Raw genomic sequence first — 181,396 nt, forward strand, 5'->3', positions numbered from 1 at the left:
CGCCTTGTACGACGGGATCAGCTCCACCCGCCAGTGCGGCCGCCAGTCCGCGTCCATGCAGGCCACGAGGTCGTCCGGATGATGGTCCTGGACGAGCCTGGTGATGAATTCGAGCAGCCCGCGCACCGCGTTGACCGGGGTGCCGTCGGGTGCGCGCACGGAGTCCGGGACCCCGAAATAGGCGCGGAAGTACAGGGAGGCGGTGTCGAGGAGCATCAGGCGTCGCGTCACAGTCCGAATGATGCCGCACCCCACCGACAACAGCCCGGCTCACGGCGACCCCGCCCGTCGCATGGCCATCAGGTGTCACCCGCGTGAACTGGATCACTCTTGCGTTTGGCCTCTGCGGCCCCGGGCAGGCGCGACGCCGGAGCGGACCCCTTTGTGCCTTCAACCGGTACAAACCCCGGGGAAGCGGGCCGAACCCGCCCGCTCCACGGCCCGCCGGCGGGGGATGCGGGCCGTTTTTCGGTTCAACGCGTGAGGTGTATGTGTCCAGGCTGCAAGCCGAGCACCTGTACAAGGTTTTCGGTAGACGACCCGATGAGGCGGTAGGCAAGCTCGAAAGCGGCGCCGGCCGCGACGAGCTCCGCGCCGACGGAACGACAGCAGCGGTGATCGACGCATCGTTCACCGTCGAGCCCGGTCAGATCTTCGTCGTCATGGGTCTCTCCGGATCCGGCAAGTCCACGTTGCTGCGCATGCTCAACGGACTGCTGGAGCCGACCGCCGGCCGCGTCCTCTTCGACGGCCAGGACCTGACCGCCCTCAGCGCGCGCGACCTCCGCACCGTGCGCGCCCGCAAGATCAGCATGGTCTTCCAGCACTTCGCTCTGTTCCCGCACCGCAGCGTGCTGGAGAACGCCGGCTACGGCCTGGAGGTCCAGGGCGTCCCGCGCGCCGAGCGCGAGCGGCGTGCCGCGGAGGCACTGGAGCTGGTCGGGCTCGGCGGCTGGGAGAAGTCCTGGCCCGACGAGCTCTCCGGCGGAATGCAGCAGCGCGTCGGCCTCGCCCGCGCGCTCGCCACCGACGCCGACCTGCTGCTGATGGACGAGTCGTTCAGCGCGCTCGACCCACTGATCCGCCGTGACATGCAGGATCAGCTGCTCGAACTGCAGAAGCGGCTCAAGAAGACCGTCGTCTTCATCACCCACGACCTCAACGAGGCCATGCGCCTCGGCGACCGGATCGCGGTGATGCGGGACGGCAGGATCGTGCAGCTCGGCTCCGCCGAGGACATCCTGATCCGCCCCGCCAACGACTACGTGGCCTCGTTCATCCAGGACGTGGACCGCTCGCGCGTTCTGACGGCGGCGGCCGTGATGACCGCTGTCGAGGGGCCGCAGCGCTCCGACGCGGACGACTGCGACTGCGAGACCGTCACTCCCGACACCCTCGTCGCGGATCTGTGCGCCGTCAGCGCGCGCGTCCCGCACCCGGTGGCCGTCAAGGACGCCACGGGCAAGGTCGTCGGCGTCGTACCGCAGTCCCGGCTGATCGGTTTCGTCGGCGACGAGCCGGGTGAGCCCGTGCCGTGCGTCCCCGGCCCCCGCAAGGAGCCGAAGGCGGTGGCCGCCCATGCCTAGGCTTCACCTCGGCGACTGGGTCGACAGCGGTGTCGACTGGCTCCAGTCCCATCTCTCCTGGCTGTTCGACGCCATCAGCTCGCTCGTGACCGGGATGTACGACGGCATCGACGCGGTCCTCTCCGCGCCCGAGCCGCTGCTCTTCGCCGGCATCCTCGCCGTCGTCGCCTGGTGGCTGCGCGGTCTGCTCGCGGGCGGACTGGCCTTCGCCGGATTCGCCCTGATCGACTCCATCGAGCTGTGGGACGACGCCATGTCGACCCTCTCCCTGGTGCTCGTCGCCACGATCGTCACGCTGGTGATCGCGGTCCCGCTCGGCATCTGGGCGTCGCGGTCCAAGGCCGTCAGCGCCGTGACCCGGCCGGTCCTGGACTTCATGCAGACGATGCCGGCCATGGTCTATCTGATCCCCGGCATCATCTTCTTCGGCGTCGGTGTGGTCCCCGGCATCATCGCCACCATCGTCTTCGCGCTGCCTCCCGGCGTACGGATGACCGAGCTCGGCATCCGCCAGGTCGACAAGGAGCTGGTGGAGGCGGCCGAGGCCTTCGGTACGACCCCGCGCAACACGCTGATCCGCGTGCAGCTGCCGCTCGCCCTGCCCACGATCATGGCCGGAATCAACCAGGTCATCATGCTCGGTCTGTCCATGGTGGTCATCGCCGGCATGGTCGGCGGCGGCGGCCTCGGCGGTGCCGTCTACCGCGCCATCGGCAATGTCGACATCGGCCTCGGCTTCGAGGCCGGTATCTCCATCGTCATCCTGGCCATGTACCTGGACCGGATGACCGGTGCGCTGGGCCGTCAGGTCTCGCCGCTGGGCCGCCGTGCGGTGGCCAGGGCGAAGGCCGCCACCGGCGGACTGAAGATCTGGAACCACCGCCCCCAGCCCGTCGTCGCCGTCGTGGGCGTCGTGATCCTCGCGCTCGTCGCGGGCGGCATGGGTGTGTTCGGCGGCGCCACGTCCGCCGACGCCTCCGACGCCACGAACGTCGGCCGCGGCAAGAAGATCTCCCTGGGCTACATCCCCTGGGACGAGGGCATCGCCTCCACCTTCCTCTGGAAGGAACTGCTGGAGCAGCGCGGCTTCGAGGTCGACGCCAAGCAGCTGGAGGCCGGCTCGCTCTACACCGGTCTCGCCGGCGGTCAGATCGACTTCCAGACCGACTCCTGGCTGCCCGTCACCCACGCCCAGTACTGGTCGAAGTACCAGGACAGGCTGGAGGACCTGGGCACCTGGTACGACCGGACGTCCCTGGAGCTGTCCGTGCCCTCGTACGTGCAGGGCATCGACTCCCTGGAGGACCTGAAGGGCAAGTCGGGCCAGTTCAAGGGCCGCATCATCGGCATCGAGCCGAGCGCCGGAATGATGGGCATCCTCAAGGACAAGGTCCTCAAGGAGTACGGCCTGGAGGGCGAGTACCAGGTCGTCGACGGCTCCACGCCCGGCATGCTCGCCGAGCTGAAGCGCGCGTACGACAAGAAGGAGCCCATCGTCACCACCCTGTGGTCGCCGCACTGGGCCTACAGCACGTACGACCTGAAGAAGCTCAAGGACCCGAACGGCATCTGGGGCAAGGGTGACGGCGTGCACACCCTGGCCCGCAAGGGGTTCTCCCAGGAGAACCCGCAGGCGGGCGAATGGCTCAAGAACTTCAGGATGACCGAGCAGCAGCTCACGGGCCTTGAGGCGAAGATCCAGGAGACCGGCAAGGGCAAGGAGCAGGACGCCGTGCGCGCCTGGCTCGAGGAGAACCCCGGCCTCGCAGCCAAGTGGACCCCGGTCGCCGGGGCAGGCAAGTCCGCGACCTCCCGGAGCGAGCCGGCACCGCAGTAGACCATCCGAATCCCCCCACCGGTGAGGACCCCGTCACACTCTGTGGCGGGGTCCTCGCCGATGGGGGTCACAGGCGAGGCTCCGGGGGAGGCAGTGACAACAGTGGGTTGTCGTGCCCGGAAGGTGCGTAAGGTACAGACAGGAGGGAGGGACCTCAGTCATGGGTGACAAGGAAACGCTCCGAGTCGGCTCCGCCGTCCGCCGACGGCGCAGGGCCCTGGATCTCACGCTCGCCGCCGTTGCCGAGCGCAGCGGCCTGTCCGTGCCCTTCCTCAGTCAGATCGAGAACGAGCGGGCACGCCCCAGCATGCGCTCCCTCCAGCGCGTCGCAGAAGCCCTGGAGACCTCCGGCGCCGAGCTGCTCGCCGCCGCGGACTCCGCGCGCGTCGTCGACGTCGTCCGCGCGGACGACGACACCCTCTCCCCGGGCGCGGGCGTGCGCCCGCTCGTACACGGCCATCACCAGCTCCACGCCGTCGAGTTCACCGGCGAGCCGGACGCGGCAGGCGAGTACCAGCACCGCAACGACGAGCTGATGTACGTCGCCGACGGCGCCGCCGAGGTCGAGGCCGAAGGCCGCGCGTACCGCCTGGAGAAGGGCGACAGCCTCTACATGACCGGGGGAGTGCGGCACCGCTGGCGCGCCACCCGGCCCGGCACCCGCCTCGTCGTCGTCGCCGTCGCCGACCACATCGAGGCAACCGGACTGTGAAACGGGTCGTGTCGCTCGTGCCCTCGCTCACCGAGGCCGTCGCCGTCAGCGCCCCCGGGCTGCTGGCCGGTGTCACCGACTGGTGCACGCACCCCGCGGATCTCGACGCCGTCCGTGTCGGAGGCACCAAGAACCCCGACATCGAGGCGGTCGTCGCGCTGCGGCCCGATCTCGTCGTCGCCAACGAGGAGGAGAACCGGGCCCCCGACCTCGCCGCACTCCGTGCCGCGGGACTCGACGTCCTCGTCACGGAAGTGCGCACCCTGCCGCAGGCCTTCACCGAACTGGAGCGCGTCCTGCGCGCCTGCGGCGTGCCCCGCCCCGGCTGGCTCGACGACGCGGAAGAGGCCTGGGCAGCGGTCGAAGCCGGCGAGCCGCGGCGCGCGGTGGTGCCCGTCTGGCGGCGGCCCTGGATGGTCCTCGGCCGTGACACCTTCGCCGGCGACCTCCTCGCCCGCCTCGGCATCGACAACGTCTACGCCATGCACCCGGAGCGCTATCCGCGCATCCCGCCGGCCGAGCTGAACACCGCGGGCGCCGACCTCGTCGTGCTGCCCGACGAGCCCTACCGCTTCACCCGTGACGACGGCCCCGAAGCGTTCCCCGGGCTGCCCGCCGCCCTCGTCGACGGCCGCATGCTCACCTGGTACGGGCCGTCGCTGGCAGCGGCGCCCGCGGCGCTCGGAGCAGCTCTCCGCTGAGCAGCCCGCGCAGCGTACGGGCACCGGCCACCGCCCAGGCCACCAGCAGGAACACGTACAGCGCAACGGCCAGCCACTCCAGGGCGGCCACGCCGGTGTGCCGGGCCAGGCCCGCGGCGCCCGTGACACAGGTGCCGAGAGGGAAGGTGAACGCCCACCACGTCAGCGCGAACGGCATTCCCCGACGGGCGGCGCGCACCACCATGACCCCGGCCAGCGCCAGCCACAGCAGCGCGAAACCCGTCACCGGAACGCCGTAGACGACCGCGAAGACCCCGAGCCCGCCCGCGTACGGGCTCCCGATCGCGGCCGGCGCCACATCCGCCAGCTTGTTCACCGCGGTGGTGGACTGGCCCAGCGGGCCGAGGACCAGGAACAGCGCCGGCGTCAGGGCGAGCGGCAGCGGGCCGTGGTGGACCAGCCGAGCGAACACCAGCGGCAGCATCAGCAGCACCGCCAGCAGACTCAGCCCGAACATCGCGTAGCAGCCCAGCAGCGTCGTCTCCCGCCACTGACCGGCCGGCAGATGCGGCACCAGCAGCGCACCCTGCGTCGCCGCCACCATGGGGGCCACCACCGGGAGCAGCCACACGGGGGAGGCCGTGCCGGGGGCCACCTTCTGGTGCGTGATCATCAGATACGGGATCGCCACCGCCGCCGCGAGACCGGTGAACGTGCCCACGCCGAACAGCGCCGCGCCCGTCACCACGGCCTCCCGCTCCCCGATGACACCGCCGCCGACCGAGAGAGTGCCGATTCCGACCGCGAGCATCGCCATCGACAGACAGCCGTAGAAAGGTGCCACCGCCGGGTCGAGGAGGTGGGCGCGGGCCTGGTCCCGGTGGTGGAGCCAGTGCCCGGCGCGCGCCGCCAGCAGCGCCACCAGCATGAGTGCCGACAACGCCCACACGGCCGTGCACGCGGCCCGCAGACCCGGCATCGCCACCGGCAGGGCCGCACCCGCGTTCGCGACGATCGCCGTGCCCATGACCGTGGCGTACCAGTTCGGTCCGAGATGGCGGAGCGAACCGGTGCGCAGGACCGGGGCGAACGGGGTGCGGGGATGGGCGACGGTGACCATGTCCTCACTCTCCGGCCCCGCCGAGGCTCCCACCAGGGACCTCTCCCCTATGGCCCCATAAGCTGGATTTATGAGCGAAGAGGAACGAGGGCCGATCGCCCACCGGGTGCCCGACCTGGCCGCCCTGGAGCTGCTGCTCGCCGTCGCCCGGCACGGCAGCCTGGGGCGTGCGGCTCGCGAGCTGGGCATCACCCAGCCCGCCGCGAGCAGCCGTATCCGGTCCATGGAACGGCAGCTCGGCGTCGCCCTCGTGGACCGCTCTCCGCGCGGTTCCCGGCTCACCGAGGCGGGCGCCCTCGTCACCGACTGGGCACGGCGGATCGTGGAGGCGGCCGAGGCGTTCGACGTGGGCGCGCAGGCGCTGCGCGACCGGCGCGACTCCCGGCTGCGGGTGGCCGCGAGCATGACCATCGCCGAATACCTGCTCCCCGGCTGGCTCATCGCCCTGCGCCTGGAGCGCCCCGGCACTGCCGTCTCCCTGCTCGCCGGCAACTCGGCGGCGGTCGCCGAACGACTTCTGCGGGACGAGGCCGACCTCGGCTTCGTCGAGGGCCTCGCGGTGCCGGAGGGACTCGACGGCGCGGTCATCGGCCACGACCGGCTGATCGTGGTGGCCGCCGCCCGCCACCCCTGGGCGCGCCGCCGCGCCCCGTTGCCGCCCGAGGAGCTGGCCGCGACCTCCCTCGTGCTGCGTGAACGCGGCTCGGGCACCCGCCAGGTCCTCGACTCGGCCCTCGCCGACTACGGCGGCCTCGCCGAGCCACTGCTCGAACTCGCCTCCACCACCGCCGTGAAGGCGGCGGCGGTCAGCGGCGCCGGGCCCGCGGTCCTCAGCGAACTCGCCGTCACCGAGGAGCTGGCCTCCCGCCGGCTGGTCCGCATCCCGCTCGAAACCGTCCAGCTGCACCGTGATCTGCGCGCGGTCTGGCCCCACGGCCACCGGCCCACGGGCCCGGCACGCGATCTGCTCTCGCTCACACGCCGGACGGGCCCGGGGTAGACGGCGGCCGCTCGCTCGGGGCCTGACCGGTGGGCGGGGCCCAGGCACAGGCCAGTGAGCCGCCGACGAGCCCGAGGAGCAGACCGAGGAAGAGGCCCCCGAAATTCGCGACGGGGAAGGAGACGAGAGTCAGCAGCAGGGTCGTGATCCCGGCGAACGCGCGCCCCTGCTGCTGGAACCAGAGGGCGAAGCCCAGGACGACGAGCAGGACCCCGATGACCAGTGACCCTGCGCCTGCCGTCGTCGACAGCGCGAGGGGGATGCCGCTGAGGCTCAGACGCACATAGGGGAAATAGACGATGGGCAGGCTTGCGGCGAGCGTGAACAGGCCCGCCCAGAACGGCCGTTCACGACGCCAGGCCCGGAATCTCGCTCGGGTGCCGACGAGCACGGCGCGTACGTCCGGGCGTCTGCCGAGGATGCCGAAAGGATGACGGATCACGTGCCGCTCCATGGGCCGGGGGTCAGGGGCACTCGCGGTTGCCCTGCAGGACGCGGATCCTGAGGTCGGGGATGTTGAACGTGGCGGCTGAGAGCGCGACCGCGGTCACCCGCAGGTCGGTCAGGGAGACCGACTCCGCCTGCTGGGCAACGCCGTTGGGGTCGAAGAACCGCGAGTCCCGGTCCTCGGGGTTGATCGGGCCCTTGGTGACCGCGCCGATCGCCACACCGACGTCGAGCTCGTCGAGGTCCGCCTGACCGACCGACACGGACGTCGCGTCGATGAAGAGGTTCTTCGCCACGGCCCGGCGGCGGTCGTCGCCGCCGGTGAGCCTCAGCGTGTAGGGGCCCAGGACCGGGATCGGGACCACCACGGACTGGCACAGGCCGCTGATCTTGGCATGGCGGAAGCCGTTGACCACGACGGGTACGAGGGTGCCCTTCTTGGCGACGTCCACCATGCCGTAGATGCTGAGCCCACGAGCGTCCAGGGAGTCCGCCGTGACCTGGAACTTACGGCCGGAGATGAAGAAGGACGCGGCGAGCGCCCCCTGGGCCATGCCGATACCGAGAGCCGCGGCGGCCGTGCTGCTCAGGACCAGGACGGCGGCGAAGCGCTTCCAGCGGGTCCTGCCGAAGCCGCGCGACATAGCGTCTCCTCCGGTCGAGTGAGGTCGGTCTGCCGGTACCGGGCGGGCGAAGGAAGGCGACGCCCATCGGTGGATGACTGAGCCCCAGGCTCGCGGTCGGCCGTTCCGTCCGCACGTCAGGCCGTGCAGGCGGGTGATCGGCCCCCTGCCGGTACACGCGTTCGGAGGAAACGCGGTGTCGGCCGCGGCGGTCGTCCGCCGCGGCCGACACCGGGCCGACCGCCCCCGGGACGCGGCCCGCAGACCCCTCTCAGGAAGCCGCCCGCACCAGCCCCCGCATGACACGCGTGTCCTCGCCCATCTCCGGGTGCCACTGGACGCCCAGGACCCAGGCGGGGTCCGGGAGCTCGACCGCCTCCACCGTCCCGTCCGCCGCGTGGGCCGAGACGACGAGCCCCTCACCGAGGCGGTCCACCGACTGGTGGTGGTACGTCGGCACCGAGGACTCCTCCGGTACGAGGGCGGCGTACCGCGTCCCCGCCACCGGGGTCACCGGGTGGTGTCCGAAGACCCCGGTCTCCTTCACATGCCCTTCGAGGTGCTGGACGAGCGTGCCGCCCAGGGCCACGTTCAGCAGCTGCATGCCCCGGCAGATCCCGAGCAGCGGCGTCCCGGACGCGAGCGCCGCCTCGATCAGGGCGAGCTCCCACGCGTCCCGCTCCCGCGCCGGCGGGCCGGTGCGCGGGTCGGTCTCGGCCCCGTACCGTACGGGCTCCACATCCGGGCCGCCGGCGACGACGAGCCCGTCCAGCCGGGCGACCGCGGACGCGGCGCGCCCGGGGTCGTCGGGCGGAAGCATCGCGGCGATACCGCCCGCCGACTGGACGAGGCGCGGATAGCCCTCGGGCAGCAGTGCGGCGGGCAGCTGCCACACGCCCCACGAGGCCTTGTCCAGGTAGGTGCTGACGCCGATGAGCGGCAGGGTCACGGTGGGGTTCCTCCGGTTCGGCCGTGGACGGGGGGAGTCAGTCGCGTTCGAGCTCGGCCTCGGCGGCGGCGAGCGCCGCGAACTCCTCTTCCGGCGCACGGGCCACCAGGTGGTGCCGACTGTAGAAGGCGAAGTACGCGAGGGCGACGCCGTACACCACCAGGGCGATGACGGCCGCGTCCTTGTCCACCAGGAAGGTCGCCACCAGCGCGGACAGCGCGAGGACGAAGGCGACGGACGAGGTCACCACGCCGCCCGGGGTGCGGTACGGCCGCGGCAGCTCCGGCTCCCGGCGCCGCAGCACGATGTGGGACAGCGCCATCAGCGCGTACGAGATGGTCGCGCCGAACACGGCGATGTTCAGCATCCGCGCCCCGTCCCCGGTGCCGGCCGCGAGCGCGAAGCCGATCGCGCCGGGGATCAGCAGCCCCAGGTAGGGGGACTTGCGGCGACTGGTCAGGGAGAGGAAACGGGGCAGGTAGCCGGCCCTGGACAGGGCGAACAGCTGTCGCGACCCGGCGTAGATCAGCGAGAAGAACGACGCCACGAGGCCCGCGAGGCCCGCGTAGTTGACGAAGCGGCTCAGCGCGGTCGGGTCGCCGTCGCCCTGCAAAGCCACGACCAGCGGGTTGCCGGCTTCCTGGATGGCGGCCGAGCCACGCGCCCCGGTGGACGCGAAGAACGTGAGAACGGCGAGCAGGACGAGGATGCCCATCGAGACGGCGAGCGCCCTCGGCATGGAGCGGACCGGGTCCTTGGCCTCCTCGGCGGCGAGCGGTACACCCTCGACGCCGAGGAAGAACCACATGCCGAACGGGAACGCCGCCCAGATGCCCAGCAGGCCGAACGGCAGCCACGAGTTGGCGCCGAAGGCCTGCTTGTCGACCGGGATGTCGTCGAGGCCGCCGACCTGGAAGTCGGTGAGCGCGCCGAGCGCGAAGATCAGCAGCGCGGCCACCGCGATGGCGGTGACGACGAGGCTGAAGCGCAGTGCCTCGCCCACGCCCCACAGGTGGATGCCTATGAACACCGCGAAGCAGGCGAGATAGACGGGCCAGCCCGACTCCAGACCGAACAGCCCGAGCGATTCGACGTAGTCGCCGATGAAGATGGAGATGGCGGCGGGCGCGAGGATGTACTCGATGAGGATCGCCGTACCGGTGAGGAAGCCGCCCCAGGTACCGAGCGCACGGCGCGCGAAGCCGTAGCCGCCGCCCGCCGTCGGCAGGATGGCGGAGAGTTCGGCGAGCGCGAAGACGAGGCAGGCGTACATCAGCCCCATGAGCACGGTCGCCGCGGCGAGACCGCCGAAGCCGCCCTTGGACAGGCCGATGTTCCAGCCCGAGAAGTCGCCGGAGACGACGTAGGCGACACCGAGCCCGGTGAGCAGCAGCCAGCCTGCGCTGCCGCGCCGCAGAGTGCGGCGCTCGAGATAGTCGTCCGGCGGTGGTGTGTTGCTCCCGGTGGTGTCTTCCAGCGTCATGGCAGAGCTCCCGCGTCGGGCCCAATGGAATGGAGCCATACCTTTGCGGTGTGCGCGGGGGAAATGCAAGACCCGTGCGTTACTTTCGGGTTACGCCGGTGCGGCGCGCCGCGGCTGCGGGCAGCAGGATCACGTGAGGAAGCCGCGCAGCAGCGCCGCCGTGCCCGAGCAGTGCTCACGCATCACCTCGCGCGCCGCGTCGGCGTCCCCGTCGAGCACCGCCTCCACCAGAGCGACATGCTGCTGCTGGGAGTGCTCAAGATTGCGTACGAGCAGCGGAATGCAGTCCAGAAGATCGTTCACGGTTGCCCGGACGGCCGCGTACTGCTTGGTCAGGGTGGGTGAACCGGAGAGCTCCGCGAGGGTGAGATGCAGCAGCGTGTCGCACCGCCGGTAGTCGTCGAGCGGCGCGTCGTGCGTCGCCGCCAGGGCCGTACGCAGCCGGTCGGCGCCGTCGTCGGTGAGGCCGTGCGCCGCGCACAGCCCGGCGGCGCCCACCTCGAGCACCTCGCGGAAGCGGAGCGTGTCCTCGACATCGACCGCCGCGATACGGCGGCGCAGCTCGTCCTCGCCGGCGGTACGCGGCCGGTGCAGGACGAACGTGCCGCCGTAGCGGCCGCGCCGGCTCTCCACCAGACCCTCTTCCTGGAGCACCTTGAGCACCTCGCGGAGCGTGACGCGGCTGATTCCCATCCGGTCGGCCAGCTCGCGCTCGGCGGGCAGCCGCTCCCCACCGGGCACCAGTCCGAGCCGTACCACCTGGAGGATCTGCTCCAGTGCCTCCTCGAAGCCGTTGCCTGCTCGTACCGGCCGCAGCACGGACGTCAGCCGGTCCTCCGGCTCGCTGTTCCTCACTGGGATCCACCTCGCGATCGCATTCCGTCCAGCCCTGCTGACGTGCTTCTCGGCCGGGGGTCCGGGGGTTGCGCCCCGGGAAGACACAGCGCCACGTTGCGGTTTCCCCTTCCCAAGCAATGGTCTTCGGCAATACCTTATGGCTCCCGGCTGACCTTAGGAGGCAGATCCCGTGGCAGACCGCACACCCCCGCTGAGCGTCGAGGAACTGAGAGCCCTCGTCGCGAGCGGTGAGATCGACACGGTAGTCCTGGCCTTCCCCGACATGCAGGGGAGGCTCCAGGGCAAGCGGTTCGCCGCGCCGTTCTTCCTCGACGAGGTCCTTGAGCACGGCACCGAGGGCTGCAACTACCTCCTCGCCGTCGACACCGAGATGAACACGGTGGACGGCTACGAGATGTCCTCCTGGGACCGCGGCTACGGCGACTTCGCCATGCACCCCGACCTCGCCACCCTGCGGCGCGTCCCCTGGAACGAGGGAACGGCGATGCTGATCGCCGACCTCGCCTGGAACGACGGCGCGCCCGTCGTGGCCGCCCCCCGGCAGATCCTCCGCCGCCAGCTGGAGCGTCTCGCCGAGCACGGCTACACCGCCCAGGTCGGCACCGAACTCGAGTTCATCGTCTTCAGGGACACGTACGAGCAGGCCTGGGACCGCGACTACCGCGGCCTCACCCCGGCCAACCAGTACAACATCGACTACTCGGTGCTCGGCACCGGCCGCATCGAGCCGCTGCTGCGCCGGATCCGCAACGACATGGCCGCGGCCGGACTGACCGTCGAGTCCGCCAAGGGCGAGTGCAACCCCGGCCAGCACGAGATCGCCTTCAAGTACGACGAGGCCCTCGTCACCTGCGACCAGCACGCCATCTACAAGACCGGTGCCAAGGAGATCGCCGCCCAGGAAGGCGTCTCCCTCACCTTCATGGCCAAGTACAACGAGCGCGAGGGCAACTCCTGCCACATCCACCTCTCGCTCGCCGACGCGGACGGCCGTAACGCCATGGCCGGCGACGGGAACGGCCAAGAGCATGGAATGTCACAGGTCATGCGGCACTTCCTCGCCGGCCAGCTCGCAGCGCTGCGCGACTTCTCCCTGCTCTACGCGCCGAACATCAACTCGTACAAGCGCTTCCAGCCCGGCTCCTTCGCCCCCACCGCCGTCGCCTGGGGCTACGACAACCGCACCTGCGCGCTGCGCGTCGTCGGCCACGGCCGCTCGATGCGCTTCGAGAACCGGCTCCCCGGCGGTGACGTCAACCCGCACCTCGCCGTCGCCGGACTGGTCGCGGCCGGGCTGTACGGCATCGAGCAGCAGCTGGAACTCCCCGAGGTCTGCGCGGGCAACGCCTACACCGCCGACTACGCACACGTCCCGACCACCCTCCGCGAGGCCGCCGAGCTGTGGGAGAACAGCCCCATCGCCAAGGCCGCGTTCGGCGACGAGGTCGTCGCCCACTACCGCAACATGGCGCGGGTCGAACTCGAAGCCTTCGACGCCGCGGTGACCGACTGGGAGCTCCGCCGCTCCTTCGAACGCATGTGAGGCACCACTTGTCGCAACCGTACGAACTCGATGTGCTGAACCCGGCCACCGAGGAAGTCATCGCCACCGTCCCCGGAGCCGGGCGACAGGACGTCGACGCCGCCGTCGAACGGGCGGCACGCGCCCAGCGCGGCTGGGCGGCCGCGGCCCCCGCCGACCGCGCCCGGCTGCTGCGGCGCTTCGCCGCCGTCGTCGACGACCACATCGAGGAACTGGCGGGGCTGGAGGTCCGCGAGGCCGGCCACACCATCGGCAACGCCCGCTGGGAAGCCGGCAACGTCCGTGACCTGCTCGACTACGCCGCCGGGGGGGTGGAACGGCTCACCGGCCGCCAGATCCCCGTACCCGGCGGTCTCGACCTCACGATCCTCGAACCGCTCGGCGTCATCGGCGTCATCGCGCCGTGGAACTTCCCCATGCCGATCGCCGCCTGGGGCACGGCCCCGGCGCTCGCCGCCGGCAACGCGGTCATCCTCAAGCCCGCCGAGACGACGCCGCTGACAGCCCTGCGGCTCGCCGGACTCGCCCTGGAAGCGGGCCTCCCGGAGGGGCTGTTCCAGGTGCTGCCCGGACGCGGCGACATCGCGGGCGACGCGCTCGTACGCCACCCGGATGTCGCCAAGATCGTGTTCACCGGCTCCACCCGGATCGGCAAGCAGATCATGTCGCTCTGCGCGGAGCGTGTGAAGCGCGTGACCCTCGAACTCGGCGGCAAGAGCCCCAACATCGTCTTCGCCGACGCCGACATCGAAGCCGCGGCCGCCGCCGCCCCCATGTCGTTCCTCGACAACAGCGGCCAGGACTGCTGCGCCCGCACCCGCATCCTCGTCCAGCGCTCCGTGTACGACGACTTCCTGGACCGGCTCGCCCCGGCCCTGAAATCGGTCGTGGTGGGCGACCCGGCGGACGAGAGCACACAGATGGGGCCACTCATCTCGCGGACGCAACTGGACCGCGTACGGTCATATGTCACCGATGACCTTGCCGTGGTCCGCGGCAGCGCCCCCGAGGGACCGGGCTTCTGGTTCCCGCCGACCCTCGTCACGGGCGCAGCACCCGACGCCCCCATCGCCACCGAAGAGGTCTTCGGCCCCGTCGCCGTCGTTCTCCCCTTCGACGACGAGGACGACGCCGTACGCCTGGCCAACGCCACCGAGTACGGACTCTCGGGCTCCATCTGGACCCGGGACGTCGGTCGCGCCCTGCGCGTCTCCGGCGCGGTCGCCGCGGGCAACCTGTCCGTCAACTCCCACTCCAGCGTCCGCTACTGGACCCCGTTCGGCGGCTACAAGCAGTCCGGCCTCGGCCGCGAACTCGGCCCCGACGCCCTCACCGCTTTCACCGAGACCAAGAACGTCTTCATCAGCACGGAGGCCTGAACCACATGACCGACACCACAGCTGTCTGCCGCCGCCTCGTGGGCCGCACCGCCGTCATCACCGGCGCCGGCAGCGGCATCGGCCTGGCAACCGCGCGCCGCCTCGCCTCCGAGGGAGCGAACGTCGTCTGCGGGGACATCGACGAAGCCGCGGGCAAGGCGGCGGCCGACGAGGTCGGCGGGACCTTCGTGAAGGTCGACGTCACCGACGCCGAGCAGGTCGAGGCGCTGTTCAGGACCGCCTTCGACACCTACGGCAGCGTCGACATCGCCTTCAACAACGCGGGTATCTCGCCCCCCGACGACGACTCGATCCTGGAGACGGGCCTGGATGCCTGGAAGCGGGTCCAGGAAGTCAACCTCACCTCCGTGTACCTGTGCTGCAAGGCGGCCATCCCCTACATGCAGCGGCAGGGCAAGGGCTCCATCATCAACACCGCGTCGTTCGTGGCGCGGATGGGCGCGGCGACCTCTCAGATCTCGTACACGGCGTCCAAGGGCGGTGTGCTGGCCATGTCCCGTGAACTGGGTGTGCAGTTCGCCCGCGAGGGCATCCGGGTCAACGCGCTCTGCCCGGGGCCGGTCAACACCCCGCTGCTCCAGGAGCTGTTCGCCAAGGACCCGGAGCGGGCGGCGCGGCGGCTCGTGCACATCCCCGTGGGCCGCTTCGCCGACGCCGAGGAGATCGCGGCAGCCGTGGCGTTCCTCGCCAGCGACGACTCGTCGTTCGTCAACGCGACGGACTTTCTGGTCGACGGGGGTATTTCGGGTGCGTACGTCACCCCTCTGTAGCCCGTCCGCCGGCCGCCCCTAAGGTTGCCGGATGAGCATGACGACCCCGCCGGGCTGGTACCCGGATCCAGGTACCCCGACCATCGAACGCTGGTGGGACGGCACTGCCTGGACCGGGCACACCCGGGCCCCCGGCACCGTGTCCATGGCCCCCGCACCTGGCCACGGCCACGGAACCGGCAACGGAACCGGCGGCAACGGAACCGGTGGCGACGGAACCGGCGGCGACGGCATCGGCAAGGGCGGGCTCGTCGCGCTCATCACCGCAGGCGCGGTCCTCGTGGGTGCGATCGTCACCGGAGTCGTCGTACTCGGCAAGGACGACGAGGAGACCACCCGGCCGCAGTCCTCGGAGAGCATCGCCGCGCCGCTGCCCTCGGCCACCGGGAACAGCCCGAAGCCCGCCCCGACGGCGCCCTCGGACCCGACCGTTCTCGTCGACCAGCTCAACGGGATCACCCTGCCCCTCCTGGCCGGCTGGGAGAAGTCCGACTCCCACGTCGACACGGCACCGGCCATGGTGACCGCCGAGTCCTACACATGCCCCGGCGACTCCGCCCAGTTCTGCCACCACGGCACGGTCTCCTCCCGTACGGCGACGATCACCAACGTGAAGTCGCCCGAGAAGCTCGCCACCCAGGACGTGGGCATCGCCGCCGACTGGGCGTACGACAACGACCGCGTCGGCAACCGCATCCACGGCGGTATCAAGAGCCATGAGACCGTCGCGTCGAAGTCCGTGGTCGTCGCCGGGCGCACGGGGCATTTCGTGCGCTGGCGGGTGAGGACCGGCGCGGGCCCCGGCGGTTACGTCCAGTCCCTGGTCTTTCCCTCGGCCGTCGGCTCCGAGTCGCTGATCATCGTCCGGTTCGCCTTCGACGCGGGCCCGGACGCCCCGCCGCTCAGTGACATGGACAAGATCATCAAGGGCATTCGCCCGCTCGGTGACGTCTCCGGGGGAGTCGGCTCCACGGTCAGACCGTAGCCGTAGCCGTAGCCGTAGCCGTAGCCGTAGCCGTAGCCGTAGTTGTGGCCGTCGCCGCGCCCTTCAGAGGCCAGAGGCCAGAGCCAGAGATCAGAGGAACGTGCGGCCCTCGCCCCGGTACGTCGCTACGGTCTCCGTCACCCGCTCCCCGTCGATCAGATGCAGCGAGTCGAACCGCTCGCACAGCTCCCCGGCCTTCGCGTGCCGGAACCACACCTTGTCCCCGATGAGCAGGTCGTCCGCCGGGGAGCCCAGCAGCGGGGTCTGCACCTCGCCCGGCCCCTCCTGCGGGTCGTACCGCAGCCCGTGCGGCAGATACGGCACCGGCAGCCGGTCCGGGCCCGCGGCGCCGGACGCCGGGTAGCCGCCGCCGAGCACGGTCACCACACCGACGCCCGGGCGGCGCACCACCGGCTGGGCGAACAGAGCGGCGGGCCGCCCGCTGAACGACGTGTAGTTGTCGAACAGCCTCGGTAGGTAGAGGCCCGATCCGGCCGCGATCTCCGTGACCGCGTCCTCGGCCGCCGTGTGCTGCACGCTGCCCGTGCCACCGCCGTTGACGAACTCCAGGTCCGGCGCCACGGCCCGCACCGCGCGCACCGCGGCCGCGCGGCGCTCCGCCAGTTCCCGGCGGGCCGCGGACTGCATCAGCCGGATCGCCCGCGAGCGCAGAGGGCTCCCCGCCACGGCGTCCCCGACACCCGCCACATGACCCTCGTAGGCCATCAGCCCCACCAGCCGGAAGCCGGGGCGGCGCACGATCGCACGAGCCAGCTCGGCCAGCTGCGCGGGCTCCCGGAGCGGCGAGCGCCGCGCCCCGATCCGGAACCGTCCACCCAGCAGGTGCAGCGCGGTGTCCAGCTCCAGACAGACCCGGATCTCCTCCGTGCCGCCGTCGCGTGCCCGGTCGATCAGCTCCAGCTGCGCGGGGTCGTCGACCATCACCGTCACGGCCCCGGCGAGCTTGGCGTCCCCGGCCAGTTCCGCGAAGCCTGCGCGGTCGGCCGACGGATAGGCGAGGAGTACGTCCTCGAAGCCTGCCCGGGCCAGCCAGATCGACTCGTCCAGCGTGAACGACATGATGCCCTCGAACCCGTCCCTGGCCAGGACCCGCTCCAGCAGCGCACGACAGCGCACGGACTTGCTCGCCACCCGGATCGGCTTGCCACAGGCCCGCCGGACCAGGTCGTCCGCGTTGGCGTCGAACGCCGTGAGATCCACGATGGCGAGTGGTGCGTCGAGATGCGCGGTGGCCCGGTCGTACCGGGTTCGGTCAGCGGCACGGGGAGTCATGGCCCGAGCTTGCCAGAGTGGTCTACCGGAGGGTAGGGGGACGTTCTGCGACAGATCCCCCGGGGCCTGCGGTCCCGTTCCCGTTCGGCGTCCTCAAACCCTTAGAGTGACGCAGACACGGTGACGAACGGGCCTGCCCCGAAAGGCGATCCGGCGGCGATACCAGACCGAGGAAACGGGGGGCGGATGAGCACCGAAGCGCAGCGCCCGCCAGTGCCGCCGCGCCCGCCCCGGATCACGGAAATCCTGCTCCCGCCGGACGGTCCGGTGCCGCCGCCGCCCACGCCCGCCGAGACGACGGCCCGGCTGCGCCCGATCACGGACACCACACCGGCACCGCAGGCCGCGCCCACTGAGCCCGGCTCGCACCCGGCGGACCCGGGCGCATCGCGGCCCGGGGCCGCGGACGCCGCGTCGGACACGGGGGCCGTGCCGGGCCGGTGGGCGTCCGGGAGTGTTCCCGCATCCCGTGGAGCCCAGGTACCGCAAGCGCCCCGAACCCCCCGGATACCGCAAGCACCGCAGCGCGCAGATTCCGCGCCGGACGACATGCCGGGCGACGCACTGGCCGCCATGCCGGACGGCGTGCCGGGCGACGCAGCGGTCCGTCGCCCGGACGGTCCGGCGACCCGGGCCGTGCCTCCGCGCCCGGCCGGCCCGCCACCCACGTCCGCGCCCCCCGCGTCCGCGCCCCCCGCGTCCGCGCCCCCCGCGTCCGCGCCCCCCACGTCCGCGGCGGCCGCGTCCGGTACGGGCGCCGGGCCCCTGCCGCCGGAGGACCCGCCGCGCGCGGCGCAGGGAGTGCCCGGGCAGCGCCCGCACACCCCGGCATCCGGGCGCCTCGCACCGCCGCCGGTGCCCGAGGGCGGCTCGGCGGGACCGGCGCCCCGGGCCGCGGCAGCCATACCTCCGCGCCCGTCGGGTCCGCCGCGCGTCGGGCCGTCGTCCTCGCACCCGGACTCCGCCGCGGAGCCCGCAGCTCCCCTCCCGCCGGAGCGGAGGCCCGGTGCCGGGACAGCAGGCTCCGCCCGGGCCTGGACGCCCCCCGGCGCACAGCCGCCGGGGTTCCCCCGCACGCCGTACCCCGGCGTGCCGCCCCGGCCGTACGTGAACGCCTTCCCCGAGACGCCCACGGAGATCACCACACGCCTGCGGCCGATCCGTACCCGTCACCCCGCGCGTACCGCCGCGGCCGTGGCCTGCGTCGTCCTCGGGCTCGGGCTGATCGGCGGCGCGGTCACCGGGAGTTGGCTCACCGGCGACTCGTCCGCCTCACCGGCGGCCCGTACGGGCTACGCCGACACCCGCACCCTCTGGCACAGCGCCCCTGTCGACAGTCTGTTCCCGCGCACCCTCAAGGGCGAGGGCGCGGGGCCCGGCGGCGCGGACCGGGTCTGGACCCGGACAGCGGTCGCCCCCGACGGCCCGTGCGCGGGCACGCTCGACCCGCTGCTGAGCAAGACGCTTCAGCCGGTGGGCTGCCTGCGCGTGCTCCGGGCGACGTACACCGACGCCACGGCCTCCGCGGTCACCACGGTCGGCATGGTGTTCACGGAGGCGGACCGCTCCTCGATGGCCGCCCTGCGCACCCGGTTCGCCGACGAGGGCCTGGACGAGCGGACCGATCTCATGCCCCGGACCTACGCCGTCCCCGGCACCGTCGCCGCGGGCTTCGGCGACCGGCAGCGGGCCAGCTGGACGGTCAGCGTCCTCACGGACGCACCGGTCGTCGTGTACGCCGTCTCCGGCTTCGCCGACGGGCGTGCGGTCACCGACCCGCAGCCCGCCGCGGAGGCGATGGCCTCCGGCGCTGTCTCCGCCCCTGCCCAGGCGGGCCTCGGCCACGAGGCCAAGGGCATCGCCGACCGCATCGAACGTGCGCTGCGCAAGACAGCCACTCCGGCCCCGGAGCGTCCCGAATGACCGCGCAGCCTTCGCGCGTCCGCCGCACGACGCCCCGGCGGCTGGCCGGTGCCGTCGCCGCGGCCGTCGCGCTCTCGCTCGTCTCGTCCGCGCCCGCGCAGGCCGACGGGATCCGGGCCCGTCAGTGGGCGCTCGACGCCATGCACACCGACGAGGCGTGGCAGACCACCAAGGGCAAGGGCATCACCGTCGCGGTGCTCGACACGGGCGTCGACAGCAGCCACCCCGACCTGACGGGCAGCGTGCTTCCGACCAAGGACCTCATCGGGTTCGGGGCGAAGCGCGGCGACCGGGCCTGGGCCCGGCACGGCACGGCGATGGCCGGGATCATCGCGGGGCACGGGCACGGCCCGGGGCGGGAGGACGGGGTCCTCGGGATCGCGCCGGAGGCGAAGATCCTGCCCATCCGGGTGATCCTCGAAGGCACCGATCCCGCCCGCGCCAAGGCCCGCAGCTCCCGCGGCACCGCCCTCGCCCAGGGCATCCGCTGGGCCGCCGACCACGGTGCCGACGTCATCAACCTCTCCCTCGGCGACGACAGCGAGTCCGCGCACCCCGACGCGAGCGAGGACGCCGCGGTCCAGTACGCCCTCGCCAAGGGCGCCGTCGTGGTCGCGTCGGCAGGCAACGGTGGCGAGAAGGGCGACCACATCTCGTACCCGGCGGCCTACCCCGGCGTCATCGCGGTCGCCGCTGTCGACCGCTTCGGCACCCACGCGTCCTTCTCCACCCGCCGCTGGTACGCCACGGTCAGCGCTCCCGGCGTCGATGTCGTCATCGCCGACCCGGACCGGCGCTACTACGAGGGCTGGGGTACGAGTGCGGCATCGGCGTTCGTCTCCGGCGCCGTCGCGCTCGTACGCGCCGCGCACCCCGCCCTCACCCCCGACCGGATCAAGCGGCTTCTCGCGGACACCGCGCGCGGCGGCCCGAAGAGCGGACGCGACGACGCCAAGGGGTACGGCATCGTCGACCCGGCCGCTGCGATCGAAGAGGGCGGCGAGCCGGTCCCGGCGGACGCGAAGGCCGCGTCGGCCCCCGGCTATCGCGCGCGGTACTTCGGCAGCGGCCCGGCCGCCACGGACACCGGCGACGGCCCGGGCGGCTGGCTCGCCCCCGTCACCGGCGGCCTAGGCGCCCTCCTGCTGGCCGCGGCGGTCGTCCTCTGGCGCGGCGACCGCCGCCGGACCTGACGGCGCGGGCGGCTCACAGCCTCCCCGCCGCCGCGCGTGCCTCCGCCCCCACGCGCGCGATCCCGGCGGCCAGTGTCGGGTGCCCGTCGGAGAGCACCGCGAGGAGCAGTCCTCCGGCCCTCCCCACCGAGTGGACCGCCCACAGCCCGGTGTCCCGCTCCGGCAGCCGGCCGTTCTTCAGTGCCAGGTTCCCGCCAGTGCCCCGGCACGACCCGGCCCATCAGCCGCTCGATGTACGGGCAGGCGCCGCCGAACACCGCGCGCAGCTCCGACCGGTCTGCGGATCGCGCACGGCGACCGTGACACAGGCACTCGTACCGGGGAGGTTAGGCTCGTCGCGTGGCGCTCAAGAACATTCCCGACTCCGGTTTCTCCGACGACGACGGCACCGCCGACCCGGCCCTGGAAGCGGCCCTCGCCGCCTGGGCCGAGGACAGGACCGCCGAGCAGCCGGTGCTCGAAGCGCTCAGGAGCGCCCGGCTTCTCGTTCCCGTCGTCGCCGTGCTCGGTGAGGTCGAGGAGGACGATGAGAGGGGCCGCGCAGCGTCGGACAAGGGCGGTGGTGGGAGACGGGTGCGCGGGCTCAGGCGCGAGAAGACGAGCGACATGGCCGTGCCCACGCTGACCGCCGGGGACCGGCGGGCTCTCCCGGCCTTCACGTCGATCGCGGCGCTGGCCCTGTGGGACCCACAGGCCCGGCCCGTCGCCGTACCGCTGCACCAGGCGCTCCAAGCCGCCGCCCATGAGAAGGCGGACACCCTGGTCCTGGATGTGGCGGGCCCGGTGCCGTACCAGCTGACCGGCCGGGCGCTGCTCGCGCTCGCCGAGGGCAGGACGAACACCGACCCGCTGGCCGACCCGGCCGTCACGGACGCGGTACGGGCCGTGCTCGCCGCCGAGCCCGCGGTGCTCCGCGCCCACCTCGGCCGCGGCACCGCCGACGGCACCCTCGCCCTGGTCCTCGCCGCGGACGCGGTGCCCGGCGAGGCGGCCCAGCGCGTCGCCCGCGCGCTCGCGGCGGACGAGACGCTGAGGGCGCGCCTGGTGAGGGGACTCGACCTGGCGCTGCTGCCGACCGGGGCCATGCCTCCCGGTGAGCCCCTGTACGTACGGCCGTAGGGGCCACCGCATATCGTGTGCTCCATGAGTGACGCGACCCCCACCCCTGCCACCCCCGGCGATGTGTCTCCCGACTTCGACGCCATGACCCGCGACATCGCGGAGGTCCCCGCCGTCGAGGTGATCGTCACGGTCGCGGTGAACCTGATGAGCGCCGCCGCGGTGAAGCTCGGTCTCACCGAGGACGGCGAGAAGCACAAGGACCTGGACGAGGCCCGCAAGCTGGTGCACGCGCTGGCCGGGCTGCTCGACGCCGGCGCCACGGAGATCAGCTCCTTCCACGCGGCGCCGTTGCGCGACGGGCTGAAGTCGCTGCAGCTGGCGTTCCGCGAGGCGTCGATCGTGCCCGACGAGCCGGGCCAGGGTCCGGGCGAGAAGTACACGGGCCCGGTCTTCGGCTGAGCCCGGGCGGGCCGCGGCCCGCGGCCCGAGCGCGGTGGGCCGCAGCGCGGCGGACCGTGAGGCCCACGCGCCCGCGAGGCCCACGCCACCGGTACCGCCTCGGTTCGCCCCTTCCGCCCGGAGCTGCTAACCTTGTGTAACGACCGGTCGGACACGCATGTGCCCGACCCACAAGTGGAGGCTCCGATCTCCCACCTGGCCGCTCTCACGGGCGGCGGGTCACCGGTCAGGCGGCGCCCATCGTTCCGTACGGACGATGGAGCCGTCCGAACAGCGCCCCGCGGTTGACCGCGGCGGTGTTCCGGTATTCCGCGGAGCCCCGCCTGTGTCCCGTCCGGGGCATTTTTCATGTACCGGCGCGGTTGGTCCAAGGAAACAGACGTTGCGTGGCTGTCCGCCAGACGGCCGCGTGGTGCTACCGAGGAGGATCCATCAGCACCGAGCCCCGCATCAACGACCGGATTCGCGTTCCCGAGGTGCGACTTGTCGGTCCCAGCGGCGAGCAGGTCGGGATTGTTCCGCTTGCCAAGGCCCTGGAACTCGCGCAGGAGTACGACCTGGACTTGGTCGAGGTCGCGGCTTCGGCCCGGCCGCCGGTCTGCAAGCTCATGGACTACGGCAAGTTCAAGTACGAGTCGGCCATGAAGGCCCGTGAGGCGCGCAAGAACCAGGCGCACACGGTCATCAAGGAAATGAAGCTCCGGCCGAAGATCGACCCGCACGACTATGACACCAAGAAGGGTCACGTCGTCCGGTTCCTCAAGCAGGGCGACAAGGTCAAGATCACGATCATGTTCCGTGGTCGCGAGCAGTCCCGGCCGGAGCTCGGCTACCGGCTGCTGCAGCGGCTCGCGGAGGACGTCCAGGACCTCGGTTTCGTCGAGTCGAACCCGAAGCAGGACGGCCGCAACATGATCATGGTTCTCGGTCCGCACAAGAAGAAGACCGAGGCGATGGCCGAGGCCCGCGAGGCGCAGGCCGCCCGCAAGGCGGAGCGCCAGGGCCAGTCCGCCCAGGCGGCGGACTCCGCCGAGGAGCCCGCCGAGGCCGAGGCCTGATTTCCAGGACAACCGTCCCGGACATCAACCCATACATCTGACGCTTTCGCCTGCCGGTTTACGGACCGGCGACGGAAGCGCCACTGACGAGGAGAGAACGGCGCGATGCCGAAGAACAAGACGCACAGCGGTGCCAAGAAGCGCTTCAAGATCACCGGCTCCGGCAAGGTGCTCCGTGAGCGCGCCGGCAAGCGCCACCTGCTCGAGCGCAAGTCGTCCAAGCTGACGCGTCGCCTCACCGGCAACGCCGAGATGGCCCCGGGTGACTCCGCCAAGATCAAGAAGATGCTGGGCATCTGATTGATTTCGTGCCCCCGGGAGACGGGGGCGCCCGGGCAAGACCGGGACCAATTCGTTTCCGGGCCGTGTGAGGACAACCACGGCCCCGCTACAAGGAGTTAACAAGTGGCACGCGTCAAGCGGGCAGTCAACGCCCACAAGAAGCGCCGGGCGATCCTCGAGCAGGCCAGCGGTTACCGCGGTCAGCGTTCGCGCCTGTACCGCAAGGCCAAGGAGCAGGTCACCCACTCCCTGGTCTACAACTACAACGACCGCAAGAAGCGCAAGGGCGACTTCCGTCAGCTGTGGATCCAGCGCATCAACGCCGCTGCCCGCGCCAACGGCATCACCTACAACCGCTTCATCCAGGGTCTGAAGGCCGCCAACGTCGAGGTGGACCGCAAGATCCTCGCCGAGCTCGCGGTGAACGACGCGGGCGCCTTCGCCGCCCTCGTCGAGGTCGCCCAGAAGGCGCTCCCGAGCGACGTGAACGCCCCGAAGGCCGCGGCCTGACGGTCGCGTCCAGCCGGACAGCCCCGGACCCGCAGGCCCCTGGCCTGCGGGTCCGCGTGCGTCCTGCCCAGGTACCGCCCGCCTTCGGAGCCCGACCCGAAGGGCGAGCCGAGTCGACACCGTGCGCCTCGCGCGCAGCAAGAGAAGTGAGTGCACCTCATGCGCACCCCCGAGCTGATCTCCCCGCGGTCTCCGCGTGTCGTCGCCGCGCGGCGGCTCGCCAAGCGGAACTTCCGCTCCAAGGACCGGCGGTTCATCGCCGAGGGGCCGCAGGCCGTGCGGGAGGCCGTGGAGCACCGGGGCGACGACGGCGAGCCCACGCTGCTCGAACTCTTCACCACCGTCGAGGCCGCCGAGCGGTACGCGGACATCGTGGAGGCCGCCCGTGCCACGGGAGCCCGGATCCACTACGCCCCCGACGCCGTGCTGGCCGAGGTCTCCCAGACCGTGACGCCGCAGGGGCTCGTCGGGGTCTGCCGGTTCCTCGACTCGCCGTTCGAGGACATCCTCGCCGCCCGGCCCAGGCTCGTGGCCGTCCTCGCGCACGTACGCGACCCCGGGAACGCGGGCACGGTGCTGCGCTGTGCCGACGCCGCGGGCGCCGACGCCGTCGTGCTCACCGACGCCTCCGTGGACCTCTACAACCCGAAGTCGGTCCGGGCGTCGGTCGGTTCGCTGTTCCATCTCCCCGTCGCCGTCGGCGTACCCGTCGAGCAGGCCGTCAGCGGGCTGAAGGGCGCCGGGGTACGGATCCTCGCCGCGGACGGGGCCGGTGAGGACGACCTGGACGCCGAGCTCGACGCGGGCACCATGGGCGGACCGACGGCGTGGATCTTCGGCAACGAGGCCTGGGGGCTGCCCGAGGAGACCCGCGCGCTCGCGGACGCGGTCGTGCGGGTGCCCATCCACGGCAAGGCCGAGAGCCTCAATCTGGCGACGGCCGCGGCCGTGTGCCTCTACGCCTCCGCGCGCGCCCAGCGCACCCCTGGCGGCTGCCGAGCGGTGTGACCCCCGGCCCGCGCAGGGTGTCGCTGTGTGACCGACGACTAGTAGGGTGACCAATTCGGGGACCCACTGCACTGGTTCGAGAGGTGGGGTACGGGGATGGCTGTCGGCACAAGTAGACCGTCGGAGGCGCACATCGCCTTCGCGGGTCCCTCCATGGACGTCGCAGGCCTGGGCATCGACCCCGACGACCTTCCCGACGGTCTCGTCGTCGCCGACGAGACCGGCCGGGTGATCTGCTTCAACGCCGCGGCCGAGCGCATCACCGCGACCCCCGTCGCCGACGCCCTCGGCCGGCCGCTGGAGCACGCGCTGCCCCTGGAGGACCTCAAGGGCCGCCGCTGGTGGACCCTGACCGACCCGTACGGCGGCCTCGCCACGCGCATCGGCCAGCCGGAGCGGAATCTGCTGCTCCCCGGCGGCCGCGAGGTCCTCGTCTCCGTCCGCTACGTACGCGAAGCGTCCACGGGCCCCGTCCGCCGCGTCGTGGTCAGCCTGCGCGGCACCGAGGCGAGGCGCCGCACCGAGCGCAGCCACGCCGAGCTGATCGCCACCGTCGCCCATGAGCTGCGCTCACCACTGACCTCCGTCAAGGGCTTCACGGCCACCCTCCTCGCCAAATGGGAGCGATTCACCGACGACCAGAAGCGGCTCATGCTGGAGACCGTCGACGCCGACGCCAACCGTGTCACGCGGCTCATCGCCGAGCTCCTCGACATCTCCCGTATCGACTCCGGCCGTCTCGAGGTGCGCCGCCAGCCCGTCGACATCGCGGCCGCCGTCGGCCGGCACATCCAGGCGCACACCGCCCGGGGCCAGTCCCCGGACCGCTTCTTCGTCCGTATCCACCGCCGGCTCCCCGATCTGTGGGCCGACCCCGACAAGATCGACCAGGTCCTCGGCAACCTGCTCGAAAATGCGGTGCGCCACGGCGAGGGAACGGTCACCATCGAGGTGTCACCAGCGCCCGGCAAGAACGACGAGAAGGGAACGGCCGTCACCGTGAGCGACGAAGGCCCCGGCATCCCCGAGGAGTCGATGGGCCGTGTCTTCACCCGCTTCTGGCGGGGAAGCAAGCGCGGAGGCACCGGTCTCGGCCTGTACATCGTCAAAGGCATCGTCGAGGCGCACGGTGGGACGATCACCGTCGGCCGCGGCCCCGGCGGCGGCGCGGAATTCCGATTTACGTTGCCCGTGGCCGCTCCCGCCTATCTCAGCTGATAGGCACCCCGGCAGCCCACGGGCTCATTCGCGTACCTTCACCCCGCTAGACTCGACCTTTGGCACCTTTGCGTCCTCGGTCGTCGAGCGGGGGCTCCAGCCACCCCATCGGAAGCACGGGAAGAGATGTCGGCACCCAATAAGTCGTACGACCCTGTCGAGGTCGAGGCACTGAAACCGGAAGAGATCGAGCGCATGCGGGACGAGGCGCTCGCCGCCTTCGCCGCCGCCGGCGACCTCGAAGCGCTCCACGAGGCGAAGATCGCGCAGACCGGCCCCACCTCGCCGCTCGCGCTCGCCAACCGGGAGATCGGCGCCCTGCCGCCGCACGCCAAGGCCGACGCCGGCAAGCGTGTGGGCCAGGCCCGCGGTGCCGTCAACAAGGCCCTGGCCACCCGCCAGGCCGAGCTGGAGGCGGAGCGTGACGCCCGGGTGCTGGTCGAGGAGGCCGTGGATGTCACGCTGCCCCACGACCGCGTACCGGCCGGCGCCCGCCACCCCCTGACCACGCTCTCGGAGCGCATCGAGGACATCTTCGTGGCCATGGGCTACGAGGTGGCCGAAGGCCCCGAGGTCGAGACCGAATGGCTGAACTTCGACGCGCTGAACATCGCGGCGGACCACCCCGCCCGCGGCGAGCACGACACGTTCTTCGTGCGGGGCGCGGACGGGAACGGCAATTCGGGCGTCGTCATGCGCACCCACACCTCGCCGGTGCAGGTCCGCTCGATGCTGGACCGCGAGCCGCCGCTGTACGTGATCTGCCCCGGCCGCGTGTACCGCACGGACGATCTGGACGCCACGCACACCCCGGTCTTCCACCAGGTCGAGTTGCTCGCCGTCGACGAGGGCCTCACCATGGCCGACCTCAAGGGCACCCTGGACCACATGGTCCGGGCGCTCTTCGGCGGCGAGGGCATGAAGACCCGGCTCCGGCCGAACTTCTTCCCGTTCACCGAGCCGTCCGCCGAGATGGACATGGTCTGTTACGTGTGCCGCGGCGAGTCGGTCGGCAACCCGGACCGGCCGTGCCGCACCTGCTCCAGCGAGGGCTGGATCGAGCTCGGCGGCTGCGGGATGGTCAACCCGAAGGTGCTCGTCGCCTGCGGTGTCGACCCGGAGAAGTACAGCGGATTCGCCTTCGGGTTCGGCATCGAGCGGATGCTGATGTTCCGCCACAACGTCGAAGACATGCGAGACATGGTCGAGGGTGACATCCGGTTCACCCGGCCGTTCGGGATGGAGATCTGATGCGGATCCCGCTTTCTTGGCTGCGGGAGTACGTCGACCTGCCGGTGACGGAGACCGGCCGTGACGTACAGACCAAGCTCATCGCGGCCGGCCTCGAGGTCGAGACCGTCGAGCAGCTCGGCGCCGGGCTCAAGGGCCCCCTCGTCGTTGGCCAGGTGCTCACCATCGAGGAGCTGACCGAGTTCAAGAAGCCCATCCGCTTCTGCACCGTCGACGTCGGCCAGGCCAACGGGACGGGCGAGCCGCAGGAGATCATCTGCGGCGCCCGGAACTTCGCGGTCGGCGACAAGGTCGTCGTCGCGCTGCCCGGCGCGGTCCTGCCCGGCGACTTCCAGATCGCCGAGCGCAAGACGTACGGCCGGGTGTCCCGCGGCATGATCTGCTCCGGCGACGAGCTGGGTATGGGCGATGACGGCTCGCACGGCATCATCGTGCTGCCGCCGCAGCACGAGGTCGGCATCGACGCCACCGAGCTGCTGGAGCTGTTCGACGAGGTCCTCGACATCGCCGTCACGCCCGACCGCGGCTACTGCCTGTCGCTGCGCGGCGTCGCCCGTGAGGCCGCCATCGCGTACGGTCTGCCGCTGCGCGACCCGGCGCTGCTCGACGTCCCCGCACCGAACTCGTTCGGCTACGAAGTGCAGATCGCGGACCCGATCGGCTGCGACCGCTTCACCGCGCGCACCGTCGTCGGCCTCGACCCGGAGGCCCGCTCCCCGATCTGGCTGCAGCGCCGCCTCCAGAAGGCCGGCATGCGCCCGATCTCGCTCGCCGTCGACATCACCAACTACGTGATGCTGGAGCTCGGCCAGCCGCTGCACGCGTACGACCGCACCCGCCTCGACGGGCCGATCGGTGTGCGCCGCGCTGAGCAGGGCGAGAAGCTGATCACCCTCGACGGCACCAAGCGCGTCCTGGACGCCGAGGACCTGGTCATCACCGACAACCGCGGGCCGATCGGCCTCGCGGGTGTCATGGGCGGAGCCAACACGGAGATCGCCGACTCCGAGACCGACCCGGAGACCGGCGAAGTCCGCGGCACCACCGAAGTCGTCATCGAGGCCGCGCACTTCGACACCGTCTCCATCGCCCGCACCGCGCGCCGCCACAAGCTGTCCTCCGAGGCGTCCAAGCGCTTCGAGCGGGGCGTCGACCCGCAGGCCGCCGCCGCTGCCGCGCAGCGCACGGTCGACCTGCTGGTGCTGCTCGCGGGCGGCACCGCCGAGGCCGGCGTCACCGAGATCATCGCGCCGTCCGCGCCGCGTACGGTCACGATGCGGGCCGACCACCCCGACCGTGTCGCCGGTGTCGGCTACGGCCGCGAGACCGTCGTCCGCCGCCTCCAGGAGGTCGGCTGCGACGTCTACGGCCAGGACGAGCTCGTCGTCACCGTCCCGTCGTGGCGCCCCGACCTGCACGCGCCGAACGACCTCGCGGAAGAGGTCATCCGGCTGGAGGGCTACGAGAACCTGCCCTCCACGCTGCCGACCCCGCCGTCCGGCCGCGGGCTCACCGCCCGCCAGCGGCTGCACCGGCGCACCGGCCGTGCGCTGGCCGGAGCCGGCTTCGTCGAGGCGCTGAACTACCCGTTCATCGGCGAGGGCGTCCTCGACCAGCTCGGCCTGGAGGCCGACGACCCGCGGCGCGCCGTCGTCACGCTGGTCAACCCGATCTCCGACGAGGAGCCGGCGCTGCGCACCACGCTGCTGCCCGGTCTGCTCGCCGCGCTGCGGCGCAACGTGGGCCGCGGCTCTGGCGACCTGGCCCTCTTCGAGACGGGTCTGGTCTTCCGGCCGACCGGTGAGGAGACGGTCCCGGGCGTGCTGCCCGTCGACCGCCGTCCCACCGACGAGGAGATCGCCGCGCTGAACGCGGCGCTGCCGCGTCAGCCGCGCCGCGCGGCCACCGTTCTGGCGGGCGCCCGCGAGCAGGCCGGCTGGTGGGGCGCCGGACGCCCGGCCGACTGGGCCGACGCCGTCGAGTCCGCCCGTACGGTCGCCCGCGAGGCGGGCGTCGAACTCACCCTCCGCTCCGACCAGCACGCGCCGTGGCACCCGGGCCGCTGCGCCGCGCTGTACGCCACCGTGAACGGTGAGGAGACCCTCGTCGGCCACGCGGGCGAGCTGCACCCGCGCGTCATCAAGGCGCTCGGACTGCCGGAGCGCACCTGCGCGATGGAGGTCGAGCTGGACCTGCTGGAGCAGGCCGGCGCGGGTGCCCTCCAGGCGCCGCGGATCTCCACGTTCCCGGTGGCCACGCAGGACGTCGCGCTGGTCGTCTCCTCCGACGTTCCCGCCGCGGACGTCGAGAAGGTGCTGCGCGAGGGGGCCGGTGAACTGCTGGAGTCCATCCGGCTGTTCGACGTCTTCACCGGCGAGCAGATCGGCGCGGGCAAGAAGTCGCTCGCGTACGCGCTGCGGTTCCGCGCCGCGGACCGCACGCTGACCGTCGAGGAGGCCTCGGCCGCCCGCGACGCCGCGATCGCGCTTGCCGCCGAGCGCACGGGAGCGGTGCTGCGCGGGGCGTGAGCCTGCGGCCCCGGCGAGATCGAGGCAAGGGGGCGTACCCGGAACTGTTCCGTGTTCCGGGTACGCCCCCTTCGCCATATCGGCGCGGGTTCCGCTCCTTCACCCCCGTCTCACTCATTCGAGTGAGAAGTACGGATGACCTTCCCTGACATGCCCGGACGATCGAAAGAATCGTCCCGGCCGTAGGGGTCGGCCTGCGCGCCGGACGTGCCTAGGCCCTGTCCGGGCGATCTTGTCGGGCCCGCGACGCCGGGTACGGCGCCTCGCTGCGTTGTCGGAGTTGCCCAAGTACGCCCAGTACGAGGGCGCTCTCCCCCAGCTACCGCTGGGAGGTGCCCCCACCGCCTTGCGATGGACCGCATCTGACGCCGCGGTCTGTTCCTCGAAGATCGCCCGGACAGGACCTGAGAGGGGGCCAGCGGCATGACGCGAGACAGGCCACGAGTGCACATCTCCACGCGGCTGCACCGGCAGGTTGCCGCGGCGCGAGCCGTCTGGAGGCGTCGGATGCCGCGGGCGCCCGCGCGGGCGCGGCGCGTGATGCCGTTCGTGCTGCCGGGTGCGTGGGGCGCCGCAGCCACCGTGTGGCGCCTGGCGTGCCCGATCTCGCAGCAGGACGGGATGGGGGCGCGCATCGCCACCAGCGCCGTGTTCCTCGCCGTCGGCGGCGGGCTGTTGTACGGGGTGTGGCGCGGCCCCGCCCGGGAGCTGAAGCGGGTGCGCAAGATCGCCCGCGCCGCCCAGGAGGTGCTGCTCCGTCCGCTTCCGGCGCGGCTCGACGGGCTCGCCGTCGCCGCCGGACAGCTGTCCGCCTACCGCGGCGCGGCGGTCGGCGGCGATCTGTACGAGGCGGTGGCCACCCCGTACGGAGTCCGGGTCGTCATCGGTGACGTACGCGGTCATGGCCTCGCCGCCGTCGGGGCGGCCGCCGCGGTGCTCGGCAGTTTCCGGGAGGCCGCGCACGACGAACCACGGCTCTGCGGCGTACTGGGCCGGCTGGACCGGGCCCTGCAGCGGCATCTGCGGGAGCGGGCACGGGACGAGCACCCCGCGGCAGGCGGGCCGGAGCCCGACTCCCCGTCGGCCGAGGAGTTCGTGACCGTACTGCTGCTGGAGATCCGGCCCGACGGCGCGATGCTCGCCGTCAACTGCGGCCATCCGTGGCCGTACCGGCTCCGGCGCGGGGCCAGCCGCCAACTGGCCCCCGGGCCGCCGCTGCCGCCACTGGGGCTCTTTCCGCTGCCGGAGGGCATCCCCGTCCACCGCTGTGCGCCCCTGCTGCCGGGGGAGGCGCTGTTCCTGCACACGGACGGGGCCGAGGACGCGCGCGATGCCGACGGGAGGTTCTTCGGGCTGGAGGAGGTGCTCGCGGAGACCGCCCTCGGCCCGCCCGCCCCGCCCGCCGCGCTGATCCACCGGGTGCACACGGCGCTGCTGCGCCACACGCGCGGCCGGCTCACCGACGATGTGGCGCTGATGGTGCTCCGTAACGACGGGCTGCGGGTCCCGGCGCAGTCCGCAGAACCAGGGCTGCGCCGTTCCCGCCCGGAACCCTCCAATCGATAGAGAGGTGAGGGCCTTTCGCGGCCGGTGCCGCCCGCCCTGCCGCGGAGTGTCGGGCAGATCAGCAGGACGGACGGCGGGGGGTGCGGGCCGCCGTACTGTACGAGGGGGAGCCCGGCGGCCCGGCCGCCTCTGTGAGAGGCATTTCAGTCAACCGGGGCACAGGGCACGGCGGCAGAGCGTGTGAGGCACGGATACGGGCACTTGGTTCACACCCCGTGCGAATCGGGCTCCACTAGTCTGGGCCCACCGAGCCAACGGAGGGGCACATGCAGCCCAATACTCTGCTCGACGCCCTGCTCGACGAGGCGGGCATCTCCCACGCGGGCCTCGCCGCCCACGTCAACCAGGCGGGCCGGATGAGAGGCCTGGCACTCCGGTACGAACACACGGCCGTGGCACGCTGGTTGAAGGGCCAGCGACCGCGAGGACAGGTGCCCGACCTGATCTGCGAGGTGCTCGCGGTCCGGCTGCACCGCGCGATCACCCTCGACGACATCGGTCTGGGACTGCCGGGGGAGACCGCCGTTCCGCATGGCTCGCCGCTCTCCGGCTTCGTGGAGCGTGCCACTGCGCTGTGGCGCTCCGACGAGCAGCAACGCCCGCACATCATCGGCGCACCGGCGGTCACGGGCACGCCCGCGGTGATGCCCGTGTGGGAGTGGGAGAACCCGCCGGAGGACACGGACGTCTCGCGCAGTGGCCAGACCCGGGTCAGCATGGCCGACATCAAGATGCTGCGGGCGGCCCGCGCACACTACGAGCTGATGTACCGGAAGGCCGGCGGTATCGCCACCCGCTCCCGGATCGTCGGCTTCCTCAACACCGAGACGGCTCCGCTGCTGCGGGGCGCCTACAGCGACGCCCTCGGCCGCCAGCTGCACCGTGCGACGGGCGGACTGGTGGCCGTCGCGGGCATCTGTGCGTACGACTCCGACGCGCACGGACTGGCCCAGCGCTACTTCCATCAGGCGCTGCGGCTGGCGAAGGCGAGCGGGGACCGGGGCCTTGGCGCGTACGTCATCGCGCTGCTGGTCAACCAGTCGCTGTTCATGGGGGAGTACCGGCAGGCCGTGGCGTTCGCGGAGGCGGCGCTGCGGGCCGCCGGGCGGCAGATCACCCCGGCGCTGGCCGCCGATCTGTACGCGATGCAGGCGAAGGCGTACGCCCAGCTCGGCGACGGCAGCAGCGCGCTCGGCTGCATCCGGCGTGCCGAGGCCGAGGCGGAGCGGATCCGCCCCGGACACGAGCCGGACGAGACGGGCTACGTACAGCCGGGGCTGGTGAACGTCCAGGTCGCGGAGGCACTGCTCAGCCTGGGAGATCTGACGGCGGCCCGCGCGCACGCCGCGGCGGCCGCGGCGACCCCGGCGCACGACCGGGGCCGGGTCCACCGGCTGGCCATGCTCAGCCAGATCGAGCTCCGTCAGGGCGAGGCCGACCGGGCCGCGCGGACGGCGACGGAGATGGCCGAGCGCGCCAGGGGGATGGAGTCCCAGCGCCTCAGAGACCGGCTGCGGTCGGTGCGTGAGCATCTGGTGACGAGCGGATGCACGCATGCGGAGGAGGCGGCCGAACTCATCGACGGGGACCTGCGCGTTCCCCTGTGACCGTTCTCCTGTGAGCCCCCGTGCGGGCGTTCCCCTCTGAGCGCGCTCCTGCTGCGATATTGCCATCTACTTGTCGGAAGGTGGCAGAACTGTGCAGTGGACGAAATTAAGCGAGCAAACTGTCTATGAAAACCCCTGGTTCAGGGTCAATCTCGCCGACGTGGAGCTGCCGGACGGCCGGCACCTCGACCACTTCCTGATACGGCTCCGCCCGGTCGCCGTCGCGACCGCCGTCAACCAGGCCAACGAGGTGCTGATGCTGTGGCGGCACCGCTTCATCACCGACAGCTGGGGCTGGGAGCTCGCCGCGGGAGTCGTCGAGGACGGCGAGGACGTCGCGTCCGCCGCGGCCCGTGAGATGGAGGAGGAGACCGGCTGGCGGCCGGGCCCCCTCCAGCACCTGCTGACGGTCGAGCCGTCCAACGGGCTCACCGACTCCCGGCACCATCTCTACTGGTCGGAGGAGGCCACGTACACCGGGCCCCCCGAGGACGACTTCGAGTCCTCGCGCCGCGAGTGGATTCCGCTCAAGCTGGTCCCGGACATGATCGCCCGCGGCGAGGTCCCGGCCGCCAACATGGCGGCCGGGCTGCTGATGCTGCACCATCTGCGGCTGGGCTGAGCCGGCCGGCCCGGTCCACAGGCCCCCTCAGCGGCCGACTGCCTGCCAGACCGCCACTGCGAGTGCGCCCAGCGCGGTGAGCGCGGCGACCGCCGGCAGGGGCCATTTGGTGTGCTCGAGCACCACGACGCGCGCGGCGAGATCGGTCAGATCCCGGTCGATCCGGTCATGGCGCTGGGCGAGCAGGGCGAGATGCCCGTCGATACGGGCGAGGCCGACGTCGAGAGAGCGGCGCAGCTCGGCGAACTCCTCGACGGCGGCTAAGTGATCGGGGTCGGTGGTCACGGATCGCTCCTCTTCGGAAAGTTGTCTGTGGTCCCTCGGTCGAGCGGTCCCGAGTCAACTCTCCCTGGTCGGAGCGAGGGAGCGTGTGCGCACGGCATATGCGGACACGCTCCTCACACCCCGTGTGAAGCACCCGTGCCAAACGCCTGTGTGATTCAGGAGTACGAGTAGAAGCCGGATCCGGTCTTCCGGCCCAGCCGGCCCGCGTCCACCATCCGCTGCAGCAGCGGAGGAGCGGCGTACAGGGGCTCCTTGAACTCGGCGTACATCGAGTCGGCGACCGAGGCGACCGTGTCCAGACCGATCAGGTCCGACAGCTTCAGCGGACCCATCGGGTGGGCACAGCCCAGCTCCATGCCGTTGTCGATGTCCTCGCGGCTCGCGATGCCCGACTCGAACATCCGGATCGCCGAGAGCAGGTACGGGATGAGCAGCGCGTTCACCACGAAGCCCGAGCGGTCCTGGGCGCGGATGGCGTGCTTGCCCAGAGCCTGCTCGACCACGGCCTCGGAGCGCTTGATGGTCTCCTCGGACGTGGTCAGCGCCGGGATCAGCTCGACGAGCTTCTGCACGGGCGCCGGGTTGAAGAAGTGGATGCCGATGACCTGGTCGGGACGGGAGGTCGCGACGGCCAGTTTCACCAGCGGGATGGAGGAGGTGTTGGAGGCGAGGATGGCGTCCGGCCGGGTCACGACCTGGTCGAGGACCTGGAAGATCTCGGTCTTGACCTGCTCGTTCTCGACGACCGCCTCGATGACGAGATCGCGGTCGGCGAACTCCCCGAGGTCGGTGGTGAAGCTGAGCCGGGCCAGCGCCGCGTCGCGCTCCTTCTCGGTGATCTTGCCGCGCTCGGCCGCCTTGGAGAGGGAGTTGTGCAGACGCGTACGGCCGATCTCCAGGGCCTCGCCGGTGGTCTCGGCGACCTTGACCTCGAGTCCGCTGCGGGCGCAGACCTCCGCGATACCGGCGCCCATCTGGCCACAGCCCACTACTCCGACGCGGGATACGTCGGCCACAGTGTCGGTCACATCGTGCCTTTCGCTGATCTTCAGTGCGGCAGGTCCCCCGTATGGTTCCGGCGCCCGCCTCGACCCCACGACGTTACTCCGCCGGTGCGTGTGGACGGGGGGCCGGGGCGGGCATGCTGTGCGGGGACAACGAGAAGGACGCGGCGTACTGCGGTGCGAAGGGGTCGGCAGATGACTCGGCGTATGAGGCAGATCACCAGAAGAGGACTCGTCACGGCCGCCGGCGCACTCGCCGCGCTGACCGTGACCGGGCGGGCGGAGGCGGCGCCGGCACGCGGCCGCCGCAGCTGCGCACAGGAGTTCCGCGGGATGTGGCTGGCCACGGTCGCCAACCGCGACTGGCCCTCCCGGCCCGGCCTGAGCGCGAGCCGGCAGCGCGCGGAGCTGCTGGCCTACCTCGACAAGGCGGTGGCCTGCCGGCTGAATACCGTGGTGTTCCAGGTGCGGCCGACCGCGGATGCCCTGTGGCCCTCGCCGTACGAGCCGTGGTCGCAGTACCTGACCGGCGTCCAGGGGCGGGATCCCGGGTGGGACCCGCTCGGCACCGCCGTCGCGGAGGCCCATGAGCGAGGCCTGGAGCTGCACGCGTGGTTCAACCCGTACCGGGTCGCCAACCATGCGGATCCGACGCGCCTCGCCAAGAACCACCCTGCGCGCCGCAACCCCGAATGGGTGCTTCCGTACGGTGGAAAGCTCTACTACAACCCGGGGCTCCCGGAGGTCAGGTCCTTCGTGCAGGACGCCATGCTCGACGCGGTCGAGAAGTACGAGATCGACGCCGTGCACTGGGACGACTACTTCTACCCGTACCCGGTGGCCGGGCAGGTCTTCGACGACGACGAGGCGTACGAGGAGTACGGCGGGGACTTCCCCGACAGGGCCTCGTGGCGACGCAACAACATCGACCTGCTGGTGACCGAGACCGCCGACCGGATCAAGGAGATCAACGACCGGGTCCGCTTCGGCATCAGCCCGTTCGGGGTCTGGCGCAACGCGGCCACCGACCCGCTCGGCTCCAACACGAGGGCGGGTGTCCAGACGTACGACGATCTGTACGCCGACACCCGGAAGTGGGTCCGCAAGGGGTGGATCGACTACGTCCTGCCACAGCTGTACTGGAACATCGGCTTCGCCGTGGCCGACTACGCCAAACTCGTGCCCTGGTGGGACAAGGTCGCGCGGGGCACCGGCGTCGACCTGTACATCGGCGAGGCGCTGTACAAGGCGGGCGATCCGGCGCAGCCCGCGGCCTGGCAGGACCCGGCCGAGCTGTCACGCCACCTCACACTCGCCTGCGACTACGCCCGGGTGCGCGGCCACTGCTTCTTCTCGGCGAAGGAGGTCGTCACGGACCGGATCGGGGCAATGGCCAGGGTCGTGGCCGATCACTATCCGACCCGGGTCCGGGCACGGCGCTGAGCTGCTGGTCAGTTGTGGTCGCGGTGGCGTACGACGGTGTCGGGACCCGGTGACATCAGGCACTCGTGACCGTCGTCCTCGAAGCGGACGCGGTAGGGCGGAGTGCCCTTGTCGCCCAGAACCTCAACGACTTCGGCGAGCCGGTCGTGCTGGCCGACGACCCGGCCGTGCACGAGCAGCTTGTCTCCCACACTCGCTTCCATCGGGCGTGACCTCCTTGAGGGGGGTGGTCGGTATTCCTGAGTCTACGTCCCGGGGTGTGACCCGTGTCACCCTCAGGCGTTCGCGCGCTGGGTGACGGCGATGCACACGAGCACGGCGACGGCGGCGAGCGGGGCGGCGGGGGAGAGCTGCTCGGAGAGCAGCAGCACCGACCAGACGAGGGTGAGCAGGGGCTGGGCGAGCTGGAGCTGGCTGGCCTTGGCGATGCCGATCGAGGCCATGCCCCGGTACCAGACGTAGAGCCCGAAGAAGGTCGATCCCACAGCCACCCAGAGCAGGCCGATGACGCCGTGCGGGGTCAGCCGGACCGGTTCGGCCATCAGAGCGACGGCCGCGCCCGCCAGGGCGAGCGGCAGGCACAGGATCAGGGCCCAGCCGATCACCTGCCAGCCCGGCATCACCCGGGCCAGCCGGCCGCCCTCGGTGTAGCCCGCGGCGCAGACCAGCAGCGCGCCGAAGAGATAGAGATCTCCGGTCGACAGTGCGCCGCCGCTCTCCCGCAGCGTGAACGCGATCACGACCGCCGCACCGGTGAGCGCGGCGGCCCAGAACGTCCGGGAGGGCCGCCGGCCCGTCCGTACGGCCGCGAAGGCGGCGGTCGTCAGCGGCAGCAGCCCGACCACCACCGCGGCGTGCGACGTGGTCGAGGTCTGCAACGCGAGAGTCGTCAGCAGCGGGAACCCCACGACGACGCCGCACGCGACGACCGCGAGCGAGCCCCAGTGGCGCCGCTCGGGGACCGGGACGCGCAGGGCCAGGAGGAACACTCCGGCGACGACCGCCGCGAGGACGCTGCGCACCGCCACGAGTGACCACGGCCCGAAGGACTCCAGGCCCCAGACGGTGGACGGGAAGGTGAGGGAGAAGGAGACGACTCCGAGCGACGCGAGCAGCGTGCCGCCGCGGAGTGCCGCCCGGCCGCTCGCCCCGGCAACGGCCCGGCCGCCGACGGCATCCGGGCCGTCCGCCCTGCTCCGGCCGTCACCTGCTGCCGGGCCGACGGCGAGGGCCGGATCGGCGACGAGGGCCGGATCGGCGGCCGCCGGCGCGCCGGGCTGGGCCGGATCGCTGACCGCTATCGTCCGGGTGGTAGTAGCGCTATCCTGTGCTCTCATGCAAGAGCGTAGCAGTGTGGGCGAGCTGGCGAAATCGCTCAAACAAGAACTGAACCGCTACTCGGTCGGCGAGAAGCTGCCGTCGAGCCGGGCCATCGTCGAGCGCTATCGCGTCTCCCCGGTCACCGTCTCCCGCGCCCTCGCGCAGCTCGCCGCCGAGGGTCTGGTCGTGACCCGTCCGGGTGCCGGCGCCTTCCGTGCGCAGCCGCGTACGGACACCGCGGTGCCCGGCGACACCTCCTGGCAGGAGGTCGCGCTCAGCGCGGACACCGCCACCGAGCTGGTGCCGCGCGCCGTCGACGCGTCCGGGGTACTGGTGACGCTCGCCGCCCCGCGGTCGGGCGTCATCGAGTTCAACGGCGGCTATCTGCACCCCGCCCTCCAGCCCGAGCAGGCGATGGCCGCCGCGCTCGCGCGGGCCGGCCGCAGGCCCGGGGCCTGGGGCCGGCCACCGGCCGACGGGCTGCCCGAGCTGCGCGAATGGTTCGCACGCGGCATCGGCCCCGGTGTCACTGCCGCCGAGGTGCTGGTGACCGCGGGCGGCCAGCCCGCCCTCGCCACCGCACTGCGCGCCCTCGCCCCGCCCGGCGTCCCCGTGCTCGTCGAATCGCCCACCTACCCGGGCATGCTGGCCATCGCCCGCGCCGCAGGACTGCGGCCCGTGCCCGTGCCGGTCGACCCACAGGGCGTGCGCCCCGAGCTCCTCGACGCCGCTTTCCGGGCCACCGGTGCCCGGGTCTTCGTCTCCCAGCCGCTCTTCCAGAACCCGACCGGCGCCGTACTCGCCCCCGGACGCCGCACCGAGGTGCTGCGGATCGCCCGCGCCGCCGGTGCGTTCGTCATCGAGGACGACTTCGCCCGCCGCCTCGTCCACGACGACGCGGGCGCCCTCCCCTCCCCGCTCGCCGCCGACGACCCCGACGGTGTCGTCGTCCACGTCTGCTCGCTCACGAAGGCCACCTCGCCGAGCCTGCGCGTCGGCGCCCTCATCGCCCGCGGCCCCGTCCTCGAACGCCTCCGTGCCATCCACGTCGTGGACAACTTCTTCGTCCCCCGCCCCCTCCAGGAAGCGGCTCTCGAACTCGTCGGCTCCCCTGCCTGGAGCCGCCATCTCCGTGCCGTCGCCCCCGAGTTGAAGTCCCGACGCGACACCATGACCGCCGGGCTGCGCCTGCACCTCCCCGAACTCGTCCTCCCGCACATCCCCTCCGGCGGCTATCACCTGTGGCTCCGACTCCCCGACGGCACCGACGAATCCGCCCTCGTCTCCGCCGCCCTCCGCGCGGGCGTCGCCGTGGCCCCCGGCCGCCCGTACTTCAGCGCCGAACCCCCGGCGGGACACATCCGGATGAGCTTTGCGGGCGTCGCGGGCGCGGCGGAGATCGCGGAGGGGGTGCGGAGGCTGCGTACCGCCTGCGACGAGGTCCTGGGGTGATGCCGAGGGCCTGTCCGGCGGAACATGCCGCGCTCGCCCTGGGGTGATGCCAGGGCCTGTCCGGCGGATCGTGCCGGGCTCGTCAGCGGCCGGGCAGCGGGACGCTTCCACAGCGGAACTCCGCCGCGTCGAGCAGCTCCGGGGTGATCCGGACCCCGGTCAGCCGCTCGGCGAAGGCGAACGTGGCCGCGGTCGTCAACTCGAGGTCGTCGGCGCCGATTTCCTTCGGGTCCCGCAGATCGAGGCCGGCCTCGCGCATGTCCTCGACCGAACCGTCGGGGTCCGCGCCGTACCGTGCGTACGCGAACAGGGGCTCGAAGTGGAGCCGCAGCTCGCCGTCCACGAACCAGTTCACGTAGTCGGCCGCGTTGACATTGGTGAAGTGCGACACCAGCTCCGTCCCCTGCGACAGCGGGCTCAGGACTTCCTCCAGCGTGCCGACGTAGCCGTTCGGCTCCACCATCAGCACCCAGCCGCCCGCCTCGACGACTCCCACGAACTGGCTGTCGCCGTCGTCCCAGGCGTCGTACGCCGCCGCGACCAGGCTGCTCGTCCCCGTTGTCCGCACACCCCGGTCGGTGGCGCCCAGCCGCGTCAGCAGGGCTTCGGGCGTCAGCCCGCGCACCAGCGTGAGGCAGTACGCCTCCATGAGCTCAGGACAGTGCTCGTCGAGCCAGCCGTAATCGGCAGCGGTCGCGTTCATAGGAAGATCGTGGCAGCCGCCACTGACAATCGGTCGGGGCGCTGCGAAGGTACGGAGATGAGCGACACGGACATCACCTTCGGCGCGTACGAAATCTCCTCCGACCCCGCCCGCCTCGACCCGGCCCGCGTCCACCACTGGCTCTCCACCGACGCCTACTGGGCCCAGGGCCGTACCCGGGAGCAGCAGGACCGGGCGATCGCCGGGTCGCTCAACTTCGGGGCGTACGACAGCGCTTCGGGCGAACTCGTCGGCTACGCGCGTGTCGTCACCGACCACACCACCTTCGCCTGGCTCTGCGACGTCTACATCGACAGGTCCGTGCGCGGCAAGGGGCTCGGCACCACACTCGTCGAGGCCGTCAGGGACCACCTCGCCCCGCTCGGGCTGCGGCGGATCCTGCTGGCCACCGCCGACGCCCACGGGGTTTACGAGAAGGCCGGATTCGCACCGCTCAGCGACCCGGGGAAGTGGATGGCCCTCGGCCTTCAGTGAACGTCATTAACGGTCAGTAACCACTCTTGACCTGGGGCGCGTCCGGCATCACGATCCCGCCATGAGTGTTCGGGTCACCCTGGTCGCCGCCGCGCGCTGCTCCTCCCGGCTGGCCGAGCGCTTCGACGACGACCGGCCGCTGGACCTGGCCGGCTGGCATGACGTGCAGCTCGCCGCGCACGCGCTCGTACCTCTGGGCGCGGCCGAGCTGCGCTACTGCTCGCCGACCGCCCGCAGCCGCGCCACCGCCGACGCGCTCGGCTACGCCCCGATGGCGCAGCCCGCGCTGAGCGACTGCGACATGGGCCGGTGGCGTGGCTTCACGCTCGCCGAGGTGGCGGCGAGAGAGCCGGCCGCGGTCGACGCCTGGCTCGCCGACCCCCGCTCCGCGCCGCACGGTGGTGAGCCGCTGCTGGGGTTCATCACCCGGATAGGGGGCTGGCTGGACACCCGTCCCGTCGATGACGGGAGTTCCGTCCTCGCCGTCGCCGAACCCGCGGTCGTACGGGCCGCACTCGTGTACGCGCTGAAGGCGCCGCCCGCCACGTACTGGAACGTGGACGTCAGGCCGCTGTCCACCGTCGTGCTGACCGGCAGGGCGGGCCGCTGGAACCTGCGCCTGGAGACCGGGGCCTGAGCGTGCTCGCGCGGCCCGTCCACGCCGCACCGAGGAGCCGCAGGACGCCGCGAGCCCGGCAAGATCCGGCCCGGCAAGGTCCGGCCCGGCAAGGTCCGGCCCGGCAAGTCCCAGCCAAGCAAGATCGAGCCCGGCAGGATCCACCGGGCAGGCCCTACGCCGGCTCGGGCAGAGCCTCGCCCGTCTCCAGCAGTGTCTTGAGGCTGGACAGGATCGCGGGCCAGCCGCCGCTGACGGCCTCCAGCAGCGTGCTCCCGGGCTCGAAGCCGTCGTGCAGGACCGTCAGCTTGACCATCTCCCCGACCAGTTCGATCTCGAACGTCACCTTCGACCGGGGCTCCTCGGTCACCTTGGCCATGACCTCGTCGCTCAGGCCACAGGACCTGGCGAACTCCGGGGTGAAGGTGTGCCAGGTGTAGGACAGGCGCCGGAAGGGCTCGGATTCGAGCACGACCTGCTCGGGATCGGCCATCGTCGCGCCGAACTGCTCCCAGGTCATCCGCGAACCCGCCTTCCAGCCGGATGTGAAGGTCACCCCCCAGTAGCGGCGGGTGAAGGCCGGGTCGGTCAGCGCCTGCCAGAGCCGCTCGGGCGTGGTCCTGATGTATGTGGTGTAGACGAATGCGGGGTTGTCGCTCATGGGTTCTCGCTCCAATGCGGCCTTCAGGTCGGCGAGGGCGTGCACGCGCTCGCGGTCGTACTGGCTCATCCAGCGCTCGGCGATGGCGTTGATCGGCACGGCGTTGAGGTAGTGCAGCTTTTCCCGGCCACTGCGCACCGTCGTCACCAGATTCGCCGCCTCCAGCACCGCCAGGTGCTTGCTCACGGACTGCCGGGCCATGTCCAGTCCGGCGCACAGCTCCCGCAGGCTCTGCCCGTTCCGGGCGTTCAGGCTGTCGAGCAGCCGGCGCCGACTCGCGTCGGCCAGGGCCTTGAACACGTTGTCCATCTCGTGCCATCCCCCGAAATATGCAGCTAATCGGCTGCATGAAATATAGGCAGCCGTCTGGCTGCATGTCAATGCGCGGTCAACGCGCGACCAGCGCGGGGCGGGTTCACGGTGATCCGGGCGGCCGATCTCGACGCCGCGCTCGAATGGGGCCGCAGGTACGCCCGCGTCCTCGGTTGTCCATCGGCTGGTCCGTGAGCGGCCGGTGGGGGCGAGTCGCGGGTGGCGAGCCGTTGCAGTGGGCTGCGGGCCACAGGCGCCCGAATTGGAAACGAGTGTGCGATTGCCGGTCGCGCGTGATAGTCACTACCTCCACGAGGGAGGTGATCATTGACTTCCCCGTTCGGACACATCAAGGGGTGGGGACATGGCGGGACTCCGTGAATGGGGGCTCACGCTGGGGAGATGGACAGGACGGCCCATTGCGCAGGTGCAGAAGGATTCCGGCGATCCCGACGTGAAGCGCGTGCGGGAAGCCGCCGCTGCGGCGGACTGGGCAACGGTTCGGGAGGTGCTTGGAGCACGTCCCGAGAGCGAGGACCGGACGGAGCTGCTGTGGGCCGTCGGCGACACCGCGGGGGTGGAGCGGTGGATCGCCGGGGTTCTCGAAGCGGAACCCGAAGCGACGCTGCCTCGGCTCGTGGCGGGCATCCGCCACATCAGCTGGGGGTGGGAGGCCCGGACCGGAGCCCGGGCGAAGGACGTCTCACGCGAGCAGTTCGAGGTGTTCCACGCGCGCTTGCGCACGGCCGAGCAATGGCTGTACGAGGTTGCGGAGCGCGAGCCGGAATGGACCTCGCCCTGGTACGGCCTCCAGACCACCGGCCGTGGCCTCCAGGTCGGCCAGACAGTCGCGCGACGCCGGTTCGAGGCGACGGTGCGACGCGACCCGCACCACCTGGGTGCGCACCAGCAGCAGTTGCAGCAGGTCTGCGACAAATGGGGCGGATCGCATGAGGAGATGCACGCCTTCGCGCGCGAGTGCGCGTTCGGCGCACCTGGGGGAACGCTCCTGGGTCAGCTCGTCGCGATCGCGCACATCGAGCAGTGGCTCTCCCTCGATGTGGGACCGGACGCCGCGTACATGTGCCGGCCCGAGGTGACCGCGTCCCTCCGGGAGGCTGCCGACCACTCGTTCCGGCACCCGGACTTCGTCCGCCGGGGCGCATGGATCCAGGTCCTCAACACCTTCGCCATGGCCTTCTCCCTGGCCGGAGACCGTGCCGCCGCGCGGGAGTGCTTCCAGGCCACCGAGGGCCGCGTGACCGAGTTCCCCTGGTACTACATGAACGGTTCCGACCCCGCCGCGGCCTACCGGAAGCAGCGTTCGTCGGCCGGGCGCTGAGCCTCGGCGCCACGACGCCGAGGGATCCGGTTCCATCACCGCTGCGCGTCGGCATCGGTCGCCGATGCGAGGTCGGGCCGCCTGTGGCCGGCTGTTCCAACGGTCCGTCCCTCTGTGTGTGTGATGCGCCAGGACGGCGGACCCGACATGTCTGGGCCCACGACCGCCCGCAGCCTCTGCCCGTCCGCCTCGGTCCGACCCTCCCTCGTCCTCCCGCACCCTCCGTACCCCGTCCGCGTCGCCCCTCCTGCGCCACTCACGGCGCGGGACGCGCCCACCGAAAGACTCCGTCAGGTGCCCAACTCCGAGACCGCTCATACCTTCCAGGTCGACTTGCGCGGCCTGGTCGACCTGCTCTCCCACCACCTCTACTCAAGCCCCCGCGTCTACCTGCGCGAGCTGCTGCAGAACGCCGTGGACGCCATCACCGCCCGGCAGGCGGTCGCACCCGGCGCGCCCGGCACGATCACGGTGCGCACCGGTGACACCCTCACCGTCACGGACACGGGCATCGGTCTGACCGAGGCCGACGTCCACAGGTTCCTCGCCACCATCGGGCGCAGCTCCAAGCGGACCGCCGAAGGCACTCTGGACGGCTCCGGGCTCGATGCCGCCCGCGGGGAGTTCATCGGCCAGTTCGGCATCGGACTGCTCGCGTGCTTCGTCGTGGCTGACGAGATCACCGTACTCAGCCGGTCCGCGGCCGACCCGTCCGCGCCCGCTGTCGAGTGGCGCGGCCACTCCGACGGCCGTTACACCATCCGCACCCTGCCCGCCTCGTCCGTGCCCGAGCCGGGCACCACCGTCCGGCTCGTCCCGCGCGCCGACAACGCCGAGTGGACGAGCCCGGAGCAGGTCGTCTCCCTGGCCCGGCACTACGGCGGCCTCCTGCGGCACGAGGTCGCCGTCGTCGGACCGCGGGGCGAGACCCACCGGGTCAACGAGACACCCCCGTGGGAGCAGACCCACCGTTCCCCGCTGGCCCGCCGTGAGGCGCTGACCGCGTACTGCCGCAACCTCTTCGACTTCACCCCGCTCGACACCGTCGAGCTCGACCTCCCGGCGGCCGGGCTGCGCGGTGTCGCCTACGTCCTTCCCACGGCCGTGAGCCCGGCACAGCGCGCGGGCCACCGCGTACACCTCAAGGGCATGCTCCTCACGGACCAGGCGCCCGAACTGCTGCCGGACTGGGCGTTCTTCGTGCGCTGTGTGGTCGACACCACCAGCCTGCGGCCGACCGCGTCCCGGGAGGCGCTGTACGAGGACGGCACCCTGTCCGCCGTACGGGACGCCCTGGGCGAACGGATCCGCGACTGGCTCACCGGACTCGCCGCCAGTGATCCGTCGCTGCTGCACCGCTTCATCGACACGCACCACCTCGCGGTCAAGGCGCTCGCCCGCTACGACGACGAGCTGCTGCGCATCGTGCTGCCGTGGCTGCCGTTCGAGACCACCGACGGCAACGTCACGCTGGAGGAGTTCGCGCGGACGCACCCGACCCTCCTGGTCACGCGCAGTGTCGAGGAGTTCCGCCAGGTCGCCCCCATTGCCTCGGCCGCCGGCCTGGGCGTCGTCAACGGCGGCTACACCTACGACCGCGACCTTGTGCACCGGCTGCCCGAGATCCGCCCCGGCACGGCCGTCACCGACCTAGACCCGGCCACCGTCACCGCCCATCTCGACGCCGTGGACCCGACCGCCGAACTTCGCGCGGCGGCCTTCCTCGCCGTCGCCCGGGAGACGATCGGCGTCCACGACTGCGACGTCGTCCTGCGTGACTTCCAGCCCGTCACCGCCCCCGCGCTGCTCCTCGACAACCGGGAGGCGCGCCACGAGCGGACCAGGTCGAGCCTCGCCGCCGACAGCGACGGCCTGTGGGCCGACATCCTCGGCTCCCTGCGCCACGAGACCCCGCGCGCCCAGCTCGTCCTGAACCATCTCAACCCGCTGGTCCGCCAGGCGATCACGATCAGCGAGCGCGGCCTCGCCGTCACCACTGCCGAAGCCCTCTACGGCCAGGCTCTGCTGCTCAGCCGCCGCCCGCTCCGGGCGAGCGAGAGCGCCCTGCTCAACCGAGCCTTCATCGGCCTGCTCAGCCACGCCATGCACCACCCCGGCACGGCGGCACCCGGCTCCGAGCCCTGGAAGGAAATGTAGATGCTGGACACCCCCGAGGCCGTGGTCGAGGCGCTGCGTGAGAACAACGACCGCCCGCACGGCCTGCAGCGCACCATCACCGCCGAGGAGCTCGTCGAGGCGGCGGAACCCTTCGAGAAGCCCGACGTCCTCGTCACGGCCCTGCTGGAGCTGATGTCGGCGTACGAGTTCACCGGTGAACACCGCAAGTCGCCCGTCGTGTTCGCACGGCTGCTCAAGCTGTGGGACACCGCTCCCGAGTCCTTCAGTCAGTGGGAGGCCCATCAGGTCTTCTGGCGCTTCAAGTGGGTGACGACGTCCCTCCTTCAGGTGCCCGAGGTGCCACTGGCCACCGTCCACGGCTGGATCGACCAGATGCGCACCCGCTACGAGTCGGCCGACCACGGCATGCAGCCGGTGGCGGCGATGCGCTACCACGTCGCGTCCCACACCGGCGTAGGCGTCGCCGACGCCTACGACCTCTGGGCCACCCGGCCCCGTACCGAGCTGAGCGACTGCGAAGCCTGCGAGACCCGGCACCTCGCCTGGCACCAGGTGACGTCAGGCGACGACGCCGGAGCCCTCGAGAGCTGGCGTCCGGTCCTCGACGGAGCCATGGGCTGCAGCGAGGAGCCGCAGATGAGCCAGGCGCGCGCGCTGCTGGCCCTGCTGCGCGAAGGCCGTGCGGACGAGGCCCGCTCCCACCATCTCACCGGCTACCGGCGGGTCCGGGGCAACACCGGCATGCAGGACGAGGTCGGATTGCACCTGGAATTCTGCGCCCTCTCGCGCAATGAGGGCCGGGGGCTGGAGATTCTCGCGGAGAACCGCCCGCTGTTCGAGGCGACCGGCGCCCCGCTGTCCGGCTTGGGCTTCCTCACCGGCGCCGAGGTGCTGCTCGCCCTTCTCGTCGCAGACGGGCACACCGACACCGCCGTCGGCGGCCCGCCCGGACGGAACTGGACCGCGGGCGAGCTCCTCGCCCATGTCCGTTCCGAGGCGGACCGGCTCACCACCGCCTTCGACGCGCGCAACGGCACCACGGCCGTCGGGGACCGCCGCCGGCTGCGCCTCGCGCAGCGCCCGCTGCTCGGCGAGCCGCTGCCGCTCGGACTGCGGACCGCCGTGACCCGCTCTTCCGCAGCGGGGGGCGCGGCGGTGGCCGTCTCCGCTCCCGCCGCCGGGCCGGACGTCCCCGAGGACTTCGTCTCCCTGGTACGCGAGGCACGGCGCATGGCGACCGTGGGGCATCCAGGGAACACCAGGCTCTGGACCCGCATCGCCGAACGCCTGGCCGACGGCACCGCCACGCACGACGACCGCCTCGGCCCGGAGGACCTTCTGCGCGCGGAACTCGCCGAGCAGAGCGCGTACCAGCTCGCGCAGGAGGACCGCGACGCGGAGAGCGTCACCGAGCTGAAGCGGGCCGCCGATCTGTTCGAGCGGCTCGGCATGCCCTGGCACGCCCTCTCCGCACGCACACGCGCCCTCGCATGGGCGACTGCCTCCGACGACGACAAGAAAGGCGCGGCCTCGCAGGAGGACCGGGCCACGGACTCCGGCACCGAGCGGCTGGACGCGGACGCGATCCGGGCCGCCCTCGACGAGGCCCTGCACAAGGTGGAGCGCCTCAAGACCGAGGCCCCTTTGACGGGCGAGGCCGTCGGGGAGGGAGAGGCCGCGTCCGGAGCGGACGTGGCGGCGGAGCGCGTGTTGGAGTACCTCGCTGTGCTGTACTCCTGCACCTTCGCCTCCTACCAGCAGGTGCTGCGGCAACTGCCGGAGGCCTCCGGCCCCGCCATGGAGTGGTTCGAGAAGTCCGCCCGTACGCTGCACTCCGAGGCGGAACGCCTGTCCGTCCCTCACCAGGTGGCCAACGCACGGCAGTTCGTCGCGGACATCGCCTGCCGCCGTGGTGACGTCGTACGCGCCGAGGCGGAGCTGCGCGCGGCTCTGAAGGACGTGGATGCCTCCGGGCGGCCCTGGCGCGGTTCGCGCCTGCGCGCCCAGCTCGCCCAGGTCCTGCTGTCCAAGGACGAGCCGGCGGAGGCGGTGGAGCTGCTGCACCAGGCGATCTCCGACGCGGTCCGTTACGACGACACGGAGTTCGCGCCGGCTCCGACGTATGCGCTGCTCGGCCATGCCGCCTCGCATCTCGGGGACTTCGGCGGTGCCGTGCGCCACCTCTCGGAGGCGGCAACTCGGTTCGACCAGGACGGGGCGCACAACGAGGCCGCCGACATACGTCTCCAGCTCGCCGATGTCCTTGCGCGCACGGGGCAGCAGGCCGATGCCGTCGCCGTACTGGAATCCGTCCTCAGTGACGAGGCGGCCTCCTCGCTCGACGAACGACTGCTCGCCCAGGCCCGGCTGACTCTCGCGCGAGGGCTGCGGGAGCTGGAGGAGTACCTGGCTGCGGCCGAGGAGTTCCTGCGGCTGGCGGACACCGTCGCCGCATGGGAGGACGACCGTGCCATCCACACTCTGGTTGCGGCGGAGGCGGCCACCGCGCTGGCGATGGCCGACCGCTGGGAAGCGGCGGGCACGGCGTACGAGCGCGCCGTCGCGTCCCACGCCGAGGCGCCGAACCCCTCCTTGATCACACACATGATGTGCGAGTTCGCCCGTCTGACGATGCTGTCCCGGGAGGCCGACGGGCTGGACACGGCACTGGACCACTTGGCCCGGGCCGACGCGGTCCGGGCAGCCGTGCCGGAAGGCACCGAGAGTTTCGCCCCCTGGTACGCGAGCGGCACCGTGCACTACCGCCGTGCCCGTGTCCTGGCGGAGGCCGAACGCTTCCCGGAGGCCCTGGCCGAGGCGGAGGCCGCCATCGCCGCCCACGAACAGGGCGGGGAGCACGGCGAGGTGCCGCGCGCCGAAGCAGTCCGGATCGCCGCCCTGGTCGAGGGGAACGGCCTCGGCCGGTTCAAGGAGGCCATCGCCCGGCTGACGACGGCAGCGGCACGCTGCCGGAAGGCGGACCTTCCCGAGGCCGCCCAGATCCTCAACGCCCTGCGGCAGGACTACCTGACGCGATATGAGGCCTGAGTGGCCCCCGGCCCCCGGCCCCCGCGCCACGGGCGGCGGGGGCCGGGGCTGCCCGGCGCCGCGCCGCAGGTGCGGGCGGGCTGGTGGCCTGGAATCCGGCTTGCCGTTGAAGGGCCGTCAGGACCGCTGCCCCGAGCGTTACGCAGAGCTGCACGCCACCTGGCCGTAGCCATACGAGAATGGGATCGAATTACTCACGCGAGTGAAAAACTAACGTTTATAACATACACAGCATATCGGCGTGGTTAATCTTAATTTTGGCATACCGGACATTACGCTGCCGTCGTTGATCAGCGACGTCGAAAGGAATGCCATGGCTCTCGAGCCCGATCATGGCCGTCAGCCGACCGCGAAGTCCGTGCTCCCACGCTCGAAGTCCCGTGCCGGCGGACGCCTGGGACGGCTACGGGCCGTCGTCGTGGCCGGTGCCCTGCTCGCCGGGCTGAGTCCGGTGGCGGCGGGTGCGCCGCAGGCCGCCGCCGCGACAAGGCACAGGGACGATCCGACGCAGTACTGGAACGAGGTCCTGCTCCAGACGTTCCGCAATGCGCGGGGCTGGGACGCCTCGCCCGGCAAACTCTCCAGGTCCGGGGCGATGGTCTTCGCGGCGATCTACAACGCGGAGAGCGCCTATCAGTACACGTACGGAACCTTGGAGTACGAGCCATATCTCAGCCGGCCGCTGAAGTATGCCCACAGGCACTCGCGGCCGCATCGGGACGAGGAGGAGCGGCTGATCGACCGCACGGCGTACCGGATGATCTCGCAGCTTTACCCGGGCGATCAGGACTACATCGACGCCAAGTACAAGGCCCGGACCGGCCGCTCTCCCTACGCCTACGACCCCCTCGACCGCCTGGTGGTCGACCGCGTGGTGAGGCAGATCAACGAAGCCCGGGCGAACGACGGTTCGGACAACCCGGACGTCTACAGCGGCGACACCACCACACCTGGAGCCTGGCGGCCGACGGGTGAAGAGGCGACGGACGACGAAGGGGCCTGCAAGCAGCCGGGTGACGCGGACACCCCGAACTGGGGCAAGGTGAAACCGTTCGTGCTCCGCTCCGGCTCGCAGTTCCGGCCTCCCACCCTGCGGGGCTTCACTTCCTACGCCGATCTGGTGGCCAGCCCGGAGTACGCGGCCCAGCTCGACGAGGTGCGACGGGTCGGTGCCGTCGACTCCACCGAGCGCACCTTCGAACAGACCGTAGTCGGCTGGTTCTGGGACCATGACCTGAACGGCACCTACCACCCCCCGGGGCAACTGCTCGAGCTGACCGGGATCGTCGCCAAGAGGTTCAAGCTCGACACGTACGAGACCACCCACTTGTTCGCGCTGTCGGCGCTGTCGTTGGCGGATGCCGGGATCGCGGCCTGGGACTCCAAGTTCGACACCCCGATCAACGAGTGGCGCCCGGTGTCCGCGATCCAGGCGACGGGCGGCGCGAACGCGAACTGGCAGCCTCTCAGTGCGGACGGCGAAGGGACACCGTTCACCCCGTGCTTCCCCGCCTGGACCTCCGGGCACGCCAACTTCACGGCTGCTTGGGCAAGCGCGATGAAGCACTTCTTCGGTCGTGACGACGTCTCGTTCATCGCACACTCGGAGGACCCGCACACCATCGAGGAATACCGCAGGATGGCCAACTTCAGCCAGGTCGCCGAGGAGGGCAAGCTGAGCCGTCTCTGGCTGGGCGTGCACTTCCGCTGGGACGCCGAGGACGGGAACGAGATCGGTACCAACGTTGGCGACTACGTGTTCGCCAACGCGCTGCAGCCGACACGACACGGGCATCCGCACAAGCCCTGAAACGACTCCGCGGCCCACGCCTGCGGATGTGAAGTGGCTACTGCCTCGCTCCGGGCGGAGTCGGGATCGCCTCGAGATCCGTCCGCCCGGAGCGGGCAGTCGTCCTGCTCTCGCCCATGAGCAGGCCCCTCGTCGCCATCCTCGGTGGCGCAGGTGTCTCCACCGCTTCCGGGATCCCCGGCTTTCGGGGACCCAACGGACACCGGCTCGCCGGAATGCCGCTCCGGGCTGTCGTTGCATAAAACTGCACTGTTGCGTATAGTCATGCCATCAACGAGGAGGGCCCGATGGCAGTACGTGCAGCAGTTGCCGGAGCGAGTGGATACGCGGGCGGAGAGCTCCTCCGTCTGCTCCTCGCGCACCCCGGCGTCGAGATCGGCGCCCTGACCGCGAACACCAACGCCGGGCAGCGGCTCGGAGCGCTCCAGCCTCATCTGCTGCCGCTGGCGGACCGGGTGCTCGAGGCCACCACGGCGGACGTGCTCGCCGGGCATGACGTCGTGTTCCTCGCCCTGCCGCACGGCCAGTCCGCCGCGGTCGCCGAGCAGCTCGGTGACGATGTCCTCGTCATCGACATGGGCGCCGACTTCCGACTCGACGACGCCGCCGACTGGGAGAAGTTCTACGGCTCGCCGCACGCCGGGACCTGGCCGTACGGCCTTCCCGAACTGCCGGGTGCCCGCGCCGCGCTAAAGGGGTCCAGGCGCATCGCGGTACCCGGCTGCTTCCCGACCGCGGTCTCCCTCGCGCTCTTCCCGGCGTACGCGGCCCACCTCGGCGAGCCCGATGCCGTGATCACCGCCGCCACCGGCACGTCCGGCGCAGGCAAGGCGCTCAAGCCGCATCTGCTCGGCAGCGAGGTCATGGGGTCGATGTCGCCGTACGGCGTCGGCGGCGGCCACCGGCACACCCCCGAGATGATCCAGAACCTCAGCGCGGTCGCGGGCGAGCCCGTCACCGTGTCCTTCACACCCACCCTCGCGCCCATGTCCCGCGGCATCCTCGCCACCTGCAGCGTCAAGGCCAGGCCGGGCACGACGGCCGACGCCGTACGGGCCGCGTACCAGAAGGCGTACGCCGACGAGCCGTTCGTCCACCTCCTCCCCGAGGGACAGTGGCCCGCCACGGCGTCCGTCTACGGTTCCAACGCCGTTCAGGTCCAGGTCGCCCACGACGAGGCCGCCGGCCGCATCATCGCGATCAGCGCCATCGACAACCTCACCAAGGGCACGGCGGGTGGCGCGGTCCAGAGCATGAACATCGCCCTGGGTCTCGACCAGACCACAGGACTTTCCACGATCGGAGTGGCACCTTGAGCGTCACCGCTGCACAGGGATTCACGGCCGCGGGTATCGCCGCCGGGATCAAGGCCCCCCTCAACGGTGAAAAGGGCGGCAACCCGGATCTGGCGCTCGTCGTCAACAACGGGCCGCGCCACTCCGCCGCGGGCGTCTTCACCTCCAACCGCGTCAAGGCGGCACCCGTCCTCTGGTCCGAGCAGGTCCTCAAGGGCGGCGAGGTCTCCGCCGTCGTCCTCAACTCCGGCGGCGCCAACGCCTGCACCGGCCCCAAGGGCTTCCAGGACACCCACGCCACCGCCGAGAAGGCCGCCGAGGTCCTTCAGGGCCACAGCGCCGGGGAGATCGCCGTCGCGTCCACCGGACTCATCGGCGTACTGCTGCCCATGGACAAGCTGCTGCCCGGCATCGAGAAGGCGGCCGCCGAGCTCAGCGCGCACGGCGGTGAGAAGGCCGCCATCGCCATCAAGACCACCGACACCGTCCACAAGACCGCGGTCCACCAGGGCGACGGCTGGACCGTCGGCGGCATGGCCAAGGGCGCGGGCATGCTCGCCCCCGGCCTCGCCACCATGCTCGTCGTGCTCACCACCGACGCCGACCTGGACAGCGCGACCCTCGACAGGGCGCTGCGCGCCGCGACCCGCCTCACCTTCGACCGGGTCGACTCCGACGGCTGCATGTCCACCAACGACACCGTGCTGCTGCTCGCCTCCGGCGCCGCCCGGGTCACCCCGGAGTACGGCGAGTTCGCCGAGGCCGTACGGGCCGTCTGCGACGACCTCGCCCGTCAGCTCATCGGCGACGCCGAGGGTGCCAGCAAGGACATCCGGATCGAGGTGGTCAACGCCGCGAGCGAGGACGACGCCGTCGAGGTGGGCCGCTCGATCGCCCGTAACAACCTCCTCAAGTGCGCCATCCACGGCGAGGACCCCAACTGGGGCCGGGTCCTGTCCGCGATCGGTACGACGAAGGCGGTCTTCGAGCCCGACAGGCTGAACGTCGCCATCAACGACGTCTGGGTCTGCAGGAACGGCTCCGTCGGCGAGGACCGCGACCTCGTCGACATGCGCTACCGCGAGGTCAGGATCACCGCCGACCTCGCCGCCGGGTCCGAGTCCGCCGTCATCTGGGCCAACGACCTCACCGCCGACTACGTCCACGAGAACAGCGCGTACTCCTCCTGAGGATCCCGGAGCCGATGAGCACTCGTAAGCACACCGCACTCCCCAAGGCGCAGACCTTGATCGAGGCACTGCCGTGGCTCACCCGCCACCACGGCAAGACGGTCGTCATCAAGTTCGGCGGCAACGCGATGGTCGACCAGGAGCTGAAGGCCGCCTTCGCCCAGGACGTCGTCTTCCTGCGGCAGGCCGGCATCAAGCCCGTCGTCGTGCACGGCGGCGGCCCGCAGATCAGCGCCCAGCTCGACAAGCACGGCCTGGTCAGCGAGTTCAAGGCCGGGCTGCGCGTCACGACCCCGGAGGCCATGGACGTCGTACGGATGGTGCTCGCCGGGCAGGTCCAGCGCGAGCTGGTCGGGCTGCTCAACCAGCACGGCCCGCTCGCCATCGGCCTCACCGGCGAGGACGCGCACACCATCACCGCCACCAAGCACCGCCCGACCATCGACGGCGAGCTCATCGACATCGGCCGCGTCGGCGAGATCACCGAGATCGACACCGGAGCGATCGAGGCACTGCTGAACGACGGCCGGATCCCCGTCATCTCCTCCATCGCGCGCAGTGCCGACGACGGGCATGTGTACAACGTCAACGCCGACACCGCTGCGGCCGCGCTGGCCGCCGCGCTCGGCGCCGAGACCCTGATGGTCCTCACGGACGTCGAGGGTCTGTACGAGGACTGGCCCAACAGCGACGAGGTGATCAGCCGCCTCACCGCGAGCGAACTGGAGAAGCTGCTGCCCGAGCTTTCCAGCGGCATGGTCCCCAAGATGGAGGGCTGCCTGCACGCCGTGCGCAACGGCGTCAACACCGCCCGGGTCATCGACGGCCGGGTGCAGCACTCCATCCTGCTGGAGATCTTCACCGACGAGGGCATCGGCACGATGGTCGTGCCCGACGGCACCGAAGGGGGAACGGCATGAGCGACCACAGCGGCAACCAGGAGCTCACACAGCGCTGGCAGGGCTCCATGATGGACAACTACGGCACGCCGAAGCTGTCCCTGGTCCGCGGCGAGGGCGCGAAGGTCTGGGACGCCGACGGCAACGAGTACCTCGACTTCGTCGGCGGGATCGCCGTCAACGCGCTGGGCCACGCCCACCCCGCCGTCGTCGAGGCCGTCTCACGGCAGATCGCCACGCTCGGCCATGTCTCGAACCTCTTCGTCGCCGAGCCGCCGGTCGCGCTGGCCGAACGGCTGCTCCAGCTGTCCGGCCGCCCGGGCCGCGTCTTCTTCTGCAACTCCGGAGCCGAGGCCAACGAGGCCGCCTTCAAGATCGGCCGGCTGACCGGCCGTCCGCACATGGTCGCCACCGAGGGCGGCTTCCACGGCCGGACCATGGGCTCCCTCGCGCTCACCGGCCAGCCCGCCAAGCAGCGGCCCTTCCTGCCGCTGCCCGGCGACGTCACGCACGTTCCGTACGGGGACGCCGAGGCGCTGCGGGCCGCGGTCACCGAGGAGACCGCCCTCGTGATCATCGAGCCGGTCCAGGGCGAGAACGGCGTGGTCGTACCGCCGCCCGGCTACCTTCGGGCGGCCCGCGAGATCACCCGCGCCACCGGCACGCTCCTCGTCCTCGACGAGGTCCAGACCGGCATCGGCCGCACCGGCCACTGGTTCGAGTACCAGGCCCACCAGGGCGTCGACCCGGACATCGTCACCCTCGCCAAGGGTCTCGGCGGCGGGCTGCCGCTGGGCGCCACCGTGGCGTTCGGACCGGCCGCCGAACTGCTGCGGCCCGGCCAGCACGGCACGACGTTCGGTGGCAACCCGGTCGCCTGCGCCGCGGGACTCGCCGTGCTGGGGACCCTCGACGGCACGCTCGACGACGTCAAGCGGACCGGCGAGAAGCTCCGGGACGGAATCGAGAATCCCGGCGGGAAGCAGAAGCACCCGCTGATCTCCCATGTCCGCGGTGCGGGCCTGCTGCTGGGTATCGTGCTCACCGAGCCCCTCGCACCCCAGGTGCAGCAGGCGGCTCAGGCTGCCGGCCTCCTGGTCAACGCGCCCGCCCCCGATGTCGTAAGGATCATGCCGCCGCTGATCATCGGCGACGCGGAGGTGGACGCTTTCCTCCAGGCGCTGCCCGGCATCCTCGACGAGACATACGGGGACGGACGATCCGGAGAATGAGACGACGATGACCGATGCGCAGGAAATCGAGCACGGCGGGCCGTCCGTGCCGCAGACCCGCACGGCCCGCCACCGCCGGATCGTGGACATCCTCAACCGGCAGCCGGTGCGCTCGCAGAGCCAGCTGGCCAAGCTGCTCGCCGACGACGGGCTGAGCGTCACCCAGGCGACGCTCTCCCGCGACCTCGACGAGCTCGGCGCCGTGAAGATCCGCAACACCGGGGGCGAGCTCATCTACGCGGTGCCGAGCGAGGGCGGATTCCGCACCCCGCAGGCGCCGCTGGGCGAGTCGGCGAAGGAGGAGCGGATGCGCCGCCTCTCCGGTGAGCTGCTCATCTCCGCGGAGGCCTCGGCCAACCTGGTGGTGCTGCGTACGCCGCCGGGCGCGGCCCAGTTCCTCGCCTCGGCCATCGACCAGGCCGAACTCCACGCGATTCTCGGCACGATCGCGGGAGACGACACCCTGCTGCTCATCTCCCGCGACCCGGCGGGCGGCCAGGCACTCGCGGACCATCTGCTGCGGCTGGCCCAGAACGACCGCTGACAGGCCTCGGCGCACCGCCGGTGCCTGATCGGCGAGCGGCCGGCCCGAAGGCAGGGAGCGCGACGGGTCCTGGAAGGAGACGACCCGGGCGATCCCGGACGCCGTGACGGTCTGCACCTCGACGGAGAACGCACGCAGGACGCCGTCCTCGCCGCACTCGTACAGCGCGAGCGCCGGCCGGCGGTCGGCCGCCGTGGGGACGAGACGGCTGCCCGGGTTGCCGCACACCGGGCAGCGCGTCGGGACCAGCAGCCCGGCGGCCTCACGGCCGGTGCCCCCCCGGGTCGCCGCCCCGGCGCTCGCTCGGCTGCCCCGGGGGTCAGGGCCTGTCGTTCGGATCTTGCCGGGCGCGCGTGCCCTGGCACGCGCATCTGCGGCGTTGTCGTCAGTCGCCAATGCTCCGCAGTGGCTCCCTCCTCCGCCTTGCATCTGCACGCGCCAGACCCCGCTCGCTGATCCGGCCTGATCCAAACGACAGGCCCTAGGCGGCTGGTGCGTCCGGGTGGTCCTGCTTGGCCAGATGACGGGCGAAGCCTCTGGTCTGCCAGGTGCTGCCGTCCGCGGCGACGGCGAAGCCCTCCGTGTCCGAAAGCCCCTCCAGCCAGTCGCGGGCCCGCACGCCCATGGCGTAGGCGGCCGTCGCCCGGGCGTCCGCCTGGGTCAGGCCCGGTGTCACGACGGTGAGCGAGGCGAGACCGCCGGCCGGCGGGGCGCCCGTGTGCGGATCGACGATGTGGCAGCCGCGTTCGGCCGGCCCCGATGTGGCGACGGCGAGGCTTTCGTCGGTCTCGACCACCGCGACCAGCCCGCCGGGGGACAGCGGGTCCGAGATGCCGACCCGCCACGGGCCGCCGTGCAACTGGACGTCGCCCCCGCCGTTGAGGCAGACCGCGGCGGCACCGGACGAGGCGAGCATGCGCGCCGCGCGTTCCACAGCCCAGCCCTTGACCAGGCCGGTGGGGTCGAGTCCGCTCCCGCCCCCGTACCCGGTGGTGAACCAGCCGTCGCTCAGCTGCTCCTCCGTCTCGCAGAGCCCGAGCACCTCGATCACGTCGGGCGCGCAGTCCACCAGGGCGAGTTCCCCCCTGGCGAGCCTGCTGACCTCGCTGTCCCGGCGGTAGGTCGAGAAGAGCTCGTCCGCGCGGTGCAGGGCGGCCACAGCCGCGACGAGCCCGGCGCGCATGCGCGCGCCGTCGCAGTCGGCGGCCATCCGCACGTCGAACGAGAACACCGTGCCCATCGCATGCTCGACATGGCGCAGTCGTGCCCGGTCCGTCGTCACAGGCCGGCCTTGTCGAGGGCGCTCTGCAGGGAGGTGATGTAGCCCTGGCTCGTGTACGAGGCTCCGGAGACGGTGTCGATCCCCGCGCTCTGTGCGGCGACGGCCGCCTTGTTGAGCTTCGGTACGGCGGTAGCGGCGATCTTCCGGCTGTTGGCATCGGACGACGGTGCCTTGACGGCCTCGGCCGCGGTGATCCTGCCGCCGCTGAGCGTGAGCCGCACCTGCACCGGACCGTACTGGGTCGGGGCTTCGTCCCCGAGGACGGTCTGCCCGCCCGCGGGTTCGACGCCGGGGCCGGTTCCGGCGGGTGCCGACGCCGCGGGCGGTACGGCGCCGCCGGCCTGCGGTGCCGCACCGGCCGTCGGCGCGCCCGGCTGTTTGACGGCCAGCAGCACCACGACGGCCGACGTGGTGCCGGCGACGGCGAGAAGGATCCGGCGCAGGGGGTGTTTCCTCTTCACGGACGGCCTCACATCTCGAACGACTCATGGTGGATACGACGGGACGGCACCCCCGCCGCGCGCAGCGCGTGGTACGACTCCTCGGCGAGACCGGGCGGTCCGCACAGATAGACGTCGTGCTGATCGATGTCCGGCAGCACCTCCTTGAGCCGCTCGGTGGTGATGCGGGGGCGTGCCCCGTCCGGCCCGTTCACGGCGTACATCAGCTTCGCCTCCCGCGCCTCGGCGATCTGCTGCAGCTCACTCCACAGCGCCAGGTCCTCCCTCGTGCCGGCCCGGTAGAGCAGGGACAGGTCACCGGGGCCGCCCGGCAGCGTCTCGAACAGGGCCCGCAGCGGGGTGATGCCGGCACCGCCGGCGATCAGGAGCACCTTGTTCCGGCTCCGCCGGCCCGCGGTCATCGCTCCGTACGGTCCCTCGGCCCAGACCCTCGTCCCCGGTTCCAGCCGGGCGAGTGCCGTGCTGTGCTCGCCGACGGCCTTGACGGTGATGCGCAGCAGATCCGGGCGGGGCGGAGCGGAGAGGGAGTACGGATTGGAGCTCCAGCGCAGACCCCTGGTGAGGAACCGCCAGCGGAAGAAGTGACCCGCCTCGGCGCCGAGCCGGTGCAGCCGGCGCCCGGTGATCAGCACGGAGACCACGCCGGGAGCCTCGTCCACGACGGATTCCACCCGCATCCGGTGCCAGAGGTTGAGCCGCACCGGTGCCAGGGCGCGGTACCAGAGGAGAAGGGCGCCGACGGCCGCGTACAGCACGTACCAGACCGTACGAGCGGTCGCACTCGCCACGAACTCGGCGCCGGTGGCCAGCTGGTGCCAGAAGGTCAGGTACACGGCTGCATAGGTCAGCAGATGCAGGTAGTACCAGGTCTCGTAGCGCATACGGCGGCGCACCGCGCCCGCCGACACGAAGCCGACCACCAGCAGGAGGACGGTGCCGACCGCCGCCTTGATCATTTCGGGGAAGTCGACGACGACGGTCACGGTCTGCTCGACGAGGCCGGTACGGCCCTGTACGGAGTAACCCCAGATGGTCAGGACGACATGGGCGACGACGAGACCGATCGCGTACCGGCCGCTCATCGCGTGCCAGCGGGCCGACCGGTCGGAACCCACACGTCGTTCCAGCGCCGGGACACGCGCCATCTGCAGCACCACGAGCGCGATCATGTAGCCGCCGAGCAGGCCCGTGATCCGGCCCGCCCCGACCAGCCACTCGGCGGTGTCCATACGGACGACCGCCGTGTTCTCCCACCACAGCCACAGGACGGCGGCCGCTCCTGCCCAGGCCGCGGCCAGCAGCACCGCCGCCGGATTGCGGCGCGGCCGGATCGCGCGCATGGTCTGGCGCCTTGCGGCCCGACCACTCTGAATCATCGTCACGGCTGCTCCTCGGCTCATCCGTATCGCTCTGGTGGATACGGAGACGAGGGCCGAGGAGTTCAACGCCGGGCCTCTTGTGTCAGCCGCGCCCGTCCGGGTGTCCGCAGGGCCCGCCGGCAGGGGGTCAGTCGGTACGGGCGGGCAGCGGGAGCGGGAGCGCGGGCAGCCCGTCGAGGCTCACTCCGACATGCGGCTTCTTCTCGCAGTACGCCGCGAACTCCTCGTCCGTCTTCCGCCCGAAGTGCTCCGCGTGCTGCGTTCGCTCCTCGCGATAGTCCATGAACGGTACGGCGAATCCGCACGCGTCACTGATCCGGCGGGCGTGCACCACGATGACCGCCCGGGCGGCGGCCCCGTCCGCGTCCTTGAAGTACGCGATGAACTCCGCCCACCGCGGATCGTCCCGGAACACCGCCTCCCCCTGACCGTGCACCCGCAGTACCTTCGGCGGACCGGTGAACGCACACCACATCAGGGTGATGCGGGCGTTCTCCCGTACATGGGCGATGGTCTCGGCGCCGCTGCCTCCGAAGTCGAGGTAGGCCAGGGTCAGTTCGTCGACGACGGCGAGGGTGCCCTTGCGGCCCTTGGGGGAGAGGTTGACGTGGCCGTCGCCCGCGAGCGGGGCGGTGGCGGTGAAGAAAACGGGCTGCTCTTCGATGAATGTCCGGATACGGCCTTCTATGCGTTCGTACGTTTGTCCCATGTGCGGATTATGGACCTGACGAGCGAACGGTGGGGACGCTTCGCGCTGTTCGTCCCGGACTCCGGTACGCCCGACCGCGACCGCAGCCGCTGCATCTCGTAGGTCCTGTCCGGGCGATCTTCGAGGAACAGGCCGCGGCGTCAGATGCATGGGGTCTCCCCAGGCCCGCAGGGCCGAGGGGACACATCGCAAGGCGGTGGGGGCACCTCCCAGCGGTAGCTGGGGGAGATCGCCCTCGTACTGGACGTACTTGGGCGACTCCGACAACGCAGCGAGGTGCCGGAGCTGGCGTCGCGGGCCCGACAAGATCGCCCGGACAGGACCTAGTCGCCGAACAGGTGCGTGCAACGCTCCAGCAGTGCGGCGAGTTCGGCAGCGTCGTGGTGCCCTCCCACCGGCGGTTCCCACTGCTGGATCGCGGGCCCGGCCAGGGCCCGGAGCCAGGGGTCCTCGTCATCCAGCAGGCGCACGGCGGCCCGGAGTTGCGCGATTCCGCCCTGCGCGCGCAGCAGCCGGAACGCCGCACGCCGTGTGTGGGCCGGCCGGTCGGCGGCGAGCCGCCGCGCGAGCCAGTCCTCCGGCAGCCGGTCGGCCGAAGGGCGCAGCGCGGAGACCGTCTCCCGTACGACGGCAGGCGCCGCGTCGTCGAGCAGCGGGCGCAGCCGCTCCGTGTCGACCTTGTCCAACGCGCGCAGTCCGGTGACCGCCCGGGCGCGCACCGCCGGGACCGGGTGGGTGGTGAGCGGCCACAGCAGCGCGGCATCGCGGGGCTCGCCGCATTCGGCGAGCCCCAGGGGCGCCCACGCCGGTACGCCGAGGTCGGACGGGTCGGCGCACAGGGCGCGGTAGAGCGGGAGCGGTTCGAGGCCGCCCTGCCGCAGCACATAGCGGGCGCAGGCCCGGACCAGTCCCGAACGGTCGGTGAGGTACGGCCGGGCCTCGGCGTGGCGTCCGGCCCGGCGCAGCGCGGTGACACCGGCGGACCGCACGCCTGGCTGCCGTGAGGCCAGCAGCGGAACGATCACGTCATCGTCGCCGCCGCCGGTCGCGTCGAGCGCGAGGGCGGCCTCGGCGCACAGGTTCTGCACGACGATGTCGCCGTCGGTCGCCGCGGCCCGGGCCAAGTGTGCGGCGGGGAGCAGCGCGCGTTCGACGGCGAGCCCGTACGCGAAACGGCGCGTGTCCCGGTCCTCGGCGTACAGCAGCGGCGCGAAGGCCGCCGGCGGAGCGGACCGCAGGAGGGCGGCGAGGGTGTCGCGCGCGAAGGCGCCGCGCTCGCGGCGGGCCAGGCGCAGGACGAGCGCGGTGAGCGGCACGAGCGTCTCGTGGCGCGCGGAGGCGAGCAGCCCCGGGAGCAGTGCCCGGGCCCGTCCGCGTACCGGGGCGGCCCAGTCCGCGGTGCGGATCACGATCAGCGGCAGCAGTTCGGGCCGTGCTGCCGCCTGCTCCAGCGCCGGCTCCCGGACGCGGCCGTCACGGTGGCACAGGGCGAGGGCCGGATGGTGGGTGTTTCCTCCGGCCTCGCCCTCGGGGGTGTTCAGCCACAGGAAACGCACCTCGGCGTCGAAGTCGAGCCAGGCGTCGGGGTCCGTCCCGTCGAGCGCCTCGTGGACCGGGACCCCCTGTGCGACTCGTTCGACGACGTCATTTCCCCTGGTCTGCATGGCGGGAGCGTACGGAGCCGGGTCCGCGGCGGCCACTGGATATGCGCCGCGTTGACAAAACATACGGAGGTCTGCATAGTTATACCCGTCACCGAATGCACCGTAAGGAGAAACCCGTGACCGAGCGCGTCGTACTCGCCTACTCGGGCGGTCTGGACACCTCCGTCGCCATCGGCTGGATCGCCGAGGAGACGGGCGCCGAGGTCATCGCCGTTGCCGTGGACGTCGGCCAGGGCGGCGAGGACCTGGACGTCATCCGCAAGCGCGCGCTCGCCTGCGGTGCCGTGGAGGCGGAGGTCGCGGACGCCAAGGACGAGTTCGCCGAGGAGTACTGCCTCCCGGCGATCAAGGCCAACGCCCTCTACATGGACCGGTACCCGCTGGTCTCCGCCCTCTCCCGGCCGACCATCGTCAAGCACCTCGTCGCCGCCGCCAAGAAGCACAACGCCGGCATCGTCGCGCACGGCTGCACCGGCAAGGGCAACGACCAGGTCCGCTTCGAGGCCGGCATCCAGGCCCTCGGCCCCGACCTGAAGTGCATCGCCCCGGTCCGTGACTACGCGATGACCCGGGACAAGGCGATCGCCTTCTGCGAGGCCAAGCAGCTCCCGATCGCGACCACCAAGAAGTCGCCGTACTCCATCGACCAGAACGTCTTCGGGCGGGCCGTCGAGACGGGCTTCCTGGAGGACATCTGGAACGCGCCGATCGAGGACATCTACGAGTACACCCAGAACCCGGCCCTCGCCCGCGAGGCCGACGAGGTGATCATCACCTTCAAGGAGGGTGTCCCGGTCGCCATCGACGGCAAGCCCGTCTCCGTCCTGCAGGCCATCCAGCAGCTCAACGAGCGGGCCGGCGCCCAGGGCATCGGCCGGATCGACATGGTGGAGGACCGGCTCGTCGGCATCAAGTCCCGTGAGGTGTACGAGGCGCCGGGCGCGATCGCGCTGATCACCGCCCACCAGGAGCTGGAGAACGTCACGGTCGAGCGCGAGCTGGCCCGCTACAAGCGGCAGGTCGAGCAGCGCTGGGGCGAGCTCGTTTACGACGGTCTGTGGTTCTCGCCGCTCAAGCGCGCCCTCGACGGCTTCATCGACGAGGCGAACCAGCACGTCACCGGTGACATCCGGATGACCCTCCACGGCGGCCGCGCCGTCGTCACCGGCCGGAAGTCGGACCAGTCGCTGTACGACTTCAACCTGGCGACGTACGACTCGGGCGACACCTTCGACCAGTCGAAGGCCCAGGGCTTCATCGACATCTTCGGCCTGTCGTCGAAGATCGCCGCGCGGCGTGATCTTGCAGGCGGAGCCTGACGGAGACCTCGCGTAACCCCCGACCGTTGAACCAACCGCCTCCCCGTTCCTCCGCGGCGGGGAGGCGGTAGTACTTCCACAGCCTTGAGGAGCAGAGCACGTGAGCAGCAACAACGGTGACGTCCGGCTCTGGGGCGGCCGGTTCGCCGCCGGCCCGGCCGAGGCGCTGGCGAAGCTGTCGGCGTCGGTCCACTTCGACTGGCGCCTCGCGCCGTACGACATCGCCGGCTCCCGCGCCCATGCGCGCGTGCTCCACAAGGCCGGTCTGCTGACGGCGGACGAGCTGGAGCGGATGATCGCGGGGCTCGACCGGCTCGAAGCGGACGTCGCCGACGGCAGCTTCGTGGGCACCATCGCCGACGAGGACGTCCACACGGCCCTGGAGCGTGGCCTGCTGGAGCGCCTCGGCCCGGACCTCGGCGGCAAACTGCGCGCCGGCCGGTCCCGCAACGACCAGGTCGCCACGCTCTTCCGGATGTATCTGCGCGACCACGCCCGGATCATCGGCGGTCTCGTCGCCGAGCTCCAGGACGCGCTGGTCGGCCTCGCCGAGGCCCACCCGGACGTCGCCATGCCCGGTCGTACGCACCTCCAGCACGCCCAGCCGGTCCTCTTCGCCCACCACGTCCTGGCCCACGTCCAGTCCCTGTCCCGGGACGCCGAGCGCCTGCGGCAGTGGGACGACCGGACCGCCGTCTCCCCGTACGGCTCCGGCGCCCTCGCCGGATCGTCCCTCGGCCTCGACCCGGAGGCGGTGGCGAACGACCTCGGCTTCGAGCACGGCTCCGCCGCCAACTCCATCGACGGCACGGCCTCCCGCGACTTCGTCGCCGAGTTCGCCTTCATCACCGCGATGATCGGCGTGAACCTCTCCCGGATCGCCGAGGAGGTCATCATCTGGAACACGAAGGAGTTCTCCTTCGTGACCCTGCACGACGCCTTCTCGACCGGCTCGTCGATCATGCCGCAGAAGAAGAACCCGGACATCGCCGAGCTGGCGCGCGGCAAGTCGGGCCGCCTCATCGGCAACCTCACCGGCCTGCTCGCCACGCTGAAGGCGCTGCCGCTCGCGTACAACCGCGACCTCCAGGAGGACAAGGAGCCGGTCTTCGACTCCTGCGACCAGCTGGAGGTCCTGCTCCCGGCCTTCACCGGGATGATGGCGACGCTGACCGTCAACCGCGAGCGGATGGAGGAGCTGGCCCCGGCCGGGTTCTCGCTCGCCACGGACATCGCCGAATGGCTCGTCAAGCAGGGCGTTCCGTTCCGCGTCGCGCACGAGGTCGCGGGGGAGTGCGTCAAGGAGTGCGAGGCGCACGGCATCGAGCTGGACCAGCTCACGGACGACCAGTTCGCCAAGATCTCGCCGCATCTGACGCCCGCCGTCCGTACGGTCCTGAACGTCCCGGGCGCGCTCGCCTCCCGTGACGGGCGCGGCGGTACGGCCCCGTCGGCGGTCGCCGTCCAGCTCGCCGAGGTGAAGGCCGACCTGGCCACGCAGCACGCCTGGGCCACCGCCAAGCTCTGACGGCGGTCCTCCGGAGCATCGTCGCGATGCCGCCGCCCCGTTTTGCGGAGACGGGGCGGCGGCATCGTGTTTCCGCCGTGCCGCCACATCGGGGGCAGGGTCCTGTCGAGTGGGCCGTCGGCACGAGATATCTTGATGTCGAGCAATGTTGCAGACGTGGAGCGGAGCACCCGGTGACTGACTCGACCATCATCTATACGCACACTGACGAGGCTCCGGCCCTGGCGACGTATTCGTTCCTGCCTGTCGTCCAGGCGTACGCCTCGACCGCCGGGGTCACTGTGGAGACCCGCGACATCTCCCTGGCAGGGCGCATCATCGCCCTGTTCCCGGAGCGTCTGGAGGAGGGCCAGCGGATCGGTGACGCCCTCGCCGAGCTCGGCGCGCTGGCCCGGACCCCCGGTGCGAACATCATCAAGCTGCCGAACGTCTCGGCGTCCATCCCGCAGCTGAGGGCCGCGATCGCCGAGCTGCAGGAGCAGGGCTACGCACTGCCGGACTACCCGGACGACCCGAAGACCGACGAGGAGCGCGACATCCGCGCCCGTTACGACAAGGTCAAGGGCAGCGCCGTCAACCCGGTCCTGCGCGAGGGCAACTCCGACCGCCGCGCCCCCGCCTCGGTCAAGAACTACGCCAAGACCCACCCGCACCGCATGGGCGCCTGGAGCGCCGACTCGAAGACGAACGTCGCCACCATGGGCGCCGACGACTTCTGCTCCACCGAGAAGTCCGCGGTCATCGCCAAGGACGGCTCCCTGCGCATCGAGCTGAAGGGCGACGACGGCTCCACCACCGTCCTGCGCGAGTCCGTGCCGGTGCTGGCGGGCGAGGTCGTGGACGCGTCCGTCATGCGCGTGGCGCCGCTGCGTGAGTTCCTGACCGCGCAGGTGGCCCGCGCCAAGGCCGAGGGAGTGCTGTTCTCGGTGCACCTGAAGGCCACGATGATGAAGGTCTCGGACCCGATCATCTTCGGCCACGTGGTGCGCGCCTTCTTCCCGAAGACGTTCGCGAAGTACGGCGAGACGCTCGCCGCGGCCGGCCTGACCCCGAACGACGGTCTCGGCGGCATCTTCAAGGGCCTGGAGTCGCTGCCCGAGGGCGCCGAGATCAAGGCGTCCTTCGACGCCGAGCTGGCCGAGGGCCCCGAGCTCGCGATGGTCGACTCCGACCGCGGCATCACCAACCTGCACGTCCCGAGCGACGTCATCGTCGACGCCTCCATGCCGGCGATGATCCGCACCTCGGGCCACATGTGGGGCCCGGACGGCCAGGAGGCCGACACCCTCGCGGTCCTCCCGGACAGCAGCTACTCGGGTGTTTACCAGGTCGTCATCGACGACTGCCGCGCGAACGGCGCCTTCGACCCGTCGACGATGGGCTCGGTCCCCAACGTCGGCCTGATGGCGCAGAAGGCCGAGGAGTACGGCAGCCACGACAAGACCTTCGAGATCCCCACCACGGGCACCGTGCGGGTCGTCGACGAGGCTGGTGACGTGGTCCTGGAGCAGGTCGTCGGCGCCGAGGACATCTTCCGCATGTGCCAGGCCAAGGACGCTCCGATCCGCGACTGGGTCAAGCTCGCCGTCACCCGCGCCCGCGCGACCGGCGACCCGGCCGTGTTCTGGCTGGACGAGAACCGCGCCCACGACGCCAAGCTGATCGAGAAGGTCAAGCAGTACCTGCCGGAGCACGACACCGAGGGCCTGGACATCAAGATCCTCTCCCCGGTCGAGGCGACCAAGCTCTCCGTGGAGCGCATCCGCCGCGGCGAGAACACGATCTCCGTCACCGGCAACGTGCTGCGCGACTACCTGACCGACCTGTTCCCGATCCTGGAGCTGGGCACCAGCGCCAAGATGCTGTCGGTCGTCCCGCTGATGGCGGGCGGCGGCCTGTTCGAAACGGGCGCCGGCGGCTCCGCGCCGAAGCACGTCCAGCAGCTGGTCAAGGAGAACTACCTGCGCTGGGACAGCCTGGGCGAGTTCTTCGCGCTCGCGGCGAGCTTCGAGCACCTCGCGCAGACCACCGGCAACGCCCGCGCCCAGGTCCTCGCCGACACCCTGGACCGGGCGACGGCGACCTTCCTGAACGAGGACAAGTCGCCGACCCGTCGTGTGGGTGGCATCGACAACCGCGGCAGCCACTTCTACCTGGCGATGTACTGGGCCCAGGAGCTGGCGAAGCAGACCGACGACGCCGAGCTGGCGGGCGCGTTCTCGGCCCTGGCCAAGACGCTGACCGACCAGGAGCAGACCATCGTGGGCGAGCTGCTCGCGGTGCAGGGCTCGCCGGCCGAGATCGGCGGCTACTACCAGCCGGACCCGGCGAAGGCGGCGGCGGTCATGCGGCCGTCGAACACCTTCAACCAGGCCCTGGCGACCCTGGCCTGACCTCACCCGCACCGCGCGACCGCCCCGGCCGGACCCTGTCCGGCCGGGGCGGTCCCGTTGCGGCAGGACCGTGCCTACAGCCCCGCCGCCCAGTCCGCGAGCGCGTCGAAGTCCGGCCGCGTGAGCCCGATCCGGTGATCGACGTGCATCAGCAGCGCTTCGGCGAGGTGATTGCGCTCCACGTACTCACGATCCAGATCCGTGATCTCGTCGTCGATCCAGGCGAACGGCCGCACGGCCGCGTACGTGAGCACGTACTGCGTCTTCCAGAACGTCCCGCGCGGTGAGGCCCCGTGCATCACGGGCCAGTCGATGAACGGCAGTTCGGGCAGCCCCAGATGCGGTCCCACCCAGACATTGGCCTCGCCCTTCCAGGTCGTCGCCCACACCAGCTCGTACCACTCGCCCAGGGCCAGCAGCTCGCGGCCGTGCCCGTGGTTGAGCCAGACCCGCAGCGGCTTGTCGTGCGTCCAGCCGCTCGGCCGCATCCGGTGTGTCGTGTAGCCCTCCGGCCGGTGCTCCGGCTTTCCGCCGTAGGGATTCAGCGGACCGTCGATGTCGATCAGCGGCAGCGGCTTCATGCGCACAGCATCTCCTCCAGCCTCTCTGTGAGGCACTGATTTATCGAGTGAGACATGAACGTCTCATTTGGTGTATGCTCGTCTCATGGCCATGGACCGTGAACAGGTGCTCCGCACCGCCGCCGCCCTCCTCGCCCGCAAATCGACCGCGACCATGGACGAGGTCGCACGCGCCGCGGGCATCGGGCGCGCCACGCTGCACCGGCACTTCGCGGGCCGGGACGCCCTGGTGAGGGCCCTCGAAGCGCTCGGCATCCAGGAGTTCGAGGCCGCGCTCGACCGGGCGCGCCTCGACGAGGGCGGCGCGAGCGACGGGCTGCGGCGGCTGATCGCCGAGATGGAGCCCGGCGCGGACCTGCTCGCCTTCCTCGTCACCGAGAACCAACTGTTCGAGGGCGACGAGATCAACGAAGGCTGGGCCAGACTCGACGCCCGTGTCTCGGCCCTCTTCCGACGCGGTCAGGAGCAGGGCGAGTTCCGGATCGACCTCTCGCCCGCATGGCTCACCGAGGCCCTGTACGGGCTCATCGGCACCTGCGCCTGGGCCGTCATGGACGGCCGGGTCGCCAAGAACGACTTCCAGTACATGATCGCCGAGCTGTTGCTCGGCGGAGCACGACGGAGTGTGGAGAGATGACCACCAGCACGGTCCAGCGCACGAGCGGGACGGACGAAACCCTGTACCGCCCCGGGCGCTGGCTCGCGCTCGCGGTGCTGGTGCTCGCCGTTCTGCTGGTGGCCGTGGACGCCACCGTACTCGGCCTTGCGACGCCCTTCCTCAGCGAGGACCTCAAGCCGTCAGGGACCCAGCTCCTGTGGATCGGTGACGTCTACTCCTTCGTCATCGCGGGTCTGCTCGTCTCCATGGGCAGCCTGGGTGACCGGATCGGCCGGAAGAAGCTGCTGCTGAGCGGTGCCGTCGCGTTCGGCGCGGTGTCCGTGCTCAACGCGTACGCCACCACGCCCGAGATGATGATCCTCGCCCGGGCGCTGCTCGGTGTCGCCGGTGCCACGCTGATGCCCTCCACGCTGGCCCTGATCCGCAACATCTTCCACGACCCCAAGGAGCGCAGCCTCGCCATCGGCATCTGGGGCGCCATGGCCTCGGCGGGCGCGGCCGTCGGACCCGTCGTCGGCGGCTTCCTGCTGGAGCACTTCTGGTGGGGCTCGGTCTTCCTCATCAACCTGCCCGTGATGGCTGTCCTCGTGCTCGTCGGTATCAAACTGCTGCCCGAGTCCAAGAACCCGGTCGCGGGACCCTGGGACCTGGTGAGTGTCGTGCTGTCCCTCGTCGGCATGGTCGGTGTCGTATACGCCGTCAAGGAGGTCGCGACCCACGGCCTCGGCTGGGAGGCGGGCGCCGCCGCGCTCATCGGTGCGGCCGGGCTGTACGGATTCGTCCGCAGGCAGCTGACCCTGCCCGCACCGCTGCTCGACATGCGGCTGTTCCGGCACCGGGGTTTCTCCGGCGCCGTCCTCGCGGACCTGCTGACGATTCTCGGCCTGTCCGGACTGGTCTTCTTCCTCTCCCAGTTCCTGCAACTGGTGCAGGGCAGGCAGCCGTTCGAGGCAGGTCTCGCGGAACTGCCCGCCGCGATCGGTGCGGTGGCCACGGGTCTGGTCGCGGGCACGGTCGCCCGGCGGTTCTCCGTACGGTCGGTGGTGGCCGCCGGTCTCGCCGCCGTGGGAGTCGCGCTCGCCGTGCTGACCCTCATCGGCCGGTCCACCGGCTATCCACTGCTCGGTGCGGCGCTGCTCGTCGTCGGTATCGGCGCGGGATTCTCGTTCACCGTCACCGCCGACGTGATCCTCTCCAGCGTTCCCAGGGAGCAGGCAGGCGCGGCCTCCGCGGTGTCCGAGACCGCCTACGAACTGGGCGCCGCCCTCGGTATCGCCCTGCTCGGCTCCATCGTGACCGGGGTCTACCGGGACTTCGTGACCCCGGCCGGAGTGCCGGCGGACGTGGCCTCCGCCGCCCATGAGTCGCTCGGCGGAGCCGTCGAGGCAGCCACCGCGCTCCCGGCGCAGCAGGGCGCGGCCCTGGTCGGCGCCGCCCAGGAGGCGTTCGTCGACGGGCTCAGGCTCGCTTCGGGCGTGGGTGCGGCGGTGCTGCTCGCCACCGCGGCCGTCGCGTGGTTCCTGCTGCGGGGCCAGAAGCTCGCCGACAGCATCGAGCACCCGTAACCGTTGGGGGACGCTCCGCTGGGCGGAACGGGTGGGTACAACCGACGGTGCCGGGGACCGGTACGACGACCGGGCACGCCGGTCACGCCGGGCACCCAACGCGTGGGCCCCGACCGGTCACACCCGGCCGGGGCCCAGCTTCCCCCGGACTTGCTCCGGGGGGTACTGCCATCGCTCAGCGGAGCGCTACGCGGCCTTCGCCTTCGTCGCGTACATGTCGACGTACTCCTGGCCGGACAGCCGCATCACCTCGGCCATCACCGAGTCCGTCACCGCCCGCAGCACATAGCGGTCGCGGTCCATGCCCTCGTACCGCGAGAACTCCATCGGCTCACCGAAGCGGACCGTCACCCGGCCGGGGCGCGGCAGGCCCGCGCCGCCCGGCTGGAGCTTGTCCGTGCCGATCATCGCGAACGGGACGACGGGCGCGCCGGTCATCAGGGTCAGCCGGGCGATACCCGTACGGCCCCGGTAGAGGCGGCCGTCGGGGGAGCGGGTGCCCTCCGGGTAGATGCCGAAGACCCTGCCCTCCTCCAGCACCCTGCGGCCGGTCATCAGCGCCGCCACACCGCCGTTCGCACCGTCCCGGTCGACGGGGATCATGCCGACGCCGGTGAAGAACCAGGCCATCAGCCGGCCTTTGAGGCCCTTGCCCGTGACGTATTCGTCCTTCCCGATGAAGTGCACCGGACGGTCGCAGACCAGCGGCAGCACCATCGAGTCGATGAAGGTCAGGTGGTTGCCGGCGAGGATGACCGGGCCGTCCCCGGGGATGTTCTCGGCGCCTTCCACACGAGGGCGGAACATCAGGCGCAGGAACGGTCCGAGCACTGCCTTGATGAGCGACAAGCGGGACAACGGGTCCTCCGGTGTCAGGGGCGGTCGGGAACGTCCGACGAAATCTGTGCAGGTGAGGACGATACTCGTGGGTCCCGCCCCTCCGCACATTGGGTTCACCGAGCAGATACACAGTGTTGACCTGAGTTTGGGACGCGTTTGCCCAGGGTCTCCCGCGCGTAACGTCCCGGCGCCTAGCATCGTGCGCCGCACGGGCCCCGTCGACAGGTGCGGGACATCACATCCCATGGAGGAGCGTTCATGACACAGGGTGCGGACAGAACCCCCGGGCGGCGGACCGTTCTGGGCGCGGCGGTGCTCGGATCGGCCGCGCTGGGGATCGGCGGCGCCCCGGCGGCGAACGCGCAGGAACCCCACGGCAGTCAGAGCCAGGGGCACGGCCACGGCTCCGGGTACCGCGCGCTGCCCGTACCCACCGTCATCGCGCACCGCGGCGCGAGCGGCTACCGGCCCGAGCACACCCTCGGCTCCTACCAGCTGGCCCTGGACATGGGCGCGCACGTCATCGAGCAGGACCTGGTGCCCACGAAGGACGGGCATCTGGTCTGCCGTCACGAGAACGACATCACGGGCACGACGGATGTCGCCTCCCGCCCCGAATTCGCGTCCCGCAGGACCACGAAGTCCGTCGACGGCACCAGCCTCACCGGCTGGTTCACCGAGGACTTCACCCTCGCCGAGCTGAAGACCCTGCGGGCCAAGGAGCGGATCCCCGCCAGCCGCCAGGAGAACACCCTCTACGACGGCCGCTGGGAGATACCCACCTTCGAGGAGGTGCTGCGCTGGGCCGAGAAGGAGGGCCACCGCCGCGGACACCCCGTATGGCTGCACGTCGAGACCAAGCACCCTTCGTACTTCCGGAGCCTCGGCCTCGGGCTGGAGGAGCGGCTGGCGAAGCTGCTGCGCCGGTACGGCCGGCACCGTGCGAACTCGCCGGTCTTCCTCCAGTCGTTCGAGCCGAGCAGCATCCAGCGGCTGGCGAAGCTCGTGGACTCGCCGCGCGTCGTCCTGCTCTCCGGAGCGAGCTCCCGCCCCTGGGACTTCGTCCAGGCGGGCGACCCGCGCACGGTCGCGGACCTGGTCAAGCCCGAGGGCCTTGCGTGGATCGCCTCGTACGCGCAGGGCATCGGCCCCACCCTCGACCTGATCATCCCCAAGGACGCGAGCGGGAAGCTCGGGACGCCGACCACCCTGGTCCGCGACGCGCACGCCGAGGGGCTGGTCCTGCACCCCTACACGATGCGGAACGAGAACTCCTTCCTCCCCGCCGACTTCCGGCGCGGCACCGACCCCCACGCGTACGGGGACGTCTTCGGGGCGTTCAAGGTCTACTTCGAGCAGGGCATCGACGGGATCTTCACCGACAATCCGGACACGGGCCTGCTGGCCAGGGCCGACTTCGTCAACGACTGAACGGCCGTCATACGGTCGGGTGACAGCGGGACGCCGCCGAAACCGCAACGCGCGGCGGCGTCGTCCCGCGGGACATGACGCTCCGCGAAGACATCGCCTCCCGACCCGCTCACGTCCCCGTTTCCGCTGTCCCGGCCCCGCGAACCGGGGCCGCGGACGGTCGCGCCGACACGCCCGCCGCGGGCGCGCTGGTGCGCGTACTGCGGCCGCTCGTCGCGGCCGAGGCGAGTGCCGAGGCACACGGTGAGGCCCTGGACTCCGGGGATCTGGAACAGGACGTCTGGGTACGGCTCCTGGAACTGATCGACGCCGAGGGCCCGCCCGGCGACGCGGTGAGCTGGGTGCAGGGAGCCGTTCGCGACGCGGCACGCCGTGCCCGGCGGCGGGCCCTGCGGGAGCGGCCGTACCGCGACGAGCCTGCCGCCGGGCCCACGGCCTGCCCGGAGCGGGCCGCCCTGATGGCCGAACGGCGCCGCGTACTGCGGGCCGCCGTGGCCCGTACACCGGGTCACTGCCCAAGGCTGCTGACTGCGATGCTGTCCCCACGTGACCCCACCTACCGAGAAATCGCAGGAGAGTTGGGAATCTCACAAGGAAGTCTGGGGCCGATGCGTTCCCGCTGCCTGGGATGTTTGCGCAGAATGCTCGCGACAGAGGTTGCAGCTCCTGAACTGCGGGGAAAGGAGCGGTAGACCGGACGCGCCCAGGCGCCGACCGGTCTGCACACAACCGGGCGGTGGGCGAGCGGGAGGCATGCACACATGGGCATGAGCGTGACCATCTCAGTGGCGGCGGCGCAGGACGCCGAGCACATCCTCAAGCTGCAGTACCTGTGCTACCAGAGCGAGGCCGAGCTCTACGGCGACTACGGCATCGAACCGCTCACCCAGACCCTCGACGACCTGAAGGCCGAGCTCGGCAGGGGCCACGCGCTGGTGGCCCGGCTCGGGGACGAGGTGATCGCGTCCGTACGGGGCGAGGTCGACGCCGCCGGCACCGCCACGATCGCCAAGCTCATCGTCCACCCCCGGATGCAGCGCCACGGCCTCGGCGGACGGCTGCTCGACGCCATCGAGGCGCACTTCGCGGGCGAGTCCGCCGCCAAGCGCTTCCAGCTCTTCACCGGCCACCGCAGCGAGCGCAATCTGCGGATGTACCGCAGCCACGGCTACGCACCCGTCTCCACCGAGGAGATCGGCCCGAAGCTGACCATCGTCACCCTGGAGAAGGACGCCGACGCGGCGGCGGTACCTCCGGCGCGGAGTGCCCCGGACTACGCCACCAGCGCGTAGCCCGGCGCCGGGCGATCCCGTCGGGCAGCGCCCGGCTCAGCGCCGGGCCTTGCGCAGCCAGAGCATTCCGGTGACCGGCAGCAGTACCGGAATGAACAGATAGCCCATCCCGTAGTCGGACCACACCGTGGCGTCCGGGAAGGCGGACGGGTCCGACAGCGTCCAGGTGCCCACGATCAGTACGCCCACCAGCTCGGCGGCGCAGCACACCAGCGCCGCCCTGCGGGCCGTCTCCCCGCCGCGGAACAGCGTGTACGTGATGAACGCGTACACCACGGCGGCGATGGCGGACAGCGTGTAGGCGAGCGGCGCCCGGTCGTACTCGGTGGCGATCTGGTACACCGAGCGCGACACGGCGCCGACCGACATCACGCCGTACAGCCAGACCAGCAGCACGCCCGGCCCCTTGACCAGCCTCGTCCCGGGCGTCTCTTCCGCGGTGGTCCCGGTCATCTCAGCCTCCCCAGATGTCGAACAGCCGGACTTCCAGCACCGCGAGCACGACCGCCCCGGCCGCGACCGTCGCCGAGCCCCAGCGGGTCCGCTCGGTCAGCGAGAGGAACCCGGCCGCGGGCACCGCCGCGAACGCGCCGATCAGATACGCGATGAAGAGCGCCGTTCCCTGGTCGGCCTTCTCGCCGCGCGCCAGCTGCACCACCCCGATCACCAGCTGGGCGAGCGCGAGCACCGTCACCACGGCCATGCCGATGAAGTGCCAGTCCTTCGTGGGCTGGTCCCGGTACGTGGCGAAACCGCACCAGGCGGCGAGGGCGAGCGCGGCCACGGACACCGCGACCGTCAGGGCGTCAAGCATGGGAGAGAGCGTATTACGGGCCAAAAGACCTGATGCGCTCGACCCCGGGGTGCCCGCACAGGGTCGGGGACCATGCCCGGAACCGTGAAGATCCACGCCGAAGCCCTGCTGTTCGACAACGACGGAACGCTCGTCTCCTCCATGGAGTCGGTGGACCGCTGCTGGACCCGATGGGCAGAGGAGTACGGCGTCACGGCGGATGACTTCGCCCGCGTCGAGCTGCACGGCCGGCCCGCCGCCGAGATCGCCGCGGATCTGCTGCCCGCGGACGTGGTGCCGCGGGCCGTGGCCCGTATCGAGCAGCTGGAGGTGGACGACGTCGCCGGCGGCGTCTTCCTGCTGCCGGGCACCGCAGCGCTGCTCGCGTCCCTGGCCGCCGAGCGGTGGGCGGTCGTCACCTCCGCGACCCGGCGGCTCGGCGAGGCCCGGGTCGAGGAGGTGGGCATACGGCCCAAGACGCTGATAGCCGCCGACGACATCACGCGCGGCAAGCCCGACCCCGAGCCGTTCCTGCTCGCCGCGCGGCGGCTCGGTGTCGACCCGGCGCGCTGTGTGGTGTTCGAGGACGCGCCCGCGGGCCTCGCGGCGGGCCGCGCCGCCGGGATGACCACCGTGGCCTTGGCCACAACACACGACCCCTCCCAGCTCGTCGCGGACATCGTCGTCAAGAACCTCTCCGCCGTGTCCGCGCGGGCCACGGCCCACGGCGTGGAGATCACCGCAGCGAGCTGAGCCGTCCGCACTCCGGAACGAGGGAGTCCGCTATGCGGACGCCCGAGATCCGCTCGCACGCCTGTCTGCTTTACTTGCCCGCATGACCACGACGAGCAGCCGCACCCTTGCGACCGAGGCGATCACGACGCCCGGTGCTCGTTGTATGTGTCGAATGTGCGACTTCTGAGGGCCCCTGCCTGAGCCTCGCGCCCCGAAGCGAGACCCCCGACAGCCGAGCCGTGTCCGCCGCTGAAGCCATGCGGACCGAGCCGCCCCGCGCACACACTGCCACCCAGTCGTCCGTGCTGCGCGCCAACTGTCCCAAGACGACACACCCGTGCCCGGCGGACCCCGTGCCGCGCACTCAACAGTGACGGAAACCCCTGTGATCACCACTACGGGCCTCACCAAGGTCTACCAGTCGCGAGGCCGCGACGTCACCGCTCTGGACGGCGTCGACCTGCACGTCCGTGAGGGCGAGGTCTTCGGCGTCATCGGCCGCAGCGGCGCCGGAAAGTCCTCCCTCATCCGCTGCGTCAACCTGCTGGAGCGCCCCACCGCCGGCACCGTGACCGTCGACGGCACCGACCTCACCGCCCTCGCCGGACGCGGCAGGCGCGCCGGCAAGGAACTGCGCCAGGCGCGCAGCCGCATCGGCATGGTCTTCCAGCACTTCAACCTGCTCTCCTCGCGCAGTGTGAAGGACAACATCGAGCTCCCTCTGGAGATCCTCGGTGTCTCCGGCGCCGAGCGTTCCCGCCGCGCCCTCGAACTCCTCGACCTCGTCGGCCTCGCCGACAAGGCCAAGGCCTATCCCGGGCAGCTCTCCGGCGGCCAGAAGCAGCGCGTCGGCATCGCCCGGGCGCTGGCCGGCGACCCGAAGGTGCTCCTCTCCGACGAGGCCACCAGCGCTCTCGACCCCGAGACGACCCGCTCGATCCTCCAGCTGCTGCGGGACCTCAACCGGCAGCTCGGACTGACGGTCCTCCTCATCACCCACGAGATGGACGTCGTCAAGACCGTCTGCGACTCGGCCGCCCTGATGAAGCAGGGCCGGATCGTCGAGTCCGGAACGGTCAGCGAGCTGCTCGCCACGCCCGGCTCCGAACTCGCCCAGGAGCTGTTCCCGGTCTCCGGGGACGCCTCGGGCCCCGACCGTACGGTCGTCGACGTCACCTTCCACGGCGAGGCCGCCACCCAGCCGGTGATCTCCCAGCTGTCGCGCACGTACAACGTCGACATCTCGATCCTCGGCGCCGCGATGGACACCGTCGGCGGCAAGCAGATCGGCCGGATGCGCATCGAACTGCCCGGCCGCTACGAGGACAACGTCGTGCCCGTCGGCTTCCTGCGCGAACAGGGCCTGCAGGTCGAGATCGTCGACGACGAGCCCGAGGACATCCCCGCGCCGCGCGCGGAACTGGTGAAGGAGACCGTCAAGTGACGTGGTCGGACATGCAGCCCCTGCTGAGCCAGGGCACCATCGACACCCTCTACATGGTCCTGTGGTCCACGCTCGTCACCGTCGCCGGCGGACTTCCGCTCGGCATTCTCCTGGTCCTCACCGACAAGGGCGGACTTCTGCAGAACACCCCGGTGAACAAGGTCGTCGGCGTGATCGTGAACATCGGCCGCTCGCTGCCGTTCATCATCCTGCTGATCGCGCTGATCCCCTTCACCACCCTGGTGGTGGGCACCTTCATCGGCCCCACGGCCATGATCGTGCCGCTCGCGGTCGGCGCCATCCCGTTCTTCGCGCGGCTCGTCGAGACGGCGATCCGCGAGGTCGACCACGGACTGGTCGAAGCCGTCCAGTCCATGGGCGGCTCCATCCCGACGATCATCCGCAAGGTGCTGCTCCCGCAGGCCCTGCCCTCGATCGTCGCCGCCGTCACCACCACCGTGATCGTCCTCGTCGGCTACTCGGCGATGGCCGGCGCGGTCGGCGGCGAGGGCCTCGGATCCAAGGCCGTCACCTACGGCTTCCAGCGGTTCGAGACCCCGTTCATGCTCATCACCGTCGTCATCCTGATCGCGATCGTCACCGCCGTACAGCTGATCGGCGACGGAATCGTGCGCCTGCTGGCCCGCCGCGGCCGCACCGCCTGAGCCCCCCGCTCCACCCGCACCACCACTGGCCCGCACTCCTTGTCCGGGCGTCACCACCGCAACACCAGAAAGAGGCACTTTTCGTGCGTAACTCGCGTAAGAACATCAAGCTCACCGCGGCCTTCGCCGCCACCACCGCCCTCACCCTCGGCCTCACCGCCTGCGGCACCGCCTCCGACCCGGGCGCCAAGGCGGACTCCGGCGACAAGGCCGCCGAGTCCAAGCCGCTCGTCGTCGCCGCGTCCCCGACGCCGCACGCCGACATCCTCGACTTCGTCAAGAAGAACCTGGCCGACAAGGCCGGTCTCGACCTGGAGGTCAAGGAGTTCACGGACTACGTCCTGCCGAACACCGCCACCCAGGACGGCCAGGTCGACGCCAACTTCTTCCAGCACAAGCCGTACCTGGACGACTTCAACAAGAAGAACAAGACCACCATCGTCCCGGTCGTCAACGTCCACCTCGAGCCGCTCGGCCTCTACTCCAAGAAGGTCAAGTCCCTCAAGGACATCAAGGCCGGCCAGACGATCGCCGTCCCCAACGACACCACCAACGAGGGCCGCTCGCTCCAGCTGCTCGCCGAGAACGGCATCATCACCCTCAAGGCGGGTGTCGGCACCGACGCCAAGCTCTCCGACATCACCGACAAGAAGGGCCTGGAGTTCAAGGAGCTGGAGGCCGCCACCGTGCCCCGCGCCCTGAACGACGTCGACGCCGCCGTCATCAACGGCAACTACGCCATCGAGGCCGACCTCAAGCCCGCCAAGGACGCCCTCGTACTGGAGAAGGCCGAGGGCAACCCCTACGCCAACTTCCTCGCCGTCAAGGAGGGCAACGAGAAGGACCCGCGGGTGGAGAAGCTCGCGAAGCTCCTCAACTCCCCCGAAGTGAAGAAGTACATCGAGGACACCTACGCCGGCTCGGTCGTCCCGGCCTTCGGTCCCGCCGCCAAGTAACGGCTCCCGCAAGGTCCTTGTGAACGAAGGCCCCGCGTACCCGCCCGGTACGCGGGGCCTTCGGCGTCTGTGGCGGCGTACCGACCCGGCCATGCACATCCACCACCCGATGCTGCATGCTGTGCCTTTACGGCCCTTACGACGGTCTTCGGCATGGAGCTGCGCATGACTACCACCTTTCCGGACATCTCCATCAGCACGGAGCGGTTGGTGCTGCGCGCGCTCGAACCCGCAGACGCCCCGGCCCTGGCCGAGATGATGAACGACGAACTGGTCGCCGCCTGGACGTCCGTGCCCCAGCCCTTCACCGAGGCGGCGGCCGGCACCTGGATCAGCGAACACGCGCCCACCGAGCGTGCCGAGGGCCGCGGAATCGACCTCGCCGTCACCGAGTTCCTCACTCAGCGCCTGGTCGGTGTGATCCAGCTCGGCAACACCGACTGGCGGGTGCGCTCCACCGAGATCTCGTACATCATCGCCCCCTGGGCCCGCGGCGAGGGCTATGCGTCCGAGGCGGCGCTCGCCACCGCCCAGTGGCTCTTCCGCGACCAGCGGTTCGAGCGCCTGGAGCTGCGCACCGCCGCCGACAACACCGCGTCCCAGCAGGTGGCCCAGAAGATCGGCTGCATCAGCGAGGGTGTCCTGCGCGGAGCCTGTATAGCCCGCACCCGCACCGAGGACGGGGGCTGGGCCGACCTGCGCACCGACTTCATCGTGTGGAGCCTGCTCCCCGAGGACCTCGAAGGCGTCGCCGACCAGATGGCCGACGCCGGCGGATTCGGTACGTTCACCGACTGGAACTGACACCTTCACCAGCTGGAACCGACACCAGGTACGCTCAGCCTGCCTGCTGGCTCACCCCTGTCGGCAGCGCTCCCGACCTGCGACGACACCAGGAGAGAGACGACGATGGCCGACCGGGTCACGGTGATCGGCTGGGACGGTTCGCCCCTGACCGCAGCCGCCAGGTCCGCCCTGTCCGCTGCCACTCTCGTCGCCGGGGCGGCGCACCACCTGGCACTTCCCGAGGTGCCCGCGAACGCCGAACGCATCCGGCTCGGCAGCGTGGACCTCGCCGCCCGCAGGATCGCGGGACACCGCGGCAGCCCCGTCGTCCTCGCCGACGGCGACCCCGGCTTCTTCGGCGTCGTCCGCACGCTGCGCGCACCGCAGCACGGACTGGAGGTCGAGGTCGTCCCCGCGGTCTCCTCCGTCGCCACCGCCTTCGCCCGCGCCGGGATGCCCTGGGACGACGCCCAGATCGTCGTCGCCCACAGCCGTACGCTGCGCCGCGCCGTCAACGTCTGCCGGGCCCACCCCAAGGTCGCCGTCCTCACCTCGCCCGGCGCGGGCCCCGCCGAGCTCGCACTGCTCCTCGACGGCGTCCACCGCACCTTCGTGATCTGCGAGGAGCTCGGCACCGAGCGCGAACAGGTCACCGTGCTCACCTCCGACAAGGTCGCCGACCACGCCTGGCGCGACCCCAACGTCGTGATCGTCATCGGCGGCGCCGCCTCGGCCCAGGGGTGGGGACACCCGCACGCCGAAGGCCATGGGGGAGGCTGGGCGGCGGGCCGCGAGCCGGGCCGTCCCACCCAGGTACGCGGCTGGGCGCACCCCGCCGAGCAGGGGCAGCACCAGTCCGGCGAGGGCGAATCGGTGCAGTTGCGCGCCGCCCAGCTCGCCCGCCTCGGCCCGCGCCTCGGCGACCTCGTCTGGGACATCGGCTGCGGCAGCGGGGAGCTCGCGGCCGACGCCGCCCGCTTCGGCGCCGCGGTCATCGCGGTCGACGACGACCCCGCCGCCTGCCTCCGCACCGACGCGGCCGCGCGCCGTCACGGAGTCCAGCTGCAGACCGTCCGCGGCCGCGCGCCGCACGTGCTGGAACGGCTCCCCGAACCCGATGTCGTACGGATCGGCGGCGGCGGAGTCCCCGTCGTCACCGCCTGCGCCGACCGCAGGCCCGAGCGCATCGTCGCCCACGCCTCCACCCGCGACGAGGCCGAGGCGATCGGCGCAGCCCTGGCGGACGGCGGATACGCCGTCGAATGTGCCCTGCTCCAGTCCGTGGACATGGACACCGGAGCATGGTCGGAACGCGAGCGCTCGGTCGTCTTCCTGCTCTCGGGGCAGCGGCTGGATCGCAGCCCCTGACCTTGGCGCCATGCCATGGCGAGGTAGGCTGGCCGATCGTTGCACCGCAGCCGGTCGTTCGTCGATTCTCCCCCTGGCTCCGCCGGGGGGACCCCCAGTCAATGTCCGGAAAAGGGGACTGTTTTGGGTCCCGCTGTGGTACGGCGCGACCGGGGGGACGCGCAACGTGGCGCAGTCCACAGCAAACCGTGGCGGATCCTGCTGCCATGGACACGAACGGCCACGAGAATGCTTGGTGTCTGTGGGCTTTCGTGCCGCGCGGCGCACACGCTCGTTCTTGTAATGACGGGCACCGGGTGCGTGCCGCGATCGGGCGCCCCGGGCGAAGGTCTGAAGGAGCACAACCGATGGGCGAGGGGTACGCATGACTGACACCGGCCAGGTCCCGGGCGAGGGGCTGCCGGAGAACGCAGGCATGGTGGAGCAGCCGGGCATCCCCGCTCCGGGCGCGTACACCTTCCTCGATCCCTCCGAGAGCGGCTCCGAATCCGTCGGCGAGGACGACGACCTGCTGCTGATGCCGAGCGCGCAGGGCGCGTGGAGCGACCCGCAGTCGGTGCCGCCGCCGGCCATGGTGCCGGGCCAGATGCCGGGGCACGCCCCGCTTCCGGGCGTGGCACAGGTGCAGGCGCCCGGTGCGGCTCCGGCCCCCGTGCAGCAGATGCAGGTGACGCCGCAGGTGGCACACGCGCCGGACGTCCTGGCGGCACCGGCGCCCGTCGCGCCCGTCCTCCCCGCACCCGACCCGGTGGCGCCTGCGGAGGCCGTCGTACCCGTACACACGCCCGAGCAGCCGGTGTACGAGCAGCCCGGGTACGAGCAGGGCGCCCCCGAACAGGCGATCCTCGCTCAGGCCGCGCCCCAGCAGGCCGTAGCTGAGCAGGCCCCGCGCCAGCAGGCCGTTGCCGAGCAGTTCGTTCCCGAGCAGTTCGTACCTGAGCAGTTCGTACCTGAGCAGGCCGTTGCCGAGCAGGCCGTACCTGAGCAGATCGTTCCCGAGCAGCTCGTGCACGAGACCGGGGCGCACGAGGCCGGTGGCCGCGACTCCGGGTCCGTCGACCTCGGCGGCGTACGGATGCCGCCGCCCGTGTCCACGCCGACGCCGCCCCCGGCACGCCGCCCCCTCCACATGGGTCCGCCCGTGCCCGACGCGACCGGCGGCGTCGTCCGCTCGCTGTCCGACCGCGGCCCCGCCGGGCGGCGGGGCAACGGCGCCGGCCAGACGCCGGCGGCACCTGTCCCGGCCGGCGTCCCCGGCCCGGCGACCATGGGGCCCGAGTATCTCGACGTACCCCGCGAGGAGCCGGCCGTGCTGCCCGGGCCGCAGCTGGGCGAGATTCCGCCGCAGGGCGGCGCCCCGTGGTCCCCGCAGCCCTCCCAGCCCCAGGTGGCTGTCGCCGCGCCGGCAGAAACGGTCGTCCCGGAGGCGGTGCGAGTGGCGGCGGACACTGCTGTCGCCGCTCCCGCCGAGGCCGCCGTAGAGGCGCCCGTGATGGCTCCTGCGATGGCTCAGGCCATGGCTCCGGCGGTCGCTCAGGCGGTGGCCCCCGAGCCCGCTCCCGTCGGCCGGTTCGTGCCGGTCGAGGGCTCCTTGCCGACCACCCCGCACCTTGCTCCCACTCCGCCTGCCGGGACGGTCCTGGCCGAGGAGGAGCAGGTCGAGGCTCCCGAGCCGGTGGCTGTCGCTCCTGAGCCGGTGGCTGTCGCACCGGCGCCGGAGGCCGTGGCGGCGCCGGAGCCGGTGGAGGTGGCCGAGCCCGCCGAGCCCGCCGACTCGGTGGAACCCGCGGAACCCGTCGCCGAGCCGGTGGTCGAGGTGGCCGCACCGGCACCCGCACCCGCACCCGCACCCGAGCCGGAGGCCGCCGCGGCTGTACCCGTGCCCCGTGGCGGTGGCAGTGGTGACGAGCCGGAGCCCGGCGCGGCCGAGTCCGCCGAGCCGGTGGCCGAGCAGCCCACCGGCGAGCCCGAGCTTCTCGGCGACATCGCCGAACCACAGGCTGCACCCGCCGAGGAAGTCGTACCCGAAGCCGCGTCCGAGGAAGCGGCGTCCGATGAAGCCGTGCGCGAGGAAGCCGTGCTCGAAGCCGCGCAGGAGGAAGCCGCGCCCGAGCCGGAGGCGGGCCCCGCCACCGTGGAGGAGCCGACGACCGAGGCCGACGGCGCCCCCGCTCCCGGCTATGCCGACGCCGAGCGCGAGGCCGTCCTCCGCGTCATGCGCGAGCGCCGCGACATCCGCAACGGCTTCCGCAGCGACCCGATCCCGCACGAGGTCCTCCTCCGGGTCCTCGAAGCCGCGCACACCGCGCCCAGCGTGGGCCACTCCCAGCCCTGGGACTTCGTCGTCATCCGCTCCGCCGAAACCCGCCGGACGATGCACGAACTCGCCCAGCGACAGCGCGAGGCCTACGCCAAGTCCCTCCCCAAGGGCCGGGCGAAGCAGTTCAAGGAACTGAAGATCGAGGCCATCCTCGACACCCCGGTGAACATCGTGGTCACGGCCGACCCCACCCGCGGCGGTCGTCACACCCTCGGCCGGCACACCCAGCCGCAGATGGCGCCGTACTCCTCAGCCCTCGCCGTGGAGAACCTCTGGCTCGCCGCCCGCGCCGAGGGCCTCGGTGTCGGCTGGGTCAGCTTCTTCGACGAGCGCGAGATGGTCCGCGCTCTCGGGCTGCCCGAGCACCTCGAAGTCGTCGCGTATCTCTGTGTCGGGTACGTCGACGAGTTCCCGGAGGAGCCCGAGCTGATGCAGGCGGGCTGGTCCAAGCGCCGCCCGCTGTCCTGGGTCGTCCACGAGGAGACGTACGGACGCCGGGCCCTGCCCGGCGAGGAGCCCCACGACCTTCTCCAGGAGACCGTCTCCAACATCCGTCCGCTGGACGCGAAGGCGCTCGGCGAGGCGTGGGAGCGGCAGAAGCGGATGACCAAGCCGGCCGGGGCGCTGGGCATGCTGGAGATCATCTCCGCGCAGCTCGCCGGGCTCTCCCGGATGTGCCCGCCGCCGATCCCGGAGCCCGCGGCGGTCGCGATCTTCGCCGGTGACCACGGGGTGCACGCCCAGGGCGTCACCGCGTGGCCCCAGGAGGTGACCGGCCAGATGGTCGCCAACTTCCTCGGCGGGGGAGCGGTCTGCAACGCCTTCGCCAACCAGGTCGGGGCCGAGGTCTGCGTCATCGACGTCGGTGTGGCGTCCGACCTGCCGGCCACGCCCGGTCTTCTGCCGCGCAAGGTCCGTCCCGGTACGGCGGACTTCACGACCGGCCCCGCGCTGACCCGGGACGATGTCCTCGCGGCGGTCGAGGTCGGCATCGAGACGGCCCGCGACCTCGTCGCCGCGGGCAACAAGGCGCTGCTCACCGGCGAGATGGGCATCGCCAACACCACGGCGTCGGCCGCGCTGATCTCCGTCTACACGGGCGTCGACCCGGTGGAGGTCACCGGACGCGGAACCGGCATCAACGACGAGATGCACGCCCGCAAGGTCGATGTCGTGCGGCGCGCTCTCGAACTCCACCAGCCCGACCCGGCCGACCCGATCGGCGTCCTCGCGGCGGTCGGCGGCCTGGAACACGCGGCGCTGGTCGGCTTCATCCTGGGCGGCGCGTCGCTGCGTACGCCGGTCGTTCTGGACGGTGTCTCGGCGGGTGCCGCGGCCCTGGTGGCCCGGGCTGTCGCCCCGGAGGCACTCGCGGCCTGCATCGCCGGCCACCGCAGCGCCGAGCCGGGCCATGTCGCGGCCCTCAACAAGCTGGGCCTGCGCCCGCTGGTCGATCTCGACCTCCGCCTCGGCGAGGGCACGGGCGCGCTGCTGGCCCTCCCGCTGGTCCAGAGCGCTGCCCGCGCAATGCACGAGGTCGCGACGTTCGACTCCGCGGGCGTGACGGAGAAATAGCGAGGTGCGCCTCCGGCGGGGGGTGAGGTGACGGTGTGCCCTCTGCCGTGACGGCGGCCGGACCGGGTTTGCGGTGTTGCCCTCTGCCGTGACGCCGTCACGGCAGAGGGCAACACCGCAAACCCAGCCCGTCCGGCGTTTGAGGACGGACACACCGGCCGCCCGCACGGCACCGGGCAACACCGCACGCCCGCGACGCCCGCTCAACCCCGTGACCCCCACCCCGTATCGTGGTCGCGAGGACCCCTCATCCCCGTCCCCACCAGCCGCTTCACCGTCGCAGCGGCCCCGCACCGCCGCCCCGAGGAGCCGCACCGCCATGGCCGAGCACGCTGAGCACGCCGAAACCCCTGCGCACGCCGAAAGCCTCGCGCACGAGCACCCTGCCTACCCCGTAGGCCTCCGTCTCTCGGGCCGCCGCGTCGTCGTCATCGGCGGTGGCCAGGTCGCCCAGCGCCGCCTCCCCGCGCTCGTCGCGGCCGGCGCCGACGTCACCCTGGTCTCGCCGTCCGCGACGCCCTCCGTCGAGGCCATGGCGGAGGCCGGCGAGATCACCTGGACCAGGCGCCGCTACGAGGACGGGGACATCGCCGACGCCTGGTACGCGCTCGTCGCCAGCAGCGACCCCGTCGCCAACGAGGCCGCCTCCGCCGAGGCGGAGCGCACCAAGACCTGGTGCGTGCGCTCCGACGACGCCGAAGCGGCCACCGCCTGGACCCCGGCCACCGGCCGCAGCGAGGGCGTGACGGTCGCGGTGCTCACCGGACGCGACCCCCGTCGCTCCGCCGCCGTACGGGACGCGATCGTCGAAGGACTGCGTGACGGCTCACTCGCCGCCCCTCACCACCGCGCCCGTGCCCCGTTCGTGGCGCTGGTCGGTGGCGGCCCCGGCGACCCGGACCTCATCACCGTCCGCGGCCGGCGCCTCCTCGCCGAGGCCGATGTCGTCATCGCCGACCGCCTCGGCCCGCGCGACCTGCTCGACGAACTCCCCCCGCACGTCGAGGTGGTCGACGCGGCGAAGATCCCGTACGGCCGGTTCATGGCCCAGGAGGCCATCAACAACGCGCTGATCGAGCACGCGAAGGCGGGCAAGTCGGTCGTCCGCCTCAAGGGCGGCGACCCGTTCGTCTTCGGCCGCGGCATGGAGGAGGCCCAGGCGCTCGCCGCAGCGGGCATCGCCTGCACGGTCGTCCCGGGCATCTCCAGCTCCATCTCGGTACCCGGTGCCGTCGGCATCCCGGTCACCCATCGCGGCGTGGCCCACGAGTTCACGGTCGTCAGCGGCCACGTCGCGCCGGACGACCCGCGGTCCCTCGTCGACTGGCAGTCGCTCGCCAAGCTGCGCGGCACGCTCGTCATCCTCATGGGCGTCGACAAGATCGGCGCGATCGCCGAGGCGCTCATCGCCCACGGCAAGGCGCCGGACACCCCGCTGGCCCTGGTCCAGGAGGGCACGACGGCCGCTCAGCGCCGCGTCGACGCGACGCTCGCGACGGTCGCGGAGACCGTCAGGGCCGAGGACGTACGGCCCCCCGCCGTGATCGTCATCGGCGACGTCGTCACCGAGGGCCCGCGGAAGCAGCCGGCTCACCAGTAACCAGCGGTAACCAATCTCCGCCCCAGCCGTTGGCACCTCACCCCGGACAAGGCAGTATCACCCTGTGGCTGATCTCATCACCGTCGATGACCCCGACGACCCGCGTCTGCGCGACTACACGGGCCTGACCGACGTCGAACTGCGGCGCAAGCGCGAGCCCGCCGAGGGCCTCTTCATCGCCGAGGGCGAGAAGGTCATCCGCCGCGCCAGGCACGCCGGTTACGAGATGCGGTCGATGCTGCTCTCGGCCAAGTGGGTCGACGTCATGCGTGACGTCATCGACGAAGTCCCGGCTCCGGTGTACGCCGTGAGCCCGGACCTCGCCGAACGTGTCACCGGATACCACGTGCATCGCGGCGCCCTCGCCTCGATGCAGCGCAAGCCCCTGCCGACGGCCGAGGAACTGCTCCATGACGCGCGCCGCGTGGTCGTCATGGAGTCGGTCAACGACCACACCAACATCGGTGCCATCTTCCGCAGCGCCGCCGCGCTCGGCATGGACGCCGTGCTGCTCTCGCCCGACTGCGCGGACCCGCTCTACCGCCGTTCGGTGAAGGTGTCGATGGGCGCCGTCTTCTCGGTGCCGTACGCGCGCCTCGAATCCTGGCCCAAGGGCCTCGAAGCCGTACGGGAGGCGGGCTTCAAGCTCCTCGCGCTCACGCCGGACGAGAAGGCGTCGGCCATCGACGAGGCGGCCCCGCACCGGCTCGACCGGGTCGCGCTGATGCTCGGCGCGGAGGGCGACGGTCTGTCGACCCAGGCCCTCGTCGCCGCGGACGAGTGGGTACGCATCCCGATGGCCCATGGGGTGGACTCGCTGAACGTGGGCGCGGCCGCCGCGGTGGCGTTCTACGCGGTGGCGACGGGCCGCCCGCAGAGCTGATGCCCGCGGGGGGCGGACAGGGCTAGGCCGTGTTTGAGAACTAGCGCCGTCCGCCCGTAGGGCGGGGCTCGCGGCGTCTGGTGCGTGCGATCGCAAGGCGGTGGGGGCACCTCCCAGGCGCAGCTCTGGGGGAGATCATCCTCGTACTGGACGTACCTGGATGAGTCCGACAACGCAGCGTGGGGGCACCTCCCGTGCCCGCAGGGCTACGGGGGAGTGCGTGCCAGGCGTCGCGTGCCAGGCGGGAGTTCTAGAACACGGCCTAGCCCCGCAGCCCCTGCGCGACGGTGATGCTCAGCGCCACCACCAGTGTCACGACCACGAACACGAAGATGCGCTGACGAAGCAGCCGTGGATTGGCCGGTCTGCGACCGGTGGATGTCGTACGCACCCCGGGCCGGGACGCGGGACGGCCACCCGTACCCGCGCCACCCCGCGACGGTGACGGCCGCGAGCCGCCGGTACGGGAGCCGCCGGTACGGGAGCCGCCCGTGCGCGGGTCGCCGGTACGCGGCGCCGACGGCCGGGACACCCGCTCGCGGGGCGCGGGAGCCCCCGCACCGCCCCCCGTGTTCCCCGTCGCACGCCCCTGGGTGTTCCGCTCCGTGTACCGAGCGGTCTGACGGTCCGAATGGACGTCCTGCTCGGTCCGGTCGCGCTGCGCGGGTGGCCGAGCCTCGGACAGCCCCTGCGCCTCTCGCGCGGCGATCTCCTTCAGCCGCATCGAAAGCTGCAGGGTGCTGGGCCGCTCGTCCGGATCCTTCGCGAGGCAGGCCCGCAGCAGCGGAGCCAACGCGTCCGGTACGCCGTACAGCTGCGGCTCCTCGTGCACCACCCGGTAGAGCATGACCTCGGAACTGCCGTGCCCGAAGGGGGAGTCGCCGGTCGCGGCGTACGCGAGCGTGGCACCCAGCGAGAACACGTCGGTCGCGGGCGTGACCACCGCTCCGCGCACCTGCTCGGGGGCGAGGAAGCCGGGGGATCCCACCGCCGTGCCGACGTGGGTGAGCGTGCTCGCGCCGGTCGCCCAGGCGATACCGAAGTCGATGATCCGGGGGCCCTTGGGGGAGAGCAGGATGTTCGAGGGCTTCAGGTCGCGGTGCACCACCCCGGCCTCGTGCACGGCGACGAGCCCCTCGGAGAGCGCCGCGCCGATCGCCGCCGTCTCCGCCGCGGCGAGCGAGCCGTCCGCGGCGACCTTGTCGTGCAGCGAGGGCCCCGGCACGTACTGCGTGGCGAACCAGGGGCGCTCCGCCTCCAGATCGGCGGCGACCAGCCGTGCCGTGCAGCCGCCCCGGATCCGCCGCGCGGCCGACACCTCGCGCGCGAATCGCGACCGGAACTCCTGATCCTCCGCCAGATCCGGCCGGATCACCTTGAGCGCCACCCGCTGTCCGCGCCGGTCCGAACCGAGGTACACGACCCCCATGCCGCCGGCGCCGAGCCGCCGGTGAAGCCTGAACGAACCGACAACACGCGGGTCCTCGCGCCGGAGCCGCATCATCGCCATGTTCGTCCCCTACCTACGGTGGGGAGGCCCCACCCCCGAGCTGCCACGGTCGTCCGCTTGACGTGGCACAGCTTACGGACCCGTGCCCCGGTGTGCTCATAGGCCGCGCCCTCGCGGGCCGATCGATTGTCAGTGCCGGGTGGGAAACTTGAAGGGTGGTCAGGGAGCCGCCCGTACAGGGCTTCCGGCCGGTGCGATTTCCCAATGGTCCGTCGCAGAAGGGGGATTGACGATGAAGGGTGACCGCGTGGAGATAGTCGTGGACGCGGGAGACACGACGCGGACGTACGAAGTGGTGGCAAGCAGGGCGGGACGCCGGGTGGAGACCGCCGTGCGCCGCGGGGTGGTGGAAGTGAGCGAAGTCACCCGCACCGGCACAGTCGTACGGACGGCGCGCTTCATGGCGACCCGAGTGCTGGCCCTGGTCGAGCAGCCGGTGCCCAGGGAGGACGATTCGGAAGGCGGTGCCTCCTCGGAGAGGCCTGCGGGGCGTCCCCTCCGGGAAGACCCCCAGGTCTAGGACGACGTCTCCACCCAGGGGAGTACATGGCCCGCGCGCGGCTCATCCTCGGGGAGGCCCGGGAATCGGTACGCGGGCATGACGCTCCGGCCCCGCCGCGTCCCTAGTGTTGAGGTCAAGCGGCGGGTGAAGCACTCGTCCCCCGAGGTCACACACCCGCCGCTGCCGACCACGACAGGAGAGGACCCATGGCGGACACGGCAACGCGGACCACGATCCGCACGCAGGGGCGCAAGGCATACGCCGCGTTCGGCGGCCGTTCCTCGGGCCGGCGCCACCCGCTGGTGGCGACGGCCATGGTGCTCCCTCTCGCGACCCTGCTCGTCGTCGCCTTCGGCGGCTGGGAAGCAGTGGTCACACAGGCGTCGTCCGTGGGCCTGATGCTGGGGCGCTGAGCGGCGCCCCGGGCCCGGGAGAGCGGCCCGGGCCGGGGACATCCGGACCATAACCCCGTGGGGACGGGGGTGCGGCGGACGACTGCGTTCGGCCGGCCAGCTGGGGAGCTGGCCGGCCAGCGCCATTTCTTCTCCTGTTTGCTCTCTGGCTTCTTTTCCGGTTGCTTCTCCGGGGCCCTGCGGCCCCGGCCCCCACCGGGTGGGCACAAACCGGCCCCTGGCCCCCGCGGGCCCGTTCCCGGGCCGTCCCAGCCGTACCAAGGGGTTCCCGTACCCTCGCCCCGTGGAGCAGGACGACGGCACGCTGGCGCGTGCGCTTTCGGAGGCCGCACGAGCGGCCGCGCATGTCCCCGGCCGCGGCGAGGGATGCCGGGCCTGCGGGCGGGACGCGGACGTACTGGCCGATCGGGCCGACGGGGTGGTCGTACGGCATGGCCGGATCGTCGCCAAGGCGCATGCCCCCGGGACCGATCCGGACGGGCATCGCGTACGGATCGCCGTCGCCGCGCACCCCTTGCTGAGCGGAATCCTGCTGCCTCCGATCCCCTACCCCGCGGGCGACCTCGCAGGGCGCCCCGTCACCACCTGGCCGTACGGCAGCCCCGTGGACCCCGCGGACCCGGAGGGCGCCCCGTGGGAGGAGGCCGGAAACCTGCTCGCGCAGCTCCACAACGTGCCGCTCGACGGGCTTCCCGGGCCGCTCCCGGCCATGCGCGGCCCCGCCAAGGCGGCCGCGGCCGTGGCACGGATGCGCGCGGCGGCGGCCGGGCACCCCGCCGCCCGGTCCGTGCTCGACGCCTGGCACGGCCTGCCCGCCTGGGCCCGTGACGAGGCCCCCGCACCCCGACAGGCCCGGCTCTGCCATGGTGATCTTCATCTCGGCCAGCTCGTCCGCCATCCCGCCCACGACGGCCCCTGGCGGCTCATCGACGTCGACGACCTCGGCCTCGGCGACCCCGCCTGGGATCTCGCCCGCCCCGCCGCCTGGTACGCGGCCGGGCTGCTGCCCCCGGACGTCTGGACCCGCTTCCTCACCGCGTACCGGGCGGCCGGCGGCCCCGCGGCCGGGCCCGACGGCGTCGATCCCTGGCCCCAACTCGACGTGCCCGCCCGCGCCCTGACCGTCCAGACCGCCGCCCTCGCCCTGGCCAAGAGTGCGGCGGCGCGGCGTGATCTCGACGACGTGGAGCGGATGATGACCGACGCCTGTGCCCGAATTGCCTCCCTCCCACCCGAGTTGGAGGGCATCATCCCGTCGTAGGGTTTGACCGGGGTAACCCACCAACCGAACGGCGAGGAGCTGAGCCGACATGCAGTGTCCCAAGTGCCATGCGCCCATGCACACGTACAACCGCAATGGCGTCCAGATCGAACAGTGCAGCGGCTGCCGGGGGATATTCCTCGACTACGGCGAGCTGGAGTCGCTGACCCGCCTCGAGTCCCAGTGGGTGCAGCAGGCCCCGCCTGCCCCGCAGGCCTACCCGGCCGCGCCCGCGCCCGCCGCCCCGGCCTGGGGAGCGCCGCACCACGGCCACCACGGTGGCCACCACCGGCAGCGCAGCTTCGGCCGGATGCTCTTCTCCTCCTGACCGGAGACACGACGGAGCCCCCGGCCGCTCGATGCGGCCGGGGGCTCCGGGCTGTGGACGATACTGGGATTGAACCAGTGACCTCTTCCGTGTCAGGGAAGCGCTCTCCCGCTGAGCTAATCGTCCTCGCGACCACGACCCGGTCAGCCCGGATCCGTGGGCACTGCGTGCGCGATACTGGGATTGAACCAGTGACCTCTTCCGTGTCAGGGAAGCGCTCTCCCGCTGAGCTAATCGCGCGGGGGACCTTCGCAGGTCCAGTGGACGATACTGGGATTGAACCAGTGACCTCTTCCGTGTCAGGGAAGCGCTCTCCCGCTGAGCTAATCGTCCATGGAGGTGGAGACGGGATTTGAACCCGTGTAGACGGCTTTGCAGGCCGTTGCCTCGCCTCTCGGCCACTCCACCAGGAGCTGCAGGGGTTCTCGGGAAGATCCCCCACTTCGAGCGGACGACGAGATTCGAACTCGCGACCCTCACCTTGGCAAGGTGATGCTCTACCAACTGAGCCACGTCCGCCTGTCGTTTCCGTTCCGCTTGCGCGTCCCGGCGACGTGTTGAACTCTAGCGGATTCCCGGGCCAGCACAAAAACGCGTTTCCGCAGCGTGCTGAGCTGTGTTCACGGCGGGTTCACGAGCAGGTGCACGCCGGAGCGGCAGGCCGGGGCCCGCCATAGACTCACAGCCGTGCATGACCTCGCTCCTCTGGCCCGCTTCGGCGGCCTCGTCGCCACCGACCTCAGGGACGTCACCAGTGACCCCGAGGCCCTCGACTCCCCCGGCTTCTGGGCCGTCGCGGCGGACTTCGAGGGCCGGCTCACCTGTGCCCGCTTCGGTGACGTACGCCACGAGCCCGTGCCCCCTCCGGAGCCCGGACGCTGGCGCGGCCCCGCCGCCGGGGACTGGACGTCCTCGCTGGACCGAGCCGCGTACACCGCGGGTGTACGCCGCATCCGCGAGCACATCGCGGCAGGCGAGGTCTACCAGGCGAATCTCTGCCGCGTCCTGTCCGCGCCGCTGCCCGACCCCGGTTCCGCCGATGTCGACGCGCTCACCGCGCTGCTGGCGCGCGGTAACCCCGCCCCGTACGCAGGAACGATTCGGCTTCCCGCGCACGGCGTGGAGATCGCCACCGCCTCGCCCGAGCTCTATCTGCGCCGCCGAGGCCGCGCCGTCGAGTCCGGGCCGATCAAGGGCACCGGCCGCACCGCCGCCGATCTGCTGGAGAAGGACCACGCCGAGAACGTGATGATCGTGGACCTGGTCCGCAACGACCTGGGCCGGGTCTGCGCCACCGGCTCGGTGACCGTCCCGGCCCTCTGCGCCGTCGAGGCCCACCCGGGCCTGGTCCACCTTGTCTCCACCGTCCGCGGCGAGCTCACCGCCGGCGCGGGCTGGCGCGAGCTGCTCGACGCCACGTTCCCGCCCGGCTCGGTCACCGGCGCCCCCAAATCGAGCGCCCTGCGGATCATCGCGGCACTGGAGACGGCGCCGCGCGGCCCGTACTGCGGCGGTATCGGCTGGGTGGACGCCGACCGAGGCACCGGTGAGCTGGCCGTCGGGATACGCACCTTCTGGATCGACCGCGCCGCGGGCGTACTGCGCTTCGGCACCGGCGCCGGCATCACCTGGGGCTCCGACCCGGAGCGCGAGTGGGACGAGACCGAGCTCAAGGCGTCCCGGCTGCTCGCGGTAGCGTCGGGAACGTACGCGCAGAGTGGAAGGACCGCGTGATGAGGATCTGGGTCAATGGCGGACTGAAGGACTCCGACACCGCCATGGTGTCCGTGTTCGACCACGGCCTGACCGTGGGCGACGGTGTCTTCGAGACGGTCAAGGCGACCGAAGGGCGCCCCTTCGCACTCACGCGGCATCTCGACCGGCTCACCCGTTCCGCCCGCGGTCTCGGCCTGCCCGACCCGGACCACGACGAGGTACGCCACGCCTGCGAGGCCGTACTGGAAGCCAACCCCGTGGCGCTGGGCCGGCTGCGGATCACCTACACCGGTGGCGTCTCCCCGCTCGGCTCGGACCGCGGTGCCGCCGGCGCCACCCTCGTGGTCGCCGTCGTCGAGGCCGAGCGCCGCCCCGACACCACCGCCGTGATCACCGTCCCGTGGACCCGGAACGAGCGCGGTGCGCTGGCGGGGCTGAAGACCACCTCGTACGGCGAGAACGTCGTCGCCCTTGCCCGGGCCCACGAGCAGGGCGCGTCCGAGGCGCTCTTCGCCAACACGGTGGGACAGCTCTGCGAGGGCACCGGCACCAACGTCTTCGTCGTCCTCGACGGGCAGTTGTACACCCCGCCCCTCTCCTCGGGCTGCCTCGCCGGGATCACCCGCGCGCTGACCGTGGACTGGACCGGCGCGCTGGAGGCCGACCTGCCGTGGGACGTGCTGGACCGGGCCGAGGAGGTCTTCCTGACCTCCACCACCCGTGACGTCCAGGCCGTGCACCGCGTCGACGGCCGCGAGCTTTCCTCCGCGCCCGGCCCGCTGACCGCCAAGGCCATGCGGATCTTCGAGGTGCACGCCGCAGCCGACCCGGATCCGCGCTCCTAGTGCCCCTCCCGGCAAGCTTTGCCCTGTCGCGACGCCTGGCACGCGCCCTCGCTGCGTTGTCGTCGGTCGCCGATGTGCCCCGTAGCCCTTCGGGCACGGGAGGTGCCCCCAGCACCAGACGCCGCCGGGCCCGCCCCTCGGGCGGACGACGCTACTTTGAAGACACTCCGTGGAGACGGGCCCTGCCCGATGTGGTGACGGGAGGCCCCGGGACAGGTAGAACACCCCTGATGACCACGACCCTGCGGCCGACCGGGCCGCTTCAGCGCGGGGCTGACGGCGTCACGTCACGCACCTACGACGTCTGTGTGAACGGCCGGCCCGTCGGCGTCGTCGAGCTGGCCACGGATCCCGCCGCCGGCCCCTCGACGGGCGTCCTGCGATGGCTGTGGATCGACGAGGGCGACCGGCGGCGCGGAAGAGGGACGGTCGCGGCGCTCGCGGCCGAGGAGGTGCTGCGCGGGTGGGGCTGTACGCGGATCGAGACGTCGGTCCCCGTGGCGGCCTCCACCGCGCTGCGCCTGACCACCGCACTGGGCTACGCCGAGCGCGGCCGCGTCATGCTCAAGGAGCTCCCGCCCGAGCCCCCCGAGCTGCCCGCGGGCGTCGAAGGCCGCCCCTTGAGCGAGGCCGAGTTCCTTCGATGGCGGACCGGTGCGGTCCAGAGATACGCACAGAGCCTGATCGCCCGTGGTGTGTCCGAGGACCGGGCCCGGGTCAGGTCGGAGGCCGTCCACCGCGAGCAGCTCCCCGACGGCCTCGCCACCGGGGGCTCGTGGCTGCACGCACTCGTCGCGGGCGGCGCGGTGGTGGGCCACATCTGGCTGGCCGAGCGCGAGGTGCGCCCGGGGGAGCAGGGCGTGTACGTGTACGACGTCGAGGTGGCCGAGGAGCATCGCGGCCGGGGGTACGGGCGGGCGCTGATGCTGTACGCCGAGCGGACCGCGCGGGCGGCCGGGGCGTCGCTGCTCGCACTCCAGGTGTTCGCGGGCAACACCGCGGCGATCAGTCTCTACGAGTCGCTCGGCTACCGGACGAACCACATCAACTTCTTCAAGCAGCTGCTCTAGGCCTGCCCAGCAAGCTCCGCCGGAGGCCCTGGGCCTCCGGCGGCCAGGCCTAGGGGGCTTCTGATGGATTTCCGTGGAGGAAGGAACGGCATCCGGTGCGTGCTCTCGGAGTGCCGGCCGGAAGCCCTCGTACTGGGCGTACTTGGGTTTTCGGCCGGTGCGGCGAGTGGGGGTACCCCCTGCTCGAAGAGCTCGGGGGAGCGTGCCGGGCGTCGCGACGTCGGCCAGACGGCCACGGCCCGATTTTCACCCGCTCAGGGTGGCCCCGCCAGGGGCTCGGATTACTCACCCCCCGGCTGCTCCGCGAGGAGCCGGTCCGCGATCTCCTCGATCCGCTCGCGCAGCCCCTCCTGGCTCTTGCCGCCGTCGAGGCGCTCGCCGCCGATGACATACGTCGGGGTGCCGGTGACGCCGATGGCCTTGCCCTCCGCCTGGTCGGCGTCGACGATCAGGATGTGCCGGCCGTCGATCAGAGCCGTGTCGAACTCCTCCGCGTCCAGGCCGAGTTCACGCGCGACCTCCAGGAGGAAGGGCTCGCCACCGCGGTCCAGCTCCTCGACCCGCCCGAGCACGGACTCCACGTACGCCCAGCCCTGCCCCTGGACCGTGGCCTCCTCCGCGGCCTGCGCCGCGGCGAAGGAGTGCTTGTGCTTCTCCAGCGGGAAGTGGCGCAGTCGCAGCTCCAGCCGGTCGCCGTAGCGGTCGCGCAGGGAACGCAGATCGGCGAGGGCGGCGCGGCAGTCGGGGCACTGCAGCTCGCACCAGACGTCCAGGACAACGGGGCCGGCGGGGGAGGAGTCGCTCATGGGGCCAGTCTTCCAGCCCTGCCGCGTACGACCCAACCCGGACCTGCTGGGACCTGGGGAGGAGAGGCACCCCGGAGATCTCCCTGAGGTGCGGCCGGACCGTGGCTCGTCCACCCCCGTTCGGTGCAGGATGGAAGGGACGTATCCATTCGCTTCGCTCGCCCTGGAGGACCGGATGCTTGCCGAGACCATTTGTTCCGCGGTGTCCGCGGCGGGGCTGGGCATCGCCGCGGTCGCGGCGTACCGGAAGCGCTTCCTGACCGCGACCCGTATCGCCGCGTATGCGCTGATCCCGCTGGGGCTGGTGCTGACCGGAGTCGTCGAGTGGGCCGCCGCGACCGCCTTCAGCCCGGCGGCATGGGCGGGCGTGGGAGTGCTCGGGGTCTCCTGGCTGCTCTTCATGACCTCCCGGGCCGTGGAGCGGCGAAGCCTCGGCAAGGCTGCCAAGGACAGCGCCCGCCCCGGCGCGGTCGCCCCGTCGGCGTCGGCACCCGCCGTCGGTCCTGGCTCACGTCCGGCCGCCCGGCCGAAGGGAAAGCCGAGCGCCGCCGACCAGGGCGAGGACTTCAGCGACATCGAGGCGATCCTCAAGAAGCACGGCATCTGACGGCATCGGTACACCGCGCGCCGTGCGGCGCGCGGCCGTGCTCCGTCGACATCCACGGATGTGATGAACTCCCGCACCAACCATGCGTGTTGGTCGATCATCGCGACGCGCGCTGCGTCATCATCACCCCGAGATGCTGGATACCTCCCGGGGCCAGGCCCCCGCCCCCGCCGACGAGCCGCGTGGTTGCCTCTTCGCGCTCTCCCAGCCGCCCCTGATGATCTTCCTCGGGGTGATCGGCTGTCTCCTGCTCATGGCCGCGGTCCACGATCTGTTCCTGCTGTGAGCCCCCTGTGAGCGATGTGACCCTCAGCCGGCCGCTTCCTTGCGGCGTGCCCGGTAGGCGGCGACGTGCAGGCGGTTGCCGCAGGTGCGGCTGTCGCAGTAGCGCCGCGAGCGATTGCGGGACAGATCGACGAAGGCGCGTCCGCAGTCCGGTGCCTCGCAGCGTCGCAGCCTCTCCCGTTCGCCCGCCACGAGGATGAAGGCGAGTGCCATACCGCAGTCGGCCGCGAGATGCTCGGCGACCGAGGCGCCGGGCGCGAAGTAGTGGACATGCCAGTCGTAGCCGTCATGGTCGGTCAGCTGCGGGGTAGTGCCCGCGGCGGCCACCAACTGGTTGATCAGCTCGGCCGCGGTACGGGCGTCCGGCGCCGAGAAGACCTCGGTGAACCGGCCGCGTACCTCCCGTACGGCGTTCAGGTCATGTTCACCCAGATCACCCACGTCACTGACACTGTGGTTCCGTACGAACGAGTACAGCGACGAGACGTCCTTGAGTTCGTCGCCCGCGTCGTTCTCGGGTGCGGTGTTCACCAGATCGACGACGGTGTCGAGGGCGACGCGGGTGTCGTGGGGGATCAGCACGATTCGCTCCCTGGCCTGCTGCGGGCGGGGCGCCCGCCGAATTGCGCTGACTCTAGCCGGTCGCCCGGAAACGCGACGGCGCCGTCATCACGGTGGATTCCGCGACGACGGCGCCGGAGCGTGCCTTATGTGGTTGTCCGTGCGGTGCCGTCTCCCCGAGTTGGACGGCGTCGAGCAGCTCTCGGCGTGGTTCAGCTTTCCGCCAGGATGTGCGAGAGCTCCGTATCGAGATCGAAATGTCGGTGCTCGGTGCCGGGTGGCACCGCGGCGTCGGTCCGCTTCAGGAACGACTCCAGGGCCCGGGCCGGGGCCTCGAGCAGGGCTTCGCCCTCCGGAGAGCTCAAAGCGATGCAGACGACGCCCTGGCCATGACTGCGGGACGGCCAGACTCTGACGTCGCCGGTGCCGGTGGGCCGGTGCAGCCCCTCGGCGAGAAGATCGCGGGCGAACACCCATTCGACCGTCTCCTCGGCTCCGGTGTGGAAGGTGGCGTGCACGGCGTAGGGATCGGCCGTGTCATACCGCAGGCCCGCGGGTACAGGCAGTGAGGACTCGCTCGATACAACGAGGCGCAGGTGCAGCTCGCAGCTGACCGTGGTGTTCATAAGCGCCAGGGCCTTTCGCTCAGTGTGCGCTCGGGGATTCGCACGTCGGCGAAATCGACATGCCACCTACGGTGCCGTTGTAAACCCCTCTGTCTGTTTTGTGATCCTTCAGGTACCCCGTACGGAGGAGTCCCAAGTACGACCGTGCGGTCATTCCAGAGCCTGGTTTCGTCGGGTACGTTGGGGCTCATGAATGCGGAGAGTGACGAGCGGGAAAGGGTCGCCGCCCCGGCGGCCGCCGTACCCGCCACGGGGGATGTGACCGCGCCGGCAGAGCCGCCTCTCGGCTCGCGGGCGCCCGAGTTCGTGAAGGCGCGCCGGACGCTTCATCTCAGCTGGCAGGTGGGCGTTTTCATCGTCGGCCTCGCCGTGGTCGTGGCGGGTGTGATCATGCTGCCGCTGCCCGGCCCCGGCTGGCTGGTGATCTTCGGCGGCATGGCGATCTGGGCCACTGAATTCGTCTGGGCGCAGCTCGTGCTGCGCTGGACGAAACGGAAAGTGACCGAGGCGGCGCAGCGAGCGCTCGACCCCCGGGTGCGCCGGCGCAACATCACCCTCACGACGATCGGTCTGGTGATCATCGCGGTGCTGGTCGGGATCTACGTCTGGAAGTTCGGGATCGTGATGCCCTGGAAGATCGACGAGTGACCCAGGGCCGCGTCCCGGTGGTCATGGAGCACCGCTGACATGCGGTAATGTTTGCGGTGCGCCCGGGCGATTAGCTCAGTGGGAGAGCGCTTCGTTCACACCGAAGAGGTCACTGGTTCGAACCCAGTATCGCCCACCACCCGGACCGAAGGCCCCGGAGACCGAGAGTCTCCGGGGCCTTCGGCGTGTACGCGACAGGCGGGGCGGGTCAGCGCATCCGGCCCAGGACGTCCCGCAGTCGCCGGGCGTCGCGCAGCCGCTGCTCGTACGTGGCGCCCACGGCCAGCAGCAGCAGTCCGGCGAGGGCGGGCGGCAGCCAGCGGGGGAGCGCGTCGACGACCTGGACGACGTACGGGGCGAGCTCGTGCAGCGCGTCGAGCGTCAGGGTCAGTCCGCCGAGGACCAGCAGGGCCTGCAGCCGGTGCCTGGCACCGGCCAGGGTCACGGCCAGCGCGGCCAGGCCGAGGAGCAGCGGGCGCAGCCAGTGCGCGCCACTCCAGGCCGCGAGGAGGCTCGGCAGCAAGGTCGCGGCGAGACCGGGACCGTACGCCGTCCACGACGAGGCCTCCGGGTCCCGGCGCCGCCGCAGCACACCGGCGGCGAGCGCCGGGACGGTCACCGGGAGCGTGTACGCCTCGGGCGCCGACACCTCCCAGGCGGCGAGCCGCACCCAGGCGGCCGCGACGAACAGCACCGCGGCGGCGTACCCGGCGGCGGGGCGCCGCTCGGCCCGCACCGCCGTGCCCGCCGCGATGACGCCGGCGAGGCCGAGCACCATCGCGAGGGTGGACGGGTGCGGCACCGCCAGTCCGACGGCGACCAGCGCCGCGACGGCCCCGGTCAGCTCGACCGGTAGTGCGACGGAGTGGCGGCCGAGGCGCGCGCCGAGGAGAGCGGTAGCGACCGGTACGGCGAGCAGCGCGAGCGCGACCCGGTGCGCGGGGAGTCCCGCGGTCGCCGCGGACGCCGCCACGAGCCCCGTCGCGTAGACCACCGCAGCGCATGCGAGCACCGCCTGCACCACACCACGCGCAGCCGATGCGGCCGCGATGCTCACAGCCACCAGCACACCGAGCGTCACGAAGGTCGCGGGCCGGGTGGCCAGCCCCAGCAGCGCGACGCTCACTCCTGAGGCCAGTGCGCAGACGAGGGCAGTGACGGCGAGCGCGCCGCACGCCCCGCCGGCTCCGGCCTGCGGCGTGCCGGTTGCGGAGGCCTGTGGCACGCCGGCGGACGCGCCCTCCGGAGCCGTCCGCGCCGTATCGGAAGCGGTCGGGGAAAGAACGGCGAGGGCCGGGCGGACCGTCGCGGCCAGCGCCGCCGTCACCGTCAGGAGCTGGGCCGTCACCGTCGCCGTGAAGGACAGGGACAGAGCCGTCGGCGCGGCCACCGCGGCGCACCAGGCCACGGCGAGCGCCAGGCAGGCCGTGATGGTGCGGCGCTCGGCGAGGACCGGGAGCAGGCGGGGCGCCGCCCACAGGACCGTGGCCACAGTGGCCAGGACCACCGGGGCGGTGACCGCGCCCGGCAGCGGGAGGTTCAGATCCGGGGCGCCCGACCACACGTCGCCGGCTCCGGCCGCAGGGCGCAGCAGGGTGAGCACCACGGGCGGCAGCGCCCAGGCCGCCGAGGCCGCGTGGCTCACGCCCGCAGCGATCGCGAGCCCGGCCCGGACGCCGCGCGGCGCCCGTGTCCGTACGAGCGCGAGCAGCGCGACCGCGCACAGCAGATAACCGGGCACCGCCCAGTCGCCCGGCACCGTCGTACGGACTACGCCGCCGAGGGCGGCCACCACGGCGAGACCCGCCACCGTGGCCGTCGCCACCGCGGACGACGGCGCACGCCATGCGGCCCACAGAGCCAGGCCCGCCGCCGCGAGCAGCAGCAGGGCCGGCTCCAGAGCCAGGGACGGAGTGTGCGCCGACACCGACAGCCAGGCATCGACCAGCAGCGACCAGCCGCCGGTCACGACGGTGCCGATGACGGCGATCGCCCGGACGGCCGACGGCTTCGCGGCGAGCGCGATCGCGATGTCGAGCGCCGCGGTCGCCAGCATTGCCCACGCGGTCAGCCGGAGACTCCCGCCCGTCGCCAGTGCCCAGAGCGGCAGGGGGAGTTGGGCGGCCACCACGGCCGCCGGCAGCGGGAGCCGCAGTGTGCCGAGTGCCGTCCCGTACGCCGCCCACAGCCCGGCGAGCGCGCCCGAGGCGGCTGCCGCGTATGCCATGGCGTCGCTGTCGGGGAGGGTCGCGCGGCGCAGGGCGTACGCGTCGAGGATCAGGAGGACGAGCCCGAGCGCCGCGACCGACTCCGCGGTCGAGGTGAGCCCCCTGCGCATGAGCAGGACCGGTGTCCCGAGGGCCGCCAGGGTCACCGCGCCCAGTACCAGCGCACGGCCACCGATGCCCATGTGACCCCAGCTGACCAGGGTGAAGGCGATCGCGGCGATGGCGAGCAGGATCCCGCCGAGGGTCAGCAGCACGTTCTGTGCGCTCGGCGGCGAGGTCTCGGGGAGGGGGCCCGAGGGCCACCCGGCACCCCCGGGACCGGTCGGCCCCGCGGGACCGGACGCACCCGCAGGGGTCGCGGGACCCGCGACCATCGGCCGCAGGGCCTGCAGCACCTGCACCAGCCAGGCCCGGCGGGCGAGCAACTGGGCCCGCCGGGCGTCGAGTTGAGCCAGCTCGCGGTCGAGGAGCCGGAGTTCCTCGGCGGGCGGCAGAGCGTTGTCCATGGCGAGGAGTGTGGGACAGGACACACTCCGCCGATATCGGTGCGGATACTCAGATGGTGTGTGAGTACCTCGGTGCGCGCGCAGACTCGGAGCATGGACTGGTGCCACTACCGATTCCGCAGTCTCTGGGAGCTGCCCGCCCCGCCCCCCGTCGTGTTCACGGTGCTGGAGCAGGCGGAGGAGTACCCCCGCTGGTGGCGCCAGGTCCGCGAGGTCACTCCGCTCGGTGACGGCAGCGGCATCGCCCGCTTCCGCTCCTTCCTCCCGTACGACCTCGTCGTCACCGTTCGGGAGCGACGTCGCGACCCGGACTCGCTGGTGCTGGAGGTGGAGCTGACCGGTGACCTCGCCGGCTGGGCCCGCTGGACCCTGGCGGCGCGCGCCGACGGCGGCACCAGCGCCCGTTACGACCAGGAGGTGGAGGTGCGCCGTCCGCTGATGCGGCGCCTCGCGGTGCCCGGGCGTCCGGTCTTCCTGGCCAATCACGCGCTGATGATGCGCGGCGGGCGGCGCGGACTCACGGCGTATCTGGCGGGGGTCTGAATGGAGTTTGAAGGAAACCCGCCGGTACCTGTATGGTTCAGTGCGTTCCCGGGCGATTAGCTCAGTGGGAGAGCGCTTCGTTCACACCGAAGAGGTCACTGGTTCGAACCCAGTATCGCCCACCGGGAGAGGCCGGTCCGTCAGCAGACGGACCGGCCTTCTGTTGTTGTCCCGGTTCTCCCTGCCTTAACGGGAGTCCTTCGCCGATGGCCCCTGTGTCGTCGCAGGACTTCCGGCGGGGCGTCGCTCCGGCCCCCGAAAAGGCGTAGGCCGACCGTCAGGGGTTTCGCCTCTTCCTGGCAGGTCGTCAGAGCTGTTGTATGCAGTGCGAGTTGCCGCCGCGCTCCCGGCTCTTGACGAGGACACGCTGATTCGCTTCAATCCGCCACACAGGTCCAGACCAATCGTGGCGCCGCGACAGGTCCGCCGAACCGTCCCCACCCCTCACCGGGAGGTCACGTGCGTTCCCGACACCGCCTGCTGGCGGGCCTCAGTGCGGCGTTGCTGGCCGCGGCCGCCGCAATCGCCCTGCCCAGCACCGCCCAAGCCGCGAATCTGCTCAGCAACCCCGGTTTCGAGACCGGATCCCTGTCCGGCTGGTCCTGCACCGGCGGACTCGGCTCGGTCGTCAGCAGCCCCGTGCACAGCGGCACGAAAGCACTCGCCGGAGCGGCGAGCACGAGTGACAACGCCAAGTGCACCCAGACCGTACAGGTCCAGCCCAACACCGCGTACTCGCTCTCCGGCTGGGTGCGCGGCAACTACGTCTACCTCGGCGTCACCGGCGGCCCGTCCACATGGACCCCGTCAGCCACCTCGTACACCCGGCTCACCGTCGGCTTCACCACCGGCGCCTCGCAGACCACCGCCGAGATCTACGTCCACGGCTGGTACGGCCAGGGCACGTACAACGCCGACGACATCAGCCTCGACGGCCCCGGTGGCGGAGGCGGTGGCGACACCCAGGCGCCCAGCACGCCCGGCAATCTGCGCTCCACCGGCAAGTCGTCCTCCAGCGTCTCGCTCGCGTGGAACGCCTCCACCGACAACGTCGGCGTCACCGGCTACGACGTCTACCGCGGCTCCACCCTCGCGACCACGGTGACCGGCACCGGTGCCACTGTCTCCGGCCTCGCGGCGAACACCTCGTACAGCTTCACCGTCCGTGCCCGCGACGCGGCCGGCAACGTCTCACCCGCCTCGTCCGCAGTGAGCGTGACCACCGATCCGGGCGGCGGTGGCGGCGGTGGCTTCAAGCAGGCCGCGCCCTACCTCTACCTCGGCTGGGGCGATCCGCCGAGCGCCTCATCCGTGATGAGCGCCACCGGCGTCAAATGGTTCACCATGGCCTTCATCCTGTCCTCCGGCGGCTGCAACCCCGCCTGGGACGGCAACCGGCCGCTCACCGGCGGCACCGACCAGTCCACCATCAACGCGATCCGCGCCGCGGGTGGCGACATCGTCCCGTCCATCGGCGGCTGGAGCGGCAACAAGCTCGGCCCCAACTGCTCCACCCCCGCGGCGCTCGCCGGTGCCTACCAGCAGGTGATCAACGCGTACGGACTGAAGGCCATCGACGTCGACATCGAGAACTCCGACGAGTTCGAGAACGAGGTCGTCCAGGACCGCATCCTCAACGCCCTGAAGATCGTCAAGCAGAACAACCCCGGCCTGAAGACCATCATCACCTTCGGCACCTCCACCACCGGCCCGACATGGTGGGGCAACCGGCTCATCGAGCGGTCCAACGCGCTCCAGGCGAACATCGACGTCTTCACGATCATGCCGTTCGACTTCGGCGGCGGCGCCGACATGTACGGCAACACCGTGAACGCCACCGAGGGGCTCAAGACCAAGCTCAAGAGCACCTTCGGCTGGGACGACGCCACCGCCTACGCCCATATCGGCATCTCGGGCATGAACGGCCTCAGCGACCAGCAGGAGCTGACCAGCCCGGCGATCTGGACCCAGATCAAGGACTGGGCCAACTCCCACCACATCGCACGGCTGGCCTTCTGGTCGGTCAACCGCGACCGGCCCTGCCCCGGCGGCGGAGTGACCAGCAACTGCTCCGGAATCAGCCAGAACAACTGGCAGTTCACGTCCATCACCGCCGGATTCACCGGCTGAACCACGGCCCTGTCCGGGTGCCCCGCCACCGCGGGGCGCCCGGGTTCAGGGCCTGTCCCTTGACTCAGGCCCTGGGCCCTGTCCGGGCGATCTGGTCGGGCCCGCGACGCTCCCCCAGAGCTTCGCCTGGGTGGGCGTGCCGGGCGTCGCGCGCCAGGCGGGATTTGCCAGACACGGCCTAGGCGGCCTGGGCCGGAAGCTCGGGCCGCAGCGGCCACGCCGGATCGACCGACTCCTCCGAACCGTTCCGCGCGAACCACGCCTGCAGCCCGCGCGCCTGCGCCGCGTGCCACACCGCCTGCAGCGTGTGCAGCTCCGCCGGGGAAAGCCGGTCCAGGCGGGTGGCGAAACGACGCCCCACCTCCCGTACGACCTCCAGCGCGGCGGTCGCGTCGGCCGACGCGTCATGCGCCCCGTCCAGCTCGACCCCGTACTGCGCGCACAGATCCGTGAGCGTGCGCCGGCCCTTGCGGTAGCGGTCCAGATGCTTGTCGAGGACCCGCGGGTCCAGGACGCACAACGGCACATGCTCCAGATAGTGCGCCAGCGACGAGGCCCGATGGCGGCGCAACTCGCGGTCGAGCAGCGTCAGATCGAACGGCGCGTTCATCACCACGAGAGGCCTGCCCGCCGCGCACTGCTCGGCCAGCGCCCGGCCTATCTCCTCCATCACCGGAGCCGGCCACCGGCCGTTGCGCTGCAGATGCTCGTCCGTGAGACCGTGCACGGCCGTGGCCTCCTCGGGCACCGGTATGCCCGGATTGACCAGCCAGCCGGTAACGCGCGCACGTCCTCCCGCCGAATCCTGGACGACGAGCGCCGCGGAGACGATGCGGTCCTCCTCGACGTCCACTCCTGTTGTCTCGGTGTCAAATGCGGCCAGGGGCCCCTCATACCATCGCGTCATCCCCGAACTCCTCGCCCATGCCTGGCAGATGGCGTGATCCCCCTGCCCGAATCGGTGATACCCGGCCTGTTTGCGCAGTACGCAAGCGGGTGACAACACAGATGACGGGGCGTGAGGTTGACGGCCCGTCGCGTGAGCCGAAGGGGCACGCGGGCGTTGACAGGGAGACTGCGATCGATGTGCGGCTACCGCAGCGCGCGGAGACTGCGAGGAACGCGCAGTCGAGCACGATCGACCGTCGTCAGACGCGTGAGCGCCCCGGAGGCGAACCGAGCACATCGGGGAAATCGATCGGCACAGCCCGGAAGGCAGACGGAGCCATGGCGCTCGCGCAGCCCGAACCGGGTGCGCTGCCCGAGCGGACCGTACCGCTGCGCGGGGCACTCGCCACCACCGCCTGCATGGAGACCCTCCAGGTGGGGTATCTGCACGCCGTCGCTGCAGCAGCCGGCTGCTCGCTGTCCCAGCCCTTCCCTGACAACGGGATCGACTGGCACGTCAGCCACAGCGCCCCCGGACACACCGTCGACGACGAAGTGACCATCAAGGTGCAGTTGAAGGCCACCTACCAGATCCCGCCGCACCCACCCGGGCCGGCGTTCTCCTTCACGCTCGACAACGAACACCTGGTGAAGCTGGCCCGCACACCCGTGTCGGTCCACAAGATCCTCGTCGTCATGATCGTGCCGAGGACCCGCGAGGAGTGGCTGCGCGCCAGCCACGACCGGCTCGATCTGCGGCACTGCTGCTACTGGACCAACCTGGCCGGCCACCCGGTGACGGGCCGGCGCAGGACCACCGTGCGGATCCCGACCGCGCGCATCTTCGACGACCGGGCGCTCTGCGAGATCATGACCCGGGTCGGGGTGGGAGGCAGACCGTGATGCACCGCCCGATCGACGAACCCGTACAGCCGCACTCCGGCTCCCACCCGCTGCCGCATCCGCATCCGCTGCCACTACCACTGCCGGACGACGTGCCCGCGCCCTGGTACGGCAGCGAGGGGCCCGACCCCGCGCATGTCGACCCCCTCGTGCTGGGCGCGCTGCTCGACCGGCACGGCTGGCGGCGGCGCGGCGGCGCTCCGGGACGGTACGCGCGATGGACCCCACCCGGTCCGGCCTCCGGGAGCACGAGCCTGCTCGTCCCGGAGAGCCGGGCCTTCCCCGACTGCGAGGACCTGCTGGGCGAGGCGCTCACGGCCCTCGCCCGCTCCGCCGCGCCCTCCGCCCGCGAGGTGCTCGTCAGCCTCGCCGTCCCCAGCGACGAGATCCGCTGGTGGCGTGACGTACCGCAGGGTCCCTCGGGTGCGGTGGCCTGGACCGTCCAGGAACAGCTGAGGTCCGCGGCCCGGCAACTGCTGCTCGCCGGCGCGCTCGCCGCCCGCGGCCGGGCCGGGTACTACGGCGCGCGGCACCGCCGGCAGGCGCAGGCGGCACTGGAGGGTGTGCTCGTCGGGCCGGCGCCCGGCGGCCGCGGGCTGACCGCCTTCGTTCCCGTGGAGCCCGGCCGCTCCGTCGTCGTACGCCTCCACCAGGCGCTGCACGCCACCCGCGAAGCCGTCGACTACCAGCGCGCGACCGGCGGGATGGAGGCCTTCGACACCGCGGTCGAGGCCGGGGTCAGCCGTGAGCTGACGGAGGCGGTCGTCGCACTGGTGCGCGGCGCCGAGGGGGCGCGGATCGCCCTGGCCTGGTCACCCGCGGCCGGGGTGCCCGAAGGCTGCGCGGCGCGACCGGAGCCCATCGAGTTCTCGCCGGGCGATCTGCCCGCGCTGCGGGCGGCCGGCGCCCGCTATCTGCGCGACGAGCCGTCCGTACCCGTCCGCGTCACCGGCGCGGTGGTACGGATGCGGCGCTCCGGCCCGCGTGGCGAAGGGACAGTACGGCTGCGAGTGCTCGCGGGCGCGGAGGTACCGCATGTACGGGCCGTCCTCGACGAGGAGTCGTACCGCATTGCCGGACACGCCCATCTGGTCGGGCTCCCCATCCGGGTCATCGGCCGGCTGGAGAGCCGTGGCGGCTTCCGCCGGCTCACCGACGCGACGGGTGTGGTGCCGGTGCAGGTGGACGAGGCGGAGCGGGACCGGCTGATGAAGGCGCTCCACGAGAACCTCGACTTCTTCGAAGAAGCGTGCGGCGGCGACGACTGACGACCGACGGGTTGGGCGCCTCCGCCGTCACGGCGGGGGCGCCCCCCTGGGGCTCCGCCCCGGGCCCCGGACGCCCTTCGGGCGGGCTTCGCAGCGCGCCGGCGCCGCCGGGTGGGCCGGTGTGCCCGTCCTCGAACGCCGGACGGGCCAGGAATGAGCCCGGCCGGGGCCCCACGACCGCAGCGCGCAGGGGAGATCGAGGCGCGGGGTCCGGGGCGGAGCCCCGGCCGTTGCAGCGGCTCGCCCCCGGAGAAACCGTTTCGCGAGCGGCCTGCACGGCTCGGTAGCATGGCGTAATGCATGCGCGATGTGTCAGTGCGTGCTCCCCCTCAGACAGGAGAGACCGGTGTCAGACGTCCGTGTGATCATCCAACGCGATTCCGAGCGGGAAGAGCGAGTGGTGACGACGGGCACCACGGCAGCCGAGCTCTTCGCCGGCGAGCGCACCGTGATCGCCGCGCGGATCGCGGGGGATCTGAAGGACCTCTCGTACCAGGTGAAGGACGGCGAGGCCGTCGAGCCCGTCGAGATCTCCTCCGAGGACGGCCTCAACATCCTGCGGCACTCCACCGCGCATGTCATGGCGCAGGCCGTGCAGGAGCTGTTCCCGGAGGCCAAGCTCGGCATCGGCCCGCCGGTCCGTGACGGCTTCTACTACGACTTCGATGTCGCGAAGCCGTTCACCCCCGAGGATCTCAAGGCCATCGAGAAGAAGATGCAGGAGATCCAGAAGCGCGGCCAGCGCTTCTCGCGGCGCGTCGTCACCGACGAGGCCGCCCGCGAGGAGCTCGCCGACGAGCCGTACAAGCTGGAGCTCATCGGCATCAAGGGCTCCGCGTCGACCGACGACGGCGCGAATGTCGAGGTGGGCGGCGGCGAGCTGACCATCTACGACAACCTGGACGCCAAGACCGGCGAGCTGTGCTGGAAGGACCTCTGCCGCGGTCCCCACCTGCCCACCACCCGTAACATCCCGGCGTTCAAGCTCATGCGCAACGCGGCGGCGTACTGGCGCGGCAGCGAGAAGAACCCGATGCTGCAGCGCATCTACGGCACCGCCTGGCCGTCCAAGGAAGAGCTGAAGGCCCACCTGGACTTCCTCGCCGAGGCCGAGAAGCGCGACCACCGCAAGCTGGGCAACGAGCTGGACCTGTTCTCCTTCCCGGACGAGGTCGGCTCCGGTCTCGCGGTCTTCCACCCCAAGGGCGGCGTCATCCGCCGGGTCATGGAGGACTACTCGCGCAAGCGCCACGAGGAGCACGGCTACGAGTTCGTGTACTCGCCGCACGCGACCAAGGGCAAGCTGTTCGAGAAGTCGGGCCACCTGGACTGGTACGCCGAGGGCATGTACCCGCCCATGCAGCTCGACGAGGGTGTGGACTACTACCTCAAGCCCATGAACTGCCCGATGCACAACCTGATCTTCGACTCGCGCGGGCGTTCCTACCGTGAACTGCCGCTGCGCCTCTTCGAGTTCGGCACCGTGTACCGGTACGAGAAGTCGGGCGTCGTGCACGGCCTCACCCGGGCCCGCGGCTTCACCCAGGACGACGCGCACATCTACTGCACCAAGGAGCAGATGGCGGAGGAGCTGGACACCACGCTCACCTTCGTCCTCGACCTGCTGCGCGACTACGGTCTGACCGACTTCTACCTGGAGCTGTCCACCAAGGACCCGGAGAAGTTCGTCGGCTCCGACGAGGTCTGGGAGGAGGCCACCGAGGTGCTGCGGCAGGTGGCCGAGAAGCAGGGCCTCCCGCTCACCCCCGACCCGGGCGGCGCGGCCTTCTACGGCCCCAAGATCTCCGTCCAGGCGAAGGACGCGATCGGCCGTACCTGGCAGATGTCCACGGTCCAGCTCGACTTCAACCTGCCGGAGCGCTTCAACCTGGAGTACACCGGCCCCGACGGCACCAAGCACCGCCCGGTCATGATCCACCGTGCGCTGTTCGGCTCCATCGAGCGCTTCTTCGCGGTGCTGCTCGAGCACTACGCGGGTGCCTTCCCGGCGTGGCTGGCGCCCGTCCAGGCGCTGGGCATCCCGATCGGCGACGCTCACGTCCCGTATCTGCAGGAGTTCGCCGCCAAGGCGAGGAAGCAGGGACTGCGCGTCGAGGTGGACGCCTCCTCGGACCGTATGCAGAAGAAGATCCGCAACGCCCAGAAGCAGAAGGTGCCCTTCATGGTCATCGCGGGCGACGAGGACATGGAGAACGGCGCGGTGTCCTTCCGCTACCGCGACGGTTCCCAGGAGAACGGCATTCCGGTCGACGAGGCCATCGCCAAGATCGCGAAGGTTGTCGAGGAGCGCACCGAGATCTGATGGGGCCCGCGGTCCCTCAAGGCCCGCGGTCCCTCAAGGCCCGCGGTGCCTTATGGAGAGGCCCCTGGAGGACGCCCGTCCTCCGGGGGCCCTTTCTCGTCCTCCCGGGCGAAGATCTGGACCAGCCAGGACGAGAACGAGCCGGTCACCGCACCCAGCAGGGCCAGCCCGCAGATCATCATCCCGACGGCGATCAGCCGGCCCAGCCGCGTCACCGGCGTCACGTCCCCGTACCCGACGGTCGTCAGCGTCTCGCTCGCCCACCACAGGGAGTCCCCGAAGGTACGGATCGTCGCCCCGGGTGCCCGGTGTTCCTGGTGGTAGACGGTGAGCGCCCCCGAGTAGCCCAGCAGGACCGCCGTCACGCCCGCGTACGCGATCACGCGTGCGTGCAGGCTGAGCCGCGGCTGGTCCCGGTGTCGCTGCACCGCGGTGTAGACCTTGAGCAGCCGCAGGGGGCGGAGCAGCGGGAGGACCAGGACCAGCGTGTCCAGCCAGTGGGTCCGCAGGAAGCGGTGCAGCCGCTGTCCGCTCAGCCGGAGCCGCACCACGTAGTCGGCCGTGAACCCCATCCACATCAGCAGCATCACCGCGAACGCGATCTCCCGCCAGATCCGGTCCACGTCCCCGGCCAGGACGCGCACCGAGTAGGCGGCGAGAAAGACCAGTGAGGCCCAGAACAGTGGCAGCTCGACCCGCCCCTCCCAGCGCTGGAGCGGGGTCTCTCCTTCGTCGACGTCCATCGGCCCAGCATCGCGGGCGTCCTCCGGGTCCGCCCCCGGCGACACGTTCCGGACGGGCGAAGTCATATGCTGCACCACATGACGAGTGAGCCGGAGCAGCAGATCGGAGTCGGCATCCAGGACGCCTTCCAGCGCCTGTGGACGCCCCATCGGATGGCCTACATCCAGGGCGAGAACAAGCCGACCGGGCCCGGGGCCGAAGACGGCTGTCCCTTCTGCTCCATCCCCGCCAAGTCCGACGAGGACGGACTCGTCATAGCGCGCGGCGACAGCGTGTACGCCGTGCTCAACCTGTACCCGTACAACGGCGGGCATCTGATGGTGGTGCCCTACCGGCACGTCGCCGACTACACGGACCTCGACGAGCCGGAGACCGCCGAGCTCGCCGCGTTCACCAAGCGGGCGATGACAGCGCTGCGGACGGCCTCCGGGGCGCACGGCTTCAACATCGGCATGAACCAGGGCACCGTCGCCGGGGCCGGCATCGCGGCCCATCTGCACCAGCACGTCGTGCCGCGCTGGGGTGGCGACACCAACTTCATGCCGGTCGTCGGCCACACCAAGGTGCTGCCCCAACTCCTCGCCGACACCCGGAAGATGCTCGCGGACGCCTGGCCGCCGGCGTAACGCCGCAACGCCGTCGTACGACACAGCCCGCGGGGCACCCCCTACGGCCATGGGCAAGGCCAGGGCCTGATACCGGACAGGCCCTACGCGTCGTAGGCGTCCGCCTTGCGCGGCGACGCGTCCTGCACCAGACCGCTGACGATCATGGACCGGTTGCTGAAGCGCTCGGTGTTCACGCCGTTCTCCTCCAGCACCTTCATCGCGGCCGCGTGCGTCACCCGCAGCACCGGCGTCGCCGCGCGCATCGCGTCGTCCGCCATGAAACGGTGCCGCCAGGGCTGCTCCGCCCAGGCGTGCCGCAGCCCGAACGGCTCGGGGAGCACCAGCTTCCCGCCGAGGAAGTCGAGCAGCGGCGGATACCAGGTGAAGGGCGCCCGGACCGCGAGCCGCACCACCTCGCGCGTCTCCACCAGCGGAAGATGCCGCTCGACGGTCTCCCAGAACCGCACGGTCTTCGCCACCTCGACCGTCTTGGGCGTCGGCTTGGTGGTGAACAGGGAGTGGACCGGGCCGAGCGCGTGGCCGGTCACCTCGATGCGCAGCGTCTCGTACAGCACCGTCACCGTGATCAGCATGGTGATCACCAGCTGGCCGTCCCACAGGGTGAACTGCACGCCCAGATAGTGGCGGTTGCCGCTGCCGAACTGCTGGTGGTCGCAGATCCGCTGTATCTCGTGGCGCTTCACCTGGAACGTGTCCACGTCCTGGCCCTCGGGCCGGGCCACCTCCTTCGCGCCCTCCCCGACCGGCACCACGATCCAGTGCTTCACGGACGGCTTGGGGAAGCCCCCCGTGTGCAGCGGGCCGCGCTGCAGCAGCGTCAGCTGATCGTGAATGACCTTGATGACGTCCCAGCTGCGGAACTGGTGGAACTCCTTGCCCGGCTCCTTGGCCACCAGCTCCTCGGCGAGCTGCCAGCTGCCCCAGCGGGTGCCCATGCCGAGTATTCCCTTGGGGCCGGCGTAGAAGACCGAGTTCGACTGCTGCTCGGCCGTGAGCTTCTCCAGGGCCTGGCGCAGCTGCTCGGCGGCCGTCTCGTTCGGATTGCCGGGGACGGCCTCGGGAACCTTGGCTCCGATGGCGCCCCCGGAGAGCAGGCTCTCCCAGCGCTCCCGCATGTCCTTCGCGGTGGACTCGCAGATCCGCTTCGCCAGCAGCCAGCCGATGACCGGGGCGACGATCATCCCGCGCAGGTAGTACGCCCAGAGGCCGGTGAACGGCAGCCGGACCAGAAAGATCACCGCCAGGCCGGCGACGGCGACCAGCAGCGCCGTACCGAGCGCGCCCGCGCGCTTGTCCTGCGCCCCCGCGATCGTCCGCCGCAGCTGGAAGATACCCATCCACAGCAGCAGTCCGGGCAGGAACAGCAGCCCGAACAGCACCATGACCACGGTCAGCCGTGCATCCCGCTCCTTGCGGATCCTGGTCGCCGCGAGCGCGTGCTCCACCACGGCCTGCGGCTCGGTGCCGAACGACTGGATGAGCGGCTTACGGGCCCCGCCCAGCATCCGCACCTGCACGGCCCGCGAGAAGGCCTCGCCCAGATTCGGCTCGAAGAGCGAGAACTTGCCCTTCTTCACCGTCGACTCGTGCCACTCGTTGTTGGCCTTCAGTATCTCGTCGACCGGGGTGTCACGGTACGCGGCGGACGCGAGGGCGTGGGTCGCGGCCGTCTGGCCGGCCGAGCCCTGCAACGGGACCTGCGCCCCGGGAGAGAAATCGAATGCCTGGTCCGCCACTGCCGCCCCCATCGCCGCCACCGTCCGCACTGCGGCCTGTTCCCAACTACCGCGCCCCGCACACCTTCTGAGCTGGGCACCCCAGCGTATCCGGGCACCGGCCCACCCGTCAGCACCACCTGAAATGCTCACCCGGGAGAGGTCCACGCCCCGAAGTGCCGCCCGCCGCAAGGGAAACACGGCGGGCGGCACCGGGGCCGCACTCCCGACTAGGTGCCGGATTCCGCCTGTTCACGGATCTTGTCCGCGAGCTGCGGAGGCATCGCCTCATGCCGCGCGTACGAGCGGTCGAAGCGGCCCGTGCCGTGCGAGATGGACCGCAGATCCACCGCGTACCGTCCGATCTCGATCTCCGGCACCTCGGCCCGTACCAGTGTCCGGCCGGGACCTGCCTGTTCGGTGCCGATCACACGGCCGCGCCGCCCCGACAGATCGCTCATCACCGGCCCGACGTACTCGTCGGGCACCATGACCTGCACCTCGGCCACCGGCTCCAGCAGATGGATCCGCACCTCGGCCGCCGCCTCGCGCAGCGCCAGCGCGCCCGCGGTCTGGAACGCGGCGTCGGACGAGTCCACGGAGTGTGCCTTGCCGTCCAGCAACGTCACCCGGACGTCGACCAGGGGATAGCCGGCCGCCACACCACGGGCCGCCTGCGCGCGGATCCCCTTCTCCACGGACGGGATGAACTGCCGGGGCACCGCGCCGCCCACGACCTTGTCGACGAACTCGACACCGGAGCCGGGCGGCAGCGGTTCGACCTCGATCTCGCAGATCGCGTACTGCCCGTGGCCGCCGGACTGCTTCACATGCCGGCCGCGCCCGGCCGACGGCTCGCCGAACGTCTCCCGCAGCGACACCTTGTGCGGGACCACGTCGACCTGGACTCCGTAGCGGCTGCGCAGCCGCTCCAGGGCCACATCCATATGGGCTTCGCCCAGGCACCACAGCACGACCTGGTGCGTGTCCTTGTTCTGTTCGAGCCGCATCGTCGGATCCTCGGCGACCAGCCGGGCGAGACCCTGCGAGAGCCGGTCCTCGTCCGCCTTGCTGTGCGCCTGGATGGCCAGGGGCAGCAGCGGGTCCGGCATCGCCCACGGCTCCATCAGCAGCGGATCGTCCTTGGCGGAGAGGGTGTCCCCGGTCTCGGCTCGCGACAGTTTCGCGACGCACGCGAGATCGCCCGCGATGCACTGGCCGACCGTGCGCTGCTGCTTGCCGAACGGCTGGGACAGTGCGCCGACGCGCTCGTCGACGTCGTGGTCCTCATGCCCGCGGTCCTCCAGGCCGTGGCCGGACACATGCACGGTCTCGTCCGGCCGCAGCGTGCCGGAGAAGACCCGGACCAGCGACAGGCGCCCGACATACGGGTCGGAGGCGGTCCTGACCACCTCGGCGACCAGCGGCCCTGCCGGATCGCAGCTGATCTTCGGGCCCGCCTTGCCCGCCGGGGTGGTGACCACCGGGGCCTCCCGCTCCAGCGGGGTCGGGAACCCGCCGGTGATCAGCTCCAGCAGCTCGACCGTGCCGAGGCCCTGCTTCCCGCCGTCGGAGGGGGGTGCCGCGGCGAGCACGGGATGGAAGACGCCCCGCGCGACGGCCTTCTCCAGGTCGTCGATGAGCGTCTTGACGTCGATCTCCTCACCGCCGAGATAGCGGTCCATGAGGGTCTCGTCCTCGCTCTCCGCGATGATCCCCTCGATGAGCCGGTTGCGGGCCTCCTCGATGAGCGGCAGCTGGTCGGGGCCCGGAGGCGTCTCCGTACGCTCTCCGGACGAGTAGTCGAACAGCTTCTGCGACAGGAGCCCGATCAGTCCGGTGACCGGGGCGTGTCCGTCCGCCCCCTCGGGACCGTTCAGGGGCAGATAGAGCGGCAGTACGGCGTCGGGATCGTCGCCGCCGAAGATCTGCCCGCAGACCCGGGTGAGCTCCTCGTAGCCGGTGCGCGCCGTCTCCAGGTGGGTGACCACGATCGCCCGGGGCATCCCGACCGCGGCGCACTCCTCCCACACCATGCGCGTCGAACTCGCGACGGCGTCGGCCTCCTGGGCGGCCGACACAACGAAAAGGGCCGCGTCCGCGGCTCGCAGACCGGCCCTGAGTTCCCCGACGAAGTCGGCGTATCCGGGGGTGTCCAGCAGATTGATCTTGTACCCGCCCCATTCCACCGGTACGAGGCTGAGCTGTACGGAACGTTGCTGGCGGTGCTCGATCTCGTCGTAGTCGGAGACCGTGCCGCCGTCCTCGACCCGGCCCGCCCGGTTGACCGCTCCCGTGGCCAGCGCGAGAGCCTCGACCAGCGTCGTCTTGCCCGATCCACTGTGGCCGACCAGCACCACATTCCGAACGGATGTCGGCCGGTCGGCCGTCGTAGCCCTGCCGGCGGCTCCGGGCTGTGCGTTCGCCTTGTCGCCCATGATTCGTTCCTCCCGACTGATTGCACGGTGAGGTGAGGGCGCGGACCGGGGGAGCCGCGATGGGGGGTACCCCCGGCCGGAGTCCGGGGGGCTCCGGCGATGCCCGCGGTTGTCTTTCGAGCTTTCCACTCCCGTCACGGTGCGTCCATACGTCGTACGCGACCGGGCCAGGCCGCTGGCGTGGAACGTGCCTGGCTACGATGGGCCAGCCGGTGGCCGTTGGGGCCGCGCGGCCCACCGACCCCTCGGGAAGGCCATGCTGAACAAGTACGCGCGTGCGTTTTTCACGCGTGTCCTCACACCGTTCGCCGCGTTTCTGCTCCGCCGCGGAGTGACTCCCGACGCCGTCACCCTCGTCGGCACGGCCGGAGTCGTGGCGGGCGCACTGGTCTTCTTCCCGCGCGGAGAGTTCTTCTGGGGGACGATCGTCATTACCCTGTTCGTCTTCTCGGACCTCGTCGACGGGAACATGGCGCGCCAGGCCGGGACCTCCAGCCGCTGGGGCGCCTTCCTCGACTCGACCCTGGACCGGGTCGCCGACAGTGCCATCTTCGGCGGATTCGCGCTGTGGTACGCGGGCAAGGGCGACGACAATGTGCTGTGTGCGGTCGCCATCTTCTGTCTGGCGAGCGGTCAGGTCGTCTCGTACACGAAGGCGCGCGGCGAGTCGATCGGACTGCCGGTCGCGGTGAACGGGCTGGTGGAGCGGGCGGAACGGCTGGTGATCTCGCTGGTCGCGGCGGGGCTCGCCGGGCTGCACGGATTCGGCGTACCCGGAATCGAGATCCTGCTGCCGATCGCGCTGTGGATCGTGGCGGTGGGCTCGCTGGTGACGCTGGGGCAGCGGGTGGTGACGGTACGCCGGGAGGCGGCGGAAGCGGACGCCGGGGCCTCTCCGCACGGGACCTCGCAGGGGAGTGGGGCATGAGCGCTGCCAAGGAGCGGCTGACCGACGCGCTGTACGGACTGGGCTGGGGGACGGTCAAGAAGCTCCCGGAACCGGTGGCCGCCGCGCTGGGCCGCAGAATCGCCGACACCGCGTGGAAGCGGCGCGGCAAGGGCGTGCTGCGTCTTGAGGCCAATCTGGCCCGGGTGGTCCCGGACGCGGGACCGGAGCGGCTCGCCGAGCTGTCGAAGGCCGGTATGCGCTCCTACATGCGGTACTGGATGGAGTCCTTCCGCCTGCCGACCTGGAGTCAGGAGCGGGCCAAGAGCAGCTTCGACCCCACCGGCGTGCACAATCTGACCGACGCGATGGCCGCCGGCAAGGGCGCCGTCCTCGCCCTTCCGCACCTCGCCAACTGGGACGTCGCGGGGATCTGGGTCACCCGTGCCCTGGGCATCCCCTTCACCACGGTCGCCGAACGGCTCAAGCCGGAGACCCTCTACGACCGGTTCGTCGCCTACCGCGAGTCGCTGGGCATGGAGGTCCTGCCGCACACCGGCGGCTCCGCCTTCGGCACGCTCGCCCGGCGGCTGCGCGACGGCGGCATGGTGTGCCTGGTCGCCGACCGCGACCTGTCCGCCTCGGGCGTCGAGGTGAAGTTCTTCGGCGAGACGGCCCGGATGCCCGCGGGGCCCGCGCTGCTCGCCCTGCAGACCGGCGCCCCGCTGCTCCCCGTGACCCTCTGGTACGACGAGACCTCGGTCATGAAGGGCCGCATCCACCCGCCCCTCGACGTACCCGAGACAGGTACGCGGGCCGAAAAGACGTCTGTGATGACACAGGCGCTGGCAGACGCCTTCGCCACGGGAATCGCCGACCACCCGGAGGACTGGCACATGCTGCAGCGGCTGTGGCTCGCTGACCTGGACCGCGGGGACACGGGTGACACAGGGGAGCGGCAGACGTGAGGATCGGTATCGTCTGCCCCTACTCGTGGGACGTGCCCGGTGGTGTCCAGTTCCACATCAGGGACCTGGCGGAGCATCTGATCCGGCTCGGGCACGAGGTGTCCGTCCTCGCCCCGGCGGACGACGACACGCCCCTGCCGCCGTACGTCGTCTCGGCGGGACGGGCCGTGCCCGTGCCGTACAACGGCTCGGTCGCCCGGCTCAACTTCGGCTTCCTGTCCGCGGCGCGGGTGCGGCGCTGGCTGCACGACGGCACGTTCGACGTGATCCACATCCATGAGCCGGCCTCGCCGTCGCTGGGGCTGCTGTCCTGCTGGGCGGCGCAGGGGCCGATCGTGGCCACGTTCCACACGTCGAATCCGCGATCGCGGGCGATGATCGCGGCGTACCCGATCCTGCAGCCCGCGCTGGAGAAGATCAGCGCGCGGATCGCGGTGAGCGAGTACGCGCGCCGGACGCTCGTGGAGCATCTGGGCGGTGACGCGGTCGTGATCCCGAACGGGGTGGACGTCGACTTCTTCGCCAGGGCCGAGCCGAAGGCGGAGTGGCAGGGCGACACGCTCGGGTTCATCGGCCGGATCGACGAGCCGCGCAAGGGTCTGCCGGTGCTGATGAAGGCCCTGCCGAAGATCTTCGCCGAGCGGCCGGCGACGCGGCTGCTGGTGGCGGGCCGTGGCGACGAGGAGGAGGCGGTCGCCTCCCTCCCCGAGGAGATGCGCTCGCGGGTGGAGTTCCTCGGCATGGTCAGCGACGAGGACAAGGCACGGCTGCTGCGCAGCGTCGATGTGTACGTCGCGCCCAACACGGGCGGTGAGAGCTTCGGGATCATCCTCGTCGAGGCGCTGTCGGCGGGCGCGCCGGTCCTCGCGTCCGACCTCGACGCGTTCGCCCAGGTCCTGGACCAGGGCGCGGCGGGCGAACTCTTCGCCAACGAGGACGCGGACGCGCTGGCCGAGGCGGCGCTCCGGCTGCTGGGCTCCCCGGGGCGCCGCGCGGAACTCCGTGACCGGGGCAGCGCGCACGTCCGGCGCTTCGACTGGTCGACGGTGGGCGCGGACATTCTCGCGGTGTACGAGACGGTGACGGACGGCGCGGCGTCGGTCGCGGCGGACGAACGTCCGGGGTTGCGCGCGCGCTTCGGACTCGCGCGGGACTGAGGCGTAGCCCTCCGGGGGTGCGGGGTGCGCGTGCGGGTGCGGTGTTGCCCGGTACCGCGGGTGACCCGGTGTGTCCGTCCTCAATCTCCCCCTACGCCCTGCGGGCGTGGGGGGACCCCCAGACGGGCTTGGTGCGGCTGCTGCCGGTGGGGGGTGGGGCGGGGCCCCTCCGGGCTCGACTCCTCGGGGCGGCATCCGGCCCGGGACCCATGAGCCCCGGCACGATGCCGCCCCTGCGGGGCCGACCCTGCACGGCCCCACCCCTGCCCGTCCGCCGACTGCGGGCCGTGGGTGGTGGGGTCCGTTTGCGCCAGGTCCGGTCACCGGGTGCGGGCCGTGGGTGGGTTGGGCACCGGCTCCCCTTCCGGGGGCTGGGGGCGGAGCCCTCAGTTCCGGGAAGGGGCGGGGTGGGGGGAACACATCCTTCCGGCGCGGCACGCAGAGCGTTCCCCGCACGGGGCAGGGGCACAGACCCCGGAGGTCAGGGCACCGGTAGCCTTGCCGCCCGTGACCGCAACCTTGATCTGGACACTCGTCGGGCTCATCGCCATCGGGCTGTACCTCAGCTGGACCGCCGGACGGCTCGACCGGCTGCACGCGCGGATCGACGCCGCCCGCGCCGCGCTGGACGCCCAGCTCGTGCGGAGGTCATCGGTCACGCAGGAGCTCGCGACGTCCGGCGTGCTGGATCCGGCCGCGTCGATCGTCCTGTACGAGGCCGCGCACGCGGCCCGCCAGGCCGATGAGGAGCAGCGCGAGGTCGCCGAGAGCGAGCTGAGTCAGGCACTGAGGGCGGTCTTCGCGGAGCAGGCACAGGTGGACGCGGTCCGGGAGGCCCCGGGCGGCGAGGACGCCGCCGGGGAGCTGGCCGCGGCGGTGCGGCGCGTACCCATGGCGCGCCGGTTCCACAACGACGCCGTACGCGCCGCGAGGGCGCTGCGGCGGCACCGCAAGGTGCGGTGGTTCCGGCTCGCCGGACACGCCCCCTTCCCCCTCGCGTTCGAGATGGACGACGAGCCCCCCGCGGCGCTCGCGGACCGCCCGGGATCCTGAAAACGAGCCACGGGCTCCCCATTGGCCCTTGCGGTGGACTGGTCGCGGAGGGTTTTCTCTCGGTGCACCAATACGTCACATCCGAGTGAGGTTGATCCGTGAGCACGCTTCCCACCCCCCCGCAGGCCCCCGAGACCGGCACCGCGCGCGTCAAGCGCGGCATGGCCGAGCAGCTCAAGGGCGGCGTGATCATGGACGTGGTCAACGCCGAGCAGGCGAAGATCGCCGAGGACGCGGGCGCCGTCGCCGTCATGGCCCTTGAGCGGGTCCCGGCCGACATCCGCAAGGACGGCGGCGTGGCCCGGATGTCCGACCCGAACATGATCGAGGAGATCATCGAGGCGGTCTCCATCCCGGTCATGGCCAAGTCCCGGATCGGCCACTTCGTCGAGGCCCAGGTCCTGCAGTCCCTCGGTGTCGACTACATCGACGAGTCCGAGGTGCTGACCCCGGCCGACGAGGTCAACCACTCCGACAAGTGGGCGTTCACGACCCCGTTCGTGTGCGGCGCCACCAACCTGGGCGAGGCTCTGCGCCGGATCGCCGAGGGCGCGGCCATGATCCGCTCGAAGGGCGAGGCCGGCACCGGCAACGTCGTCGAGGCCGTCCGCCACCTGCGCCAGATCAAGAACGAGATCGCCAAGCTGCGCGGCTTCGACAACAACGAGCTGTACGCCGCCGCCAAGGAGCTGCGTGCCCCGTACGAGCTTGTCGCCGAGGTGGCCCAGCTCGGCAAGCTGCCGGTCGTGCTGTTCTCCGCCGGTGGTGTCGCCACCCCGGCCGACGCCGCGCTGATGCGCCAGCTCGGTGCCGAGGGCGTCTTCGTCGGCTCCGGCATCTTCAAGTCCGGCGACCCGGCCAAGCGCGCCGCCGCCATCGTGAAGGCCACCACCTTCTACGACGACCCGAAGATCATCGCGGATGCCTCCCGCAACCTGGGCGAGGCCATGGTCGGCATCAACTGCGACACCCTCCCCGAGGCCGAGCGCTACGCGAACCGGGGCTGGTAATGACCACTCCCGTTATCGGTGTCCTGGCTCTCCAGGGCGACGTACGGGAGCACCTGATCGCCCTGGCCGCGGCTGATGCCGTGGCCAGGCCGGTCCGGCGCCCCGACGAGCTCGCCGAGGTCGACGGCCTCGTCATACCGGGCGGCGAGTCCACCACCATCTCCAAGCTGGCCCATCTCTTCGGCATGATGGAGCCGCTGCGTGAGCGGGTGCGCGCAGGAATGCCGGTGTACGGCACCTGCGCCGGCCTGATCATGCTCGCCGAGAAGATCCTCGACCCGCGCTCGGGCCAGGAGACGATCGGCGGCATCGACATGATCGTGCGCCGCAACGCCTTCGGCCGGCAGAACGAGTCGTTCGAGGCCGCTGTGGCGGTCAAGGGCATCGAAGGCGACCCCGTCGAGGGCGTCTTCATCCGGGCCCCGTGGGTCGAGTCCGTGGGCGCCACGGCCGAGGTGCTCGCCGAGCACGGCGGTCACATCGTCGCCGTACGGCAGGGCAACGCGCTGGCCACCTCGTTCCACCCGGAACTGACCGGGGACCACCGCGTGCACGCGCTGTTCGTGGACATGGTGCGCGCCGCGCACTGACCAGGTCCCGGTAGGATCACAGGCGAACGCAGCAGAGATTGGTTACGCGAAGGAGACAGGCAGATGTCCGGCCACTCTAAATGGGCCACGACGAAGCACAAGAAGGCCGTGATCGACGCCAAGCGCGGCAAGCTCTTCGCGAAGCTGATCAAGAACATCGAGGTTGCGGCCCGTACGGGCGGCGCCGACGTCGACGGCAACCCGACCCTCTTCGACGCCATTCAGAAGGCGAAGAAGAGCTCGGTTCCGAACAAGAACATCGACTCCGCTGTCAAGCGTGGTGCCGGCCTCGAGGCCGGTGGCGCCGACTACGAGACGATCATGTACGAGGGTTACGGCCCGAACGGTGTCGCGGTGCTCATCGAGTGCCTCACCGACAACCGCAACCGCGCCGCCTCCGACGTCCGTGTCGCCATGACCCGCAACGGCGGCTCCATGGCCGACCCCGGCTCGGTGTCGTATCTCTTCAACCGCAAGGGCGTTGTCGTTCTGCCCAAGGCAGAACTGTCCGAGGACGACGTGCTCGGCGCGGTCCTGGACGCGGGCGCCGAGGAGGTCAACGACCTCGGCGAGAACTTCGAGGTCATCAGCGAGGCCACCGACCTCGTCGCGGTCCGCACCGCGCTGCAGGAAGCCGGCATCGACTACGACTCGGCCGAGGCCAACTTCGTCCCGACCATGCAGGTCGAGCTGGACGAGGAGGGTGCGCGCAAGATCTTCAAGCTGATCGACGCGCTGGAGGACAGCGACGACGTGCAGAACGTCTTCGCCAACTTCGATGTCTCGGACGACGTCATGGAGAAGGTCGACGCCTGATCCGGCCGCCTGACCGGCTGCTCAACGGGCTTCGTACGACGGGCCGACGGGGACACACCCCGTCGGCCCGTCGCGTTGTCGGAGGCAGCGGTTAGTCTGACGACCGCGACCATGGATTGAGCAGCAAGGACGGCGAGTGGCCGGCTCCGCGAGAGCGGCGGGGGTTCAGCTGCAAAGAAGGGAGGGGTGGCGCGTGCGCGTGCTGGGGGTGGACCCGGGGCTGACCCGGTGCGGAATCGGCGTGGTCGAGGGCGTCGCGGGCCGCCCGCTGACGATGCTCGGCGTCGGTGTCGTGCGCACCCCCGCCGATGCGGACATCGCCCACCGGCTGGTCGCCATCGAGCGCGGCATAGAGGAATGGCTGGATACGCACCGGCCCGAACTGGTCGCGGTGGAGCGGGTGTTCAGCCAGCACAATGTGCGTACCGTCATGGGTACGGCCCAGGCCAGCGCGGTCGCCATGCTCTGCGCCGCCCGCCGCGGCCTGCCCGTCGCCCTGCACACCCCGAGCGAGGTCAAGGCCGCCGTCACCGGCAGTGGCCGCGCCGACAAGGCGCAGGTCGGCGCAATGGTGACGCGGCTGCTGCGGCTCGACGCCCCGCCGAAACCCGCCGACGCGGCCGATGCCCTCGCCCTCGCCATTTGTCACATCTGGCGGGCCCCTGCCCAGAACCGGCTCCAGCAGGCCGTCGCCCTGCACGCAGCGAAAGGCCGCACTTCATGATCGCCTTTGTGAGCGGCCCGGTGGCCGCCCTCGCTCCCACCACCGCCGTGATCGAGGTCGGCGGCGTCGGCATGGCCGTCCAGTGCACGCCGAACACCCTGTCGGAGCTGAGGATCGGTCAGGAGGCCAGGCTCGCCACGTCGTTGGTCGTGAGAGAGGACTCCCTCACGCTCTACGGATTCGCGGACGACGACGAGCGGCAGGTCTTCGAGCTGCTCCAGACCGCGAGCGGTGTCGGCCCGCGCCTCGCCCAGGCGATGCTCGCCGTGCACAGCCCCGACGCGCTGCGGCGCGCGGTCGCGACCGACGACGAGAAGGCGCTGACCGCCGTCCCCGGTATCGGCAAGAAGGGCGCCCAGAAGCTGCTGCTCGAACTGAAGGACCGGCTGGGTGAACCGCTCGGCTCCGCGCCGGCCGTCGGCGCCCCGGTCAGCCAGTCCTGGCGCGACCAGCTGCACGCCGCGCTGATCGGCCTCGGCTACGCGACGCGCGAGGCCGACGAGGCGGTCACCGCGGTCGCGCCGCAGGCGGCGGGCGGCGCGCCGGACGTGGGCCGGCTTCTGAAGTCCGCTCTCCAGACCCTCAACCGCACCCGCTGACCCGCAGCCCCCGATCCGCGATCCGCTGAAACCCGCCGAACCCGCGAGGCAATCCACTGTGAACTGGGACGACACCGCACCGCCGACCGACGACTCCGCCGACGGACGGCTTGTCGGCGCGGCCGCCGACGGGGAGGACCAGGCCGTCGAGGCGGCGCTGCGCCCCAAGTCGCTCGACGAGTTCGTCGGCCAGGAGCGGGTACGGGAGCAGCTGGACCTGGTCCTGAAGGCGGCCCTCGCGCGCGGCGCCACCGCCGACCACGTCCTGCTCTCCGGCGCGCCCGGACTCGGCAAGACCACCCTCTCCATGATCATCGCGGCGGAGATGGGCGCCCCGATCCGCATCACCTCCGGCCCCGCCATCCAGCACGCCGGTGATCTCGCGGCGATCCTGTCCTCCCTCCAGGAGGGCGAGGTCCTCTTCCTCGACGAGATCCACCGCATGTCGCGGCCCGCCGAGGAGATGCTCTACATGGCGATGGAGGACTTCCGGGTCGACGTCATCGTCGGCAAGGGCCCCGGCGCCACCGCCATCCCGCTGGAGCTCCCTCCGTTCACCCTGGTCGGCGCCACGACCAGGGCCGGACTACTGCCGCCGCCGCTGCGCGACCGCTTCGGCTTCACCGCGCACATGGAGTTCTACGAGCCCGCCGAGCTGGAGCGGGTCATCCACCGCTCCGCCAGGCTCCTCGACGTCGAGACGGACACCGAAGGCGCCGCCGAGATCGCCGGCCGCTCCCGCGGCACGCCCCGAATCGCCAACCGGCTGCTGCGCCGCGTCCGGGACTACGCCCAGGTCAAGGCGGACGGCCGGATCACCCGCGACATCGCAGCCGCGGCCCTCGGGGTGTACGAGGTGGACGGGCGCGGCCTCGACCGGCTCGACCGGGCGGTGCTGCAGGCCCTGCTCAAGCTGTTCGGCGGCGGGCCGGTCGGCCTGTCGACCCTCGCCGTGGCCGTGGGGGAGGAGCGTGAGACCGTCGAGGAGGTCGCCGAGCCGTTCCTGGTACGGGAGGGGCTGCTGGCCCGCACTCCGCGCGGCCGGGTGGCGACGCCCGCGGCATGGGCGCATCTCGGCCTCGTACCGCCGCAGCAGCAGGGCGCGGGCGCAAGCGGACAACAGGGCCTGTTCGGGGCGTGACGGCGCGGAGGGTCGCCGGGCCGGGAACCGGGGTGCCATGCTGGGCGTTGTTCCATCGATGCGGACTCGCTTAGACTCCGCCGATGCCGCCCGTCCAGGACGGCGTACCCACCCCCGTAGATCAGGCCGCTCCCCATCGCGGTCGTGCGAAGGAATTCCGTCCCGTGGATATCGTGACCCTTCTCCCCTTCATCGTGCTCATCGGGGCCATGTTCCTGATGACCCGCTCTGCCAAGAAGAAGCAGCAGGCGGCGGTGAACATGCGGAACCAGATGCAGCCCGGCGCCGGCGTGCGGACCATCGGCGGCCTCTACGCCACCGTCAAGGACGTCAACGACGACACGGTCCTCCTCGAGGCCGCGCCCGGCGTCCACCTCGTGTTCGCGAAGAACGCCATCGGGGCCGTCCTCGACGACGAGGAGTACAACCGCATCGTGCACGGCGACGGTGACAGCGACCTCAAGAGCGACACCCCGCCCGTCCCGGACGACGCGCCCCCTGCGCCTGGCGGCGCGGGAGGTACCCCCACCTCGCTGACCGACGCCGGGGCCCCCGACGACGCCGCGGATGCCAAGATCGACCTGGGCAAGAAGGACGAGGCGGACGACGCCGAGGCCGCGCCCGAGGCCAAGGACGCCAAGGGCGACGACAAGAGCGACGGCGACACCGACGCGAAGTAGCCGCGACCGGGGACCGCGGCGCGCCCATCGGCGCCCGCGGTCCCCGGTGCGTGCCGACTTCTTCCGCGGGGGCAGGTCCCCACAACACTTCGTGGCCGTCACGTCGCACACCCGGCGCGGGACGGTAGGACAGGGAGAAACGAGAAGGTGGCAGCACCGAAGAAGGGCCGAAGGGCGCCGGGAGGTCAGGGCAAGCCGGGGCGTGCCCTGGTTCTGATCCTGGTCGTCATGGCCGCGCTGACCGGCGGGATGTTCTGGTCGGGGCACACCACCCCGCGGCTGGGCATCGACCTCGCCGGCGGTACGACGATCACGCTCAAGGCCGTGCCGGAGCCCGGCAAGGAGAGCTCGGTCAACGAGACCAACATGAACACCGCGGTCGGCATCATCGAGCGCCGTGTGAACGGTCTGGGCGTCTCCGAGTCCGAGGTCCAGACCCAGGGCCGCGAGAACATCATCGTCAACATCCCCAAGGGGACGAACTCGGAGCAGGCCCAGAAGCAGGTGGGCACCACCGCCCAGCTGTACTTCCGCCCGGTGCTCAATGTCGCGGCCGGTGGCCCGGCGACGCCGCAGCCCTCCGCCAGCCCGAGCGCCTCGCCGTCCGGTAAGCCGGGGGACAAGGCCACGGACGGTAAGGACAAGGCGACCGCACCCAGCACCAGCCCCACCACCCAGGGCCGTGCCGTCACCGACGCGCTGAAGGCGCCCACGCCCACCCCGACCGGCCCTGCCACGGACAAGCCGAAGGCCCCCGAGCCGCCGGCGCCGACGCCCACCGGCAACGCTGCCACGGCCGCGGCGGAGAAGAAGTTCACCACGCTGAACTGCCTGGACAAGACGGCCCGTGCCAACGCCGGCAAGGGCGTGAAGCCCGAGGACCCGACCGTCGCCTGCGGTAAGAACAGCGGGGGAATCTGGGAGAAGTACCTCCTGGGCCCGGCCGAGGTCAACGGCAAGGACGTCGACGACGCCAAGGGCGTCCTCGACCCGCAGCGCGGCATCTGGATCGTCCAGATGGACTTCACGAGCGCGGGCTCGAAGAAGTTCCAGGCGATCACCAGCAAGCTGTCGCAGCAGCCCTCGCCGATGAACCAGTTCGCGATCGTGCTCGACGGCGAGGTCGTCTCCGCCCCGCAGGTCAACCAGACGCTCAGCGCGAGCGCCGAGATCTCCGGCAGCTTCGACCAGCAGTCCGCCCAGGACCTGGGCAACATCCTGAGCTACGGCGCCCTCCCACTGAGCTTCCAGGAGCAGAGCGTCACGACCGTCACCGCCGCGCTCGGCGGTGAGCAGCTCAAGGCGGGCCTCATCGCGGGCGCCATCGGCCTCGCGCTGGTCGTGATCTACCTGCTGGTGTACTACCGCGGCCTGTCCCTGGTCGCCCTGCTGAGCCTCCTGGTCTCGGCGATCCTCACGTACACCCTGATGTCCCTGCTCGGCCCGGCCATCGGCTTCGCGCTGAACCTGCCGGCGGTCTGCGGTGCGATCGTCGCGATCGGTATCACCGCCGACTCGTTCATCGTGTACTTCGAGCGCATTCGTGACGAGATCCGCGAAGGCCGAACGCTCCGCCCGGCCGTCGAGCGGGCCTGGCCGCGCGCCCGGCGCACCATCCTGGTCTCCGACTTCGTGTCGTTCCTCGCCGCGGCGGTGCTCTTCATCGTCACCGTCGGCAAGGTCCAGGGCTTCGCGTTCACGCTCGGCCTGACCACCCTGCTCGACGTCGTCGTCGTGTTCCTCTTCACCAAGCCGATCATGACGGTCCTCGCCCGGACGAAGTTCTTCTCGAGCGGCCACCCGTGGTCCGGACTGGACCCGAAGCGTCTCGGTGCGAAGCCCCCGCTGCGCCGCACGCGCCGTGTCTCCGCCCCCATCGACCCGAAGGAGGCGTGAGATGTCGCGTCTCGGCACCATCGGCGCCAGGCTCTACCGCGGTGAGGTCGGCTACGACTTCATCGGCAAGCGGAAGATCTGGTACGGCATCTCGATCCTGATCACCATCACGGCCATCGTCGGCCTGGCGGTGCGGGGTCTCAACATGGGCATCGAGTTCAAGGGCGGTGCCGTCTTCACCACCCCGAAGACGAGCGTGTCCGTCACCCAGGCCCAGGAGTACGCACAGGAGGCCTCCGGCCACCCGGCGATCGTCCAGAAGCTCGGCAACGACACGTTGCGTATCCAGGTCAGCGAGCTGGACACCCAGCAGTCCAACGAGGTGCGCAAGCAGCTCGCCGACGACATGAAGCTCCCCGCGGACGAGATCAACGCGGAGCTGGTCGGCCCCAGCTGGGGTGAGCAGATCGCCAACAAGGCCTGGACCGGCCTCGGCGTCTTCATGATCCTCGTGGTGATCTATCTGGCGATCGCCTTCGAATGGCGTATGGCGGTCGCGGCTCTCGTGGCACTCATCCACGACATCACGATCACGGTGGGTATCTACGCCCTGGTCGGGTTCGAGGTCACGCCGGGTACGGTGATCGGTCTGCTCACGATCCTCGGTTACTCGCTGTACGACACGGTGGTCGTCTTCGACAGCCTCAAGGAAGGCACGAAGGACATCACCAAGCAGACCCGCTGGACGTACAGCGAGATCGCCAACCGTTCGATCAACGGCACGCTGGTGCGTTCCATCAACACCACGGTCGTGGCGCTGCTGCCGGTCGCCGGTCTGCTCTTCATCGGTGGCGGTTTCCTCGGCGCGGGCATGCTCAACGACATCTCGCTGTCGCTGTTCGTCGGTCTCGCCGCCGGTGCGTACTCGTCGATCTTCATCGCCACTCCGCTGGTCGCCGACCTGAAGGAACGCGAGCCGCAGATGAAGGCTCTGAAGAAGCGGGTCCTCGCCAAGCGGGCGGCCGCGGCCGCCAAGGGCGAGTCCGCGGAGGAGCCGGACGCTGCGGGCCCGGACGCGCCGCAGGACACGCGGCCGGGTGCGGCCGCAGGGGCCGGTGCCGTCGTCGGCCAGCGCGGCCGCGGCCGGGGCCGCCCCTCGGGGAAGCGCCGATGACCGCCACCACGCAGGAGCTGCTGCTCAGCCGCATCCGCGATGTGCCGGACTACCCGAAGCCGGGCGTGCTGTTCAAGGACATCACACCCCTCCTCGCGGACCCGGCGGCCTTCACCGCGCTCACCGAGGCCCTCGCCGAGCTGTGCGTGACGCACGGCGCGACGAAGATCGTGGGCCTGGAGGCGCGCGGCTTCATCCTGGCCGCGCCGGTGGCGGTACGGGCGGGCCTCGGCTTCGTCCCCGTGCGCAAGGCGGGCAAGCTCCCCGGAGCGACGCTGTCGCAGGCGTACGAGCTGGAGTACGGCAGCGCCGAGATCGAGGTGCACGCCGAGGACCTCGACGCGGACGACCGCGTCATGGTCATCGACGACGTCCTCGCCACCGGTGGCACGGCCGAGGCGTCGCTGGAGCTGATCCGGCGGGCAGGCGCCGAGGTCGCGGGCGTCGCGATCCTCATGGAGCTGGGCTTCCTCGGCGGCCGGGCCCGCCTGGAGCCGGCCCTGCGCGGAGCCCCGCTCAAGGCTCTGATCACCCTCTGACCAGCCTTCGAGGCATACGCAACGGGCACCCGGGAACACCGGGTGCCCGTTCCGCGTTCTGGACAGTCCACCGTCCCGGGGCGAGCCCGGCGCCCGGGATCGATACCATGGGATTTCCGGGCCTGACCGGGGGACCCGGATCCCACGAGGAGCGCTCTTGCCAGACGAGGCCCAGCCCGCGACCGCGCAGCCCGACCAGCAGGCCGACAAGGCTGTGGCGGCCCCTGTCACGCCCGAGAAGAAGTCCGCGGAGCAGACCGGGTCAGCAGCGCCCGAGCGCCGGATGGGGGTTTCCCCGGCCGAGGGCTGGGGGAGCGCGAACGGCTCGACCGCTGCGTCTGTGTCGGCTCCGAAGCCCACCCCCGCGCCTGCTCCGGCTCCTGCGACACGCTCCGGCGGCTCCTCCAACCGGGTCCGCGCCCGCCTCGCACGGCTCGGCGTGCAGCGCTCCAGCCCGTACAACCCGGTGCTGGAGCCCCTGCTGCGGATCGTCCGCAGCAACGACCCGAAGATCGAGACCTCGACACTCCGCCAGGTCGAGCGCGCCTACCAGGTCGCCGAGCGCTGGCACCGCGGCCAGAAGCGCAAGAGCGGCGACCCGTACATCACGCACCCCCTCGCCGTCACCACGATCCTCGCCGAGCTGGGCATGGACCCGGCCACCCTGATGGCCGGACTGCTGCACGACACCGTCGAGGACACCGAGTACGGCCTGGACACCCTGCGCCGTGACTTCGGCGACCAGGTCGCCCTCCTCGTCGACGGCGTCACCAAGCTCGACAAGGTCAAGTTCGGCGAGGCCGCGCAGGCCGAGACCGTACGCAAGATGGTCGTCGCCATGGCCAAGGACCCGCGCGTCCTGGTCATCAAGCTCGCCGACCGTCTGCACAACATGCGCACGATGCGCTACCTCAAGCGGGAGAAGCAGGAGAAGAAGGCCCGCGAGACGCTGGAGATCTACGCCCCGCTGGCGCACCGGCTGGGCATGAACACCATCAAGTGGGAGCTGGAGGACCTCGCCTTCGCGATCCTCTACCCCAAGATGTACGACGAGATCGTGCGGCTCGTCGCCGAGCGGGCGCCCAAGCGCGACGAATACCTCGCCATAGTGACCGACGAGGTCCAGTCCGATCTGCGCGCCGCCCGCATCAAAGCGACGGTCACCGGCCGGCCGAAGCACTACTACAGCGTCTACCAGAAGATGATCGTCCGCGGCCGTGACTTCGCGGAGATCTACGACCTGGTCGGCATCCGCGTCCTCGTCGACACCGTCCGCGACTGCTACGCGGCGCTCGGTACCGTCCACGCCCGGTGGAACCCGGTCCCCGGGCGGTTCAAGGACTACATCGCGATGCCGAAGTTCAACATGTACCAGTCGCTGCACACGACGGTCATCGGACCCAACGGCAAGCCCGTCGAACTCCAGATCCGCACGTTCGACATGCACCGCCGTGCCGAGTACGGCATCGCCGCACACTGGAAGTACAAGCAGGATCCCTCCGCCGGTGCCTCCAAGGTGCGTACCGACGTCCCCAAGGGCGTCGGCAAGGACAAGGACGCCATCAACGACATGGCGTGGCTGCGACAGCTCCTGGACTGGCAGAAGGAGACCGAGGACCCGGGCGAGTTCCTGGAGTCCCTCCGCTTCGACCTGTCCCGCAACGAAGTCTTCGTCTTCACGCCGAAGGGCGACGTCATCGCGCTCCCCGCGGGCGCCACCCCCGTCGACTTCGCGTACGCCGTGCACACCGAGGTCGGCCACCGCACGATAGGCGCCCGCGTCAACGGACGCCTCGTGCCGCTCGAATCCACCCTCGACAACGGCGATCTGGTCGAGGTCTTCACCTCCAAAGCCACCGGCGCGGGCCCCTCGCGCGACTGGCTCGGCTTCGTCAAGTCGCCGCGCGCCCGCAACAAGATCCGCGCCTGGTTCTCCAAGGAGCGCCGCGACGAGGCGATCGAGCAGGGCAAGGACGCCATCGCGCGCGCCATGCGCAAGCAGAACCTGCCGATCCAGCGCATCCTCACCGGCGACTCCCTGGTGACGCTGGCCCACGAGATGCGCTACAGCGACATCTCCTCGCTGTACGCGGCGATCGGCGAGGGTCATGTCACCGCCCAGAGCATTGTCCAGAAGCTCGTCCAGGCCCTCGGCGGTGAGGAGGCCGCCACCGAGGACATCGCCGAAACCGCTCCGCCGTCCCGGGTCCGCGGCCGCAAGCGCCGGGCCGCCGCCGACCCGGGTGTCGTCGTCAAGGGCGTCGAGGACGTCTGGGTGAAGCTGGCCCGCTGTTGTACGCCTGTCCCCGGCGACCCCATCATCGGCTTCGTCACCCGTGGCAGCGGAGTCTCCGTCCACCGTGCGGACTGCGTCAACGTGGACTCCCTGTCCCAGCAGCCCGAGCGGATTCTCGACGTCGAATGGGCCCCCACCCAGTCGTCGGTCTTCCTGGTCGCCATCCAGGTCGAGGCCCTGGACCGCTCCCGGCTGCTCTCGGACGTCACCCGCGTCCTGTCCGACCAGCACGTCAACATCCTTTCCGCGGCCGTCCAGACCTCCCGTGACCGCGTCGCCACCTCCCGCTTCACCTTCGAGATGGGCGACCCCAAGCACCTGGGCCATGTCCTGAAGGCGGTCAGGGGCGTGGAGGGCGTGTACGACGTGTACCGGGTGACATCGGCGCGGCGTCCGTAGCGTCCGCAGCGCTGGGGCGAGTCCCAGACGGACATACGAAGGCCCCGGTACGGGAAACCCGTACCGGGGCCTTCGTGACGGCAGATCAGCCGCCGAACTCCTCCAGGCCCTTCAGCGCCTGGTCCAGCAGCGCCTGCCGGCCCTCGAGCTCCTTCGCGAGCTTGTCGGCCTTCGCGTTGTTGCCCGCCGCACGCGCCGTGTCGATCTGCTGACGCAGCTTGTCGACGGCGGCCTGCAGCTGACCGGTCAGACCCGCAGCGCGAGCCCGCGCCTCCGGGTTGGTGCGGCGCCACTCGGCCTCTTCGGCCTCCTGGATCGCCCGCTCGACCGTGTGCATCCGGCCCTCGACCTTCGGCCGGGCGTCGCGCGGGACATGGCCGATGGCCTCCCAGCGCTCGTTGATGGAGCGGAAGGCGGCGCGTGCGGCCTTCAGATCCGTCACGGGCAGGAGCTTCTCGGCCTCGACCGCGAGCTCTTCCTTCAGCTTCAGGTTCTCGGCCTGCTCGGCGTCACGCTCGGCGAAGACCCCGCTGCGCGCGGCGAAGAAGACGTCCTGGGCACCGCGGAAACGGTTCCACAGATCGTCCTCGTACTCGCGCTGGGCACGGCCCGCGGCCTTCCACTCCGCCATCAGCTCGCGGTAGCGGGCGGCCGTGGGGCCCCAGTCCGTCGATCCGGACAGCGACTCGGCCTCGGCGACCAGCCGCTCCTTCGTCTGCCGGGCCACCTCGCGCTGGGCGTCCAGCGAGGCGAAGTGCGCCTTGCGCCGCTTGGAGAACGCCGAGCGCGCATGCGAGAAGCGGTGCCACAGCTCGTCGTCGGACTTCCGGTCGAGCCGGGGCAGGCCCTTCCAGGTGTCCACCAGCGCGCGCAGCCGCTCACCGGCGGCCCGCCACTGTTCGCTCTGCGCCAGCTCCTCGGCCTCGGTGACCAGCGCTTCCTTGGCGTGCCTGGCCTCGTCGGTCTGCTTCGCCTTCTGCGCCTTGCGCTCCTCACGGCGCGCGTCGACGGTCGCGACGAGCGCGTCGAGCCGCTTGCGCAGCGCGTCGAGGTCACCGACGACGTGATGCTCGTCGACCTGCTGACGGATGTGATCGATCGCGGCCGTCGCGTCCTTGGCCGACAGATCGGTGGTCTTCACCCGCTTCTCGAGGAGGCCGATCTCGACAACCAAGCCCTCGTACTTGCGCTCGAAGTAAGCCAGTGCCTCCTCGGGAGTTCCGGCCTGCCACGATCCGACGACCTGCTCGCCCTCGGAAGTCCGCACGTACACGGTGCCCGTCTCGTCGACGCGGCCCCACGGGTCGCTGCTCACAGCGCCTCCTCCACATGATGCCTGCGAGGGGCTCCGCCCCCGGGCATCGTCCACAGTTTCCTGGACGGGCCTCGCCCGCCCTCCACAACGCGACATCAGCCCGCGCTGCACAACGCCAATCTAGGCGACCGGCCGCCCGGCTGTCCGCACTCGGCGCTGGCGAATTCGCCGGGTCACCCCTTGCTGACCGCTGCCTTCTTGATGGTGACGGCCTTCTTGGGGGCTCCGTCCTTGGCGCCGCCCTCGACTCCGGCCGCCGCCACCGTCGTGACCGCCGTCAGTCCTTGCGCGTCGATCGTGCCGAACGGCGTGTAGCCCGGCGGAAGCTTGCTGTCCTTGTAGACGAGGAAGAACTGGCTGCCGCCACTGTTCGGCTGCCCCGTGTTGGCCATCGCCACCGTGCCGGCCTTGTACGTCACCGTGCCGTCCGCGCCCGCCTTGCCGAGCCCCGTCAGGTTCTCGTCCGGGATCGTGTAGCCCGGGCCACCGGTGCCGTCGCCCTTCGGGTCACCGCACTGCAGCACGAAGATGCCCTGCGTGGTGAGCCGGTGGCACTTCGTGTTGTCGAAGAAGCCCTTGTCCGCGAGGTACTTGAACGAGTTCACCGTGCGCGGGGTCTTCGCCGCGTCCATGGTCAGCGTGATGTCGCCCTGGGTGGTCTTGAGCGACATCGTGTACGTGGCCTTCTGGTCGATGGCCATCTTGGGCTCGGGAACGCTGCTCTCGCTCTGCGTGGGCGTCGGGGTCGCGCCGGGCTCCTGCGCCGACGCGTCATTGCCCGAGCGGTTGTCCGACAGACCCACCGAGGCGTACGCCGCGGCACCCGCCGCCAGGACCACGGCGAGTGCGGCCGCGATGATCGTGTTGCGGCGCTTGGCCTGCCTGCGGGCCTCCTCACGGCGCCGCTGCTGCCGCTCGAACTTCTCCCTGGCGAGCTGGCGCCGCCGCTGATCGCTGCTGACCACCGGGTCTTCTCCTTGTACGTCGTATGCGTCAAATCTGTCCGGCCGATTGTGCCCGTACCGTATACGGGTTGGCTGTGTAATGAGCAGCGCCGGTAGGCTCTGGTCTGCTGCATTCCGAAACTGCTTCGAGGCGGCTTTGGGACAGCATTCCCGTCGGACTACACACCGAGGACGATCGTGCTTATTGCCGGGTTCCCCGCCGGGGCCTGGGGGACCAATTGTTATCTGGTCGCCCCGGCCGCAGGCGAGGAGTGCGTGATCATCGACCCGGGCCACCAGGCGGCCCAGGGAGTCGAGGAGACGCTCAAGAAGCATCGGCTCAAGCCCGTAGCCGTCGTGCTCACCCATGGCCACATCGATCATGTCGCCTCGGTCGTCCCGGTGTGCGGAGCCCATGACGTACCGGCGTGGATCCACCCCGCCGACCGGTACATGATGAGCGACCCGGAGAAGGCCCTCGGCCGCTCCATCGGGATGCCGCTCATGGGCGAGCTGACCGTGGGGGAGCCGGACGACGTCCACGAGCTGACGGACGGCGCGAAGCTGGGTCTGGCCGGTCTGGAGTTCTCGGTCGCGCATGCGCCCGGCCATACCAAGGGGTCGGTGACCTTCCAGATGCCCGAGGCCGCGGACATCCCGTCCGTCTTCTTCTCGGGTGATCTGCTCTTCGCCGGCTCCATCGGACGCACCGACCTGCCCGGCGGTGACATGGCCGAGATGCTCGACTCGCTGGCCCGCGTGTGCCTGCCGCTCGACGACTCGACCGTGGTGCTGTCCGGCCACGGCCCCCAGACGACCATCGGCCGCGAGCGCGCCACCAACCCCTATCTGAGGGACGTGGCCGCCGGCCTCGGGAGCGCACAGGCCGCTCCCCGACGAGGAATGTGACGAGACTCTTCACGTGAGTACTTTCCAGGCCCCCAAGGGCACGTACGACCTGATTCCGCCGGACTCCGCGAAGTTCCTGGCGGTGCGGGACGCGATCTCCGCACCGCTGAAGAACTCCGGTTACGGCTACATCGAGACGCCCGGCTTCGAGAACGTCGAGCTGTTCGCACGCGGTGTAGGCGAGTCCACCGACATCGTGACCAAGGAGATGTACACCCTCACGACCAAGGGCGGCAGCGAGCTCGCCCTGCGTCCCGAGGGCACCGCGTCCGTGCTGCGCGCGGCGCTGGAGGCCAACCTCCACAAGGCCGGCAACCTGCCCGTCAAGCTCTGGTACTCGGGCTCGTACTACCGGTACGAGCGCCCGCAGAAGGGCCGCTACAGGCACTTCTCGCAGGTCGGTGCCGAGGCGATCGGTGCCGAGGACCCGGCGCTCGACGCCGAGCTGATCATCCTGGCCGACCAGGCGTACCGCTCGCTGGGCCTCGCGAACTTCCGCATCCTGCTGAACTCGCTGGGCGACAAGGAGTGCCGTCCCGTCTACCGCGACGCGCTCCAGGGCTTCCTGCGCGCGCTCGACCTGGACGAGGACACCCGGCGCCGCGTCGACATCAATCCGCTGCGGGTCCTCGACGACAAGCGCGATTCGGTCCAGAAGCAGCTCGTGGGTGTGCCGCTGCTGCGCGACTTCCTGTGCGACGCGTGCAAGGCGTACCACGAGGAGGTGCGCGAGCTGCTCGGCGCGGCGGGTGTGGTGTACGAGGACGACGAGAAGCTGGTGCGCGGCCTCGACTACTACACGCGCACGACCTTCGAGTTCGTCCACGACGGTCTCGGCTCGCAGTCCGCGGTGGGCGGCGGCGGCCGTTACGACGGACTGTCCGAGATGATCGGCGGCCCTGCGCTTCCCTCCGTCGGCTGGGCCCTCGGCGTCGACCGTACGGTCCTGGCGCTGGAGGCCGAGGGCATCGAGCTCGAACTGCCCGCCACCACCAGCGTGTTCGCCGTCCCGCTCGGCGAGGAGGCGCGCCGCGTCCTGTTCGGAGTCGTCACGCAGCTGCGCAGGGAAGGCGTCGCCGCGGACTTCTCGTACGGCGGCAAGGGCCTCAAGGGCGCCATGAAGAACGCGAACCGGAGCGGTGCGCGGTACGCGATCGTCGCCGGCGAGCGCGACCTCGCCGAGGGCGTCGTCCAGCTCAAGGACATGGAGTCCGGCGAGCAGACCCCGGTCGCCCTCGACGCGGTCATCGCGGAGATCCGGGCGAAGCTCTCCTGAGCAGGCGGTGACCACGTAGCTCTCCTGAGCAGGCTGTACCCACGGGGCCCGGACCGTTTCCCGACGGTCCGGGCCCCGTGCCGTGGCCGGATCCCGGACCTCCTTATCCCCATCGAACGGTGGACACGGGCGGGCGTGCGGCAGAATGACCATGCCCCAGCAGTGACCGAGTGATGGAACGGCGATATGACGACTGCAGCGGTTGACGGCGTGTCCTCCGGCCAGGAAGTGGAGGGCGTGCGCGGCACGGTCGGCGGCAGCCGCGCGTTCGGGTGGCTGCTCGTGATCACCGGCGCGGCCGGACTGCTGGCCGCCTGGGTCATCACGATCGACAAGTTCAAGATCCTCGAGGCCAAGATCGCGGGGAAGACCTTCACCCCGGGCTGCAGCCTCAACCCGATCGTCTCGTGCGGCAGCGTGATGGAGAGCGACCAGGCCTCCGCCTTCGGGTTCCCCAACCCGATGCTCGGGCTCGTCGCCTACGGGATCGTGATCTGCGTCGGCATGAGCCTGCTCGCCGGCGCCCGCTTCCGCCGCTGGTACTGGCTGACGTTCAACGCGGGCACGCTCTTCGGCGTCGCATTCTGCACCTGGCTCCAATACCAGTCGCTGTACAACATCAACGCGCTGTGCCTGTGGTGCTGCCTCGCCTGGGTCGCCACGATCTTCATGTTCTGGTACGTGACCTCGCACAACATCAGGGCCGGCCTGCTCCCCGCCCCGACGTGGGCGAAGAACTTCCTCTCCGAGTTCACCTGGGTCCTGCCGGTGCTGCACACCGGCGTCATCGGGATGCTGATCCTGACCCGCTGGTGGGACTTCTGGATCAGCTGACGGGCAGCGGCCGCGCGGTCCGCGGCCGCGTTGTCAGTGCCCTCACTTAGGCTTCGTCCCTGTGGAGCCCGATCTCTTTACCGCAGCCGCTGAGGAACGCCAGGAGAAGGACCCGTCCGCGAGTCCCCTGGCCGTCCGGATGCGTCCGCGCACCCTCGACGAGGTCGTCGGCCAGCAGCATCTGCTGAAGCCGGGGTCGCCGATGCGTCGACTCGTGGAGCAAGGGGCAGAAGGCAGCGGCGGGCCCGCGGGCGCCTCGTCGGTGATCCTGTGGGGCCCGCCGGGCACGGGCAAGACGACCCTCGCGTACGTGGTGTCGAAGGCGACCAACAAGCGTTTCGTCGAGCTCTCCGCGATCACCGCGGGCGTCAAGGAGGTCCGGGCGGTCATCGACGGGGCCCGCCGCGCCGCCGGCGGCTTCGGCAAGGAGACCGTCCTCTTCCTCGACGAGATCCACCGCTTCAGCAAGGCCCAGCAGGACTCCCTGCTGCCCGCCGTCGAGAACCGCTGGGTGACGCTGATCGCCGCGACCACCGAGAATCCGTACTTCTCGGTGATCTCCCCGTTGCTGTCCCGCTCCCTGCTGCTCACGCTGGAGCCGCTCACCGACGACGATCTGCGCGGGCTCATGAAGCGGGCGCTGACCGAGGAGCGCGGCCTCGGCGGCGCCGTGACGCTGCCCGACGACGCCGAGGCGCATCTGCTGCGCATCGCCGGGGGCGACGCCCGGCGGGCGCTGACCGCGCTGGAGGCCGCGGCCGGTGCCGCCCTCGCCAAGGGCGAGCAGGACATCTTCCTCACGACGGTGGAGGAGACGGTCGACCGCGCGGCGGTGAAGTACGACCGCGACGGCGACCAGCACTACGACGTGGCGAGCGCCCTCATCAAATCCATCCGCGGCTCGGACGTCGACGCGGCGCTGCACTATCTGGCCCGCATGATCGAGGCGGGGGAGGACCCGCGCTTCATCGCGCGGCGGCTGATGATCTCGGCCAGCGAGGACATCGGGCTGGCCGACCCGACGGCCCTGCCGACCGCCGTCGCCGCCGCTCAGGCCGTCGCCATGATCGGCTTCCCCGAGGCGGCGCTCACACTCAGCCACGCCACGATCGCCCTGGCCCTCGCCCCGAAGTCCAACGCCGCGACGACCGCGATAGGGGCCGCCCTGGCGGATGTGCGCCAGGGCCTGGCGGGCCCGGTCCCGCCCCATCTCCGCGACGGCCACTACAAGGGCGCGGCCAAGCTCGGCCACGCCCAGGGGTATGTGTACCCGCACGACGTCCCGGGCGCCATTGCCCCGCAGCAGTACGCTCCGGACGCGGTCCACGGCAAGCGCTACTACGAACCGACCCGGTACGGCGCGGAGGCGCGCTACGCGGACGTGGTGGAGAAGGTCCGTGAGCGTCTGCGCGGCGAGAGCCCGTCCGGCGCATGAGGGCGCCGGCGGGCATCCCCGCCGGCCGGCTTCCTCACTTTCTCGACTTTCTCACCGGGTGGCCGCGGCGAACAGCGTGTGCATCGCGTGCCGCAGACCCCCGGCGTCCCGCACCGGCTCGGGGAAGTCGAAGCGCGCGTCGAACGTACGCGTCTCCGGCCCGGTGAAGCGCACCCGGAGGCCGAACCGGTCGAGGGCCACCGGCACCACCTCCCGCACCGCCACGTACGTCTCGTCCGTCCGGTCGCCGAGCAGGGTGGACAGGCCGCGCACCTGGTCGCTGTGCGCGGAGTGCAGATGCTGCAGCAGCTCCGCCTCGTGCCGCGCGATCGGATCCGGCTCCGTACGCCCGAGATCCTCGGGTTCCACACAGCCCGCGCCCCACAGGTCGTCCACCGAGATCTCACCGACCTCCAGCCGCACCAGCATCCAGGCGGGCCGCTCCTGGCCGGTCTCCAGCACGGCGCCCACGGGGTGCCGCTCGGCGAGCAGCTCCGTGTACCGGGCCCGGTCCTCGTTGCGCACGGCCGTGAGCCAGCCGGCCAGCCAGGCGCGGCCGCGGATCCGCTGGCGCACCGCGACGGGGGCGACGTCCGTGATCTCCATCACGGCGGTCAGGTCGTCGTCCTGGGCGTACGCGGCGGCCCTGGCGGTGGGAGAATCCCAGGGCACAAGGAGAACGACGTCACCCTCTGGCGTGACGGTGCGCGCGGCAGGCTCCCAGAAGCCGGGGCCATGGTCGCGAGCACCCGGCAGCGTGAGGGATACTGAGGCGTTGTACTCAACGAGGGTTCGTACGCGCTCGGCCATGGTGGGCTGTCGAGCGCCTTCCCTGGGACGCGGCTGACCTTGTTCATCGTCGTCGTAAGCAGACATCGATTCTTTCGAGTCGTCTGAACTGCGATGCGCACTGGGCAGGGGGATCCCATGCGGTCGAGACATTACGTCCTCCTCGAATAAGGTAAGGCTCACCTAACTTACATGGAGGTAGGTTCCACGTGAACCAGTCGCGACCCAAGGTCAAGAAGTCGCGTGCGCTCGGCATCGCTCTGACCCCGAAGGCCGTCAAGTACTTTGAGGCCCGCCCGTACCCGCCGGGTGAGCACGGCCGTGGCCGTAAGCAGAACTCGGACTACAAGGTCCGTCTGCTCGAGAAGCAGCGCCTTCGTGCGCAGTACGACGTCTCCGAGCGTCAGCTGGTCCGCGCCTACGAGCGCGCCAGCAAGGTTCAGGGCAAGACCGGCGAGGCGCTGATCATCGAGCTCGAGCGCCGTCTCGACGCCCTGGTGCTCCGTTCCGGCATCGCCCGCACGATCTACCAGGCCCGTCAGATGGTCGTCCACGGCCACATCGAGGTGAACGGCAGCAAGGTCGACAAGCCTTCCTTCCGTGTCCGCCCGGACGACGTCGTCACGGTCCGCGAGCGCTCCCGCGAGAAGCACCCGTTCCAGGTCGCCCGCGAGGGTGGCTACGCGCCCGACGGTGAGACCCCGCGCTACCTGCAGGTCAACCTCAAGGCGCTCGCCTTCCGCATGGACCGGGAGCCGAACCGCAAGGAGATCCCGGTGATCTGCGACGAGCAGCTCGTCGTCGAGTACTACGCCCGCTGATCCAGCGGTCGTAGCACCACCGGCCTCACGCGCCCGAGCCCGCCGCTTCCCCACCCCTACCGGTGGGGGAGCCGGCGGGCTCTCGCGTTCCAGGGGCGGACGGCGCCCGTCCGCACCGCACGCATGCGGTGCGATGAGTACGCGGCAGCCAGCCGGTTCCCGGTCGAGGCGGCGGTCTCACCGCACTCGTGCAGTGCGCCCACCGCGGCCGTGCCGTCCCCCTGCAGGATCGCCACATAGCCGAGCACCCACAGCGCCTTCAGCCTCGTGTCGTGGTGCCCCTCGTCGCCGGGCGCCGGCGCCACCGCCCGCTCCAGCCAGTGCCGTCCCTCGGCGAGCCGCCCGCAGCCGACCCAGTAGAACCAGAGCGTGGCGGCCAGATACTGCGCCAGATGTGCCTCCTCCGGGTTCTCCAGGCACAGCTCGAGCGCGGCCCGCAGGTCCGGCAGCGCGGCGTCCGTGCACGCCGCGATCTCCACCTGGCGCGGGCTGAACCAGTCGAGCTCGCACCAGGTCGCCAGACCCATGTACCAGTCCCGGTGGCGCCGCCGCATCCGCGCGGTGTCGCCCAGCGCGTCCAGCCACTCCGCGCCGTACGCGCGCTGGGGGACCCACCACGCCCGCAGGGCGTAGGGGGAGTGTCGAGCATCCGGTAGCGCACCCCCGCGGGGGTCTCCTCCCGGCACACCACGGACTGGGCCAGCAGCTCGGCGAGCACGTCCAGGATGTTCTCCGGCAGGAGCTCGGGCCCGCCGCAGACGTACTCCACCGCCTCCAGGTCGAAGTGCCCGGCGAAGACCGACAGCCGCGCCCACAGCAGCCGCTCCTGCGGGGTGCACAGTTCATGACTCCAGCCGACCGCCGTCCGCAGAGTCCGGTGGCGCGCGAGTTCGCCCCTGGCGCCGCCGGTCAGCAGCCGGAAGCGGTCGTCGAGCCGGTGCAGCACCTCGTCGACGGCGAGCACCGCAAGCCGTCCGGCCGCCAGCTCCAGGGCCAGCGGAATGCCGTCGAGGCGCCGGCACAGCTCCCGCACCGCCGCACGGTTGTCGTCGGTCAGCCGGAAGTCCGGCGCCGCCGCGGCGGCCCGGTCCGCGAACAGCCGTTCCGCGTCGTCCCCGGTCAGAGGCATCAGCGGCAGGACGGTCTCGCCGGCGATCCGCAGTGGCCGGCGGCCCGCGGCGAGCACCCGCAGCCCGGGCGCGCGGCGCAGCAGCTCGCGTACGATCGCGGCGCAGTCCTCGAGGAGCTGCTCGAACCCGTCGAGGACGAGGAGGAGTTCGCGGCCGGCGAGATGGTCCAGGAGCACCGTGCGCGGGGGCCGGCTGGTGTGGTCGGTGAGGCCGAGCGCCTCGACGAGGGTGTGCTCCAGCAGCCCCGGGTCGCGCAGCGCCGACAGCTCCGCGATCCGCACCCCGTCGCAGTAGCGTTTCTCCACGTCGGCCGCCGCGCGGAGAACGAGCCTGGTCTTGCCGGCGCCGCCCGCCCCGGACACCGTGACCAGCCGGGAGTCCGCCAGCAGGCGTTCCAGTTCGGACAGTTCGTCGTCGCGTCCCACGAACCGGTCGGGCTCCGCCGGGAGATTGCTCCGTCGCATGGGACACGGAGCGTACCTACATGTAAGCAGTCCGTACAATCGTCCTGTGCAACTCCCGTCCCTGCTTCATTGGCTCGCCTCCGGGCCGCCCAAGCCGGTTTCGACGGTCGATCGTGCTCGGTCCCTCGTTCCTCGGGACCTCCGCGCGTTCTCCCTTTCGACACCGTGGCGCCCCTCAGGCTCGCGCGGCCGCTGATCCGGTACGGGGGGCGACCTCCGGCGCGATAGGGTCGGAGGACGACTTTCGAAGTGCCCATCGACGAGCAGAGAGCGGTGCAGCGTGACCGGTGGAGAGGTTGCCGGGATCCTGGTGGCCGTGTTCTGGGCGATCCTGGTCTCCTTCCTCGCCGTGGTGCTGGTGAGGCTGGCGCAGACGCTCAGGGCGACCACCAAGCTGGTGGCGGACGTGACGGAGCAGGCCGTGCCGCTGCTGGCCGACGCCTCCGCGACCGTGCGCTCCGCGCAGACCCAGCTCGACCGGGTCGACGCCATCGCCTCCGACGTCCAGGAGGTCACCTCCAACGCCTCGGCGCTCTCCACGACCGTCGCCTCGACCTTCGGCGGCCCGCTCGTCAAGGTCGCCGCCTTCGGCTACGGCGTACGCCGGGCGATGAGCCGCAACAAGACCGACGCGCCGCCCGCGCAGTCCCGGCGCACGGTCATCGTCGGCCGCACCGTGCCGGCCGCCAGGCGCCGCAAGCAGAAGGGCTGAGCCGCGATGTTCCGTCGTGCGTTCTGGTTCACCGCGGGCGCCGCCGCCGGTGTGTGGGCCACGACCAAGGTCAATCGCAAACTCAAGCAGCTGACCCCCGAGAGCCTGGCCGCGCAGGCCGCCAACAAGGCGATCGAGACCGGACACCGGCTCAAGGACTTCGCCCTCGACGTCCGGGCCGGAATGGTCCAGCGCGAGACCGAGCTCGGCGAGGCGCTGGGCATCGAGGCACCCGCCGCCCGCGGGCTCCCCGCGCAGCGGAGCCTCGGCGCTCCCGAAAACCAGAAGCAGGACAAGAAGCACTACGAGATGCTTTACGAGAAGCACTCGTACAACCGGAATGAGGACCACTGATGGAGTCGGCTGAAATCCGCCGCCGCTGGCTGAGCTTCTTCGAGGAGCGCGGGCACACCGTCGTGCCTTCGGCGTCGCTCATCGCGGACGACCCGACTCTGCTGCTGGTCAACGCGGGCATGGTCCCCTTCAAGCCGTACTTCCTGGGCGAGACCAAGCCGCCCGCCCCGCGCGCCACCAGCGTTCAGAAGTGCGTGCGCACGCCGGACATCGAAGAGGTAGGCAAGACCACCCGCCACGGCACCTTCTTCCAGATGTGCGGCAACTTCTCCTTCGGCGACTACTTCAAGGAAGGCGCCATCAAGTACGCCTGGGAGCTGCTCACCAGCTCCGTGGCGGACGGTGGCTACGGCCTGGAGCCGGAGAAGCTCTGGATCACGGTCTACCTCGACGACGACGAGGCCGAGCGCATCTGGCGCGAGGTCGTCGGCGTGCCCGCCGAGCGCATCCAGCGCCTCGGCAAGAAGGACAACTTCTGGTCCATGGGCGTCCCCGGCCCCTGCGGCCCCTGCTCGGAGATCAACTACGACCGCGGCCCCGAGTTCGGCGTCGAGGGCGGCCCCGCCGTCAACGACGAGCGCTACGTGGAGATCTGGAACCTGGTCTTCATGCAGTACGAGCGTGGCGAGGGCTCCGGCAAGGAGGACTTCGAGATCGTCGGCGACCTGCCCAGCAGGAACATCGACACCGGTCTCGGCCTCGAGCGCCTCGCCATGATCCTGCAGGGCGTGCAGAACATGTACGAGACCGACACCCTGCGCGTCGTCATGGACAAGGCCACCGAGCTCACCGGTGTCCGCTACGGCGAGGACCACGGCTCGGACGTCTCGATGCGCGTGGTCGCCGACCACCTCCGCACGTCCGTGATGCTCATCGGTGACGGCGTCACCCCCGGCAACGAGGGGCGTGGCTACGTCCTGCGCCGCATCATGCGCCGCGCCATCCGCAACATGCGCATGCTCGGCGCCACCGAGCCGGTCGTCGCCGCCCTCGTCGACGTGGTCATCAAGACCATGGGCCAGCAGTACCCGGAGCTGGAGACCGACCGCAAGCGCATCGAGACGGTCGCGCTGGCCGAGGAGGCCGCCTTCCTGAAGGCCCTCAAGGGCGGCACGAACATCCTGGACACCGCCGTCACCGAGACCAAGGCCGCCGGCGGCACCGTGCTCTCCGGCGACAAGGCCTTCCTGCTCCACGACACCTGGGGCTTCCCGATCGACCTCACCCTGGAGATGGCCGCCGAGCAGGGCCTTTCCGTGGACGAGGACGGCTTCCGCCGTCTGATGAAGGAGCAGCGGGAGCGCGCCAAGGCCGATGCCAAGGCCAAGAAGACCGGCCACGCCGATCTGTCCGCCTACCGCGAGGTCGCCGACATCTCCGGATCGACGGAGTTCACGGGCTACGGCTCGACCGAGGGTGAGTCGACCATCGTCGGTCTGCTCGTCGACGGTGTCCCGTCACCGGCCGCCTCCGAGGGCGACGAGGTCGAGGTCGTCCTCGACCGCACCCCCTTCTACGCCGAGGGCGGCGGCCAGCTCGCCGACCAGGGCCGGATCAAGCTCGACACCGGCGCCGTCATCGAGATCCGCGACGTACAGCAGCCCGTCCCCGGCGTCTCCGTGCACAAGGGCTCGGTGCAGGTCGGCGAGGTGACCGTGGGCGCCTCCGCCTACGCCGCCATCGACGTCAAGCGCCGCCGCGCCATCGCCCGCGCCCACAGCGCCACCCACCTCACCCACCAGGCGCTGCGCGACGCCCTCGGCCCGACGGCCGCCCAGGCCGGCTCCGAGAACTCGCCGGGCCGCTTCCGCTTCGACTTCGGCTCGCCCGCCGCCGTCCCCGGCACGGTGCTGACGGACGTCGAGCAGAAGATCAACGAGGTCCTCGCCCGCGAGCTCGACGTCCAGGCCGAGATCATGAGCATCGACGAGGCCAAGAAGCAGGGCGCCATCGCCGAGTTCGGCGAGAAGTACGGCGAGCGCGTCCGCGTCGTCACCATCGGTGACTTCTCCAAGGAGCTCTGCGGCGGCACGCATGTGCACAACACCGCCCAGCTGGGACTGGTGAAGCTGCTCGGCGAGTCGTCCATCGGCTCGGGCGTACGCCGTATCGAGGCCCTCGTCGGCGTCGACGCGTACAACTTCCTGGCCAAGGAGCACACGGTCGTCGCCCAGCTCCAGGAACTGGTCAAGGGCCGCTCCGAGGAGCTGCCGGAGAAGATCGCCGCCATGCTCGGCAAGCTGAAGGACGCCGAGAAGGAGATCGAGAAGTTCCGCGCGGAGAAGGTGCTCCAGGCCGCCGCGGGGCTCGTCGAGTCCGCCAAGGACGTCCGCGGCACCGCCCTGGTCACCGGCCAGGTCCCGGACGGCACCTCGGCCGACGACCTGCGCAAGCTGGTCCTCGATGTCCGTCACCGCATCCCGGGTGACCGCCCGGCCGTCGTGGCTCTGTTCACCACCGCGAGCGGTCGCCCGCTGACCGTCATCGCCACCAACGAGGCCGCCCGTGAGCGTGGCCTCAAGGCCGGCGAGCTGGTCCGTACCGCCGCCAAGACCCTCGGCGGCGGCGGTGGCGGCAAGCCGGACGTCGCCCAGGGCGGCGGCCAGAACCCGGACGCGATCGGCGACGCCATCGAGGCTGTCGAGCGTCTCGTGGCCGAGGTCTCGTGAGCGACGTCCGCGCAGCCGCCGGGCCGCGGTCGACGACGATGGCCGCACCTCTGCGCTGCGCGGGCGGAGATGGGGGCCCCTCCCAGGCTTCAGCTCTGGGGGAGAACGATTCGGAAGGGGCCTGATCCTCATGCGCAGAGGACGTCGTCTCTCGATCGACGTCGGGGACGCCCGGATCGGGGTCGCCTCGTGCGACCCCGACGGGGTCCTCGCCACGCCGGTGGAGACCGTGCCGGGTCGTGACATCCCAGCCGCCCACCGGCGCCTGCGGCAGTTGGTCGAGGAGTACGAGCCGATCGAGGTCGTCGTCGGTCTGCCCCGTTCGCTGAGCGGCGGTGAGGGCCCGGCGGCTGCCAAGGTCCGCGCGTTCGCCCAGGAGCTGGCCCGCGGTACCGCCCCCGTACCCGTGCGGCTCGTGGACGAGAGGATGACCACAGTGACGGCCAGTCAGGGCTTGCGGGCCTCGGGCGTGAAGTCCAAAAAGGGCCGGTCTGTCATCGATCAGGCAGCCGCTGTGATCATCCTTCAGAACGCTCTTGAGTCCGAACGGGTATCAGGTAATCCGCCCGGCGAGGGCGTCGAAGTGGTCATCTGATCGCGATACGGTAACGTTCCGCGCGATGCGGCGGTGTTCGAACAGCTGCCGCACAACGTAGAGGCGGACCGTCCGGTGCCTGCCTCGCGGCACTAGGGGATCGATGACTGAGTATGGCCGGGGCCCCGGCTCCGAACCGTGGCATCCCGAGGATCCGCTGTACGGGGACCAGGGATGGAGAGGACAGGGGGCCGAACCCGGCCCTGCGTCCTACGGCGGCCAGCCGCAGCAGCAGTACCCGCAGCAGCCGCAGGCGCAGTCGTACTACGGAAGCGGAAACGATTCGCAGTACTCGACGGGCTATCAGCAGCAGTACCCGCCCCAGCAGTACGACGGGCAGCAGTATCCGCCCCAGCAGTACCAGCCCCAGCAGCCCCAGCAGCCCCAGCAGCCCCAGCAGCCCCAGCAGCCCCAGCAGCCCCAGCAGTACGGCGAGACCTGGGACACCGGCCAGCAGCCCGCCTGGGACACCGGTCAGCAGCCGGCCTGGGACACCGGTCAGCAGCCCGCGATGCCGTACGACCCGAACACGGGAGCCGCCCCGTACGGCGGCGCGGACTACTACGGGACGCCCGAGGCCTACCCGCCGCCGCAGCCTCCCGGCCGCCGCACCGCCCCGGCAGCGGAACCGCGTCGGGCGCCCGAGCCGGAACCCGACTGGCAGACGGACCCGCAGCAGGAAGAGGACCATCCCTTCTTCACGGGTGACGACGGTCACGACGACGGCGGGGACGACGACCCGGCAGGGGACGGTCGCCGCGGCGGCCGTGACGGCCGAGGCCCCGCCAAGAAGAAGAAAAAGGGCCGCAACGGTTTCGCGTGCCTGTTCGTCGCGGTGGTGCTGGTCGGTGGGGCCGGCGGTGCCGGCTACGTCGGATACCAGTTCTGGCAGGGCCAGTTCGGCGCCGCGCCGGACTACGAAGGCGCGGGCACCGGCACCGCCGAGGTCGAGATCCCTCAGGGTGCGAGCGGCACCGAGATCGGAAACGCCCTCAAGAAGGCCGGCGTCGTGAAGAGCGTCGACGCCTTCATCTCCGCCCAGAACGAGAATCCCAAAGGTACGAGCATTCAGGCCGGCGTATATATCCTGAAAAAGGAGATGTCCGCCGCGAATGCGGTCAAGGCGATGCTCGACCCCAGCAGCCGCAACGCCATGTCGATTCCCGAGGGGCAGCGGAACGCCCAGATCTACGCACAGATCGACAAACGGCTCGAGCTCGAACCCGGCACCACGAAGAAGGTGGCCGCGGCCCAGGCGAAGAATCTCGGACTGCCCGACTGGGCGCAGGGCCACCCGGACCTCAAGGACCCCTTGGAGGGTTTCCTCTTCCCCGCCACCTATCCGGTCGCCAAGGGCAGCAAGCCGGAAGCCATCCTCGAGAAGATGGTCGCCCGCGCCAAGGCGGAGTACACCAAGGTCGGCGTCGAGTCCAAGGCGAAGCAGCTCGGCCTCGAAGGGCCCTGGGAACTGATCACCGTCGCCAGCCTGGTGCAGGCCGAAGGCAAGACGAAGGACGACTACCGGAAGATGTCGGAGGTCGTCTACAACCGCCTGAAGCCGACCAACACCGAGACGAACCAGCTGCTCCAGTTCGACTCCACCTTCAACTACCTGAAGGGCCGGAGCGACATCAAGATCAGCGAAGCCGAGATCAACAGCAACAAGGACCCGTACAACACGTACACGCGGAAGGGGCTGACCCCCGGGCCCATCGGCAACCCGGGACTGCTGGCCCTGGAGGCAACCCTGAGTCCCACCAAGGACGGCTGGATGTACTTCGTGGCGACCGACGGCAAGCACAAGACGGAATTCGCCAAGACGATCGCCGAGTTCCAGAGGCTGAAGGACAAGTTCAATGAACAGTCGGGTAACGGCTGAGGCCCGCAGGGCCGCGGTCCTCGGGTCGCCCATCGCCCACTCGCTGTCGCCGGTGCTGCACCGCGCCGCGTATGCGGCACTCGGCCTCAGCGACTGGTCGTACGAACGCTTCGAGGTGAGCGAGGCGGATCTCGAGGGCTTCGTGACGGGGCTCGACAGCTCCTGGGCAGGGCTGTCCCTGACCATGCCGCTCAAGCGGGCGATCATTCCGCTGCTGGACGAGGTCAGCGACACCGCGGCCGCCGTCGAGGCCGTCAACACCGTCGTCTTCACCGAGGACGGCCGCCGCACCGGCGACAACACGGACATCCCCGGCATGGTCGCCGCGCTGCGCGAGCGCGGCGTCGAGAAGGTGGAGTACGCCGCCGTCCTCGGCGCCGGTGCGACCGCGTCCTCCGCGCTCGCCGCGCTCGCCCGGATCTGCACCGGCCCGGTCACCGCCTACGTACGCAGCCATGTCCGGGCCGAGGAGATGCGCGGCTGGGGCGAGCGGCTGGGCGTCGAGGTGCACACGGCCGACTGGGCCGAGGCGGGCCACGCCTTCGACGCGCCGCTCGTCGTCGCGACCACCCCCGCCGGAGCGACGGACGCCCTCGTCCCGTACGTTCCCGACCGCCCCGGCACTCTGTTCGACGTCCTCTACGACCCGTGGCCGACCCCGCTCGCGGCGGCCTGGGCCGAGCAGGACGGCGCCGTTGTCGGCGGCCTCGACCTGCTGGTGCACCAGGCCGTGCTCCAGGTCGAGCAGATGACCGGCCGCTCCCCGGCGCCGCTCGCCGCCATGCGCGCGGCGGGCGAGGAGGCGCTCGCCGCACGCTGATTTCCCGCCGTCGCCCCTCGCAATGACGTCCGCCTGCTGGACCACCGGCCTGGTCCGGGGGCCGGACGTGGGAGGATCAGGGGAGGCGGGCCAGGGCCGCGCACCCGGTCGCGCCGTCGCAGTTCCAGGCGCGAGCATGAGGAGCACCGTTGAGCAGGTTGCGCTGGCTGACCGCGGGGGAGTCGCACGGCCCCGCACTGGTGGCGACGCTGGAGGGTCTTCCCGCCGGTGTCCCGATCACCACGGAGATGGTGGCGGACCACCTTGCCCGGCGGCGCCTCGGCTATGGACGCGGTGCGCGGATGAAGTTCGAGCGTGACGAGGTCACCTTCCTGGGCGGTGTGCGCCACGGCCTCACCATGGGCTCGCCCGTCGCCGTCATGGTCGGCAACACCGAGTGGCCGAAGTGGGAGAAGGTCATGGCGGCCGACCCGGTCGACCCGGCCGAGCTCGCCGAACTGGCCCGCAACGCCCCGCTGACCCGCCCCCGGCCCGGCCACGCCGACCTCGCCGGTATGCAGAAGTACGGCTTCGACGAGGCCCGGCCCATCCTGGAGCGCGCCAGCGCCCGGGAGACCGCCGCGCGCGTCGCCCTCGGCGCGGTCGCCCGCTCCTACCTGAAGGAGACCGCGGGCATCGAGATCGTCTCGCATGTCGTGGAGCTGGCCGCCGCGAAGGCCCCGTACGGCGTCTACCCGACGCCCGCCGATGTCGAGAAGCTGGACGCCGACCCGGTCCGCTGCCTCGACGCGGACGCGTCGAAGGCGATGGTCGCCGAGATCGACCAGGCCCACAAGGACGGCGACACGCTCGGCGGTGTGGTGGAGGTGCTCGCTTACGGCGTGCCCGTCGGCCTCGGCTCGCACGTCCACTGGGACCGGCGCCTCGACGCCCGCCTCGCCTCCGCCCTCATGGGCATCCAGGCCATCAAGGGCGTCGAGGTCGGCGACGGCTTCGAGCTGGCCCGCGTCCCCGGCTCCAAGGCGCACGACGAGATCGTCGCCACCGAGGACGGCATCAAGCGCACCTCCGGCCGCTCCGGCGGCACCGAGGGCGGTCTCACGACGGGCGAGCTGCTGCGTGTACGGGCGGCGATGAAGCCGATCGCGACCGTGCCCCGGGCGCTGAAGACCATCGACGTCAGCACCGGCGAGGCCGCCGCCGCCCACCACCAGCGTTCCGACGTCTGCGCCGTGCCGGCCGCCGGTATCGTCGCGGAGGCCATGGTGGCACTGGTCCTGGCCGACGCCGTCGCCGAGAAGTTCGGCGGCGACAGCGTCACCGAGACCCGCCGCAATGTGCAGTCGTACCTCGACCACCTGGCCATCCGGTGAGCGACGAACGCGACGAACGCGACGAGCGCGACGAACGTGGGGCCGCCGGTCCGCAGGTCGTTCTGATCGGGCCGATGGGTGTCGGCAAGACCACCGTCGGCGCCCTCGTCGCCGAGCGCCTCGGCACCGGCTACCGGGACACCGACGCCGACATCGTGGCCGCCCAGGGCCGGGAGATCGCGGACATCTTCATCGAGGACGGCGAGCCGCACTTCCGCGAGCTGGAGCGTGCCGCGGTGCGGACCGCCGTCGCGGAGCACGAGGGCGTCCTGTCCCTCGGCGGCGGCGCCATCCTCGACGGGGGCACCCGCGAGCTGCTGTCCGGTCTGCCCGTCGTCTACCTGTCGATGGACGTCGAGGAGGCCGTACGCCGTGTCGGGCTCAACACCGCCCGCCCGCTGCTCGCCGTCAACCCGCGCCGCCAGTGGCGCGAGCTGATGGAGGCCCGTCGGCATCTGTACACGGAAGTCGCGCGTGTCGTCGTCGCCACGGACGACCGCAGCCCCGAAGAGGTCGCGCAGGCGGTCCTCGACGCACTCGAATTGAAGGACGTATGACCGAGCAGGCAGTGACCCGTATCCAGGTCGGCGGCACCGCGGGCACCGATCCTTACGAGGTGCTCGTCGGCCGGCAGCTGCTGGGCGAACTCCCCGGGCTGATCGGCTCCGAGTCCCGCCCGTCTCCCACCACCACCCTCAGCCGAGGCGCTTCGCGCCAAAGCCCTGTGCAACGTGTCGCCGTGATCCACCCCGAGGCGCTCGCCGAGACCGGCGACGCGGTCCGCCAGGACCTCGCCGACCAGGGGTACGAGGCCGTCGCCATCCAGGTGCCGAACGCCGAGGAGGCCAAGACCGTCGAGGTCGCGGCGTACTGCTGGAAGGCGCTCGGCCAGACCGGTTTCACCCGTACCGACGTCATCGTCGGCGTCGGCGGCGGGGCGACGACAGACCTGGCCGGCTTCGTCGCGGCGTCGTGGCTGCGCGGGGTGCGTTGGATCGCGATCCCGACCACGGTCCTCGCCATGGTCGACGCGGCCGTCGGCGGCAAGACCGGCATCAACACCGCCGAGGGCAAGAACCTCGTCGGCGCCTTCCACCCGCCGGCCGGTGTGCTCTGCGACCTCGGCGCGCTGGACTCGCTGCCCGTCCACGATTACGTCAGCGGCCTGGCCGAGATCATCAAGGCCGGCTTCATCGCCGACCCGGCCATCCTCGACCTGATCGAGGCGGACCCAGAGGCCGCCCGCACGCCGTCCGGGCCGCACACGGCCGAGCTGATCGAGCGCTCCATCCGGGTCAAGGCCGAGGTCGTCTCCAGCGACCTCAAGGAGTCGGGCCTGCGCGAGATCCTCAACTACGGCCACACGCTGGCGCACGCCATCGAGAAGAACGAGCGCTACAAGTGGCGGCACGGCGCCGCCGTGTCCGTCGGTATGGTCTTCGCCGCCGAACTCGGGCGTCTCGCCGGGCGGTTGGACGACGCGACCGCCGACCGGCACCGCACCGTCCTGGAGTCGGTCGGGCTGCCCCTCACCTACCGCGGCGACCAGTGGCCCAAGCTGCTGGAGACCATGAAGGTCGACAAGAAGTCCCGCGGTGATCTGCTGCGCTTCATCGTGCTCGACGGCCTGGCCAAGCCGACGGTGCTGGAGGGCCCGGACCCGGCGGTGCTGCTGGCGGCGTTCGGCGAGGTGTCCGCATGAGCCGCAAGGTCTTCGTCCTCAACGGGCCGAACCTCGGCCGGCTCGGCTCGCGCGAGCCCGATGTGTACGGCGCCACGTCGTACACGGGGCTGGTCGACGCCTGCCGGTCGCTGGGCAAGGAGCTCGGCTTCGACGTCGACGTACGTGAGACGAACGACGAGGGGGAGATGATCCGCTGGCTGCACGAGGCGGCCGACGGTGCCGTCCCCGTCGTTCTGAACCCCGGCGCGTTCACGCACTACTCGTACGGGATGCGCGACGCGGCCGCCCAGCGGACCGCCCCGCTCATCGAGGTGCACATCTCGAATCCGTACGCACGGGAGGAATTCCGCCACACTTCGGTCGTCGCGGCGGTCGCCTCCGGCACCGTCGCGGGCTTCGGGATCGGCTCGTACCGGCTGGCCCTGCGCGCGCTGGCCGACGAACTCAACGGCTGACGGGGCACTCTGTACCGGCCCCGGCCGTTGCCACAGTGGCGGCCGGGGAGGGTACCGTTCGGTGCGGGCCGGTCAACTGCCGCCCGACCAGCGTGAAGTCGTACGAGACGGAGTGGCACCGGATGCAGCACGCAGTGGGAGCTCCGCTGCCGCCCGACGGGCCGGGGCGCTTTCCGGGACACGGCCCCGTTCCCGGCCCCGTCCCGGTTCCCGGGCTCGGCCACGTCCCCATCCCGGTTCCCGGGTCCGGCCCCGTTCCCGGACCGGTCACGGCATCCGGCCCCGGGCCCGTGCCGGGCCACGGCCCGGTGGCGGGATGGGAGCACCAGGCGCAGCACCCCGGCCCTCCGCCGCCGCAGGGCATGCCCTCACCCGGCTGGAGCGGCCCCGCCCCGCAGCATGCCCCGTTGCCTCCGTCCCGTGACACCACGGGCCACGTTCAGCTGCCCCCCGGCGGACCGGTCCCCATACCCTCGCCCACAGCTTCGCCCGGGGGGTCCCCCACGCCCCCTCCCGACAGCGGCACCGGTCCGGCCACTCTCGCGGTCCTCCTGATCGGCCCGGCGGGCGCGGGCAAGACGACCGTCGCCCGGCACTGGGCCAAGCACCGACGCGTGCCCACCGCGCACATCAGCCTGGACGACGTCCGCGAATGGGTCTGCTCCGGCTTCGCCGACCCCCAGTCCGGCTGGAACGACCAGTCCGAGGCCCAGTACCGCCTCGCCCGCCGCACCTGCGGCTTCGCCGCCCGCAACTTCCTGGCCAACGGCATTTCGTGCATCCTCGACGACGCCGTCTTCCCCGACCGCCCGGTCGTCGGCCTCGGCGGCTGGAAGCGGCACGTCGGCCCCGGCCTGCTGCCCGTCGTACTGCTCCCCGGGCTGGAGATCGTGCTGGAGCGCAACGCGGAGCGCAGCGGAAACCGCCGGCTCTCCGACGAAGAGGTCGCCAGCATCCACGGCCGTATGGCCGGCTGGTACGGCTCGGGCCTCCCGATCATCGACAACTCCCAGTGCGACGTGGAAACGACGGCGCGCATCCTCGACGACGTCCTGGCCCGCGCCCTGATGAGCCCGCCTGCCTGGTAACCCCCGATACGCCCGCCGGGGTCCTCCAGGACCGACGGCCCAGGGGGAGACCGAGGCGCGGCCGGGCGGAGCACCCGTTCACCGCCTCGCCGGTGGCCCGGTCGGACGCCCTCAACCGGCCGGATCGCGCCGTCGCTCTTAGGCTCGTGGCATGTCCGAGGTGTTCGCTGCCCGCCGAGGCCGGCTGCGCGACCGGTGTGCCGCTGCCGGAACTGCCGCGGCGCTGGTGTCCCGGCCTGCCAATGTCCGTTATCTCGCGGGCGGAGCCCCGCCCGGCGCCGTGCTGCTGCTGAGCCCCGCCGGCGCCGCCGACGATGTCCTGCTGTGCCCGACCGTGCCCAGTGGTGACCCCACCGACGGGCGGCTGGACGAGAAGCTGCGGCTGACCGTACTCCCCACACACGGGGGAGACCCCGCCGTCGCCGCCGCGCAGGTCGCCAAGGCCGCCGGGGCGGACTCCCTCGGCGTCGAGGAACACCACCTCACCGTCGCCCGTCACCGTGCCATCGGCTCGGTCGCACCCCGGCTGCTCCTCGCCGACCTCGGTGGAGCCGTCGAGCAGCAGCGGACGGTGAAGGACGAGGACGAGATCGCGTGCCTGCGGATCGCCGCGGAGATCACCGATCAGGCCCTCGGCGAGCTGCTCGAGTCGATCCTCGTCGGCCGCACCGAGCGGCATCTCGCCCTGGAGCTGGAGCGGCGCCTCGTCGACCACGGCGCCGACGGACCCGGCTTCCCGACGTCCGTCGCCACCGGCCCGAACGCCGGACGCGGCGGCCACCGCCCCTCGGACCGGCGCGTCGAAGAGGGCGATTTTCTCTCCGTCTGCCTCGGCGCCAACTACCGCGGCTACCGCTGCGAGATCGGCCGTACCTTCGTCATCGGCACGACGCCCGCGGACTGGCAGATCGAGCTGTACGACCTGGTCTTCGCCGCTCAGCGGGCCGGCCGCGAGGCCCTCATGCCCGGCGCCGAGTACCGCGATGTCGACCGGGCGGCCCGGCACGTACTCGACGCTGCGGGCTACGGGGAGGGCCTGGCGCCCTGGACCGGGCACGGTGTAGGACTGGAAATCGACGAGGACCCGCAGCTGGCACCTGCCGCCATGGGTAAACTGGACGCTTGTGTGCCGGTCACCGTCGAACCGGGGGTCCACCTCCCGGGCCGGGGCGGGGTCCGGATCGATGACACGCTCGTCGTGCGCCAGGAGGCGGACGGCGGACCCGAGCTACTCACCATCACGACCAAGGAGCTGCTCGCGCTCTAGAGCGCGTGGCGGCAGCGCGCACCTTCGCCTTCCTCGGTCGTCCACCAGCGTCCAGGAGATTCCGCAACCGTGGCCACCACGAACGACCTCAAGAACGGCATGGTGCTCAAGCTCGACAACGACCAGCTCTGGTCCGTCGTCGAGTTCCAGCACGTCAAGCCCGGCAAGGGCCCGGCCTTCGTGCGCACCAAGCTCAAGAACGTGCTGTCCGGCAAGATCGTCGACAAGACGTTCAACGCCGGCGTCAAGGTCGAGACGGCCACCGTCGACCGCCGCGACATGCAGTTCTCGTACATGGACGGCGACTACTTCGTCTTCATGGACATGCAGACCTACGACCAGCTGCACGTCTCCCGCCCCGCCGTCGGTGACGCCGCGAACTTCCTCATCGAGGGCTTCACCGCGACCGTCGCCACGCACGAGGGCGAGGTGCTCTACGTCGAGCTCCCGGCCGCCGTCGAGCTGGTCATCAAGGAGACCGAGCCGGGCGTGCAGGGCGACCGCTCCACCGGTGGAACCAAGCCCGCCACCCTGGAGACCGGCTACACCATCCAGGTCCCGCTCTTCATCACCACCGGTGAGAAGATCAAGGTCGACACCCGTTCCGGCGACTACCTCGGCCGGGTGAACAGCTAACCGTGGCTGCCCGCAACAAGGCCCGCAAGCGTGCCTTCCAGATCCTCTTCGAGGCCGACCAGCGCGGTACCTCCGTGCGGGAAGTCCTCGCGGACTGGATCCGGCACTCGCGGTCCGACGACCGTCAGCCGCCGGTCGGTGAGTACACGATGGAGCTGGTCGAGGGGTACGCGGAGCACGCGGACCGAATCGACGAACTCATCGCCACCTACGCGGTCGGCTGGACGCTCGACCGGATGCCGGTCGTCGACCGCAACATCCTGCGGCTCGGCGCGTACGAGCTCGTGTGGGTGGACGAGACCCCTGACGCGGTGGTGATCGACGAGGCGGTGCAGCTCGCCAAGGAGTTCTCCACTGACGACTCGCCGTCCTTCGTGAACGGCCTGCTGGGCCGTTTCAAGGACCTGAAGCCGAGCCTGCGCCGGGACGCCTGAGCCCGGTGGCCGAGCCACGAAGGCCCGCAGCGAATGCGCTGCGGGCCTTCGGCGTATCTGCGTGCGCCGAGCGCGGGGGACGCGTGGCGCCGCCCGCACCTCCGGTGGGGAGGACACAGCGCCGCCCGCACCTTCGGTGGGGAGGACACAGCGCCACCCGCACTTCCGGTGAGGATGCAGCTCCCCGCACCGCTGGTGGGAACGTAGCGCCCCCACACCTCCGGACGTACCCCCGCACCGCTGGTGGGGACGTATCGCTCCCTCCGGCACCTCCGGCGAGGACGTGGTGCCCCCGCACCTCCGGTGGGCCCAGGGTGCCGTCGTCGACTCGCCCGGACGTGCCGAAACGGCCGCCGGGCCGCGGGGAAGCACTGCTTCCCCCCGGCCCGGCGGCACGTTTCTGCTAGTGCGGCGTCAGCCCTCTTCGTGGGCGACCGCGCGGCGCGCGTCCGCGTCCAGAACGCCCCAGCTGATCAGCTGCTCGGTCAGCACCGAGGGCGACTGGTCGTAGATGACGGCGAGCGTGCGCAGGTCGTCCTGGCGGATCGAGAGCACCTTGCCGTTGTAGTCACCGCGCTGGCTCTGGATCGTCGCCGCGTAACGCTGCAGCGGGCCGGCCTTCTCCGCGGGGACGTGGGCGAGGCGCTCCAGGTCCAGAACGAGCTTCGGCGGCGGCTCCGCGGCCCCGCCGGGCGTGGTGCCCGGGAGGAGCTCCTGCACCGGCACACCGTAGAAGTCCGCCAGCTCGGCGAGACGCTGCACGGTCACGGCACGGTCCCCACGCTCATAGGAACCGACGACGACGGCCTTCCAGCGGCCCTGGGACTTCTCCTCCACCCCGTGGAGCGAGAGCCCCTGCTGGGTACGGATGGCGCGGAGCTTGGCCCCGAGCTGTTTTGCGTATTCGCTGGACATATAGCTCCCCGGACGCTGTATCAACGTGCGGCTCCGCCGCGCGGCTGGTCACTCACTGTGAGGTTACGCAGCGTTACTTGGCTGCGTCAAGCCGAATGGTCCGTACGACACTCCCGAGGGGGGTGACCTGCGGTGGCGTCGGACCCTGGTACCGTGGACGGCGCAAATCCGACGTCCTTTAAGGTCCGTCCCGTGAGGCGGAGAAGGAGGTCCGTATCGTATGGACACGAACAGCCCTGATGTCGCGCGCCCTGTTCTCGAGGGCCCGGACATCGCGCGGGTACTGACCCGCATCGCCCACGAAATCGTCGAGCGCGCCAAGGGCGCCGACGACGTGGTTCTCCTCGGCATCCCGACGCGCGGTGTCTATCTTGCCCGCCGGCTCGGCGACAAGCTCGAGGAAATCACCGGCCGCACGATCCCGGTCGGCTCGCTCGACATCACCATGTACCGCGACGACCTGCGGCTCCGGCCCGCCCGTGCGCTCGCCCGCACGGACATCCCGGCCGACGGCATCGACGGCCGTCTGGTCGTACTCGTCGACGACGTGCTCTTCTCCGGGCGTACCATCCGCGCCGCCCTCGACGCGATGAACGACATCGGCCGCCCGCGCGCCGTCCAGCTCGCGGTCCTCGTCGACCGAGGCCACCGCGAACTGCCCATCCGTGCCGACTACGTTGGCAAGAACCTCCCGACGTCGCTGCGGGAGACGGTCAAGGTCCAGCTCGCCGAGGAGGACGGCCGCGACAGCGTGCTGCTCGGCGAGCGACGCGAGATGGGGGCTCCCCCGGCCGAGGGCCGGGGGAGGGAGACCGCCCCGGCCGGCGAGCAGTAGCACCCCCGTACGGCCCCACCCGCCCTACGGGCTCGCCTGCGCGCCCGCATGCCCGCACACCTCCACACTCCGGAGCACACCCAGATGAAGCGTCACCTCATCTCGGCCGCCGACCTCACCCGCGACGACGCCGTCCTCATCCTCGACACCGCCGAGGAGATGGCCCGGGTCGCGGACCGGCCGATCAAGAAGCTGCCCACCCTGCGCGGCCGTACCGTCGTCAACCTCTTCTTCGAGGACTCGACCCGGACCCGGATCTCCTTCGAGGCCGCCGCCAAGCGCCTGTCCGCCGACGTCATCAACTTCTCGGCCAAGGGCTCGTCGGTCTCCAAGGGCGAGTCCCTGAAGGACACCGCGCTCACCCTGGAGGCGATGGGCGCCGACGCCGTCGTCATCCGCCACCACGCCTCCGGCGCCCCCTACCGGCTCGCGAACTCCGGCTGGATCGACGGTGCCGTCGTCAACGCCGGCGACGGCACCCATGAGCACCCCACCCAGGCGCTGCTGGACGCCTTCACCATGCGCCGCCGCCTGGTCGGCCGGGACGCCGGCATAGGGCGCGACCTGGAAGGCCGCCGCATCACGATCGTCGGCGACGTCCTGCACAGCCGCGTCGCCCGCTCCAACGTCCACCTGCTCACCACGCTCGGGGCGCATGTCACCCTCGTGGCCCCGCCCACCCTGGTGCCGGTCGGCGTCGACACCTGGCCGTGCGATGTCTCGTACGACCTCGACGACGTGCTGCCGAAGTCCGACGCCGTGATGATGCTGCGTGTGCAGCGCGAGCGGATGAACGCCGCCTTCTTCCCGACCGAGCGGGAGTACTCGCGCCGCTACGGCCTGGACGGCGACCGGATGGCCCGGATGCCGGAGCACGCCATCGTGATGCACCCCGGCCCGATGAACCGCGGTATGGAGATCACCGCCGAGGTGGCCGACTCCGACCGCTGCACGGCCGTCGAGCAGGTCGCCAACGGGGTGTCGACCCGGATGGCCGTGCTCTATCTGCTTCTGGGCGGCAACGAGCCCGCCGTCACCACCTCCCGCCCGTCGCCCACCACCCTTGATGGAAGCGCCGCGCGCACCTCTGATGCCGAGGAGAAGTAACCCATGAGCAAGATCCTTATCCGTGGCGCGAAGGTGCTGGGCGGCGAGGCGCAGGACGTACTGATCGACGGTGAGACCATCGACCAGGTCGGTACGGGCCTGGAGGCGGGCGACGCCACCGTCGTGGAGGCCGAGGGCAAGATCCTGCTGCCCGGCCTGGTCGACCTGCACACCCACCTGCGTGAGCCCGGCCGCGAGGACTCCGAGACCGTCCTCACAGGTACCCGCGCGGCCGCGAGCGGCGGCTACACGGCCGTGTTCGCCATGGCCAACACCTTCCCCGTCGCCGACACCGCGGGCGTCGTCGAGCAGGTCTGGCGGCTCGGCAAGGAGCACGGCTACTGCGACGTCCAGCCCATCGGCGCCGTCACCGTCGGCCTGGAGGGCAAGAAGCTCGCCGAGCTGGGCGCCATGCACGACTCCGCCGCCGGGGTCACCGTCTTCTCCGACGACGGCAAGTGCGTCGACGACGCCGTGATCATGCGCCGGGCGCTGGAGTACGTGAAGGCCTTCGGCGGCGTCGTCGCGCAGCACGCGCAGGAGCCGCGGCTCACCGAGGGCGCCCAGATGAACGAGGGCATCGTCTCCGCCGAGCTGGGCCTCGGCGGCTGGCCCGCCGTCGCCGAGGAGTCGATCATCGCGCGCGATGTGCTCCTCGCCGAGCACGTCGGCTCCCGCGTCCACATCTGCCACCTGTCGACCGCCGGCTCGGTCGAGATCGTCCGCTGGGCCAAGGCCCGCGGCATCGACGTCACGGCAGAGGTCACCCCGCACCACCTCCTCCTCACCGACGAGCTGGTCCGCACGTACAACCCCGTCTACAAGGTCAACCCGCCGCTGCGCACCGAGCGCGACGTCATGGCCCTGCGCGAGGCGCTCGCCGACGGCACGATCGACATCGTCGCCACCGACCACGCCCCGCACCCGCACGAGGACAAGGACTGCGAGTGGGCCGCGGCCGCCATGGGCATGGTCGGTCTCGAGACCGCGCTGTCCGTCGTCCAGCAGACGATGGTCGAGACCGGGCTGCTGACCTGGGAAGGCGTCGCCGACCGCATGTCCTTCGCGCCCGCCAGGATCGGACAGGCCGAGGGCCACGGCCGCTCCGTCTCGCCAGGTGAGCCCGCCAACCTCACCCTGCTCGATCCGGCATACCGTGGAACTGTGGACCCCGCGGGCTTCGCCTCCCGCAGCCGCAACACCCCCTACGAGGGCCGCGAGCTGCCGGGGCGCGTCACCCACACCTTCCTGCGGGGCCGGGCGACTCTGATGGACGGGAAGCTGGCGTGACACCACTGATCAATCTGGCAGCCGAAGAGGTCGAGCGGAAGTCGGCGGAGGTGACCGACTGGGCCGCCCGCCTCGGCTGGGTCGCCGGGCTGCTGCTCTTCATCGCCCTCGTCTACTGGCTGATGCGCCAGGGCTGGAAGTGGCGCGGTGAGCTCCAGTCGGGGCTGCCCGAGCTGCCGGCCGCGCCCGAGTCCGCAGGCGAGCCCAGGCTGAGGCTGACCGGCCGCTACCACGGCTCGACGACCGCCGGGCAGTGGCTCGACCGGATCGTCGCCCGTGGCCTCGGCACCCGCAGCCGCGTCGAACTGACGCTCACCGACGCCGGAATCGACGTCGTACGCCCCGGGGCCACCGACTTCTTCATCCCGGCCGCGGCCCTGCGCGAGGCCCGCCTCGACAAGGGAATCGCCGGAAAGGTGCTCGCCGAGGGCGGACTGCTGATCGTCACCTGGGCGCACGGTGACCAGCAGATCGACTCCGGTTTCCGCTCCGACCACGCGGCCGAGCACGCCGCCTGGGTCGAAGCCGTCAACGCAGTCCACTCGAAGAACCACTTCAACACGACGGAAGGCGCCGCACGATGACGACCTCCAGCCAGGGAACCCCAGCCAAGAGGGGGCTTCCCGCCGTACTCGTCCTGGAGGACGGCCGCACCTTCCGCGGCCGCGCGTACGGGGCCGTGGGGGTGACCTTCGGCGAGGCCGTGTTCTCCACCGGCATGACCGGCTACCAGGAGACCCTCACCGATCCGTCGTACCACCGCCAGGTCGTCGTGATGACCGCCCCGCACGTCGGCAACACCGGCGTCAACGACGAGGACCCCGAGTCCTCCCGCATCTGGGTGTCCGGTTACGTCGTCCGCGACCCCGCCCGCGTCCCCTCCAACTGGCGCGCCAAGCGCACGCTGGACGAGGAGCTGCGGCACCAGGGCGTCGTCGGCATCAGCGGCATCGACACCCGCGCCCTGACCCGTCATCTGCGCGAGCGCGGCGCCATGCGTGTCGGCATCTTCTCCGGCAACGCGCTGCCCGACGAGGGCACGATGCTCGCCGAGGTGCGCCAGTCGCCCGAGATGAAGGGCGCGAACCTGTCCGCCGAGGTCGCCACCAAGGAGACGTACGTCGTCCCCGCGATCGGTGGGAAGAAGTTCACCGTCGCCGCCGTCGACCTCGGCATCAAGGGCATGACCCCGCACCGGATGGCCGAGCGCGGCATCGAGGTGCACGTCCTGCCCGCCACCGCGACCGCCGAGGACGTCTTCGCGGTCAACCCCGACGGGGTGTTCTTCTCCAACGGTCCGGGCGACCCGGCCACCGCCGACCACCCCGTCGCCGTCATGCGGGCCGTCCTGGAGCGCAAGACGCCGCTCTTCGGCATCTGCTTCGGCAACCAGATCCTCGGCCGGGCGCTCGGCTTCGGCACGTACAAACTCAAGTACGGCCACCGGGGCATCAACCAGCCCGTGCAGGACCGTACGACCGGCAAGGTCGAGGTCACCGCGCACAACCACGGCTTCGCCGTCGACGCCCCGCTCGACAAGGTCTCCGAGACCCCCTACGGCCGCGCCGAGGTCTCTCACGTCTGCCTCAACGACAACGTGGTGGAGGGCCTCCAGCTGCTCGACCAGCCGGCCTTCAGCGTCCAGTACCACCCCGAAGCCGCCGCGGGCCCGCACGACGCCGCGTACCTGTTCGACCGCTTCGTATCCCTGATGGAGGGCCAGCGTGCCTAAGCGCACCGATATCCAGTCCGTCCTGGTCATCGGCTCCGGCCCGATCGTCATCGGCCAGGCCGCCGAGTTCGACTACTCCGGAACCCAGGCCTGCCGGGTCCTCAAGTCCGAGGGCCTGCGCGTCATCCTGGTGAACTCCAACCCGGCGACGATCATGACCGACCCGGAGATCGCCGACGCCACGTACGTCGAGCCGATCACCCCCGAGTTCGTCGAGAAGATCATCGCCAAGGAGCGCCCGGACGCCCTCCTGCCCACCCTCGGCGGCCAGACCGCGCTCAACACCGCGATCTCCATGCACGAGCAGGGTGTGCTGGAGAAGTACGGCGTCGAGCTCATCGGCGCCAATGTGGAGGCCATCCACAAGGGCGAGGACCGCGACCTGTTCAAGGAGGTCGTCGAGGCCGTCAACCGCAAGATCGGCCACGGCGACTCCGCCCGCTCGGTCATCTGCCACTCCATGGACGACGTCCTCAAGGGCGTCGAGACGCTCGGCGGCTACCCCGTCGTCGTCCGCCCCTCGTTCACCATGGGCGGCGCCGGCTCCGGCTTCGCCCACGACGAGGACGAGCTGCGCCGTATCGCCGGCCAGGGCCTGACCCTGTCTCCCACCACCGAGGTGCTCCTGGAGGAGTCCATCCTCGGCTGGAAGGAGTACGAGCTGGAGCTGATGCGCGACAAGCACGACAACGTCGTGGTCGTCTGTTCCATCGAGAACTTCGACCCGATGGGCGTGCACACCGGTGACTCGATCACCGTCGCCCCGGCGATGACCCTGACCGACCGCGAGTACCAGCGGCTGCGCGACATCGGCATCGCGATCATCCGCGAGGTCGGCGTCGACACCGGCGGCTGCAACATCCAGTTCGCGGTCGATCCCGAGGACGGCCGCATCATCGTCATCGAGATGAACCCGCGGGTGTCCCGGTCCTCCGCGCTGGCGTCGAAGGCCACCGGCTTCCCGATCGCCAAGATCGCCGCGAAGCTCGCCGTCGGCTACACGCTGGACGAGATCCCCAACGACATCACCGAGAAGACGCCGGCCTCCTTCGAGCCGACGCTCGACTACGTGGTGGTGAAGGCCCCGCGCTTCGCCTTCGAGAAGTTCCCGTCCGCCGACGCCACGCTCACCACCACCATGAAGTCGGTGGGCGAGGCCATGGCCATCGGCCGCAACTTCACCGAGGCGCTGCAGAAGGCCCTGCGCTCCCTGGAGAAGAAGGGCTCGCAGTTCGACTTCACCGGCCCCGTCGGTGCCAAGGACGAGCTGCTGCGTGCGTCGGTCCGCCCGACCGACGGCCGGATCAACACCGTCATGCAGGCCATCCGCGCCGGTGCCACCCAGGAGGAGGTCTTCGACGCCACGAAGATCGACCCCTGGTTCGTGGACCAGCTCTTCCTCATCAAGGAGATCGCCGACGAGCTCGCCGCCGCCGAGAAGCTCGACCCCGAGCTGCTCGCCGACGCCAAGCGGCACGGCTTCTCCGACGCCCAGATCGCCGCGATCCGGGGTCTGCGCGAGGACGTCGTCCGTGAGGTCCGGCACGCCCTCGGCGTCCGCCCGGTCTACAAGACGGTCGACACCTGCGCCGCCGAATTCGCCGCGAACACCCCGTACTTCTACTCGTCCTACGACGAGGAGAGCGAGGTCGCGCCGCGCGAGAAGCCCGCGGTCATCATCCTGGGTTCGGGCCCGAACCGGATCGGCCAGGGCATCGAGTTCGACTACTCCTGCGTCCACGCCTCCTTCGCGCTCAGCGACGCGGGCTACGAGACCGTGATGGTCAACTGCAACCCCGAGACCGTCTCGACGGACTACGACACCTCCGACCGCCTGTACTTCGAGCCGCTCACGCTCGAGGACGTGCTGGAGATCGTCCACGCCGAGACCCTCGCCGGCCCGGTCGCCGGTGTCGTCGTGCAGCTCGGCGGCCAGACCCCGCTCGGCCTGTCGCAGGCACTCAAGGACAACGGCGTCCCGGTCGTCGGCACCTCCCCGGAGGCGATCCACGCAGCCGAGGACCGCGGCGCCTTCGGCCGCGTCCTCGCCGAGGCCGGGCTCCCCGCGCCCAAGCACGGCACCGCCACCACCTTCGCCGGGGCCAAGGCCATCGCCGACGAGATCGGCTACCCGGTGCTGGTCCGCCCGTCGTACGTGCTCGGCGGCCGCGGCATGGAGATCGTGTACGACGAGGCCCGCCTCCAGTCGTACATCGCCGAGTCCACCGAGATCAGCCCCGACCGGCCGGTCCTGGTCGACCGCTTCCTCGACGACGCGATCGAGATCGACGTCGACGCGCTCTACGACGGCACCGAGCTCTACCTGGGCGGCGTCATGGAGCACATCGAGGAAGCCGGTATCCACTCCGGCGACTCCGCCTGCGCCCTGCCCCCGATCACCCTCGGCGGCTTCGACATCAAGCGGCTGCGCGCCTCCACGGAGGCGATCGCCAAGGGCGTCGGCGTACGCGGTCTGATCAACATCCAGTTCGCGATGGCCGGCGACATCCTGTACGTCCTGGAGGCCAACCCGCGCGCCTCCCGGACCGTCCCCTTCACGTCGAAGGCGACGGCCGTACCGCTGGCGAAGGCCGCGGCCCGCATCTCGCTCGGCGCCACCATCGCCGAGCTGCGCGCGGAGGGTCTGCTCCCGGCCAACGGCGACGGCGGCACGCTCCCGATGGACGCCCCGATCTCCGTCAAGGAGGCCGTGATGCCGTGGAGCCGGTTCCGCGACATCCACGGCCGCGGCGTCGACACCGTCCTCGGCCCGGAGATGCGGTCCACCGGCGAGGTCATGGGCATCGACTCGGTCTTCGGCACGGCGTACGCCAAGTCGCAGGCCGGCGCCTACGGTCCGCTCCCGACGAAGGGCCGCGCCTTCATCTCGGTCGCCAACCGCGACAAGCGCTCGATGATCTTCCCGGCGCGGGAGCTGGTCGCGCACGGCTTCGAGCTGCTCGCGACGTCCGGCACGGCCGAGGTGCTCAAGCGCAACGGCATCAACGCCACCGTCGTACGCAAGCAGTCCGAGGGCGAGGGCCCGAACGGCGAGAAGACCATCGTCCAGCTCATCCACGACGGCCAGGTCGACCTCATCGTCAACACCCCGTACGGCACCGGTGGCCGGCTCGACGGCTACGACATCCGTACGGCGGCGGTCGCCCGTTCCGTACCGTGCCTGACGACCGTCCAGGCACTGGCAGCCGCAGTCCAGGGCATCGACGCGCTCAACCACGGTGGTGTGGGCGTCCGTTCGCTCCAGGAACACGCGGAACACCTGACCGCGGCCCGCGACTAGCAACCGAGAGGGGGACACCGGAAACGGTGTCCCCCTCCTCATGAGGACACCGCTGAGATGTACAAATTCTTCTTCAACCTGGTCTTCAAGCGGATGGACCCGGAGGAGGCCCACCATCTGGCCTTCCGCTGGATCCGGCTCGCGGTCCGCATCCCGGTGCTGCGCACGTTCATCGCCGCCGCCCTGGCCCCCCGCTACAAGGAACTGCGCACCGAGGCGCTCGGACTGCGCATGCACGGCCCCTTCGGCCTCGCGGCGGGCTTCGACAAGAACGCCGTCGCCATCGACGGCATGGCGATGCTCGGCTTCGACCATGTCGAGATCGGCACGGTCACGGCGCAGGCCCAGCCCGGCAATCCCAAGAAGCGGCTCTTCCGCCTCGTACCGGACCGTGCGCTGATCAACCGCATGGGTTTCAACAACGAGGGCTCCGCCGCGGTCGCCGCCCGGCTCGCCGCCCGCCGGGAGATCCTCAGGACGGTCGTCGGCGTCAACATCGGCAAGACCAAGGTCGTACCGGAGGAGGAGGCCGTCGGCGACTACGTGACGTCGACCGAGCGGCTGGCCGCGTACGCCGACTACCTCGTCGTCAACGTCTCCTCGCCGAACACCCCGGGCCTGCGGAACCTTCAGGCCACGGAGGCGCTGCGCCCGCTGCTCAGCGCCGTACGCGAAGCCGCCGACCGCACCGTCACCGACCGCCGCGTCCCGCTGCTCGTCAAGATCGCGCCCGATCTGGCCGACGAGGACGTCGACGCCGTGGCCGATCTGGCGGTCGAGCTGGGCCTGGACGGCATCATCGCCACCAACACCACCATCGCCCGCGACGGTCTCGGCCTGAAATCCGATTCCGGTCTGGTCCAGGAGGCCGGCGGACTGTCCGGCGCCCCCGTCAAGGAGCGCTCCCTGGAGGTCCTGCGCCGCCTGTACGCCCGGGTCGGCGACCGCATCACCCTCGTCGGTGTCGGCGGCGTCGAGAACGCCGAGGACGCCTGGCAGCGCATCCTCGCCGGTGCCACCCTCGTCCAGGGCTACAGCGCCTTCATCTACGAGGGGCCGTTCTACGCCCGCGCCATCCACAAGGGCCTGGCCGCCCGGCTGGCCGCCGGCCCGTACGCCACCCTCGCCGAGGCCGTCGGCGCCGAGACCCGAAAGGCAGCCACCCGATGAGTGCTCCGGAACCCTTCGGCACCCGCCTGCGTCACGCCATGGACACCCGCGGGCCCCTCTGCGTGGGCATCGACCCGCACGCCTCGCTGCTGACGGCGTGGGGCCTGAACGACGACATCGCCGGCCTGGAGCGCTTCACGAGGACGGTCGTCGAGGCGCTCGCCGACCGGGTGGCCGTACTCAAGCCGCAGTCGGCGTTCTTCGAGCGCTTCGGCTCGCGCGGCGTCGCGGTCCTGGAGAAGGCCGTCGAGGAGGCCCGGGACGCCGGCGCGCTGGTGCTGATGGACGCCAAGCGCGGGGACATCGGCTCGACCATGGGCGCGTACGCCGAGACGTATCTGCGCAAGGACTCGCCGCTGTTCTCGGACGCGGTGACGGTCTCGCCGTACCTCGGCTTCGGCTCGCTCCGTCCGGCGCTGGACCTGGCGGTGCTGAACGGCTGCGGCGTCTTCGTCCTCGCCCTCACGTCCAACCCGGAGGGCGCCGAGGTGCAGCGCTCGACCGCGGCCGGCGGCGTCTCGCTGGCCCAGCTCATGCTGAACCACATGGCCGACGAGAACGCGGGCGCCTCGCCGCTCGGCTCGGTCGGCGCGGTCGTCGGGGCGACGCTCGGTGACGCGGGCGTCGACCTGGACATCAACGGCCCCCTCCTCGCCCCCGGCATCGGAGCCCAGGGCGCGACCCCGGCCGACCTGCCGGGCGTCTTCGGCTCGGCCGTGAGGAACGTGGTCCCGAGCGTGAGCCGTGGCGTGCTGCGGCACGGTCCGGGCGTGGCGGCGCTCCGCGAGTCGGCGGCACGTTTCGCCGAAGAGGTGCGCGCGGCGGTCGCGGACGCGTGACCGGGGGCGCGTGACCCGAGCACGTGACCAGGGCGGGAGAGCGCCTCACCGGGGGCGCTCACCGGCGGTTTCTTGACAGAAACCTGGTTGTTATGTCTGGAATATCCTGGTCGAGCGATGCTGACCAGGACTTTTCCGCTGTTCTCGCTGACTGGAGCGGTCCAGGCCGCTAGTCTCCGTCGAGAGTCAGCGTTGCAGCGGTCACTGCGTTGCTCGTTGCTCGCCTGGTGTGGGGCGATCAGGTCCCTCACCGGTCCGTATCCGACAGTTCGACATCCGAGGTGACGTAGGCGTGGCTCTTCCGCCCCTTACCCCTGAACAGCGCGCAGCCGCGCTCGAAAAGGCCGCCGCGGCTCGCCGGGAGCGGGCCGAGGTCAAGAATCGACTCAAGCACTCCGGCGCCTCGCTCCACGAGGTCATCAAGCAGGGCCAGGAGAACGACGTCATCGGCAAGATGAAGGTCTCCGCCCTGCTCGAGTCCCTCCCGGGCGTGGGCAAGGTCCGCGCCAAGCAGATCATGGAGCGGCTCGGCATCTCCGAGAGCCGTCGCGTGCGGGGTCTCGGCTCCAACCAGATCGCCTCTCTCGAGCGCGAGTTCGGCGGCGGCGCCGCCTGACGTTCTCGGGCACTCCCGAGAACCTGGATAATCGCTGCATGGCAGCAGAGGTACGTCCGCGGCTGACCGTGCTCTCCGGCCCCTCCGGGGTGGGCAAGAGCACGGTCGTCGCCCATATGCGCAAGGTCCACCCCGAGGTCTGGCTCTCGGTGTCGGCCACCACACGAAAGCCGCGCCCCGGCGAGCGCCACGGTGTCCAGTATTTCTTCGTCACCGACGAGGAATTCGACAAGCTGGTCGCCAACGGTGAGCTGCTGGAATGGGCAGAATTCGCGGGCAATCGCTACGGCACGCCGCGCCGGGCGGTCCTCGACCGCCTGGAGTCGGGCGAGCCCGTCCTGCTGGAGATCGATCTCCAGGGCGCCCGGCAGGTCAAGGAGTCCATGCCGGACTCGCAGCTGGTCTTCCTCGCCCCGCCGAGCTGGGACGAGCTGGTCCGCCGGCTCACCGGCCGCGGCACCGAGGCTCCCGATGTCATCGAGCGCCGACTCGAAGCCGCGAAGATCGAACTGGCCGCGGAGTCGGAGTTCGACACCACCCTGGTCAACACCTCCGTCGAGGACGTGGCCCGTGAGCTGCTAGCCTTGATGGCAGTTGTTTGATCTTTGTTTGATTTCCCAGAAGTTTCTTCGGAAGGCTAGAGCGTGTCCTCTTCCATCACCGCGCCCGAGGGCATCATCAACCCGCCGATCGACGAGCTCCTCGAGGCGACTGACTCGAAGTACAGCCTCGTGATCTACGCGGCCAAGCGCGCGCGTCAGATCAACGCGTACTACTCGCAGCTCGGTGAGGGCCTGCTGGAGTACGTCGGTCCGCTGGTGGACACCCACGTCCACGAGAAGCCGCTCTCGATCGCCCTGCGCGAGATCAACGCGGGTCTGCTGACGTCCGAGGCCATCGAGGGCCCGGCTCAGTAACCGGCCCGGCTTTTCGGCACCGGCCCTTTTCGCGGCCGGGGTCCGGGGTCGGCTCCCGGAAAGTGCAGTACCACAGGCCCGGCGGCGCATCCGCCGGGCCTGTGGTGTGTCATAGAGGCCGATACGTATCGTCATCAGTGGGGGGCGGGGAGACGCAGTGGACAAGCCGAAGGTCGTTCTGGGAGTCAGCGGCGGGATCGCCGCCTACAAGGCGTGCGAGCTGCTGCGCCGGCTGACCGAGTCCGGGCATGACGTTCGGGTCGTTCCCACCGAGTCCGCGCTCCAGTTCGTCGGCGCGGCGACGTGGTCGGCGCTCTCGGGCCACCCGGTCTCGACGGAGGTCTGGTCGGACGTCCACGAAGTGCCGCACGTCCGCATCGGCCAGGGCGCGGACCTCGTCGTGGTCGCGCCGGCCACCGCCGACATGCTCGCGAAGGCCGCCCACGGCCTCGCCGACGACCTCCTCACGAACACTCTGCTCACCGCCCGCTGTCCCGTGGTCTTCGCGCCCGCGATGCACACCGAGATGTGGGAGCACCCGGCCACGCAGGAGAACGTGGCGACGCTGCGCAGCCGCGGCGCCGTCGTCATCGAGCCCGCCGTCGGCCGGCTCACCGGCGTCGACACCGGCAAGGGCCGGCTCCCCGAACCCGGTGAGATCTTCGAGGTCTGCCGCCGGGTGTTGGCGCGCGGCGTGGCCGTCCCGGACCTGGCCGGCCGCCATGTCGTGGTCAGCGCGGGGGGCACCCGCGAGCCGCTCGACCCCGTCCGCTACCTGGGCAACCGCTCCTCCGGCAAGCAGGGGTACGCCCTGGCCCGCACCGCCGCCGCCCGCGGCGCCCGGGTCACCCTCATCGAGGCCAACACGGGCATGGCCGACCCGGCGGGCGTCGACGTGGTGCACACGGGGACCGCCGTCCAGCTGCGCGAGGCGGTGCTGAAGGCGGCCGCCGATGCCGACGCCGTGGTGATGGCCGCCGCCGTCGCGGACTTCCGGCCCGCCGTCTACGCGGAAGGCAAGATCAAGAAGAAGGACGGGGAGGGCCCCGCGCCCATCGTGCTGGTGCGTAATCCAGACATTCTCGCGGAGATTTCCGCCGACCGGGCGCGCCCGGGACAGGTGATCGTCGGCTTCGCCGCGGAGACCGACGACGTCCTCGCCAACGGCCGCGACAAGCTCCGCCGCAAGGGCTGTGACCTGCTCGTCGTGAACGAGGTGGGGGAGCGCAAGACGTTCGGCTCCGAAGAGAACGAAGCCGTGGTCCTGGCGGCGGACGGCGGCGAGACGCCAGTGCCGTACGGGCCGAAGGAAGCGCTCGCGGACACGGTGTGGGACCTGGTGGCACCGCGGCTGGCGTGACACGCCAACGCTACTGGGGCGCGCGGGGCGGACAGCGGCCACGCGGGTGAAACCGGGATCAATGTCTCATTCGCCTCGGCGGTACCGCCGGATGCGCCGAAAACTGCCCATTCGGCCGCGGGCGAGGGCCTGATCGCCGTACTGTCTCAGGCGGTTTCTGCGGCGGTGTGACTCCCACGTAGCGAGACGCGTGGTCCAACGGCCGAAAGCGACCGATAAACTGTCTCTCGGAACGACGCGGGGCGCAGCCCCCCGGCCGGTCCGCCAATGATCAGCCAGCAGCCGCTGCAACCCCAGGGAGCGTTGTGTCCCGTCGCCTGTTCACCTCGGAGTCCGTGACCGAGGGTCACCCCGACAAGATCGCTGACCAGATCAGCGACACCATTCTCGACGCACTGCTGCGGGAGGACCCCACCTCCCGCGTCGCCGTGGAGACCTTGATCACCACCGGTCTTGTGCACGTGGCCGGCGAGGTGACGACGAAGGCGTGGGCCGACATCCCCACGCTGGTGCGCAACAAGATCCTCGAGATCGGCTACGACTCCTCGAAGAAGGGCTTCGACGGCGCCTCCTGCGGCGTCTCGGTGTCCATCGGCTCCCAGTCCCCCGACATCGCCCAGGGCGTCGACACGGCGTACGAGAGCCGTGTGGAGGGCGATGACGACGAGCTCGACAAGCAGGGCGCGGGCGACCAGGGCCTGATGTTCGGGTACGCGTGCGACGAGACCCCCGAGCTGATGCCGCTGCCGATCTACCTCGCGCACCGGCTCTCCCGCCGCCTGTCCGAGGTTCGCAAGAACGGGACCATCCCGTACCTGCGCCCGGACGGTAAGACCCAGGTCACCATCGAGTACGACGGCGACAAGGCCGTCCGCCTCGACACCGTCGTGGTCTCCTCGCAGCACGCCTCCGACATCGACCTCGACTCGCTGCTGGCGCCCGACATCCGTGAGTTCGTCGTGGAGCACGTCCTGAAGCAGCTCGTCGAGGACGGCATCAAGCTGGACACCGATGGCTACCGGCTGCTGGTCAACCCGACCGGCCGCTTCGAGATCGGCGGTCCGATGGGCGACGCGGGCCTGACCGGCCGCAAGATCATCATCGACACGTACGGCGGCATGGCGCGCCACGGTGGCGGCGCCTTCTCCGGCAAGGACCCGTCCAAGGTCGACCGCTCCGCCGCCTACGCGATGCGCTGGGTCGCCAAGAACGTCGTGGCCGCCGGCCTCGCCTCCCGCTGCGAGGTCCAGGTCGCCTACGCGATCGGCAAGGCCGAGCCGGTGGGCCTCTTCGTGGAGACCTTCGGCACCGCCGCGGTCGACACCGAGAAGATCGAGAACGCCATCGCCGAGGTCTTCGACCTCCGCCCGGCCGCGATCATCCGCGACCTCGACCTGCTCCGCCCGATCTACGCCCAGACCGCGGCGTACGGCCACTTCGGCCGCGAGCTCCCCGACTTCACCTGGGAGCGCACGGACCGCGTGGACGCGCTGCGTGCGGCGGCGGGTCTGTAGGCCTGCGCCGCTCCATCCGTCCTGTACTGCTCAACGGCCCCGGACCGCATCGGTCCGGGGCCGTTGTGTGTTCCATGCGTCCTGCGGGCGTGTGGTCCCGTCGGCCCGGACAGAATCCTGGCGGGCCGGGTGAGCGGAGCCGTACGCTGCTGATCTCCCGGTGCGAGGACGTCGGTTACTCCGGTGGAGTACGCCCGCGTGGCGTGCGGTGAATCGGGAAATCGCTGACCGCCGTCGACTGGATCTCGGGAACTTCCTGCTCGGCCGCCGCTGTCAGTGGCCTCTGGTAGGAATGTGGCTGTGAGCAGCGACAACGAACGTTCCGAGCGGCCCGGCGACGGTCCGCCGGAGCAGCTTGCGCTCATCCGGGAGTCCGTGCGGAAGGCGAAGGTGCCCCGGGCGAAGCCCCGGACCTGGCGCGGCGCCGCGCTTGCCGCGGAACTGCCCGTGGCACGGGTTGTCGTCAACAAAGGCGTGCTCCATCTGGATCAGTACTTCGACTACGCGGTGCCCGAGGAGCTCGACGCCGACGCCCAGCCGGGTGTGCGGGTGCGGGTGCGGTTCGGGGCCGGGGCGCACCAGGTACGGGACGGACGGCGTGAGGGCGGGCGGCTGATCGACGGGTTCGTCGTCGAGCGGCGGGCCGAGTCGGACTACTCCGGGCCGTTGGCCGCGCTCGCCGACGTCGTCTCGCCCGAGCCGGTGCTCAGCCCCGAGCTGCTGGCCCTGGCCCGCGCCGTCGCCGACCGGTACGCGGGCAGTCTGGCCGATGTCCTGCAGCTCGCGGTGCCGCCCAGGAGCGCGCGGGCCGAGTCGAAGCCGTCGCCGGAGCCGCTGCCGCCGCCCGCCGCGCCGGACGCGGGGAGCTGGGGGCGGTACGGGCGGGGGCCCGCGTTTCTGGAGGCGCTGGCGGGCGGGGGTGCGCCACGGGCCGTGTGGACCGCGCTTCCCGGGCCGCACTGGGCGGAGGAACTGGCCCGTGCCGTGGCGGCGACCCTGGCGTCCGGGCGCGGCGCGCTCGTCGTCGTGCCCGATGGCCGCGCCGTCGCCCGGGTCGACGCCGCCTTCACCGCGCTCCTCGGCGAAGGGCGGCACGCGGTGCTGACCGCCGAGGCCGGGCCCGAGAAGCGGTACCGGCAGTGGCTGGCCGTGCGGCGTGGCTCCGTACGGGCGGTGGTCGGCACCCGGGCCGCGATGTTCGCTCCCGTACGGGACCTCGGGCTGGTCGCGATATGGGACGACGGCGACGCCAGCCACAGCGAGCCGCACGCCCCGCTGCCGCACGCGCGCGAAGTCCTGCTGCTGCGCGCCGCGCACGACCGATGCGCGTTCCTGCTGGGCAGCACGAGCTGCACTGTGGAGGCCGCGCAGCTCGTCGGGACCGGCTGGGCGCAGCCGCTGGCCGCGGACCGGGACCAGGTACGCCGTGCCGCGCCGCTGGTCCGCACGGTCGGCGACGGCGAGCTCGCCCGGGACGAGGCGGCACGGGCCGCCCGGCTCCCGTCGCTGGCCTGGCAGACCGTCCGGGACGGGCTGCGCTCCGGTCCGGTGCTGGTCCAGGTGCCCCGGCGGGGGTACGTGCCGAGGCTTGCCTGCGAGCGGTGCCGTACGCCCGCGCGCTGCCGGCGCTGCGCCGGGCCGCTGGAGGCGCCGGGGGAGCGGGAGCTGCGGTGCGGGTGGTGCGGGCAGGATGCCACGGGGTGGCACTGCGCGGAGTGCGGCAGCGTCCGGCTGCGCGCCCAGGTGGTGGGCGCGCGGCGTACCGCGGAGGAGCTGGGGCGTGCGTTCCCGGCCGTGCCGGTGCGCACGTCCGGGCGGGACCACGTCCTGGACACCGTGTCCGGCCGGCCCGCGCTCGTGGTCAGCACCCCCGGCGCGGAACCGGTCGCCGAGGGCGGGTACGCGGCGGCGCTGCTTCTGGACGGCTGGGCCATGCTCGGGCGGCCCGACCTCAGGGCGGGCGAGGAGGCGCTCCGGCGCTGGATGGACGCCGCCTCACTGGTACGCGGCCAGGCGGACGGCGGCACGGTCGTGGTCGTCGCCGAGCCCACGCTCCGGCCGGTGCAGGCATTGGTGCGCTGGGACCCCGTCGGCCACGCACAGCGCGAGCTGGCCGAGCGGGCCGAGCTGGGCTTTCCGCCGGTGTCGCGGATGGCGGCGGTGACGGGGCGGCCGGAGGCGGTGGCCGCGTTCCTGGCCGTGGCGGAGCTGCCGCGCGATGCGGAGGTGCTGGGACCGGTACCGGTATCGGCGCCTCCGGCCGGTCCGGGCCGCCCGCGTCGGCCCGGAGACCCTCCCCCCGCTTCGCATGGGGGACCCCGGCCGGGGGAGGCGTGGGAGCGGGCGCTCCTGCGGGTGCCCCCGGGGAGCGGTGCGGCGCTGGCGGCCGCGCTGAAGTCCGCCCAGGTGTCCCGGCTCGCCCGGGGCGGCGGCGACCCGGTCCGCATCCGGGTCGATCCTCCGGACATCGGCTGACGTGGTCCAGGTCGATTCTCAGGACATCGGCTGACGTTGAGGCGCCTCCGCCATGAGGGGGTCTTTCGGGGCGCCCCGGGTACCGAGGCGGCCGGAGACGGGGCGGGCTGCGGTCCGGCGGACACACGGCCGGTTCGCGGTCCCGGGCCGACTGCCGTCCTAGGGAGCCGCAGGGCAACGTACGCGGCCACACACGGAGCTGCCCCGGCGTACCGCGGGGCACGGCGGGGCAGCCGGGGTGGAGGGGTCAGCCGTTGCGCGGGCCGGGGAAGGCGCTCGGGCGGACCTCCTCGCGGAGGGAGTGGGCGCTCGCCGTGGGCTGCGGCGGCATCGAGCGGGCGGCGGGCACCGCGGGGGCGACCGGCATCGTGCGGGTCGTGCCCGGCTCGGTCTCCGGCGGGGCGACGACGGGCTGCGGCGCCGCCCGCCGTGATCCGTAACGGCGGTGCACGGCCTGCTTCGTGACGCCCAGTGCCGAGCCCACCGCGTCCCACGAGAAGCCCAGTGACCGGTCGAAGTCCACCGCCGCGGTCACCAACGTCTCGACGCTGTCGCGCAGTTCCTGCGCGAGACGGACGGTCGGGGCCGGAGCCCTGCCGTAGACGACGAAGCCCGTGGAGGGGCCGGATCGACGTGGACGGTAGACGTTGCCCAACTGGGCCGTGAGCGTGCGCAGAGCGTCCACCTGCCGGCGGACCCGCTCGATGTCCCGCACCAACAGATGCAGACTCGCCCGGGCTTGGGCGTCGTGGGTTGCGTGGTCGGCCATTGAACAAGCCTCTCGAACCGGCGTTGAAAGGGTCGGGCCGCACCGGGGCGGCCCGTTTCGGTCAATCTCTCTTGACCAACGCGCCACCTGGCGTTGTGGTCACGGTGCACGGGCGCAGGGGCATATGCGCGGGGCGCGCAACCGTCCGTGCGCCCCCTGTCGGCGGCGGCAAATAGACTGGTGCGTCGCGCGTCAATCCCGGCACCCCGGCACCACAGAGCGAGGTAAACACCGTGAAACTTGTCTTCGCAGGCACCCCCGAGGTCGCCGTACCCGCCCTGGACGCCCTGATCGCCTCGGACCGGCACGAGGTCGCGGCCGTCGTCACCCGGCCGGACGCGCCCGCGGGCCGCGGCCGCCGGCTGGTCGCCAGCCCCGTTGCCCAGCGCGCGGAGGAGGCCGGGATCGAGGTCCTCAGGCCCGTCAAGCCACGGGACGAGGACTTCCTTTCGCGGCTGCGCGAGATCGCACCCGACTGCTGCCCGGTCGTCGCGTACGGCGCGCTGCTGCCCAAGAGCGCTCTGGACATCCCCGCGAACGGCTGGGTGAATCTGCACTTCTCGCTGCTGCCCGCCTGGCGGGGCGCCGCGCCCGTACAGCACGCGATCCTCGCGGGCGACGAGATGACGGGCGCGTCCACGTTCCAGATCGAGGAGGGCCTGGACTCCGGACCGGTCTACGGGGTGATCACCGAGCATGTACGGTCCACCGACACCAGCGGTGACCTGCTCACCCGGCTCGCCTTCGCGGGCGCCGGGCTGCTCGTGGCGACGATGGACGGAATCGAGGACGGCACGCTGAAGGCCGTACCGCAGCCCTCCGAGGGCATCACGCACGCCCCGAAGATCACCGTCGAGGACGCCCACCTGGACTGGCAGGCGCCCGCGCTCCGCGTCGACCGCATGGTGCGCGGCTGCACGCCCGCGCCCGGCTCCTGGACCCTCTTCCGGGGCGAACGGCTGAAGCTGGTCAACGTCTCGCTGGTTCCGGACCGTACGGACCTGACGCCCGGTGAGCTCGCGGTGGGCAAGAACAACGTGTACGCGGGAACCGGCTCGCACGCCGTCGAACTGCACTGGGTGCAGCCGCAGGGCAAGAAGCCGATGCGCGCCGCGGACTGGGCGCGCGGGGTGCGGATCGCCCCGGGGGAGCGGCTCGGCGCGTAGCCCCTGTCCGGGCGCGCGGTTGTGCGACGGCGGAGACGCGGCGGTGGCGGCGGAGACGCGGCGGTGGCGGCGGTGGGAGACGGACGGGAGCCTGCGTTGCCGCCGGCACCGGCGGCCGACGTAGGCTGAACGGGTTCGACCCTTTCGAAACGCGGAGCACCTTTTGAGCGAGCAGAGCCGTCGCCGTCCCCACAAGCCGTACCGCCGCCCGAAGAAGGACCCCGTACGGATCCTTGCCTTCGATGCGCTGCGGGCCGTCGACGAGCGGGACGCGTACGCCAATCTCGTCCTGCCCCCGCTGCTGCGGAAGGCCCGTGAGCAGGGCGACTTCGACAGCCGGGACGCGGCGCTCGCGACGGAGCTGGTGTACGGGACGCTGCGCCGCCAGGGCACGTACGACGCGATCATCGCCGCGTGCATCGACCGGCCGCTGCGCGAGGTCGACCCTCCGGTGCTGGACGTGCTGTCGCTCGGGGCCCACCAGCTGCTGGGGACGCGGATCCCGACGCATGCGGCGGTCTCGGCGAGTGTGGAGCTGGCGCGGGTGGTGCTCGGGGACGGCCGGGCGAAGTTCGTGAACGCCGTACTCCGGAAGATCTCGCAGGAAGACCTCGACAGCTGGCTGGAGCGGGTCGCTCCGCCGTACGACGACGACGCCGAGGAACATCTGGCCGTTGTCCACTCGCATCCCCGGTGGGTCGTCTCGGCGCTGTGGGACGCGCTGGGCGGCGGCCGAGCCGGTATCGAGGACCTGCTGGAGGCCGACAACGAGCGGCCCGAGGTGACGCTGGTCGCCCGGCCCGGACGGGCCACGACGGACGAGCTGCTCGATCTGCTCGGCGAGGAGGCCGGGCTGCCGGGGCGCTGGTCCCCGTACGCCGTGCGCCTGGCCGAGGGCGGTGAGCCCGGCGCGCTCGAGCCCGTGCGCGAGGGACGCGCGGGCGTCCAGGACGAGGGCAGCCAGCTCGTCGCGATCGCGCTGGCCGACGCACCGCTGGAGGGCTCCGACGCGCGCTGGCTCGACGGCTGCGCGGGACCGGGCGGAAAGGCGGCCCTGCTGGGTGCGCTGGCCGCCCAGCGCGGGGCCGCGCTGCTGGCCTCCGAGAAGCAGCCGCACCGCGCCCGCCTGGTGGAGCGGGCGCTGGCCGGGAACCCGGGTCCGTACCAGGTCATCGCCGCGGACGGCACCCGCCCGCCGTGGCAGCCCGGCTCCTTCGACCGCGTCCTCGTCGACGTCCCCTGCTCCGGCCTCGGCGCCCTGCGCCGGCGCCCCGAGGCCCGCTGGCGCCGCCGCCCCGAGGACCTGGACGGCTTCGCCCCGCTCCAGCGCGAACTGCTGCGCGAGGCACTCAGGGCGGTCAGGGTCGGAGGCGTCGTCGGATACGCCACGTGCTCACCGCATCTTGCCGAGACCCGGGTGGTCGTGGAGGACGTCCTCAAGGGCCGCGGCGGCGCGCCGGCCGAGGCCGAGTGGATCGACGCCCGCCCGCTGATGCCGGGCGTACCGGCGCTGGGCGACGGGCCGGACGTACAGCTGTGGCCGCATCTGCACGGTACGGACGCGATGTATCTGGCGCTGCTGCGGCGCACGGCCTGACCGGCGTCGTCGCGTCCGCGATCGAACCGGGAACGAACCGGGATCGATGCCCGGATCGATGTCCGGATCGCGCGGTGTGCGGCGGTACCCGGGAGGCATGGATGCAGAGGACAGCCGTCTTCGGTCCGTACCGGGGCGGGGAAGCGCCCGGGAACATGGCAGTCTTGGCACATGGCCCAGATCAACCCCAGCATCCTGTCCGCCGACTTCGCCCGGCTCGCCGAGGAGGCGAAGGCCGTCGAAGGCGCCGACTGGCTCCACGTCGATGTCATGGACAACCACTTCGTGCCCAATCTGACGCTGGGCGTTCCGGTCGTCGAATCACTCAGCCGCGCCACGGACACCCCGCTGGACTGCCATCTGATGATCGAGAACCCGGACCGCTGGGCTCCGCAGTACGTGGAGGCGGGCGCCGGTTCCGTCACCTTCCACGTGGAGGCCGCCTCGGCGCCCGTGCGTCTCGCGCGCGAGATCCGGGCCAAGGGCGCGCGCGCCTCGATGGCGCTCAAGCCCGCCACGCCCGTCGAGCCGTACGAGGACCTGCTCCCCGAGCTCGACATGCTGCTGATCATGACCGTCGAGCCGGGCTTCGGCGGTCAGGCGTTCCTGGACATCATGCTCCCGAAGATCCGCCGCACACGGGAGCTGATCACCAAGCACGGTCTGGAACTGTGGCTCCAGGTCGACGGCGGAGTCGCGGAGTCCACGATCGAGCAGTGTGCCGAGGCGGGCGCCGATGTGTTCGTCGCGGGATCCGCGGTGTACGGGGCCGAGGACCCCGCCGAGGCGGTCCGCTCCCTGCGCGAGCAGGCGGACCGGACGATCGCCTCGGCGCCCTGGGCATGCAACCACTGAGCCACGCTTACGTGAACGGGGCCCGACTGGGCTGATCAATAACCCCCGGATCTGACAGGATGACGGTTCCGGAGTGTGAACAGCAGTGAGGAGATCGCGGTGTCTGCTATGTCGGCGGGACGGTCGGCCCTGCGGATGGGACCCGCGGAGCTGGTGCAGGCGGCGGCCATGGCCCGTCGCTTCTATCTCGAGGGCAAATCCAAGATCCAGATCGCGGAGGAGTTCGGCGTCAGCCGCTTCAAGGTGGCCCGGGTCCTGGAGACCGCGCTCGAACGCGACCTCGTACGGATCGAGATCCGCGTGCCCGCCGAGCTGGACGCGGAGCGCTCCGACGCGCTCCGCGCCCGCTACGGCCTGCGGCACGCGGTCGTCGTCGAATCCCCGACCGAGGGCGAGGACGAGTCCCCCGACCCCGAGAACCTGGGCGAGGTCGCCGCGGATCTGCTCGGTGAGCTCGTGAACGAGGGCGATGTGCTCGGGCTGGCGTGGGGCCGCTCGACGATCCACATGGCCGCGGCGCTCGACCGGCTGCCTCCGTGCACGGTCGTCCAGCTCACGGGGGTGTACGACGCCGGGACCGCGGAGCGCGGCTCGGTGGAGGCGGTACGGCGGGCCGCCCAGGTCTCGGGCGGCGAGGCGCACCCGATCTACGCGCCGATGCTGCTGCCGGACCCGGCGACGGCGGCGGCGCTGCGCAACCAGACGGGCATCGCCCGCGCCTTCGAGTACTTCGACAAGGTGACGGTCGCCTGTGTCTCCATCGGCTCCTGGGAGCCGGGCATCTCGACGGTCCACGACATGCTCACCGACGAGGAGCGGGCTCACTACGCCTCGCTCGGCGTCGCCGCGGAGATGTCGGCGCATCTGTTCGACGCGGACGGCCGCCGGGTCGGCCGTGACCTCGGCGAGCGCTGCATCACGGTCGAGGCCGACCGACTGCGCCGGATCCCGGAGGTCGTGGCGATCGCGGGCGGCCAGCGCAAGGCGGAGGCGATCGGGGCGGTGCTGCGGTCGGGGCTCGTGACCAGCCTGGTCACGGACACCGCGGCGGCGGACCACCTTCTGACGGAGTCCCGCCCGGGGCCGCGTCCTGCTCTGGAGAGGGCCGACCCGGACGACTGACGCGCGGGTCCCGGCAGGGCATCCGCGGTGGGTGCGCCGGCCGGCCGGAGTCGTGCGCGCGGGCAGCAAGGCCCCCGCCGGGCGCGGGGCTCCTGGTCAGGGCGGGGTCAGGGCTGCGAGGCCGCCGGCTCGGCAGTGCCCAGGCCGTACAGGCGCTCGGCGTTTCCCCTGGCCAGGAGCTGTGCCACGCGTTCGGCGTCCATCCCTGACCAGGCGCCGGACGCCGTCCAGCCGTCGAGAAGACGGGTCAGCCCCTCCTCGAAGACGCGCGCCCCGACGACGTACAGCTCAGGGAGTCCGTAGGCGTCGCTGGAGTACAGCAGCTTGCCGAACGGGGTGAGCTCCAGCGCCTCGGCGAGGACTTCCGTGGCGCGGGCGCCCGTGTGGGACAGGGCAAGGCCGACATCCGCGTACACATGTGTGAACACATGGGCGAGGTAGGCGGCGTGCCGGTGGTACGGGTACCCGTGCAGGAGCACCAGCGGGCAGCCGTACGGGGCCACGGTCCGGATGAAGTCTGTCAGGAGCAGCGGATCGCAGCGGTCGAGGCGCAGATCGGGGTCGCCGAAGCCGGTGTGGAGCTGGAGGGGCAGTCCCGTGCGGACCGCCGACCACAGCAGATGGCGCAGCAGGACAGGGTCGGTGAGCCGCCCGCCCGGCGCGCGGCCGTCCAGCCAGCGCGCGGCGGCGGAGTGCACCTCGGCCGCGGTCGGCGGGTCGGGGTCGAGTCCCAGGCCGTAGCGGTACGCGGCGATCGACTTGAACCCCGCCGTGGTGCGGGACGCGGCGGTGACGGCATGGTCGAACACCTCGAGGAACATCCCGGGGCCGTGGGCTGCGTCCGCCGTGTGCTCGGCCAGCGCCTCCAGCCGTACGATCGTGTGCGCCTCGCCGCCGCCGAGCTCCGCGAGATCGGCGGGGCCCGTCAGATCCCCCGGCAGCCCGGTGTCGACGAGATACGTGCCCGTGCCGCTCGCCCGCAACAGCCTCCGCGTCGCCTCGTCGGCGCCCAGTTCCCGGCGGCGCTCCAGATACCGGTCGGGCGGGCAGTGCGGCTCCAGGCCGAGCAGCGGCGGGCACCAGCGGCGTACGGCGAACCCCAGCTGGGTGTCGAAGAAGCTGGTGCCGGGCGCGGCCGGAGCGTGCGACTCCGTCAGGTACGAGGCGAACTCATCGGCATCCGGGGCGTGGCGCAGGACCCCGTGGCAGTGGTGGTCGACGAACGGCGCGAGCACGAGGTCCATTCAGTACCGCCCGCGTGTGGCCTCGGCGATCTCCTGCGGGCTCCTGCCGTCGAACAGCTTGCTCTCCGCCCGGCGTACGGCGACGATCGCCTCGAACAGTTCCTCGCCGAGCGCCCCACGCAGGACGTTCGAGCGCACGAAGTGCTCCAGCGCCTCGTCCAGTGTCCGGGGCAGCCGCGCCGGCCCGTCCGGCGCCGCGGTCGCCGCCACCGCCGGGTCGCCCTGCACCGGCTCCGGCAGCTTCGCCCCGGCGTCCACGCCCGCCAGTCCCGCCGCGATCACCGAGCCCGTCACCAGATACGGATTGGCCGCCGCGTCGAAGCATTTGACCTCGACGTTCGCGCCGTCCGGGTCGTCCGGGGCGCCGGTGATGAAGCGGAGGGCGGCCTCGCGGTTCTCCAGGCCCCAGCACTGGAACACACCGGCCCAGCGCGACGGTTCGAGGCGCAGATAGCTCGCCGGGGACGGCGCCCCGATGGCGAGGAGGGCGGGGAGGGCGTCCAGGACGCCCGCGAGGAAGGACTCGCTCTCACCCGTCATCGCGCACGGGCCCTCGCCGCCCCGGCACAGGTTCCGCCCGTCCCGCCACAGGCTCAGATGCAGATGCCCGCCGTTGCCGACAGCGCCCGCCTCCACGACCGGGCCGAACAGAGCCGTGAGGCCGTGCCGCAGTGTCACCGCGCGGATCGTCTCGCGGACCAGCACGGCGAGATCCGCCGCGCCCACGGGGTCCGACGGAGCCACCGACACCTCGAACTGCCCGGCCGCGTACTCGGGGTGGATCTGGAGCACCTCGACGCCCTGCGCGACCAGCGCGCGCAGCACCTCGTTCACGTAGTCGGAGAGCTCGACCACCCGGGCCATCCCGTACGCGGGCCCGGCCCACGGGTACCCGCCGGCCCGCTGCACGATCCACTCCGTCTCGAAGCCCATCCGCAGCTCGACGCCGCGCTCGGCGGCCCGCCGGGCCATCCGCCGGGCGAACAGCCGCTGACAGGCGCCGTACGGCTGCCCCCGCTGGTCGTAGCGGTCGACCGGTGCCCACGCCCAGCCGGGCTGTCCCGCGAGCACGGTCAGCCGTTCCAGGTCCGGTACGAGTCTCAGATCGCCGTCCGGACCCCCGATGTGCCGGCTGGTGGTGATCGAATCGTCCACCAGGTACACGTCGAAGACCGGGGACATGCCGACGCCGCGCGTGGCGGCGGGCGCGAGGCGGCCGACGGGGACGGCCTTGACCCGGGTGAGGCCGGCGTTGTCCACCCAGGTCAGGGCCACTCCGTGGACGCTCTCGGCGGTCAGCCTCGCGGCTTCCTGACGGGCGGCGCGCTGTGTCTCGTCACTATGCTGCACGGGGCATTCCCTACCCGCGCAGCACGATCTTCACCGTCTTCGCCCGGCGGGCGTGACAGCATCGGCGCCATGCTCCTCCGGCCCCTTCGGTCCCTTCGGCTTCTCCTGGCGCTGTCGGCCATTCTGGGCCTGCTGCTGACCGGCTGCTCCGCCGGCACCGGCTCCGGCCCTGCCGCCGCCGCGCCGAGCCCGGCGCCCACCGGCGCCGCCCTGGCGATCGTCCGCGTCGCGGAACTGCCACCCGAAGCCCGCGAGACCCTGCGTCTGATCGAGCGAGGCGGGCCGTTCCCCTACGAGAAGGACGGCGCCACCTTCAACAACTTCGAGCGGATCCTGCCGCAGCAGAAGCGCGGCTACTACCGCGAGTACACGGTGCGCACCCCCGGCGAGAGCGACCGCGGTGCCCGCCGCATCGTCACGGGGCAGGAAGGGGAGATCTACTACACCGACGATCACTACGAGACGTTCAGGGAAGTGCTCCCATGAGAAACGGTCCCCTTGCGGCGCTTTTCGGCGCCGTCGCAGGCAGGAACGTGACCGTGCTCGACCTCCACGGCGTCAGGGACAAGACGGCCTTCATGGAACGCTGCGCCGCCGACCTGGAACTGCCCGCCTGGTTCGGCCGGAACTGGGACGCGCTCGCCGACTGCCTCACCGATCTGCCGGGGGAGGAGGGCACACTCGTCCTCGTCTGCCGCTGGCAGGAGTACGCCAGGGCCCGGCCCGGTGAGTGGGAGACCGCCCAGGAGGTCTTCGCCCAGGCGGTGGACAGCATGCCGCGGCAGCTCGCCGTGCTGCTCGCCCTTGGAGGATCCGACGAACGACGGTCGCCCGGTCCTGGATGATCAGCCCTGACGGTTCATTCCCCGCGCCATGGGACAATGAAGTACGTGCGTTTCCCCGGCTGCAATGCCCGGGGGTCACCTCCGATCGACTGGGATGTTCTGCACGTGCGTTTCCTCAACGACCTCAAGCCGCCGTACGACCTGACGTACGACGACGTGTTCATGGTGCCGAGCCGCTCCGCCGTGGGCTCCCGCCAGGGCGTCGACCTCGCCTCCCCGGACGGCACGGGAACCACCATCCCGCTGGTCGTCGCCAACATGACCGCGATCGCGGGCCGCCGGATGGCCGAGACCGTGGCCCGCCGCGGCGGGCTCGTCGTCATCCCGCAGGACATCCCGATCGAGGTCGTCACCGACGTCATCTCCTGGGTCAAGACGCGTCACCTCGTGCTCGACACGCCGATCGTGCTGACCCCGCACCAGACCGTCGCCGACGCGCTGTCCCTGCTGCCCAAGCGGGCGCACAACGCGGGCGTCGTCGTCGACGAGGAGCAGCGCCCGGTCGGCGTCGTGACCGAGCACGACCTGTCCGGTGTGGACCGCTTCACACAGCTTTCCGAGGTCATGTCCAAGGACCTGCTGCTGATCGACGCGGACATCGACCCGCGCGAGGCGTTCACGACCCTCGACAACGCCAACCGCAAGATCGCGCCCGCGGTCGACCGGGACGGCAAGCTCGTCGGCATCCTCACCCGCAAGGGCGCGCTGCGCGCGACCCTGTACACCCCGGCCACCGACGCCAACGGCAAGCTGCGCATCGCGGCCGCCGTCGGCATCAACGGCGACTTCGTGGCCAAGGCCAAGCAGCTGCTCGATGCGGGGGTGGACACGCTCGTCATCGACACCGCCCACGGCCACCAGGAGTCGATGATCTCCGCGATCAAGGCCGTGCGCGGCCTCGACCCGAAGGTCCCGATCGTCGCGGGCAACATCGTGGCGGCCGAGGGCGTCAAGGACCTGATCGACGCCGGCGCGGACATCATCAAGGTCGGTGTGGGCCCGGGCGCCATGTGCACCACCCGCATGATGACCGGTGTGGGCCGGCCGCAGTTCTCCGCCGTCCTGGAGTGCGCCGCCGAGGCGAAGAAGTACGGCAAGCACGTGTGGGCCGACGGTGGTGTCCGTCACCCGCGCGACGTCGCCATGGCGCTCGCCGCCGGTGCGTCCAACGTGATGGTCGGCTCCTGGTTCGCGGGCACGTACGAGTCCCCGGGCGATCTCCAGCACACCGCTGACGGGCGTCCGTACAAGGAGTCCTTCGGCATGGCCTCCGCGCGCGCCGTGCAGAACCGCACCAGCGAGGAGTCGGCGTACGACCGGGCCCGCAAGGCGCTCTTCGAGGAGGGCATCTCCACCTCGCGGATGTTCCTCGACCCGGCCCGCCCGGGCGTCGAGGACCTGATCGACTCGATCATCGCGGGCGTCCGTTCCTCCTGCACGTACGCGGGCGCCGGCTCGCTGGAGGAGTTCGCCGAGAAGGCGATCGTCGGCATACAGAGCGCCGCGGGTTACGCGGAGGGCAAGCCGCTGCACGCCAGCTGGAACTAGTCTTCTGAGTCGGGAATTCTGTTCAGATAGGTGGCGAGGCGTTCGAGGATCTCGTCTGCGGTCTTGGTCCAGACGTAGGGCTTGGGGTCGG

The 181,396-nt window shown here is 71.3% G+C and carries 163 protein-coding genes, 7 tRNA genes and 2 pseudogenes (1 of these 172 only partly in view); 127 read left to right on the plus strand and 45 right to left on the minus strand.

Going from position 1 to position 181,396, the window contains the following annotated elements; genetic code table 11:
* Positions 1-216, minus strand: the 5' portion of a protein-coding gene (locus ACZ6ZQ_RS08580) for a 5'-3' exonuclease (RefSeq protein ID WP_469767965.1). 705 nt of this gene lie to the left of the window's left edge; 216 of the gene's 921 nt are visible here — the first part of the coding sequence; the start codon lies at positions 214-216; the stop codon falls past the left edge of the window.
* Positions 217-491: 275 nt separating this feature from the next.
* Between ACZ6ZQ_RS08580 and ACZ6ZQ_RS08585 the strand changes: the two genes are divergently transcribed.
* From ACZ6ZQ_RS08585 to ACZ6ZQ_RS08600, 4 genes are all read left to right on the plus strand, one after another.
* A complete protein-coding gene (locus tag ACZ6ZQ_RS08585) occupies positions 492-1,586 on the plus strand; it encodes a quaternary amine ABC transporter ATP-binding protein (RefSeq protein WP_469767818.1) in 1,095 nt (364 codons plus the stop codon).
* The gene (locus ACZ6ZQ_RS08590; protein ID WP_469767819.1) at positions 1,579-3,423 is read left to right on the plus strand and encodes an ABC transporter permease/substrate binding protein; all 1,845 of its coding nucleotides are present in this window, start codon (positions 1,579-1,581) and stop codon (positions 3,421-3,423) included. Before ACZ6ZQ_RS08585 ends, ACZ6ZQ_RS08590 begins: the two co-directional genes overlap by 8 nt.
* Positions 3,424-3,583: 160 nt before the next feature.
* Entirely contained in the window at positions 3,584-4,135 is a 552-nt protein-coding gene (locus ACZ6ZQ_RS08595; protein WP_469767820.1) for a helix-turn-helix domain-containing protein, read from the plus strand.
* Positions 4,132-4,836 carry a helical backbone metal receptor gene (locus ACZ6ZQ_RS08600; RefSeq protein ID WP_469767821.1) on the plus strand — a complete coding sequence of 235 codons (705 nt, stop codon included), beginning with the start codon at positions 4,132-4,134 and terminating at the stop codon, positions 4,834-4,836. Before ACZ6ZQ_RS08595 ends, ACZ6ZQ_RS08600 begins: the two co-directional genes overlap by 4 nt.
* On the opposite strand, the gene ACZ6ZQ_RS08605 is transcribed toward ACZ6ZQ_RS08600, so the two are convergent.
* Positions 4,775-5,917 (minus strand): TDT family transporter, encoded by a 1,143-nt coding sequence (locus ACZ6ZQ_RS08605; protein WP_469767822.1) that lies wholly within the window; start codon positions 5,915-5,917, stop codon positions 4,775-4,777. The genes ACZ6ZQ_RS08600 and ACZ6ZQ_RS08605 overlap by 62 nt on opposite strands.
* Before the next feature lie 70 nt (positions 5,918-5,987).
* Between ACZ6ZQ_RS08605 and ACZ6ZQ_RS08610 the strand changes: the two genes are divergently transcribed.
* Positions 5,988-6,917, plus strand: a complete 930-nt coding sequence (locus tag ACZ6ZQ_RS08610) for a LysR family transcriptional regulator (protein WP_469767823.1) — start codon at positions 5,988-5,990, stop codon at positions 6,915-6,917.
* Here ACZ6ZQ_RS08610 and ACZ6ZQ_RS08615 read toward each other — a convergent pair.
* The 5 genes from ACZ6ZQ_RS08615 to ACZ6ZQ_RS08635 form a co-directional block, all read right to left on the minus strand.
* Positions 6,892-7,359 carry a DUF6114 domain-containing protein gene (locus ACZ6ZQ_RS08615; protein ID WP_469767824.1) on the minus strand — a complete coding sequence of 156 codons (468 nt, stop codon included), beginning with the start codon at positions 7,357-7,359 and terminating at the stop codon, positions 6,892-6,894. The two genes, ACZ6ZQ_RS08610 and ACZ6ZQ_RS08615, sit on opposite strands and share 26 nt — an antisense overlap.
* Positions 7,360-7,381: 22 nt before the next feature.
* Entirely contained in the window at positions 7,382-8,008 is a 627-nt protein-coding gene (locus ACZ6ZQ_RS08620; RefSeq protein WP_469767825.1) for a DUF6230 family protein, read from the minus strand.
* 250 nt (positions 8,009-8,258) lie between these two features.
* Positions 8,259-8,936, minus strand: coding sequence for a gamma-glutamyl-gamma-aminobutyrate hydrolase family protein (locus ACZ6ZQ_RS08625; RefSeq protein ID WP_469767826.1), 678 nt, complete (start codon positions 8,934-8,936; stop codon positions 8,259-8,261).
* A gap of 37 nt (positions 8,937-8,973) precedes the next feature.
* Positions 8,974-10,419 (minus strand): ethanolamine permease, encoded by a 1,446-nt coding sequence (eat, locus tag ACZ6ZQ_RS08630; protein WP_469767827.1) that lies wholly within the window; start codon positions 10,417-10,419, stop codon positions 8,974-8,976.
* 129 nt (positions 10,420-10,548) lie between these two features.
* Positions 10,549-11,274, minus strand: a complete 726-nt coding sequence (locus tag ACZ6ZQ_RS08635; RefSeq protein WP_469767828.1) for a FadR/GntR family transcriptional regulator — start codon at positions 11,272-11,274, stop codon at positions 10,549-10,551.
* Positions 11,275-11,446: 172 nt separating this feature from the next.
* Here ACZ6ZQ_RS08635 and ACZ6ZQ_RS08640 point away from each other — a divergent pair, with 172 nt between their 5' ends.
* The 4 genes from ACZ6ZQ_RS08640 to ACZ6ZQ_RS08655 are packed head-to-tail and all read left to right on the plus strand — an operon-like array spanning position 11,447 to position 15,975.
* Positions 11,447-12,820 (plus strand): glutamine synthetase family protein, encoded by a 1,374-nt coding sequence (locus tag ACZ6ZQ_RS08640; protein WP_469767829.1) that lies wholly within the window; start codon positions 11,447-11,449, stop codon positions 12,818-12,820.
* An 8-nt stretch (positions 12,821-12,828) separates the two neighbouring features.
* Positions 12,829-14,199 carry an aldehyde dehydrogenase family protein gene (locus tag ACZ6ZQ_RS08645; protein ID WP_469767830.1) on the plus strand — a complete coding sequence of 457 codons (1,371 nt, stop codon included), beginning with the start codon at positions 12,829-12,831 and terminating at the stop codon, positions 14,197-14,199.
* Between the two features lie 5 nt (positions 14,200-14,204).
* Positions 14,205-14,990 (plus strand): 3-oxoacyl-ACP reductase, encoded by a 786-nt coding sequence (locus ACZ6ZQ_RS08650; protein ID WP_469767831.1) that lies wholly within the window; start codon positions 14,205-14,207, stop codon positions 14,988-14,990.
* Positions 14,991-15,021: 31 nt separating this feature from the next.
* A complete protein-coding gene (locus tag ACZ6ZQ_RS08655; protein ID WP_469767832.1) occupies positions 15,022-15,975 on the plus strand; it encodes a DUF2510 domain-containing protein in 954 nt (317 codons plus the stop codon).
* Between the two features lie 90 nt (positions 15,976-16,065).
* On the opposite strand, the gene ACZ6ZQ_RS08660 is transcribed toward ACZ6ZQ_RS08655, so the two are convergent.
* On the minus strand, positions 16,066-17,268 hold the full coding sequence (locus ACZ6ZQ_RS08660) for an amino acid deaminase/aldolase (RefSeq protein ID WP_469767833.1): 1,203 nt from the start codon (positions 17,266-17,268) through the stop codon (positions 16,066-16,068).
* Between the two features lie 1,089 nt (positions 17,269-18,357).
* On the opposite strand from ACZ6ZQ_RS08660, the gene ACZ6ZQ_RS08665 reads away from it, so the two are divergent.
* The 14 genes from ACZ6ZQ_RS08665 (at position 18,358) to ACZ6ZQ_RS08730 (ending at position 33,555) form a co-directional block, all read left to right on the plus strand.
* Entirely contained in the window at positions 18,358-19,191 is an 834-nt protein-coding gene (locus tag ACZ6ZQ_RS08665) for a hypothetical protein (RefSeq protein ID WP_469767834.1), read from the plus strand.
* Positions 19,188-20,384 carry a type VII secretion-associated serine protease mycosin gene (gene mycP, locus ACZ6ZQ_RS08670; RefSeq protein WP_469767835.1) on the plus strand — a complete coding sequence of 399 codons (1,197 nt, stop codon included), beginning with the start codon at positions 19,188-19,190 and terminating at the stop codon, positions 20,382-20,384. The genes ACZ6ZQ_RS08665 and mycP overlap by 4 nt, the downstream gene beginning before the upstream one ends.
* Positions 20,385-20,723: 339 nt before the next feature.
* A complete protein-coding gene (locus tag ACZ6ZQ_RS08675; RefSeq protein ID WP_469767836.1) occupies positions 20,724-21,503 on the plus strand; it encodes an SseB family protein in 780 nt (259 codons plus the stop codon).
* A gap of 24 nt (positions 21,504-21,527) precedes the next feature.
* A complete protein-coding gene (locus tag ACZ6ZQ_RS08680; protein WP_469767837.1) occupies positions 21,528-21,905 on the plus strand; it encodes a DUF1844 domain-containing protein in 378 nt (125 codons plus the stop codon).
* Positions 21,906-22,291: 386 nt separating this feature from the next.
* Entirely contained in the window at positions 22,292-22,963 is a 672-nt protein-coding gene (gene infC / locus ACZ6ZQ_RS08685; RefSeq protein WP_453668891.1) for a translation initiation factor IF-3, read from the plus strand.
* Positions 22,964-23,068: 105 nt separating this feature from the next.
* Positions 23,069-23,263, plus strand: coding sequence for a 50S ribosomal protein L35 (rpmI, locus tag ACZ6ZQ_RS08690; protein ID WP_168437587.1), 195 nt, complete (start codon positions 23,069-23,071; stop codon positions 23,261-23,263).
* A 105-nt stretch (positions 23,264-23,368) separates the two neighbouring features.
* Complete coding sequence (gene rplT / locus ACZ6ZQ_RS08695) at positions 23,369-23,755, plus strand: 50S ribosomal protein L20 (RefSeq protein WP_066950970.1); 387 nt, start codon at positions 23,369-23,371, stop codon at positions 23,753-23,755.
* Positions 23,756-23,914: 159 nt separating this feature from the next.
* Positions 23,915-24,763, plus strand: coding sequence for a TrmH family RNA methyltransferase (locus tag ACZ6ZQ_RS08700; protein ID WP_469767838.1), 849 nt, complete (start codon positions 23,915-23,917; stop codon positions 24,761-24,763).
* Between the two features lie 96 nt (positions 24,764-24,859).
* Positions 24,860-25,981: a sensor histidine kinase gene (locus ACZ6ZQ_RS08705; RefSeq protein ID WP_469767839.1), complete on the plus strand. Its 1,122-nt coding sequence runs from the start codon at positions 24,860-24,862 to the stop codon at positions 25,979-25,981.
* Positions 25,982-26,107: 126 nt separating this feature from the next.
* Positions 26,108-27,232, plus strand: coding sequence for a phenylalanine--tRNA ligase subunit alpha (gene pheS, locus ACZ6ZQ_RS08710; protein ID WP_469767840.1), 1,125 nt, complete (start codon positions 26,108-26,110; stop codon positions 27,230-27,232).
* Positions 27,232-29,760, plus strand: coding sequence for a phenylalanine--tRNA ligase subunit beta (gene pheT, locus ACZ6ZQ_RS08715; RefSeq protein ID WP_469767841.1), 2,529 nt, complete (start codon positions 27,232-27,234; stop codon positions 29,758-29,760). Before pheS ends, pheT begins: the two co-directional genes overlap by 1 nt.
* A gap of 507 nt (positions 29,761-30,267) precedes the next feature.
* Positions 30,268-31,326, plus strand: a complete 1,059-nt coding sequence (locus ACZ6ZQ_RS08720) for a PP2C family protein-serine/threonine phosphatase (protein WP_469767842.1) — start codon at positions 30,268-30,270, stop codon at positions 31,324-31,326.
* Between the two features lie 266 nt (positions 31,327-31,592).
* On the plus strand, positions 31,593-32,933 hold the full coding sequence (locus tag ACZ6ZQ_RS08725) for a transcriptional regulator (RefSeq protein ID WP_469767843.1): 1,341 nt from the start codon (positions 31,593-31,595) through the stop codon (positions 32,931-32,933).
* A gap of 91 nt (positions 32,934-33,024) precedes the next feature.
* Complete coding sequence (locus ACZ6ZQ_RS08730; RefSeq protein WP_469767844.1) at positions 33,025-33,555, plus strand: NUDIX hydrolase; 531 nt, start codon at positions 33,025-33,027, stop codon at positions 33,553-33,555.
* A gap of 27 nt (positions 33,556-33,582) precedes the next feature.
* On the opposite strand, the gene ACZ6ZQ_RS08735 is transcribed toward ACZ6ZQ_RS08730, so the two are convergent.
* Both ACZ6ZQ_RS08735 and ACZ6ZQ_RS08740 read right to left on the minus strand, forming a co-directional pair.
* Positions 33,583-33,840, minus strand: a complete 258-nt coding sequence (locus tag ACZ6ZQ_RS08735; protein WP_469767845.1) for a hypothetical protein — start codon at positions 33,838-33,840, stop codon at positions 33,583-33,585.
* A 155-nt stretch (positions 33,841-33,995) separates the two neighbouring features.
* Positions 33,996-34,856 carry a 3-hydroxybutyryl-CoA dehydrogenase gene (locus ACZ6ZQ_RS08740; protein ID WP_469767966.1) on the minus strand — a complete coding sequence of 287 codons (861 nt, stop codon included), beginning with the start codon at positions 34,854-34,856 and terminating at the stop codon, positions 33,996-33,998.
* 195 nt (positions 34,857-35,051) lie between these two features.
* Here ACZ6ZQ_RS08740 and ACZ6ZQ_RS08745 point away from each other — a divergent pair, with 195 nt between their 5' ends.
* The gene (locus ACZ6ZQ_RS08745) at positions 35,052-36,287 is read left to right on the plus strand and encodes a glycoside hydrolase family 10-like protein (RefSeq protein WP_469767846.1); all 1,236 of its coding nucleotides are present in this window, start codon (positions 35,052-35,054) and stop codon (positions 36,285-36,287) included.
* Positions 36,288-36,295: 8 nt separating this feature from the next.
* On the opposite strand, the gene ACZ6ZQ_RS08750 is transcribed toward ACZ6ZQ_RS08745, so the two are convergent.
* Together ACZ6ZQ_RS08750 and ACZ6ZQ_RS08755 are read right to left on the minus strand one after the other, a co-directional pair.
* Complete coding sequence (locus ACZ6ZQ_RS08750) at positions 36,296-36,490, minus strand: DUF1918 domain-containing protein (RefSeq protein ID WP_453664747.1); 195 nt, start codon at positions 36,488-36,490, stop codon at positions 36,296-36,298.
* Between the two features lie 72 nt (positions 36,491-36,562).
* Positions 36,563-37,624 (minus strand): DMT family transporter, encoded by a 1,062-nt coding sequence (locus tag ACZ6ZQ_RS08755; RefSeq protein ID WP_469767847.1) that lies wholly within the window; start codon positions 37,622-37,624, stop codon positions 36,563-36,565.
* On the opposite strand from ACZ6ZQ_RS08755, the gene ACZ6ZQ_RS08760 reads away from it, so the two are divergent.
* Complete coding sequence (locus ACZ6ZQ_RS08760) at positions 37,623-39,059, plus strand: aminotransferase-like domain-containing protein (protein ID WP_469767848.1); 1,437 nt, start codon at positions 37,623-37,625, stop codon at positions 39,057-39,059. The two genes, ACZ6ZQ_RS08755 and ACZ6ZQ_RS08760, sit on opposite strands and share 2 nt — an antisense overlap.
* An 82-nt stretch (positions 39,060-39,141) precedes the next feature.
* Here the strand turns inward: ACZ6ZQ_RS08760 and ACZ6ZQ_RS08765 are convergent, their stop codons facing one another.
* Positions 39,142-39,762, minus strand: a complete 621-nt coding sequence (locus ACZ6ZQ_RS08765) for a DUF6461 domain-containing protein (protein WP_469767849.1) — start codon at positions 39,760-39,762, stop codon at positions 39,142-39,144.
* A 57-nt stretch (positions 39,763-39,819) separates the two neighbouring features.
* On the opposite strand from ACZ6ZQ_RS08765, the gene ACZ6ZQ_RS08770 reads away from it, so the two are divergent.
* Positions 39,820-40,257, plus strand: a complete 438-nt coding sequence (locus tag ACZ6ZQ_RS08770; RefSeq protein WP_469767850.1) for a GNAT family N-acetyltransferase — start codon at positions 39,820-39,822, stop codon at positions 40,255-40,257.
* Positions 40,258-40,318: 61 nt separating this feature from the next.
* The gene (locus ACZ6ZQ_RS08775) at positions 40,319-40,894 is read left to right on the plus strand and encodes a histidine phosphatase family protein (RefSeq protein ID WP_469767851.1); all 576 of its coding nucleotides are present in this window, start codon (positions 40,319-40,321) and stop codon (positions 40,892-40,894) included.
* A gap of 154 nt (positions 40,895-41,048) precedes the next feature.
* On the opposite strand, the gene ACZ6ZQ_RS08780 is transcribed toward ACZ6ZQ_RS08775, so the two are convergent.
* Positions 41,049-41,843: an ArsR/SmtB family transcription factor gene (locus tag ACZ6ZQ_RS08780; RefSeq protein ID WP_469767852.1), complete on the minus strand. Its 795-nt coding sequence runs from the start codon at positions 41,841-41,843 to the stop codon at positions 41,049-41,051.
* A gap of 511 nt (positions 41,844-42,354) precedes the next feature.
* Here ACZ6ZQ_RS08780 and ACZ6ZQ_RS08785 point away from each other — a divergent pair.
* The 10 genes and pseudogenes from ACZ6ZQ_RS08785 to ACZ6ZQ_RS08830 all read left to right on the plus strand — a co-directional run bounded on the left by ACZ6ZQ_RS08785 (position 42,355) and on the right by ACZ6ZQ_RS08830 (position 55,345).
* A complete protein-coding gene (locus ACZ6ZQ_RS08785) occupies positions 42,355-43,188 on the plus strand; it encodes a hypothetical protein (RefSeq protein ID WP_469767853.1) in 834 nt (277 codons plus the stop codon).
* A 294-nt stretch (positions 43,189-43,482) separates the two neighbouring features.
* Entirely contained in the window at positions 43,483-45,345 is a 1,863-nt protein-coding gene (locus tag ACZ6ZQ_RS08790) for an HSP90 family protein (RefSeq protein ID WP_469767854.1), read from the plus strand.
* Positions 45,346-48,375, plus strand: a complete 3,030-nt coding sequence (locus tag ACZ6ZQ_RS08795) for a hypothetical protein (protein WP_469767855.1) — start codon at positions 45,346-45,348, stop codon at positions 48,373-48,375. It begins immediately after the preceding gene.
* 313 nt (positions 48,376-48,688) lie between these two features.
* On the plus strand, positions 48,689-50,185 hold the full coding sequence (locus tag ACZ6ZQ_RS08800) for a vanadium-dependent haloperoxidase (protein WP_469767856.1): 1,497 nt from the start codon (positions 48,689-48,691) through the stop codon (positions 50,183-50,185).
* A 116-nt stretch (positions 50,186-50,301) separates the two neighbouring features.
* Positions 50,302-50,385, plus strand: a pseudogene (locus ACZ6ZQ_RS08805) (NAD-dependent deacetylase); the annotation flags it as partial.
* A gap of 87 nt (positions 50,386-50,472) precedes the next feature.
* Positions 50,473-51,501 carry an N-acetyl-gamma-glutamyl-phosphate reductase gene (argC, locus tag ACZ6ZQ_RS08810; RefSeq protein WP_469767857.1) on the plus strand — a complete coding sequence of 343 codons (1,029 nt, stop codon included), beginning with the start codon at positions 50,473-50,475 and terminating at the stop codon, positions 51,499-51,501.
* Positions 51,498-52,670, plus strand: coding sequence for a bifunctional glutamate N-acetyltransferase/amino-acid acetyltransferase ArgJ (gene argJ, locus ACZ6ZQ_RS08815; RefSeq protein ID WP_469767858.1), 1,173 nt, complete (start codon positions 51,498-51,500; stop codon positions 52,668-52,670). Before argC ends, argJ begins: the two co-directional genes overlap by 4 nt.
* Positions 52,671-52,684: 14 nt before the next feature.
* Positions 52,685-53,590: an acetylglutamate kinase gene (gene argB, locus ACZ6ZQ_RS08820; protein ID WP_453666039.1), complete on the plus strand. Its 906-nt coding sequence runs from the start codon at positions 52,685-52,687 to the stop codon at positions 53,588-53,590.
* Positions 53,587-54,801 carry an acetylornithine transaminase gene (locus ACZ6ZQ_RS08825; protein ID WP_469767859.1) on the plus strand — a complete coding sequence of 405 codons (1,215 nt, stop codon included), beginning with the start codon at positions 53,587-53,589 and terminating at the stop codon, positions 54,799-54,801. The genes argB and ACZ6ZQ_RS08825 overlap by 4 nt, the downstream gene beginning before the upstream one ends.
* Before the next feature lie 7 nt (positions 54,802-54,808).
* Entirely contained in the window at positions 54,809-55,345 is a 537-nt protein-coding gene (locus ACZ6ZQ_RS08830) for an arginine repressor (RefSeq protein ID WP_453666043.1), read from the plus strand.
* Positions 55,346-55,826: 481 nt separating this feature from the next.
* Here the strand turns inward: ACZ6ZQ_RS08830 and ACZ6ZQ_RS08835 are convergent, their stop codons facing one another.
* From ACZ6ZQ_RS08835 to ACZ6ZQ_RS08855, 5 genes are all read right to left on the minus strand, one after another.
* Positions 55,827-56,585 carry an FAD:protein FMN transferase gene (locus ACZ6ZQ_RS08835; protein WP_469767967.1) on the minus strand — a complete coding sequence of 253 codons (759 nt, stop codon included), beginning with the start codon at positions 56,583-56,585 and terminating at the stop codon, positions 55,827-55,829.
* Positions 56,586-56,623: 38 nt separating this feature from the next.
* Positions 56,624-57,088 (minus strand): FMN-binding protein, encoded by a 465-nt coding sequence (locus ACZ6ZQ_RS08840; RefSeq protein ID WP_469767860.1) that lies wholly within the window; start codon positions 57,086-57,088, stop codon positions 56,624-56,626.
* An 8-nt stretch (positions 57,089-57,096) separates the two neighbouring features.
* On the minus strand, positions 57,097-58,464 hold the full coding sequence (locus ACZ6ZQ_RS08845; RefSeq protein ID WP_469767968.1) for a ferredoxin reductase family protein: 1,368 nt from the start codon (positions 58,462-58,464) through the stop codon (positions 57,097-57,099).
* 130 nt (positions 58,465-58,594) lie between these two features.
* Complete coding sequence (locus tag ACZ6ZQ_RS08850; RefSeq protein ID WP_469767861.1) at positions 58,595-59,176, minus strand: pyridoxamine 5'-phosphate oxidase family protein; 582 nt, start codon at positions 59,174-59,176, stop codon at positions 58,595-58,597.
* Positions 59,177-59,499: 323 nt separating this feature from the next.
* Positions 59,500-60,840 (minus strand): hypothetical protein, encoded by a 1,341-nt coding sequence (locus ACZ6ZQ_RS08855; protein ID WP_469767862.1) that lies wholly within the window; start codon positions 60,838-60,840, stop codon positions 59,500-59,502.
* A gap of 116 nt (positions 60,841-60,956) precedes the next feature.
* Between ACZ6ZQ_RS08855 and ACZ6ZQ_RS08860 the strand changes: the two genes are divergently transcribed.
* The 3 genes from ACZ6ZQ_RS08860 (at position 60,957) to ACZ6ZQ_RS08870 (ending at position 66,080) form a co-directional block, all read left to right on the plus strand.
* Entirely contained in the window at positions 60,957-62,159 is a 1,203-nt protein-coding gene (locus tag ACZ6ZQ_RS08860; RefSeq protein WP_469767863.1) for an argininosuccinate synthase, read from the plus strand.
* Positions 62,160-62,259: 100 nt separating this feature from the next.
* Positions 62,260-63,687: an argininosuccinate lyase gene (gene argH, locus ACZ6ZQ_RS08865; RefSeq protein WP_469767864.1), complete on the plus strand. Its 1,428-nt coding sequence runs from the start codon at positions 62,260-62,262 to the stop codon at positions 63,685-63,687.
* 173 nt (positions 63,688-63,860) lie between these two features.
* Complete coding sequence (locus ACZ6ZQ_RS08870; RefSeq protein ID WP_469767865.1) at positions 63,861-66,080, plus strand: NADP-dependent isocitrate dehydrogenase; 2,220 nt, start codon at positions 63,861-63,863, stop codon at positions 66,078-66,080.
* Positions 66,081-66,154: 74 nt separating this feature from the next.
* On the opposite strand, the gene ACZ6ZQ_RS08875 is transcribed toward ACZ6ZQ_RS08870, so the two are convergent.
* On the minus strand, positions 66,155-66,661 hold the full coding sequence (locus ACZ6ZQ_RS08875) for an HAD domain-containing protein (RefSeq protein WP_469767866.1): 507 nt from the start codon (positions 66,659-66,661) through the stop codon (positions 66,155-66,157).
* A gap of 85 nt (positions 66,662-66,746) precedes the next feature.
* Between ACZ6ZQ_RS08875 and ACZ6ZQ_RS08880 the strand changes: the two genes are divergently transcribed.
* Both ACZ6ZQ_RS08880 and ACZ6ZQ_RS08885 read left to right on the plus strand, forming a co-directional pair.
* The gene (locus ACZ6ZQ_RS08880; protein WP_469767867.1) at positions 66,747-67,298 is read left to right on the plus strand and encodes a TetR/AcrR family transcriptional regulator; all 552 of its coding nucleotides are present in this window, start codon (positions 66,747-66,749) and stop codon (positions 67,296-67,298) included.
* A complete protein-coding gene (locus ACZ6ZQ_RS08885) occupies positions 67,295-68,845 on the plus strand; it encodes an MFS transporter (RefSeq protein ID WP_469767868.1) in 1,551 nt (516 codons plus the stop codon). Before ACZ6ZQ_RS08880 ends, ACZ6ZQ_RS08885 begins: the two co-directional genes overlap by 4 nt.
* Positions 68,846-69,031: 186 nt before the next feature.
* Here ACZ6ZQ_RS08885 and ACZ6ZQ_RS08890 read toward each other — a convergent pair whose 3' ends face one another.
* Complete coding sequence (locus tag ACZ6ZQ_RS08890; RefSeq protein WP_469767869.1) at positions 69,032-69,694, minus strand: lysophospholipid acyltransferase family protein; 663 nt, start codon at positions 69,692-69,694, stop codon at positions 69,032-69,034.
* A 249-nt stretch (positions 69,695-69,943) separates the two neighbouring features.
* On the opposite strand from ACZ6ZQ_RS08890, the gene ACZ6ZQ_RS08895 reads away from it, so the two are divergent.
* From ACZ6ZQ_RS08895 to ACZ6ZQ_RS08905, 3 genes are all read left to right on the plus strand, one after another.
* On the plus strand, positions 69,944-71,116 hold the full coding sequence (locus ACZ6ZQ_RS08895; RefSeq protein WP_469767870.1) for a glycerophosphodiester phosphodiesterase: 1,173 nt from the start codon (positions 69,944-69,946) through the stop codon (positions 71,114-71,116).
* Between the two features lie 74 nt (positions 71,117-71,190).
* Positions 71,191-71,808 (plus strand): sigma-70 RNA polymerase sigma factor region 4 domain-containing protein, encoded by a 618-nt coding sequence (locus tag ACZ6ZQ_RS08900; protein ID WP_469767871.1) that lies wholly within the window; start codon positions 71,191-71,193, stop codon positions 71,806-71,808.
* Between the two features lie 69 nt (positions 71,809-71,877).
* A complete protein-coding gene (locus ACZ6ZQ_RS08905; protein WP_469767872.1) occupies positions 71,878-72,408 on the plus strand; it encodes a GNAT family N-acetyltransferase in 531 nt (176 codons plus the stop codon).
* A gap of 36 nt (positions 72,409-72,444) precedes the next feature.
* On the opposite strand, the gene ACZ6ZQ_RS08910 is transcribed toward ACZ6ZQ_RS08905, so the two are convergent.
* Together ACZ6ZQ_RS08910 and ACZ6ZQ_RS08915 are read right to left on the minus strand one after the other, a co-directional pair.
* A complete protein-coding gene (locus ACZ6ZQ_RS08910) occupies positions 72,445-72,861 on the minus strand; it encodes a hypothetical protein (RefSeq protein ID WP_469767873.1) in 417 nt (138 codons plus the stop codon).
* A 1-nt stretch (position 72,862) separates the two neighbouring features.
* Positions 72,863-73,222, minus strand: a complete 360-nt coding sequence (locus ACZ6ZQ_RS08915; protein ID WP_469767874.1) for a hypothetical protein — start codon at positions 73,220-73,222, stop codon at positions 72,863-72,865.
* A gap of 84 nt (positions 73,223-73,306) precedes the next feature.
* On the opposite strand from ACZ6ZQ_RS08915, the gene ACZ6ZQ_RS08920 reads away from it, so the two are divergent.
* From ACZ6ZQ_RS08920 to ACZ6ZQ_RS08960, 9 genes are all read left to right on the plus strand, one after another.
* Entirely contained in the window at positions 73,307-73,954 is a 648-nt protein-coding gene (locus ACZ6ZQ_RS08920) for an HAD-IA family hydrolase (RefSeq protein ID WP_469767969.1), read from the plus strand.
* 367 nt (positions 73,955-74,321) lie between these two features.
* Entirely contained in the window at positions 74,322-75,380 is a 1,059-nt protein-coding gene (locus tag ACZ6ZQ_RS08925) for a methionine ABC transporter ATP-binding protein (RefSeq protein WP_469767875.1), read from the plus strand.
* Positions 75,377-76,045 (plus strand): methionine ABC transporter permease, encoded by a 669-nt coding sequence (locus ACZ6ZQ_RS08930; protein WP_469767876.1) that lies wholly within the window; start codon positions 75,377-75,379, stop codon positions 76,043-76,045. Before ACZ6ZQ_RS08925 ends, ACZ6ZQ_RS08930 begins: the two co-directional genes overlap by 4 nt.
* An 83-nt stretch (positions 76,046-76,128) precedes the next feature.
* Positions 76,129-77,001, plus strand: a complete 873-nt coding sequence (locus tag ACZ6ZQ_RS08935) for a MetQ/NlpA family ABC transporter substrate-binding protein (protein ID WP_469767877.1) — start codon at positions 76,129-76,131, stop codon at positions 76,999-77,001.
* A gap of 165 nt (positions 77,002-77,166) precedes the next feature.
* On the plus strand, positions 77,167-77,805 hold the full coding sequence (locus ACZ6ZQ_RS08940) for a GNAT family N-acetyltransferase (protein WP_469767878.1): 639 nt from the start codon (positions 77,167-77,169) through the stop codon (positions 77,803-77,805).
* A 105-nt stretch (positions 77,806-77,910) separates the two neighbouring features.
* Positions 77,911-79,155: a precorrin-6y C5,15-methyltransferase (decarboxylating) subunit CbiE gene (gene cbiE / locus ACZ6ZQ_RS08945; RefSeq protein WP_469767879.1), complete on the plus strand. Its 1,245-nt coding sequence runs from the start codon at positions 77,911-77,913 to the stop codon at positions 79,153-79,155.
* 364 nt (positions 79,156-79,519) lie between these two features.
* Positions 79,520-83,050, plus strand: coding sequence for a nicotinate-nucleotide--dimethylbenzimidazole phosphoribosyltransferase (gene cobT, locus ACZ6ZQ_RS08950; RefSeq protein WP_469767880.1), 3,531 nt, complete (start codon positions 79,520-79,522; stop codon positions 83,048-83,050).
* A gap of 319 nt (positions 83,051-83,369) precedes the next feature.
* Positions 83,370-84,650: a uroporphyrinogen-III C-methyltransferase gene (cobA, locus tag ACZ6ZQ_RS08955; RefSeq protein ID WP_469767881.1), complete on the plus strand. Its 1,281-nt coding sequence runs from the start codon at positions 83,370-83,372 to the stop codon at positions 84,648-84,650.
* Positions 84,651-84,714: 64 nt separating this feature from the next.
* Complete coding sequence (locus tag ACZ6ZQ_RS08960) at positions 84,715-85,533, plus strand: TrmH family RNA methyltransferase (RefSeq protein ID WP_469767882.1); 819 nt, start codon at positions 84,715-84,717, stop codon at positions 85,531-85,533.
* A 262-nt stretch (positions 85,534-85,795) separates the two neighbouring features.
* Here ACZ6ZQ_RS08960 and ACZ6ZQ_RS08965 read toward each other — a convergent pair whose 3' ends face one another.
* Positions 85,796-87,043: a serine/threonine-protein kinase gene (locus ACZ6ZQ_RS08965; RefSeq protein WP_469767883.1), complete on the minus strand. Its 1,248-nt coding sequence runs from the start codon at positions 87,041-87,043 to the stop codon at positions 85,796-85,798.
* Between the two features lie 232 nt (positions 87,044-87,275).
* On the opposite strand from ACZ6ZQ_RS08965, the gene ACZ6ZQ_RS08970 reads away from it, so the two are divergent.
* From ACZ6ZQ_RS08970 to ACZ6ZQ_RS08985, 4 genes are all read left to right on the plus strand, one after another.
* Positions 87,276-87,563: a hypothetical protein gene (locus ACZ6ZQ_RS08970; protein WP_469767884.1), complete on the plus strand. Its 288-nt coding sequence runs from the start codon at positions 87,276-87,278 to the stop codon at positions 87,561-87,563.
* A 188-nt stretch (positions 87,564-87,751) separates the two neighbouring features.
* A complete protein-coding gene (locus ACZ6ZQ_RS08975; RefSeq protein WP_453662403.1) occupies positions 87,752-87,958 on the plus strand; it encodes a hypothetical protein in 207 nt (68 codons plus the stop codon).
* 283 nt (positions 87,959-88,241) lie between these two features.
* Positions 88,242-89,219, plus strand: a complete 978-nt coding sequence (locus ACZ6ZQ_RS08980; RefSeq protein WP_469767885.1) for a phosphotransferase family protein — start codon at positions 88,242-88,244, stop codon at positions 89,217-89,219.
* A 49-nt stretch (positions 89,220-89,268) separates the two neighbouring features.
* Positions 89,269-89,547, plus strand: coding sequence for a TFIIB-type zinc ribbon-containing protein (locus tag ACZ6ZQ_RS08985; protein WP_469767886.1), 279 nt, complete (start codon positions 89,269-89,271; stop codon positions 89,545-89,547).
* 54 nt (positions 89,548-89,601) lie between these two features.
* Here ACZ6ZQ_RS08985 and ACZ6ZQ_RS08990 read toward each other — a convergent pair.
* The 5 genes from ACZ6ZQ_RS08990 to ACZ6ZQ_RS09010 all read right to left on the minus strand — a co-directional run bounded on the left by ACZ6ZQ_RS08990 (position 89,602) and on the right by ACZ6ZQ_RS09010 (position 90,066).
* A tRNA-Val gene (locus tag ACZ6ZQ_RS08990) sits at positions 89,602-89,673 on the minus strand.
* A gap of 42 nt (positions 89,674-89,715) precedes the next feature.
* Positions 89,716-89,787 (minus strand) — tRNA-Val (locus tag ACZ6ZQ_RS08995).
* Between the two features lie 21 nt (positions 89,788-89,808).
* Positions 89,809-89,880 (minus strand) — tRNA-Val (locus ACZ6ZQ_RS09000).
* Between the two features lies 1 nt (position 89,881).
* Positions 89,882-89,955: transfer RNA gene (locus ACZ6ZQ_RS09005), tRNA-Cys, on the minus strand.
* 38 nt (positions 89,956-89,993) lie between these two features.
* Positions 89,994-90,066: transfer RNA gene (locus ACZ6ZQ_RS09010), tRNA-Gly, on the minus strand.
* A 168-nt stretch (positions 90,067-90,234) separates the two neighbouring features.
* On the opposite strand from ACZ6ZQ_RS09010, the gene ACZ6ZQ_RS09015 reads away from it, so the two are divergent.
* The 3 genes from ACZ6ZQ_RS09015 (at position 90,235) to ACZ6ZQ_RS09025 (ending at position 93,178) form a co-directional block, all read left to right on the plus strand.
* Positions 90,235-91,281 (plus strand): chorismate-binding protein, encoded by a 1,047-nt coding sequence (locus ACZ6ZQ_RS09015; RefSeq protein ID WP_469767887.1) that lies wholly within the window; start codon positions 90,235-90,237, stop codon positions 91,279-91,281.
* Positions 91,281-92,108, plus strand: coding sequence for an aminotransferase class IV (locus ACZ6ZQ_RS09020; protein WP_469767888.1), 828 nt, complete (start codon positions 91,281-91,283; stop codon positions 92,106-92,108). The genes ACZ6ZQ_RS09015 and ACZ6ZQ_RS09020 overlap by 1 nt, the downstream gene beginning before the upstream one ends.
* 230 nt (positions 92,109-92,338) lie before the next feature.
* Positions 92,339-93,178: a GNAT family N-acetyltransferase gene (locus tag ACZ6ZQ_RS09025; protein ID WP_469767889.1), complete on the plus strand. Its 840-nt coding sequence runs from the start codon at positions 92,339-92,341 to the stop codon at positions 93,176-93,178.
* A 281-nt stretch (positions 93,179-93,459) separates the two neighbouring features.
* Here the strand turns inward: ACZ6ZQ_RS09025 and ACZ6ZQ_RS09030 are convergent, their stop codons facing one another.
* A complete protein-coding gene (locus ACZ6ZQ_RS09030) occupies positions 93,460-93,984 on the minus strand; it encodes a DsbA family protein (protein ID WP_469767890.1) in 525 nt (174 codons plus the stop codon).
* Between the two features lie 130 nt (positions 93,985-94,114).
* Between ACZ6ZQ_RS09030 and ACZ6ZQ_RS09035 the strand changes: the two genes are divergently transcribed.
* Positions 94,115-94,591 carry a hypothetical protein gene (locus ACZ6ZQ_RS09035; protein ID WP_469767891.1) on the plus strand — a complete coding sequence of 159 codons (477 nt, stop codon included), beginning with the start codon at positions 94,115-94,117 and terminating at the stop codon, positions 94,589-94,591.
* 133 nt (positions 94,592-94,724) lie between these two features.
* Entirely contained in the window at positions 94,725-94,877 is a 153-nt protein-coding gene (locus tag ACZ6ZQ_RS09040; protein WP_469767892.1) for a hypothetical protein, read from the plus strand.
* A gap of 23 nt (positions 94,878-94,900) precedes the next feature.
* On the opposite strand, the gene ACZ6ZQ_RS09045 is transcribed toward ACZ6ZQ_RS09040, so the two are convergent.
* Together ACZ6ZQ_RS09045 and ACZ6ZQ_RS09050 are read right to left on the minus strand one after the other, a co-directional pair.
* The gene (locus tag ACZ6ZQ_RS09045) at positions 94,901-95,458 is read right to left on the minus strand and encodes a CGNR zinc finger domain-containing protein (protein ID WP_469767893.1); all 558 of its coding nucleotides are present in this window, start codon (positions 95,456-95,458) and stop codon (positions 94,901-94,903) included.
* 191 nt (positions 95,459-95,649) lie between these two features.
* A complete protein-coding gene (locus ACZ6ZQ_RS09050) occupies positions 95,650-96,063 on the minus strand; it encodes an SsgA family sporulation/cell division regulator (protein WP_003959770.1) in 414 nt (137 codons plus the stop codon).
* Positions 96,064-96,252: 189 nt separating this feature from the next.
* On the opposite strand from ACZ6ZQ_RS09050, the gene ACZ6ZQ_RS09055 reads away from it, so the two are divergent.
* Positions 96,253-96,711, plus strand: a complete 459-nt coding sequence (locus tag ACZ6ZQ_RS09055; protein ID WP_469767894.1) for a TIGR02611 family protein — start codon at positions 96,253-96,255, stop codon at positions 96,709-96,711.
* A gap of 64 nt (positions 96,712-96,775) precedes the next feature.
* A tRNA-Val gene (locus tag ACZ6ZQ_RS09060) sits at positions 96,776-96,850 on the plus strand.
* A 69-nt stretch (positions 96,851-96,919) separates the two neighbouring features.
* Here ACZ6ZQ_RS09060 and ACZ6ZQ_RS09065 read toward each other — a convergent pair.
* Complete coding sequence (locus tag ACZ6ZQ_RS09065; RefSeq protein WP_469767895.1) at positions 96,920-99,445, minus strand: SCO7613 C-terminal domain-containing membrane protein; 2,526 nt, start codon at positions 99,443-99,445, stop codon at positions 96,920-96,922.
* 93 nt (positions 99,446-99,538) lie between these two features.
* Between ACZ6ZQ_RS09065 and ACZ6ZQ_RS09070 the strand changes: the two genes are divergently transcribed.
* The 3 genes from ACZ6ZQ_RS09070 to ACZ6ZQ_RS09080 all read left to right on the plus strand — a co-directional run bounded on the left by ACZ6ZQ_RS09070 (position 99,539) and on the right by ACZ6ZQ_RS09080 (position 102,118).
* A complete protein-coding gene (locus ACZ6ZQ_RS09070; protein WP_469767896.1) occupies positions 99,539-99,988 on the plus strand; it encodes an SRPBCC family protein in 450 nt (149 codons plus the stop codon).
* A 50-nt stretch (positions 99,989-100,038) separates the two neighbouring features.
* Positions 100,039-100,110 (plus strand) — tRNA-Val (locus ACZ6ZQ_RS09075).
* Between the two features lie 337 nt (positions 100,111-100,447).
* Positions 100,448-102,118 carry a carbohydrate binding domain-containing protein gene (locus ACZ6ZQ_RS09080; RefSeq protein ID WP_469767897.1) on the plus strand — a complete coding sequence of 557 codons (1,671 nt, stop codon included), beginning with the start codon at positions 100,448-100,450 and terminating at the stop codon, positions 102,116-102,118.
* Positions 102,119-102,296: 178 nt separating this feature from the next.
* Here the strand turns inward: ACZ6ZQ_RS09080 and ACZ6ZQ_RS09085 are convergent, their stop codons facing one another.
* On the minus strand, positions 102,297-103,025 hold the full coding sequence (locus ACZ6ZQ_RS09085) for an exonuclease domain-containing protein (protein WP_469767898.1): 729 nt from the start codon (positions 103,023-103,025) through the stop codon (positions 102,297-102,299).
* 320 nt (positions 103,026-103,345) lie between these two features.
* Here ACZ6ZQ_RS09085 and ACZ6ZQ_RS09090 point away from each other — a divergent pair, with 320 nt between their 5' ends.
* The 3 genes from ACZ6ZQ_RS09090 to thrS all read left to right on the plus strand — a co-directional run bounded on the left by ACZ6ZQ_RS09090 (position 103,346) and on the right by thrS (position 107,500).
* Positions 103,346-103,909, plus strand: a complete 564-nt coding sequence (locus tag ACZ6ZQ_RS09090) for a DUF4365 domain-containing protein (RefSeq protein WP_453668124.1) — start codon at positions 103,346-103,348, stop codon at positions 103,907-103,909.
* A complete protein-coding gene (locus tag ACZ6ZQ_RS09095) occupies positions 103,909-105,177 on the plus strand; it encodes a hypothetical protein (protein ID WP_469767970.1) in 1,269 nt (422 codons plus the stop codon). The genes ACZ6ZQ_RS09090 and ACZ6ZQ_RS09095 overlap by 1 nt, the downstream gene beginning before the upstream one ends.
* A 346-nt stretch (positions 105,178-105,523) precedes the next feature.
* Positions 105,524-107,500 carry a threonine--tRNA ligase gene (gene thrS, locus ACZ6ZQ_RS09100; protein WP_469767899.1) on the plus strand — a complete coding sequence of 659 codons (1,977 nt, stop codon included), beginning with the start codon at positions 105,524-105,526 and terminating at the stop codon, positions 107,498-107,500.
* Positions 107,501-107,550: 50 nt separating this feature from the next.
* On the opposite strand, the gene ACZ6ZQ_RS09105 is transcribed toward thrS, so the two are convergent.
* Positions 107,551-108,243 (minus strand): potassium channel family protein, encoded by a 693-nt coding sequence (locus ACZ6ZQ_RS09105; protein ID WP_469767900.1) that lies wholly within the window; start codon positions 108,241-108,243, stop codon positions 107,551-107,553.
* Positions 108,244-108,309: 66 nt separating this feature from the next.
* Between ACZ6ZQ_RS09105 and ACZ6ZQ_RS09110 the strand changes: the two genes are divergently transcribed.
* Positions 108,310-108,870 (plus strand): HIT family protein, encoded by a 561-nt coding sequence (locus ACZ6ZQ_RS09110; protein ID WP_453668752.1) that lies wholly within the window; start codon positions 108,310-108,312, stop codon positions 108,868-108,870.
* Between the two features lie 83 nt (positions 108,871-108,953).
* Here the strand turns inward: ACZ6ZQ_RS09110 and ACZ6ZQ_RS09115 are convergent, their stop codons facing one another.
* Positions 108,954-110,609, minus strand: a complete 1,656-nt coding sequence (locus ACZ6ZQ_RS09115; RefSeq protein WP_469767971.1) for a hypothetical protein — start codon at positions 110,607-110,609, stop codon at positions 108,954-108,956.
* Positions 110,610-110,818: 209 nt separating this feature from the next.
* Positions 110,819-113,026 carry an elongation factor G-like protein EF-G2 gene (locus ACZ6ZQ_RS09120; protein ID WP_469767901.1) on the minus strand — a complete coding sequence of 736 codons (2,208 nt, stop codon included), beginning with the start codon at positions 113,024-113,026 and terminating at the stop codon, positions 110,819-110,821.
* A gap of 256 nt (positions 113,027-113,282) precedes the next feature.
* Between ACZ6ZQ_RS09120 and pgsA the strand changes: the two genes are divergently transcribed.
* From pgsA to ACZ6ZQ_RS09195, 15 genes are all read left to right on the plus strand, one after another.
* The gene (pgsA, locus tag ACZ6ZQ_RS09125) at positions 113,283-113,954 is read left to right on the plus strand and encodes a phosphatidylinositol phosphate synthase (protein WP_469767902.1); all 672 of its coding nucleotides are present in this window, start codon (positions 113,283-113,285) and stop codon (positions 113,952-113,954) included.
* Positions 113,951-114,880: a phosphatidylinositol mannoside acyltransferase gene (locus ACZ6ZQ_RS09130; RefSeq protein ID WP_469767903.1), complete on the plus strand. Its 930-nt coding sequence runs from the start codon at positions 113,951-113,953 to the stop codon at positions 114,878-114,880. The genes pgsA and ACZ6ZQ_RS09130 overlap by 4 nt, the downstream gene beginning before the upstream one ends.
* Complete coding sequence (locus ACZ6ZQ_RS09135; protein ID WP_469767904.1) at positions 114,877-116,037, plus strand: glycosyltransferase family 4 protein; 1,161 nt, start codon at positions 114,877-114,879, stop codon at positions 116,035-116,037. Before ACZ6ZQ_RS09130 ends, ACZ6ZQ_RS09135 begins: the two co-directional genes overlap by 4 nt.
* A gap of 507 nt (positions 116,038-116,544) precedes the next feature.
* Positions 116,545-117,090, plus strand: a complete 546-nt coding sequence (locus ACZ6ZQ_RS09140; protein ID WP_469767905.1) for a LemA family protein — start codon at positions 116,545-116,547, stop codon at positions 117,088-117,090.
* Between the two features lie 98 nt (positions 117,091-117,188).
* Complete coding sequence (gene pdxS, locus ACZ6ZQ_RS09145) at positions 117,189-118,100, plus strand: pyridoxal 5'-phosphate synthase lyase subunit PdxS (protein WP_453668760.1); 912 nt, start codon at positions 117,189-117,191, stop codon at positions 118,098-118,100.
* On the plus strand, positions 118,100-118,690 hold the full coding sequence (pdxT, locus tag ACZ6ZQ_RS09150; protein ID WP_469767906.1) for a pyridoxal 5'-phosphate synthase glutaminase subunit PdxT: 591 nt from the start codon (positions 118,100-118,102) through the stop codon (positions 118,688-118,690). Before pdxS ends, pdxT begins: the two co-directional genes overlap by 1 nt.
* Positions 118,691-118,753: 63 nt before the next feature.
* Positions 118,754-119,506 carry a YebC/PmpR family DNA-binding transcriptional regulator gene (locus tag ACZ6ZQ_RS09155; protein WP_469767907.1) on the plus strand — a complete coding sequence of 251 codons (753 nt, stop codon included), beginning with the start codon at positions 118,754-118,756 and terminating at the stop codon, positions 119,504-119,506.
* Between the two features lie 193 nt (positions 119,507-119,699).
* A complete protein-coding gene (gene ruvC / locus ACZ6ZQ_RS09160) occupies positions 119,700-120,230 on the plus strand; it encodes a crossover junction endodeoxyribonuclease RuvC (RefSeq protein ID WP_469767908.1) in 531 nt (176 codons plus the stop codon).
* Positions 120,227-120,829 carry a Holliday junction branch migration protein RuvA gene (gene ruvA / locus ACZ6ZQ_RS09165; protein ID WP_469767909.1) on the plus strand — a complete coding sequence of 201 codons (603 nt, stop codon included), beginning with the start codon at positions 120,227-120,229 and terminating at the stop codon, positions 120,827-120,829. The genes ruvC and ruvA overlap by 4 nt, the downstream gene beginning before the upstream one ends.
* A gap of 58 nt (positions 120,830-120,887) precedes the next feature.
* A complete protein-coding gene (gene ruvB / locus ACZ6ZQ_RS09170; protein WP_453666260.1) occupies positions 120,888-121,970 on the plus strand; it encodes a Holliday junction branch migration DNA helicase RuvB in 1,083 nt (360 codons plus the stop codon).
* 164 nt (positions 121,971-122,134) lie between these two features.
* Positions 122,135-122,650 (plus strand): preprotein translocase subunit YajC, encoded by a 516-nt coding sequence (gene yajC, locus ACZ6ZQ_RS09175; protein ID WP_469767910.1) that lies wholly within the window; start codon positions 122,135-122,137, stop codon positions 122,648-122,650.
* Positions 122,651-122,797: 147 nt separating this feature from the next.
* Positions 122,798-124,546 (plus strand): protein translocase subunit SecD, encoded by a 1,749-nt coding sequence (gene secD, locus ACZ6ZQ_RS09180; protein ID WP_469767911.1) that lies wholly within the window; start codon positions 122,798-122,800, stop codon positions 124,544-124,546.
* A 1-nt stretch (position 124,547) separates the two neighbouring features.
* Entirely contained in the window at positions 124,548-125,660 is a 1,113-nt protein-coding gene (secF, locus tag ACZ6ZQ_RS09185; RefSeq protein WP_469767912.1) for a protein translocase subunit SecF, read from the plus strand.
* Positions 125,657-126,199 (plus strand): adenine phosphoribosyltransferase, encoded by a 543-nt coding sequence (locus ACZ6ZQ_RS09190; protein ID WP_469767913.1) that lies wholly within the window; start codon positions 125,657-125,659, stop codon positions 126,197-126,199. Before secF ends, ACZ6ZQ_RS09190 begins: the two co-directional genes overlap by 4 nt.
* 157 nt (positions 126,200-126,356) lie before the next feature.
* Complete coding sequence (locus ACZ6ZQ_RS09195; RefSeq protein ID WP_469767914.1) at positions 126,357-128,894, plus strand: RelA/SpoT family protein; 2,538 nt, start codon at positions 126,357-126,359, stop codon at positions 128,892-128,894.
* Positions 128,895-128,979: 85 nt separating this feature from the next.
* Here ACZ6ZQ_RS09195 and ACZ6ZQ_RS09200 read toward each other — a convergent pair whose 3' ends face one another.
* Positions 128,980-130,209 (minus strand): DUF349 domain-containing protein, encoded by a 1,230-nt coding sequence (locus ACZ6ZQ_RS09200; protein WP_469767915.1) that lies wholly within the window; start codon positions 130,207-130,209, stop codon positions 128,980-128,982.
* A 173-nt stretch (positions 130,210-130,382) separates the two neighbouring features.
* The gene (locus ACZ6ZQ_RS09205) at positions 130,383-131,174 is read right to left on the minus strand and encodes a peptidylprolyl isomerase (RefSeq protein WP_469767916.1); all 792 of its coding nucleotides are present in this window, start codon (positions 131,172-131,174) and stop codon (positions 130,383-130,385) included.
* A gap of 177 nt (positions 131,175-131,351) precedes the next feature.
* Here ACZ6ZQ_RS09205 and ACZ6ZQ_RS09210 point away from each other — a divergent pair, with 177 nt between their 5' ends.
* The 4 genes from ACZ6ZQ_RS09210 to ACZ6ZQ_RS09225 all read left to right on the plus strand — a co-directional run bounded on the left by ACZ6ZQ_RS09210 (position 131,352) and on the right by ACZ6ZQ_RS09225 (position 135,607).
* Entirely contained in the window at positions 131,352-132,062 is a 711-nt protein-coding gene (locus ACZ6ZQ_RS09210; protein ID WP_469767917.1) for an MBL fold metallo-hydrolase, read from the plus strand.
* A gap of 13 nt (positions 132,063-132,075) precedes the next feature.
* The gene (gene hisS, locus ACZ6ZQ_RS09215; protein ID WP_469767918.1) at positions 132,076-133,338 is read left to right on the plus strand and encodes a histidine--tRNA ligase; all 1,263 of its coding nucleotides are present in this window, start codon (positions 132,076-132,078) and stop codon (positions 133,336-133,338) included.
* A gap of 186 nt (positions 133,339-133,524) precedes the next feature.
* Positions 133,525-134,172, plus strand: coding sequence for a vitamin K epoxide reductase family protein (locus ACZ6ZQ_RS09220; protein WP_469767919.1), 648 nt, complete (start codon positions 133,525-133,527; stop codon positions 134,170-134,172).
* A 61-nt stretch (positions 134,173-134,233) separates the two neighbouring features.
* Positions 134,234-135,607, plus strand: coding sequence for a replication-associated recombination protein A (locus ACZ6ZQ_RS09225; protein ID WP_469767920.1), 1,374 nt, complete (start codon positions 134,234-134,236; stop codon positions 135,605-135,607).
* A gap of 51 nt (positions 135,608-135,658) precedes the next feature.
* Here ACZ6ZQ_RS09225 and ACZ6ZQ_RS09230 read toward each other — a convergent pair whose 3' ends face one another.
* A complete protein-coding gene (locus ACZ6ZQ_RS09230) occupies positions 135,659-136,417 on the minus strand; it encodes a DUF2470 domain-containing protein (RefSeq protein ID WP_469767921.1) in 759 nt (252 codons plus the stop codon).
* A 188-nt stretch (positions 136,418-136,605) separates the two neighbouring features.
* On the opposite strand from ACZ6ZQ_RS09230, the gene rpsD reads away from it, so the two are divergent.
* On the plus strand, positions 136,606-137,217 hold the full coding sequence (rpsD, locus tag ACZ6ZQ_RS09235; protein ID WP_469767922.1) for a 30S ribosomal protein S4: 612 nt from the start codon (positions 136,606-136,608) through the stop codon (positions 137,215-137,217).
* Between the two features lie 125 nt (positions 137,218-137,342).
* On the opposite strand, the pseudogene ACZ6ZQ_RS09240 reads toward rpsD, so the two are convergent.
* Positions 137,343-138,811: pseudogene (locus ACZ6ZQ_RS09240) on the minus strand (ATP-binding protein); the annotation flags it as partial.
* Between the two features lie 280 nt (positions 138,812-139,091).
* Between ACZ6ZQ_RS09240 and ACZ6ZQ_RS09245 the strand changes: the two are divergent.
* From ACZ6ZQ_RS09245 to nusB, 14 genes are all read left to right on the plus strand, one after another.
* Positions 139,092-139,523, plus strand: coding sequence for a DUF948 domain-containing protein (locus ACZ6ZQ_RS09245; RefSeq protein ID WP_453663546.1), 432 nt, complete (start codon positions 139,092-139,094; stop codon positions 139,521-139,523).
* A 6-nt stretch (positions 139,524-139,529) separates the two neighbouring features.
* Positions 139,530-139,877, plus strand: a complete 348-nt coding sequence (locus ACZ6ZQ_RS09250; RefSeq protein WP_469767923.1) for a DUF6167 family protein — start codon at positions 139,530-139,532, stop codon at positions 139,875-139,877.
* Positions 139,877-142,546, plus strand: a complete 2,670-nt coding sequence (gene alaS, locus ACZ6ZQ_RS09255) for an alanine--tRNA ligase (RefSeq protein ID WP_469767924.1) — start codon at positions 139,877-139,879, stop codon at positions 142,544-142,546. The genes ACZ6ZQ_RS09250 and alaS overlap by 1 nt, the downstream gene beginning before the upstream one ends.
* 130 nt (positions 142,547-142,676) lie before the next feature.
* Positions 142,677-143,141 carry a Holliday junction resolvase RuvX gene (gene ruvX / locus ACZ6ZQ_RS09260; RefSeq protein WP_469767925.1) on the plus strand — a complete coding sequence of 155 codons (465 nt, stop codon included), beginning with the start codon at positions 142,677-142,679 and terminating at the stop codon, positions 143,139-143,141.
* A 103-nt stretch (positions 143,142-143,244) separates the two neighbouring features.
* A complete protein-coding gene (mltG, locus tag ACZ6ZQ_RS09265; RefSeq protein WP_469767926.1) occupies positions 143,245-145,020 on the plus strand; it encodes an endolytic transglycosylase MltG in 1,776 nt (591 codons plus the stop codon).
* Entirely contained in the window at positions 144,998-145,840 is an 843-nt protein-coding gene (locus ACZ6ZQ_RS09270; protein ID WP_469767927.1) for a shikimate dehydrogenase, read from the plus strand. The genes mltG and ACZ6ZQ_RS09270 overlap by 23 nt, the downstream gene beginning before the upstream one ends.
* Before the next feature lie 149 nt (positions 145,841-145,989).
* Positions 145,990-147,174 (plus strand): chorismate synthase, encoded by a 1,185-nt coding sequence (gene aroC, locus ACZ6ZQ_RS09275; RefSeq protein ID WP_453663537.1) that lies wholly within the window; start codon positions 145,990-145,992, stop codon positions 147,172-147,174.
* 74 nt (positions 147,175-147,248) lie between these two features.
* Entirely contained in the window at positions 147,249-147,731 is a 483-nt protein-coding gene (locus ACZ6ZQ_RS09280; protein WP_469767972.1) for a shikimate kinase, read from the plus strand.
* Entirely contained in the window at positions 147,728-148,876 is a 1,149-nt protein-coding gene (gene aroB / locus ACZ6ZQ_RS09285; RefSeq protein WP_469767928.1) for a 3-dehydroquinate synthase, read from the plus strand. The genes ACZ6ZQ_RS09280 and aroB overlap by 4 nt, the downstream gene beginning before the upstream one ends.
* Positions 148,873-149,313 (plus strand): type II 3-dehydroquinate dehydratase, encoded by a 441-nt coding sequence (aroQ, locus tag ACZ6ZQ_RS09290; RefSeq protein WP_469767929.1) that lies wholly within the window; start codon positions 148,873-148,875, stop codon positions 149,311-149,313. The genes aroB and aroQ overlap by 4 nt, the downstream gene beginning before the upstream one ends.
* Positions 149,314-149,435: 122 nt before the next feature.
* Positions 149,436-150,401 (plus strand): Pro-rich N-terminal domain-containing protein, encoded by a 966-nt coding sequence (locus ACZ6ZQ_RS09295; RefSeq protein ID WP_469767930.1) that lies wholly within the window; start codon positions 149,436-149,438, stop codon positions 150,399-150,401.
* Positions 150,402-150,552: 151 nt separating this feature from the next.
* Entirely contained in the window at positions 150,553-151,668 is a 1,116-nt protein-coding gene (locus ACZ6ZQ_RS09300; protein ID WP_469767931.1) for a M24 family metallopeptidase, read from the plus strand.
* Positions 151,669-151,737: 69 nt separating this feature from the next.
* Complete coding sequence (gene efp, locus ACZ6ZQ_RS09305) at positions 151,738-152,304, plus strand: elongation factor P (RefSeq protein ID WP_453663528.1); 567 nt, start codon at positions 151,738-151,740, stop codon at positions 152,302-152,304.
* A gap of 2 nt (positions 152,305-152,306) precedes the next feature.
* Positions 152,307-152,738, plus strand: coding sequence for a transcription antitermination factor NusB (nusB, locus tag ACZ6ZQ_RS09310; protein WP_469767932.1), 432 nt, complete (start codon positions 152,307-152,309; stop codon positions 152,736-152,738).
* A 414-nt stretch (positions 152,739-153,152) separates the two neighbouring features.
* Here the strand turns inward: nusB and bldD are convergent, their stop codons facing one another.
* Complete coding sequence (bldD, locus tag ACZ6ZQ_RS09315; protein ID WP_017945577.1) at positions 153,153-153,653, minus strand: transcriptional regulator BldD; 501 nt, start codon at positions 153,651-153,653, stop codon at positions 153,153-153,155.
* Between the two features lie 220 nt (positions 153,654-153,873).
* Between bldD and pyrR the strand changes: the two genes are divergently transcribed.
* From pyrR to ACZ6ZQ_RS09385, 14 genes are all read left to right on the plus strand, one after another.
* On the plus strand, positions 153,874-154,488 hold the full coding sequence (gene pyrR, locus ACZ6ZQ_RS09320; RefSeq protein ID WP_469767933.1) for a bifunctional pyr operon transcriptional regulator/uracil phosphoribosyltransferase PyrR: 615 nt from the start codon (positions 153,874-153,876) through the stop codon (positions 154,486-154,488).
* 84 nt (positions 154,489-154,572) lie between these two features.
* Positions 154,573-155,595, plus strand: coding sequence for an aspartate carbamoyltransferase catalytic subunit (locus ACZ6ZQ_RS09325; protein ID WP_469767934.1), 1,023 nt, complete (start codon positions 154,573-154,575; stop codon positions 155,593-155,595).
* Between the two features lie 3 nt (positions 155,596-155,598).
* The gene (locus ACZ6ZQ_RS09330; RefSeq protein ID WP_469767935.1) at positions 155,599-156,885 is read left to right on the plus strand and encodes a dihydroorotase; all 1,287 of its coding nucleotides are present in this window, start codon (positions 155,599-155,601) and stop codon (positions 156,883-156,885) included.
* Complete coding sequence (locus tag ACZ6ZQ_RS09335; RefSeq protein WP_469767936.1) at positions 156,882-157,469, plus strand: PH-like domain-containing protein; 588 nt, start codon at positions 156,882-156,884, stop codon at positions 157,467-157,469. The genes ACZ6ZQ_RS09330 and ACZ6ZQ_RS09335 overlap by 4 nt, the downstream gene beginning before the upstream one ends.
* Positions 157,466-158,617, plus strand: coding sequence for a glutamine-hydrolyzing carbamoyl-phosphate synthase small subunit (gene carA, locus ACZ6ZQ_RS09340; RefSeq protein ID WP_469767937.1), 1,152 nt, complete (start codon positions 157,466-157,468; stop codon positions 158,615-158,617). The genes ACZ6ZQ_RS09335 and carA overlap by 4 nt, the downstream gene beginning before the upstream one ends.
* Positions 158,610-161,918 (plus strand): carbamoyl-phosphate synthase large subunit, encoded by a 3,309-nt coding sequence (gene carB, locus ACZ6ZQ_RS09345; RefSeq protein WP_469767938.1) that lies wholly within the window; start codon positions 158,610-158,612, stop codon positions 161,916-161,918. The genes carA and carB overlap by 8 nt, the downstream gene beginning before the upstream one ends.
* Before the next feature lie 57 nt (positions 161,919-161,975).
* Positions 161,976-163,088, plus strand: coding sequence for a quinone-dependent dihydroorotate dehydrogenase (locus ACZ6ZQ_RS09350; protein ID WP_469767939.1), 1,113 nt, complete (start codon positions 161,976-161,978; stop codon positions 163,086-163,088).
* The gene (gene pyrF / locus ACZ6ZQ_RS09355) at positions 163,085-163,927 is read left to right on the plus strand and encodes an orotidine-5'-phosphate decarboxylase (RefSeq protein ID WP_469767940.1); all 843 of its coding nucleotides are present in this window, start codon (positions 163,085-163,087) and stop codon (positions 163,925-163,927) included. Before ACZ6ZQ_RS09350 ends, pyrF begins: the two co-directional genes overlap by 4 nt.
* Before the next feature lie 292 nt (positions 163,928-164,219).
* A complete protein-coding gene (locus tag ACZ6ZQ_RS09360; RefSeq protein ID WP_005319887.1) occupies positions 164,220-164,543 on the plus strand; it encodes an integration host factor in 324 nt (107 codons plus the stop codon).
* Positions 164,544-164,581: 38 nt separating this feature from the next.
* Positions 164,582-165,145, plus strand: a complete 564-nt coding sequence (gmk, locus tag ACZ6ZQ_RS09365; RefSeq protein WP_469767941.1) for a guanylate kinase — start codon at positions 164,582-164,584, stop codon at positions 165,143-165,145.
* A gap of 42 nt (positions 165,146-165,187) precedes the next feature.
* On the plus strand, positions 165,188-165,460 hold the full coding sequence (rpoZ, locus tag ACZ6ZQ_RS09370; RefSeq protein WP_005319902.1) for a DNA-directed RNA polymerase subunit omega: 273 nt from the start codon (positions 165,188-165,190) through the stop codon (positions 165,458-165,460).
* Positions 165,461-165,617: 157 nt separating this feature from the next.
* Positions 165,618-166,820 (plus strand): bifunctional phosphopantothenoylcysteine decarboxylase/phosphopantothenate--cysteine ligase CoaBC, encoded by a 1,203-nt coding sequence (gene coaBC, locus ACZ6ZQ_RS09375; RefSeq protein ID WP_469767942.1) that lies wholly within the window; start codon positions 165,618-165,620, stop codon positions 166,818-166,820.
* 305 nt (positions 166,821-167,125) lie between these two features.
* Complete coding sequence (gene metK, locus ACZ6ZQ_RS09380; protein ID WP_453663656.1) at positions 167,126-168,334, plus strand: methionine adenosyltransferase; 1,209 nt, start codon at positions 167,126-167,128, stop codon at positions 168,332-168,334.
* Between the two features lie 300 nt (positions 168,335-168,634).
* Positions 168,635-170,809 (plus strand): primosomal protein N', encoded by a 2,175-nt coding sequence (locus ACZ6ZQ_RS09385; protein ID WP_469767943.1) that lies wholly within the window; start codon positions 168,635-168,637, stop codon positions 170,807-170,809.
* Positions 170,810-171,056: 247 nt separating this feature from the next.
* Here ACZ6ZQ_RS09385 and ACZ6ZQ_RS09390 read toward each other — a convergent pair whose 3' ends face one another.
* Positions 171,057-171,578, minus strand: coding sequence for a hypothetical protein (locus ACZ6ZQ_RS09390; protein ID WP_469767944.1), 522 nt, complete (start codon positions 171,576-171,578; stop codon positions 171,057-171,059).
* Positions 171,579-171,811: 233 nt separating this feature from the next.
* Between ACZ6ZQ_RS09390 and fmt the strand changes: the two genes are divergently transcribed.
* The 4 genes from fmt (at position 171,812) to ACZ6ZQ_RS09410 (ending at position 176,318) form a co-directional block, all read left to right on the plus strand.
* Positions 171,812-172,744, plus strand: coding sequence for a methionyl-tRNA formyltransferase (fmt, locus tag ACZ6ZQ_RS09395; protein ID WP_469767945.1), 933 nt, complete (start codon positions 171,812-171,814; stop codon positions 172,742-172,744).
* Between the two features lie 163 nt (positions 172,745-172,907).
* The gene (locus ACZ6ZQ_RS09400) at positions 172,908-174,341 is read left to right on the plus strand and encodes an RsmB/NOP family class I SAM-dependent RNA methyltransferase (RefSeq protein WP_469767946.1); all 1,434 of its coding nucleotides are present in this window, start codon (positions 172,908-172,910) and stop codon (positions 174,339-174,341) included.
* 171 nt (positions 174,342-174,512) lie between these two features.
* On the plus strand, positions 174,513-175,196 hold the full coding sequence (gene rpe, locus ACZ6ZQ_RS09405) for a ribulose-phosphate 3-epimerase (protein ID WP_469767947.1): 684 nt from the start codon (positions 174,513-174,515) through the stop codon (positions 175,194-175,196).
* Positions 175,197-175,271: 75 nt separating this feature from the next.
* Positions 175,272-176,318, plus strand: coding sequence for a sugar-binding transcriptional regulator (locus ACZ6ZQ_RS09410; RefSeq protein WP_469767948.1), 1,047 nt, complete (start codon positions 175,272-175,274; stop codon positions 176,316-176,318).
* A 107-nt stretch (positions 176,319-176,425) separates the two neighbouring features.
* On the opposite strand, the gene ACZ6ZQ_RS09415 is transcribed toward ACZ6ZQ_RS09410, so the two are convergent.
* Together ACZ6ZQ_RS09415 and ACZ6ZQ_RS09420 are read right to left on the minus strand one after the other, a co-directional pair.
* Positions 176,426-177,562 (minus strand): amidohydrolase family protein, encoded by a 1,137-nt coding sequence (locus ACZ6ZQ_RS09415; protein ID WP_469767949.1) that lies wholly within the window; start codon positions 177,560-177,562, stop codon positions 176,426-176,428.
* Positions 177,563-178,912 carry a type I glutamate--ammonia ligase gene (locus ACZ6ZQ_RS09420; protein ID WP_469767950.1) on the minus strand — a complete coding sequence of 450 codons (1,350 nt, stop codon included), beginning with the start codon at positions 178,910-178,912 and terminating at the stop codon, positions 177,563-177,565.
* Positions 178,913-178,981: 69 nt separating this feature from the next.
* Between ACZ6ZQ_RS09420 and ACZ6ZQ_RS09425 the strand changes: the two genes are divergently transcribed.
* The 3 genes from ACZ6ZQ_RS09425 to ACZ6ZQ_RS09435 all read left to right on the plus strand — a co-directional run bounded on the left by ACZ6ZQ_RS09425 (position 178,982) and on the right by ACZ6ZQ_RS09435 (position 181,305).
* Positions 178,982-179,398, plus strand: coding sequence for a guanyl-specific ribonuclease (locus tag ACZ6ZQ_RS09425; RefSeq protein ID WP_469767951.1), 417 nt, complete (start codon positions 178,982-178,984; stop codon positions 179,396-179,398).
* Positions 179,395-179,757 (plus strand): barstar family protein, encoded by a 363-nt coding sequence (locus ACZ6ZQ_RS09430; protein WP_469767952.1) that lies wholly within the window; start codon positions 179,395-179,397, stop codon positions 179,755-179,757. Before ACZ6ZQ_RS09425 ends, ACZ6ZQ_RS09430 begins: the two co-directional genes overlap by 4 nt.
* Before the next feature lie 105 nt (positions 179,758-179,862).
* Positions 179,863-181,305, plus strand: coding sequence for a GuaB1 family IMP dehydrogenase-related protein (locus ACZ6ZQ_RS09435; protein ID WP_469767953.1), 1,443 nt, complete (start codon positions 179,863-179,865; stop codon positions 181,303-181,305).
* Positions 181,306-181,396: the final 91 nt, after the last annotated feature.

The organism is Streptomyces sp. NPDC053673 (assembly GCF_055585225.1).

Coding starts and splice junctions, on each gene's coding strand:
- ACZ6ZQ_RS08590 (WP_469767819.1), top strand. CDS start 1,579: ATGCCTAGGCTTCACCTCGGCGACTGGGTCGACAGCGGTGTCGACTGG.
- ACZ6ZQ_RS08595 (WP_469767820.1), top strand. CDS start 3,584: ATGGGTGACAAGGAAACGCTCCGAGTCGGCTCCGCCGTCCGCCGACGG.
- ACZ6ZQ_RS08605 (WP_469767822.1), bottom strand. CDS start 5,917: ATGGTCACCGTCGCCCATCCCCGCACCCCGTTCGCCCCGGTCCTGCGC.
- ACZ6ZQ_RS08610 (WP_469767823.1), top strand. CDS start 5,988: ATGAGCGAAGAGGAACGAGGGCCGATCGCCCACCGGGTGCCCGACCTG.
- ACZ6ZQ_RS08620 (WP_469767825.1), bottom strand. CDS start 8,008: ATGTCGCGCGGCTTCGGCAGGACCCGCTGGAAGCGCTTCGCCGCCGTC.
- eat (WP_469767827.1), bottom strand. CDS start 10,419: ATGACGCTGGAAGACACCACCGGGAGCAACACACCACCGCCGGACGAC.
- ACZ6ZQ_RS08650 (WP_469767831.1), top strand. CDS start 14,205: ATGACCGACACCACAGCTGTCTGCCGCCGCCTCGTGGGCCGCACCGCC.
- ACZ6ZQ_RS08655 (WP_469767832.1), top strand. CDS start 15,022: ATGAGCATGACGACCCCGCCGGGCTGGTACCCGGATCCAGGTACCCCG.
- ACZ6ZQ_RS08660 (WP_469767833.1), bottom strand. CDS start 17,268: ATGACTCCCCGTGCCGCTGACCGAACCCGGTACGACCGGGCCACCGCG.
- mycP (WP_469767835.1), top strand. CDS start 19,188: ATGACCGCGCAGCCTTCGCGCGTCCGCCGCACGACGCCCCGGCGGCTG.
- ACZ6ZQ_RS08680 (WP_469767837.1), top strand. CDS start 21,528: ATGAGTGACGCGACCCCCACCCCTGCCACCCCCGGCGATGTGTCTCCC.
- rpmI (WP_168437587.1), top strand. CDS start 23,069: ATGCCGAAGAACAAGACGCACAGCGGTGCCAAGAAGCGCTTCAAGATC.
- ACZ6ZQ_RS08700 (WP_469767838.1), top strand. CDS start 23,915: ATGCGCACCCCCGAGCTGATCTCCCCGCGGTCTCCGCGTGTCGTCGCC.
- ACZ6ZQ_RS08705 (WP_469767839.1), top strand. CDS start 24,860: ATGGCTGTCGGCACAAGTAGACCGTCGGAGGCGCACATCGCCTTCGCG.
- pheS (WP_469767840.1), top strand. CDS start 26,108: ATGTCGGCACCCAATAAGTCGTACGACCCTGTCGAGGTCGAGGCACTG.
- pheT (WP_469767841.1), top strand. CDS start 27,232: ATGCGGATCCCGCTTTCTTGGCTGCGGGAGTACGTCGACCTGCCGGTG.
- ACZ6ZQ_RS08720 (WP_469767842.1), top strand. CDS start 30,268: ATGCCGCGGGCGCCCGCGCGGGCGCGGCGCGTGATGCCGTTCGTGCTG.
- ACZ6ZQ_RS08725 (WP_469767843.1), top strand. CDS start 31,593: ATGCAGCCCAATACTCTGCTCGACGCCCTGCTCGACGAGGCGGGCATC.
- ACZ6ZQ_RS08745 (WP_469767846.1), top strand. CDS start 35,052: ATGAGGCAGATCACCAGAAGAGGACTCGTCACGGCCGCCGGCGCACTC.
- ACZ6ZQ_RS08750 (WP_453664747.1), bottom strand. CDS start 36,490: ATGGAAGCGAGTGTGGGAGACAAGCTGCTCGTGCACGGCCGGGTCGTC.
- ACZ6ZQ_RS08760 (WP_469767848.1), top strand. CDS start 37,623: ATGCAAGAGCGTAGCAGTGTGGGCGAGCTGGCGAAATCGCTCAAACAA.
- ACZ6ZQ_RS08755 (WP_469767847.1), bottom strand. CDS start 37,624: ATGAGAGCACAGGATAGCGCTACTACCACCCGGACGATAGCGGTCAGC.
- ACZ6ZQ_RS08765 (WP_469767849.1), bottom strand. CDS start 39,762: ATGAACGCGACCGCTGCCGATTACGGCTGGCTCGACGAGCACTGTCCT.
- ACZ6ZQ_RS08770 (WP_469767850.1), top strand. CDS start 39,820: ATGAGCGACACGGACATCACCTTCGGCGCGTACGAAATCTCCTCCGAC.
- ACZ6ZQ_RS08775 (WP_469767851.1), top strand. CDS start 40,319: ATGAGTGTTCGGGTCACCCTGGTCGCCGCCGCGCGCTGCTCCTCCCGG.
- ACZ6ZQ_RS08780 (WP_469767852.1), bottom strand. CDS start 41,843: ATGGACAACGTGTTCAAGGCCCTGGCCGACGCGAGTCGGCGCCGGCTG.
- ACZ6ZQ_RS08795 (WP_469767855.1), top strand. CDS start 45,346: ATGCTGGACACCCCCGAGGCCGTGGTCGAGGCGCTGCGTGAGAACAAC.
- ACZ6ZQ_RS08800 (WP_469767856.1), top strand. CDS start 48,689: ATGGCTCTCGAGCCCGATCATGGCCGTCAGCCGACCGCGAAGTCCGTG.
- argC (WP_469767857.1), top strand. CDS start 50,473: ATGGCAGTACGTGCAGCAGTTGCCGGAGCGAGTGGATACGCGGGCGGA.
- argB (WP_453666039.1), top strand. CDS start 52,685: ATGAGCACTCGTAAGCACACCGCACTCCCCAAGGCGCAGACCTTGATC.
- ACZ6ZQ_RS08825 (WP_469767859.1), top strand. CDS start 53,587: ATGAGCGACCACAGCGGCAACCAGGAGCTCACACAGCGCTGGCAGGGC.
- ACZ6ZQ_RS08830 (WP_453666043.1), top strand. CDS start 54,809: ATGACCGATGCGCAGGAAATCGAGCACGGCGGGCCGTCCGTGCCGCAG.
- ACZ6ZQ_RS08835 (WP_469767967.1), bottom strand. CDS start 56,585: ATGGGCACGGTGTTCTCGTTCGACGTGCGGATGGCCGCCGACTGCGAC.
- ACZ6ZQ_RS08845 (WP_469767968.1), bottom strand. CDS start 58,464: ATGATTCAGAGTGGTCGGGCCGCAAGGCGCCAGACCATGCGCGCGATC.
- ACZ6ZQ_RS08850 (WP_469767861.1), bottom strand. CDS start 59,176: ATGGGACAAACGTACGAACGCATAGAAGGCCGTATCCGGACATTCATC.
- ACZ6ZQ_RS08855 (WP_469767862.1), bottom strand. CDS start 60,840: ATGCAGACCAGGGGAAATGACGTCGTCGAACGAGTCGCACAGGGGGTC.
- ACZ6ZQ_RS08875 (WP_469767866.1), bottom strand. CDS start 66,661: ATGAAGCCGCTGCCGCTGATCGACATCGACGGTCCGCTGAATCCCTAC.
- ACZ6ZQ_RS08880 (WP_469767867.1), top strand. CDS start 66,747: ATGGCCATGGACCGTGAACAGGTGCTCCGCACCGCCGCCGCCCTCCTC.
- ACZ6ZQ_RS08885 (WP_469767868.1), top strand. CDS start 67,295: ATGACCACCAGCACGGTCCAGCGCACGAGCGGGACGGACGAAACCCTG.
- ACZ6ZQ_RS08895 (WP_469767870.1), top strand. CDS start 69,944: ATGACACAGGGTGCGGACAGAACCCCCGGGCGGCGGACCGTTCTGGGC.
- ACZ6ZQ_RS08900 (WP_469767871.1), top strand. CDS start 71,191: ATGACGCTCCGCGAAGACATCGCCTCCCGACCCGCTCACGTCCCCGTT.
- ACZ6ZQ_RS08905 (WP_469767872.1), top strand. CDS start 71,878: ATGGGCATGAGCGTGACCATCTCAGTGGCGGCGGCGCAGGACGCCGAG.
- ACZ6ZQ_RS08910 (WP_469767873.1), bottom strand. CDS start 72,861: ATGACCGGGACCACCGCGGAAGAGACGCCCGGGACGAGGCTGGTCAAG.
- ACZ6ZQ_RS08915 (WP_469767874.1), bottom strand. CDS start 73,222: ATGCTTGACGCCCTGACGGTCGCGGTGTCCGTGGCCGCGCTCGCCCTC.
- ACZ6ZQ_RS08940 (WP_469767878.1), top strand. CDS start 77,167: ATGACTACCACCTTTCCGGACATCTCCATCAGCACGGAGCGGTTGGTG.
- cbiE (WP_469767879.1), top strand. CDS start 77,911: ATGGCCGACCGGGTCACGGTGATCGGCTGGGACGGTTCGCCCCTGACC.
- cobT (WP_469767880.1), top strand. CDS start 79,520: ATGACTGACACCGGCCAGGTCCCGGGCGAGGGGCTGCCGGAGAACGCA.
- cobA (WP_469767881.1), top strand. CDS start 83,370: ATGGCCGAGCACGCTGAGCACGCCGAAACCCCTGCGCACGCCGAAAGC.
- ACZ6ZQ_RS08965 (WP_469767883.1), bottom strand. CDS start 87,043: ATGGCGATGATGCGGCTCCGGCGCGAGGACCCGCGTGTTGTCGGTTCG.
- ACZ6ZQ_RS08970 (WP_469767884.1), top strand. CDS start 87,276: ATGAAGGGTGACCGCGTGGAGATAGTCGTGGACGCGGGAGACACGACG.
- ACZ6ZQ_RS08975 (WP_453662403.1), top strand. CDS start 87,752: ATGGCGGACACGGCAACGCGGACCACGATCCGCACGCAGGGGCGCAAG.
- ACZ6ZQ_RS08985 (WP_469767886.1), top strand. CDS start 89,269: ATGCAGTGTCCCAAGTGCCATGCGCCCATGCACACGTACAACCGCAAT.
- ACZ6ZQ_RS09020 (WP_469767888.1), top strand. CDS start 91,281: ATGAGGATCTGGGTCAATGGCGGACTGAAGGACTCCGACACCGCCATG.
- ACZ6ZQ_RS09025 (WP_469767889.1), top strand. CDS start 92,339: ATGACCACGACCCTGCGGCCGACCGGGCCGCTTCAGCGCGGGGCTGAC.
- ACZ6ZQ_RS09030 (WP_469767890.1), bottom strand. CDS start 93,984: ATGAGCGACTCCTCCCCCGCCGGCCCCGTTGTCCTGGACGTCTGGTGC.
- ACZ6ZQ_RS09035 (WP_469767891.1), top strand. CDS start 94,115: ATGGAAGGGACGTATCCATTCGCTTCGCTCGCCCTGGAGGACCGGATG.
- ACZ6ZQ_RS09040 (WP_469767892.1), top strand. CDS start 94,725: ATGCTGGATACCTCCCGGGGCCAGGCCCCCGCCCCCGCCGACGAGCCG.
- ACZ6ZQ_RS09050 (WP_003959770.1), bottom strand. CDS start 96,063: ATGAACACCACGGTCAGCTGCGAGCTGCACCTGCGCCTCGTTGTATCG.
- ACZ6ZQ_RS09055 (WP_469767894.1), top strand. CDS start 96,253: ATGAATGCGGAGAGTGACGAGCGGGAAAGGGTCGCCGCCCCGGCGGCC.
- ACZ6ZQ_RS09065 (WP_469767895.1), bottom strand. CDS start 99,445: ATGGACAACGCTCTGCCGCCCGCCGAGGAACTCCGGCTCCTCGACCGC.
- ACZ6ZQ_RS09070 (WP_469767896.1), top strand. CDS start 99,539: ATGGACTGGTGCCACTACCGATTCCGCAGTCTCTGGGAGCTGCCCGCC.
- ACZ6ZQ_RS09085 (WP_469767898.1), bottom strand. CDS start 103,025: ATGACGCGATGGTATGAGGGGCCCCTGGCCGCATTTGACACCGAGACA.
- ACZ6ZQ_RS09090 (WP_453668124.1), top strand. CDS start 103,346: ATGGCGCTCGCGCAGCCCGAACCGGGTGCGCTGCCCGAGCGGACCGTA.
- ACZ6ZQ_RS09095 (WP_469767970.1), top strand. CDS start 103,909: ATGCACCGCCCGATCGACGAACCCGTACAGCCGCACTCCGGCTCCCAC.
- ACZ6ZQ_RS09105 (WP_469767900.1), bottom strand. CDS start 108,243: ATGGACGTCGACGAAGGAGAGACCCCGCTCCAGCGCTGGGAGGGGCGG.
- ACZ6ZQ_RS09110 (WP_453668752.1), top strand. CDS start 108,310: ATGCTGCACCACATGACGAGTGAGCCGGAGCAGCAGATCGGAGTCGGC.
- ACZ6ZQ_RS09120 (WP_469767901.1), bottom strand. CDS start 113,026: ATGGGCGACAAGGCGAACGCACAGCCCGGAGCCGCCGGCAGGGCTACG.
- pgsA (WP_469767902.1), top strand. CDS start 113,283: ATGCTGAACAAGTACGCGCGTGCGTTTTTCACGCGTGTCCTCACACCG.
- ACZ6ZQ_RS09130 (WP_469767903.1), top strand. CDS start 113,951: ATGAGCGCTGCCAAGGAGCGGCTGACCGACGCGCTGTACGGACTGGGC.
- pdxT (WP_469767906.1), top strand. CDS start 118,100: ATGACCACTCCCGTTATCGGTGTCCTGGCTCTCCAGGGCGACGTACGG.
- ACZ6ZQ_RS09155 (WP_469767907.1), top strand. CDS start 118,754: ATGTCCGGCCACTCTAAATGGGCCACGACGAAGCACAAGAAGGCCGTG.
- ruvA (WP_469767909.1), top strand. CDS start 120,227: ATGATCGCCTTTGTGAGCGGCCCGGTGGCCGCCCTCGCTCCCACCACC.
- secF (WP_469767912.1), top strand. CDS start 124,548: ATGTCGCGTCTCGGCACCATCGGCGCCAGGCTCTACCGCGGTGAGGTC.
- ACZ6ZQ_RS09190 (WP_469767913.1), top strand. CDS start 125,657: ATGACCGCCACCACGCAGGAGCTGCTGCTCAGCCGCATCCGCGATGTG.
- ACZ6ZQ_RS09220 (WP_469767919.1), top strand. CDS start 133,525: ATGACGACTGCAGCGGTTGACGGCGTGTCCTCCGGCCAGGAAGTGGAG.
- ACZ6ZQ_RS09230 (WP_469767921.1), bottom strand. CDS start 136,417: ATGGCCGAGCGCGTACGAACCCTCGTTGAGTACAACGCCTCAGTATCC.
- ACZ6ZQ_RS09250 (WP_469767923.1), top strand. CDS start 139,530: ATGTTCCGTCGTGCGTTCTGGTTCACCGCGGGCGCCGCCGCCGGTGTG.
- alaS (WP_469767924.1), top strand. CDS start 139,877: ATGGAGTCGGCTGAAATCCGCCGCCGCTGGCTGAGCTTCTTCGAGGAG.
- ruvX (WP_469767925.1), top strand. CDS start 142,677: ATGCGCAGAGGACGTCGTCTCTCGATCGACGTCGGGGACGCCCGGATC.
- mltG (WP_469767926.1), top strand. CDS start 143,245: ATGACTGAGTATGGCCGGGGCCCCGGCTCCGAACCGTGGCATCCCGAG.
- ACZ6ZQ_RS09270 (WP_469767927.1), top strand. CDS start 144,998: ATGAACAGTCGGGTAACGGCTGAGGCCCGCAGGGCCGCGGTCCTCGGG.
- ACZ6ZQ_RS09280 (WP_469767972.1), top strand. CDS start 147,249: ATGGGTGTCGGCAAGACCACCGTCGGCGCCCTCGTCGCCGAGCGCCTC.
- aroB (WP_469767928.1), top strand. CDS start 147,728: ATGACCGAGCAGGCAGTGACCCGTATCCAGGTCGGCGGCACCGCGGGC.
- aroQ (WP_469767929.1), top strand. CDS start 148,873: ATGAGCCGCAAGGTCTTCGTCCTCAACGGGCCGAACCTCGGCCGGCTC.
- ACZ6ZQ_RS09295 (WP_469767930.1), top strand. CDS start 149,436: ATGCAGCACGCAGTGGGAGCTCCGCTGCCGCCCGACGGGCCGGGGCGC.
- ACZ6ZQ_RS09300 (WP_469767931.1), top strand. CDS start 150,553: ATGTCCGAGGTGTTCGCTGCCCGCCGAGGCCGGCTGCGCGACCGGTGT.
- bldD (WP_017945577.1), bottom strand. CDS start 153,653: ATGTCCAGCGAATACGCAAAACAGCTCGGGGCCAAGCTCCGCGCCATC.
- pyrR (WP_469767933.1), top strand. CDS start 153,874: ATGGACACGAACAGCCCTGATGTCGCGCGCCCTGTTCTCGAGGGCCCG.
- ACZ6ZQ_RS09325 (WP_469767934.1), top strand. CDS start 154,573: ATGAAGCGTCACCTCATCTCGGCCGCCGACCTCACCCGCGACGACGCC.
- ACZ6ZQ_RS09330 (WP_469767935.1), top strand. CDS start 155,599: ATGAGCAAGATCCTTATCCGTGGCGCGAAGGTGCTGGGCGGCGAGGCG.
- carA (WP_469767937.1), top strand. CDS start 157,466: ATGACGACCTCCAGCCAGGGAACCCCAGCCAAGAGGGGGCTTCCCGCC.
- ACZ6ZQ_RS09350 (WP_469767939.1), top strand. CDS start 161,976: ATGTACAAATTCTTCTTCAACCTGGTCTTCAAGCGGATGGACCCGGAG.
- pyrF (WP_469767940.1), top strand. CDS start 163,085: ATGAGTGCTCCGGAACCCTTCGGCACCCGCCTGCGTCACGCCATGGAC.
- gmk (WP_469767941.1), top strand. CDS start 164,582: ATGGCAGCAGAGGTACGTCCGCGGCTGACCGTGCTCTCCGGCCCCTCC.
- ACZ6ZQ_RS09390 (WP_469767944.1), bottom strand. CDS start 171,578: ATGGCCGACCACGCAACCCACGACGCCCAAGCCCGGGCGAGTCTGCAT.
- rpe (WP_469767947.1), top strand. CDS start 174,513: ATGGCCCAGATCAACCCCAGCATCCTGTCCGCCGACTTCGCCCGGCTC.
- ACZ6ZQ_RS09415 (WP_469767949.1), bottom strand. CDS start 177,562: ATGGACCTCGTGCTCGCGCCGTTCGTCGACCACCACTGCCACGGGGTC.
- ACZ6ZQ_RS09425 (WP_469767951.1), top strand. CDS start 178,982: ATGCTCCTCCGGCCCCTTCGGTCCCTTCGGCTTCTCCTGGCGCTGTCG.
- ACZ6ZQ_RS09430 (WP_469767952.1), top strand. CDS start 179,395: ATGAGAAACGGTCCCCTTGCGGCGCTTTTCGGCGCCGTCGCAGGCAGG.